The organism is Hydrogenophaga taeniospiralis (assembly GCF_020510445.1).
In the GTDB taxonomy this organism is placed as follows: domain Bacteria; phylum Pseudomonadota; class Gammaproteobacteria; order Burkholderiales; family Burkholderiaceae_C; genus Hydrogenophaga.
Window position 1 is genome coordinate 2456837 of sequence record NZ_JAHBAG010000001.1, and the last position, 222460, is coordinate 2679296.

A 222460-nucleotide genomic window follows, 5' to 3' on the forward strand; every position below is an offset into this window, starting at 1 on the left:
CCGACGCCTTCGCCACACGCAAGGCCAGCCAGAACGCGCTGGACCTGCTGGCGCCGCTGGTGCCCGAGTTCTTCGGCGGCAGCGCCGACCTGACCGGCTCCAACCTCACCAACTTCAAGGGTTGCGTGAAGGCCGGGCGCGATGCCTGGGGCAACCACCTGAGCTACGGCGTGCGCGAGTTCGGCATGGCCGCGATCATGAACGGCGTGGCCCTGCACGGTGGTTTCATTCCCTACGGCGGCACCTTCCTCACGTTCTCCGACTACAGCCGCAACGCCATCCGCATGGCCACGCTGATGAAGCAGCGCGTGATCCATGTGTTCACGCACGACTCCATCGGCCTGGGCGAAGACGGGCCAACGCATCAGAGCGTGGAGCACGTGCCCAGCCTGCGCATCATCCCGGGGCTGGATGTCTGGCGCCCGGCCGATGGCCTGGAAACCGCCGTGGCCTGGGCCTGCGCCATCGAGCGCCGGGATGGCCCGAGCGCGCTCTGCCTCTCGCGCCAGAATCTGCCGCGCCTGAGCGACGCCAGCATGGTCGAGAAGATCCGCAAGGGCGGCTACATCCTGGCCGAAGGCAAGCACCCGCAGGCGGTCATCCTGGCCACGGGTTCCGAAACCTCGCTCGCCATGGAGGCGCACGTGGCGCTCGCGCTGGAGGGCATCAGCACCCGTGTGGTGTCCATGCCCAGCAGCAACGTGTTCGACCGCCAGCCCGCCGCCTACCAGGACATGGTGCTGCCGCTGGCGCTGCCCACGGTGGCGGTCGAAGCTGCGCATCCGGACTTCTGGCGCAAGTACGTGGGGCGTACCGGTGTGGTGGTGGGCATCGCCACGTTCGGCGAGTCGGCGCCGGCCAAGGACCTGTACGCGCACTTCGGCATCACCAGCGCACGCGTGTGCGAGGCGGTGAAAGCCTGTGTGCTCACCCACAAAGCCGTTGGCCCTGAGCCTGTCGAAGGGCTCACCGCCGGCGTGGTGTGAAGGCTTTCACAAGCTCGGCCCGAACGGAGTCCCCATCCATGAACCTTCCCTACGACCTGATCCTGTTCGACCTGGACGGCACGCTGATCGGCACCGCGCCCGAGATCGCCGATGCGGTCAACGACACGCTCACCGCCCTGGGCCACCCCGCGGTATCGCAGCAAGAGGTGACCGACTGGATCGGCCACGGCACGCGCGAGCTGCTGATCCAGGCGCTGGCCAAGCTGCTCAACACCAGCACGCAGCAGGTGCGCGAGGCCGAGGCCTTTCCGGCCATCGAAGCCGAGTTCGGCCAGCACTACCAGCGGCGTTGCGGCACGCGCAGCCACCTGTACCCCCACGTGCGCGAAACGCTGCAGGCGCTGCGCGCCGCGGGGGTGAAGCTTGCGGTGGTGACCAACAAGGAAGGCCGCTACACCCAGACCGTGCTGGATGCACACCAGCTCGCGCCGCTGTTTGACCGTGTGGTCAGCGGCGACACCTTGCCGGTGAAGAAACCCGACCCGGCCGGCATTCACGACTGCCTGCGGCGTTTCGGCGTGGCGCCCGAACGCGCGCTGTTCGTGGGCGACTCCAGCATCGACGTGGCCACCGCGCGCAACGCGGGCATTGCCGTGTGGGTGCTGCCCTATGGCTACAACATGGGTGAGCCCATCGAGGCCTGCGGGCCCGATCGCGTGATCCCCGATTTTTCGGCGTTGACCACCTGGCTGCCGGCCCGCGACACAGCGGCCAGCGCCTGAACGCCATTCTTTTTCATCACTTCGGAGACAGAAACACCATGGCCATCAAAGTCGGTATCAACGGTTTCGGCCGCATCGGTCGCAACGTGCTGCGCAGCGCGATCCAGAACTTCCCGGACATCGAGATCGTTGCCATCAACGACCTGCTCGAACCCGACTACCTGGCCTACATGCTCCAGTACGACAGCGTGCACGGCCGCTTCAAGGGCACGGTCAAGGTCGAGGGCGGCAACATCGTCGTCAATGGCAAGACCATCCGCCTGACGCAAGAGCGTGACCCGGCCAACCTCAAGTGGGCCGACGTCGGCGCCGACGTGGTCATCGAATCCACCGGCCTGTTCCTCGACAAGGTCACGGCCCAGAAACACCTGGACGCCGGTGCCAAGAAGGTCATCCTCTCCGCCCCCTCCAAAGACGACACCCCCATGTTCGTCTACGGCGTGAACCACACCACCTACGCCGGCCAAGCCATCATCAGCAACGCCAGCTGCACCACCAACTGCCTGGCCCCCGTGGCCAAGGTGCTGAACGACAAGTGGGGCATCAAGCGCGGCCTGATGACCACCGTGCACGCTGCCACCGCCACGCAGAAGACCGTGGACGGCCCGTCCAACAAAGACTGGCGCGGTGGCCGCGGCATCCTGGAAAACATCATCCCCAGCAGCACGGGCGCGGCCAAGGCCGTGGGCGTGGTGATCCCCGAGCTGAACAAGAAGCTCACCGGCATGAGCTTCCGCGTGCCCACCTCCGACGTCTCGGTGGTCGACCTGACCGTGGAACTCAACAGCGAAGCCAGCTACGCCGAGATCTGCGCCGAAATGAAGGCCCAGAGCGAAGGCGCCCTGAAGGGCGTGCTGGGTTACACCACCGACAAGGTCGTGGCGACCGACTTCCGTGGCGAAACCTGCACCAGCGTGTTCGACGCCGACGCGGGCATCGCGCTGGACAGCACCTTCGTCAAGGTCGTGGCCTGGTACGACAACGAGTGGGGCTACTCCAACAAGTGCCTGGAGATGGCGCGCGTCGTGGCCGGCCGCCACCAGGCGTGAGGGCAAGGCCATGAAATTCCTCCGATTCAGCGATGTGTGCGCGAGCGGCTTCGCACGCGACAAGCGCGTCTTCATCCGCGCCGACCTCAACGTGCCCCAGGACGACGACGGCAAGATCACCGAAGACACCCGCATCCGCGCCAGCATCCCCGCCATCCAGATGGCGCTGGACGCCGGCGCCGCCGTCATGGTCACCAGCCACCTGGGCCGCCCCACCGAAGGCGAGTTCAAACCCGAAGACTCCCTGGCCCCCGTGGCCGCGCGCATGGGTGAACTCATGGGCCGCAGCATCCGCGTGGTGAGCGACTGGGTCGATGGCGACTTCTCCGTCGCCCCCGGTGAACTCGTGATGCTGGAGAACTGCCGCCTCAACGTCGGCGAGAAAAAGAACAAGCCCGAACTCGCGGCCAAGCTCGGCAAACTCTGCGACATCTTCGTGCACGACGCCTTCGGCACCGCGCACCGCGCCGAAGGCACGACCTACGGCATCGCCGAGACCGCCCCCATCGCCTGCGCCGGCCCGCTGCTGGCGGCCGAGATGGACGCCATCAGCAAAGCCCTGGCCAACCCGAAGCGCCCGCTGATCGCCATCGTCGCCGGCTCCAAAGTCTCGACCAAACTCACCATCCTGCAGGCCCTGGCCAAGAACGTGGACGGCCTGATCGTCGGTGGCGGCATCGCCAACACCTTCATGCTCGCCGCCGGCCTGAAGATCGGCAAGAGCCTGGCCGAACCCGACCTGCTGGGCGAAGCCACCGCCGTGATCAACGCCATGAAAGCACGCGGCGCGGCCGTGCCGATCCCGACCGACGTGGTCTGTGCCAAGAGCTTCAGCCCCGACGCCGTGGCCACCGTGAAAGCCGCCACCGACGTGGCCGACGACGACCTGATCCTGGACATCGGCCCGCAGACCGCGCAGTTGCTGGCCGAACAGCTCAAGCAGGCCGGCACCATCGTCTGGAACGGCCCGGTGGGCGTGTTCGAGTTCGCCGCCTTCGAGAACGGCACCAAGACCATCGCGCAGGCGATTGCCGAATCCAGCGCCTTCAGCATCGCGGGCGGTGGCGACACCCTGGCCGCGATCGCCAAGTACGGCATCGAGAAGGACGTGGGCTACATCTCCACCGGGGGTGGGGCCTTCCTGGAAGTGCTGGAGGGCAAGACCTTGCCGGCGTTCGAGGTGCTGGCAAGAAGAGCCGAACACTGATCTTTTTCAATCCAACGGAGACAACTTCATGGCCCTGATTTCCCTTCGCCAACTGCTCGACCACGCAGCCGAGCACCACTACGGCCTGCCGGCCTTCAACGTCAACAACATGGAGCAGGTGCAGGCCATCATGCAGGCGGCCGACCAGGTGAACAGCCCCGTCATCCTGCAAGGCTCGGCCGGTGCACGCTCCTACGCGGGCGAGCCCTTCCTGCGCCACCTGATTTCCGCCGCGATCGAGATGTATCCGCACATCCCCGTCTGCATGCACCAGGACCACGGCGCCGCGCCCGCCATCTGCTTTCGCTCCATCCAGTCGGGCTTCAGCTCGGTGATGATGGACGGCAGCCTGCTGGCCGACGGCAAGACGCCGTCGAGCTACGCGTACAACGTCAACACCACCAAGCAGGTGGTGGACCTGGCCCACGCCTGCGGCGTCTCGGTTGAAGGGGAGCTGGGCTGCCTGGGTTCGCTGGAAACCGGCAAGGCCGGCGAAGAAGACGGCCACGGCGCCGAAGGCGAGATGGACCATTCGATGCTGCTGACCGACCCGGACGAGGCCGCCGACTTCGTGAGCAAGACCCAGGTGGACGCGCTGGCCATCGCCATCGGCACCAGCCACGGCGCCTACAAGTTCAGCAGCAAACCCAGCGGCAAGGTGCTGCGCATCGACCGCGTGAAAGAGATCCACCAGCGCATCCCCAACGTGCACCTGGTGATGCATGGTTCCAGCAGCGTGCCGGAAGACTGGCTGGCCATCATCAACCAGTACGGCGGCGACATGGGTGTGACCTACGGCGTGCCGGTGGACGAGATCGTCGAAGGCATCCGCAACGGCGTGCGCAAGGTGAACATCGACACCGACCTGCGCATGGCCAGCACCGGCGCGATCCGCAAGCACCTGGCCGAAGATCGCAAGAACTTTGACCCGCGCAAGTTCTACAAGGAAGCGACCAAGGCGATGCAGGCGATCTGCGCCGCGCGCTACGAGGCGTTCGGCTCCGCCGGCATGGCGAGCCGGATCACCCAGGTGCACAGCCTGGAGACCATGCAGAAGCGCTACGACAAGGGCGAACTGGCCGCCAAGCTGGCCTGACCCACAAGTGAATCAGGGGCAGCCGGCGCGAGGTGCCCCTTTCCAGAACGCCGCGGATCTGGTTCTACCAGTCCGCAGGCGTTGCCCCTGGGGGGTGACGCGCTGAAAGCGCGGCGCGGGGGGATCCCTACTTACCGCTGACGTACTCCGCCACCGCCGCCATCTCCAGCTCCGTCATCTTCTCCGCCACCACGTGCATCACCGCGTTGTCGTTGGTGCGCTCGCGTTTGTTGAACGATTTCAGCTGGGTGTGGATGTAGCCCGAGAACTGGGTTGCGAGGCGGGGCAGGTTGGCCGCGCCTTCGGCGTTGGCGCCGTGGCAGCTCACGCAGGCCGGCACGCCGCTGAACTTGTTGCCGTTGTAGAAGATGTAGCGGCCGACGGCCGCGAGCTGCGGGTCCTTCGGATCTTCGCGCGGAATGCTCATCTTCTCGTAGTACTTGCCCAGGGCGACCATCTCGTCGGGCGTGAGTTTGGCCACCATCTCAGACATGGCCGTGCTCTTGCGCTGGCCGTTCTTGAAGGCGGTGAGCTGCTTGGTGATGTACTCGGCATGCTGCCCGGCCAGACGCGGAAAGATCTCGCTGGTGGACTCGCCCTGCGCTCCGTGGCACAGGAAGCAGGAGCCCCCGGCGATCTTCTTCGCGCGGGCCTCGTCGGCCTGGGCGAAGGCCGACGAGGCGACGAGCAAGATCGACCAGAGCACCGCGGCGCGGAGCTTCTGCTTCATGCCAGGGTATCCGCCCAGATGTTGCGCGCCCACGCATGGGCGTAGCGGCCTTCGAGTTCGCTGGCCGCCACCGACACGCCGCCCGAACCCGGCACCGTGAGCATCGTTTTCTTCTCGGCGTCGTAGCGGTGCACGCTGGCCACGTGCACCACGTCTTCGTCGGTCACGAAGCTGTAGCAGGTGTTGGCGTAGATCGGCAGCGAAGGCGGCGCCTTGCCCGCCAGCAGGGACACCACCGCAGCCGCACAGGTCTTGCCGTGCTGGTTGGCCATGTGGCCCGACTTGGGCATGCCCGGGGCGATCTGGATCGCGTCGCCCAGCACGTGGATGTTCTTGTGGGCCTTGGATTCAAAGGTCAGGAAGTCCACCTCGCACCAGCGGGCGTTGGCCGTGGCCAGGCCGGTTTTCACGGCGATCTCGCCCGCGCGCATGTTGGGCACCACGTTGGCCACGGCGGCCTTGAAGTCGTCGGCGAACTCGAACTTCAGGGTGTTGGTGGCGGCGTCCACGTCCACCACCTTGTGCTTGGGCCGGTAGTCGATCATGCCGTCGTAGTGTTCCTTCCAGGCCTTCATGAACAGGCCCTTCTTCGACTGGATGTCGTCGTTGGCGTCGAAGATCACCACCTTGCTCCTGGGCTTGGCCTTCTTGAAGTAGTTGGCCACCATGCAGGCGCGCTCGTAGGGGCCGGGCGGGCAGCGGTAGGGCGCCAGCGGGATCGACAGCGCGTACACGCCGCCGTCGGGCATGGCTTCGAGCTGCTGGCGCAGCGCCACCGTCTGGGCGCCGGCCTTCCAGGCGTGCAGCACCTTGTCCTGCGCGCCGGGCTTGGCCATGCCGGGCAGGCTGTCCCACATGAAGTCGATGCCGGGCGAGAGGATCAGGCGGTCGTAGGGCAGTTCGCCGCCACCTGCGAGCTTGACCATGCGTTTGTCGGGGTCGATGCTGGCGACCCGATCGCGCACGATCTTCACGCCGTGGCGCTTGGCGAGGTTGTCGTAGGGCGTGGTGATGTCGGCGAGGGTCTTGCTGCCCTGGATCACCAGGTTGGAAACGGGGCAGGAGACGAAGGCCGCATTGGGCTCGACCAGGGTGACCTGCACGCCGTGGTCGGAGAAGAGGCGCACGTACTTGGCGGCGGTGGCGCCGCCGTAGCCGCCACCGACCACCACCACCTTGGCGCCGCTGCCACCGGGGGTGGCGCAGCCGCTCATGAAACCCAGACCGGCGATGGCGGAACCCGCGCCGAGCGTTTGTACAAATTGACGACGTTGCATGACCGGTTCTCCTTATTTCTTCTGGGCGGCGAAGTAGGCGGCGATCTGCTGGAGCTGCTCGTCGGAGTAGCCCTTGGAGATCTGGTGCATGAGCGTGGCGGGCTTGCGGCCGGTCTTGAAGTCCATCAGCTTCTGGACCAGTTCGTCCTTGTCCTTGCCGGCCAGGGGCTCGTTGCCCTGCAGGGCCCGGCCATCGGTGCCATGGCAGTTGGCGCAGGCCGAGGCCCAGACCCTGACCTGATCGACCTGGGCTTGCGCCCCCACGGCAGCGGCGCACAACGCGCCCGCAGCCAGCCATTTCATCGTCTTGACCATCTTCACCTCCTGGGGTTGGGTTGAACCGAGCAGCATCCAAAAACTGTAGCAGGGCCCCATGCGGAACCTTATTTATCAGTGTTTACGCATATTTAGATGCTTGATGCTAGCATCGCCCGCCGGCCCGTCTGAACCGTGAAAACCCTAGCGCTTTTGGTTGCGTTTTCCGGCTTTCGGCTGGCCATGGGTCGGCCCCCCCCCCCCCGTGTTGAAGACCGGGGGCCAGTTCGAGGGCGCCACCACGGAGTTTGAAGCGGCCATATGGGGCTGCGCGGGGCGTGGCGGGCGCGAGGAGGGGTGCGATGGGGGCGCCGTCCGTCAGAAAAGTGGAGGAATTCGGGTTTACACTAATCTGTATATAGGCAATCAATCATATAGTTAATTGATAGAAATCAAACCCAGTCCGGAGACACATCGGTGGATGACATGCACGAGGTTTTTGAGTCCGTGGCGCGCTACTTCAGCGTGCTGGGCGAGCCCACGCGCCTGCGCATCCTGCACGCACTGTGCCAGGAGGAAAAGTGCGTCAACGAGATCATCCGGGTGACCGGTCTGGCGCAGGCCAATGTGTCGAGGCACCTGGGTTTGATGTACCAGGCCGGCATGCTTTCGCGCCGCCGCGAAGGGACCCAGATCTTCTACAAGGTGGCCGACCCGATGTACATCGAACTGTGCCGCACGGTGTCGATGCAGGTCCTGGGCCGACTTGAAAACGCAGCGAAATCGGGCGACGGACTGCGCCATTTCGCCGACGACACATCCCCCGGCCCGGCCGCGCAGGCGCCGGCCACTTCCCGACGAACTCCCCCCGCCAACCAGAAGGAAAAAGCAAGTGTCTAAAGACCTGAGCGACGTCATTGGGCGCGTCCTGCCCGCGCCGGAGCATTTTTTGAGTCCCGAGAAGCTGGAACAGGCCCGCAAGGCCCGCCGCCGCTTCATGGGCACCGCGCTGGCCATGGGCGCCGGCGTGGCCGCCTCGGCGGGTGCAGCCACCCGCGCCATGGCAGCCGTTGGCGAAGAAGCCATCCTGAAACTGCCCGAGCACAGCACGGGCCTGGGCCAGTCGGTGGTGACCGATGGCTACGGCAAGCCCAGCAAGTGGGAAGCCAACCTGCAGCGCCGCCAGAGCCCGGGCCTGACCCGGGTGAACCAGGCCTCGGTGAGCTTCACGCCGCTGCAGGGCCTGTTCGGCATCATCACGCCCAGCGGTCTGCATTTCGAGCGCCACCACCAGGGCTGGTGGGACATCGACCCCAGCAAGCACCGCCTGATGGTCAACGGCCTCGTGAAGCGCCAGCGCGTCTTCACCATGGATGACCTGATGCGCCTGCCCAGCGTCTCGCGCATCCACTTCATCGAATGCGGCGCCAACTCGGCCACCGAGTGGGGCAACGTGGCCGTGCCCACGGTGCAGTACACGCACGGCATGGTGAGCTGCTCCGAGTTCACCGGTGTGCTGCTGTCCACCCTGCTGGAAATGTGCGGCTACGACAAGAAGGCAGCGAAGTACGTGCTGGCCGAAGGCGCCGACGGTTCCTCGATGACCCGCACGATCGACATCGAACGCGCCATGGACGACTGCATCGTGGCCTGGGCCATGAACGGCGAAATGCTGCGCCCCGAAAACGGCTACCCGCTGCGCCTGGTGGTGCCGGGCGTGCAGGGCGTGAGCTGGGTCAAGTACCTGCGCCGCATCGAAGTGGGCGACCAGAAGTACGCGGCCAAGGACGAGGCGGTGCACTACATCGACCACATGCCCGACGGCACGCACCGCCAGTACACCGGCATCCAGGAAACCAAGAGCGTGATCACCACGCCCTCGGGTAGCCAGACCCTGCTGGACAAGGGCTACTACAACGTGACCGGCCTGGCCTGGTCGGGCCGCGGCACCATCAAACGGGTGGACGTGAGCGTGGACGGGGGCCGCAACTGGCGCACCGCGCGCATCGAAGGCCCGGTGCTGCCCAAGGCGCTCACGCGTTTCAACATCGACTGGGTGTGGGACGGCAAGCCCGCCATTCTGCAGAGCCGTGCCATCGACAGCACGGGCTACGTGCAGCCCAAGATCAACCAGCTGCGTGCCGTGCGCGGCACGCGCTCCGTCTACCACCAGAACGCCATCCAGAGCTGGCTGGTGTCCGAAAACGGTGAAGTCTCCAACGTGCAGGTTTATTAAATGAACACCCCCGTCGCTTTTTCACTTCGTGTAAACGCATCCCCCCTCAAGGGGGCAAAGCCTGTCGCCCGGCAAAGCCGGTTCGACGGCTTTCTGGGCTTGTCTCGCGGCGTCGCTGCGCTCGCCTTGGGACTTGCTGCTGCTTCTTCCTTCGCCCAAGACAAACCTTGGTCCAACATGGGTCGCGATGCGACGCCGGCTGAGGTCAAGGCCTGGGACATTGATGTGCGCCCCGACTTCAAGGGTCTGCCGGCGGGCGCGGGCAGTGTCTCGCTGGGCGAGACGGTGTGGGAGGGCAAATGCGCTTCTTGCCATGGCACTTTCGGTGAGTCCAACGAGGTGTTCACGCCCCTCATCGGCGGCACCACGAAGGAAGACATCAAGACCGGTCGCGTCAAGGGGCTGGAAGAGGGCAAGAGCATCGTGCCCCAGAAGACGACCCTCATGAAGGTGGCGACCGTCTCCACGCTGTTCGACTACATCAACCGCGCCATGCCCTGGAACGCGCCCAAGACGCTCAAGACCGATGAGGTCTATGGCGTGCTGGCCTACCTGCTGAGCCTGGCCGAGGTGGTGCCCACCGACTTCACGCTGAGCGACAAGAACATCGCCGAGGTGCAGAAACGCATGCCCAACCGCAACGGCATGGCGTTCTACGAACCGCTGTGGAAGGCCAACGGCAAGGGCGACGTGAAGAACGTGGCCTGCATGAAGAACTGTGCCGTCGATCCGGTGGTCCACTCCTCGTTGCCCACGTTCGCACGCGATGCGCACGGCAACATCGCCGAGCAGAACCGCATCATCGGCCCGGTGCGCGGCGCCGACACGACCCGGCCCGCACCCCAGGGCCCGGTGGGTTCGGCCCCGGTGCCCAAGGCGGTGGTGGTGGCCGCCGCCGCGCCCTCGGCCGGGGGCGACGTCAAAGGTCTGCTGGCGACCAACGCCTGCACCGCCTGCCACGGCGTGAAGAACAAGATCGTGGGGCCGGGCTTCAACGAGATCGCCGCCAAACACAAGGACCGGGCCGACCTCGAAGCCTATCTGGCCGGCAAGATCAAGGCCGGTGGCTCGGGGGTGTGGGGCAGCGTGCCCATGCCACCGCAAGACCAACTCAATGATGCCGACGCAAGGTCCATCGCGCAGTGGATCGCGGCCGGTGCCCGCTGAGCCCCACCGCTGGAACACGGCGCATTGCATTCGTCATGGTTGTACTCAAATATATTCGCATCTACTCGTAAACCCCATTAGTTTCAACCCAAGGAGACCCTAAGCTATGAAGATGGATTTCAAACAGACCGTCCTGGCCGCCGCGGCCCTGCTGACCACAGCGGGTGTCTTCGCGGTGGATGCGGCGGCGGCCAAGGCGCTGGCGTCCAAAAGCGCCTGCCTGGCCTGCCATGCGGCCGACAAGAAGATCGTGGGTCCGGCCTACAAGGACGTGGCGGCCAAGCACAAGGGCCAGCCCGACGCGCTGGACAAAGTGGCCGCGCGCATCAAGTCGGGCGGCTCCGGTCTCTACGGCCCGGTGCCCATGCCCCCACAGGCCGCGCTGAAAGACGACGAACTTAAACTGCTGGCCGCCTGGGTTCTGGCTGGCGCGCCCGACAAATAAACCCACCCACCATTTCTTATCAGGAGTTCGACATGAACAATTCCCGCCGCACCGCCATCAAGACCACCGGCGCGTTCGCCACCCTGGTGTCCCTGGGCATCGTCACCCAGAGCCAGGCCCAGGCCGCCGTGGAGCAGGCCAGCTTCCAGGTCAAGACCCTGGACGACGCGCTCAAGGCCATCGGCGGTACCCCCGCCACCAGCGACCAGGTCAGCGTGGTCTCGCCCGACATCGCCGAGAACGGCGCCGTGGTGCCCGTGGGCGCAACCAGCAAGCTGCCCAACACGACCGAGATGTACCTGATCGTCGAGAAGAACCCCACGCCCCTGTCGTGTGCGTTCTTCATTCCCGCCGGCACCGAAGCCGACGTGCAGACCCGTCTGAAGATGGGCCAGAGCACCAACGTGATCGCGGTCGTCAAGGCCGACGGCAAGCTGTTCTCGGCTTCCAAGGAAACCAAGGTGACGCTGGGTGGATGCGGCGGCTGACCGCCCCGAACCCACACCCCGCAACCCCACCAACCACTTTTTGAATTGATAGGAGTCCATCATGGCAGACCCGATGCGCATCCGTGCCGCCCTCGCTGGTGACGTCACCACCGTTCGCGTGCTCATGTCCCACCCCATGGAACCCGGCACCCGCAAAGACGCGGCCGGCGCCCTCATCCCCGCCCACTTCATCCGCGACGTGGAAGCCACCAGCAACGGCAAGACCGTGCTCAAGGCCATGTTCAGCGGCTCGGTGTCGCAGAACCCGTTCCTGTCCTTCAAGTTCAAGGGCGGCGCCAAGGGCGACAAGATCGTGGTGAAGTGGACCGACAGCAAAGGCGAGTCCCGCACCGACGAAGCGGCGATTGCCTGAATCGGCTGAGCCACCCCCGCCGCGCTGCGCGCGACCCCCTCAAGGGGGCGTCACCTGCGGCCCGGCGGAGCCGGTTCCGCGGTGACCCCGGTTTGCGGTCCTCTGCTCCGCGCCAGATAAAACGAAGGAGATACCCATGAAACTCACTGCTTGCGGCGCCGCTTTGGCGCTGGGTGGTCTGATCGCCGCCAGCGCCGTGCATGCCCAGGGCAACGCCACGCTCGACGGCATTGCCAAGTACCGCGAGATGCTGCAGGACGGCAACCCCGCCGAACTTTTCGAAATGAAGGGCGAGGAGCTCTGGAAGAAAAAACGGGGGCCGAAAAACGCCTCGCTCGAACAGTGCGATCTGGGCAAGGGCCCCGGGGTCGTCGCGGGCGCCTTCGTGGAACTGCCGAAATACTTCAAGGACACCGGCCGCGTGCAGGACCTGGAAACGCGCCTGATCACCTGCATGGAAACCCTGCAGGGCTTCAACGCCGCCGAGATCATGAAGACGCCGTTCGGCAAGGGCGAAATGGCCAACGTGACGGCGCTCGCCACCTACGTGGCGACAGCCTCCAAGGGGATGCGCTTCAACCTGTCGCAAACCCACGAGCAGGAAAAGACCATGTACGAGGTGGGCAAGCGCCTGTTCTTCGCGCGTGGCGGCCCGCACGACTTTTCGTGTGCGTCGTGTCACGGCACCGACGGCGGGCGCATCCGCCTCCAGGACCTGCCCAACCTGACCAAGAACCCGGGGGACGGCATCGGCTTTGCGGCCTGGCCCGCCTACCGCGTGTCCAACTCGCAGATGTGGGGCATGCAGCTGCGCCTGAACGACTGCTACCGCCAGCAACGTTTCCCCGAGCCCAAGTTCGGCAGCGATGCCACCATCGCGCTGGGCGTGTACATGGGCGTCAACGCCAAGAGCGCCGAGTCCATCGTGCCGGCCATCAAGCGCTGATCTGGAGACACCGACATGAACACAAACATGAAATACGCCCTGATTCCCGTGGCCGCTGCGCTGGTGGCGCTGGCCGGCTGCACGTCGTCGCCTTCCGGGGCCGATTACGACAAGGCCGCGGCCGAGGTGATGAAGAACTCGTTCCAGGACCGCGGCATCGCCAAGGTGGACCGCCTGCAGCAGGACGAAGCCAACCGCCTGTGCAGCGCCGCCGACGTGGCCGGCAAGCCGTTGGACGAGACGACCGCCAAGGCGATCGAAGCCGCCAACCTGAAAACCGTGAAGATGCCCAGCGACGGCCAATTCCTCGGTGACTGGAAAGAGGGCGAGAAGATTGCCCAGAGTGGGCGTGGCCTGACCTGGAGCGACAAGGCCGGCGACGCCAACGGCGGCAACTGCTACAACTGCCACCAGATCAGCAAGGAAGAAATCTCCTTCGGCAACCTGGGCCCCAGCCTCTACAACTACGGCAAGCTGCGCGGCGCGACCGACCTGAACAGCCCGGCGGGCAAAGCCATCGTGGAATACACCTGGGGCAAGCTGTGGAACTCGCGTGCCTACAACGCCTGTTCGCAGATGCCACGCGCGGGCCACATGGGGATCCTGAACGAAAAGCAGATCCAGCACGTCATGGCGCTTTTGCTCGACCCGAAGTCTCCGGTCAACCAATAACCCCCTTCACCCCACCGCACACGGTGCCTGGCAACCCAGGGCATCGCGGGGCCGGCTTTGCCGGGCCGCGGATGCCGCCCCCTTGAGGGGGCGCGCGCAGCGCGGCGGGGGTGATCCATTTTTCAAGGAATGTTTATGAGCTTCAGCCGCCGTGAATTCATGCAGGTGCTGGCCGTGGCCGGCGCCACCGGCATGGCGCTCAGCCAGAAAGATGTGTTGGCCGCCACGCCCGGCGCGGGCGAGCGCCTGTACGACGTGCCCAAGTTTGGCAACGTCAGCTTCCTGCACTTCACCGACTGCCACGCCCAGCTGCAGCCGATCTATTTCCGCGAGCCCAACGTCAACCTCGGCGTGGCCGACGCGGTGGGCCGCCCGCCCCACATCGTGGGCGAACAGCTGCTCAAGCACTTCGGCTTCAAGCCCAACACCGCGGCGGCGCACGCCTTCACCTACCTCAACTTCTCGCAGGCCGCCAAGACCTACGGCAAGGTGGGGGGCTTCGCGCACCTGAGCACGCTGGTCAAACAGCTCAAGGCCAGCCGCCCGCACGCGCTGCTGCTCGACGGCGGCGACACCTGGCAGGGTTCGGCCACCTCGCTGTGGACCAACGGGCAGGACATGGTGGACGCCTGCAAGCTGCTGGGCGTGAACATGATGACCCCGCACTGGGAATTCACCTTCGGCGCCAAGCGCGTGCAGGAGATCGTGGAAAAGGACTTCAAGGGCCACATCGAATTCCTGGCGCAGAACGTCAAGACCACCGACTTCGGCGACCTCGTGTTCTCGCCGTATTCCATGCGCGAGATGAACGGCGTGAAGGTGGCCGTGATCGGCCAGGCCTTCCCCTACACCCCGATCGCCAACCCGCGCTACATGGTGCCCGACTGGTCCTTCGGCATCCAGGACGAGAACATGCAGAAGACGGTGGACGAAGCCCGCGCCAAGGGCGCGCAGGTGGTGGTCGTGCTGTCGCACAACGGCATGGACGTGGACATCAAGATGGCCTCACGCGTGCGCGGCATCGACGCCGTGCTGGGCGGCCACACCCACGACGGCATGCCCGCACCGGTGATCGTGAAAAACGCCGGCGGCCAGACCCTGGTGACCAACGCAGGCTCCAACAGCAAGTACCTGGGCGTGCTCGACTTCGACGTGCGCGGCGGCAAGGTGCAGGACTTCCGCTACAAGCTGCTGCCCGTGTTCTCCAACCTGCTGCCGGCCGACAAGGCCATGCAGGCCTACATCGACAAGGTGCGCGCGCCGTTCAAGGACAAGCTCGAAGAGAAGCTCGCCGTGACCGAGGACCTGCTGTACCGCCGCGGCAATTTCAACGGCTCGTGGGACCAGGTGATCTGCGACGCACTGATCGAAGGCAAGGGCGCCGACATGTCGTTCTCGCCCGGCGTGCGCTGGGGCACCTCGCTGCTGCCCGGCGATGTGATCACCTACGAACGCATGATGGACCAGATGGCGCTCACCTACCCGGCCACCACGCTCAACGAGTTCACCGGCGAACAGATCAAGGGCATCCTCGAAGACATCGCGGACAACATCTTCAACCCCGACCCCTACTACCAGCAGGGCGGCGATATGGTGCGCGTGGGCGGTCTGAGCTACAGCCTGGCGCCCAAGGCCGCGGTTGGCCAGCGCATCAACAACATGACCCTCAAAGGCAAACCCATCGACGCCGACAAGAAGTACAAGGTGGCGGGCTGGGCCTCGGTGCAAGAGGGCGTGCAGGGCGAACCGATCTGGGATCTGGTCTCGGGCTACCTGCGCGACAAGAAGGTCATCAAGGACGTGAAGATCAACACCCCGCAGCTCATCGGCATGGAAGGCAACCCGGGCATGGTGGCCTGAGCGCCATGCCCCTGAGGGGAACAGGCGGGGCGGCGTTTGTTATGCTGCGTCCGCCTGTTTTTTTACCCAAGGATTTTTCGATGATCAAGACCGCAGGGATGCTGATCGCGGCGCTGGTGCTCGCGGGATGCGCCTCTTCCAAGCCACCCACCTGGCAAAAGCCCAATGTGAGCGCCGACGACACCTACACCCAGTTGTCCGACTGCCGCTTTCAGGTGGGCCTGAGCAAGATCCCCAAGTCCGAACAAGAGCTCATGGTGGCGCACTGCATGCGCGGCAAAGGCTTCCGGCTGCTGGCCAACGACAGCTGAACCGCTGAACCGAGACCACCAGCAAAAAGCCCCTTCACAGCATGGCTGTGAAGGGGCTTTTACTTGTTGGTGCCGGAGAGATGAATCGAACACCCGACCTTCTCATTACGAATGAGCTGCTCTACCGACTGAGCTACACCGGCTTGTAGCCCAAGATTATAGCGTGCTGTGGTAGCTGGTCAGCCGGTCGACTTCATTCTTTGAGCCCAGCATCACGCTGACGCGTTCGTGCAGCTTGGTGGGCTGGATGTCGAGGATGCGCTGGCGCCCGTTGGTGGCGGCGCCGCCGGCCTGTTCGACCAGCCAGCTCATGGGGTTGGCTTCGTACATCAGACGCAGCTTGCCGGGCTTTTCGGGTTCGCGCTTGTCCCAGGGGTACAGGAACACGCCGCCGCGGGTGAGGATGCGGTGCACGTCGGCCACCATGGACGCGACCCAGCGCATGTTGAAGTCCTTGCCGCGCGGGCCTTCCTTGCCGGCCAGGCATTCGTCCACGTAGCGCTTCACCGGGGCGTCCCAGTGGCGCATGTTGCTCATGTTGATGGCGAATTCCTTGGTGTCGGCCGGGATCTGCACGTTTTCCCGGGTCAGCACGAAGGAACCCTGCTCGCGGTCCAGCGTGAACATGGCCACGCCGTCGCCCACGGTCAGCACCAGGGTGGTCTGCGGACCGTAGACGCAGTAGCCCGCGGCCACTTGGCTGGTGCCGGGTTGCAGGAAGTCCTGTTCGCAGACGGGCTCGATGGTGTCGGGGTTGTCGTTGCCCTTCTTGAGCACCGAGAAGATGGTGCCGATGGACACGTTGACGTCGATGTTGGATGAGCCGTCGAGCGGGTCGAACATCAGCAGGTACTCGCCCTGGGGAAAGCGGTTGGGCACCACGTAGATGCTGTCCATTTCCTCGCTGGCCATGGCGGCGAGATGGCCACCCCATTCGTTGGCCTCGATCAGCACCTCGTTGGCGATGATGTCGAGTTGTTTCTGGACTTCGCCTTGCACGTTCTCGGTGTCGGCGACGCCGAGCACACCACCGAGATCGCCCTTGTTGACGGCCTGGCTGATGCTCTTGCAGGCGCGTGCGACCACTTCAAGCAGCAGGCGCAGGTCGCCGGGGATGTGGCCGTCGACACGCTGCTGTTCGACGAGGTAGCGGGTGAGTGAGATGCGTTTGGTCATGGTTCTTCCTTAGTCCGCGAGGGCGCGGGTGACGACCTCGCGCACGTCGTTGCTCAGGTCGGGTCTGGCGGCCACGCGGGCGATGGCTTCGCGCGCCGCACTGCGGTAGGGTTCGGCGAGCTTCTTCCAGCGGTCCAGTGCGCGCGCGAGGCGGGAGGCGACCTGCGGGTTGATGGCGTCGAGCTCGATCACGCGTTCGCTCCAGAAGGTGTAGCCCGCCGCATCGGCGCGGTGGAAGGCGCCGGGGTTGGCGCTGCAGTAGCTGAAGATCACGCTGCGTGCGCGGTTGGGGTTGCGCAGGTGGAAGTCCGGGTGGGCGAGCAGGCGGCGCACGGCGGGCAACACGTTGCCACCGCGGTCGGGGGCGCCGGCCTGCAGGGCGAACCACTTGTCGAGCACCAGGGCCTCGTGGCGGAACAGGGTGTGGAAGCGCGCGAGGGCGTCCTGCGCCAGCGGCTGGCCGCTGCCGACCAGACTGGCCAGCGCGTTGAAGCGGTCGGTCATGTTGCCGGCGTCCTTGAAGCGCTGGTAGGCTTTGCCGGGCCAGACCAGGTCGCCGTTTTCTCTCGCCGCCAGGCACAACATGGCGAGCGCCATGCCGGCGAGCGCGCGCCGGCCGGTGCTCACCGGGTCGGGGCGGTAGGCGCCGTTGTCCTTGTGGGCCTCATAGGCCCAGACCCAGTCGTTGTGAAGGGCCTGGGCGAGCTGTTCGCGCATGGCCTCGCGCACGGCGTGCACGCGCTGCGGGTCTACCACGTCGAGCTGTTCGGCGATGTAGGTTTCGCTGGGCAGGGTCAACACCAGTTCCTTGAACGCGGCGTCCAGCGTGGGGTGGCGCAGCACGGAGCGCATGGCGTCGAGATAGGCCGCATCCAGCGGCTCGCGCACCACGGGGCCGTCGGCGTGGATCGCGTTGAGCGCGCGGCGCAGCGCCAGGCGCTGACCGGCCTCCCAGCGGTTGAACGGGTCGGTGTCGTGCGCCAGCAGACCGAGCAGCTGCGCATCGCTGTAGTCGAAGTCCAGCACCACCGGGGCCGAGAAGCCGCGCAGCAGCGACGGCACCGGCTCGCTGTCCAGGTTGATGAAGGTGAAGCTCTCCACCGCCTCGGTCAGCACGAAGCTGCGCGTGCCGGTCTCGGGCTGGCTCCAGTGGGCCAGTTGCAGCGGCAGCTCGGCGCCTTGGGCGTCGAGCAGGCCCATCGCCACCGGAATCACGAACGGCTCCTTGTGGGCCTGACCCGGCGTGGGGGCGCAGCTTTGTGTGAGCGTGAGCGTGTAGCTGCGCGCAGCTGCGTCGTACACACCGCGGGCCTGTACCAGCGGCGTGCCGGCCTGGCTGTACCAGCGCTTGAACTGGGGCAGCAGGCGCGCGAGGTCGGACGAGGGGTTGGCGTCGGCCATGGCCTGGGCGAAATCGTCGCAGGTCACGGCGCTGCCGTCGTGGCGTTCGAAGTACAGCTTCATGCCCGCAGCGAAGCCGGCGCGTCCCACCAGGGTCTGCATCATGCGCACGACCTCGGCGCCTTTTTCGTAGACCGTGACGGTGTAGAAGTTGTTGATCTCGACGTAGCTGTCGGGCCGCACCGGGTGCGCCATGGGGCCGGCGTCTTCGGGGAACTGCGCTGTACGCAGCACACGCACGTCTTCAATGCGTTTGACCGCGCGCGCCGAGGCCTCGGCGCACAGGTCCATGCTGAACTCCTGGTCGCGGAAGACGGTCAGGCCTTCTTTCAGACTCAGCTGGAACCAGTCGCGGCAGGTCACGCGGTTGCCGGTCCAGTTGTGGAAGTACTCGTGGCCCACCACCGACTCGATGTTGGAAAAATCGGTGTCGGTCGCGGTGGCGCTGTTGGCCAGCACGTACTTGGTGTTGAAGATGTTGAGGCCCTTGTTCTCCATCGCGCCCATGTTGAAGTCGCTGGTGGCGACGATCATGAAGCGCTCCAGATCGAGCGGCAGGCCGAAGCGGGCCTCGTCCCAGACCACGCTGGCGATCAGCGAGTTCATGGCGTGTTCGGTCTTGTCCATGTCGCCGGGGCGCACGTACACCTGCAGCAGGTGTTCGCGGCCGTTGCGCGCCACGATGCGCTGCTCGCGCGCCACCAACTGGCCCGCCACCAGCGCGAACAGGTAGCAGGGCTTCTTGTGCGGGTCGATCCACCGGGCGTAGTGGCGCCCGTCGGGCAGGTCACCTTGTTCCACCAGATTGCCGTTGGACAGCAGCACCGGGTACCTGGCCTTGTCGGCGCGCAGCGTGACGGTGTAGCTGGCCATCACGTCCGGGCGGTCCAGGAAATAGGTGATGCGGCGAAAGCCCTCGGCCTCGCACTGGGTGAAGAAGGTGCTCTGGCTCACGTACAGGCCCATGAGCTGGGTGTTCTTCTCGGGCGCGCAGGTGGTGAAGATCTCCAGGTCAAAAGGGTCCTGTCCTTCGGGCAGGTTCTCCAGCACCAGGGTCTGGCCGTCGAGCTTGAACGAGCAGCCCGCGCCGTTGACCAGCACGCGCGCGAGGTTCAGGTCCTCGCCATCGAGCCGCAGCGCTTGCGCGGCCACGTCCGGGTTGCGGCGCAGGCGCATCTTGTTGAGTACCCGGGTCTTGGCCGGGTCCAGGTCAAACACCAGTTCGACCGTGTCGATCCAGAACGCCGGAGGAACGTAGTCTTCTCGACGGACCACGGTGGTCGGGCCGCTGGCTTCACGCAAGGGGGTCATAGTGTCTCCAGGAAACGGGATGTGATCAGGGCGTGGTAGTCGGGAACGCGGGCCAGCACGTGCGGGCCACCGAGTTCCTGAGCCGGGTGTGAGCTGCAGATGGCGACGGCGCGCATGCCGGCGCGCCGCGCGGCCTCGATGCCCAGTGGCGCGTCTTCGAACACGATGCAGCGCTCGGGCACCACACCCAGGCGGCGCGCGACTTCCAGAAAGATGGCAGGCTCGGGCTTGCCGGGCAGGCCCTCGTCGCCGCCCACCGTGGGCAGGGGCTGGCCCAGCGCCAGATGCTGGTAGGCAAAGGCCTGGTTGTGGCGGTCACCCGCCGTGCCCACGCCGACCGCGAGCCCGCGCTGTTGCGCGGCCCCCAGGAAGGCCTTGAAACCCGCGACCTCGCTGAAAACGGGCGCAAACAGCTCGCGGTAGACGGCCTCCTTCTCATCGACGAAAGCCTGGGCCTGCGCGTCGGTGAGGTCGCCGAAGAGCTCGCGCATGCACTCCACGCCGGTGCGGCCGGTGGTGCGGCGCATGAGGTCGGGCACGTCGATGGCGAGACCACGCCGGCGCGTGAATTCGACCCAGCTGCGCTGGTGCGACGGCATGGAGTCGATCATGGTGCCGTCCATGTCGAAGATCAGGGCCTGGACCATCAGACGCCCTGCTTGAGCGAGGCTTCGATGAAGGCGTCGAGGTCGCCGTCCAGCACCTTCTGCGTGGCGGAGATTTCGACGTTGGTGCGCAGGTCCTTGATGCGGCTGTTGTCCAGCACGTAGCTGCGGATCTGGTGGCCCCAGCCCACGTCGGTCTTGCTGTCTTCGAGCTTCTGCTGCTCTTCCTGCTGCTTGCGCAGTTCAAAGTCGTACAGGCGCGAGCGCAGGCGTTTCCAGGCCACGTCGCGGTTGCTGTGCTGGCTGCGGCCGTCCTGGCATTGCACCACGATGCCGGTGGGGATGTGCGTGAGGCGCACGGCCGAGTCGGTCTTGTTGATGTGCTGGCCGCCGGCGCCCGAAGCGCGGAAGGTGTCGGTGCGCACGTCGGCCGGGTTGATGTTGATCTCGATCGAGTCGTCGATCTCGGGGTAGACGAATACCGAGGCAAACGAGGTGTGGCGCCCGCCCGAGGAGTCGAACGGGCTCTTGCGCACCAGGCGGTGCACCCCGGTTTCGGTGCGCAGCAGGCCAAAGGCGTACTCGCCCTCGATCTTGATCGTGGCGCCCTTGATGCCGGCGGTGTCGCCCGCGGTCTCGTCTTCGATCGTGGTCTTGAAACCCTTGCGCTCGCAGTACTTCAGGTACTGGCGCAGCAGCATGCTGGCCCAGTCGCAGGCTTCGGTGCCGCCGGCGCCGGCCTGGATGTCCAGGAAGCAGTTCAGCGGATCGGCCGGGTTGTTGAACATGCGGCGGAATTCGAGCTTCTCCACCTCGGCGGCCACCTTGGCGGCTTCGCCTTCGATGGTGATCAGCCCGGCGTCGTCACCGTCTTCGCTGGACATCTCGAACAGCTCGGTGTTGTCGGACAGCTCGTTGCTCAGACGGTCGAGCACCAGCACCACGTCTTCGAGCGATTTCTTCTCGCGACCCAGGTCCTGGGCGCGTTTGGGGTCGTTCCAGACCGTGGGGTCTTCCAGCGCGGACTCGACTTCCTTCAGCTTCGATGCTTTGGCATCGTAGTCAAAGATACCTCCGGAGCTCGACCACCCGGGTGGTCAGGTCGTCGAGCTGGTTGCGGATGGAGTTGACGCGTTCTGCTTCCATGATGGGTGCCTTCTGTCGATGTGCGGAAAATGGGTCGGCCGGCACCGCACATGTGCGGCGCCCGGCCGAAACCGCGATTTTCTCACGCCAGGAAGGTTTCGATCAGTCCGGCGAGCGCGGCGGGCTGGTCGTGGTGCAGCATGTGGCCGGCATCGTTGACCACGGCGCTGTGCAACCGGGGCACGGCCTGGAGCCGCTCGTGGTACTGCGCCAGCGAGAACTGGCCCTTCCACCACTGGCCCAGGCTGTCGTCGCTGGCGGTCACGCTGAGCACCGGCGCGCTGATGCGCCGGTAGATGGCCAGGGCCTCTTCGACCTGGTAGAGGTGGGCACTCACCACCTTGTGCGCGGGGTCGCCGAGCACCACCCAGCGCCCTTGCGCGTCGGGCGCGGCCCAGTGTGCGGCCAGCCACTCGGCCTGGTCGGCCGGCAGGCGCGGGTTGGTCTTCATCAGGCGCCGCGCCACGCCTTCGACCGAGTCGTAGGCCTTCAGCTCCATCTCGCCGCGGTGCAGGGCCTTGATCTCGTCCATCCACTTCGCATAGCGCTCGGGTGCCTGGGCCGGGCGGGTCTCGGGCAGGCCGAAACCTTCGAGGTTGACCAGCCGGCGGATGCGCTGCGGCCGCACGCCGGCGTACATCATGGCCACGTTGCCGCCCATGCTGTGGCCCACCAGATCCACCGGCTGCCCGGCGGCGTAGTGGTCGAGCAGGGCGTCCAGATCGGCCAGGTAGTCCGGAAACCAGTAGCTGTCGGGCGCAGGCCCCTCGCCGCGCGTCAGGCCAAAACCGCGCCAGTCCGGCGCGATGATCCAGCGCCGGGCCTGCAGGGCGTCCACCATGAACTGCCACGACGCGGACACGTCCATCCAGCCGTGCACCAGCACCAGGGGCGGCGTTGCGGCGTCGGCCTGACCCCAGACGCGCACGTGATAGGACAGGCCGCGGATCGGGACCAACTCGCTGCGGGATGGGTTCAGGGCTTGGTACATTCGCCGGATCATAGAGAACACGATGGAGACAGGCGATGCCGCAGAGTCAAGGCCGGGACAAGACCACGCGCCGCCCGGCGGCGGTGGACCATTACGACGCGCTGCACAGCGGGTTCCGCTGGCAGGTGCCCGATCGTTTCAACATGGCCGAGGTCTGTCTGCGGCGCTGGGCGGCGCAGCCCGCCAGCGCCGCGCGCACCGCGGTCATTGCCTGCGCCGGGGGCCAGCCCGACCGCCACCACAGCTACGCCGAGCTGCAGGACCAGGCCAACCGCCTGTCCAACGCGCTCGTGGCCATGGGGGTGGAGCGCGGCGACCGCGTCGCCATCGTGCTGCCGCAACGCTTTGAAACCGCGGTGGCCTACATGACGGTGTTGCAGATGGGGGCGGTGGGCATGCCGCTGTCGCAGCTGTTCGGCCCCGAGGCGCTGGAATACCGCCTGCACGACAGCGAGGCCGTGGTGGCGATCTGCGACGCCAGCACGCTCGACGCCGTGCAGTCCGTGAGCGGCGCCTGCCCGCTGCTGCACACCGTGGTCGCGGTGGGTGTGCAGCCTGCCCGGGCGGGGGCGCTGGACTGGTCGGCCGTGCTGGCGCAGGCCGCGCCCGACTTTGCTCTGGTGCACACCCTGGCCGACGAGGCCGCCGTGTTGATCTACACCAGCGGCACCACCGGCAACCCCAAGGGCGCGTTGATTCCGCACCGCGCGCTCATCGGCAACCTCACCGGTTTTGTCTGCAGCCAGAACTGGTTCGGCTTCGATCCGTTCGACGCCTCGGTGCCCTCGCAGGCGGTGTTCTGGTCGCCGGCCGACTGGGCCTGGACCGGTGGCCTGATGGACGCGCTCTTGCCCACGCTGTACTTCGGCCGGCCCATCGTGGGCTACAACGGGCGTTTCAGTCCGCAGACCGCGTTCGAGCTGCTGGAGCGCCACGGCGTGACGCACAGCTTCCTGTTTCCCACCGCGCTCAAGGCCATGATGAAAGCCTTTCCCGAGCCGCGCCAGCGCTACACGCTGCGGCTGCAGGCCATCATGAGCGCGGGCGAGGCGGTGGGCGATGCCGTGTTCGCCTATTGCCAGCGGCAGCTCGGCGTGACGGTCAACGAGATGTTCGGCCAGACCGAGATCAACTACATCGTGGGCAACTGCGCCATGCAATGGGACGCCGCAGCGCCGGGCCGCCCCAAGCAAGGCGGCACCCCCTCGGGGGGCAGCGACCCGCGCAGCGGCGGAGCGCGGGGGCGAACCGGTTGGCCCGCGAAACCGGGCAGCATGGGCAAAGGCTACCCCGGCCACCGCGTGGCGGTGATCGACGACGAGGGCCAGGAGTGCCCGGTGGGCGTGCCGGGCGACGTGGCGGTGCACCGTCTGGACGTGCATGGCCAGCCCGATCCGATCTTTTTCCTGGGCTACTGGAAGAACGAGGCCTCCACGCGCGCCAAGTTCACCGGGGACGCGAGCAACAGCTGGTGCCGCACCGGCGACATGGCCGTGCGCGACGCCGAGGGTTACCTCTGGTACCAGGGCCGTGCCGACGACGTGTTCAAGGCCGCGGGCTACCGCATCGGGCCGGGTGAGATCGAGAACTGCCTGGTCAAACACCCGGCCGTGGCCAACGCCGCCGTGGTGCCCAAGCCCGATGCCGAGCGCGGCGCGGTGGTCAAGGCCTACGTGGTGCTGGCGCAGGAATACCTGGCGGCGCAAGCCGGCCGGGCCCTGGGCGAGCCGGCGTTCGAGCGGGCGCTCACGGCCGAACTGCAGGCGCACGTGAAAGGCAAGCTCGCGCCCTACGAGTACCCCAAGGAGATCGAGTTTGTGGACGCGCTGCCCATGACCACCACCGGCAAGGTACAGCGGCGCGTGCTGCGGCTGCAGGAAGAGGAGCGCGCCCGTGCGCGGGCCTGATCAGCGCGCGGCCTTGGGTGGTGCGACATCGCTGAGGTGGATCTCCAGCTGCCGGTTGGCCGCTCGACCCTCGGCGCGCAGCCGGATGATCGACACGCCACGGGCGATCAGGTAATCGCGCACGCTCAGCGCACGGTCCTGCGCCAGCAGGCGGTTGGCGGCATCGCTGCGCTTGTCGTCGCCATGCCCCAGGATGTTGACCCGCGTGCCCGGGCTCGTGTTGAGCCGGTTGGCCAGCGCATTGAGCTGGCGCGCCAGGGCGGGCTTCACGGTCGAGCGCCCCGCATCGAAGGCCATCGCGGCGGGAAATGCCATCACGGGGCTTGGCTCCGCTGACGTACCTGACGACCCGTCTGGCGTGCCCCGACCCGGCAACGACGAACAACCCGCGAAGGCCAGGCACAGAAGGGCGCACAAGGCCCCGTGGACGGGCGTGAACAAGCGGCGCATGGGCAAGTCTCCTGAAGGGGCGTGTGGACGGGTTTCGGCGGGGACAACCCGACCCCGCCATCGGCCATAAACTTATAGCCCGAGCCGGTCCCTTTTTATCACCCCATACGCATTTGCACACCCCTCCATGAACACTGTTGCACTGGGCTCCAGCGGCCTGCAAGTCACCCCCATCTGCCTGGGCACCATGACCTTTGGCGAACAGGTCCAGGAAGCCGCCGCCCACGCCATCCTAGACCGCGCCCTGGAGCGCGGCATCAACTTCGTCGATACCGCTGAGATGTACTCCGTGCCGGCCAAGGCCGAGACCTGCGGCGCCACCGAATCCATCATCGGCAACTGGTTCGCCAGGAACCCGGGCGCGCGCCAGAAAGTGGTGCTCGCCACCAAGGTGGCCGGCCCGGCGCGCGGCATGCCCTGGCTGCGTCCCGAGGTGAGCAAGGCCGGCATCGTCGAGGCCTGCGAAGCCAGCCTGCGCCGCCTGCAGACCGACGTGATCGACCTGTACCAGATCCACTGGCCGGCGCGCAACATGCCCACGTTTGGCGCCCTCTATTTCGATCCCTCGAAAGACCGGCCCATGCCTTCCGTTCTGGAGCAGCTCGAAGCCCTGAGCGGGCTGGTCCAGGCGGGCCAGGTGCGCGCGATCGGCCTGTCCAACGAGTCGCCCTACGGCGTGCACGAGTTCGTGCGGCTGGCCGCCCAACACGGGCTCTCCAGCGTGGCCACGGTGCAGAACCCGTACTGCCTGATCAATCGCAGCTTTGAGAACGGGCTGGACGAAACCTGCCACCGCCTCGGGGTGTCGCTGCTGGCCTATTCACCGCTGGGCTTTGGCCTGCTGAGCGGCAAATACGATGCCACCGGCCTGGTGGGCGACGCCGGTCGCATGGCCCTCTACGACTCGATGCGCAAGCAGCGCTGGGGCCGCCCGGAGGCGCTGGACGCCGCGCGCCGCTACAACGCGCTGGCACGCGAACACGGCCTGACCCCGGTGCAGATGGCGCTGGCGTTCTGCTACACCAACTGGCGCGTGGCCAGCACCATCATCGGCGTGACCTCGCTGGCCCAGCTCGACGAATGCCTGGACGCCTGGGGCACCACGCTCTCACCCGAACTGCTCAAAGAGATTGACAAAATCCGCTGGGAAGTTCGCGACCCTGCCCAATGAAGCATCGGTGTGCCGCATGCGGGGGGGGCGTCGAGAGGCGCCGCGGAACTGGCTCTGCCAGGCCGCAGGTGCCGTCCTCCCTCCCAGCGCTGAAAGCGCGCCAGAGAGGGGGGAAGCCGTGAAGCGGCGCAGGGGGGAGTCCCATGTCTCCGAAACCCTCGCCACCGCCTGGCTCAAGGCCCATGGTGTGGTGTTCACCGAGCATCCCTACGAGTACCTGGAGCACGGGGGTGCGCAGCACAGCGCGGCGGTGCTGGGGCTGGACCCGTTCGCGGTGGTCAAGACGCTGATCATGCAGGACGAGCAGGCGCGACCGCTGGCGGTGCTGATGCATGGCAACCGCACCGTGTCCACCAAGAACCTCGCGCGACAGACCGGGGCCAAGTCGATCGAGCCCTGCAAGCCCGAGGTGGCGAACCGCCACAGCGGCTACTTCGTGGGCGGCACCTCGCCGTTCGGTCTCAAGCGAGCCATGCCGGTCTGGGTGGAGGCCTCGGTGCTGGAGCTGCCCCGGATCTGGATCAACGGCGGGCGGCGGGGTTTTCTGGTGGGCATCGATCCGGCGGTGCTGGCCGGTCCGCTGGGCGCCAGGCCGGTGCATTGCGCGCTGGCAGAATAGGCGCACCGCCGGGCGCGCGCGCCGCTGTGTCCGGCCACGCACAACACGAGGAGCTCCCGTTGGAATTCGTTTATCCGCTGCTGGCCACGGTGGCCGCCTACCTGATCGGCTCGCTGTCGTTCGCCGTGCTGGTCAGCCGCTTGATGGGCCTGAACGATCCGCGCACCTACGGCAGCAAGAACCCCGGTGCCACCAACGTGCTGCGCTCGGGCAGCAAGGCCGCGGCCATCGTCACGCTGCTGCTGGACGCCTTCAAGGGCTGGCTGCCGGTGGTGGTGGTGATGGGGTGGGGCGCGACCTGGGGCCTGGGCGACGGAACGGTGGCGCTGGTGGGACTGGCCTCGTTCCTCGGGCACCTGTACCCGGTGTTCTTCCGTTTCCAGGGCGGCAAGGGCGTGGCCACGGCCGCGGGCGTGATCCTGGGCTTCAACCCCTGGCTGGGGCTGGCGGCGCTGGCCACCTGGGTCATCATCGCTTTCTTCTTCCGCTATTCCTCGCTGGCCTCCATCGTCACGGCGCTGTTCGCGCCGGCCTATTACCTGTTTGGCAACCATGTGGCCTGGGACGCACCGGGCGTGATGGTATTGAGCCTGGCGGTCATGGGGATCCTGCTGGTGTGGCGCCACGCGGAGAACATCAACCGGCTGCTGGCCGGCAAAGAAAGCAAACTCGGAGCCAAAAAGACATGAACCATGACATCGTGCGCCACGGCGTGGCCGCCCGCTACAGCGAAGCAGCCGTGTTCAACGGCGTGGTCTACCTCGCGGGCATGGTGCCCGAGCGCGGTGACACCGACATCCGCAGCCAGACCCAGGACGTGCTGGACCAGATCCAGCAGCGCCTGCTGGATGCGGGCAGCGACAAGTCGCGCATCCTGCGCACCCAGATCTACCTGACCGACATCCGCGAGATCGGCACCATGAACGAGGTGTGGGACGCCTGGGTGGTGCCGGGCACCGCGCCGCCACGTGCCACGGTCCAGGCCGCATTGGCCAATCCGGCCTGGAAGATCGAGATCGTGGTCACAGCGGCGCAGAAAGCGTCACTTTGATTTTCAGAAGCGTTTTTCCAGCGTGAGCTGGTCGTTGTTGCGCTGCATCTGAAAGTGGGTCAGAAAGCTGTTGCCCAGCAGCACATAGGGCATGGGCTGCGGCAGCACGATGCCTGACACGCCATACACTTGGGTGTCTCCGATCTTCACCGAGTCCAGTTTCAGCTGGTAGCCGACCACGACGCCATTGGCCGTGCTCACCTGGACCTTCTGCGCTTGTTCGTATTTCAGGTTGATGCGCTTGGCGTCGGACTCGCTCAAGACCACCTGCGTGGCGCCCGTGTCCACCATGAACTGAACGGTCTTGCCGTTGATCTGACCCGACGGCATGAAGTGGCCCTGGGCGTCGGCCGTGAGCACGATGCGCTGTGCACCGCCGCCACCGCTGGAGACCCCTCGACCCACGCTCACCGGCGCATCGCCCACGCGCAGGGTCTGGCGCTGACCATCGACCTCCACCTCCGCCGTTTCGCCCTGCGTGTTCAACAGCTTCACACCCTGGTGCGTCTGCCCCGGGCTCACAAACTTCGGTGCCGCGGCATCGATGGTCAGCAGGGCCTTGCCGCCGGCCACACCCGACAGCGCCACCGACTGCGCGTACGAAGTTCCGGCAGCGAGCGCAAGGACGAGTGCGGTCAGCAAAGACGTGGGCATGAGGGGTCTGGGTCCAGGGCGTCGCGGAACCGGCTTTGCCGGGCCGCCAACGCCGCCCCCTGGGGGGTGACGCGCGCAGCGCGGCGCGGGGGGCACCATTCAATCCCTGAAATTGTTGAACGACAGGGGCAGGTCTTTCAGCTCGCTCTTGATCAGCGCCATGGCGGCCTGCAGGTCGTCGCGCTTGGCGCCGGTCACGCGCACGGCGTCGCCCTGGATGGCGCCTTGCACCTTCAGCTTGCTGCCCTTGATGGCCTGCTGGATCTTCTTGCCGTCTTCGGTGCTGATGCCGTTGCGCACCTTGACCACCTGCTTGACCTTGTCGCCACCGACCTTCTCGACTTTGCCGACGTCCAGGAACCGCGCGTCCACACCGCGCTTGGTCAGCTTGTTGCGCAGCACGTCGTCGATCTGCTGGAGCTGGAAGTCCGCGTCGCCGTGCAGGATGATTTCCTTGTCCTTGAGTTCGATGGCGGCGCTGGTGCCTTTGAAGTCGAAACGGGTGCCGATCTCGCGCGAGACTTGGTCGATCGCGTTCTTCACTTCCACAAAATCGGCTTCGAGTACGGTGTCAAAAGAGGGCATGGTGGTGGATTCGCAGAGCGTGAATGAGACAATCCGGGGATGTTAGTCGAGAACAACGTGGCGCTCCAGCCCTACAACAGTTTTGGCATCGTCGCGCGTGCGCAGCGGCTGGTGCGCGTGGGCTCGGACGCCGAGGTGGTGCAGCTCATGAACAGCCCGGAGTGGGCAGACGGCGGCGCCGCTGCGCGGGCCTTTGTGCTGGGGGGCGGCAGCAACCTGGTGATCACGGGCGACATCAAGCCGCTGGTGATCAAGGTCGAGATCGCCGGGCGCCGTCTGGTCGAAGACCATGCCAGGGGCTGGGTGGTGGAGGGCGGTGCGGGTGAAAACTGGCACGACTTCGTGGCCTGGACGCTGGAGCAGGGCTGGCCGGGTCTGGAAAACCTGGCGCTGATTCCGGGCACGGTGGGGGCCTCGCCGGTGCAGAACATCGGTGCCTACGGTGTGGAGCTGCAGGACCGCTTTCATTCGCTCGACGCGATCGACCTGCAGACCGGTCAGGCGTTCACGCTGGACGCCGCGCAATGCGGTTTTGGCTACCGCGACTCGGTGTTCAAGCACGCGCCGGCCGGTGAGAAGGGGCTGGGCCTGGCGGGCCGCGCGCTCATCACGCGGGTGCGTTTCTGGCTGCCCAAGCCCTGGAAGCCGGTGCTGGGTTACCTGGATCTGGAGCGCAAGATGGCCGAAACCGGTATCCACGCGCCCGACGCGCGCCAGATTTTTGACTGGGTGGTGGCGATCCGCCGTGCCAAGCTGCCCGACCCGGCGGTGATCGGCAACGCCGGTAGTTTCTTCAAGAACCCGACCGTGACGCCCGAGCAGTGCGCCGACATCATCGCGCGCGATCCGAAGGTGGTGCATTACCCCATGGCCGACGGCAGCATCAAGCTGGCCGCGGGCTGGTTGATCGATGCCTGTGGCTGGAAGGGCAAGAGCGTGGGCCACGCCGGCGTGTACGAAAAACAGGCGCTGGTGCTGGTGAACCGGGGCGGCGCCACCGGCGGTGAGGTGATGACGCTGGCCAAGGCGATCCAGACCAGTGTGTACGAGCGCTTTGGCATCCGGCTGGAGCCGGAGCCTGTGGTGGTTTGAAGCCTCGGTCGTAGCGCGGAGACCACTTCGCCCGATGGCGTGTGGTGGCTGACTCCGCTCATGTCCCCCGTCAACGGCTGCGCCGTTGCCTCCTCCTTTACTTCGCTGCGCCATCCACCACACGCCATCGGTCAGCCAGCGAGAGGGCGCCCCGATCCCGCGAGGTCAAGGCGAGAAACGCGGCGAGCGGGAAATCACTCGCCTTCGATCTTGAGCATCTGCGAGCCTTCGCCCAGCGACAGCAGGCCGGTCTTGGCGTAGATGCCGAGCTTGGCGCGCGTGTCGGTGATGTCGAGGTTGCGCATGGTCAGCTGCCCGATGCGGTCCAGCGGCGTGAACGGCGCGTCCTCCACCTTTTCCATCGACAGACGTTCCGGCGCGTAGGTCAGGTTCGGGCTCTCGGTGTTCATGATCGAGTAGTCGTTGCCGCGGCGCAGTTCGACCGTCACCTCGCCGGTGATGGCGCGTGCCACCCAGCGCTGGGCGGTCTCGCGCAGCATGATCGCCTGCGGATCGAACCAGCGGCCCTGGTAGAGCAGGCGGCCGAGCTTCAGACCGTTGATGCGGTACTGCTCGATCGTGTCTTCGTTGTGGATGCCGGTCACCAGCCGCTCGTAGGCGATGTGCAGCAGCGCCAGGCCCGGGGCTTCGTAGATGCCGCGGCTCTTGGCTTCGATGATGCGGTTTTCGATCTGGTCGCTCATGCCCAGGCCGTGGCGGCCGCCGATGCGGTTGGCTTCCAGGATCAGCTCCACCGGGCTGTCAAAGGTCTTGCCGTTCAGCGCGACGGGCTGGCCTTCTTCGAAACGCACCGTCACGGTTTCGCGCTTGACCTCGACCTCGTCTTTCCAGAACGCCACGCCCATGATGGGGTTGACGATGGTGATGCCGCTGTTCAGGTGCTCCAGGTCTTTCGCCTCGTGCGTGGCGCCCAGCATGTTGCTGTCGGTGGAGTAGGCCTTTTCGGCGCTCATCTTGTAGCCGAAGCCGTTGGCCGTCATGAAGGCGCTCATCTCGGCGCGGCCACCCAGCTCGTCGATGAACAGCTGGTCCAGCCAGGGCTTGTAGATCTTCAGGCTGGGGTTGGTCAGCAGGCCGTAGCGGTAGAAGCGCTCGATGTCGTTGCCCTTGTAGGTGCTGCCGTCGCCCCAGATGTGGACGTCGTCTTCCTTCATCGCGGCCACCAGCATGGTGCCGGTCACGGCGCGGCCCAGCGGCGTGGTGTTGAAGTAGGTCACACCCGCGGTGCTGATGTGGAAGGCGCCGCACTGCAGCGCGGCAATGCCTTCGTGGGCCAGCTGGGTGCGGCAGTCGATCAGGCGCGCTTTTTCGGCGCCGTACTGCATGGCCTTGCGCGGGATCTCGTCGTAGTCCGGCTCGTCGGGCTGGCCCAGGTTGGCGGTGTAGGCGTAGGGGATCGCGCCCTTCTGCTTCATCCACAGCAGGGCGGCGGAGGTGTCGAGGCCGCCGGAGAAGGCGATGCCGACCTTTTGTTGCGTGGGCAGGTTTTGAAGAATGGTGGCCATGTGTGTGCTCAGCCGAAGTGGCAGATGTAGTGGTAGGGTTCCGTCACGCGGATGTCGAAGCTGCTGTTGCCGGGAATGCTGAACTTGTCGCCGGGAGCCGATTTGAGCCAGGCGTCGGTGCCGGCCAGTTTGTATTCACAGCCGCCGGCCACACATTCCATGATCTCGGGCGCGCCGGTGTTGAAGGTGAGCGTGGCGGGCAGCACCACACCGACCGACTTCTTGGTGCCGTCCGGGAAGGTGATTCCGTGGCTGACGCATTTGCCATCGAAGTACACGCTGGCCTGGGTGTTGACGGTGACGCCGCTGATCTGGGTGGTGCTCATGGGGAGGAGAAGTGTGAAAAGTGGAGGCGAAACCGCAATTTTAGGCGGGTGGGGCCAGTCAGGCGCGGTGTTGCCAGTCGGCAGCGTCGAAGCCGACGGTGATGGCACCGTCCGCCCACACCACCACCGGACGCTTGATCACGCTGGCGTGGGCCATCAACAAGGCGTTGGCGCTGGCGTTGTCCACCACCGCGTTGCGCGTGGCATCGTCCAGCCCGCGCCAGGTCGTGCCCTTGCGGTTGACGAGCTTTTCCCAACCCGCTGAGGCCAGCCAGCGGTCGAGGTCGGCCTCGGGAACGCCCTGTTTCTTGAAGTCGTGGAACGTGTGCTGGACGCCGTGTTCCGCCAGCCAGGCGCGGGCCTTCTTGACGGTGTCGCAGTTGGGGATGCCGTAGAGTGTGGTCATCCTTGAATTCTGGCACGCGTCTCTCGGCAGGCGCGGCCAAACCGGAAGAGATCACCATGGCCCAGCGCGACTTTTATCCGCCCATCGAACCGTTTCAGACCGGCGTGCTCGACACCGGCGACGGCCACTCGGTCTATTGGGAGCTGTGTGGCAACCCGAAGGGAAAACCGGCAGTGTTCCTGCATGGCGGGCCGGGCTCGGGCTGTTCGGCCGATCACCGCCGGCTGTTCGATCCCGAGCGCTACTGCGTGCTGCTGTTCGACCAGCGCGGTTGCGGGCGTTCCCTGCCCGCCGCCTCGCTGGAGAACAACACCACCTGGCACCTGGTGGCCGACATGGAGCGCCTGCGCGAGATGCTGGGCGTGGACCGCTGGCTGGTGTTCGGCGGTTCCTGGGGCAGCACGCTGGCGCTGGCCTATGCGCAGACGCACACCGAGCGCGTGTCGGCGCTGATCGTGCGCGGCATCTTCACGCTGCGGCGCGAGGAACTGCTCTGGTACTACCAGGAGGGCGCTTCGTGGCTGTTCCCGGATCTGTGGGAGGGTTTTGTGGCGCCCATCCCCGAGGCCGAGCGGGGCGACCTGATCGGCGCCTACCGCCGGCGCCTGACCGGGGCGGACCCGGCCGAACAACTGGCCTGCGCGCGCGCCTGGAGCCTGTGGGAAGGGCAGACCATCCGCCTGCTGCCCGATGAGGCCAACACCGCCAAACATTCGAACGACGCGTTTTCGCTGGCCTTCGCGCGCATCGAAAACCACTACTTTGTGCACGACGGCTGGATGGACGAAGGCCAGCTCATCCGCGACGCCGGCAAACTGGCCGCCATTCCCGGCGTGATCGTGCAGGGCCGTTACGACGTCTGCACCCCCGCCCGCACGGCCTGGGCGCTGCACCGGGCCTGGCCGCAGGCCGAATTCCACCTGGTGCCGGACGCCGGGCACGCGTTCAACGAACCCGGCATCCTCACGCGCCTGATCGAAGCCACCGACCGCTTCGCGACCTGAGGCGCTGAGCCCGCCGGTGCGCGACAATGCCGGACTCTATGAAAACGCTTGAAGACTGGCTCGCGCACTGCGAGCGCCTGCACCCCGTCACCATCGACATGGGCCTGGACCGCGTGCAGCGCGTGGCGCAGCGCATGGGGCTGGCGATGGACTGCCCGGTGATCACCGTGGCGGGCACCAACGGCAAGGGCTCCACCTGCGCCATGCTCGAAGCCATTTACGGCGAAGCGGGCTACCGCACCGGCGTCTACACCTCGCCGCACCTGGTGCATTTCGAGGAGCGTTGCCGCATCCAGGGTCAGGCGGTGGCCGCCGACGCGCTGCTGCCCGCCTTCGCCGAGGTGGAGGCGGCCCGGCTGGGGCAGGGCGGTGATGAGAACAGCATCAGTCTGAGTTATTTCGAATTCACCACGCTGGCGATCCTGCGCACCTTGTCGCGCAGCGGGCTGGAGGTGGTGATTCTGGAAGTGGGTCTGGGCGGTCGGCTGGACGCCGTGAACATCCTGGACGCCGACTGCGCCGTGATCACCTGCATCGCGCTGGACCACATGGCCATCCTGGGGCCGGACCGCGAAGCCATCGGTTACGAGAAGGCCGGCATCATGCGCACCGGCCGTCCGGTGGTGGTGAGCGATCCGGTGCCGCCGCAAAGCGTGCTGGACCGGGCGTTGGAAGTGGGCGCCGAGCTGTGGCGCCTGGGCAAAGACTTCCATTTCGCGGGCGACCAGCAGCAGTGGGGCTGGGCCATGCATCCGTCCCACGGTGGCCGGCGTTACAGCGGCCTGGCCTACCCGGCGCTGCGCGGCGCCAACCAGCTGGTCAACGCCTCGGGCGTGCTGGCGGCCATCGAGGCCCTGCGCCCGCGCCTGCCGGTCACGGCCCAGGCGGTGCGCAACGGGCTGGCCATGGTGGAGCTGCCCGGGCGCTTCCAGATCGTGCCCGGCACGCCCACTCTGGTGCTGGACGTGGCCCACAACCCGCATTCCGTGGCGGCGCTGGCCGAAAACCTCGATGCCATGGGCTATTACCCGACCACCCATGCCGTGTTCGGCGCCATGGCCGACAAGGACCTGGGCGCCATGCTGGAACGCATCGCACCGCTGATCGACCGTTGGCATGTGACCGACCTGCCGCTGCCCCGGGCCAGCACGGGCCGGGCGCTGGCCGAGTTGCTGGAGGCCTCGCCGGCCACCGCGCCCGGCGGGAAAAGCCGGGTGGCGGGCGTCCACGCCGGCCCGATGGACGCCTTGCGCGCCGCGGTGTCGGCGGCGGACCCCGCTGATAGAATCGTGGTCTTCGGTTCGTTCTTCACCGTGGGTGGTGTTTTGCAGGACGGCGTCCCGCGAATGTCTGCAAAACACCTGGCTTCCTGAAGCCTCCCACACAGCGCGAATGCCGTGTCGCGCTCCCCGCCAGGCATTGATGGCGCATTGGTCCACCCCGAATGATCACTTCCCGTTCAGGCTCCCAGGGCAATCCAACGACACCCCCGCCGCAGAGCATCGAGGCTGTGCGGCGCCGTGCGCGCCACCGCCTGATCGGTGCCAGCGTGCTGGTGTTGCTGGGCGTGCTGGGCTTTCCGCTGCTGTTCGACACCCAGCCGCGCCCGATCTCGGTGGACATTCCGATCGAAATTCCCGCCAGAAACCCGGCCCCGGCGCTGCCGGCCCCCAAGGCGGCCACCAGCAGCAAGACGGAGCCTAAGCCCGCACCGGCGCCCGTTGAAACCGCCGCGCTGTCCACCGGCGAAAGCCTGGGGGCGCGCGAAGAGATCGTGGAGCCGACGCGCTCCGATCCGACCGCGACGCCGGAAGCCGACAAATCGCCCCAGGCCAAGACCGAGCCCGCCAAGGCAGATCCCACCCCTCTTGAAAAGCCGCAGCCCGAGGCCAAACCGTCGGCGCCGGCCGCCGCTCCTGCCAAGTCTGCCGAAGCCGACCGGGCGCGAGCGTTGCCTGAAGACAAAGCCACCAGCCCTGCGGCCGTGCGCGCCGTGGTGCAGGTGGGCGCTTTTGCCGATGCGGTGCGGGCGCGTGAAGTGCGTTTGAAACTGGAACGCGCCGGGCTCAAGACCTACACCCATGTGGCCGAAACGCCCGATGGCAAGCGCATCCGTGTGCGTCTGGGCCCTTTTGCCAGCAAATCCGAGGCTGAAAAGGCAGCGTCGCGCGTGAAGGCGCTGGGGCTGCCCGCCGCCGTGCTGACGCTGTGAGGAACGCCGCCGGTCCGGCCGGGATCTGATGCCGATGAGTTGGTTGGACTGGGCCCTGTTGGCCGTGTTGTTGCTGTCGGCGCTGCTGGGGTTGTGGCGCGGGCTGGTCTACGAGGTGCTGTCGGTGGCCGGCTGGGTGGTGGCGTTCGTGCTGGCGCAGGCTTATGCCACCGAGGTGGGGGCCTGGCTGCCCATGGAGGGCGCGTCGCCGCCGGTGCGGCTGGCCGCGGGTTTCGTGGTGGTGTTTCTGGTCGCGGCGTTTGCCGGTGGACTGGTGGCGTGGCTGGTGAAGAAATTGGTGGAGTCCGTGGGCCTGCGGCCCGTGGACCGGATTCTGGGCGGGGCCTTTGGCCTGGTCCGCGGTTTGGTGATATTGCTGGGTGTGACGGTGGTGGTGAGCATGACGTCCCTGCAGACGCAGGACTGGTGGCGGGAGTCGGTGGTGGCGGACACGCTCACCGACACGCTGCACGCGCTCAAGCCCTTGCTGCCCGAGGCGCTGTCGCGCTACCTGACGTAGGGTTTTTGTCTTTTTCCGTAAGGATCCGAACATGTGTGGAATCGTGGGCGTGGTGAGCAAAGCGCCGGTCAACCAACTGATTTATGACGCGTTGCTGCTGCTGCAGCACCGGGGCCAGGACGCGGCCGGCATCGTGACCCAACAGGGCCGCAAGTTTTTCATGCACAAGGCCAAGGGCATGGTGCGCGACGTGTTCCGCACCCGCAACATGCGTGCGCTGCCGGGCAACTGCGGCCTGGGCCAGGTGCGTTACCCGACCGCCGGCAACGCCTACTCCGAAGAAGAGGCGCAGCCCTTCTACGTGAACGCGCCGTTTGGCCTGGTGCTGGTGCACAACGGCAACCTGACCAATGCCCACGCGCTCAAGCAGGAACTGTTTCAGGCCGATCACCGCCACATCAACACCGAGAGCGATTCCGAGGTGTTGCTCAACGTGCTGGCGCACGAGCTGGAGAAAGTCACGCGTGGCATCACCCTCAAGCCGGCCGACGTGTTCGCGGCGGTGCGCGGCGTGCACCAGCGCGTGCGCGGCTCCTATGCGGTGGTGGCGCTCATCGCCGGCCATGGCCTGGTGGCGTTTCGCGACCCCTACGGCATCCGCCCGCTCTGCGTGGGCCACAGCGACGCCGGCGTGATGGTGGCGAGCGAATCCGTCACCCTCGAAGGCAACGGTTTCGAGCTGGACCGCGATGTGATGCCCGGTGAGGCGCTGTTTGTGGACCTGGAGGGCAACATGCAGTTCCAGCAGTGCGCCGACAAGGTCAGCCACAACCCCTGCATTTTTGAGTTCGTCTACCTGGCCCGTCCCGACTCCGTGCTCGACGGCATCTCGGTCTACCAGGCGCGTCTGAACCTCGGCGAAACCCTGGCCAAACGCGTGGTCTCCACCGTGCCGCCGAACGAGATCGACGTGGTCATCCCGATCCCCGAATCGTCGCGACCCAGCGCGATGGAGCTGGCCCAGTTGCTCGGCCTGCCGTACCGCGAAGGCTTCGTGAAAAACCGCTACGTGGGCCGCACCTTCATCATGCCGGGGCAGGGCGTGCGCAAGAAGTCGGTGCGCCAGAAGCTCAACGTGATCGCCAGCGAATTCAAGGGCCGCAACGTGCTGCTGGTGGACGACTCCATCGTGCGCGGCACCACCAGCCGCGAAATCGTGCAGATGGCGCGCGACGCCGGGGCCCGCAAGGTCTACCTGGCCAGTGCCGCGCCACCGGTGCGTTACCCCAACGTCTATGGCATCGACATGCCCACGCCCGACGAACTCGTGGCGCACAACCGCACGGTCGAAGAGGTGCGCCTGAGCATCGGTTGCGATGCGCTGATCTACCAGGACGTGGACGCCATGAAGCTGGCCATTGGCTCGCTCAACCCCAAACTCGCCGGTTTCGATGCGTCCTGTTTTGACGGCGTGTACGTCACCGGAGACATCACGCTCGAAGACATCGCGCGCCTGAACGCCGGGCGCGACCAGACCGAAGAAGGCGAGGAAGACACCTCGCGCCTGGCGCTGCCCAACGCGCAGACCGCCTGATCCGTTATGTCATCGAACGCGAAATCCGCTGACGCCCTGCACCGCGAAACCCTGGCGGTGCGGCTGGCGACCGAGCGCAGCCAGTACGGCGAGAACTCCGAGGCCCTGTACCTGACCAGCGGCTATGTGCAGCCGTCCGCCGAAGACTCCGCACGCCGCTTTGCTGGTGAAGACGACGGTTACACCTACGGCCGCTCCGGCAACCCGACGGTCACCAGCTTCGAGATGCGCCTGGCCGCCATGGAAGGTGCCGAGGCCTGCATGGCCACCGCCTCGGGCATGGCCGCGGTCATGCTGATGTGCTTCAGCCTGCTCAAGGCGGGCGACCACGTCATCATTTCGCAGTCCATGTTCGGATCCACGCTCAAGCTGGTCGGCTCCGAGTTCGGCCGCTTCGGCGTGGAAACCTCGGTGGTGCCGCAAACCGATCTGGCCGCCTGGCGCGCGGCCATGCGGCCCAGTACCCGGCTGCTGTTCGCCGAAACGCCCACCAACCCGCTGGGCGAGGTGTGCGACATCCAGGCCCTGGCCGACCTCGCTCACGGCGCAGGCGCGCTGCTGGCCGTGGACAACTGCTTCGCTTCGCCCGCCCTTCAACGGCCGGTGGATTTCGGGGCTGACATCGTCATGCACTCCGGCACCAAATACCTGGACGGGCAGGGCCGCGTGATGGCGGGCGCCCTGTGCGCCAGCGCCGCCATGGTGCGCGACAAGTTCCTGCCGGTGCAGAAGAACTCCGGCATGGTGCTCTCGCCCTTCAACGCCTGGGTGGTGCTCAAGGGCCTGGAGACACTGGACCTTCGCATGAAAGCCCAGAGCGCGCAGACCTTGGCTTTGGCTCAGTGGCTGGAAGCGCATCCCGCGGTGGCCCGGGTGTACTACCCCGGCCTGGCCAGCTATCCCCAGCACGCATTGGCCATGCGCCAGATGAACGGAATCGGCGGCGCGGTGCTGTCCTTCGATGTGAAAGCCGCCAGCCCCGAGCAGGCGCGCCAGCGCGCCTTCCATGTGCTGGACCAGATGCAGGTGCTCTCGCTGTGCACGAACCTGGGCGATACCAAGACCCTGTGCACCCACCCCGCCAGCACCTCGCATGGCAAGCTGTCCGAGGCGCAGCGCCAGGCCGCCGGCATCGGCCAGGGACTGATCCGCGTGGCCGTCGGCCTCGAACACCTGGACGACATCCGCGCCGACCTGGACCGCGGTCTCTCCAGCCTCTGATTTTTGCGATCCCTCACATGACCGTCCGTACCCGCTTTGCTCCCTCGCCCACCGGCTTCATCCACCTGGGCAACATCCGCTCGGCCCTGTACCCCTGGGCCTTCGCCCGCGCCACCGGCGGCGTTTTCGTGCTGCGCATCGAAGACACCGACCTCGAACGTTCCTCGCAGGCCGCGGTGGACGTGATCATCGAAGGCATGAAGTGGCTGGGCCTGGACCACGACGAAGGGCCGTTCTACCAGATGCAGCGCATGGACCGCTACAAGGCGGTGCTGGCCGAGATGGTGGCCGCGGGCCATGTCTACCCCTGCTACATGAGCATGGCCGAGCTTGATGCCTTGCGCGAGCGCCAGATGGCCAACAAGGAGAAGCCACGCTACGACGGCACCTGGCGGCCCGAGCCGGGCAAGGTCTTGCAGCCGGTGCCGGAAGGTGTGAAGCCGGTGCTGCGCTTCAAGAACCCGCAAGGTGGTGTGGTGGCCTGGGACGACAAGGTCAAGGGCCTGATCGAGATCCGCAACGACGAACTCGACGACTTGGTGATCGCGCGGCCCGACGGCACGCCCACCTACAACTTCTGCGTGGTCGTGGACGACATCGACATGGCGATCACGCACGTGATCCGTGGCGACGACCACGTGAACAACACGCCGCGCCAGATCAACATCTTCCGCGCGCTCGGCAAGGAGCCGCCGGTCTATGCCCACCTGCCCACCGTGCTCAACGAGCAGGGCGAGAAGATGAGCAAGCGCAACGGCGCCAAGCCGGTCACGCAATACCGCGACGAAGGCTATCTGCCCGATGCGATGGTGAACTACCTCGCGCGCCTGGGCTGGAGCCACGGCGACGACGAAATCTTCAGCCGCGCGCAGTTCCTCGAATGGTTCAACCTGGACCACCTGGGCCGCAGCGCCGCCCAGTTCGACGAAGCCAAGCTGCGCTGGGTCAACGCCCAGCACCTGAAGGCCATGGACGATGCCGCGTTGGCGCCGCTGGTGGCCGAGCAACTGCTCAAGCGCGGCATCACCGCCGATGAGCGCCTGGCCGCCATCTGCGGTCTGTTCAAGGACCGCTGCGACACCACGGTGGCGCTGGCCGGCTGGGCCGCCGCGTTTTACGCCGACGTTGCACCCAGCGCCGAAGAGCGTGCGCAACACGTCACGCCCGCCATTCAGCCCGCGCTGGCCACGCTGTCCGAGAAGCTCGCCGCCAGTGCCTGGAACAAGGCCAGTATCTCGGCGGCCATCAAGGAAACCATCACCGCCCATGGCATCAAGATGCCGCAACTGGCGATGCCGGTGCGCGTGCTGGTGATGGGCACGGCGCAGACGCCGTCGCTCGACGCGGTGCTCGAATTGCAAAATCAACAAACAGTTTTGACGCGGCTTCAAAATCGCTGAAAAATGTCCTATAATTTGAGGCTTGCTGATTCACACCAAGCGGTGACATGCGAAGCGTGAATCAACAAACCCTGTGGGGGTATAGCTCAGCTGGGAGAGCGCTTGCATGGCATGCAAGAGGTCAGCGGTTCGATCCCGCTTACCTCCACCACAATTTGTGAAGCTTGTGTCGGTACTTGTTAAAGGCGCTGATACAATGCGAAGTTCGGTTAGTTCCAAGGTTTTGACCCTATCGTCTAGAGGCCTAGGACATCACCCTTTCACGGTGAGTACCGGGGTTCGAATCCCCGTAGGGTCGCCAAGTTTGTGGCACTTGGCCTGAAGCGAAAGCCTCAGGCAAAAGCTGCACCACTGCGGAGTGGTAGTTCAGTTGGTTAGAATACCGGCCTGTCACGCCGGGGGTCGCGGGTTCGAGCCCCGTCCACTCCGCCAGTCAGCACAAGGGTTAGCAGGTACGTATCTGCTAACCCTTTTTGTTTTTCTGGCTACCTCTTCACCAGCCGCTGCATCCAGTCCAGCAACGCAGTCGGCAGTGCGTCCGGCGTCGGCAGCAGCGCGTACTGGTGGGCACCAAACACGGTGGGCAGGTAGCTGGTGGCCTGCCGGTCCACGGCCAGGCAAAACGGCGAGATGCCCTGCAGCTTCGCTTCGGTCACGGCCTGGCGGGTGTCTTCGATGCCGTAGCGGCCTTCATAGACATCGCTGTCGTTCGGTTTGCCATCGGACAACAGCAGCAGCAGCCGGTGCGTGGCGCTTTCGCGCATGAGCGCGGCGCTGGCGTGGCGCAGGGCGGTGCCCGCCCGCGTGTACTGGTCGGGCTCCAGCGCCGCGATGCGCAGCGCCACGGCGGGGCTGTATGACTCCTCGAAGCGCTTGATGTCCCACACGCTCACCGCATTGGGCCCATTGCCCGAGAAGGCCTGCACCGCGAAGGGCTCGCCCATCGCCCCGAGGGCGATGCACACCAGCAGCAAGGCTTCGCGCTCGACGTCGATGACCCTGCGGCGGCTCGAGATCCAGCCATCGGTGGATCCGCTGACGTCAATGAGTATCAGGATCGCCATGTTTCGCCGGGACCGCTGTTGCGAGCAATACAGGTCCTGGGTCATCGGCCAACCGGCGCGCATGTTCGCCAGTCCTTCGACGCAGGCTTCCAGGTCGATGTCGTCGCCGTCTGTCTGGCGGCGCCGCAGCGTGCGCTGGGGGCGCAGTGCCGCGAAACGCTGGCGTATGGCGCCGAGCACCGGGCGATGCTCGGCCAGGGTGTCGTCCACCCACTGCTGTACTCCCACCGGTGCTGCCAGCACCCGCACCGTGGCGCCGGGGTGGCGGTAGGCCTCGATCCGGCAATCCCACTCGGGGTAGCAGAACGCCTGGGGTGCGTCGGACGCGGCAGCCTTGGTGTGACGGGGATGTACCGTGGGCGGGTCGTCGGACAGCAATACCTCCGGGGCCTGGCCCGGCGTCCAGACCAGCCGCGCCTGGGCGAGATCGGAGACCAGGTCGGCGAACTCGTCGGCCGCCGCATGCTGGTCGCGGTCGGTTGGCCGCTGCATTCCGAGCGGGTCCTCGGCCTGTTCGTGGGGTGCTTCGGGCGGGATCATCCAGGCGCCCTGCGCCGTGTCATCTTCCTGCTCGGCGCCTTCACGCACTTCGGGGCGACGCACCAGGCGCGCGCTGCGAGTCGTGCGTTCGGCGGTGTCGCCGATCGGGTCGCTGCCTTCAAGGCGTGGGTCCATGGCATCGCCCGGCTTGCGCAACGCGCCGGTCCAGCCGTCCAGGAACAGGGACGGGGCGCCCAGGCGCCCCGCGCTGGCCAAGTCCCGGACCATCTCGGCCGCAAGGAGACGTGCGATGCAGGCCGATTCTTCCGGCGATGTATCGATGGGCGCATGCTTATTCGGCCCATCGCAAGGCTGCGCGATCAAGGCGCGCACCCAGGCTTCCAGAGGTCGGCGCGCTGCGGGGAACTGTGCCAGCGGCGGACGGGCAGCCAGCGCTGCGCGGCGCCAGCTGTTCAAGGAGCTGGACATGCCGCGCAACAGGCGCGCCAGCGCCGCGTCGGCCGCAATGGCTTCCAGCAGCAGGTAGATGTCGAGAACCAGCGGCGAGTCACAGTGGTCCACGCCCGCGGCGCTGCCCCGGCTCGCCCGCATGGCCTGTACCAGGGCCATGGTGCGAAAGCGGTCCATGGCCAGCGTGGTGTCGGTCAGGCCGGTTTCAGACGGCAACCAGATGCACTGGCCATCTGTGGCCGGCAGCGCCATGCGCGCCTGCGGGAAAGCGTTGCGCTGGAAGGTCTTGGCGAGCCAAGTGGGCCTTGCTGGCATCTGCGCCGTGCGCAAGCGGTAGGCCGTGCCGAACACCGCCTTGATCAGCAGGCCCAGACGCGGCGCCACATCGGCCAGCAGGGTCATGGGCCGGGGCGGTGTCCTGGCCCGATGCCGTCGCCACAGGGTCTGTGTGAAAACGGTCGCGTGGCGGGCCACGTCGGTGATCACGTCCTCGGCTTCGGCCATGGGGGTGTTACTCGATCAGACGAAGGTGGCGTCGACCAGATCGCGCATCGCGCCCACCAGCGCTTCGTCGTCCGACAGCGGCGACACCACGGCGCTGTGGCAAGCCTGCCGCGTGGGGACGCCACTGGCCACCAGCGCGGCCGCTGCGATCAACAAGCGGGTGCTCGGCACCTCCGCCAATCCGCGGTCGCGCAGTTGGCGCAAGCGTTGCCCGAGCGACACCAGCGCCACGGCCGTGGCATGGTCGGCGCCGGCCTCGCTCTCGATGATGGCCGCCTCACGCGCAGCGGGAGGGAAGTCGAAGTCGAGCGCCACGAAGCGCTGCCGCGTGCTGGGCTTGAGGTCTTTGAGCATGCGCTGGTAGCCCGGGTTGTAGGAGATGACCAGCTGAAAGCCGGGTGCCGCCACCAGTGTCTCGCCGGTCTTGTCGATCGGCAGCATGCGGCGGTGGTCGGTCAAGGAATGCAGCACCACCGTGGTGTCTTGCCGGGCTTCGACCACTTCGTCGAGGTAGCAGATGGCGCCCTCGCGCACAGCGCGGGTCAGGGGCCCGTCCTGCCAGGCCGTGCCGTCGTTGCGGATCAGGAAGCGGCCGATCAGATCGCTCGCGCTCAGGTCGTCGTGGCAGGAAATCGTGACCAGGGGGCGCTTGAGCTTCCAGGCCATGTGTTCGACAAAACGGGTCTTGCCGCACCCGGTGGGGCCCTTGAGCATCACGGCCAGCCGCAAGGCATGGCAGTGCTCGAAGATGGCCACCTCGGCGCCCGATGGTAGGTAATACGGCTCGCTGCCGGTCGATGGTTCTGACCGGTCCAGCGGGTCAACGGTGTGGAGCAGCGCGGTGGTCATGGCCTTACTGACGCGGTGGGCAAGACCGTCCCGGCGGTGGGAGCGCCTGTCGTCATGGCCTCCTCGTCGAGGTCGAAGCGGGGTGCATGGCGGAAGAAGTCGTAGATGAACAGCCCCACGCCGGTCGCGAACAGCGAGCCGGTGGCGATCAGCATGACGAAGTGCACCTGTATCTTCAGTTGGGCGTCGAGATAGCCCATGCCCATGATGCGCTCCAGATAGACCTGCGCGATGCCGGCGGTGGCAAACGACAGCGTCATGCCGAACATGCCGCCGACCTGCATCCAGAACGCCCAGTAGCCGAGGCTGCTGCCTTGTTCGCTGCGCCCCGGCGTCATCGCTGGCAGCGCGTAGGTGATCATGGCCAGCACGATCATGGCGTAGGCGCCGTAGAAAGCGGCGTGCCCGTGCATGGCAGTGATCAGCGTGCCGTGGGTCCATTTGTTGACGTCAGGGAACGTGTGCGCCAGGCCCAGCAGGCCGGCCCCGAACAGGGTGAACACCGCGCTGCCGATGGTCCAGTGCAGGGCCAGCGTGTTGGGGTGCGACAGGCCCGCGCGGCGCATGGCCGAATACGCGAACATCGCCATGCCCACCAGCGCCGCGGGCTCCAGCGCGCTGAAGATGCCACCGATGGGCAACCAGTACGACGGCACGCCCACCCAGTAGTAGTGGTGTGCCGTGCCCAGAATGCCGGCGATGAAGACCAGGCCCACGATCACATACAGCCACTTTTCCATGACCTCCCGGTCGGCGCCGGACAAGCGGATCAACAGATAGGCCAGAAAGCCGCCCTGGATCATCACCCACACGCCTTCCACCCAGAGGTGGATCGTCCACCAGCGGTAGTAGATGGAGACGGTGTAGTTCTCGTACTCCAGCAGCGCGGGCAGGTACAGCAGCGCGGCCAGGCCGAGACCGAGCACGAGCACGCCCTCCGTGGTGGTGAAGCGTTTGGAGCGCCAGATCGTCATGCCGATGTTGTAGAGAAAGATCAGCATGCAGATCACGATCACGATCTTGTGCGGCAGGGGCTGCTCCAGCAGCTTGTTGCCGGTGCCGTAGCGAAACAGATAGCCCACCACGGCGGTCACGCCCATCAGGGTCCACAGGACCAGCTGCACATAGGCGAGCCGGGTGCTGTAGAGCTCGGTGCGCGATTCGTCGGGCACCATCCAGTAGGTGGCGCCCATGAAGCCAGTGAGCACCCACACGATCAGCAGGTTGGTGTGGATCACCTTGGTCACATCGAAGGGCAGGATGTTGAGCAGCGGATCGGGCCCGAGGTATTTGGCGGCCGACAGCAGGCCAAACACCAGCTGCAACCCGAACAACACCATGGCCACGGCGAAATACCAGTAGGCAACCGATTGAGACCTGTAGCGCATGTCGAAACTCCTGCAGAGGGGCGGCGGTGGCCCGCTGCCGGTGTGGGCTTGGCGGCGTCGCAGCCCGTTACTTGAAGGTCGCCAGGTACGCCGCGAGGTGGGTGACCTGTTCGGGCGTCAGGTCCTTGCCGTAGGTGTTCGGCATGAACGAGACCCCGTCGGCCGAGTACATGGGGCCTGCGACCAGGTGCGCGCTGGGCTGGGTGATGGACTCGCGAAGGTAGCTCGCCAGGTCGGTGGCGGTGCCTTTGTAGCCGGGTGAGGCCAGGGTCTGCTGCGTGCGTGTGGCGATGCCCGCCAGCGAGGGGCCCGCCATGTCGGCGCCCGCCGTGAGGGAGTGGCAGGCGGTGCAGGCGGGGGCGGCGGTTCTGAACATCCGCTCGCCCAGGGCCACCGGGTCTTTGTCGGAGGTGGCTGCCGCTGAGGTCGATCCTGCAGGCGTCGAAGCCGCCGCCACGGCGGGGACAGTCGCGTTCCCTCCTGTGGCGCCCAGGCCGGTGACCATGATCGGCCGCGGTGGCCAGCCCTGGTTGTCCACCTGGCTCACCCAGTCGAGAAACGCGATCAGGCCGTCAATCTCGGCATCGCTCAGGTTCTGCTGGGGCATGAGCCGCCGGTGGCGCTGCTCGTCGTAGAACTTCGACGGGTCTTTCAGGAAGGCCCGCAGGTAGGGCGCGCCGCGCTGCTGTGCGATCTTGGTCAGGTCGGGCGCGTAATACGCACCTTCACCAAAGATGGTGTGGCAGTTGATGCAGTTGTTCTTGTGCCAGGTGTTCTTGCCCAGCGTGACCGCGGGCGTGATGTTCTGCGCGTTCGTCAGCTTCGGGAACTGGCGGTGGCTGTCGATGGTGAGGCCGAGAAAGATCAGCGTGGCGAGCAGCGTGGAGCCGATCGCGAAATACCGTGCCTGGCGCTTGTTCATGTGTCTGCACCCGCGTCAGACGCTGATGCCCGTCCAGTGAATGACGCTGATGGCGGCGGCGTACGCGATGCCGGTGGCCATCAAACCGAGCACGATATGGCTGAACACCTGGAGACTTCGGTACGCGGTCATGGGAGGCACCTCGGCAGTTGCGCCCGCGTTCTCTCAAGGGCGAGAGAGGCAGGCGGACGGTGCATGGTGACCAGTCCGTTTCTTGCGGTCCGTACGGCAACGCACACATGGAGCGCTGGCAGCCTTTCATGGCCCGCTGCGTGCGATGAGCAGGCAACGGGGTGGGACCGCTACCCGAACTTGAACAGAATGCCGTGGCCGCCGCGTGGGTATTCCCAGTCCACGTTCAGGTGTTCGCTGCAGATGACGCGGCAGCTGCCGCACTCCAGGCAGCCGTCGGTGATCAGGGTCACCGCGCCGTTGCCTTCGGTCTTGTAGCAGGAGGCCGGGCAGACGAAGGTGCAGCTCTTGACGACGCAGTCGTTGGTGCAGACGCTGGCGTCCTTGATCCGGATGTGCGGCCGTCCGGCGTCGACGCGGTAGCGGTTCTGGAAGAGCTTTTCTTCCACATTGACGGTGATGGCGTTCATCGGATGGCCTTCCAGAGTTTGTACGCGTCGCCCACCAGTCCGGTGAGTTTGCGGGTCTTGCGAAAGTGGGCAAAGATTTCGCGCTCTTTGGTTTTCTTGTCCACGCCGTCCACGGTGATCATGGTGCGCGCGGCCTGCGCCACCATGTCGGGGTAGCTGGTGAAGAATTGCGGGTTCTTGTGCAGCACGGCCGGCATGTCGCGGTACTTGTGCAGGTCCTTCATCACGAAGCTGGCGTCGAGCGCGGTCTTGTAGCTCTTGAGCGCCTTGCTGTCGAAACCCCGGTTCGCGGCCTTGGCGGCGATCACCGCTTCGCCCGCGAGGCGCCCGGTGGTCATGGCGAGGTTGGAGCCTTCGCGGTGCACCGCGTTGACGAAGCCACCCGAGTCGCCCACGATCATCCAGCCGTTGCCGTAGACCTGCGGAATGGCATGGAAGCCGCCTTCCGGGATCAGGTGGGCGCAGTACTCCTTCATCTCGCCGCCCTCGATCAGCGGGGCGATGGCGGGGTGGCGCTTCATCTGTTCGAGCAGCACGTAGGGGCTGGTGCGGTTCGGGTTGTTCTTGAAGTCGCCCAGCATGCAGCCCACGCCGATGGTCAGCGACTCCTTGTTGGTGTAGAGGAAGCCGGTGCCCATCATGCCGTCGGTGATGCGGCCGATCATCTCGATGACGACGCCCGATTCTTCGCCGATGTTGAAGCGCTGGCGGATGGTCTCTTCGGGCATGAAGAGGATTTCCTTCACGGCCAGTGCCACGTCGCCGGCCTGGATGTCGCCATGGAACCCGGCCTTGCGCGCCAGCGTGGAGTTCACGCCGTCGGCCAGCACCACCACGTCGGCGTAGATGTCACCCTGTTCGCGGTCGCACTGCACGCCCACCACCTGGTCGCCGTCCATGATGAGGTGGTTCACGGTGGTCTCGCAGATCAGCAGCGCGCCGGCCTCGCGCACCTTGGAGCTGAACCATTTGTCGAACTGCGCGCGGATGATGGTGTAGCGGTTGTACGGCGGCTTGTTGTGGTCTTCGCTGCGGATGTGGGTGCCGACGAAGGAACTCTCGTCGAGCAGCCACATGCGCTGTTCGATGATGTGGCGCTCCAGCGGCGCGTCTTCGCGGAAATCGGGAATGATCTCTTCGAGTGCCTTGGCGTACAGGATCGCACCCTGCACGTTCTTGCTGCCCGGGTATTCGCCGCGTTCGATCTGCAGCACCTTGAGACCGGCCTTGGCCATGGTGTAGGCGCAGGCGTTGCCCGAGGGCCCCGCGCCCACGACGATGGCATCGAATTGAGAGGGTTTTTTCATCGCATTCTCCTGTGAGCGGGTCAGGCCACCTGCCGGCTGCGCAGGGCCAGATGGGCGGAAAAGGCCTGGGTCAGCGCGGGCAGCACCTGCATCGCGTTGCCCACGATGCCGTAGTGCGCGAACTCGAAGATGGGCGCATTGGCGTCGGTGTTGATCGCCACGATCACGTCCGACGCATCCATGCCGACCCGGTGCTGCACCGAGCCCGAGATGCCCGCGGCGATGTAGAGCTTGGGCCGCACGGTCTTGCCGGTCTGGCCGACCTGGCGCTCCGCCTCCACCCAGCCGGCCTGCACGCAGGGCCGGGTGGCGCCCACTTCGCCGCCGAGCACGCGCGCCAGCTCGAACAGCAGCTTGAAGTTCTCGGGGTTCTTCATGCCCTTGCCGCCGCTGACGATCACGTCCGCGTAGGGCAGGTTGATCTGGTGGCTGTTGGCGTCGGCGATGAAGTCGAGCAGCTTGGTGACGATCTGCGTCTCCACCATGCCCAGCGTCTCCTGCACCGTCTCGCCGCCGCGGCCGGGCTCGGCCTTGGGCATGAGCATCACGCGCGGGCGCACCGTGGCCATCTGCGGGCGGTAGGCCAGGGTCATGATGGTGCAGTAGAGCGAGCCCCCAAAAGTGGGCCGCGTGGCCGCCAGGGCGCGGGTGGCCGGGTCGATGTTGAGCTCGGTGCAGTCGGCCGTCAGGCCGGTGAGCAGCGTGGTCGCCACCGAGCCCGCCAGGTCGCGGCCCATCGAGGTGGCGCCCAGCAGCAGGATCTCGGGCTGGTACTTGTTGACCAGATCGGTCAGGCCCTTGGTGAAGGGCTCGTTGCGGTAGCCCTTGAGCACCGGGTCTTTCATGATGTAGGCGGTGTCGGCGCCGAAGGTGAAGGCTTCGGCGGCGAACTTCTCCAGCTGCTCGTCGGGGCCGCCGAGCAGCACGGCGCCCACCGCGCTGCCCAGCTTGTCGGCCAGCTTGCGCGCTTCGCCCAGCAGTTCCCACGACACGCTGTGCACATGGCCGCGGTCGTGTTCGATGAAGACCCAGACGCCCTTGTAGGCCTTGAGTTCGTCCGACAGCTCCAGGTTGCGGCCTCGGCCGGCGGGGCGCTTGGCGGGTGCGGCGGGTTCGGTCATGACAGCTCCTTCATCAACAGGTCGGATTCCAGGGTCGGATGGCGGGTGAACACCTTCTGCAGCAGGTTGAGCGACATGTCGCGCAGGGTGGTCGTTTCCATGTCGAGCATGTCGGCCTTTTCGCTGCGCGGCGTCGGCCCGAAGACCTTGCTCACCACCGTGGGCGAACCCTTGAGGCCGATCTTTCCGATGTCTTCGATGCCGGCCTGCTCCTTGTTCCACTTGCGCACCGGGTAGCCGGCGGCGTGGATCATGGCGGGCAGGTTGGCGAAGCGCATCTCGTTGGTGTTCTCCAGCATCGTGATCAGGCAGGGCAGTGCGGTCTTGAGCACCTGCACGCCGCCCTCGGCGCGCCGCTCCACCGTGATGGTGCGGGCCTCCAGGTCGGTCTCGACGATGCGCGAGACGTAGGTCAGCAGCTGCAGGCCCATGCGCTTGGCGATGCCCGGCCCCACCTGCGCGGTGTCGCCGTCGATGGTCTGTTTGCCGGTGAAGACGATGTCCACCGCCTGCTCGCTGGCGATCTGCCGGATGCCGGCGGCCAGCGCGTAGGACGTGGCCAGCGTGTCGGCACCGGCGAAGGCGCGGTCGGTCACCAGCACCGCGTCGTCGGCGCCGAAGCTGATGCACTTGCGCAGCGCCTCTTCGGCCTGCGGCGGGCCCATGCAGAGCATGGTCACCTTGCCACCGAACTTGTCCTTCAGGCGCAGCGCTTCCTCCAGCGAAAACAGGTCGTAGGGGTTGACGATGGCCGGCACCCCCTGGCGCATGATGGTGTTGGTGACCGGGTGGACGCGGATCTGCGCCGAGTCGGGCACCTGCTTGATACAGACGACGATGTGCATGTCCATGCTCCTTTCAGGCGGTGGCGCGTTGTGGAAGCGAGGCTTTGAGGTTGTCGACCGACACGTGCTGCCGGCCGCCCACGTCCTGGAACACCTTGAACACCTTTTCCTGGGCCGGGGTGGAGCTGACGAAGTCCGCGTAGGCCTTCATCAGCTGCTCGCGGTAGCTGGTGAACAGCAGCACCTCGTTGCTCTGGTCCTGCAGGTTCTGCTGCCGGATGTACTGGAAGAAGCGCTTGAGGATGTGCAGCCGGCTGACGTTGACCACCGCCTGATCGAACGGCACGCCGAAGTACTGCAGGAAGTCCTCGGCGGACGACAGGGCCTTGAGTTGTTGAATGAAGTTTTCCATCGGGTCTCTCATTCCATGGTGGCGGGTTGACGAAGCGGGTGCGAGAAGCTGGGCTCGGCGCAGTGGTCGTCGCAGACGCCGCAGCTGGCGTCCGCGCTGGCGAAGGCGGGCGACGACGCGGCCTGCTGGCGTTCGAGCTGGGCCACGCGGTCGAGCAGGCAGGCGATGGCCTTGCCCACCGGGTCGGGGATCAGGTGGTGGTCGAGGTCGAAGCCGTGCGTGGTGCGCCGCCCCGGTGCCACCACCCGGCCCGGAATGCCGACCACGGTGGCGCCGTCCGGCACGGCCTCGATGACGACCGAGTTGGCTGCGACGCGCGCGCCGTCGCCGACGCGGATCGGCCCGAGGATCTTGGCGCCCGCACCCACCACCACCGCATGGCCCAGGGTGGGGTGGCGCTTGCCGGGGTTCCAGCTGGTGCCGCCCAGCGTGACGCCGTGGTAGAGCGTCACGTCGTCGCCGATCTCGGCGGTCTCGCCGATCACGACGCCGGTGCCGTGGTCGATGAAGAAGCGCGCGCCGATGCTCGCGCCGGGGTGGATGTCCACCTGCGTGAACCATCGCGCGGCGAACGACAGCCAGCGCGGCAGGTAGCGCCAGCCGCGCGCCCACAGCGCGTGGGCCAGGCGGTGCAGCGCGATCGCCTGCACGCCCGGGTAGATGGTCCAGACCTCCAGCAGGCTGCGCGCGGCCGGGTCGCGGGCGAGTACGCAGCGCGCGTCCTCGCGCAGCAGCGACCACCACGAGGCCCGGGGCGTGCCCCGGGTGGGCGCGCTGGTGGCGGTGTTCAGCGCGGCCTTCATGCCAGCCCCATGGCCGTTGTGTGGGCCGTCTGCGGTGCCGCGCCGTGGGCTTCCCGCAGGAAGCCGCGCAGCTCGTCGGGCGTGGCTTCCTGTTTCACGCGCATCGCGTGGTCGCGGATGCGCGCGAGCACGCGGCCGGTGAGTGCTTCATCGTCCATGGCCACGCCCAGGGCGCCATAGGCCTGGCGCACCGCCTGCGAGCCCGAGTGTTTGCCCAGCACCGTGCGGCGCTGGCGGCCGAGCTCGCCCGGGTCGAAGCCCTCGTAGGTGGACGGGTGCTTGAGCAGCCCGTCGATGTGGATGCCCGACTCGTGCGTGAACACGGCCTCGCCCACGATGCTCTTGTTGAACGCGACCTGGCGGCCCGAGGCGCGCGCCACCAGGTGCGAGATCGGCACCAGGGCCTGCGTGTCCACGCCGGTGTCGCCGTGGTGCAGGTGGCGAACACCCATCACGATCTCTTCCAGCGCGGCGTTGCCGGCGCGCTCACCCAGCCCGTTGACGGTGGTGTTGGCGTGGGTGGCGCCGGCGCGCAGCGCGGCCAGGGTGTTGGCCGTGGCCAGGCCCAGGTCGTCGTGGGCGTGGATCTCGATGTCGATGTGCAGCGCGTCGCGCAGCCGGGCGATGGCGTCGAAAGTGCTGAACGGGTCGAGCACGCCCAGGGTGTCGGCAAACCGCAGGCGGCTCGCGCCACAGGCCTGGGCGCGCTGCGCCACCTCGATCAGGAAGCCGATGTCGGCGCGCGAGGCGTCTTCGGCGCCGAGCGAAACCTGGCGCCCGCTCGCCGCGGCCTTCTCGATCACGCGCGTGACCTGCGCCAGCACCCACTCGCGCGACTGCTTGAGCTTGTGCCGCAGGTGGATGTCGGACACGGGGATGGAGAGGTGCACGATGTGGGCGTCGCAGCGCAGCGCGCTGGCCAGGTCCGCGTCGGTCAGGCGGCCCCAGACCATCAGCGCCGCGGGCAGACGCAGGGCGGCAATGCTGTTGATGCAGGCGATCTCGTCGTCGCCCATGGCCGGGATGCCGATCTCCATTTCCGGCACCCCCGCGTCCGACAGCGCGCAGGCGATGGCGCACTTCTCGTGCTCCGTGAACGCCACCCCGGCGGTCTGTTCACCGTCGCGCAGCGTGGTGTCGTTGATGATGAGGTTGCGGGGCATGTGGCGGCTTCCTTTGCCTACCTCATCGCAAGGTGCATGCCACCCGTTTTCCCCTCTCAAACCACCTTCTGGAGCGCCTGGCCGGGCCGGTTTGTCGGGTCTGGTCAGCGGGAGGCATTGGCTGGCCTCTGGCCCATGTCGGAAATGTGTTGTTTCGGACAGGGCTCGGTGCTTCTCGTGTTTGGCACCGCGCGGCTGCGGCAGGAAAGAAACCCCCGTCAGTGCTCGCGCGCATGGTTGCGCGTGTGGCGCGGGAATTCGACCACGAGGTCGGTGTCTCGCAGCTTCACGCAGCAGGCCAGGCGCGACTGCGCGTCCAGGCCCCAGGCGTGGTCGAGCTGGTCGTCTTCTTCGTCGTCGGGCGCGGCCAGCGAGGTGCCGCCTTCTCGGATGTGCACGTGGCAGGTCGCGCAGGCCGCCACCATCTCGCAGGCGTGCTCGATCGCCACGCCGTGGGTCAGCAGGCTCTCGCACAACGAGGCACCGCGCCGGACATCGAGCTCGCGGCCCTCGGGGCAGAGGTCGGGGTGGGGCAGGATGCGAACCTTGGGCATGTCGGTCTTTCAATGCGTCAATACGACCATACGACCCGCCCCGCCGCTAGGCCAGGCTGTCCATGGAGCGCCCGGCCAGCGCGTGCTGGATGGACGCGTTCATGCGGCGCGCGGCGAAGGCGTCGGTGGCGGCCGACAGGGCGTTGGTGGCCTCGCGCAGCTCGGCCACCGGGGCCTCGGTTTCGAGCCGATCGGCCACCGCGAACAGGGCCTGGCGGATCGTGCCCATTTCGGTTTCGCTCAGCAGCGCGCCGTCTTCCTGCAGCGCGGTTTCGGTGGCGTCGAGCAGGCGGCGGGCGTCCACCTGGGCTTCGCGCAGGGCGCGCAGCTGCATGTCGGCCGCCGAGGCGCCGATGGCGTCTTGCAGCATGGCGGCGATCTGGGTGTCGCCCAGGCCGTAGGTGGGCTTGACTTCGATGTGCGCCTCGATGCCCGTTCCCTGTTCGCGCGCCGTCACCGACAGCAGGCCGTCGGCGTCGATCTGGAAGCTCACGCGGACGTGCACCGCGCCCGCCACCGCGGGGGGAATGCCGCGCAGCTCGAAGCGCGCGAGTGAGCGGCAGTCGGCCACGGCCTCGCGTTCGCCCTGCACCACGTGCAGCGTCATCGCGGTCTGGCCGTCCTTGAAGGTGGTGAACTCCTGGGCACGCGCCGTGGGCAGGGTGGAGTTGCGCGGGATGATCTTCTCGACCAGACCACCCATGGTTTCGATGCCGAGCGAGAGCGGGCACACGTCGAGCAGCAGCCAGCCGTCGCCACTGCCGTTGCCGGCCAGCACGTCGGCCTGCATGGCCGCACCCAGCGCGACCACCTGGTCGGGGTCGATGTCGGCCAGCGGCTCGACGCCGAAGAGGTCCTTGACCGCGCTGCGCGCGATCGGCATGCGGGTCGAGCCGCCCACCAGCACCACGCCGGTGATGTCGGCGGTGGAGAGGCGCGCGTCGCGCAGGGCGCGCCTGGTGGCCGACAGGGTGCGTGCAATCAGCGGCGCGCCGAGCCGGGCGAATTCGGCGCGGCTCAGGATGGCCTGCAGCGCGTCGCCCTCGGTGCGGCTCAGCGCCAGCGAGGTCGATTCGTGGGACGACAGCGCTTCCTTGGCCGCGCGCGCCGCCGTCAGCAGCGCGCGCTGGGCCACGGGCGCGAGGGCCGCCACACCAGCGATGCCGTGGCGGGCGCAGAACCACTCGGCGATGGCGCGGTCGAAGTCGTCGCCGCCGAGCGCCGAGTCGCCGCCGGTGGACAGCACCTCGAAGATGCCGCGCGTGAGGCGCAGCACCGACACGTCGAAAGTGCCACCGCCCAGGTCGTAGACCACGAAGGTGCCTTCGGCCGCCTTGTCCAGGCCGTAGGCGATGGCCGCCGCTGTGGGCTCGTTGAGCAGGCGCAGCACGGTCAGGCCGGCCAGGCGCGCGGCGTCCTTGGTGGCCTGCCGCTGGGCATCGTCGAAGTAGGCCGGCACCGTGATCACCACGCCCGCCAGCGGCCCGCCGAGCGAGGCTTCGGCGCGCACACGCAGGGCGCTCAGGATGTCGGCCGAGACCTGCACCGGCGAGCGCTCGCCCGCCGCGGTCTGGATGCCCACCATGCCCGCGCCGTCGGTGAATCGGTAGGGCAGGCCGGTGGCTTCGCGCAGGTCCGCCAGGTGGCGGCCCATGAAACGCTTGACCGAGACGATGGTGTTCTGCGGGTCCTCGGCCTGGCTGGCCTGGGCCTCGTGCCCGACCACGATGCCGCCTTCTGGCAGGTAGCGCACCACCGAAGGCAGCAGGTTGCGGCCCGCCTCGTCGGGCAGCGCCCGCGTGACCGCGCTCTGCACCGTGGCGACCAGCGAGTTGGTGGTGCCCAGGTCGATGCCCGCGGCCAGCCGGTGCTGGTGGGGAGCAACAGCCCGGCCAGGTTCAGCGATCTGCAGCAGTGCCATGTGTCATTCCTACACCGCGAAGCTCTCGCCGCAGCCGCAATTGGCTTTGGCATTGGGATTGTTGAACTTGAAGCCCTCGTTCAGGCCCTCGCGCACGAAGTCGAGTTCGGTTCCGTCCAGCATGGCCAGGCTCTTGGCGTCCACGATGACTTTGGTGCCGTGGTTGTCGAAGCAGTGGTCGTCCGGGTTGACGGCGTCGACGAATTCGAGCGCGTAGGCGAAGCCCGAGCAGCCGCTGGTCTTGACCGCCAGGCGCAGACCAATGCCGCTGCCGCGCTTGGCCAGCGACTTTTCAACGTGCCGCGCGGCGGCGGGGGTCAGTGAGACGTGCATGGCATTTCCTTTCAGCTGTCTGTGGCGGGCGGGCCCCTCACCCCAACCCTCTCCCCAGAGGGGCGAGGGGGCAAGGCACGAGGCGGCGCAGGGGGGGTCATACAGAGAATGAGCTGCCGCAGCCGCAGGTGGTCTGCGCGTTCGGGTTGTGGATCACGAAGCGCGAGCCTTCGAGGCCGTCCTCGAAATCGACCCGCGCGCCCAGCAGGTACTGCTGGCTCATCGCGTCCACCACCAGCGAGACGCCCCCGGTCGAGACCACGGTGTCGTCTTCGGCGATCTGGTCGTCGAACACGAAGCCGTACGAGAAGCCCGAGCAGCCGCCACCGGTGACGTACAGGCGCAGCTTCAGTTCGGGGTTGCCTTCTTCCTCGATCAGCTCGGCCACCTTGGCGGCGGCCTGCGGCGTGAAATCGAGCAGGGCAGGCATCGGCGCCGATTCGGCGACGACGGCTTCGGACACAGCGGACATGGCATCTCTCCTCAAGGGAAGCGGCTCAGTGGCCGCGGGGTTCGCAGGCGTCTTTTTCCACCACCGTGTCGGTGGCGGGGGCTCCGTGGCGCGAGCGGTAATCGGCCACGGCCGCCTTGATGGCGTCTTCGGCCAGGATGGAGCAGTGGATCTTCACGGGCGGCAGCGCCAGCTCTTCGGCAATGGCCGAGTTCTTGATCGCCAGCGCCTCGTCCAGCGTGCGGCCGCGCACCCACTCGGTGACCAGCGAGCTCGACGCGATCGCCGAGCCGCAGCCGTAGGTCTTGAACTTCGCGTCCTCGATCACGCCCTGGGCGTTCACGCGGATCTGCAGCTTCATCACGTCGCCGCAGGCGGGCGCACCCACCATGCCGGTGCCCACGCTGTCGTCGTTCGCATCGAACGCGCCGACGTTGCGCGGGTTCTCGTAGTGGTCAACGACTTGTTCGCTGTAGGCCATGGTGTTGCTCCTGTGTGTGACGGTGACTGATCAAAGGTTCTCGCCGGTGGACGTGAATGCGTCTGGCCGAGTAACACCGTGGAACCGGCTTTGCCGGGCCACAGGTGTTGCCCCCTTGAGGGGGGATGCGGCTACGCGCAGCGAGCAAGCGACGGGGGTGGGCATGTTCTTCAGTGTTCAGACCACTGGATCGTGCTGAGGTCGATACCGGCCTGCACCATGTCCCACAGTGGGCTCATGCCGCGCAGCCGCGTCACCACCTCGCTGACCTGCGCGATGGTCGAGTCGATCTCTTCGGCGGTGGTGAAGCGGCCGATGGAGAAACGCACCGAGCTGTGCGCCAGCTCATCCGTGCGGCCCATGGCGCGCAGCACATAGCTGGGCTCCAGGCTGGCCGAGGTGCAGGCCGAGCCCGACGACACCGCCACGCCCTTGATGCCCATCAGCAGCGACTCGCCTTCCACGTAGTTGAAGCTGGCGTTGAGGTAGCCGCAGGCGCGGTGCACCGGGTCGCCGTTCAGCTCCACGCATTCCAGCTGGCTGATGCCGACCCACAGCCGCTCGCGCAGCGCGGTGATGCGGGCGTTGTCGCTCGCCATCTGTTCGCGCGCCAGCCAGAAGGCCTCGCCCATGCCCACGATCTGGTGCGTGGGCAGGGTGCCCGAGCGCATGCCGCGCTCGTGGCCGCCGCCGTGCATCTGCGCCTCGATGCGCACGCGCGGCTTGCGGCGCACGTACAGCGCGCCGATGCCCTTGGGGCCGTAGATCTTGTGGGCCGAGAGTGAAAGCAGATCAACCGGCAGTACGTCCAGATCGATCACCACCTTGCCAGCCGCCTGCGCTGCGTCCACGTGCAGCAGCACGCCCTTTTCGCGGCAGATCGCGCCGATGGCCGCGATGTCCTGGACCACGCCCGTTTCGTTGTTCACGAACATGACCGAGGCGAGCACCGTATCGGGGCGCAGCGCCGCCTTGAACTGGTCCAGATCGAGCAGGCCACTCGGCAGCACCGGCAGCACCGTCACCTCGAAGCCCTCGCGCTCCAGCTCGCGCATGCTGTCGAGCACGGCCTTGTGCTCGGTCGCCACCGTCACCAAGTGTTTGCCCTTGGCCTTGTGGAAGTGGGCCGCCCCTTTGATCGCCAGGTTGTTCGACTCGGTGGCGCCGCTGGTCCAGACGATCTCGCGCGGGTCGGCGTTGATCAGCGAGCAGACCTGTTCGCGCGCCAGCTCCACCGCCTCTTCGGCCACCCAGCCGTAGGCGTGGGAGCGGCTGGCGGGGTTGCCGAACTGCTCCGTCAGGTAGGGCCACATCTTGCTGGCCACGCGGCGGTCCACCGGGGTGGTGGCGGCGTAGTCCAGATAGATGGGCGACTCGCTGCGGGCAGGTGCTTGTGGGCGGCTGGGGTCCGGCATGGCAGGCTCCTGGCATTGATGGGTTGCAGCCCCTTTTGCAACGTCTGTGCCATGCGCTTCGGACCGCCCGAAAGGCGGTTTTGGCGGGTTTTGTGTGGGCTTTGTGCCGGGAGAACGCCGTTCGTCGCCGCGAGCCTTGTCGGGTTTGTTGCAAAGCCTGCGACGCATGTCGTCGGCACGTTTTTTGCTATGCAGCAAACCCAAGGTCGTCACTTTGCGGTGGAGTCCCACTGCTGGTGCAACCCACGAGCGACCCGGAGATGGGAGCCCCATCGTGAACACATCACCTGTCATGGTCCGGCGCGAGCTGGACGCGGTCTACGAAGTCAGCAAAACGCTGGCCACCTCGCTGGATGTCCACAAGACCTTCCGCGAGGCCCTCAACTACCTGACCCACGCCTTCGACTGGCGCCGAGCCTTCGTGGTGGTCGCCGAGGGCGACAACCGGCTCACCGGCCTGTGCGCCATCGGCCTGACCCAGGCCGAGCAGCAGCGCCTGAGCTTCGAGTCGGGCGAAGGCATCGTCGGCCGCGTGTTCGCCAGCGGCGTGCCCGCCACCGTGCCCGACGTGCGCGCCGAGCCCCTGTTCCTCAACCGCACCGGCGGCGCCGACCAGAGCCCGGGCATCCCCGTCGCCATGCTCGCCACCCCGATCCGGGCCGACCACCGCACCCTGGGCGTGCTCGTCATCGACTGCCTCAACCCCGAGGAACGCCGCGTGTTCGCCGACGACCTGCGCCTGCTGCGCATGGTGGCCACGCTCATGGGCCAGTCGCTGCTGCTGCACCGCAGCGTCACCGCCGCCGCCGAAACCCTGCAGGACGAGACCCGCCGCATGCACAAGGCCCTGGGCGGCCAGCGCGCCAAGATCGAACAGGTCGTCGGCGTCTCCAAGCCCATGCTCAATGTCTTCGAGCAGGTCCACCAGGTGGCGCCCTCGCGCACCACCGTGTTGCTGCGCGGCGAAAGCGGCACCGGCAAGGAAGTGATGGCCCGCGCCATCCACAGCCTCTCGCCGCGCGCCAAGGAGCCCTTCGTCGGCGTCAACTGCGCGGCGCTCACCGAATCGCTGTTGGAGAGCGAACTCTTCGGCCACGAAAAGGGCGCCTTCACCGGTGCGCAGGGCCAGCGCAAGGGCCGCTTTGAAATGGCCCACGGCGGCACGCTTTTTCTCGACGAAATCGGCGACATCTCCGCCGCCTTCCAGGCCAAGCTGCTGCGCGTGTTGCAGGAACGCAGCTTCGAGCGCGTGGGCGGCGGCGCGCCGGTGAAGGTGGACGTGCGCCTCATCCTCGCCACCAACCGCAACCTCGAACGCATGGTGCAGGCCGGCGAATTCCGCGCCGACCTCTACTACCGCATCAACGTCGTCAGCATCCAGCTGCCGCCGCTGCGCGAGCGCCGCGAAGACATCCCCGCCATGGCGCAGCACTTCCTGGACCGCTTCAACCGCGAAAACGACAAAGCCACCAAATTCAGCCCCGAGGCCATGCGTGTGCTCGCCAGCTGTTACTGGCCCGGCAACGTGCGCGAGCTGGAAAACTGCGTCGAACGCACCGCCACCATGGCGGCCAACGACTTCATCACCGACCTGGCGTTTCCCTGCCGCGAAAACCGGTGCCTCACGCAGGTGCTGCACCACATCGAACGCGAAGACGCCGTGCGCCCCAGCCGCCTGGCCGAAATCCCGATCACCGAAATCCCGGGTAACCCGCCACCGCGCCAGCCGGCGTTCAACGGCGCCAGCGCGGTCCCCCACGGCTTCGACCCCGGCGACAGCCGCCCGGCCGACCTGGAAGCGCTGGACAGCGGCTTTGACGCGCCCCTGTCCCCCTCAGCCGGCAGCAGCGCCAGCGCGCCACGCGCCGACGACAAACCCGAAGGCGAACGCGAGCGCCTGGTCTGGGCCATGGAGCGCTGCGGCTGGGTCCAGGCCAAAGCCGCCCGCCTGCTCAAGATCACGCCGCGGCAGATGGGGTATGCGCTGCAGAAGCATGGGATTGAGGTGAGGAAGTTCTGAGCCTGCCCGAAAGACGCTCAACCTCTCAGGCCGTGGCGCCGAACGCGGCCTGGAAATCAGACGGCACCTCGACCATCGCGGGCATGGACGAAAAGAACGATTGCTGGATGTAGACCCCGGCAATGTTCCACGCGATGGGCCTATACGCCGCGAGATATGCGGCGAATGTAGCGTTGCGCGACATCGACGACCTGCTGGCGCGGGGCGTGCTGCGCAAGCGGGAGGGTGGGGGGCGATGTCCAGGTGCGATCTGCCTTGTGGCATAGCACTAGGTGCTATAAAATCGCCGACAGGGGGGGATGTGCATGAAGGTTTTCAAGACGAGATGGTTTGACCGCTGGGCGCGCAAAGAAGGATTGGTGGCCTCTGCTCTGTGTGCCGCCGTCCACGAAATGATGCAGGGCCTTGTGGATGCCGACCTGGGCGGTGGGCTGGTCAAGAAGCGGATCGGCCGGCCGGGACAGGGAAAGAGCGGCGGCTATCGAACCCTGGTGGCCACCAACAAGGGCAACCGATGGGTGTTCGTCTTCGGCTTTCCGAAAAACGAGCGCAGCAACATCGACAAAGACGAAATCGAAGCATTGAAGAAATTGGCGGCGAACCTGTTGTCGTTGACACCGCAGGCGCTTGGACAGGCACAAAGTGCCGGTGAACTGATGGAGGTAGATTGCGATGCGAAAGACCAAATCACCCATTCTTGAGGCTGTTCATGAAACGGCCAAGGGGCTGCACAAGGCGGGCGTGATGGATCGGGTGACGCTGCGAGAATTCGATCAACTGTGCTTACCACCCGTCGAGCCCCTGCAGCCCGAACAAATCAAGCACATCCGAGAAACGACGCGGGTTAGCCAAGCCGTGTTCGCCCGCCTGCTCAATACCAGCCTCTCAACGGTACAGAAGTGGGAGATTGGCCAGAAGAAGCCCACGGGAACCGCCCTCAAGCTGCTGCACCTTGTGCAAAAGCGCGGCCTCGAAATCGTCGCCTGAGCGCGCAGGTGCACCGAGCGCAGGGCCATCTGGCGGGCCGCATCAGCCGCGCCGTGGGCGACTGGCCCTGGCCCGCGCAGAGGGCACAGCCCAGCGCTTCTACAGCCTCAGCGCCCAGCTACAGCGCGAACGCAAACAGTATGACGACCAGCTCGAAGCCACCCAACGCGGCACGCTGGACGTCACCCGTGGCTCAGTTGGTTCCTGGCCTGCCCGCTGCGCGCCGTGCAGGGCGCCGACGGCTTGCTGGCGGGCGTGCTGGACAAAGCCCAGTTCTGGCAGCGCTGGGCGGGCACGCCCATGAATCTGCGGCAGACGCTGGACAGTTCTGGCGTTTCTTCGCCGTTTACCCGTGCCGCCGCCAGACCACCCAGAGCAGCCAGAACATCAATGCACCAGCTGAGAGGCGCTGAGCGATGCCGACGGGGATGAGCAGCCCGCCGAGGGCGGTCGCCGCGCACATGACCAGGCCGGCACCCCACGAGATCAGGTGGTCCATCGGGCGTCCGTGAGTGCGAGCGAGTCGAGGCAGGAGGTACATGGCCAGCCCGCACAGCGCAAACGCCAGCGCCACCAGTGCCACATGGACAGAGACCGAGTCGCCGAGCGTGATGGCGCCAGCGCCGACCAGGCAGATAGCCGCGAGGGCCAGGGTATGGGTCAGCAGCTTCGGCGTTCCGCTGGCGCGCAGGTGGGCGGCGCTGGCGGCGACCAATACCGCCAATCCGACAAAGGCGACGATCATGAATCCGCCCCAAGGCCCGAGCGCCAGCTCGCTCATGAACTGCTGGATCGGGTCGTACCCCGGCTGGGCGCCGGAGAGCACGCAAACGACCCCTATAAATATGAGGACCCCGCCGGTCCCCAGGAGCGCAAGCGCCCGGGCGCTGCCAATCACGTGTTCACCCGCTGCGGCAGCGCCGCGCGCAGGCGGTCTTCGCTGATCGTTTGGTCGCGCGTCTCGGGAGGAAACACGGCCATGAACCGGGTGTTCTTCAGGGCGGATAAGAGCAGAGTCATGCCGCATCCAATGATCCTGGGCCAGGTGATCACGGAAACCAGAGCTGCGCGATGGGGGATGGGGTGGTCATAAAGGGGCAGGTTTCGAGAGTCATGGGTGTTCTTGCTGGGCGGATGCGGTGGTCGGTTCCCGGTTCACGGGCGCAACAGTCGTCTGGCTATCGCCTTGATGCCAAAGCAGATGACGATGACGATAAGGTCGGTAACGATCTCCTGTGCATGTTCTGCTGTTGTCATGAGTCTGCCGTCGGGCAGGAGATCGCCGGGTTGTGCCTGTCCGCTGATCAGCAGATAGAACTCAGGGATCGCCCCGAAGCCCAGGCCGAAGCTCACCAATACGATCACGGCCCATGCGGCGACGGAGATGGCGCGGCGCAGCAACCCTCGAAAAGTGCTCGAACTCACAGGCATGTTGGTTGAGGTGATTCAGTCATCCAGGGCCATCGGTTTTACCTGTGCCCCGTCTACCAGCAGGGAGAAGGTGGCATCGGGCCAGATATCACCGATGAATGCGTACGACAAGCCCAACTCGCCCGTGGGCTTCAATTCGATTTCTTCAAGTTGCAGCATGCCCCAAAGGGCCTCTGCGTTCGTTGGCCAGTTGTCCTCCCACAGGGGGTCTGGTAGGTGGGGCGTGAACAGCTCGAACAAGGCAAGGCGCAGGACACCCGTCATCTCGGCGTAGTTGTCCAGAAACTTCGTAAGACTGGAAGTGTCTATTTCGGCCATGTCCTGGTGAGCACATTCAGCAATGCGCAGGTGGACGAAGCCTTTGCCAGTGGGCGAAGGCATCGTCCCGGTCCATTCGTGCCGTTCTCGGGTCAGCGGGCCAAGAACAGGATCATGGATGGAAGAGCTGTCCCGATGAGGTAATCCGACCGTGTTGGAGCGAACGGTGGAAGCCCATCCCCAGGCGTGAAACAGAACACCTCCGACGCAGCCGAATGAAAACCCGATGAATGCAAGTGCTTCGCGTGCGGTGAAGTCGAGTGTGAAGTCGACGAGCACCCCGTTGATTCGGAAGAAGCTGTCAGTCACCACAGGCCACAGCGACAGGAGTGCACCGCACGCCAGCCCAACAGCCCATGTGGTGGCGATCTTTCGGGGGCTTCGGCCAACAGCCCATCTGACGCAGACAAAGGCGACGATCAAAGAGGCCACGACCGAAGCCGCCAGAAGGTAGGCGATCAGGGGCATGGGCTGCGAAGCAGTTGCGCCGATGTCCCGAAGATCAGCAAGGCCATGCTGGCGACCAGTATGGCCGCGAGGTGCAGCTGTCGCGCCGCGTCCCGCGAGACGCACGCCCTCCAATGCCGAACACCCAGCGTACCTGCGACCAATCCCATGGCGACGCCAGCGGGCAGCACAGGCACGCCCCATGTCGGGCTGAGAAAGGACACCGCCAGCGTGCCCAGCCAGAGGCTCGGAGCACCGAGCACGACAAAGGCCGAGATGAGCGTCAGCGGTCCTGCGCGAAAGGGCGGGGATTCAGGGGAGGGATGTTCTACGGATGTTCCGGTCATCCTGCGAAAGCCGCGCCAGATCCCTCGGGAGAGGATCTGCAGCCCTCTCAGCACCCAGTAAACGACGGACATGGGCAGCGCGAACATGACCACCATGCCGATGGGTGCCATGAAGGCATTCCAGTCGATGCCGCCGTTGTGGCATCCCCGGACAAAGGCAAAAGGCCCGTCCACCCAGGGGCACTGGGAGAGGCGCAAGACATAGAAATAGAGCACACACAGCAACAGCACCGCAGCCCAGGCGAGGTCTCGTCGGGGGATTCGGGCCAGTGGGTGGAAGGTCATTCAACTTCGGGGGGAGCGTGGCTGGGGCGACAGCCTACCATTGCCGGCGCCGCACCTGGGCGACCGGCGCGCGCAGGTGTGGTGCGATCTCCGCATTGCGGCTGCAACGGTCCCCTGCTTTGTCGCAACCCCGACGCAGCCCGCCGCCCCGACATCCCGCCTGTCCTCTTTCCTACACACGACAAAACCTTCAGATCGTTGATATGAAACGGTTTTTTCCGTGGCACGGATTTCGCTGATGACCCTCCGAGCGGCCATGGTCGGCCGCAGGAAGGGTCTTCATGTCGACAAGCACCGCTGCGGGTTCCATGCCCGCCAAGACGTACGTTTCCATCGGCCAGATCAAGCCCCTGGGCGCCTCGCTCGACGTGCCCGCGGCCGGTGGCGGCTGTGGCACTTCGGGGGGCGAGGGCAAGGCCAGTTGTGGTTCGTCCGACGGCCCCGACGACATGCCGCAAGAGATCTGGGACAAGGTCAAGAACCACCCCTGCTATTCCGAGGAAGCCCACCATCACTACGCGCGCATGCACGTGGCGGTGGCGCCGGCCTGCAACATCCAGTGCAACTACTGCAACCGCAAATACGACTGCTCCAATGAAAGCCGCCCCGGCGTCGTGAGCCAGAAGCTCACGCCCGAGCAGGCGGTGAAGAAGGTGGTGGCGGTCGCGAGTGAGATCCCGCAGATGACGGTGCTGGGCATCGCCGGGCCGGGCGATGCGCTGGCGAATCCGAAGAAGACCTTCGAGACCTTCCGCATGCTGCAGGAGCAGGCGCCCGACATCAAGCTCTGCCTGTCCACCAACGGCCTGGCGCTGCCGGATTACGTGGACGAGATCTGCAAATACAACGTCGACCACGTGACGATCACCATCAACATGGTGGACCCGGCCGTGGGCGAGAAGATCTACCCCTGGATCTTCTGGAACCACAAGCGCGTGACCGGCTACGAGGCCGCCAAGATCCTGCACGAGCGCCAGATGCTCGGCCTGGAGATGCTCACCGCGCGCGGCGTGCTCACCAAGATCAACTCGGTGCTGATCCCGGGCATCAACGACGAGCACCTGTACGAGGTCAACCGCGAGGTGAAGAAGCGCGGTGCCTTCCTGCACAACATCATGCCGCTCATCAGCGAAGCGGAGCACGGCACGGTGTTCGGCCTCACCGGCCAGCGCGGCCCGACCGCGTCGGAGTTGAAGGCGGTGCAGGACGCCTGCATGGGCGGCGCCAACCTGATGCGCCACTGCCGCCAGTGCCGCGCCGACGCGGTGGGCCTGCTGGGCGAAGACCGCTCGGAAGAGTTCACGCTCGACAAGCTGGAGCAGATGGAAGTGGTCTACGACCTGGACAAGCGCAAGAGCTACCAGGACAAGGTCGAGGTGGAGCGCCAGGCCCAGCAGGCGGCGAAGCAGGAGGCCCTGGCCGCGGCCGCCAACGCCGTGGGTGTGGCCGACGACATGAAGGTGCTGGTCGCCGTGGCCACCAAGGGCGGCGGCCGAGTGAACGAACACTTCGGCCACGTCACCGAATTCCAGGTGTTTGAAGTCTCGGCCACGCAGGCCCTGTTCGTCGGCCACCGCCGGGTGGACCTGTATTGCCAGGGCGGCTTTGGCGACGACGAGCAACTGCCCTCGGTGGTCAAGGCCATCAACGACTGCCACGCCGTGCTGGTCGCCAAGATCGGCGCCTGCCCGCGCGACGAGCTGCTGGCCGCCGGTGTGGAGCCGGTGGACCAGTACGTCGGCGAGTTCATCGAAAAGGCCGCGCTGGACTGGTTCAACGACTACCGCGGCCGCATCGCCAGCGGCGCCATCACGCACCAGCCGCGCGGCGACGCGCAGATCCGCCAGGGTGCTTTCACCGGCGGCCTGGCCGAAGCCGCCTGACCCTCATTTCCCCACGACGTTTCCCTAGAGAAGGAGAGCCACCATGCCCATGAAGATCATCGCGTCCACCTGCACCGCCTGCTCGGCCTGCGAACCCGAGTGCCCGAACGTCGCGATCCGCGAAAAAGGCGGCACCTACGTCATCGACCCCAAGAAGTGCACCGACTGCGTGGGCCACTTCGACGAGCCGCAGTGCGTGGCCGTGTGCCCGGTCGACGGCTGCATCGTGAAGGCGTGACCCCCATCCCCATCGAGACCACCACCATGCTGCCCAACATCGTTCTCAAGCCCGCCGCGGTCAAGTTCATTTCGCGCATCGTGCGCTTCTCCGGCCTGCCGGCGGGCGCGGGTTTTCGTCTGGCGGTCAGCCCGGGGGGCTGCTCGGGCTACAGCTCCGAATTCAGCGCCGAAGCTGCGCCCGGCCCGGGTGAGCAGGTGCTGGAAATCGAAGGCCTGCGTCTGTTCCTGGGGGCCGAGAGCCGGCTGTTGCTCGAAGGCGTGATCGTCGATTTCGCCGACACGCCGACGCAGTCGGGCCTGACCTTCACCAACCCGAACCAGGCCGCCTGCGGCTGCAGCAGCGCCGAGTCCGCCGCGCCGCCCGGCGTGGCCAAGATCGAGATCGGCGCCATCGGCCGCGGCCGGCCCGCCACGCTGGCGTCCTGAGCCCAGCGCCCACCACGGGAACCGGGCCATGGACGACGCCGCCAACCTGGGCTTTGACGACGCGGCAGCGGCGTTCGGCCTGGGCGCGATCGGCGCCGCGCTCAGCCCAGAGGTGGCCGCGTTGATCGCGCAGGCCGGCCTGCTGCGCGACCAGCCCGGGCAGGCCCTGGCCTTGCTGGAGCAGGCCCGCGTGGCCGCGCCGCGCCATCCCGCGCCGCTGATCGCGCTCTACCGGTTTCATTTCTACGGCCACAACCTCGCCGCCGCGCGCGACGCGGGCGAAGACGCGCTGGCCATTGCCCGCACCGCGCTGGGGCCGGACTTCGGCGACGTGCCCCCCAGCGACGACGCCGCGCGCCACGACGCGGCGGTGCGCTTCTATCTGTTCGCGCTCAAGGGCCTGGCCTACCTGCACATGCGCCTGGGTGCGATGGACGAGGCGCGCGCCCTGCTGACCGAGCTGCGCCGCCTGGACCCGGCCGACCACGTGGGCGGCGCCCTGTTGGCGCACGTGCTGGCGCGCCACGAGCGGGGCGGCGAGGCGGGCGCGGGTGAGTCCCCAGCCGCGTACCCGGTGCGCGGCTGGGGCGGGGTCGGCCCATGAACACGCCGCTGGCCCACCGCGCGCCCACGGGCGACATCCCGCCGCAGCACTGGCAGGGCGGGGCCATCGACTGCACCGCCTGCGCTTGCGCCCCCCTGCGCGCGCTGCCCGGCGAGCAGGGCTGCGAGCCGGGCCACGCCTGCCTGCAGGACGTGTACGCCCGCCGCATCGACCGCTTCTTCCGTTGGCACCCCTCGCTGTCCGACCAGCAGCTCAGCCACCCGTATTTCGAGGTGCGCGCCATCGCCGCGCGCCGCGCCAGCGTGTTCCGCCTGCGCGCCCTGATCGACGACCCCGACGAAACCGTGCGGCTGCAGATCGCGCTGCGCCTGCCGCTGGAGCAACTGCCCCGGCTGGCCCGCGACCCCCACCGCGAGGTGCGCCTGCGCGTGGCGCAGCGGCTCGCGCCCGCGGCGCTGGCGGCCCTGCGCGACGACCCCGACTACGGCGTGCGCGAACTCGTCGCGCTGCGCCTGCCGCTGGCCCTGCTGCCCACCCTGGCGCGCGATGCGGACCGCGCCGTGCGCCTGCGGGTGGCGCAGCGGCTGGAGATGCCGGCGCTGCTGCAGCTGCTGGACGACACCGCGCCCGAGGTGCGCCGCGTGGTGGCCGAGCGCCTGCCGGTGGCGCTGCTGCCGCGCCTGGCGCAAGACCCCGACTGGCGCGTGCGCTGGGAGGTCGCCCAGCGCGCCGACCCGGCCACGCTGGCGGCGCTGTGCGACGACGAAGACCCCGAGGTGCGCCGCAGCGCGCGCGAGCGCCGCGCCGCCGCACCCGGCCCGCGAACCCTGCCCGCGCGGGCACCCACGGGAGTGGCCCATGGCTGACATCAACCGCGACGACAACGAGATCGAACTGGCCGGCCCGCCGCGCTTCCGGTACGGCGAGCGGGTGGTGGCGCGCTCGGTGATCCGCAACGACGGCACCTACAACGGCCGGGACATCGGCGAGGTGCTGGTGCACAAGGGCGAGATCGGCTACGTGATCAACATCAACACCTTCCTGCAGCAGTTCTACATCTACGCGGTGGACTTCGTCGAATCCGGCCACCGCGTGGGCATGCGGGCCAAGGAGCTGTGCACGCTGGACAACCTGCCCGACGAGGTGCTGGCGCAGCTGGGCGAGAAGGCCCAGGCGCTGAGCACGCTCGGCTCGGCCCGGCCCGCCGCCGCCACCCACACCCCCTCGTCTTCGCTCACACCCACGGAGGCCCCATGAACGGCATCGAACCCCGCCCCCCACTCTACGCCTGGGGCCAGCACGTGGTGGCGCTGGACGATCTGCTCAACGACGGCAGCCACCCCGAGCGCGCGGTCGACGCGCTGCTGGTGCCGCGCGGCGCGGTGGGCATGGTGGTGAACGTGGGCCACGCGACCGAGGCGAACGAACCGGTCTACCTGGTCGATTTCGACGGCTGCGTGGTCGGCTGCCTGGAACTCGAAATCGTGGCCACGCCCGAAGGCTGGCGGCCCGAGACGGACGATCCCGCATGAAGCCCGAGCCCTGCGCCAGCGCGGAGCCGGCCGCCAGGGCCGGGGGGCGGGTGCGCGACCTGGTGCAGCACCGGCTGGAGCGCGCGCTGCGCCAGCGCGTGCGCTACCGCTACGTGCGCCCGCGCGTGCTGCGCGAGGGCCAGGGCTTTCGCATCGAGAGTCCCTGCTGCTCGCGCAACGTGGACCCCGGCGGCGGCACCATCGACATCGCCTGGCTGGAACCCTGCGAGGCACCGGCCGGGGCCGCCGCCGACGCGGCGCCGGGCTGGCGGCTGTGCCAGCGCGACCACGCCAACGGGCGCTGGGTCGCGTGCGTCGAGCACGCATCGCTGGACGCGCTGATCGACCTGCTGTGCCTGGACCCAGAACGCAAATTCTGGCCATGATCACGATGACCCCCCCGCAGCGCTTCGCGCTACCCCCCAGGGGGCGGCACTGGCCGTCCGGCAAAGCCGGCCCGGCGGTGCCCTGGGCTGGACCACTTCACGCCCCGTCTGAAAGCCCGCCGTGATCTACTTTGATCACAACGCCACCACACCCCCTGCGCCCGCCGTGGTCGCGGCGATGCTGCCGGTGTTCGAGCAGCTATGGGCCAACCCGTCTTCGCAACACGGGCCGGGGCAGGGCGCCAAGCGGGCCTTGAGTGCCGCCCGCGCCAGCACCTCCCGGGTGCTGGGCTGCAAGGCGCAGGAGGTGGTGTTCACCAGCGGTGCCACCGAGGCCAACCACATGGCCGTGCGCGGCCTGCTCGCCGCGGCGGGGCCTGGGCGGCGGCGCGTGCTGTTCAGCGCGGTTGAACACGCGGGCCACTTGCGGCTGGCGCGCGCGCTGGCCGAGGCCGGCGTGCCGGTGGGCTTTCTGCCCGTGCGGGGCGACGGCACGCTGGACACCACCGCCGCGGCCAGCCTGATCGGGCCCGACGTGGCCCTGGTCTCGCTCATGGCCGCCAACAACGAAACCGGGGTGTTGATGCCGGTGGCCGAGGTCGCCGCGCTGGCGCAGGCCGCCGGCGCCGCGCTGCACGTGGACGCGACCCAGTTCATCGGCAAGCTGCCGTTTGAGTTCGCCCGCTTCGGGGCCGACGCGGTCTCGCTCTCGGCCCACAAATTCAACGGGCCCAAAGGCGTGGGCGCCTTGCTGCTGCGCCAGGGCCAGCCCTTTGTGCCGCAGACGCTGGGTAGCCAGGAGCGCGGCCGGCGCGGGGGCACCGAGAACCTGCCCGGCATCGTGGGCATGGCCGCCGCGCTGGAGCTGCTGGGCCATGGGGACGGTCTGGCCGCCGAGGCCACGCGCCAGACGGCGCTGCGCGATGCGCTGGAGCGCGGCCTGTGCGCCCTGCCCGGCGTGCAGGTCTGGGGCCAGGGCGCGCCGCGCCTGCCCGGCACCTGCTACCTGCGCTTTGGCCGCGTGTCCGCCGACGTGGTGCTGAACCGCCTGGAGCGCCTGGGCGTGGCCGCCTCGTCGGGCGCGGCCTGTTCGTCGGGCGGCTCCGAACCCTCGCACGTGCTCGGCGCCATGGGCGTGCCGCGCGACGAGGCGCTGGCCGCGGTGCGCCTCTCGCTCGGTCGCACCAGCGGCCCCGACGACGTGGCCCACCTGCTGAGCGCCTTGCCCCCTGTGCTGGAGCCTCTGCTGCGCGACGAACACGCCGCGCTGGCCGCCGCATGACCGCCTGTTTTCCCACCCTGTGTTTTCCTGACTGGAGCGCCCCATGAAAGTGATGATCCGCAAAGACGCCAAAGGCGTGTTGAGCGCCTACGTGCCCAAGAAAGATCTGGAGGAGCCCATCGTCGCCATGGTCGAACCCGGCATGTGGGGCGGGCTGGTCACGCTGGCCAACGGCTGGCAGCTCGACCTGCCGGCGATGCCCGAAGGCACCACCCTGCCCATCACCGTCGAAGCCCGGCGCCTGGCCTCTTCGGTCACCGAGGACTGAACGCCATGTCCATCAGCACCGAACATCTGCGCGCCGCCGGTGAACTCGTGGGCGCCGCCACCACCCTGCGCGACGCGGCCTCGATCTGGCGTTCCCAGCACCCCGACATGAAGGTGGTGCTGGTCGATGCGATGGACATGCGCGACGAAAAGCCCGCGCTGCTGCTGGGTGCCCGCAAGGTCTACCTCGCCACCTCCAACGGCCATTGCTGGAGCGTCACCCAGCAACCCGAAGAAGCCACCGCACTGATCCTCACCCAAGACTGAAGCCAGAGGCACCCCATGGAAATCGATGCCATCTCCCTCTACGAACCCGAATGCGGCGAGCGCGAGTTGCAGCTCGTCAACGCGGTGCTGCAGTCCACCCGCTGGGGCGACGGCCCGATGCTCGAATCCTTCGAGCACGCCTTCGCCGGCTGGGTCGGTCGGCGCCACGCCGTGGCCGTGGGCAGCGGCACGCTGGGCACCTGGATCGCCTTGCGCGCGCTGGGCATCGGCCCGGGCGACGAGGTGGTCTGCGCCACCCACAGCTGGCACCAGGTGGCGCAGGCCATCACGCTCGCGGGCGCCACGCCGGTGTTCGCCGACATCAACTACTGGACCGGCAGCCTGAGCCCCGAGAAGGCCGCGCTCAAGATCACGCCCCAGACCCGCGCCATCCTCGCGGGCAACACCAACGGCCACCCCGCCGACTGGCGCGCCCTGCGCGCGCTGGCCGCCGAACACGGCGTGGCCCTGATCGAAGACAGCAGCGAGGCCCTGGGCTCGCGCTACCTGGGCCAGACCGTCGGCACGTTTGGCGACGTGTCGGTGTTCGACTTCTCGCAACCCTCGGCCCTGTGCACCGGCGAGGGCGGCATGCTCGTGACCGACGACGACGCGCTGGTGCACGAGCTGCGCTACCTGCGCCAGCGCCGCCTGAGCGACCGCCATTCGGTGTCGGTCGGCTCGCGGGTGCCGCTGCAGGCCGGCATGAGCGAGCTCACCGCCGCGCTCGGCCTGGCCCAGCTCGCCGGGCTTGACGAGCGGCTGGCCGCGCGCAAGCAGGTCGAGGTCTGGTACCACCAGCAGATGCAGAGTTTCGAGGGCGTGAAGCCGCCGTACCTGGCCGAAAACGTGGACGAGGTGCACTGGATGCTCTACGTGGTGCACCTGGGCAAACGCTTCACGGCCAGCGCGCGCGCCCAGATGATCGACGACCTGCGCGCCTGCGGCATCGAAGCCGCCGCCTACAGCCACCCGCTGCACCAGCAGCACCACTACATGGAAGCCAGCGGCGCCATCGGCCACCAGCGCGGCCTGCTGCGCGACACCGACCGCATCGGCGACCGCGCGCTCGCGCTGCCGCTGCACACCCAGCTGGATGCCACGCAGGTGCAGTACATCGTGACGACGTTGAAGGACACCGCCACCAACGTCGGCGCCGGGGCCGCCATTTACCTCTAAGGAAACACCATGAACGACCTGATCCACGACATCGCCCGCCAGCTCGACGCGGGGGCCGTCATTCCCTACCTGGGGCCCGACATGTTGTCGCTGTGCGGTGATGTGCAGGTGCCGGCCACGCCGCTGGCGCTGGCCGAGATCATGACCAGCAAGGTCAGCGTGCCGCACAAGATCCGCAAGCGCCTGACGCAGGCGGCGCAGTTCATCGAGAACTTCAAGCACCGCAAGTCGGTGGTGCAGCTGATGAACGAGGCCTTTGCCAGCGTGCCCGCGCCGTCCGCGCTGCACCTGGCGCTGGCCCGCAGCGGCGCGGGGCTGTGGGTGGACACCTGGTACGACGACACCCTGGCCGCCGCGCTGCGCCAGGCCCGCCCGGCCGGTGGCTGGGTGCAGGTGCAGGGCCTGTCGCAGTCCGAACACTTCGGCCAGTGGACCGGCGCCTACGACGCGGCCGGCGCGCCGCTGCCCGAGCCGTCCCCGCAGGCCGGGCCCCTGCTCTACAAGCCCATCGGCAGCCACGACCCGGCGGGCAACTACCTCGTCTCCGACAGCGACTACGTCGAGGTGCTCACCGAGATCGACATCCAGACCCCCATCCCCGAGGCGGTGCAGCGCTGGCGCATCGGGCGCCACTTCCTGTTTCTCGGCTGCCGCTTCGACGACCAGCTCACCCGCAGCTTCGCGCGCCAGATCATGAAGCGCTCCAGCGACCACCACTGGGCGGTGTTGCCCGAGCCGCCCACGCGCATGGAAGCGCGCTTCCTCGAAGAGCAGGGCATCACCCGCATCCCCATGGCGCTGGCCGATTTTTCGGCCGCCCTGATCGAAGCCCTGCAGCCCGCGCTGGCCGCCTGAACCCGCTTCCGTTCCCCTGGTTTTTCCCGTTCGCTTTTCCTTTCCACCCACAGCCTTGAGGCACTAAAAAATGACCACACTCACCGTTCTCCCATCCGGCAAAACCTACGAAGTCGCCGCCGGCACCACCCTGCTCAAAGCCCTGCTCACCGTGGGGGAGCCGGTGGTGAGCAAATGCGGTGGAAATGCCAAATGCGAGAGCTGCCACGTCTTCGTCACCAGCGGACGCAAGAGCCTCTCGCGCATCCAGCCGGTGGAAAACCAGAAGCTCGACGGCATGGTGGGCGTGGCCTCCGCCTCGCGCCTGGCCTGCCAGGCCGTGCTCGGCGAAGAGCCGGTCACGGTGGAGCTGTTGTTGACGGCTTGACGCGCCTCCTGCGCTAGAAAGCCCGCTCGGCGATCTGGCTGGCGATCGCCTCGGCCTCCGCGTTGTCCACGCCCGCGCGTTTCGCGAACCCTTGCCATTGACCGACCGCCTGCTGCACCTTGTCAATCACGTCGGTCACATCCGAGAGCAGACCGAAGCGATCAGCCACCTCACGCACGTCGAGGCGCGTGATCTGATGGAAGCGGCCGTTGACCGACATCAGGTGCTGCTTGACCCACTCGTTGTCCGGATTGAACGCGTGGGTGATGTCGTAGGCGGGGGCCAGCGCCCAGCTGGCGCCTTCTCGCAACAGGAAGGAGAAATTTTTGGTGTGGTCGTCGTTGTTGACGGCCAGCACATTGAAGACCATGCGACGCAGGATCTCTACCAGTGCACCACGGCCCAGCTGGAGCTGATTCGCTGTCTGGAACAGCTGGTTGTAGCTGTGGGTGGCCACCTGCTTGTAGTCCAGGTGCGCCATGGCACACAGCGTCTGCAGGTGGTGGCGCTGGTTGCCCTCGCGGTCGAATCGCCGGGTCATGAAGTGCGCACGCCCGTTCTCTTCCAGCAGCCGACACGGCGACATGTCGATGCCCGCCTCGGTGGCCATGAGGTGGTAGGCGTACTCGATGCGGCCGTACCCCTTGGACGGACCGAGCGCGCTGTCTTTGCCCATGCCGTCGAACTTCAGCAACCAGGCTTCGAACCCGTCCGGGATGTCGAACTGGCCGGTGCGCACCTCCTCGGTGTCGGGGTTCCAGGCGATGGTGGCCTTGGCGCGCGCCCCGCCTGCGGAGGTCCCTACCTGGATGATTTGCTTGAGCGCCGCATGGGTGTGGTTTTCCCCGTCGAAATCGCCCATCACGGCCAGGCGTGCGGCTTCGACCAGCTGGCCCAGATGGATGGCGGTTGGCTTGCTCGGACTGGGCCCGCGCAGAGGTCTGAAGGTGAGGGCGCCCATGCCGCGCTTGCCCATGTAGGCCAGGCGGTCCAGTGAGGTGATGGCCGTCTTGGTGATGCCTTGATCGGCCATCCAGGCATCGATCAGCGCGTTGCCGAAGTCGTCTGGCAGGGCGTCGGCCAGGAGCGCTGGCAGGCGCTTGTAGGTCGGCTCCGGCAGGTCCGTGAAGATGAAGGGCTCGCTGGCCTGCGCCAGTGGCATGGTGATCGGGGCCAACTCGATGCCGGTCTTCACCCACGCCGGGTCGTATTGGAAGGCGTAGTAGTTCTTGGTCGGCTCGCGCGCGACGGCGCCCACCCGCTGGCCCCAGGCACTCACCTCCACGGCGTCGACGCTCCGGTACGGCGAGGTTCTTGTTTTCTTTGCGGTTGCCATGGCTCAGCCTCTCAGTTCGGGTTCTGCTTGCGGGGCTTGTAGGCGCGCTGGCGTGGCGCGCGCTTCTTGAGCATGTTCAGCGGGTTGATCGTCACGGGCGGCTGCAGCGTGGAAAGCCACTCATCGCGGCGCAGGACCCGCAGCACCGTCACGAACGAGGCCAGCGTCGAGCCTTCCCCGCTCTCCAGCCGACGCACGACGTTGATGGACAGGCCTGCGTGCTTGGCCACCTCTTCGAGCGTGAGGTTCAAGCGGAGCCGCTGGGCGCGCAGCTGCTCCCCCAGCTCCGCCAGAAGTTCGTTCGTCGTGTGTCCTTCGTTCATAAATATCCTATATCGGATATTTATTTGCAAAATTCATCATAAATATCCGAAATCGAATGATAGATCAATATTGGTATCGCTGACAGCGTGCCTCGTTTCAGCGCCTCACTTTTCCCTTTCGCAGGCTGGCCCACGACTTGCACACCAGGCCCTCAAGCCACGCTGGAGCGGGCGTTGTGTCGCAAAGCACACCACGCCGTCGCCAGACCCCCGCGTTGTGTGGTGATCGAGACAAGGACCCTTCATGAAAGTCGCCATCGCCACCCACAAGGCCTGGAGCCAGGTCAGCGGCCACGCCGGCCAGGCCCGCGAATGGCTGCTGTTCGATTGCCAGAGCGGCCAGCCGCTGCCCGAGCCGCAGCGCGTCACGCTCAGCAAGGAGCAGCTGCCCCACCACTTCAAGGACGACGGACCGCACCCCCTGCACGGCGTGGCGCTGCTGATCGCGGGCAGCGCGGGTGACGGCTTTCTGCGCCACATGGCGGGCTGGGGGGCGCAGGTGCTGCTGACCGGCGAGACCGATCCGTTGACGGCGCTGAACAAGGTGCTGGCCGGCGAGGCGCTGCCCGACACGCGCTTCGACGTCACCACCGCGCTGTGCAAGCTGCGCGACCTGTTTTCGCGGCATTGAGTCGTCCCCGCCTTTCAACATCCGGAAGGTCAAGAACGTGCCCACTGTGCCCTCACCATGGGACTGACCGACAGCGAACTGCAAGCCATCTGGCTGACCGTGCGGCTGGCCGGCATCGTGACCCTGATCCTGCTGCTGGTGGGCACGCCCATCGCGTGGTGGCTGGCGCGCAGCAAGGCCTGGTGGAAAGGCCCGGTGGGCGCGGTGGTGGCCTTGCCGCTGGTGTTGCCGCCCTCGGTGCTGGGCTTCTACCTGCTGCTGGCCATGGGGCCGCACGGGCCGGTGGGCCAGCTCACGCAGGCGCTGGGCATCGGTGCTTTGCCCTTCACCTTCTGGGGCCTGGTGGTGGCCTCGGTGTTCTATTCCCTGCCCTTCATGGTGCAGCCCCTGCAGACCGCCTTTGAAGCGGTCGGTGACCGGCCGCTGGAAGTCGCCGCCACCTTGCGGGCTTCGCCGCTGGACGCCTTCTTCACCGTGGCCGTGCCTCTGGCGCTGCCCGGCTTCCTGACCGCGTCGATCCTCACCTTCGCGCACACCGTGGGCGAGTTCGGTGTGGTGCTGATGATCGGCGGCAACCTGCCCGGTGTGACCCGCGTGGCCTCGGTGCAGATCTACGACCACGTGGAAGCCATGGAGTACCTGCAGGCGCACCGCCTGTCCGCCGTCATGCTGGTGTTCTCGTTCATCGTGCTGCTGGCCCTGTACGCCTGGCGGCCGAAGCCCAAGGAAGGGCACTGACATGCCCGGCATCCAGACCCGCTTTCACCTTCACTGGCCGGGGTTTTCGCTCGACGTGGACCTGGCCTTGCCCGCGCGCGGCGTGACCGCCTTGTTCGGGCACTCCGGCTCCGGCAAGACCACGCTGCTGCGCTGCATTGCCGGCCTGGAGCGCGCGCCGCAAGGGCGGCTGGTCGTCCATGGCGAGGTCTGGCAAGACAGCGGGGTCTGGCTCCCCACGCACCAGCGCCCGCTGGGCTACGTGTTCCAGGAAGCCAGCCTGTTCCCCCACCTCACCGTCATGGGCAACCTGCGCTATGGCCTGCGGCGCCTGCCCGGCGCGGGCAAACGGGGGCTGGACCAGGCCATTGAACTGTTGGGCATCGGCCACCTGCTGGACCGCAAGCCCGCCCGCTTGTCGGGCGGCGAGCGCAGCCGCATCGGCATCGCGCGGGCGCTGGCCCTGGGCCCGCGGCTCTTGCTCATGGACGAGCCCCTGGCGGCGCTCGACCTGGCGCGCAAGCAGGAAATCCTGCCCTACCTGGAGCGCCTGCACCGTGAGCTGGACATCCCGGTGATCTACGTGAGCCACGCGCCCGACGAGGTGGCGCGGCTGGCCGACCACATCGTCGCCATGGAGGCGGGCAGGGCGCTGGCCTCGGGCCCGCTGGCCGAGGTGTTGTCTCGCGTCGATCTGCCGATCCGCCTGGGCGAAGACGCGGGCGTGGTGCTGGAGGGCGTGGTGGTGGAGCGCGACGCGGCCTGGAGCCTGGCGCGGGTGGCGTTCCCCGGCGGCTGCCTCTGGGTGCGCGACGGCGGGCAAGAGAAAGGCGCCACGGTGCGCATCCGCATCCTGGCGCGCGACGTGAGCCTGGCGCTCTCGCCCGCGACCGACACGAGCCTGCTCAACAGCCTGCCGGTGGTGGTCGACCAGCTGGCGGATGACAGCCACCCGGCGCTGGCGCTGTGTCGTTTGCAGGTGGGGACTTCGTCGTCGTTGCTGGCGCGGTTGACGCGGCGCTCGGCGGATGCGCTGGGGTTGGCGCCGGGTCAGGCGGTTTGGGCGCAGATCAAGGCGGTGGCGTTGATCGGGTAGCTTTGCGCACGGCAATCATGCGTTGGATGGACACTGCATGATTCAGGCGACAACCACCTTCACATTCACCGGCAATCAGAAGGCAACAATTACCAAATCTTCCAGGGTGCTTTGGGGCCAGCCCAGAGACTTTCAAGATGGTTCTTGTCCCGAAGGGTATCCATGTTTTGCCAGAAGCCATCGTGGCGATAAGCCGCCAGCTTGCCTTGGTGGGCCAGCTGCATGAGTGGTTCTTGCTCTAAAACACTTTCGTCGCCCGAGAAATAATCAAAAACCTCAGGTTCCATGACAAAAAAGCCACCGTTGATCCACGCTCCGTCCCCTTTTGTCTTTTCGCTGAAGTTGTGGATTTTGCTGTCGTCTTCTCTTAACGTAAAAGCGCCGAAGCGCCCCGGTGGCTGCACAGCGGTGAGCGTGGCAATCGATTTTTGTTCATGGTGAAAGGCGAGTAGCCGATTCATGTCCATATCGCACACGCCGTCGCCATAGGTCAGGCAGAAAGGTTCACCAGCGACGTAGTCCTTGATTCTCTTGATTCTCCCACCGGTCATGGTTGCTTCGCCGGTATCGACCAGAGTGATTCGCCATGGCTCAGCCTGGGTATGGTGCACCTCCATTTTGTTGTTCTTGATGTCGAAAGTAAAGTCGGCCGTATGGAGAAAATAGTTGGCGAAATATTCTTTGATCACATAGCCTTTGTAGCCACAGCAGATCACGAAGTCGTTTATTCCTGCTTTGGAATAAATTTTCATGATGTGCCAGAGCATGGGCTTGCCGCCAATTTCAATCATTGGTTTGGGTTTGGTGGCGCTTTCCTCGCTGATTCGAGTTCCAAAGCCACCTGCCAAAATTACCGCTTTCATATCATTACGCCCTTGTCTGGGTTATCCAGTCTGTCTGTATGAACAATATTTGAGGGTTCGTTTAGCCGCTTTCAGCGAACGCCCATTTTCCAAAAGTCATGAGGGGAAAAATCTTTCATCTTCCTGCCGGAAACAACAACCTTCAGCACCACCCATACCGGAACAACAATGTCGTGAGTCATCCTGGCAAACAGAATCGGCGCACAAGCCAGCATGAACAAATATGAATCTGCCCCACGCCTGATGTAGGCCAGCGACCGGAAGAACAGATGTATTTTCCGAATCACATGACCGAGATAGGTCAATCCTGGGTGGCGTGCGTGCTGCGGCAAATCATGCGCCGGTTTGCTGGTCATGGTCTTGCGCCACAAGGGCTTGTCCAGGGATGTCAAAACGAAGTTTCCCTTGGCCGCAAGAAAATACAGAGATGGAAAAGCGACGTTATAAACCGTTGTGATTGCTGGAAACAGCCAAAGCTTGTATTCAATGTCTTTGGCGCGCTGCCTTCGGATCAGCGCGTGGTTGCTACGATCAAGCAACTGCCTGGTTAGCTTGTAGATTCTCACCAGCGCATAGCGGTGCCCGTAGTCTTCGAGAACCTCTTCGCCTTCGTATTCCTGCGTCTCTTTGTTGAAGAGGCGGTAGGGACAGAATGCCAATATTGCTTCGGGTTCCGCGAGCAGCTTCTTCACCAAGACTTCTATGAATTCCGGCTCCCAGTGGTCATCTGCCGCCGCCCACATGAAAAACTCGCCTTTGGCTTGGTCGGCAACATACGTCCAATTGCCAGGCAGCCCCAGATTCTTCTCCTGCCGCACGTATCTGATTCGATGATCCTGAGCGCAGTATTTCTGGCAGATTTGCGCTGTTGCGTCGGTAGAAGCATTGTCGGACAAGACCAATTCAATATTCTTATAGGTTTGTCCCAGCAGGCAGTCCAGCGTGCGCGCGAGGGATTTTTCTCCGTTGTAGACCGGCACACCAATACTGACCAATGGAGCATTGTTCATTGCTTTACCCTGAACTGGTCATTCAGACCAAAAACGGTTTCAATTGCTGAAATATGCGTTTTGCTCTACACGGAGTCTGTCACTCAATCGGCCTTCCGGCATAACGACATCGTCCATGCTCAGCACCTGGTCTTTAGGGACGTCACGCCTCAGGCGACATCCCTCGGCCAATCCCATCGGGAGCAGACGGCCTTGGTTCACAACATGCGAGTTTTCAGCCAATCCATAGGTCATGTAGCCACCGATGCCGTCAATAAGTTGCCCTGCTTTCAGGTCAATTTTTGCGGCGGCGACCACGTCAACGCACGGTCCCGCAATGGGTGCGATTGCAGCGTCAGAGAACAATACCGCGCGCGCAACCGTATTGGGTACCTCAAAGTGGCACAAGTGATAAGGCGTGTAAAAACAATACAACGGACCTTCGCCCAGTTTGTATAAATTGAGGTAGTGCTTTTGCTGGGGATGATCGTGTGTGCCCAGAACAAAGACACCTGGATTTGGAGCGGCTCCAACCACGTAGTCAACTATCCCTGGGCCTTGCAGAAGTTCTTCATGCGGATACCAATTCACGGCCTCGGTAATAGGGGTGCCGGTTTCAACCGTTGGTCCGAACATTCCGCGTTTAGCCACCCGCATGCCGGTAGCGTTTGCCACGATGGCTTGCTCATACGAAATTTTGGTGCCATCGGCAAATGAGGTCACCATCGCGGGGTTTTGCCCCCATTTCTTGGCAAATCCTTCTTGTGTGGTCGGGTTGCGATAGGGATCGTGCAAGCCTTTGATGTTTCCGCACAAGACCGGCTTTACGCCTATCCCCTTGACAAATCTGTACAGATTCATGATGACGCCAGGCTGGTCGCCATCGACGTTGGTGAGTACCACACCAGCTTTATCGGCATACACCTTGAGTATTGGGCCGACTGTGCCGTCAAGCTCGGCATTCATCATGATCACGTGTTTGCCATGTTGAATGGCCATGAATACCACTTGGGCGCTGAACTCCACGGCGCCAGTCACCTCGATGATGGCATCTATTCCATCCGCCTGGCAGAGCAGAAATGCATCATCGGTGATCGCATAGCGGTCTTGCGCAATGGCATCTTCCAGCTGCGCGACGGTTTCCACAACCACCACGTCCTGGACATTGGCTTCGTTGTACGCGCGCCGGGCTTGATCAATGCTCCGGTTGGAAACTGCCACCAGTTTCATGCCCGGAGTGGAATTGATAATTTGCAGAGCAACCCCGCGCCCCATAAATCCTGCGCCCACCATGGCCACCCGAATAGGGTTGTTGTCGGACTGGCGTTTCTTCAACGCAGTATCAATAATTATCATGATCTTGACTTGTTAATTTGGGGTGCGGCACCAAGGTCTGATGGGGCAGGTATTGCGAGTGCCCGGCTCACTGCTTCATGTCGGGCCAGCTGGCATCTTTGTCAGAAATCACCTTGACCTCTTGCGGCCAAACGATTCCCAAAGCTGGGTCGTTGTATCTGATGCCACGCTCCGAACCAGGGTGGTAAACCTGGGAAACCTGGTAGGTGACTTCGCTGTCATCCACCAGGGTAATGAATCCATGCGCGAAGTGCTGCGGCACAAACAGCATGCGGTGATTGCTGCTTGACAACTCAACCCCAATCCACTGTTTGAAGGTTGGAGACTCAGGGCGAATATCTACAATGACATCGTAAATGGCGCCCTGGGTGCATCGTACCAACTTGGTTTCGGCATAGGGCGATTCCTGATAGTGCATGCCGCGCAATGTCCCCTGGTGTTTGCTCAGAGAAACATTGGTCTGCACCACTTTGTTCACCAGACCATGCCGCTCGAATTCGTCCTGGCAAAAAGACCTGGCAAAGAAGCCGCGGGAATCTCCGCGCTTTTCCAGGTCGATGATGTATGCCCCGGACAATTTGGTTTCGGTGAATATCATCAAACGCTCCAGAAGAACTTGTCGTCAATCTGCTGGGTGCGGATAAGATATTCAATCTGCTTGAGGCGGGTAAAGGCCCGGAAGTTGAAGATTTCGGGTGGCATGTCGATTCTCTTGAACACCTCGTGGAGTTGTTCTGCACCAATCTTGGCGTTGCGCTTGCACTTGAAGCCCAGCTGGGTGCTGATCTTGTCAAATGAGACCCGATAGCTTCGATTGTCGGCATCGTGATTGCCAAAACTGAGCGCACATCCGGTGAAGGTCTCGGCAACGATCTCGGCGATCTCTTTGACCCGGTAGTTGTCCGATGTGGCGCCCACATTGAATATCTGTTTGTGAACTTTCTCGCGCGGCGCATCCAGCACACAGGCGATGGCGTCGCAAATGTCCAGAACGTGTACCAGCGGTCGCCACGGCTGGCCATCACTGGTCATTTTGATTTCCTGGGTTGTCCATGCCAATCCGGACAGGTTGTTCAGCACAATGTCAAAGCGCATGCGGGGCGAAGGCCCATAGGCTGTGGCATTGCGCAGAAACGTAGGGCTGAAATGTTCCGAGGCCAATGGTGATACATCGCGCTCGACTCTCACCTTGCATTTGGCGTATGCGGTTTGTGGGTCGGTAGCCGATTCTTCGGTTTTGAAATCGTCACCACCAATGCCATACACGCTGCAAGAAGAGGTGTAGACAAAACGGCTTACGCCGACGTTCTTGCATTTCTTGGCCAGCTCAACCGAGCCCACATGATTGATTTCATAGGTGATGTCATTGTTGAGCTTCCCCAAAGGGTCATTGGACAACTCGGCCAGGTGCACCACCGCCTCAAAACCCTCAAGGTCCTTTTCGGTAATATCGCGAATGTCTTTGCTTATCCACCGTGGTGATTGTTTGACTGCGTTGTACAGCCAGCCATCTCGGTAGAAACCGGTGTCGATGCCCACCACGTCATGACCACGCTCCAACAGGACTGAGCCCAGCAAGCTTCCAATATAACCATCTGTCCCGGTCACTAGAATTTTCACGACTATTCCGCCTTTTTCAAATGTTTAGGTTTTTCCACAGGTACGTTTGTTTTCATGCATGCGCAGGTGTCCTGAGCGGGAAATGCATTGAATTGATTGTGATGGTCGCCACTTTTTGTGTCGTGTGTGCGCAAAAGACCGTGTCCAAGCGGCGCACACGCACGCTTTGTCGAAATTGGAGGGTATTCTGTTGAGGACGTGCGTAGCACGGCGAAGTGCTTCCCTTGACACGAACGGCAGGATACATCTGCAGGTCTGAATGGCTCAATGCCGGATTGCTTGGAACTTGACCTGGCTCAATGCCGGATTGCACGAAACGTGGTTTTCAGCACTGGTGTGTGGCGCAACCCACCGACCTTAAGCCGCGCTTAAGTCGCGTGCATGTATGGCTGAAAAGGACAAGGCTTGGTGTGATCGGGGTTTCTGGGCTGAGTGAAGGCGCAGCGCCACGGCGGCCACCAAGCCAAAGGCATCACGCAGCAACAGAAGCTCCGCCACGTTGCCGCCGCACAGTTCGCTCAGGGCCTTGAAGCCACCGCCCACGGCGGCCATCGCGGGTTAAGCGTGTCCGGGGTCCGGGCGACCAGCAGCGGGTCGCCGCCCGGCGGCCTCACCAGGTGTTTCTTTCCCCCACCGGTCCCACATTCATGCGCGCGGCAATCGCCACCGGAATGGCCATGCCGTTCCATGGCGATCCGGCGTTCTGGTGTTTGGTGGAGTCGTAGTCGTCCACATAGATGATGTTGATCTGGGGGTCCATGGCCGCGTTGTAGCAAACACCGGTCCAGCCGCGATTGGCGCCGCAGAACAGGTTCAGCAGCAAGGGGTTGGCGATTTGTTGTGCGGCCTCCAGTGGGTCCCAGGTGCCGGTGAGGGTCAGCGAGAACTGCGGCGTCAGCGTCCACGACAACAGGTGCAATGTGCCGGCCACGCCGCCCACCGCATTGGCCATCCAGTTGCCCGGGTTGAAGGGCTGGGTGGTGTAGGCGAAATTCTGCCGGTTGCGCAGTTTGTTGAGCTGGTCGGTGCGTATGCCAGAGAGCACATAGCCATCTTCCACCCGGCCCAGGTTGGAATACTGGTCAAACAGTTCAATCGGGTTGGCGGGTGCCGCGTACTTGGGCGCCACGACGAAGAAGCCGGGGATGCCATTGGGCGGTGCGGTAAAGGGCAGGTTCGTCACATAGGCCTCCTGCGGGGTGTCGAGCGCGCCGTCGTACAGGATCAGCACACGCGACTTCAGAATGGCACCGCCAATGGCGCCTGGAGGGGGCCCGTTGGCAATGGTCGGCGTGGACAGGAGTTGCCAATAGGGGCAATTGCACAGGTCGATGTTGTTCTGGGTGTACTCGACCAGATACGGCCCCAAGGTGGCCTGAATGGCCGCGACGAGGTTGCCATGCAGCAGGTTGGTGAACTTGTAGAAGTGCGACACGTTCAAGATCACCAGTTCGCGGTCGGTCGGGGCCAGGCTGTCAAAGTAGTCTTTGATCTGCTGCAGGATCCCGTCGGCGCCGGTCAACTCACCGCCCCAATAGAACTGGCCGTGGTAGGTCCAGAACTCGGTGCCCCGTGCGCAGGGCCGGAGGTCGAAATAGCGCACGCCGCCGGCGAGCTGTTGAAAGATGTCCTGGGTCTGCGTGGCGGAGTAGACGTTGGAAATCCGCTGGTCCCGGTAACAGCCCGAATCGTGGGTTCCGGGCAGTGTGATCTGGTGCAGCGGCCGATCCTGGAAGGCGCCCCGTGGAGCCCCGGCCAGCGCGGGATCGTAGAAGAGGTCGGTCATCCAGGGCATGGTTCAGTCCTTCGTGGGTTCAGCTATTCGCTTGGGGCCGGGCTTTCCAGGCTATCGGACCGTGAGCGCCTGGAGTTGGCTTGGGTTTCCATTGAAGCGGTTCAGGTCCACCGGGCCAGGCACACCGGCCACTTTGCCGCTCTGGCTGTGCTGCCAGAAGGTCCAGCGCGTCCAGCCCTTGGGCAGCTGCGGGCTGGCTTCGCCGCTGTACTCGGCCAGCCAGAGTGGGTAGGCGTCAAAGGCGGACAGGTACTCGTTGGCAAAGTACTCGCCCGAATAGAGGATGGGTTTGACGCCGTGCTGCTGTTCCAGCAGGCCCAGAAACTGCTGCAACGCTGGCGCCAAGGCTTGGGTGTCACCCTGGCTCAGCCGCTCGATGTCCACCACCGGGGGCAGGTCCCCCGGCTTCAGGCTCAGTTGGGCCGAGAAGTTGCGGAACTGGGCCTGCGGCGTGTCGGCACTGTCGTAGAAGTGGTAGCTGCCCACCGCCAGGCCCGCGGCGCGGGCCTGCTGCACGTTGCGGGCGTGGTCGGGGTCGACGATGGTGGCGCCTTCGCTCGCCTTGACGAACACGAAGCGCTGGCCGGCCTGCTTCATCTGCGCAAAGTTCACCTCACCGCCTTGCCAGTTGGACAGGTCCACCCCTTCGACGACTTCGGTCGCGCTGACGGGCGCTGGCGCGGAAGCCGCTGGCAGCGGTGCGGGGGCCGCGGGGGCGCTGACCGGCCCGGCCGCTGGGGGCGTGCGCGGCTCGCAGGCGCTGATGGCCGCCAGCAGCAAGAGGGTGCTCAGCCTGTGCCGTGTGGTGTGGCGCTGTGGGCCTGGGGTGTGCGGGTTCATCGGGATCAGGCCCTGGGAAAGAGCCGGTTCAGCATGTTGAACTGCTTGGACAGCGCATTGCGGATGCAGAAGTCCTTGATGGCTGCGGCGGCGACTTTGTGTTGTTCGGTCATGTCCACCACAGACGCCAGATTGGCCGAGGGCATCAGCGGATCGGGCACGAACGGCGCCTGTGAGGCGATGGCGGTGGTCAGCGTGATGCAGGCGACAGCCCGGTCGTCGCAAAAAATCACCAGGGTTTGTTCACGGCTCGTGCCGGGCTGGCGCAGCGTGGTGTGCTCGCGCAGCTCCACCCGAATCGCCTTGCCGAAAAACGTCTGCGTGATCCACTGGTTGAGCGGCGTGAGCGGGGGAACGTTCGCCTGCGTCGCTCGGTTGAAGAGCCAGCGGGGCAGGTTGTCGCGCAGCAGGTGCGCGGTGTCTTCCAGCTTGCTGGCGTCACGCACCCGCAACCATGCCGCCATGTCGATGCCGGAACCGGGAAACGGGTCGGTCGAGATGTAGCCATTGCGCACGATGGTGGAATAGAGTGCCAGGTCGTCGCTGGCCCCGACATCGCTGATGGTCAGGGGCGGCAGCAGTCCGCCGATCATCAGCGCCATCGTCTGCCGACCTGCTTGCGACTGCTCGCCGTCGTACGGCAACTGCCGGCTGGCGATCAGGTACATCATGTTGACCGCCATGTATTGCGGCGTGCCCGGGGCGGCGGCCAGGTCGGCACCCGCACCGTTGTTGGTGAGCAGCGTATTGATGGCCCCCACGACGGGCGGGCGCGTGGGCAGTTGCGCCACCGGGATGCCGGCGCTGGCCGCCATCCGCGCCTGGTAGTCCGCCTGCTGCAGCGGCGAGCCGGCGTTGTAGATCGCCGTCAGGCGGGCAAAGCGTCTGGCCACCTTGTCCACGCTCTTGGACACGCCCGCCGCCACCTCGGACAACATGAGCACCTGCTCGTCGAAGTGGTAGACCAGCGAGGGCAGCGGCAGGGTCTGCGTGATCGTCGTCCCCTGGTACTGGAGGGAGACGCCGATGGGGTCGATCTGCATGTGGCCCGACTGCAGGTCTTCCCACACTTCCACCGCCTCCACCGTGTTCAGGCGCGGCAGCGTCACGTCGATCAGTTCCATCAGCAGCGGGCGCTCGATTTGCGGCCCTGTGGCCTGACCCGGGAGCAAGGGCGCGGGCCATTCTTTCGGCTCCGCATGCCAGGTGTAGCCGAGCCGGAAGAGCTGGAACGGTTCGATGCCGTCGTTGAAGACCATGCCTGGAAACTCCGCGTTGGGCATGGATCTGTCGACGAGTTTGCGTTGCGTGTTCAGCCACAGACCCGTTCGGTTGTGGTCGAACACCTGGCGAATGGTCTGCGGATCGTCGCGAGTGACCTCGTACAGGTACAGAAGCGCCGACTGCTGGCTCCGGAGCTGATCCGGTGACGTGATCTGCGGGTTCCAGCGGGCGATTTCGACGGCGCAGTTGCGCAGTTCATCGAGGATCAGGTCTTCGATCACCGCGTAGATGTGGTTCTGTATCGGGATCGGCGCCCAGGGATCGACCACGATCTGGGTGTCCCAGTCGGACTTTCCGCCCCCTTGCTGCGTCACCGCCGGACCGGCCGGGTTGATGACGCAGTCAAAGGCGTTGCCACCCTTCATATAAAAGTAGAAGAGGGGCTGTTCCGGGTTCAGGCCGAGGTCTTGGTAGAGCGCGTCCTTTAACGAGAGCAGCCGCGCCCAGAGCGTCGACAAGGACTGCAGCACGGTGATGCGGACCGCGGGGTAGGTGGTGGCATCGTTGATGGCGCCCGTGAGTTGGCGGCTCAAATCACGGCGGATGGATCGAGCCAGTGTGGATTCTTGCATCGTGCGTCCCTGGTCTGGGCGATCAACTGCCCGCCGCGGGCGGCGCTGGCGTGTTGCTGGCCAGCGAGGCGCTGGCCGCCGCCATGGCCGCTTGCACCTGCGCCTGGGCCTGGGCGACCGCCTGGGTTTGCGCCTGTATGGCTTGCTGCATGGCCTGTTGCACGGCCGATACGTTGGCTTGCAGCGCGCTCTCGGCCTGGGCGACCGCCTGCGCAGCGGCCTGCGAGCCGGCGACGTTGGCGGTGGCGGCCACGGCCGCCTGGGCGGCTGCGGCGGCGCTGGCCACGGCGGCGTCGACCTGGGCTTGCGCGGCCTTCAACGCGGCGCTCGCCGGGTCGGTGGCGGCCGCGTCGGGCTTGTCGTTGGTTGCCGGGGGCTGCGCCGGGGCCGGAGCCTGTGCAACGGTCGGGGCCGTGGCCGCGGGTGACGCTGGCGACGCGGGCAGCGGTGCCGCGGTGGCTGCTTTGGCGGCTGGTGCAACTGATGCAGCTGGTGCGGTTGCGGCGGCTTTGTTCGGGGCCGCTGCAGCCGGAGTGGGTTTGGGCGCCGGGGCCGGCGCTGGGCTGGCCTTGGCGGGGGAGGGGATGGGCTTGGTGGGTTTGGCCATGGGGTCTACTCCGGTGTCGAGGTGGGTGGGGAACTGGGCAGGCCGGAGGCTGCATCGGGCGCCACCCAGGAGCCAAACTTGCGCAACGACAACAGCCGATCCGCGCTGACGTGCAGCACCGCCTGTTGCGTGGCGTTCTGCAGCGTGAAGGTCAGGCTGGCGCCGTCCTGTCCCAGGCGGCTTTCCTTCAACCGGTTGCCGCTCAGGAACGCCTGCGCGGTGCTGAGGTACAGGTCAAACAGGCGGCGCGCCTCCGCGCCGGTTTCGGTGGTGAAGATGGTCTGCGTGACCATCTGCAGCACGGCCTGCGACAGGCGCGAAAAGCCCAGCTTGTGCCCCCGGGCCAGCCAGTTGCGCAGGCACTGTTCGACTTCGTCGGGCGAGGGCAGGCGATCGGGCAGTTGCGGGCAGTCCATCGCGCCGAAGGCCAGCGGCAGCAGGGTCTGCACGGCCTGGCTGCAGAGTTGGCCGCGCGTCGCCGCGGTGCCGCCCAGCGCATTCATCTTTTTGGAATGCGCCAGGTAGACCTGGTAGTAGTCGCAGAACTCAGGCACGGTGCGGGCCTGTTGCACCGCGAAGGCCGCCGCCTCCTGGCGCAGCGCGGCCGGGTTGTCGCCGTCCTGCCCCAGCGCCACCGCGGCCAGCGCGTGCAAGGCCACGCGGTCGTTGAAATCCAGCGCCTGAAACACGGGCGCCGCTGCGACACCCAGGTCCTGCAGGAACTCGCTGGCGCTGCGCAACTGCTGGGCGTCAACCAGGTTGTAGTCGGCCATGATGCGTTGCGTCTGCTGCACCACGGCGGCGCTGGTGTCGCCGGTTTCGGCCTGGCCGAGCGTGCGCAGGTTGGCGCTGCCCAGCGACATGAGTTTGACCGGGCTGACCCACAGGCCCAGCCCCGGCAGCAAGGCCATGGGCGAGGCGTGCAGCCCCTGCTGGACCTCGGCCAGCAGCGTGGTCTCGTCCGCCACCTCGTAGCACACCATGGGGTTGGGCAAGGCCCAGGCCAGCCACTGGGGGCCGCCGTCGATGTAGGTCAAGGTCTGGCGCGCGAGCTCAGACAGGCTTTCGCTCTTTTGGATCAGCTTGCCGGCAACGATGACAGTCATGGCGTGGGTTCTTTCACCTATCTGTGGTGCGCTTCGCTACAAGCGCGGGTCAGCCCGCCGGGTAACCCTTGATGACCGAGGCGGCCGTGGCACCGACCTGGCCGAACTCGACGTTGGCCTGCGTCATCACCTGCTGCGCCGCCGTGATCACCTCGACGTATTTCGTGTCCTTGGTCGCCAGGAGCTGGGCCATGGCCACACCGATGGCCGTGGTGGCGATGGTGGAGAGGTTGCGCAACGCATCGGCTGAATCCTGCACCGCGATGGCGGTTGACTGCGCCACCGACTGGTAGGCCTTGCCGGCCCCGCTGGTCATGACCACCTGCGGGGCCATGGTGGCCATTTGAATCTGATTGACGGTGTCGATGACCTGGGCGTTGGTGTTGTCCATGGCGAATCCTTAAGCTCTGAGATGGTCGGCGTGGGCGTGTTTACGGGGCGGGCGGTGCCGGTTGTGGCGCTGGCGTGGGCGCAGGGGCCGGTGCGGGTGTCGGTGCGGGCGCAGGAGCCGGTGTTGGCGCTGGCGCGGGTGCCGGTGTTGCGCTGGCCTGCTGTGCCAGGCTCTTCAGGTCGGCCTGGGCCTCTTGCGCGACGGTGCTGGTGGCTTCGGCCACGCCCTGCAGCGTGGTGATGGCTGCGGTGCCCTGGCTGAAGGCGGTCTGCACCACCACTTCGTTGGATGGGGCTGGCGTGGGGCCTGGCAGGGGGTTGATCACCGGTGGCGTCGGCGCGGGTGGCACCGGCGGTGGCGTGTAGGGCGGGTAGGCGTTGAGCATGCGTGCACAGGCGGCGGTCACGGATGCCGAGCTCACCATACCGGCGTTCTGCTGGCGGTTGACCGCGTTGTACATGGCCATGCCCAGCGTCTCGACCATCACCGTGTCCAGCATGGCAAAGGCATGCGCGGGTGACTGTCCAGAGATCAGCGTGGTGACGCTGTTCACACTGTCCACCACCTGATCGTTTACGGTACCGGCGTCGTTCATTTGGGATTTGCTCCTAGTTTGATGATCAAGACGAGGGTCTGGGTGACGGCGGCTGCCGCCGTCACCTGCCCGCGTTGCTGGTTGGACACCGCGTTCTGCATGGCCAGGCTGATGCTGTCCGCCATGGCCAGATAGGTCATGCCCATCGCCATGGCGGGCGCCTGCGCCAGACTCAGGGGGGCACTACGCGCCACGCTGCAGGAACCCGGTGTCGCCCATCACCGCGCCTGGGCGCTGCGGCCCCATGGCGTTCAGTGCAGGCCCAGCACCTTGCCCGTCGACACGCCGGTGCTGGCCGTGTCCACCGACAGCATGGTGGCCACGCTCTGGGTGGTGGAGGCCTGCATGGTGACGTAGGACTGCTGCTGGTTGTTGGTGGCGTTGTGCGCGGCGTTGGACAAGGCCTGGCCGGTGGCCACGAACAGGTTGCCCATGGCCACGGCCGGGGCATCGCCCAGCACCTTGGTGTTGGCCTGGGAAACAGAGTCGGTGATCTGACTGTTGACTGCGGTAGGGAAAGCCATGTGAACTACTCCTTAAAAGTTGACAAGGTACGAAGACGAATCAAAAAAACGCACAGCGCGTGCTCAGGCGCTGAGGATGGCCTTGGTCGCCATGCCATCGGCGGCCGTGTCCAACGAGTACAGCAAGGACACGCCCATGGTGGTGGCGGCCTGCGCCGTCACATACATCTGCTGCTGCGCATTGGTGGCGTTGTGCGCCGCGTTGGCCAAGGCTTGCGCCGTGGCCTGGTACAGGTTGCCCATCGCGACGGCAGGCGCGGTGCCCAGGACCTGAAGGTTGCTTTGCGTCACCGAATCGGTGATCTGGCTGTTGACAGCGGTAGGAAAGGCCATGTTCTTTACTCCTGTTGGCTTGTGGCGCGGTGGCTCGGTGAATCAAGGCGCCAAAGACGTCGGCAACGATCAGCTGCTCAGAATGGTCTTGGTGGCCACGCCCGTGCTGGCGGTGTCCACCGAGTACAGGGTGGCCACACCCATGGTGGTGGCGGCCTGCGCCGTCACGTAGCTTTGCTGCTGCGCGTTGGTGGCGTTGTGCGCGGCATTGGCCAGGGCCTGGGCGGTCGCCTGGAACAGGTTGCCCATGGCAATGGCCGGGGCGTCACCCAGCACCTTGGTGTTGGCCTGCGTGACGGAATCGGTGATCTGGTCGTTGACTGCGGTTGGAAAAGCCATGAAATCCTCCGTTGGAAATTAGATGAGAAAGGTTTGAAACACAGCGCCGTCAAGATGCTGGAAACTGACGGAAAGAGAACGGTGAGAAAAACGGGAAAGGCGATCAGGTGCCCAGGCCTCTGACGCCGGAGCTGGGGGTCAGAATCGTTTTGGTGGCGATGCCGGTGCTGGCGGTGTCCAGCGAGTACAGGGTGGCCACGCCCATGGTCGTGGCGGACTGCGAGGTCACGTAGCTTTGCTGCTGCGCGTTGGTGGCGTTGTGTGCCGCATTGGCCAATGCCTGTGCCGTGGCCTGGTACAGGTTGCCCATTGCAATGGCAGGCGCGTCGCCCAACACCTTGGTGTTGGCCTGGGTGACGGAATCGGTGATTTGATCGTTTACGGCGGTCGGAAAGGCCATGGTACGTTCCTCGTAGGTTGGACCAGATGCTGGTCAGGTTGGCGGTTGGAAAACTGCGGTTCAACAATCTGGTTTGCCTTGAGCCGCAGGCAAATAGTAGTGACACGCACCCCTGCCCGAAGTGGGGCAGACGACGGAAAAACTGGGCCAGACGATGGTGTTGGCCGTGCGCGCTTTTTCCCCCGTTTGCGGAGGCCGCATCCCATTGGAGAATCGCCCGCATGGGATGCAACCCCTGGGATTTGGAGGTTGCCTTCGGGTCCGCGAGTCTTAAGAATCCGTGTCGATCGGTGGCCGCATGGCCACCGGCATGGGCCGATAAAAAAATGACGGCCAAAAAAGGGAGAAGTACTGTGATCCAAGCGCGATACGCCGTCAGCCCCGCCGTGCACCGGGGCACCTTGCGCCAGCCGAGGGCGCCATTTCGAAGCTATTCCACGGCGCTGCCGTGACGCAGTAAAACCCTGCCTCGCAGGCCCCCCCTTGATCCGTACGGAAGCCGCGGACAGCGAGCCCAGCCGGGCGCCGCATCGCTCGGTCGTGTCCTACTTGAATGAGGTCGCCGAAGTTCGGTGCCTGCTGGAACGCAGCGCCTGCCGCCATTGGTGGGAAGTGGCCAGCCTGGAGCTTTTTGGGCAGCAACCCCTGCTGGTCGACGGCGCCGCGGGCGGCAGCGCTGAGTTCAAGCGCGACCGCAGCCGCATGGCCCATGTGCGTCCGCCAGGCCCTGAGCATGCCCATGCCCCGAGCGACCGTGCCACGCCATTGCACGGTCCACGCAGCGTGGAGCTGGCGCTGGAGTTTTCCCGCCGACCACTCGGCGCACTGCGGCTGCGGTTGTTGCCCCACCTGGCCATGGGGCCAGGGTACGAGTCGGCACTGACGGAGCTGGCCTTTCAGTGCGCCGGCACCGTCCAGCGCCTGGCCAGCCAGCGCTGGGTGGTGCAGGCGCAGCTGGGGGCGCCGTGCCTGATCGGCTCCAGCCCGGCCATGTTGGCCCTGGATCGCCACATTGAAGAGAGCTGTGTCGACACCCGCCCGGTCGCGCTGCTGGGCACGAGCGGCAACGAAGCCTTGCAAACAGCGGTGGCCATCCACCACGGCGGCGGCGGGGCCGGGCTGGCTTTCGTCAAGGTGGATTGCGCGACCACCTTGGAGCCGCCCTGGCGCTGGGTGGATCGCGCGCGCGGTGGCACCCTGTTCCTGTGCAACCCGGACAGCGGCACCCGCGCCGACCAGGAGCACCTGTGGCTGCAACTGGAGCAGGCCATCGGTCACGCCACGCAGATGGACTGCCACCGGGCCTGCCGGCTGGTGATTGCGCTGAAGGCACAGCACCTGCCAGATCCCAACAGCAGCCCCGTTCCTTACGGTGCCTGGAGCCGGTGCAACTGGAAGGTGATCCCCCTGCCGCCTCTCTCACAACACCCGGAAGACATTCCGGTGTTGGCGCGTGCCGTGCTGGACTACCACGGCCACAGCGCCGAGCACCGCATGACCGACGCCCTTCAACACTGGTGCACCAACTACACATGGCCCGGCAATGCCACGCAACTGGAGTGGACCGTGGCCCGCATGGCGGTGCTGACCGCCAACACGCCCATCGGTGCCAGCGACATCAGCCTGCTGTCCCCCCGCTTGTTGGGGGACGCCGGCACGGCGTACACCCTTGCGGAGCCGCCAGCACCCCGCTATGAAAACCACGACACCGCTGCGCCGGCGGACGGCCTTCCCTGCGTGTTGGCACGGCCCGTCGAGCACTGGGTGCGCTGTGTGCTGGAGCACGACACACAAGCGTTCGCGCAGCTGCATGTGGGGCTGGCCCGCGCCCTGCAGTATTTGTGCAGGCAGTTCCATGAATCGATCTCGGCCGAACAGCTGGCCGACCAGGCCCATGTGAGCGTCTCGCATCTGCGCTTCCTGTTTCGCGACAGCCTGGGCCTGCCGTTCAAGCTGTTTTTGCAGCATGTGCGCATTGCACACGCCAAGCGCCTGCTGCTGGCATCACCGCAACGCCGCATCACGGATGTGGCGCTCAGCGTGGGGTTCAGCGACTTCAGCCATTTCCAGAAATGCTTTCGCCTGATCACCGGTCAAACCCCCGGCGACCTGCGCCGCGCCTGGGCCTCGCAGGGGAGCCGGCCAGCCTCCCGTGACACCAGCGACATACCGGAATTGCAGGTCCGGAAACAGCGAGACCTCATCGCCCAACTGACGCTTAATGCCGTCTTCCAGCGCGACTGCCGTGCATCAACCGGAGGAGATGGATGAAGATGCTGATCAAGGGAATTCCCAGTGGGTATGTCGACGCGATACGCAGCGGCGACCCAGACGCGAACGGGCAAGCGGCCGTCGTTCGGGCGGCGGAAGGTGCGGCAAACCCGTGCCGGCACTGCCTGGGACTCATTGCCCCGGGAGAAGAAAAACTCGTGTTGGCCTACCGGCCGTTTGACGACCCGCAACCGTATGCGGAGGTGGGCCCGATCTTCCTGCACAAGCGTGCCTGCAAGCGTTACGTGGCCGACGCCTTGCCCACGTGGTTCAACCACCTGCAACCGGCCATTGTTCGCGGCTACGGGCATGACAACTGGATCCGGTACGAAACGGGCCAGGTCGTCAAAGGCGAAGAACTCACCAGCAAATGCAGAGAAATTCTGACGGACCCCGAAGTGGCTTACGTCCACATCCGGTCCAAGTTCAACTGCTTCCAATGCCGCGTGGACCGGGGGTGAGAAGCGATTCCCATCAGTCCATGTTCCCGTCAAGTCCACCGGTTGGTTCCTGAGGAACAAATCGGTTGTCCGGGCGAGGACCGGGCGCGCGCTGGCTGAGCAGGAAAAGGTGGCATCCCAGTGCTCCGATCAGCGGCAACAGCCAGACCATCAAAACCTGCAGCCACCGTTGTGGGGTGTCGTACTCATCCGCCCGGAAAAGGATGGCGGATACGTAGAGTTGATAGAAAACCACCGCACCAACGATCGAAAAAACCAAGAGTTCCGGCATATCACCGTCCTTTATGTGGGAAGCCCGAATACCTGCGCCCTGCCTTCTGAACCCGATGTGCGAAAGCATCCGCGATGGGCACTATAGCCGGCCACCGGGAGCGCTCACGCCAAGGCGGGCCCGCCAATCTCAGCGAGCCACCGCATCAAACCCCGCGGCCATGGCGTCCCGGTGTTCCAGGTCCACCGCGGCCGGGGCCAGCGGGTCGCTGCCGTGGTGCCAGCTGGCCGGGGTGCTTGGGTCGTCCAGCGCCAGCACCAGGGCGTGGTTGAGCTCATAGGCACCCCAGGCCAGGCCCTGTTGGCGCAGCGCGGCCTGCAGCGCGGACTGCACGAGCACGCGCACCACGCGGTGCGGCCCGGAGAAGGGCACCTCGTCCACGCGGCCGGCTGCGGCGTCGGCGCAGGCGCGGCGGTCGTGCGAGGCGTGGCCGCGGCAGGCGAGCGGGCGCACGCGGTGGATCAGGCACACGCCCTGTTCGATGAAGGCGCAGCGCCGCCGCAGGGCCACGCGCTGTTCTTCGCCCAGCCCGCGGGTGGCGGCGTCGGTGTCGCGCAGGCGGCCGATCAGGTCGATGCCGTGGCCGCGCAGCGCGGGCGCGGTGGCGCGCAGGTAGGCGGCCACCATGAACACCTCGGGCGCGAGCGCGGTCACGCGCAGGGTGCAGCAGCTCGGGCAGCCCTTGCGGCAGGCGATGGGGGGCCGGCCTTCGGACTGGATCGCCACGTTGCCGTCGAAGCTGTCCCAGGCCTGGAGCATCACAGCCTGGAAGCGGTCGGCGTCGGCCGCGCCGGGCCCGCCCAGGGTGTGTTCAAAGGCACCGCGCAGGTCGCGGAAGAAGGCTTCGGCGCCGTGGTCGTCGGGGGTGGTCTGCTCTGGCATGGGCCTGGCCTACACGCTCTTTCCTTTGAGCAGCCGCGCCTGTTCGGACGCGCTGTAGTGGTTGAAGTGGCCCTGCGCGGCGGCGAGGCGGCGGTTGGACAGGCGGATGGCTTCGATCTTGCCGGCCGGGGCGATGCGCGAGACGCACTTTTCCAGATCGGTGCTGGCGCAGTGCGGGCAGGTGGGCACGGTGCTGGAGCGCACGAGCAGCTCGAACCCGGCCTGGCAGGCCTTGCAGTGGTAGTCAAACATGGGCATGGGGGGCTCCTGGGTGGGCGGGTGGGGTGGGGCAGCGCTGGCGGGTGGATGCGCAGCCTTCCAGCGTGGCCGGGCTGGCGGCGTGGGTGGCTTCCAGGCCCACCCAGGCGTGGACTTCGGCGGTGTCAAAGCCGAGGTGGTGGCTGCCGTCGTCGCTGCGCTGCATGAGCGGGCGGCGGATCAGCAAGGGCTCGGCCAGCAGCAGTGCCAGCGCGGCATCAGCGCCCAGCGCTTCGGGCTTGACTTCGCCGCTCTTGACGCGCGGCGCTGCGGTGTTGAACCAGCGGGCCACCGGGTGGCCCGCCAGAAAGGGTCGCAGGCGCTCGGCGCTCCAGTGCGCGGTGAGCAGGTTGCGCCGCTCCAGCGTGTGACCAGCGGCTTCGAGCGCGGCGCGCTGGCGGGCGTTGCCGCCGCAGCCGGGTTTTTCAAAGAAGACGATGTGGGTCATGAGGGGGTTCCTCGGGTGTAGGGCTCGTTGAGGGTTTCGGCGGGCAGCTCGGTCGGGGTGAGTCGGCGAAACGGGCGTTGGCCTTTCATGGGTGGGCCTCCAGGCATGAGGCCAGCGCCAGCAGGCCGCTGGTCTGGTCGGTGATGGCCTGCACGGTGGTGGGCTGCAGCCGGTGCAGCCAGCGCTGCGGCAGCCGCTCGGCGCCGCAGCGCGCGCCCGCGAGCATGCCGACCAGGGCGCCGGTGGTGTCGGCGTCGTCGCCCTGGTTCACGGTAGCCACCAGCGCGGCCTCGAAGTCGTCGTGCCGCGTCAGGAAATGCAGCACGGTTTGCACCGTGTCGACCACGTAGGCGGTGGCGCGGCCGCGGTAGGGGGTGAAGCCGAAGGCGGGGTGAGCGGTGGTCCAGGTCTCGGCCCAGCGCTGGCACTCGGCCTGGCCCGCGCCGCGCAGCAGCAGGCGCAGCAGGCGGCCCAGGCCGAGGGTGGCGGCGTCGGACAGCGGGTGGTGGTGGGTCAGGTGGGCCTGGGCCAGCGACAGGCGCTCGAAGGCGGCTTCGTCGTGCAGGGTGGCCAGAACCACCGGCAGGTTGCGCATCAGCGCGCCGTTGCCGGCGTCGCCCGGGTTGTACGGGCCGGCCAGCGAGCCGTCGATCAGAAAGCGCTGGATGCCGCGCCGGCAGGTGTTGCCGCAGTCCACCGGCCGGGCCTGCAGCCATTGCACGAAGGCCAGGCCGATGCCGCGCACGAGCGTGGTGTCGGGCTGCGTGGCGGCGAAGCCTTGCAGCGCGGTGGCGCCGCCTTGCAGCAGGGCCGAGCCCAGGGCCAGGCTCAGGGTGGTGTCGTCGGTGACCTGGCCGCGCGCCAGCTTGAGCCAGCCGCCGCCGACGATTTCGGTGTGCACGCCGTAGCGGGCCTCGATCTCGCGCGGGCGCATGAATTCCACCGTGGCGCCCAGCGCGTCGCCGATGGCCAGCCCGAGGTAGGCGCCGAGCACCTTGTCGAACAGCTCACGCATAGCGGGCCACCACCTCGTAGTCGCCGCCGAGCGCGAGCACCTCCTGTTCGCCGCGCAGCACATGGCCGGGCAACAGGCCGGGGAACACCAGCACCTTGCAGGTCGGTACCAGCGCCTCGAACACCCAGTCGCCGAAGCAGGCGGCGTCTTCGGGCGAGAGGCTGAACGACACGATGTTGTTCAGGCGCACGGTGCAGCGGCGCAACTGGAGGCTTCCGTTGATCAGCTGCTCTTCGCAGCGGTTGCTGCCGCGCCAGAGGTGCAGATGTTCGCTGGGCGCGGCATCGCCGGGCAGCGGGAAGCGCTGCAGGGCCCATTGGCAGAACTCGTAGAGCAGGTCGAGCTGCTGCAGGATGTTGTTGCTGTGGTGTCGGCTGGCCGCTTTCTCTTCAAGGTAACCCACCCAGGCCGGCGAGGGAAAGCGCTCCAGCGGCGCCTTGTGGTAGCTCGGCACGAGGCCGAAGCGGCTTTCCACCCAGCCCTTGAGCACGGCGCCGGCCGGGCCGTTGGCGTCCATGCCCCAGCCCTGCAGCAGGGTGCGCCAGCTGCTGCGCCAGCGCCGCTGCTCGGCGGGGCCCATGGCCGCGAGCGCCTGGGGATCGGGTTTGCGCAGGCCGAAGGCGGTGGCCAGGTAGTGCACAAACATGTCGCCCGCCTCGTTCAGGTCGCGGCTACGCTCCAGCAGCGCGAACAGCCCGGCCTGGGTCTGCCGCACGCCGGCGATCGACAGGCGCGTGGGGTGGGCGTTGAAGCCGGTGCTGGCGAGCACCGGCGCCGGCACGCCGACGAGGTTGGTGCTGTACCAGCGGTGGGGCTGATCCGGTCCATCGTCCATGGCCTGGTGGGTGGGGGCAGACACCGGCGCGGCGCCGGAAGATCGGCCTCAGACCGGGCGGTTTTCGTTCGGGTTTCGCACCGGGCCCATGAGCGCCAGGCCCTCATCGTAGGTGATGGTGTCGAAGGTCACGTCGAACTTGAGCGCGGCGTCGGCGATGGCGTCGAGCTTGCCGGCCGTGTCCTTCTTCTTCAGGTCGCCCTTTTCCAGATAGAACAGGTCGAGCAGTTCGTTGTAGACCGTGGCCTCGTCGATCGGCAACACATAGAACATCGCGCCCTTGTAGGGCACCTGGTACTTCTTCGACAGGTCGATGTTGTTGCAGAACAGGAAGTACTTGCCACCGGCGCTGAGCGTGTCGCCCAGCACCTCGGCCACGTCCTTGAGGTGTTCGAAGCTCAGCAGGTAGCCGGCGAAAAAGGGCAGGTGCTTGTCGCCCACCTTGGCCACGGCCATGGCCTGGGTGCACAGCAGCTCGGGCGGGCGGGCCTCGTCGGCCAGCTTGGGCGCGAAGCGCAACGCCAGCTCGCCGCGAAAGCCCACGCGACCGAACTGGTTGGTGGGTGCCTTGAGCAGGGGGTTGAGCAGGCGCCCCTCACTCTCCAGGCGGGCAAACGCGGTGTCGTCGATCTCTTTGCGTTCCAGGGTGGCGGTCATGAAGCTTCCTTCGGTTGGGTCTACAGGGTGGGAGACGGGGTGTTCGTCACCGTGCTGTATCAGCAATGACCGTACCAGGCGCCCAGCCGGTGTGTGGCCCTGCAAACCCGACACAAACCCGACCCGACCCGCCCGCGCGCTGGATTTTTTGCGACGCGATTCGCCGTTTTGTCGGGAAGTGGACAAACCCCGGAAACCCGCTCGCAAGGCCCCGAAAAACGCCGTTTCCCCTATGGAGAGAGGGCCTTGGCGCACGGTGGCCAAGGCATGGCACGGAAGCTGCAATGAGAGGCCTGCGCGGACACCAGTCCGGCCAGGCGTGAACCCAAGAATAAGAGCAATAGGCACGAAAGGCTGACCCAGTCGCGGCTACGCAAGCTTAGGTTTTTCAACCCTTCCTGAATGGAGTACTGCAATGGCCAAACTTCGGCAAATCGCCTTCTACGGCAAAGGTGGCATCGGTAAATCGACCACGTCTCAAAACACACTGGCTGCTCTGTCCGACCTCGGCCAGAAAATCCTCATCGTCGGCTGCGACCCCAAGGCCGACTCGACCCGCCTGATCCTGCACGCCAAGGCCCAAGACACCATCCTCTCGCTGGCCGCTGAAGCCGGTTCGGTGGAGGACCTGGAGCTCGAAGACGTGATGAAGATCGGCTACAAGGACATCCGCTGCGTGGAATCCGGCGGCCCCGAGCCAGGCGTCGGCTGCGCTGGCCGCGGTGTGATCACCTCGATCAACTTCCTGGAAGAAAACGGCGCCTACGACGGTGTGGACTACGTGTCCTACGACGTGCTGGGTGACGTGGTGTGCGGCGGCTTCGCCATGCCCATCCGCGAAAACAAGGCGCAGGAAATCTACATCGTGATGTCGGGCGAGATGATGGCCATGTACGCGGCCAACAACATCTCCAAGGGCATTCTGAAGTACGCCAACTCGGGCGGCGTGCGCCTGGGTGGCCTGGTCTGCAACGAGCGCCAGACCGACAAGGAACTGGAACTGGCCGAAGCGCTGGCCGGCATGCTGGGCAGCAAGCTCATCCACTTCGTGCCGCGCGACAACATCGTGCAACACGCCGAGCTGCGCCGCATGACCGTGATCGAGTACGCGCCCGACTCCAAGCAGGCCGCCGAGTACCGCACCCTGGCCTCGAAGATCCACAACAACGCTGGCAACGGCACCATCCCCACCCCCATCACCATGGACCAGCTCGAGGACATGCTGATGGAGTTCGGGATCATGCAAGCGATCGACGAGTCCGAAGTCGGCAAGGCCGCTGCGGCCGCCGCCGCCCTGGCTGCCGCCTGAACGGCCCATCCGTCGGCCCACAAGCCCGACCCGCCTGGCCCGTGCCGGTGGGTCGGCCTTGATCACCCAAGCAAAACCAAATATCCATTGGAGTTACCCCATGACTGCCACAGTTGAAGACCGCAAGGCCACGAACAAAGCCTTGATTGATGAAGTGCTGAAGGCCTATCCGGAAAAGATGGCCAAGCGCAGGGCGAAGCACCTGGGCACGTTCGAAGAAGGCAAGCCGGACTGCGGCGTCAAGTCCAACATCAAGTCCCTGCCGGGCGTCATGACCATCCGCGGTTGTGCCTACGCCGGCTCCAAGGGCGTGGTGTGGGGGCCCATCAAGGACATGGTCCACATCAGCCACGGCCCGGTGGGCTGCGGCCAGTACAGCTGGGCCGCGCGCCGCAACTACTACATCGGCACCACTGGCATCGACACCTTCGTGACGATGCAGTTCACGAGCGATTTCCAGGAAAAGGACATCGTGTTCGGTGGTGACAAGAAACTCGACAAGATCATTGACGAGATCCAGGAGCTGTTCCCCCTGAACAAGGGCATCTCGATCCAGAGCGAGTGCCCGATCGGCCTGATCGGCGACGACATCGAAGCCGTGTCGAAGAAGAAGAGCAAGGAGTACGAAGGCAAGACCATCGTGCCCGTGCGCTGCGAAGGTTTTCGCGGCGTGAGCCAGTCGCTCGGCCACCACCTGGCCAACGACGCGATCCGCGACTGGGTGTTCGATCGCACCGACCCGAACAAGCACCCCGAGTTCGTCTCCACGCCGTACGACGTGGCCATCATCGGCGACTACAACATCGGCGGAGACGCCTGGTCCAGCCGCATCCTGCTCGAAGAAATGGGGCTGCGCGTGATCTCGCAGTGGTCCGGCGACGGCACCATCGCCGAGATCGAGAACACGCCCAAGGCCAAGCTCAACGTGCTGCACTGCTACCGCTCGATGAACTACATCAGCCGCCACATGGAAGAGAAGTACGGCATTCCATGGGTGGAATACAACTTCTTCGGCCCGACCATGATCGAGAAGAGCCTGCGCGAGATCGCCAGCCACTTCGACGACAGCATCAAGGCCAAGGCCGAAGCCGTGATCGCCAAGTACAAGCCGCTGATGCAGGCCGTGATCGACAAGTTCAAGCCGCGCCTGCAGGGCAAGAAGGTCATGCTGTTCGTGGGCGGTCTGCGCCCGCGCCACGTGATCGGCGCCTACGAAGACCTGGGCATGGAGGTGGTCGGCACCGGCTACGAATTCGGCCACGGCGACGACTACCAGCGCACCACGCACTACGTGAAAGACGGCACGCTGATCTACGACGACGTGACCGGCTACGAGTTCGAGAAGTTCGTGGAGCAGGTGCAGCCCGACCTGGTGGGCTCGGGCATCAAGGAAAAGTACGTGTTCCAGAAGATGGGCGTGCCCTTCCGCCAGATGCACAGCTGGGACTACTCCGGCCCCTACCACGGCTACGACGGCTTCGCCATCTTCGCGCGTGACATGGACATGGCGATCAGCTCTCCCATCTGGGGCCTGACGAAAGCGCCCTGGAAGAAGGCCGCCTGAAGAAGACTGCGGGCGGCCTGGCATGGGCCGGTCGTCCGCTCCTTGAATCTCAACATCCTCTGGAGAGCACCATGCCCCAATCAGCCGAAAAGATCCTCGACCACGAACTGCTGTTCCGCGAGCCCGAGTACCAGGACATCTTCCGCAACAAGAAGGCGTCGTTCGAGTTCAACCATTCCGACGAGAGCATCAAGCAGATCGTCGAGTGGACCAAGACCGAAGACTACAAGCAGAAGAACTTCGCCCGCGAGTCGCTGGCCGTGAACCCGGCCAAGGCCTGCCAGCCGCTGGGCGCGGTGTACGTGGCGAACGGCTTCCAGAAGACCCTGAGCTTCGTGCACGGCAGCCAGGGTTGCGTGGCCTACTACCGCTCGCATTTCAGCCGCCATTTCAAGGAGCCCACGTCCTGCGTGAGCTCGTCCATGACGGAAGACGCGGCCGTGTTCGGTGGCCTGAACAACATGGTCGACGGCCTGGCCAACGCCTACAGCCTGTACCAGCCCGAGATGATCGCGGTGTCCACCACCTGCATGGCCGAAGTGATCGGCGACGACGTCGACGCCTTCATCAAGACCAGCAAGCAGAAAGGCAGCGTGCCCGACGAGTTCGACGTGCCGTTTGCCCACACCCCGGCCTTCGTCGGCAGCCACATCACCGGCTACGACAACGCGCTGCTGGGCATCCTGCGCCACTTCTGGGACGGCAAGGCCAAGACCACCGAACCCCTGGTGCGCGTGCCCGACGACAGCATCAACTTCATCGGCGGCTTCGACGGTTTCGTGGTCGGCAACATGAAGGAAATCCGCCGCATCTTCGATCTGTTCGGCGTCAAGGTGAACATCATCTGCGACCCGAGCGGCAACTGGAACACGCCCACCGACGGCGAGTTCCGCATGTACGCCGGTGGCACCTCGAAAGAAGAAGTGATCGCCGCGCTGCACGCCAAGGCCACCATCGTGTTCCAGGAGTTCTGCTGCGAGAAGACCAGCAAGTTCATCGCCGAACACGGCCAGGAAGTCGTCACGCTCAACGCCCCCATCGGCGTGGCCGGCACCGACCAGTTCCTGATGGAGATCTCGCGCCTGACCGGCAAGCCGATCCCGGCCGAGCTGGAGAAAGAACGCGGCGAGCTGGTGGACGCCATGGCCGACAGCCAGGCCCATCTGCACGGCAAGCGCTATGCGCTGTATGGCGACCCGGACCAGCTGCTGGGCTACACGCAGTTCCTGCTGGAGCTCGGCGCCGAGCCGGCCCACGTGCTGGCCACCAACGGCACCGAAACCTGGGCCGCCAAGGTGCAAGCCCTGTTCGACGCCTCGCCCTACGGCGCGGGCTGCAAGGTCTACCCCAAGCGCGATCTGTGGCACCTGCGTTCGCTGCTGTTCACCGAGCCGGTGGATTTCCTGATCGGCAACACCTACGGCAAGTACCTGGAGCGCGACACCAAGACGCCGCTGGTGCGCATGGTGTTCCCGATCTTCGATCGCCACCACTACCACCGTTTCCCCACCTGGGGCTACGAAGGCGGCATGCGCGTGCTGGTCACCCTGCTCGACGAGTTCTTCGAGACGCTGGACGCGAACACCATCGTGGCGGGTAAGACGGACTACAGCTACGACATTATTCGGTGACCCCCCTGCGCCGCCTTCGGCGTCACCCCCCGGGGGGCGCCGCTGGCGGCCGGGCTAAACCCGTTCCGCGGCGGCAAGGATGTGGATCCCCCCCGCGCCGCGCTGTGCGCGTCACCCCCCAGGGGGCACCGCTGGCAGCCCGGCAAAGCCGGTTCTGCGGCGGCCTGGGTGGGGCGCGGGGTTCCTTCCTATCTTTTCGAGGTGCTTTATGGCCAATGCGACGTTCAGTTCCTCACCTGTGCTTGTGGACTCGACAACCCGTCCGGCGCTGGACGTGGTCCACGTCAAGACCACCTTGGACGGTCGCAAGGTCGAGGTGATCGATGGCTGGGTCTGTCTGGGCGGCGTGCGGGAAACCGACAGCCTGATCCCGCTGGATGAACACCCGAACCGCCAGGCCATCGCGCAGGCGGTGCCCGGGGCCTCGCATGTGGCGGGGCGCCTGCCGCTGACGCTGGCCGAGGCCGCCGTGGCGCAGGGCGCGCTGTCGGCCGCGCAACGCCACTTCGACGCCAGCCCCGCCGGCATCACGCAGCGCATCCGCAAGGCCGTGTGGACCAAGACGGCCGCCGATGGTGTGGAGTGAAGCCCCCCCTGCCGCGCTTCGCGCGACCCCCCAGGGGCGGCACTGGCCGTCCGGCGGTACCCTGGGTTGGTCCGCTTCATGCCCATGGGTGGCGCTCCGGCGGCATGGGCAACTGAAGTGGCGTTGAACTTCGACCACGGCCATCGGAGAAGACCATGATCTATGTGGTGGAAGTGCCCGAACACGCCGCGCCGCGCGCCTGGTTCGCCTACGACGCGGCGGACTTCGCTCGCAAGGTCGCGGCCGGCGACCCGCTGGAACCCTGGGAGATCCACGACCAGCTGACCGCGCGGCGCCTGCTCGAAGACCTCGGCCACGCCGAGGTGGATGCACTGGCGCGCGAGCGCTACCCGGCCATCTGCGCGCTGGGCGACAGCCACGGCTGGGACATCGCTCTGTACCGGGCCGACCACCTGCTCGGAGCCGGCGTGCTGAGCGCCGAGCCCGTGAGCGAGACCGCCGCCCACGAAGCCGCGCTGGCCGCGCGCGGCGGGTTCACCTGCATCTACCACGGCGACCGCGACGCCATCGGCGCGTTCGAAGGCGCCGACCCGCGCATCGCTGGCCAGGCGCACTGGCACGCGCGGCGTGCGCTCTACGAGCAGTTGGTGGCGCTGGAAGTGCTGGCCGACGACAACTGACGCAGCGCTGTCGGGCCGTCTGCGTTTTCCGCCCTGCACCCCCCGACAGCGGGCGCGCATCCGCAAGCATCTCTTCAGCGTTCTCTCGGGCTCGGAGCCCCTCGCCCGATGTCGGAAAACCGCCGTCGCAATCCCTCCAAAACCGCCACAGCAAAAGCGCTTGAACCGCCTGGGACGGCAGAACGGGCCTTCACACGGCGTTTTTCGGCTGGCACCCAAATTGCAACGAGGACCACAACCCACTTCTCTGGAGTCCGCCATGTCTGTATCGCTCAAGGCCAAGATCGCCGAAGTGTTCGAAGAGCCCGGTTGCGACAAGAACCAGGGCAAGAGTGAGAAGGAGCGCAAGAAGGGTTGCACCAAGCAGCTCTCGCCTGGCGCGGCGGCCGGTGGCTGCGCGTTCGACGGCGCCAAGATCGCGCTGCAGCCGGTGGTGGACGTGGCGCACCTGGTGCATGGCCCGATCGCCTGCGAGGGCAACTCGTGGGACAACCGGCACAGCGCGTCGTCGGGCTCGCAGCTCTACCGCAGCGGCTTCACCACCGACATCAGCGAACTCGACGTGATCTACGGTGGCGAGAAGCGCCTGTTCAAGTCCATCCGCGAGATCATTGAAAAGTACGACCCGCCCGCGGTGTTCGTCTACCAGACCTGCGTTACGGCGCTGGTGGGCGACGACATCGAGGCGGTGTGCCAGCGCGCCAGCGCGAAGTTCGGCAAGCCGGTGATCCCGGTCAACGCGCCGGGTTTCGCCGGCCCGAAAAACCTGGGCAACAAGCTGGGGGCCGAAGCGCTGCTTGATTACGTGATCGGCACGCGCGAGCCGGCGTTCACCACGCCGTACGACATCAACATCATTGGCGAATACAACCTGGTGGGTGAACTCTGGCAGGTCAAACCGCTGCTCGACGCTCTGGGCATCCGCATCCTCTCGTGCATCTCGGGCGACGGCCGCTACAACGAGATCGCCAGCGCCCACCGCGCCAAGGTGAACATGATGGTGTGCTCCAAGTCGATGATCAACATCGCGACCAAGATGGAGCAGCGCTGGGGCATTCCGTACTTCGAGGGTTCGTTCTACGGCATCGGCGACATGAGCGAGACCCTGCGCCAGATCGCCAGCCTGCTGGTGAAGCAAGGCGCGCCCGACGATCTGATCGATCGCACCGAGCGCCTGATCGAGGTGGAGGAGGCGCGCGCCTGGAAGCGCATCGCCGGGTACCGGAAGCGCCTGCAGGGCAAGCGCGTGCTGCTGATCACGGGCGGGGTGAAGTCCTGGTCGGTGGTGGCGGCGCTGCAGGAGGGCGGCATGGAGATCGTCGGCACCAGCGTCAAGAAGAGCACGAAAGAAGACAAGGAAAAGATCAAGGAGATCATGGGCGAGGGCGCCGACGCCCACATGATCGACGACATGACGCCGCGCGAGATGTACGCCATGTTGCGCGACGCCAAGGCCGACATCATGTTGTCGGGCGGGCGCTCGCAGTTCGTCGCGCTCAAGGCGCGCATGCCCTGGCTGGACATCAACCAGGAGCGCCACCACCCCTATGGCGGCTACGAGGGCATGGTGGAGCTGGTGGCCGAGATCGACCGCGCCATCTTCAACCCGGTGTGGCAGCAGGTGCGCATCCCCGCGCCCTGGGGCGACGACGGTGAGAGCCTGGGCGCGGTGACGCCCACGGCCTCCACCGATCACCTGAGCGGTATCGCGGCCAAGGCCATGGGCCTGGAGCCCGAAGAAGTCCCTGTTTGACGCAACCCTTCAGGACAACAGCCATGGCACGCGTCGTCGAATCCAAAAAGGCCTGCACGGTCAACCCGCTGAAGATGAGCCAGCCGCTGGGCGCGAGCTTCGCTTTTCTGGGGCTGGACGCCTGCATGCCGGTGATGCACGGCTCGCAGGGCTGTACCTCGTTTGGCTTGGTGCTGCTGGTGCGGCACTTCAAGGAAGCCATTCCGTTGCAGACCACGGCAATGAACGAGGTCACGTCCATCCTGGGCGGCTACGACAACATCGAAGCGGCGCTGCTCAACATCCGCAAACGCGCCGCGCCCAAGCTCATCGCCATCTGCTCCACGGGCCTGACCGAAACCAAGGGCGACGACGTGGACGGCTACATCGCCACGGTGCGCAAACGCAAGCCCGAGCTGGACGACACCGAGATCGTCTACGTGTCCACGCCCGACTACGTGGGTGCGTTTGAAGACGGCTTCAAACACGCCATCACGGCCATCGTGAAAACGCTGGTCAAGCCGCTGCCGGTGGTGGCCGACCAGATCACGCTGCTGCCGGGCAGCCACCTTTCGCCGGGCGACATCGACGAACTGCGCGAGATCGTCCAGGCCTTTGGCCTGAACCCCGTCGTGCTGCCCGACATCTCGGGTTCGCTGGACGGCCACATTCCGCCCGACTGGCGCGGCACCACGCTGGGCGGCACCACGCTGGAAGACATCCGCCGCGCCGGCGCTTCGGCCTTCACCATCGGCGTGGGCGAGCAGACCCGCGAAGGCGCCGAGGCCCTGCAGGCCATCGCCGGCACGCCGCTGGAGATCTTCGAGCGGCTCAGCGGCCTGGAGGTGAACGACCGCCTGCTGCAGCGCCTCTCGAAACTCTCGGGCAAGCCGGTTCCGGCCCGGTACCGTCGCCAGCGCAGCCAGTTGCTCGACGCCATGCTCGACGGCCATTTCTACACCGGGGGCGTGAAGGTGGCCATTGGCGCCGAGCCCGATCTGCTGCTGGCCGTGGGCGGCCTGCTGCACGAGATGGGCGCCGAGCTGCGCTGCTGCGTGAGCACCACCAAGTCGGCCGCGCACGCGCTGCTGCCGGCTCAGGAGGTGTTGCTGGGCGACCTGGAAGACCTGGAGGCGGGCGCGGCCGATTGCGATCTGCTGATCACCCACTCCCACGGCCGCCAGGCCGCCGAGCGCCTGGACAAGCCGTTCCTGCGCATCGGCTTTCCGGTGTTCGACCGCATCGGCAACGCCCACCGTGTGCAGGTGGGTTACCGCGGCACCATGAACCTGATCTTCGAGATCGCCAACCTGATGATCGGGCGCATCGCGCACCACCACGCGGGCGACTGGCCCCTCACGCCCGAGGCCCGGCGCGCGGCGACCCACGTCGCCACCAGCGCCGAAGCCCCGGACACCACCACGCTGGCCTCGGCCAGTGCCTGAATTCCAAGGAGAAACGTCATGAAAATCGCCTTCGCCACCCAGGACAAGGTGCACGTGGATGCGCACTTTGGCTGGGCCAAGAGCATCGTGGTGTACGAGGTCACCCCCGAAGGGCAGCAGTTCGTCGAGAGCTTCGAGTTTGGCGACAAGCTCGAAGAAGACGGCGACGAGGACAAGCTCGCGCCCAAGCTCGAAGCCATCCACGACGTGGCCATCCTGTACGTGGCGGCCATCGGCGGCTCGGGCGCGGCGCGCGTCGTGGCCATGAAGATCCACCCCATCAAGGTGCCGCAGCCCGAACCCATCGCCACCATCCTGGACAAGCTGCAGACGGTGCTGCAGGGCACGCCGCCGCCCTGGCTGCGCAAGGCCATGGCCAAGGCCGGCGAGCGCGTGCACGACTTTGAAGACGACGAGGTGACCCCATGACCGCCAGCGCCAGCATAGACACCCCCAGCGACGCCCGCAGTGACGAGGCCTTGCTGGCCACGCCCTTCGTGCAGCAGCTGATCAAGCAGATGCGCGCGCAGGACACGCACGGCACCTGGGACGGCAAGAGCGACCTGCAGCTGCTCAAGCCCTACATCCACACCGCCGAGGAGCGCCGCGCCCTGCCCATCCTGGGCGACCCGGACCCCGAGACGCTGTGGCACCTGGAGATTTTCTACAACGCCATCGCCGTGGCGATCGAGCGCGAAACCGGCCAGATGGTCTCGCCCATGATGAAGATGAGCCACGAGGGTTTTGGCCGCATGGTGCTGATCGCGGGCCGGCTGGTGGTGGTGAACAAGCAGCTGCGCGACGTGCACCGCTTCGGCTTTTCGTCGCTGGCCAAGCTGGCCGAAGCCGGCGGCAAGTTCCTCACCGAGGCCGTGACCATGATCCGCAGCTACCCCGAAGTGGCGCAGTACGGAGCCTGACCATGAGCGAAACCGCCGACGAACTGAAGCTGCGCATCCGCAAGCTCAACGCCCAGGCCACGCAGGCCAAGATGGACCTGCACGACCTGTCCGAGGACCTGCCCACCGGCTGGGAAAAGATCCCCGAAGTGTCCCGGCGCTGCCACGACGCCCACGCCGCGCTGATGGCGGCGCGCCAGGCGCTGGCCGCGGCCACGGACTGAACCCGCCCGACGGAGAGAACCCATGAGCCAGACCTTCAACGTGACCCTGCCCAGCGGCGCCACCTGGACGCCGACCTTCGTGGCCGCGCTGGACGAGGAAAAGTGCATCGGCTGCGGCCGCTGCTTCAAGGTGTGCCCGCGCGGCGTGCTCGAACTCGTCGGCCTCAACGAGGACGGTGAATACGTGCACGTCGATGAGGACGACGATGACGACGACGAGTACGAGAAAAAGGTGATGACGCTGGCGCACAAGGAGCTGTGCATCGGCTGCACCGCCTGCGCCCGCATCTGCCCCAAGAAGTGCTACACGCACGCAGCGGCCCCGGTTTGACATGAGCCCACCCCCGTCGCTTGCCCGCTTCGCGTGGCCGCATCCCCCCTCAAGGGGGCGACACCAGCCGTCCGGCGAAGCCGGCCCGGCGGTGCCACCCGGTCCGATGGCCTCATGCGTCACGGATTGCCCTCCGGCGCCGAGCCCCGACTGGGCCGCGCTGGCCGCCCGCATGCAGACGCGGCGCGACGAGGTCGACGATCTGATGGGCCTGCTGCGCGATCACACCGACCCCGCGGCCGGCAGCGCCGAGGCGGCCGAGGCCGTGGCCTGGGCCATTGCGTGCGCCAGCCTGGGCGACCAGCACCTCTGGCAGGACCTGCGCCTGCCCTCGCGGGTGGAGCTCTCGGCCCTGATCGGACACTGGTTCCCGGCGCTGGCGGCGCGCAACACCCAGCACATGAAGTGGAAGAAGTTCTTTTACCGGCAGCTGTGCCTGCGCGAGGACCTGCTGATCTGCAAGTCGCCCAGCTGTGGCGTCTGCAGCGACCGCAGCCTGTGCTTCGGCGCCGAGTGAATCAAGCGCTGGCGCGGCGTTCCAGCCACTGCAGCCGCACCAGCCCGGTGGACAGCGCGGTGCCGCAGACGATGATGAGCCCGCAGATCACCATCCAGGGCGTGATGCGTTCGCCCAGGAAGAATCCGCCGTAGAGCAGGGCAAACACCGGCACCAGGAAGGTGACGGTGAGGGCCTTGCTCGGGCCGGCCTTCTCGATGATGTGGAAAAACAGGATGTAGGCGATGGCGGTGCAGAACAGCGCCACCGCGGCCAGCGCGCCCCATGCCGTGGCGCTCACGGGCTGCTCGGGCCAGAGCCAGAGCGTGGGCAGGGCCAGGCCCAGGGCCGCGCCGATCTGGCTGCCGGTGGCGGTGGCCAGCGGATGGGCGCCGGTGAGGTAACGTTTGGTGAAACTCGCGGCGATGCCGTAACACAGCGTGGCCAACAGGCAGGCGCCCATGGCCAGCAGGGTGGTGCCGGTGGAGCCGGCCCCGGCCACCCCGGTGGCGCTGAAGCCGGACTTGCCGAGCACCAGCAGCGTCACGCCCACGAAACCGATCCCCAGGCCCAGCATGCGCGAGCCGCCCGGGCGGTCCTTGAGCCAGAGCCAGGCCACCACCGCGCCCAGCAGCGGCACCGTGGCGTTGAGGATGGATGTGAGGCCGGTGGTGATGTGCATCACCGCGAAGGAAAACAGCGCGAACGGGATGCCCGAGTTGAGCAGGCCCACGAAGAGGATGGGCTTGGCGCGCAGGCGGAAGTCGGCCCAGACGCCTTTGAGCAGAAACACCGGCAGCAGGAACAGCGCCGCCAGCGCCACCCGCAGGCCCGCCGTGGGCAGCGCTCCGAACTCGGCCGCGCCCAGGCGCATGAAGAGGAAGGACGAGCCCCAGAGGGCGGCGAGCAGGAAGAATTCAAGAATGAGGGCGGGCGACATGGGCTCAGTGTGCCGGCAAAGGCTGTGCGGCGGGGCGGCCCGTTGATGATGTTTGCTCCGGCCATTGATGCGCTTTGTCGATCAATGCGCCTTCGAGCCGCAGCAGGGCCCGCTTGCGGTCCAGCCCGCCGGCATAGCCCGTCAGTGAACCGTTGCCGCCGACCACGCGGTGGCAGGGCACCACGATGCCCAGCGGATTGCGCCCGATGGCCGCGCCCACCGCGCGCACCGCGCCCGGCCGTTCGATCTGGCGCGCCATGTCGCCGTAGCTGCGGGTGTGGCCCGCCGGGATGCCGAGCAGGGCCAGCCACACCGCGCGCTGGAAGGGCGTGCCGCCCGAGAGGTCCAGCGGCAGGTCGAAGTCCAGCCGTTCGCCCCGGAAGTAGGCGTCCAGTTGCGCGGCAGCGGTGCGCAGCAGGGGGTGGTCGTGGTCGATGGGCCAGCGCTGCACCTGTTGCGGCGGGGGCTCGTGGCGCTGGTCGGCGTACCACACGCCGGCCAGTCCCCGGGAGCTGGCGGCCAGCAACAGCGGGCCCAGGGGGGACGGGAGGGTGGTTTGAACCGCTTGCGATAGGAAGCTCATGGTGTGTCGTCCTGGGTGGAGGGCTCGGTGAGAGCCTCGGTGGGGCTTTCGACGCCGTTCGTGGCGCGGTGCGTGGCGCCGTCCGTGACGCCGGGGGGCTCTGGGCGGGCGTGGCAGCCCGCCCAGGTGCGGATCACGGCGTAGCTGCGCCAGGGTTGCCAGGCGGCGGCCTGGCGCGCGGCTTCGTTGGCCGCGGCCGGGCCCTTGAGCTCGACCAGACCCAGGGCCTGCTGCAGCGCCACGTCGCCACGGGGCCAGGCGTCGGGCCAGCGCAGGGCGCGCATGGCGATGTACTGCGCGGTCCAGGGGCCGATGCCGGGCAGGGCCAGCAGGGCTTGGGTGGTGAGCGCCAGGTCGGCGTGGCCGCTCAGGTCGAGCTGGCCGCTGGCCACGGCGCGCGCCAGTGCCTGGATCGCGGCCTGGCGCTGGCGCACGATGCCCAGTTCGCCCAGCGCCTGTGGCTCGGCCTCGGCCAGGACCTGGGGCGTGGGAAACAGGCGGTGCAGGGCCGGTTCGGGTGTGGCGATGGGCTCGCCAAAACGCTCCAGCAGGCGGGTGGCCATGGTGCGCGCCGCCGCCACGGTGATCTGCTGGCCCAGCACCGCGCGCACCGCCAGCTCGAAACCGTCGAAGCAGCCGGGCACCCGCAGGCCGTCGCCACCGGGAAAGTCGGCCTGCAGCACGGCGTTGATGGCCTGCGGATCGGCGTCCAGGTCGAACAGCGCGCGCACCCGCCAGATCACGCTGGGCAGCACCGCGTGCAGGCTGTCGCTCACGCGCAGCAGCAGCCGGTGGGCCGCCGGGTCGAGTTGCGCGTCCAGCCAGCCGGTATGCGGCTGCCCGGCCACCGTCAGCCGCACCGTGCGCTGCAGGCGCAGGACATCGGTGTTCACGCACTCGACGCCAGGCAGCGCCCGGGTGCCCAGGAAGCCCAGCATCGCCACCGCGTCGTACGGTGGCCGCCACGACAGGCGCACCGTGCCGGCGTGGCCGGTCGGTGTGCGCGAGGGCGTGGCCAGGGTCAGCGGGTTGCGGCGCATCTGGGTGGGGCTCAGGCCGTAGCGCGCCTGGATGGCCGCGTTGAAGCGGCGCAGGCTGGCGAAACCGCTGGCCTGCGCGACCTGGGTGACGGGCAGGGTGGTGTCGGCCAGCAGCTGTTTGGCGGTCAGCAGCTTGCGGGTCTGCAGGTACTGCAGCGGGGAGACGCCGAGCCGGGCCTCGAAAATCCGCCGCAGGTGGCGGTCGCTCACGCCCATGCGGTCGGCCAGCCGGCTCACGGTGGCGCCTTCGGTCGCGGCGTCCAGCCAGGTCTGGGGGTCGTCGAGCAGGCGCGTGGCCTGCTGCACCAGGATGGTGGAGGCGTCTTCCAGCGACCAATGACGATCCAGCGGCGCCAGTTCGGGGCGGCAGCGCAGGCAAGGGCGGAAGCCGGCCCGTTCGGCCTGGGCGGCATGGTCGAAGAAACGGCAGTTCTCGCGCCGCGGCGTGCGCACCCGGCAGACCGGCCGGCAGTAGACCCCGGTGGAGGTGACGCCGATGAAAAAGCGCCCGTCAAAGCGCGCGTCGTGGGAACACAGCGCGCGGTAGCGGGCGTCGTCGTCGGGGCGTCGGGGGGTGTCCATGGGCTGCATGGTACGGCGATCACCGGGGCCTGACTGGCCGTTTCCGGACATGTCCCTGCCGAACGGGGCGCAAAAAGCCCCCCAGCCCGGCCACCTACAATCCACGGTATCGGCGTATCCAGAGATTGAGACAATTACATGCAAGTTGCCGCATCCATCTTCAAGGCCTACGACATTCGGGGCGTGGTCCCGGCCTCCCTCAACGAGGCGGTGGCTGAGGCCCTTGGCCTGGCTTTCGGAACCCAGGCCCGCCAGCAGGGCGAAAACACCGTGGCCGTGGGCCGCGATGGCCGCCTGAGCGGCCCGGCCCTGTCGGCCGCCCTGATCCGCGGCCTGGTGGCCGCCGGTGTGGACGTGATCGACATCGGTCTGGCGACCACCCCCATGCTGTATTTCGCGGCCAGCACGCTGTGCAGGAGCGGCATCCAGGTCACGGGCAGCCACAACCCCAAGGATTACAACGGGTTCAAGATGGTGCTGGGCGGGCGCGCCATCTACGGTGAGGACATCCAGGCCCTGCGCCGCATGATGGAGACCGACAGCCACCGCTTCGCCGACGATGGGCGCGTGCGCCATGTGAACGTGCTGGCGCCCTACACCGATCGCATCGTTGGCGACGTGAAGCTCTCGCGGCCGATGAAGGTGGTGGTGGACTGCGGCAACGGCATCGCCGGGGCTTCGGCGCCGGCGCTGTTCCGTGCGCTGGGCTGCGAGGTGATCGAGCTTTTCAGCGAGGTCGACGGCAACTTCCCCAACCACCACCCGGACCCGAGCAAGCCCGAGAACCTGCAGGACGTGATCCGCACCCTGCGCGAGACCGACGCCGAGCTGGGCCTGGCCTTCGATGGCGACGGTGACCGCCTGGGCATCGTCACCAAGGACGGCAACAACATCTACCCCGACCGCCAGATGATCCTGTTTTCGCAGGACGTGCTCTCGCGCGTGCCGGGCGGCAACATCGTCTTCGACGTGAAGTGCTCGCAGCGCCTGGCCCCGGCCATCGAGGCCGCCGGTGGTGTGGCCCACATCTACAAGACCGGCCACTCGCTGATCAAGGCGCGCATGAAAGAGCTGGACAGCCCGCTCGGCGGTGAAATGAGTGGTCACATCTTTTTCAAAGAGCGTTGGTACGGCTTTGACGACGGCACCTACGCCGGCGCGCGCCTGCTGGAAATCCTCAGCCGCAGCCCCGACGCCAACGCCGTGCTCAACGCCTTGCCCACCAGCTTCAGCACGCCCGAGCTCAATGTGGCCTGCGCCGAGGGAGAGCCGCACGCCGTGGTCGAAAAACTCGTGGCGCTCGCGCATTTCGATGCGCCCGCGAAGGTCTCGACCATCGATGGCGTGCGCGTGGACTGGCCGGACGGCTTCGGCCTGATCCGGGCCTCCAACACCACGCCCGTGCTGGTGTTGCGTTTTGAAGGGCACACCACCGAAGCCCTGCACCGCATCGAAACCGCCATGCTGGGCCTGCTGCTGCAGGGCAAGCCGGACGCGGTGGTGGGTGCGAGCGCCCATTGAGCTCCCTTGAGCCCATCCTTGCCCGCGCAGCCACCTGAAACAGCACCCGTGGTCACGGCTTTGCTGAACCAGGTCACCGTGGTGGTGGTGACCCATGAGAGCGCGCATTGCCTGCGCGGGCTCGATGGCCTGCTCTCGCAGTGCCCGCACGTGATCGTGTCCGACAACGGCAGCGCCGACGGCACCCCCGAGCAGGCGCAGCGGCTGTGGCCGCACGCCCACGTGCTGCGCCATGGCCGCAATCTGGGCTTTGGCGCGGCCAACAACCGGGCGCTGGACGCGGTGCGGACCCCGTTCGCCTTTTTGCTCAACCCCGATTGCCAGCTCACGGTCGAGGGCCTGGGTGAACTGATCTCGGCCGCGCACGAGTTGAGCGACGCGGCGATCCTGGCGCCGCAGCTGGTGAGCGTCACCGGCAAGCCGGAGATCAACTACCGCTGGCCCAAGACGCGGTGGCTGTCCACGGGCCCGCGTGCCAGTGGGCCGGTCTGCGTGGGGTTCGTCTGTGGCGCGGCCATGCTGTTCCGCATGGCCCGGTTCGAGAAGGTCGGCTTCTTCGACGAACAGTTTTTCCTGTACTACGAGGACGACGACCTTTGCCTGCGGCTGTTCAACGCGCACCTGCCGATGGTGCTGCTGCCGCAGGTGCAGGCCGTGCATTTCTCGCGGGGTTCGGTCAAGGGGGCCGCGCCGTGGCGCAGCGAGTACGTGCGGGGGTACCACCATGCGCAGTCCAAGCTGATCTTCGCGGTGAAGCACCAGTCGCTGGAGACCGCGCTGCAGCTGCGCCGCTATCTGCTGCTGACCACCACGCTGGCGATGCCGTTGCGGCTGATCGCCTTCTCTCCCAAGTTGCTGGCGCGCATGTGGGGCCGGTGGAGGGGTTTGATGGAGTGGAAACGTCATGATTGAAGATCAAGACAAAAAACCGACTCTGTGCATCGGCATCCTGACGCTCAACGAAGAGCGCCGCATCGCCGCGTGCATCGACAACGCGGGCTTTGCCGATCAGATCATCGTGATCGACAGCGGCAGCACCGACCGCACCTGCGAGATCGCCACCGAAAAGGGTGCCGAGGTCCATCGGTACGCCGACTGGCAGGGCTTCGCGGTCCAGCGCAACCGCCTGCTCGAGCACGTGCGCACCGACTACATCTTCTTCCTCGATGCCGATGAGACGATTCCCGCGCCGCTGAGGCAGGAAATCCAGCAAGCGGTCGAAACCCGCACCGAGGCGGTCTGGAAGGTCTTCTGGGAACAGGTGGCCTTTGGCACGCCGCTCACCCGCATGACCAAGGTGGCCGGTGGCGTGAGGCGCCTGTTCGCCATGACGAACATCCTGCGCTACGAGGGCGTGGTGCACGAGCACGCCATCCTGCGCAACCCGGACACGCCCGAGCAGGCCTTCAAGGGCCGGTTGCTGCACCACTCCCGCGAAACCGTCTATGGCAGCCTGCTCAAGCTGGCGCAGTATGCGCAGCTCGGCGCCGTGCGGCGTGCCCAGGCCGGGAAAAAGGGCGGTATCCGGCGCGGCCTGGCGTCGGCCTTGATGAATTTCGTGCGGTTCTATTTCTTTCGCAAAGGGTTTCTCTGCGGTGGACCGGGCTTTCTTTTTTGCCTGGTGGTTTCGCTGGAGTGCTTTTTCCGGTACGCGATACTGAAATACGATCCGATGTCGGAAAACGCCGATGTGGTCAAGCGTTGAATCCCGGTGCCCAAGCCAATGCACAAGAACAAGGATTGCGAAAGATGTCCACGTTGCTGGGACCCGGTAGAAACACGCTACAAACAAATGACCCTCGTGAATTCCACGTTGCGCGTCCGGTGGACCGACATGACGGTGGTCGCCCCATGAGCCTGCCGCATCCCGGCGCCGGGATGGACGCCCTGTGCAGCAAAGCCGCCGCCTTGACCCTGGTGGCGGTGTTCGCCGCGTTCCCGGTGTCCGTGGCGCTGGCCAATTCCTTGATGGCCCTGACCCTGGTGCTGCTGCTGCCCAGGGTGTTCCGGCACGGCACCCGATGTGTCGATGCTTCGATTCTCAAGAACCCGGTGGCCTGGCCGGTGTTCTGTCTGGCGGCCTACATCCTGCTCGCGGCCACCTGGTCGCCGGCCGAATGGATCGACATCGGGGGGTATTTCAAGAAATACCTCAAGTTTCTGCTGCTGCCCATTTTCATCACGCTGCTGTTCGAGAAGAAAACGCGGGTGCTGTGCTGGAAGGCCTTCGCGCTGGCCATGTTGTTCACCCTGGTGTCCACCTGGCTCAACGTCTGGACCTCCATTCCCTGGTCGCGCACCGACAACCAGGGATTTGGCGTGGACCACACGGTGTTCAAGGACTACATCTCCCAGGGCATCATGATGGCGTTCTTCGTGTGCCTGTGCGCCTTCTGGGCCATCCGGGCGCACACCCGCAAGGCCGCCGTGGGCTGGTGGCTGGTGGCGGCTCTGGGGGCTGCCAGCATCCTGTTCCTCTCCGCGGGGCGCACCGGCTACTTGAGCCTGCTGTTCTCGACCCTGGTGTTCGGCATCTTTTTCGTGGGCGCCCGCATCAAGAAGGTGCTGGGCATCCTGGTCGGCGCCTTGGCTGTGCTGACGGTGGCGTTCCTGGTGTCGCCGCAGTTCCAGCACCGCAGCATGCAGGCCTGGGAAGAAGCGCGCAGCAGCAGCCTGTCCACCGTGACCTCGGTGGGTGCGCGGGTGGAGGTCTGGCGTTTCGTGGTGAAGAACTCGTCGGAACGTTCGTTGCTGGGGGCCGGGACGGCGTCGTATCCCGTGCTGGCCCAGAGCTATTTCAAAGACCCGCAGTTTTGTGCCACGGTCTGCCCGCATCCCCACAACCAGTTTCTGCTGTTCTTCTTCGAGCTGGGGCTGGTGGGGCTGTTGCTGTTCTTTTGGCTGCTGTTCGTGATCGTGCGCCAGGCGTTCCGGTATCCGCGGGCCCACCGGGCTCTGATGCTGTCGTTCGTCGCCGTGCTGGTGACGTCGAACATGACGCACAGCTCGTTCTGGCTGTCCACCGAGAGCCATTTCTTCATCATGATGATGGCGCTGCTGATGGCGTCGGCCGGTTCGAGCCGTGCCGTGCCGCCACCGGGTGCGGCAGCCGACGCTCCAGAGCCGCAGCCTTGATGGTGCCCGCCGGCACCTAGGCGGGCCGGGGTTCGGGCGCGTTGTAACCCTGCAGCAGCTGTTCCCAGTCCGCCTCGTGCCAGTGGAACACCGGGAGCCGGCGGAGCTCCTTGCGCAGCGAGCGCAGAAGACGGGCCAGGTTGTCCTGTTTCCAGAGGTCGCCGGGGCGCAGCGCGCATTTGTCGAAATCGACGATCCAGGCCTGGCCCGAACCGTCCAGCAGCAGGTTGTGGCAATTCAGGTCGGCGTGAAAGACCTGGCGGTCGTGCAGCTGGCGGATGGCCGAGCCCAGCTGGCGCCAGGCCTGGGCCGGAAGGCGTTCCTGAGACAGCATTTGCGCCACGTTGCGCGTGTCGGGGATCATCGCCACCAGAATGTCGGCGCTGTACAGCCAGCCGTGTGACCAGTGCCTGGCCGCCACCGGCTGGGGCACCGGCAGGTTCCACGAACGCATCAGGCGCAGCAGCGCGTATTCCCGCATGGCCCTGCTGTTGGCGACGCGGGTGCGTGTGTATTTGTCCGGGCTGAGCCGCGCCACCCATCCGCCCCGGCGGTAGTGCCGCAGCACCAGCGCGTGCCCGCCAGCCTGGATCAGGTGGGCCTGGCCGCGCCCGCTGCCGGTGGCCAGGCGGTGGGCGCTGGCGTCGTCCGGCGCGGGTGGCTCGAAGGTCGCGGGTTCGACACTATCCAGCAGGGCGGGGTCGTGCCAGAGGGTTTGTGGCCCGACGACCTGCTGCACGATGCGGGTGCGGTGGGCCTCACCGCTCACATGCCAGAGCGGGCGGATGGCGTTCAGGTGGCGCCGCGTGGCGCCCTGGTGGCGCAACACCAGATCCTGTGCGGCCTGGCCGCTGCGGGCCCGCTCCGCGGGCGCTTCGGCCCAGTGTTGGACGCGGGCGAACAGCGCCTCGGCGGATCCGATCCGCAGGCCGGCGCCGCTGCGCTCGATTTCCTCGTACAGGTTCTGGAAGTTCTCCGTGTGCGGACCGAACAGAACCGGTTTTCCCAGGGCCATGGCCTCCAGGGCGTTGTGTCCGCCGATGGGCGCCAGCGTTCCGCCAATGAAGCACGCCGTGGCCAGCCGGTACCAGCGCACGAGCTCGCCCATGCTGTCGCCCAGCAGGATGCGGATGGCGCCGCCGGGCGTTTCGCCCCGGCTGTGCCGGGCGTACGCCAGGCCCAGCTCGTCCAGGCGGCGGGCCACCGCCTCGAAGCGCTGCGGGTGTCGGGGCACGAGGATGAGCAGGGCGTCGGGGTGGCGCGCCGAGAAACCTTTCCAGGCGGGCAGAAGCTGCTCTTCTTCAAACTCGTGGGTGCTGCCCGCCACCACGACGGTGGCCCCGTCGGCCCAAGGGGGCGGCGGCGATGCGTGTTCGGGCAGGGGGGCGTCAAATTTCAGGTTGCCGGCCAGCACCAGCCGCTGCGCCGGGACGCCGAGGCTGCGGTAGCGCTCCAGGCTCGCGGTGTCGGTGGCGCAGACGCAGGCCAGTTGCGACCAGACCGGGTCCATCAGGGCATGCCAGCGCTGGTAGCTGCGCTGGGAGTGCTCGGACAGGCGCGCGTTCAGCAGCACCACGGGGATGGCCCGGCGGCGGCACTGCAGCAGCAGTTCCGGCCACAGCTCGCGCTCCGTCAGGATCAGCAGCCGGGGCTGCAGGCGGTCCAGAAAGCGGGCCGTGGCACCCGGGGTGTCGAACGGCAGGTACACGTGCTGGATGGCACCGTTCCACTGCGCGTGCAGGGTTTGCGCGCCGGTGGGGGTCTGGGTGCTGACCACCAGGGCGTGGTCCGGCCACACGGTGCGCAGCGCCTGGACCAGCGGCAGGGTGGCCTGCATCTCGCCGGCGGAGGCGGCGTGGATCAGCAGGCAGCCCGACGACTCCGGTGCGGGATGGATGAAGCCGAGCCGGTGCCCGACACGGCGCCGGTACCCGGGCTCCTTGCGGCCTCGCCACCAGAGCCAGCCCAGCATGGGCAGCACCAGCAGCCGCCACAGCAGGCGATACCCCCGGTGCATGGGAGACGGCCGCGTCAGCGCCAATGGTCGGCGACCCACTGGGTCGGCAATACCCGGCGGTACCACTTGCCACTCACGCCAGCGATGGCGTCGGGCGGGTTGGGCTTGCCGTGGAACGCGATGATGCGTGCGCCTTTGGGAATGGTGGGCGGGGCGAACCAGCCCATGAGGCCACGGCGCAGGCAGTGGCGCTTGAAGCTGCGGCACCACTCGTCGGGCCAGTAGTCGAGCTTGCCCTGGCGTGCCAGGTAGCCGGTGATGAACTCCTGCTCGTTGCGCACGGCGGCAATGGAGGCGGGGTAGTCGTTCTTCAGATGCTCCAGCGCATCGGCGTGGGCGCCGATGGTGTAGATGTAGCAGGAGGTGTTGCCCGTGCCGTCGCTCTTGTCCCATTCCTTGATCACGGTGAACGCACCGGGCTGCTCGAAGAACGGGTCCAGGCTGTCGACGATGACGATGTCCAGGTCGAGAAACAGCGTGCGGCCCTGCAGGTCGTACAGCGGATTGGCGAAGCTGGTCAGCTTGAGCCAGCCGTGGCCGAAGGTCCAGGGCTTGCGCTGGTCGAACTCGTCAAAGCCGACCGCCGGGATCGGCTTGACTTCGATGGCGGGATCGATGCCCTGGGCATCGTCGGTCAGACAGACGAAACGAAATGGCCGGTGCAGGTGGCGCCGGACCATGCTGTGCAGTTTGTTGACGTATTCGGGGCCGTATTTCTTGCCCCACTTGATGCACAGCACGTTGACTGCTTGCATAGAAGCCCTTCACTGGATCGCAGATGCCGCATGCCGTGCATGCGCCGTGCCGAAGTTTAGCGCAGCCGGCCGATCCGCCGCCCCGGGGAACAGCGACCCGCGCAGCGGCGGAGCGTGGGGGCCGTCGAGACTGCCGCCGGGCCGCCCCAAGGCAGGATCAGCCCCCTCGGGGGGCAGCGACCCGCGCAGCGGCGGAGCGTGGGGGCCGTCGAGACTGCCGCCGGGCCGCCCCAAGGCAGGCTCAGCCCCCTCGGGGGGCAGCGACCCGCGCAGCGGCGGAGCGTGGGGGCCCTATTTAGCCAGGAGCGCGTCCACGGCCCGCAGATCGTCGGCCGTGAGGCTGCCGCTGGCCTGCTTGAGCCGCAGGCCGCCGAGCAGCACGTTGTAGCGGGCCTGCGCCAGATCGCGTTTGGTCTGGAACAACTGGCTCTGGGCGTTGAGCACGTCGATGTTGATCCGCACCCCCACCTGGTAGCCCAGCTGGTTGGCTTCCAGCGCGCTCTGGCTGGAGGCTTCGGCCGCTTCCAGCGCCTTGACCTGGCCCTGGCCGGACAGCACGCCGAAATAGGCGCTGCGGGTGGCCTGGATCACGTTGCGTGTCACCGTTTCCCGATCGGAGCGGGCCTTTTCCTCCAGCGCCAGGGTTTCCTTGACGCGGTTCTGGATCGCATAGCCCGCGAACAGGGGCAGGTTGAACTGCAGGCCCACGCTGGCGGTGTTGGTGCGGAAGTTGCCCAGAGCGGGCTGGCTGCTGCTGGGGCCGCGGGCGACCTGGTACTGGCCCACCAGATCCAGCGTGGGCTTGTGCCCGGCGTCGGCCTTGCGGGTTTCCAGCTGGGCGATTTCGTAGCCCTTTTCCGCCTGCAGGATCGAGGGGTGCTGGCGTTCGGCCTGCGCCACCCAGGTGTCGGGGTTGGCGGGGTCCAGCGCGGGCAGCGCGACCGGAACGACGAGGGGCTTGGGCGCCGTGCCGGTTTTCCCCACCAGCAGGTCCAGCGCCAGCTTCTTCACGCGCAGGTCGCTTTCGGCCGCGATCTCCTGGGCCAGCACGAGGTCGTGGCGCGCCTGCGCTTCGCGCGAGTCGGTCACGGTGGTGGTGCCCACCTCGAAATTGCGTTTGGCCGAGGCCAGCTGTTCGGCCACGGCGGCCTTCTGGGCCTGCACGAAGGTCAGGGTGTCCTGGGCGGCGAGCACGTCGAAGTAGGCCTGGGTCGTGCGCACGATCAGGTCCTGCTCGGCCACCCGCAGCTGGGCCTTGGCCAGGTCGACCGACAGCGTGCCCTGCTCGCTGGTCAGGCGGTTGGCGGGGCGGTAGAGCGGTTGGCTGGCCGACAGGGCGACGCTCTGGCTGTTGGTGGCCCGGCTGGACGGCTGGATGCTGGTGTCCACATTGGCCCACTGGGTTCCCGCGGACAGACCAGCCTGGGGGCGCAGGCCGGCGTGGGCCTGTTCGGCCTTGGCCAGGTTGGCCTCGTACTGCATGCGGGCCGACTGGAGCGTGGCGTCGAAGCCCAGCGCCGCGTCGTAGATCTCCAGCAGGCCCTGCGCCTGCGCGCTGCCCACGGCCCCCAGTGCCAGCGCCACGGCGGTGGTCAAGCGCCGCAAGGCAAACAGCGGCGAGACGGCGGGGAAGAGGGCGGATGGGGCATTCATGGAAGGTTCCTTCGGGGGCAGATCGCGGTGACAGGCGGAGCGTGAACGGAGGGGCTCAATAGACCGGCACGCCCGGGTCCCGTTCGTGGGACCAGGCATGGATGCCGCCATGGATGTTCACCACTTGGGTGAATCCGTTCTGCATCAGGAAATGCACCACCTGCGCGCTGCGCGCGCCGTGGTGGCACAGGCAGGCGATGGGCTGGTCGCGGTCCAGCTCCAGGTAGCGCGCGGGCACGCTGCGCATGGGCATGTGGCGCAGCTCGAATCCGTCCGGCTTGACCGACGCGGTCTGGAGCTCCCAGGGCTCGCGCACGTCCAGCACGACGGGCACAACGCCTGGCGCCTGGGCGCCGGCCTGTTGCAACCAGTCCTGGAGTTGGGCGGGGTGGATCGAGATCATGGCGTCAGAACTGGAAGCGCGACGGTTCGGGGAAGTTGCGCAGCCGCGGGGCCAGGGTGTCCCAGGGCTGGGCCGTGACGTACGAAGCGTCGCCGGTGCGCGTGACGAAGGTGGCGCGCATGACCGGCTCGTGGCCGACGATGGCGGCCAGCCGGCCACCGGGGGCCAGCAGCGCGAGCAGGGCGGGCGGCACTTCGGCGACCGAGCCGCTGAGCAGGATCACGTTCCACGGCGCTTCGGCGGCGCAGGCGGCGAAACCGTTGGCGGCGGCATCGGCCACGCGCACGTCGGCGTTGGTGAACCCGGCCTTCTGCAGGTTCTCGCGGGCGGTGCGGGCCAGGTCGGGGTCGATTTCGAGCGATACCACGCGCTGCGCCTGGCTGGCCAGCAGGGCCGCCATGAAGCCGCTGCCGGCGCCGATTTCCAGCACCTTGTCGGTCGGCTGGATCGCGAGGTCCTGCAGCAGGCGCGCTTCCACGCGCGGGGCGAGCATGGATTGGCCGTCCACGGCCGGATGCGTCAGCGGCAGCTCCATGTCGGCGAAGGCGAGGGCCTTGTGGGCGACGGGCACGAAATCTTCGCGGCGCACCCGCGCCAGCAGCTCCAGCACCTGGGCGTCGAGCACCTCCCAGGGGCGGATCTGCTGCTCGATCATGTTGAAGCGGGCCTGGTCGAAGCTGAGGGGGGTCTGAGAAGTCATGTTTGATACTCCGGTGGGTATATTAGCCGATCCTGATGCATTTTACTGAGCGCTGGCCGCCGACCCGCTGACAGGTGGGGTCTGCGCGCTGGAGCGGCGGCCCAGCACGCGGCGCAGCCATTGGGCCAGATCGTCCATGTAGCAGTAGACCACGGGCACCACCACCAGCGTCAGCAGCGACGAGGTGATGACCCCCCCGATCACGGCCTGGCCCATGGGCGCGCGCTGCTCCGAACCTTCGGTGAGCGCGAAGGCCAGCGGCACCATGCCGAACACCATGGCCATGGTGGTCATGAGGATGGGGCGCAGCCGCACGCGCGCGGCCATCAGCAGGGCGTTTTCGCGGTCCAGCGGCGCCGCGCCGTCCAGCCCGCGGCGCGCGCGGATGGCGAAGTCCACCAGCAGGATGGCGTTTTTCGTCACCAGGCCCATCAGCAGCACGATGCCGATCACCGAGAACATGCTCATGGACGAGCCGAACATCAGCAGCGTGAGCACCACGCCGATCAGCGTGAGCGGCAGCGAGGTCATGAGCGCCAGCGGCTGCAGGAAGCTCTGGAACTGGCTGGCCAGGATCATGTAGATGAAGATGATGGCCAGCGCGAGCGCCGAGACCGCGTAGCCGAACGACTCCTGCATGTTCTTGGTCGAGCCGCCGAACTCGTAGCGGTAGCCGGGCGGGAAGGCGATGCTGTCGAGCACCTGGCGGATGTCGGCCGACACCTCGCCGGCCGAGCGGCCGTACACGTTGGCGTTGATCGCCACCTCGCGGTTGAGGTTGCGGCGATTGATCTGGTTCGGCCCGGTGGACTCCACCACCTGCGCCACCTGGCCCAGGCGCACCACGCGTGCCGTGCCGTCGGCGGCGCTGCCCACCACGAAGGGCAGTTGCTCCAGGTCGCTGGTGCGCGCGCGCTGCTCGGGCGCCAGGCGCACGTTCACGTCGTAGCTCTCGCCGTCGGCCGCGCGCCAGTTGCCCACCGTCTGGCCGGCCACCAGGGTGCGCAGGCTGCTGGCCACGGTGGCGGCGCTGAGCCCGGCGTCCGACGCGATTTCGCGCCGCAGGCGCACGTCCACGGTGGGCTTGTCGGGCTTGATGCTGGCGTCCAGATCGACCAGACCCACGATGGGCCGCACACGCTCCATCACCTGTTTCATCAGCCGTTCCAGCTCGGCCAGATCGTCGCCCTGCAGCGAAAACTCGATCTGCTTGTTGCCACCCACCGGGTCGAGCAGGCCGGCGTGGGTGACGGTGATGCCCGGCACGGTGCGCAGGCGCTCGCGCAGCTTCGCGGCCATGGCGTCGGCATTCAGGCTGCGCTCCTGGCGGTCCACCAGGCGCACGTAGACGCTGGCGTACATGGTGCCCTGGGCGTTGCCGGTGTTGAGGGTGGACAGCGTGTACTTCACCTCGGGGAATTCGCGCAGGATCGCTTCGACCTGCCGCGTCTTGGCCTCGGTGGCTTCGAGCGACGAGCCCACCGGCGTGTGGAAGGAGAGCGAGGTTTCGGAGAAATCCGCCTTGGGCACGAACTCGGTGCCCAGCAGCGGCACCATGAACAGGCTGCCCACGAAGATGGCCAGCGCCAGGCCCAGCGTGGCCAGCTTGTGTTTCAACGACCAGCGCAGCGTGCCCTGGTAGGCCTCGGTCAGGTCGTCCTGCACGCGGTCGAACCAACCGGTGACGCGGCCAATGGTCCGGTCGTACAGCGACACGGGCGCGGCGTGGTGGCCGTGTTTTTCGATCTCGGGGTCGTGCCACACCGACGACAGCATTGGGTCGAGCGTGAAGCTCACGAACATGGAGATCAGCACCGCCGCCACCATGGTGATGCCGAACTCGTGGAAGAACTTGCCGATGATGCCGCCCATGAAACCGATGGGCAGGAACACCGCCACGATGGACAGCGTGGTCGCCAGCACGGCCAGGCCGATCTCCTGCGTGCCGTCCATGGCGGCGTCGAACGGGCGCTTGCCCATCTGCACGTGGCGCACGATGTTTTCGCGCACCACGATGGCGTCGTCGATCAGCAGACCCACCGACAGCGTGAGCGCCATCAGCGTGATCATGTTGATGGTGAAGCCGAACAGGTTCATGAAGAAGAAGGTGCCGATCACCGAGATCGGCAGCGTCAGGCCCGTGATCACGGTGGAGCGCCACGAGTTCAGGAACAGGAACACGATCAGCACCGTGAGCAGCGCGCCTTCGATCAGCGTGCGGCGCACGTTGTCCACCGACACACGGATCGGCCGCGATCCGTCGGCGATCTGTTCGAGCCGCAGGCCCGGCGGCAGCTCGGCGCTGAGTGACGCCACGGCGGCCTTCAAGCCGTCGGTGACGGCGATGGTGTTTTCGTCCTGCGCCTTCTGCACCTGCAGCAGCAGCGTGCGCTGGCCGTTGTAGAGCGCCAGGCTTTCCACCTCTTCGGTGGCGTCGCTCACGCGCGCCACCTGGGCCAGATGCACCGCGCTGCCGCCGCGGCGGGCGACGATGATGGATTCAAAGTCTTTCGGGTTCTGCAGCCTGGACAGCACCTGCACCACGCGGTCGCGCTCGGCGGTCTTGAGCGTGCCCACCGGGAGGTCCTGGTTTTCGTTGCGCACGGCGGTGGTGATCTGCTCGGCGGTGATGCCCAGTGCTTCCATGGCGGCCGGGTCGAGGTCGATGTTGACGGCCCGGCGCGAGCCGCCCACCAGCGTGACCGAGCCCACGCCGCGCACGTTTTCCAGCCGCTTTTTGAGCGTCTGTTCGGCCCAGGTCGTGAGCTCCACCGCGCTCGGCGCCTTGCCGTTCACGGTTTCGGGAATCACCGCGACCGACCAGATCGAACGCGCCGACGGGTCGAAGCGCAGCACGCGCGGCTCCTTCACGTCGTCGCGAAAGGTGGGGCGCAGGATGGCGATTTTCTCGCGCACGTCTTCGGCCGCCTTGCGCCCGTCGATGTGCAGCTGGAATTCGATGATGACGACCGACTGGCCTTCGTAGCTGCGCGAGGTGAGCGTGTTCACGCCCGCGATCGCGTTGACCGACTCCTCCACCTTCTTCGTGACCTCGCTCTCCACAATCTCGGGCGAGGCGCCGGGGTATTCGGTGGTGACCACCACCACGGGGAAGTCGATGTTGGGGAACTGGTCGACCTTCAGGCGCTGGAACGAGAACAGCCCCAGCACCAGCAGGGCCAGCATCACCATGGTCGCGAAGACCGGGTTGCGCAGGGAGATCCGGGTGAACCACATGGCGTGCGCTCAGTGGGTGGTCGCCGCGGCGACGGGGGACGTCGTGGCCGTGGTCGCGGCGGGCGCCAGCTTCACGGCCGTGCCCTCGCGGATCAGGCCGGCCTGCACGCGCAGCAGCGTGGTGCCCACGGGCGCCAGCGTCACGCCGTCGATCACCAGCATGGGTTCGCCGTCGAGCAGGCCCTGCCGGCCCAGCGTGACGGGCACATGGGCGATCTTGCCGTCCTGGACGATCTGGATGTAGGGCTGGGGCTTGTCGTTGCGCACGGCCGAGAGGGGCACCGCTGGCGCGTTGATCTCGCCGGTGACGATCTGACCCTGCGCGAACAGGCCCTGGCGCATGCCGGTCACGGCGGGCACGCGCAGGTAGACCAGCACGCTGCGGCTGCCCGCCTGCACGCTGGGGTTGATGCGTGCCACGGTGGCGTCCACCGGCTGGGCCAGGCCTTCCACGCTGAGCCGGGCCTTCTGGCCGGCGGCCACGCTCATGGCGTCGGCCGGAGCGAGCGCGGCTTCCAGCTCGAAGCCCGAAAGATCGACCACGTCCAGGATGCGGGCGTCCAGGCCCACCCGTTCGCCGTTCTGCACCAGCCGGGCCGACACCTGGCCGGTCAGCGGCGAGCGCAGCGTGGTGTCGCCCAGCGCCTTGCGCGCGATGTCCAGCGCGGCCAGCGCGGCCTGGTGGTTGGCCTCGGCGGCGGCCAGGTTGTTGCTGCTGGTTTCCAGCGCGGTGGCCGAGATGAAACCCTGCTTCACGAGCGACTGGTTGTTCTCCAGCGCGCGGCGGGCGATGCCCACCTGCGCCAGCGCGGCCTGGGCCTGCTGTTGCGCCTGGCGCACGCGTGCCAAGGCTTCGGTGCTGTCGATGCGTGCCACCACCTCACCGGCGCGCACCGCTTCGCCTTCGCGCTTTTCCAGGCCCTGCAGCTCTCCGGCGACCTTGGCCTTGATGGCCGCGGTCTGCAGCGCCTTGAGCGAACCCGAGACCCCCACCGCCTGGCTCAGCGCCAGCGTCTGCACGCTCACCACGTCCTGCGGCGAGAGTTCGTACACCGGCGCCTGCTGCAAGGCCTTGGCCGCCGTGGTCGCGGCTTCGGTCTGGGTCTGGCGTTTGTTGAACGCGCGCAGCAGGCCCAGCGCCACCGCCAGCACCAGCGCGGCCAGCAGCAGCCATTTGATCCAGGTCGAGCGGGAAGGGCGGTGGTTCATGGTGCGGCGGTGCGGCTGGGGGTTTCGGTGGGATCTGCGGCGGGCCGGGCCAGCATGCCGTGCAGCAGCAGACCGACCTGGCTGTCGAGGAAGCCCACGGGGTCGATTTGCTGGTTCGGCGGGCAACACGGCGCCATGGAGTGTTTCCACATCAGCAGGAAGATCATGGGCGCGATCAGGCTGTAGATCGCGTATTCAAGCTCCATGGGCCGGAACTCGCCGCGGTCGATGCCGCGCTGCAGGACGCGTTTGAGCAGGTCGTGGCCGGGGCCAATCACCTCCTGCTGGTAGAACGCCGCGATTTCGGGAAACATGCCGGCCTCGCTCATCACCAGCTTGGTGATGCCAGAGGCGGCCGTCATGCCGATGCGCTCCCACCACGACTGCATGCAATAGCGCACCAGCTCGGCGCTGCTGCCCTCGAAGGCCTCCAGCTCCTCGTTCCATTCGGTGAAGCGCCCGGCGATGGTCTCCCGCACCACCGCCTTGAACAGGTCTTCCTTGCTCGGGAAATACAGGAACAGCGTGCCCTTGGACACGCCCGCGCGCGCCGCGACCTCTTCCACCCGCGTGGCGGCAAAGCCTTTTTCCACGAACAGGGCCAGCGCGGCGTCCAGCAGTTCGCCTGGGCGCGCCTCCTTGCGGCGTTCGCGTTTGGTGGTGATGGGGGGAGTATTCATTTGTCTAATGACTGACTGGTCAGTAATGTAGTGGGTCGCCCCACGGATGTCAACGCAGCCCGCGGATTCAAGCGGTCTGTTCTGCCGCATCCGGCAGCGGGGCGAGGGCGCGCCGCGCCAGCGTGAGCAGGTGGTCGCGCACGTCGGCCGGCCAGGGGGCCACGAGGTGTTCCAGCCGCACCAGCTCGCCCGCAAAGAGCGCGCGACTCGCTTCCTCGAAGCCGGGCAGGCTGCTGGCCAGGACCGACATAAAGCGGTACGCCGCCTCGGTGGCCTCGCGCACCTGATCGCGTTCGCGGCTTTCGCGCATGGCCAGCTGCACCAGCTTGCGCAGCGCCACCGAAGCGCCCCCCGGCTGGCTGGCCAGCCAGTCCCAGTGGCGCGGCAACAGCGTCACCTCGCGGGCGGTCACGCCCAGCTTGGGGCGCCCCGGCCCGCGGTGGGGTTCGGGCGGCGGGTCCGCCGGTTCGGCCGGTTGGGCGGGCAGGCTTTCCAACAGGGTCGCCAGGGGTGCGCGCAGATTCAGCTCGATGCGCTCGCTGCTGTGGGCGTCAAACACCAGCGGCTGCAGGGTGGGCGTGCGCCCGGCCAGGGCGTGGAGCGCGGTCGCCACCTCGCGGGGGGCGCCGTGCGCGATCCGGGTGTGGCCGTCAAAGGCGATCCAGGCTGTGGGGGCTGGCGCCGGGGTGGGGGATTCGGGCGTGAACATGCCGAATTATTACCCGGGTATAAATGGAATGTCAATATCACCCGGGTAATATATTCGGTGCGTGGTCACCCCAGTTTGATGCCCACCTGCGCGATCTGGGCGCCGTCCATCTGGCGCACGCTCAACTCCGCCGCGCCGAGCATCGCGCTGTCGCCCACCACCGGGGGGCGGTTGAGCTCGTCGTTCAGCCACTGGCCCAGGGTCTGCGACGGATCGGTGGGCATGGGCAGGCCATAGAACCCGCACAGCTGGTCCATGGGGGTGGCCGCGTCGATCACGAAGTCGCCGTAGACCAGCCGGGCCTGCGCCGCGTCCTTCGGGTCGGGCAGGGTCACGCCCAGGCGGGTGGCGCTCCAGGCGATGGTCGAGCCCTGCAGCAGCAGCGAGGTGAGCACCACCACAAAGGCCACGTTGAAAAACGTCGGTGCGCCCGGCACGCCCGCCATCAGCGGGAACACCGCCAGCACGATGGGCACCGCGCCGCGCAGGCCCACCCAGGAGATGAAGGTCATCTCGCGCACGTTGAAGCGCAGCGGCGCCAGGCAGAGCCAGACCGACAGCGGCCGGGCCACCAGCATCAGCACCAGCGACACGCCCAGCGCCGGCCACAGCGTGCGCAGCAGCGCCGACGGCGTGACCAGCAGGCCCAGCAACAGGAACATGCCCGCCTGCGACAGCCAGGCGTAGCCGTCCATGGCCGAGAGCGCCGCGCGCACCTGGCGCCGCGCCTGGTTGCCCGTGACCACCCCCATGGCGTACACCGCCAGAAAACCCGAACCCCCGAGCCAGGTGGTGGCGCCGAACACCGCCAGCCCGCCCGACACCACCAGCAGCGCGCGGATGCCCCCGCTGCCGTAGGCGCCGCGCCCCAGGCGCTTGAGCAGCTCGGCCAGCGCGAAACCGCTGCACAGCCCCAGCGCGGCGCCCCAGCCAAACTGCTGCAGCAGCGAGCGCAGCACCTCCACCGCGTCCAGCCCACCGGCCACACCGGGCGCCGCCGCGGCGGCCAGCGCCACCCCGATGAACGTGAGCGTGAGGTAGACCGCCATCGGGTCGTTCATGCCGGACTCGATCTCCAGCGTGGCGGCCACGCGCTCGTTGAGCCGCACACCGGACGACTTGAGCATCGAAAACACGGCGGCCGCGTCGGTGGAGCCGACGATGGCGCCCACCAGCAGCGCCAGCGGCCAGTTCAGATCGAGCAGCCAGTGTGCCGCGGCCCCGGTGATGGCGGTGCACACCAGCACGCCCAGCGTGGCCAGCAGCAGCGAAGGCCTCAAACCGGTGCGAAACGTGGTGAAGTCGGTGCGCAGCCCGCCGTCGAGCAGGATCACCGCCAGCGCCACGTTGCCCACCCAGAAGGCCAGGCCAAAGTCGTCGAACACCAGCCCGCCGGGGCCGTCTTCGCCGGCCAGCGTGCCCACCAGCAGGAACACCAGCAGAAAGGAAAACCCCTTGCGCGTGGACAACACGCCGGCCAGCACGCTGATGAACACCAGCGACGCGGCCACCATCAAGGGCAGGGCGAGGAAATCGAGCGAGAGTGCCATGCCCGGACGCTAACAGAATGTGTGCCAGCCAAGGGCTTGGGGATACATTTCGTCAGGCTGCATGGTTCCCCGTGGCAGGTCGCCCACGCCATCGGCCGGGAGCCCGTTCCATGAGCATCACACTGCAAGCGCTTCTCGGATTCATCGCCTGGACCTTGGGCCTGCTGGTGCTCATGGAGGGCATCCGCTCCTGGCTCGTGCTGACGGGCGCGGTGCCCGCCAACGGGTTCAACCCGGAGAACTCGAACCTTTCGCCCTTCATGCAGCGCCTGGCCCGGGCGCACGCGAACTGCCTCGAAGGCCTGCCCATCTTTGGCGGGCTCATGCTCATTGCCGTCGTCGCGGACCGCTCGGCCGTCACCGACCCGCTGGCCTGGGGGCTGCTGGCGGCCCGGGTCGTTCAGTCCCTCATCCACCTTGCCTCCACGTCGCCCGCCGCCGTGACGGCCCGGTTCACCGCCTTCGGCGTGCAGATGGGGATTGGCGTGTACTGGGTGTTCGGGTTGGCCATGTCGTCAAGCGCCTGACGGGTCGTCCGGCTCGCGGCGTCGGTGCCGGTCCGCCAGTGCCGGTGGCTCGTGGCGGAGCGCATGGGTGGGCGCCGGTGTCTTCGGCGGTCGGGGCTATGCGACGGCCTGCCGCACCGCGGCGATCACGCGTTCCACCTCCACCTCGTGCATGCCGGGAAAAATGGGCAGCGCCAAGGCCTCACGGGCGTGCGCACTGGCGTGGGGCAGATCCATCTCGCCGAACGGGGGCCGGCAAGCCGGCTGCCGGTGGATGGGCCGTTCGTAGTAGATCTTGGTTTCCACCCCAGCCTCGGCGAGGCGCGCTTGCACATCGCCGCGCCGCGCACAGCGAAGAACAAAGCAGTTCCACGCGTGGCCCTCGCGGTCGGCGGGCAAGCTCATGCCGTGGAGGTCCGACAGACCCGCCAGGTAGTGCCGGGCGATGGCCTGGCGCCTGGCCAGCCAGCCGTCAAGGAACTCCAGCCCCAGCAGCAGCACCTCGGCCTGCAGGGCGTCCATCCGGCTGTTGTAGCCGACCTCCGCGTGGACCGATCCACTCAGGCCATGGTTGCGCAGCGACAGCGCGCGCTCCATCAGCTCTGGGCGCGCGCTGCTCAGTGCACCGGCATCGCCGATCGCGCCCAGCGTCTTGGTGGGATAGAAGCTCATGGTGCTCAGATCGCCCCAGCCGCCGACGGGCACCCGGCCCCTGTCGGGCGCCCAGGCATGCGCGCCCAGCGCCTGCGCGGCGTCCTCCACCAGGATCAGCCCGTTGTCCCGGCACAGTTGGGCGATGCCGGGCAAGGCGCTGGCGTCGCCGAACAACGGGACCGCCAGCACCGCGCGTGTTCGTGGTGTCAGCTTCGCCGCCACCTCCTGCGCGCGCGCGATGAAATCGTCCGGCGCGGAGTCGCACAGCACCGGCTGCGCGCCGGACCGCAGCACGGCCTCGAAACAGGCGAAGAAGGTGTAGCTGGGCAACACGACCTCGTCGCCTGGCTTGAGATCCAGCAACCGCAGGGCGAGCACCAGGGCATCGGTGCCCGAGTTCACGCCCACCACCTGGCGAGGGCCCAGTCGCCGGGCCAAGGCGGTCTCGAAGCGCTGCACGGCGGGCCCGAGGATGAAGCAGCCGCTGTCCAGCACCCGGGTCCAGGCGGTCGACACGCGATCGGCGGCCTCCGGTTCCTTCCAGGAGCTGCGGAAAAAGGGCACGCTCATAGCTTGGACACGATGGCCAGCGCCCGGCGGGCGGCGGTGGCACCTTCCTGCGCATCCGCCAGCGGCGAATGCTGGCCTTGCAGCATGTGGTGAAAAGCGGTGTACTGCCGCGTCAAGGCATCGGTCTGCGCAAGCTCCACTCGGTTGGACAGTGGCAGTTCGGTCCATGCATCGCCGTCGCCCCAGCCCATGGTGGCGCACGAGGCCTCCACCCCATGCCGGGCGTGAAAATCCACGCGCGTGCCACCCATCCGTGCCTTCACCTGCACGCCGTCTGCCTGCGCCTGCACGTCGAGGATCAGAAAGGGGTCGGCCCCACAGCGCAGCAGGTGGGACGCCAGGTCCAGGTCGTGCACCATCAGATCGAGCACCACGGACCGGGCCGAGCCTGGCAGGCGGGACTGGCGATGGAAGGCCAGCCGGCTGGGGGCACGGTCCCAGGGCGGGTCACTCAGCGCCTCGTTGAACCGCTCGATGTGGCCGATGAAGAGCCGCCGGCCGGTGATCCGGGCGGCGTCCAGCATGGCGTCGATGGCCTGCTCGCTCTCGGCCATGGGTTTTTCGACCAGCACGTCGACGCCGCGCCGCAGCAACGCCACCACCAGGTCGGCGTGGGTGTCGGCCGGCGTGACCACCGCGGCGGCCTGCACCTTTTCGGGCAAGGCATCGAGGGAGGCGATCGCATCAAAGCCCTGGGCCAGCGCGGCCGCCCGGGCCTGCGGGTCGGGGTCGACCACACACACCACCTCGTAAGCGGGGTGAGCGCGCGCGCGCCTGGCATGAACCTGGCCAAAACGGCCAAATCCCAGCACGGCGATGCGGGTACGGGGGCTCATCGTCGCGGCTCAGCCCGGGTCGCCCACGCCGGTCACCAGGCGAAGCAGGTGCCGGGAACGGATCACGTCCTTGTAGATGCCCGCTGCCCGCCGTTCTTCCCCCACGCGTTCGAAATACGGCAAGGTGTCGGGCAGGCGCCCCTCTTCGTAGGGCGTGCGGGAAGCGGGGTAGAGACACTCGCGCGCAAAGGCCTGCGTTCCGAAGCTGTCGAGCATGGTCTGCACTTCAACCAGCAGGACCGGGCTGCAGCGCCGGGCATAGTCCAGCATCTGCTCCAGCTTGTGCTGGTGTTCGGCCTCCGTCAGGCGCACCTCGATCTCGACCTGCTCGTCACGCGCGGGATCGCAGGGATGCCCCACCAGCGGTATTTCCAGGTTGCGCACCTCGCGCCCGGCCTCGCGCAAGCGCATGACCAAGCGGTTGGCCAGCACCCGACAGAGGTCGTGCGAGGGGTTGTAACCCTCCGCCTCGTCGGCCACCACGGTGTCGATGTCGGCGTCCAGTGCGGCCTGGGTGAGCCGGTCGAGCCAGTCCTGAAACGGCGAGGCCCCGGTACCCAGCAGCGCCTGATAGACCACCGAATCCGACACCGGGCTCAGCCAGTCGCTGCGCACCTCCACCCCCCAACGGGCGAGCAGGCGCCGGCTGTCGTCCAGCCTGGGTTGTCCGATGGAGCCGTCCCCATGGGTCAGCATCACCACGAGAGGGCGCGCCCGGTGGACCCATTCGAAAACGCGCAGTTCGTGTCCGGGGTGGGCAATGAGGAGCAGGGGTTTCATGGGGCAAGGACCGTCATGGTTTTGGAAAGTTGCTGCGCAACCAGCGCAGCGGCGCGGTCAGGCGCCAGGACCGGCTGTCACGCAGGGCGCGAATCTGCTGTTCGAGCTCGGCCGCCCGATGCCTGGCCCCGTGCAGGTCCTGCTGCAACTGCCGTTCGAGGTCGGCCGCCCGGGCGTTGGCGCCTTGCAGGCCCTGGAGCTGTCGTTCGAGGTCGGCCGCCCGGGCGTTGGCGCCTTGCAGGTCCTGGAGCTGTCGTTCGAGCTCGGCCGCCCGGGCATTGACCTGCTGCAGTTCCGCTTGTGTGGTGGACGCGCCCGAGGCCACCGTGGCCAGACGCGATTCCAGCGCCTGCACATGCGCCATCAACATGCCGGTCTGCACCGCCACCTGAGGGGTACCGAAGGGCACGAGGTTGTCGGCGACGTGGCGGGCGAATTCGCGCAACTCGTCTCGCGGGTCGATGGCCGGCAGCCCGGGCTCGGCCTGGAGCACCTCGCGGGCCAGGGATTCAATGGCATCGGTGGTGGCCTCCAACGACACGTGGGTGCGCACGTAGTCGCTGACGCGGGCGGCATCGGCCACGTCGTAGCGGAGCACCTCGCGCCGGACCGTGTCGTGGTCGATGGGTGCCTGCATCAGCCGGCGGCCAAAATTCCAGCGATGCCATTCCCGCATCTGGGCGGTCGTCACCAGACCGGCCAGACCCATGCCCTCATTCAGCAAAATGACGGCGCAACCCACCGCCATGGCCTCCATGGCACAGCGCGCCTTGGCGAACACCAGATCGAATTCCCCCAGAACCTCCTCGGGCGCCGCCGCCTGGCGGCCGACGCCCTGGCCAATGACCTCCAGCGACAGGCCCAGAGACTCGCAGGCCGAGCGGATGGCGCGCGTGTCCGGGCTCTCGGTCGCGTAGTTGCTGAAGATGGCCGCCCGCCGCGGCCGCTCTGGCAGAGGTGGCCGGGGGCGGAACCGCTGCAGATCGACCCCGTTGGACACGATGGCGATGCCGGCGGACGGGATGCCGCTTTCCAGCGACAGGCGCTCGGCGCAGTTGGCGTCCACCGCGGCGTAGCGCCGCACCCGCGTAAAGAGCGGCGGCTGCCCGTGGGACGCGGTGCGGTCGTGGCAGATGGAGATCGCCGGAACACCCAGGAAATGCGCCAGGCAGGCCACCGTGTCGTCGCGCGTGTTGCCGACGATGAGGTCGGGCGCATCGGCGATCTGCTTCAGGTCGACCACGCAGGCGATGCAGCGCTGGCGCAGCCCGTCCACCATATCGCCCATGATGGGCGCATAAACGACCACCGAGTGACCACGCCGATGCAGGGCTTGGGCAACGTCGTGCACGAACAGCTCCGCGCCCGTCCGGTAGGCCATGCAGCAGACCGCCAACAGAATTTTCACGGGAATCCCTTTTTGTGATCTCGGAGGCCGGTAACCCGGGCCGTTGCTCCTGCAACACGGCCTGTTTGGGGTGAACGGGATTGTGCCGCCAAGTGAGGCGCGTGCACGCATTCGGGCAAACCATTTGAGCACCTGCTCGGCTGGCTATGCATGGTTGCCTTTCGGCTGCACAACACACCCCTGTTCGTTCCTTTGCTGTTGGTGCTGGGCGGGGCAGCGATGGGCGGAAGCAACAGGGTGACGTGAGCCCTTGGTTTCGCCAAAGCTGTGTCGGTTGCAAGCGCGCTCGTATCGGTTGTGCCTCTCCTGGGGCTGGTGGTCATTCAAGGCCCGCCGTGAGTTGCTGATGGCTGGATGGCGGTTGGGCATGTTCCATGCCTATAGGCCTTCACAGGGCGGGACGCCGACCAACTCCCCGGTTGAACCCCATGGCTGATGCCGGATCAGGCAGCGGTCCAGGCCTGCATCGCCTGCGCGGGCGACATGATCCGCAAACCGTTGATGGCAGGTACCAACAGCAAATCATTGTCCCCCGTCACCAGGCACGAAGCCTTCGCTGCCAGCGCAGTCCGGATGAACACATCGTCATCCCCGTCGCGGCTCCAGCGCTGCTCCGCCAGCTCGGACGGAAGCTCGACCCACAGCGCCGCCGCACGCGCATCGCGCAGGATGGCCTTGCGCGCTTCCAGGCTGATGTAGCGGTCGAACTTGGGTTTCCAGATGCGGGTTTCCAGCTCGGCAAACGTCGCCTCGGAAAACACCGCCAGCCCCTGCAGCAGCACGGCGCGCACCACCTGGGCAGGTGTGCCGTTGGGCGAGAGCGCAGCGCTGAGCCAGACGTTGGTGTCCAGCACCACCAGCCGCTGGCGCTCAGCTCTCATCGGCCAGCAGGCGCTGCAGCTCGTCTTCCGTCAGGCCCTGCGCGGCGGCGCTGGCGGCGTTCTGCGCCAGCGTGCCCTGCAGACGGTTCGCGTAGAAGTTGCGCATGGCCTCGTAGTCCTGCGCACTGACCATCACGCCCACCACGCGGTCGCGCTTGAGCACCTGCACGGGCTCGCGCTGGACCTGGTCGAGGAACTCGCCGAAGTGGGTCTTGGCTTGGTTGGCGGTGTAGGACAGCATGACGGGCTCCGGTGGTGTCGATGACGCGGATTTTCACACGAATCGTTCGATTCGTGTGTTTCGTCAGATGTGAACGTCCGTGGACAGGGTGGCAGCGATCAGTTCTTGACCGAGACCAAATGTAGGGATAAATTCAGTCCACCACAAGGAGTCGCCATGCAAGCCCGCGAACACATCCGATCCATCTCCTACCTCAAGAGCCACGCCGCCCAGATTTCTGAAGAAGTGGCCGCTACTGGTGCGCCTTTCATCATCACCCAGAACGGCGAAGCCGCCATGGTGATCGAGGGCGTGCAGCAGTACCAGGACAAGGAAGACCTGATCGCGCTGCTCAAACTGCTGGCCCTGGGGGAAAAAGACCGGCAGGCCGGTCTTGGCCTCTCGGTGGAAGAGTCCCGCGCGCAACTGGCCCAGCGGCGCCAGCCGCGCTGAACGCAGCATGGCCATCGTCATCCTGCCCGACGCGCAGGCCGACTTGCTGGACCTGCAGGACTACATGCTGGAGCGCTGGATGCCCGAGCTCTGGCAAGCCGCCGAAGACGACATCTTTGCGCAGCTCGCCCAGGTGGATTCGGGCTTCATCACCGGCCCGGTCATCCCCTTGCTCGCCAGCGTGGGCATGACGGACTACCGGACCATCCTCAGCTCCCACCACCGCATCCTGTACCGGCAGGTCGATGGCAAAACCTATGTGTATGCGGTGGCTGGGCAGGCGCAGGATTTTCAGACGCTGTTGCTCAGGCGGTTGTTTAGGCGGTGAGGGTGGGCAAAGGCAAGACTTAACTCCAATGCGTGACAAGAAACGCGAAATCCTGTGACCTCTTCCAAACCTGCCGATCGATTCGCGTTGCATCGCGCCACACCTCAGATTACTGCCGACGAACACGTGCGACGCCGAGTCATCGAGCTTGGCGAGTGGGTGATGGCACGAGATCGCATCTACCTCGACAAGTGCTTCTGGATTTACCTACGGGGTGCGCGTATGCGGGTGCCTAGCCAACCCGGTGCGTCGGAACTTCTGGATGCCCTCGCGGCAGGTGTCGCTGCAGGACGGCTGGTCTGTCCCATCAGCGATGCGCTGTTCCTTGAACTGATGAAACAGTCGGACCTGACCACACGGGGTGCAACTGCCGAGTTGATCGACGAACTGAGCTGCGGCGTCACGCTCTGCCATGAGCCGACACGTGTGGCGACGGAAGTAGCTCACTTCCTTCATGCGAACGCCGGTCACAGCGTGCATCCACTGGAACACTTGGTCTGGACAAAGGTCCCTTACATCCTGGGTGTCCAGCATCCGGTGGCCACGGCCTTCTCGGAAGATGAGCAACTTGTGATCCAGAAAGCGTTCTTCGACCACCTTTGGGATTTTTCTCTTTCGACGATGGTTGGGACTATTGGGAGCACTTGGCCTCACTCTTCGTCGTTCGTCGATATAGCCAATCGGCTGAATCGCGATAGCGCGGTACATGCTCCTTCTATGAAGAGCTTCGCACAGGTTTACCGCGACGAGATAAATGGCGTTTTGGAACTCGCGGCGCCGATCGCTGCCGATGTGCTGCACGATATGGCGAGGAAGGCTCTTGGCCCTGCTGCCGAGCCGTCTATAGAAGAGCGGGAAGAGATCATTAGACAGTGTCTCGGTCTCCTGCGGGCGGCCATCCGAAAGCCCGCTGGCCGGCGGGCTTTGCGTACTCTGCAGATTGGTGCTTTGCTGCATGCGGCCTTGCGCTGGAACCGCAAACAGAAGCTGGTCGCCAACGACATCTTCGACTTTCATCATGCTGAAGCGGCGGTAGGCTACTGCGACGTACTCCTAACCGATGGGCCCATGCACGCACTTCTGAAACAGCGGAATATAGCCATCGAGCGCGACTTTCCGTGCCGAGTCATGTCTTCCTTCGAGGAAGCTACCGAATGGGTTCGACACCGTATTGCGTGATGCTTCCGATGTTCTCGCTGTGTATGTTCTGGAGCGACAGAAAAATCAATTCGCAAACGCCGCAATCCCAGTAATCGCCCGTCCCAGAATCAGCGCATGCACATCGTGCGTGCCTTCGTAGGTGTTCACCACCTCTAGGTTCACCAGGTGGCGCGCCACGCCGAATTCGTCGCTGATGCCGTTGCCGCCCATCATGTCGCGCGCCAGGCGGGCGATGTCGAGCGACTTGCCGCAGCTGTTGCGCTTCAAGATGCTGGTCAGTTCCACCGACGCCGTACCCTCGTCCTTCATGCGGCCCAGGCGCAGGCAGCCTTGCAGGCCCAGGCTGATTTCGGTCAGCATGTCGGCCAGCTTTTTCTGGATCAGCTGGTTGGCGGCCAGGGGGCGGCCGAACTGCTGGCGGTCCAGCACGTACTGGCGGGCGCGGAAGTAGCAGTCTTCGGCCGCGCCCAGCGCGCCCCAGGCGATGCCGTAGCGCGCGCTGTTCAGGCAGGTGAACGGGCCTTTCAAACCGCGCACGTCGGGGAAGGCGTTTTCTTCGGGCACGAAGACCTCGTCCATCACGATCTCGCCGGTGATGCTGGCGCGCAGGCCGACTTTGCTGTGGATGGCGGGGGCGCTCAGGCCTTTCCAGCCCTTTTCCAGGATGAAGCCGCGGATCTGGCCGCCGTCGTCTTTGGCCCAGACCACGAACACGTCGGCGATGGGGCTGTTGGTGATCCACATCTTGGCGCCGCTGAGGCTGTAGCCGCCGTCCACCTTCTTGGCGCGGGTGACCATGCTGCCGGGGTCGCTGCCGTGGTTGGGTTCGGTCAGGCCAAAGCAGCCGATCCATTCGCCGGTGGCGAGCTTGGGCAGGTATTTCTGCTTCTGCGCTTCGGTGCCGAACTCGTTGATCGGCACCATCACCAGCGAGCTCTGCACGCTCATCATGCTGCGGTAGCCGGAGTCCACGCGCTCGACCTCGCGCGCCACCAGGCCGTAGCAGACGTAGTTGAGGCCGCTGCCACCGTACTGCTCGGGGATGGTGGGGCCGAGCAGGCCGAGCTCGCCCATCTCGCGGAAGATGGCCACGTCGGTCTTCTCGTGGCGGAAGGCTTCGGTCACGCGGGGCGCGAGCTTTTCCTGGCAGTAGGCGCGGGCGGCGTCCTGCACCTGGCGCTCGTCGTCGCTGAGCTGGGCGCTGAGGTGGAAGGGGTCTTCCCAGCTGAAGGTGTTTTTGGGGCTGGCCATGGGGTGTCTCCGGGGCGGGTTGCAAGAAAGGGTGGTTCGCGATTGTCGGCGGCACATGAATAGCTGTCTAATATTGATTACCGATTGATCAATACAAAACCTGTATCCATGGAATTCCGCCACCTGCGCTGTTTCACCGTGCTCGCCGAAGAGCTGCACTTTGGCCGTGCGGCCCAGCGGCTGGCGATGACGCAGCCGCCGTTGTCGATGAACATCCAGCAGCTGGAGGCCTCGGTGGGCGCCCAGCTGTTCACCCGCAACAGCCGGGGCGTGGCGCTGACGGCGGCGGGGCAGGCGTTCTTGCCGGCGGCCCGGGCGCTGCTGGACGGGGCCAACGAGGCCGCGCGCCAGGCGCGGGACGTGGCGCAGGGCCTGGCGGGGCAGTTGCAGATCGGGTTTGCTGGCGCGGTGCTCTACCGTGGCTTGCCGCAGATGCTGCAGGCGTTTGGCCAGGCCCACCCCGGCCTGCGGCTGGTGTTGCGCGAGCTCAGTTCCAGTGAGCAGTTGATCGACCTGGTGCACGACCGGCTGGACGTGGGCTTCGTGCACACCACGCGGGTGCCCAAGGGGTTTTCGCAGATCCTGGTGTCGAGCCAGCCGTTCATGGCCTGCCTGCCGGCGCACCACCCAGCCGCGCAGGCGCAGAGCCTGTCGCTGGACCGTTTGCAGGGCGAGCCGTTTGCCATCGTCTCGCGGGCGGTGTCGGCGGACTACCACGACCGCATCCTGGCGGCCTGCGCCGACGTCGGTTACGAGCCCGAGGTGCGGCTGGAGCTGCAGCACTGGCTGAGCGTGGTGTCGGTCATCGGCCAGGGGCTGGGCGTCGGGCTGGTGCCGGCGGCACTGGCCCAGGCGGGGCTGCCGGGGGTGGTGTTTCGCCCGCTGGCCCGACCGCTGTTGCCCTACGACACCCACTGCCTTTCCAAGGACGGCGGGCAACAGCCCGCGCTGCTGGCGTTTCTGGACATGGTGCGGCACACCTCGGCCGCGCTCTCCGGCGGCTGAGGGAGCGTCGGCATTTCGTGAGCAAAAACAAGGAGTTGGGTGTTTTTTCACGGTCTTTTGGATGGATCGGATGCGCCGGCCGAGGGCATCATGTTGATAGGGAAACTGCGCTGGCGCACCCCATGGTCTGCATGGGGCGGTTTGGAGCCGACGCAAAGGCACTCGCATGGACCAGACACGCAAGACACAAAGGCCGCAAAGCCCGGGCCGCCTCGGCGCGGCCCCCGAGGGCGCTGTGGCACGCACGCTCACCGTGGCCACGTCGGCTGTGGAGCGGCGCGTGCCGCCCCGGCGGCTGAGCACGCCCTGGGCGCTGGAGCCCCGCATTGTTTTTGACGGGGCACTGGCCGTCACGGTGATGGAGCCGGCGTCGGCGTCGGCTGAAGCGCCCGAACCGGCGGTGGAGGCGGAACCGGAATCGCCCGCTCCCGCTCCAGCGCCGAGCGAGGCGGAAAACGAGGTGCCAGCACCGGCGGCCACGGCCTCCGATGACGATGCCGCGCCGGACACCGAAGCCGACGCAGGAGCCGAAATCGAAACCGAAACCACCACCGCCAGCACCGACACCCCAGAGACGGTCGAATCCCCCGCGCCGTCCGCCGACGGCGAAGCGTTGCCGTCCGGCGATGCCAGTGACACCGACACCGACGGCGCATCGACCGACGGCCCATCGGACGACACGCTGGCGACGCCCCCCGATGCCACCGAGCGCCAGGAAGTGGTGTTCGTGGACGCCCGCGTGCCCGACCCCGCCGCGTTCGCCGCGCCGGGGCGCGAGGTGATCGTGTTGACCCTGGACGAGGACGGCATCGGCCAGATCGCCGACGCGCTGGACGGGCGCACCGGCATCGACGCGATCCACATCGTGAGCCACGGTGACAGCGGCAGCCTCTCGCTGGGCAGCGGGGCCGTGACCGTGGACGCCATCCAGGGGCTGCACCACGACGAGCTGCTGGCCATCGGGCAGGCCCTGTCGCCCGACGGCGACATCCTCATCTATGCCTGCGACTACGGTGCGGGCGCCGAGGGCCAGGCCGCCTTGTCGCTGTGGGCCGACCTCACCGGCGCGGACGTCGCCGCCTCGACCGACGCCACTGGCCATACCGAGCTGGGCGGCGACTGGACGCTGGAGGCGCAGCTGGGCACGGTGGAGACCGCCGAGCTGGCGCCCCAGAACTGGCTGCACGCGCTGGACCTGACGCTCACCCCCGTGGGCACGGTGGGCGCCGTGGGGCTGGCGGAAACCATCCTGGGCAACGGCGTGACCATCGTCTCGGCCACCTACAGCGGTGGCGCGGACCAGGCCGGCACCTTCACCACCGGTTCGGGCGCCAGCTTCGACCCGAACATCCTGGGCTTCACGTCCGGTGCGCTGTTCACCACCGCTGACAACATCACCAGCGTGGCGGGTCCCAACGACAACGATTTCTACAGCACGAATGCACCCGACGGTGTGGACGGCGATCCGATCTTCGATGCCATGTCCAGCGGCCAGGGCTCGTTCGACGCGTCGTTCCTGGACGTCGTGTTCGTGCCGAATGTGCCGCCGGGCGCCAGCCCCGGTGACACCGGCCAGATGACGCTGGAGATCGTCTTCGGCACGGAGGACTACAACGACTACGTGTACTCGACCTTCGGCGACGCCGTGGCCGTGTACGTCAACGGTGTGCAGCAGGCTGTGGTGCCCAACGGTCTGTCGGTCGGCATCGACACCATCAACGACGCGGGCAACATCAACCCCACCAGCCCTGAATCGAACGTCGCCAACGACCCCAACCCCGAACACACCTCGACCAGCTACGAGAGCGCCAACCCCTCGCTGTTCGTCGACAACGCAACCGGCGTGCTCAACACGCAGATGAATGGCTTCACCGTCACCATTCCGCTGACCTTCAGCGTGGTGTACGGGCAGGAGAACACGCTGCGCATCGGCATCGCCGACATTGGCGATGCGCACTTCGACTCCTGGCTGTTCGTGCGCGCGGACTCGGGGCAGACCGGCGTGATCGCGCAGAGCGACACGGTGACCACGGCGGCCAACCTGCCGGTCACGGTGGACCTGACCGCCAACGACACCGACCTGTCGGGCGGCTCGCTGACCATCACGGAAATCCTGGACGTTCCCATGAGCCCGGGCGTCACCGCCATCTTGCCCTCGGGCATGACGGTGACGATGGAGGACAACGGGCAGGTCACCATCATGGGCGATGGCGCCACCGCCATGACCGACACCTTCACCTACCGGGTCACCAACGAAGACGGCGAGACCGCGCTGGGCTCGGTGAACGTGACCATCCTGCCGGTCAACGCCACCCCACCGCTGGCCGGCGATGACACCTTCACCGTGGGGCCGACCAGCACCTCGCTGGACGTGCTGGCCAACGACAGCGATGGCGGCGACGGCGTGTTGAACCTGAGCTACATCAACGGCGCTGGCGTGGAGGTGGAGACGCCGGTGACGCTGTCGTCGGGCAGCACCGTCACCGTCCATGCCGACGGCACGTTGTCCTACGACGCGGCCCCCGGCGTGACCGAGGCGGAGAGCTTCACCTACACCGTGTCCGACGGGCAGGGCGGGAACACCACCGCCACGGTGCTGGTCCGGCTCGACAGCGATGCGGATGGCGTGAACAACACGCAGGACATCGACGACGACGGCGACGGTCTTCTGGACACCACGGAACACCAGGACGCCGAGGTGACGATGATCACGCCGACGGTGGCCCTGTCGGACCAGTTGGAGGCCGGATCGGCCTTCGTTCCCCTCGAACCCAGCGGGCCCGGCGCGCTGCCCGGTGGCGGTGTCACCGTGACGGTGCTGAGCGGCAACACCGCCGGCGATCAGTGGCGCATCTGGGCGCCACCGCAGCCCACCGCCGACGTGGAGCTGTATGGGCAGTCGCTCACCATGCCGACGCCCTATCTGGATTTGATCGGTGACTTCCCGCGCACGATCGAGATCGACTTCGGAACCTCGGCCGAAGCCCTGGGCACCGACGGCTACGTCTACCGCTACGTCATCGGCCTGGCGGGGCAGGGCGGCGGTAGCGAAACCTCGACCGTTACCTCAAGCGAAACCCTGGTGGTGCTGGACAACGCCGATGTGTTCAACACCGGCCTCTATGCGTTGCTCGACGGCGTGGAATCCACCACGCCGGGCCAGAGCGGGACGGTGATCACCTCCAACACCGGGGGCTTCAACGGCTACACCTTCTTTGAGATCAGCCCCGAGGCCGCGGCCCTTCAACTGAGCTACGCTGGCAACGACCCGCAGGGGCTGGTCTTTGGCGTGGTGGCCATTCCCGTTGGCGGGGCGCTGGACCTGGACAGCGACGACGACGGTGTGACCGACAACGTGGAGGCGCAGACCACCGCCGGCTACGTGGCGCCGTCGGGCACCGACAGCGATGGCAACGGCCTGGACGACGCCTACGAAAGCAGCCCCGGCGCGGCCGGAGGCCTGACGCCGGTGGACACCGACAGCGACGGCGCGGTGGACGTCCTGGATGCCGACAGCGACAACGATGGCCTGCAGGACGTGGCCGAGCGCGGCGATGGCCAGCCGGTCTCGGTCTCGGCCACCACCGACAGCGATGGCGACGGGCTGCTGGACATCTTCGAGGGCAGCAATGCGCTCGACGGATTCGACGCCAACGACGAGAACCGGACCACTGACACGCTGAACCTGGGCGGTGTTCCGGGCCTGCTGCCCGACGGGTCGAACGCGGTCCCGCTGGTGACCGATCTGGATTTCCGCGATGTGAACGACGCGCCCGTGGCCGCGGACGATCCGTTCGTGGTGGCCGAAGACGCGGCGCCCACCGTGTTGGGCAACGTGCTGGGCAACGACAGCGATGCCGATGGCGACACGCTGGGCGCGGTGGTGCAGACCCACACGCCCGGTAGCGCGGGGGGCCTGTTCAGCATCGATGCCACGGGGCTGGTGAGCTTCGACCCCAACGGCGCCTTCGACGACCTGGAGCCGGGCCAGAGCCGCACCACCACCTTCAGCTACACCGTGACCGACGGGCAGGGCGGCACGGCCACGGCCACCGTGAGCGTCACGGTGAACGGGGTCGCCGACGACCCCGTGTCGCCAACGCCGCGTCCTTCGCCGGCGCCGGAGCCACCCACGGGCGGGGCCGAACCGGTCGAACCCGCGCCGCCCCCGGCGCCCGCTGCGCCGGTGTTGCCACCGCCCGTTGCCGGCTCGACCCCGGGCGCGTCGCCACCTCCGGCACCGGGTGCGGTGTGGCCGTTCTCACCGGCCGACCCCCCCCTGACCTACACCATCGGCGCACTGACCCAGGCCTACCCGGGAGACCTCGGTATGGCCTCGGTGGGGGCCGGGTTCGGCCTCGACCTGGTCCACGCCGAATTTGCCGCGCAGTGGCCGGAAGGGCTGTTGCTGGGCGCCACGCGGGACAACCCGATGGACCATCTGGGTGCGCCCGGTGATTCGGTGTCTTCGTCCTTGCACGTGCAACGCGCGGTGCGCCACCAGCCGGTGACGGACGATCACGGCCTGTACGTGCAGCGTGCGGTGCGGGCCTCGCAGCTGGAGTCGGCCCTGCGGCAGGCCGTGGTGGATGCGGGCCGCTGGGTGTCGTTGAACGCCTCGGCGCCGCTGGGTCCGTGGCCCCTCGCACCGCAGGCCGAGGCGGGCACGGACGAGCCACCGGACGCTCAGGCCAGCCCCGAGAAGCGCGGGGCGGACAGTCCGCCGGCAGCGCCAGCCCGCCCAGTGGCCAGCGCCACGGTGGGCGAAGCGCACGCGGACGGTGCGCTGTCGGTCGACCCGGCCCCTGGGCGGCCCGAAGACCGGGCGCCGGCCAAGGCCGCCCCCGGATTCAGAAACCAGCTGGAGGCCAGCGCGCGTGGGCAAAGCCAGCGGCCGCTGACCCGGGCCACCGTCCGGCACGGACTCCCCCATTGATGCACAGCGGAAGCGACACCATGAACACGACATCCCCGACGAACACCGCCGGCCCACGCGTCGCGCTGGCCCTGGCCGTGGCCGCCGTGATGGCCGGCTGCACCGTGGCCCCCAAAGCCTTGACGCAAGACGAAGTGCGCGAGCGCGTCAAACACGACACCGCCAAGATGTACAGCGGCCAGGCCCCCATCACCGCGGCCATCAGCATGGAAGAGGCCGTGGCCCGGGCCCTCAAATACAACCTGGACTACCGCCTCAAGAAGATGGAGTCCGCCCTGGCCCAGGGCCTGGCCGAGCACACCAGCCACGACATGCTGCCGCAGCTGGTGGCCAGCGCGGGCTACAGCTCACGCAACAACGACTCCGGCGGCACCAGCATCGGCATCCTCGACGGCGAAGTCTCCACCCGCCCGACCTCCTCCGACGAACGCACCCGCACCCTGCGCGGCATCGAATTCAGCTGGAACGCGCTGGACTTCGGCGTCTCCTACTACCGCGCACGCCAGCAAGGCGACCAGTTCCTGATCTCCGAAGAGCGCCGCCGCAAAGTCGTGCAGAACATGCTGCAAGACGTGCGCGCGGCCTACTGGCGCGCCCTGGGCGCGCAGCGGCTCAACGCCCAGGCCGACGAAGTGCTCCAAAAAGCCTCGCTGGCGCTGGCGCGCTCGCGCGAAGCCGAGACCCAGAAGATCATCCCCCCGGGCGTGGCCCTGGCCTACCAGCGCGCCCTGCTCGACGCCACCGTGCTGCTCAACCAGCGCCGCCAGGACCTGGAGTTCGCCAAACGCGAACTCGCCGCCTTGATGAACGTGCCCCCCGGCGTGGACTTCCAGGTCGCCGAGGCCAGCGAAATGACCCTGCCGGCCGCCCCGAAGGAAATCACCAAACTCGAAGACATGGCGCTGCTGCAGCGCCCCGAGCTGCGGGAAGAAGACTTCAGGAAACGCATCACCGCCGACGAAGCGCGCAAACAGATGCTCGGCATGCTGCCCGGCATCACCCTCAACCTGGGCCGACAGCACGACTCCAACAAGCTGCTGTACAACAACAGCTGGAGCGAAGGCGGCGTGAACCTGGCCTGGAACCTGATGCGCCTGGTGGCCCTGCCCTCGCTCAAGAAGGCCCAGCAATACCAGGAGCAGACCGACGAGACCCGGCGCATGGCCCTGTCCATGGCCATCCTGACCCAGACCCGCGTGAGCGCCGAGCGCTACCGCATGGCGCTGGAAGACTTCCGGCTGGCCGACCAGGCCTCGCAGGTCGACACCCGCCTGGCCGCCTACACCAAGGCCTCGGTCTCGGCCAAGCTGGAGAGTGAACTCGAAGCGATCCGCACCCAGGCCCGAGCCGTGCTGGGCGCCTACCAGCGCGCCAACGCCTACGCCAACGCGCACATCGCGTTCGGGCGGCTGTACAACACCCTGGGCTTCGACCCGATCGCCGACGACTTCGAGGGCAACGACCTGGACACGCTCACGCAGCGCGTGCGCGCCCACCTGAAGGCCTCGCAGACCGACGCCTTTGTGATGTCGTCCAACCTGTTCGGGCCGGCCCCCACCGCTGTGAGTGTGGCGGTCACGGGGGATGTGGCGCCCGGCGAACTCGCGCCGCTGAAAACCCTGACCGCCGATTTCCTGCAACGCCAGGACATGGGCGACCGCGGGCAAGGGCCCGCCACGCTCACGCTGGACCTGCAGCGCCAGAAGGCCGGCGACCTGGAGAAGGCGACCTGGACACTGTCCCTGAGCAACGCCCAGGGCGACGTGCTGCGCCGCACGCACTTTGACACCACGGTGCCGCGATTGGCCCGTGCCGGCATCCATCAAAAGACCCTGCTCGCCGCGTTGACGGCCCGTCTGGGAGAATTGCGCGAGTGGCTCCAAACCGAGTGAGCCCGCAGCAGGAGTCATCATCGAAACCCCATCCACCCTCGTGCTCGGCGGCGGCTGCTTCTGGTGCACCGAGTCCGTCTACAAGGAAGTGCGCGGCATCACCGACGTCGAGTCCGGCTACAGCAACGGCCAGGCCGAACGGCCGAGCTACGAAGACGTGTGCACCGGGCGCACCGGCTGCAACGAGGTGGTGAAGCTGGTGTACGACCCGGCCGTCATCGGCACGCGCGAGATCCTCGAAATCTTCTTCGTGATCCATGACCCGACCACGCCCAACCGCCAGGGCAACGATGTGGGCACGCAGTACCGCAGCGGCATCTACTTCACCACGCCCGAGCAGCAGCGGACCGCCCAGGCGCTGCTGGACGAACTCGCGCGCGACAACCCCTTCGGCCGCCCGGTGGTCACCGAACTCGCGCCGCTGGCCAACTACTGGCCGGCCGAGGACTACCACCAGGACTTCTTCGAGCGCAACCCGCACCAGGGCTATTGCATGGCGGTGGCCGCGCCCAAGGTGGCGAAGTTCCGCAAGACGTTCGCTGCTTTGGCGAAGTAGGTTAGCCCTGCCATCGCACCCCCGTTCGGGCTGAGCCTGTCGAAGCCCTCTCGGGGCGCCGCCATTTCACACGCTGCGTTTCGACAAGCTCAACGCGAACGGTGTGGTCCCTCCGGTTTCAGCATCACGCCGTTCGCTGGTCCAGCATCGCCCGCAGTCTCGGCCAGAGCACGATGACCGCCAGTCCACTCAGTACCAGCGCCGCCGCACCCAGCTTCCACCCCGGCAGCGATTCACCCAGCGACAGGGCCGAAGCGCCCATGCCGAACACCGGCACCAACAAGGCCAGCGGCGTGACGGTGGCGGCCGGGTGGCGTGCCAGCAGCCAGTTCCACAGGCCGTAGCCAAAGAGCGTGTTGCCCAGCGCCTGCCAGAGCACGCTGGCCCACACCAGCGGGGTCGCTTGCGTCACGGCGCTCTGCATCAGCTGCGGGCCTTCGAGCAGCCAGGACAGCGCGAACAGCGGCGGCACCGCGAACACACTGCTCCAGACCATGAAGTGCAGCATGTTCACCGGCCCGAGCGACTTCACCACCAGGTTGGCGCAGGCCCAGAAGAAGGCGGCCGAAAGCACCATGCCCAGCCCGGCGAGCGTGACCACGGCCGCGTCCAGGTGCAGGCCGATCACGCCCAGCCCGGCCAGCGCCAGCAACAGACCGGCGAGCTGGTAGCCGCGCACGTGTTCGCGCATCAGCAGCAGCGACAGGCCGATGGTGAAAAACACCTGCACCTGCACCACCAGCGAGGCCAGCCCGGGCGAGATGCTGCTGCGCATGGCGAGGAACAGCAGGCCGAACTGGCCCACGCCCAGCAGCACGCCGAACGCGGCCATCTTGCGCCAGGGCGCGGTGGGCCGCGGAATGAACAACAGCCAGGGCAGGGCGGAAAAGGTGAAGCGCAGCGTGGCGAACAGGAAAGGCGGCAGGCCGTCCAGGCCCCAGCGGATCACCACGAAATTGGTGCCCCAGACGAAGACGACGGCGAGGGCCAGGAAGAGGTGTGAGAGAGGCAAGGTGGGCTCGGTGGGTGGCGCAGGGTGGGCCAGTTTAGCGAGCCCGTTCGGGCCGGTATCGGCGCCGCCCTCACTCGCCGCGCACGGCCTGTGTCAGCGCGGTGGTGTTGAAACGCATCATGGTCAGGTAGCTGGGCGCAGGATCCTTGGCGTCGGACAGCGAGTCGGAGAACAGCTCGCCCGCGGGCTTGACGCCGGTTTCACGGCCGATCTGGGCGATCAGGCGCGGGTCGGAAATGCTCTCGACGAACAGCGCCTTGATCTGTTCCTTCTTGATCTGGCGCACCAGTTGCGCCACGCCCTTGGCCGAGGCCTCGCTGTCGGTGCTCACGCCCTGGGGTGCGAGGAACTTCACGCCGTAGGCGCTGGCGTAGTAGCCAAAGGCGTCGTGCGAGGTGATCACCTTGCGTTGTGTGGCCGGGATGGCGGCCCAGAGGGCCCGGATGTCGGTGTCCAGCGCCTTGAGTCCTGCGTTGTAGGTCGCGGCGTTGCGCTGGTAGCTGTCGCAACCGCTGGCGTCGGCCTCGCACAGGCCTTTGGCGATATTGCCCACGTAGACCATCACGTTGGGAACGCTCTGCCAGGCGTGCGGGTCGGCTTCTTCGTGGCCGTGGCCGCCGGTGTGTGGGTGGCCGCCGGCTGCCTCGTCGTGCAGGGGCTTGATGCCCCGGCTGGCCACTATGTGCCGGCCCTTGTAGCCGGCGGTGCCCAGCAGACGGCTCATCCAGCCTTCGAAGCCCAGGCCGTTGGAGAACACGATCTGCGCCTGGCCGACCAGTTTGGCCTGCGCAGGCGTGGGCTGGAACACATGGGCGTCGCTGCCTGGGCCCACCAGCACCTCCACCGCCACCCGTTCACCGCCGACTTGGCGCACCAGGTCGCCGAGGATGCTGAAGCTGGCCACGGCCTTGACGGGGGCGGTGGCCTGCGCCCAGAGGGTGGGGCTCGCCAGGGCGAGCGACAGGCCGGTGGCGATCAGGGCCGCGCGGCGCGGGTTGCTGGAGGAGGTGGTGCGCGTCATGGAGGTTTCCTTTGGGGGGAGGGTTTTCAGGCCCGGAGGTGGGTGGAAGCGGGGCGCTGCTGGCGCAGCACACCGTGCGGAGCAAAGAGCAGTGAGGTGAGGTAACACGTGCCCAGGCTGAGCACGATGACCGGGCTGGTGGGCCAGTCGGCGTGGTACGAGATCAGCAGGCCCGCCAGGCTCGCCAGCAGGGCGATTGCGGTGGCGCCGAGCAGCAGCGGGCCGATGCGGCGCACCCAGAAGCGCGCCGTGGCCGCGGGCAGCACCATGATGCCGACCGCCATCAGCGTGCCCAGCGCGTGGAAGCCGGCCACGAGGTTGATCACGAGCAGCGCGAGAAAACCGTAGTGCGCCACCGGACTCCAGCCGCTCACGCTGCGCAGGAAGCCCGGGTCCAGGCACTCCAGCACCAGCGGGCGGTAGAGCAGCGCGAGCGAGACGAGCGTCACGGCCGAGATGCCGCCGAGCAGGGCCAGCGCGGGGTCGTCCAGCGCGAGCACGGTGCCGAACAGCACGTGCAGCAGGTCCACGCTGTTGCCCCGCACCGAGACGATGAGCACGCCCAGCGCGAGCGACAGCAGGTAGAACGCGGCCAGGCTGGTGTCTTCGCGCAGCACGGTGTTGCGCGCCACCAGGCCGGAGCCCACGGCCACGGTGAGGCCGGCCGCGATGCCGCCGACGGTCATGGCCGCCAGCGACAGGCCGCTGACCAGGTAGCCGATGGCCGCCCCAGGCAGGATGGCGTGGGCCATGGCGTCGCCGGTCAGGCTCATGCGGCGCAGCATCAGGAACACGCCCACCGGCGCGGCGCTCAGCGAGAGCGCCAGGCAGCCCAGCAGCGCGCGGCGCATGAAGCCGAATTCGAGAAAAGGGCCGAGCAGCGGGTTGGCCAGCAACAGGCCCCAGCCAGTGAAGAGTGTGGTGGCGTCGTTCATGCTCGAACCTCCTGTGCCGGGTGGTGGGCGTGCGGTCGCGCGGCCTCGGCGGGCGGTGCCTCGCACAAGGGCGCGTCCTCGTCAAACGGCTCCTGCATGCGCCGGGCCCGCGCCCAGTGCGGCTCGGTGAGCACCTGCGCCGTGGGCCCCCAGGCCACCAGCTCGCGCGCGAGCAGCAGGGTCAGCGGGAAGTGCGCCCGCACCTGCGCCAGGTCGTGCAGGACCACCACCACCGTCTTGCCCTGCCGGTGCCATTGGTGCAGCAGGGCGAGCAGGTCGTCGGTGGTGCGGTTGTCCACCGCGGCGAAGGGTTCGTCGAGCAGCACCACCGGCGCGTCCTGCAGGATCAGGCGCGCGAACAGGGCCCGCTGCAACTGGCCGCCCGAGAGCGTGTCCAGGCCGCGCTGCTCGAAACCGGTGAGTCCGACCGAGGCCAGCGCCGCGTCGCACAGCCGCCGGTGTTCGGCGCTGAAGCGCCCCAGCGCGCCCACACGGTGCCACAGGCCCATGGACACCATGTCGCGCAGGGCCACCGGGAAGCTGCGGTCGAGCTCGCTGTGTTGGGGCAGCCAGGCGATGCGCTGGCGGGAGGGCCCGCGCAGTTCGCCGCTGAGCGGCTTCAACTGGCCCGCCAGCGCCTTGATCAGGGTGGACTTGCCCGCGCCGTTGGGACCCACCAGCGCCACCAGCGAACCCGGGACGATGCGCAGGCTCAGGTGGTGCACCGCCGGGTGGCGGTCGTAGCCCAGGGTGAGGTCGCGCAGTTCGAGCGCGGGCGCCGATGGTTCGGCGGGCGAGGCGGGGGAGGGTGATGGCATGGGGTTTAAACTGTTGCAACTGAATTGCATTAACGACGATATTAACGCAACTTTGTTGCGATAATGAAAGCATGCCCGTGTCCACACGATCCCCCAAAGAACCGGTGACGGTGCCCGCCGAGTTGCAGACGCGCCTGGAGCGCGCCGGCCTGCGCCGCACCCTGGCCACGCGCGCCGTGCTCGGGCTGTTTCTGGGCAACCCCCAGAGCGCGCTCAGCCACGCCCAGGTGCTGGCCTCGCTCACGGCCCGGGGGCTGGACCTCAACCGCGTCACGCTCTACCGCCTGCTGGACCGGCTGGCGGCCTGTGGCGTGCTGCAGCGCCACGCCGACGACGGTGCCCGCACCTGGCGCTTCAGCTTGGCCGACACCGCGCAAGAGGGCCTGGTGCCGCGCTTCGAATGCGACGCCTGCCACCGCCAGTTCCGCCTGACCGAGGCCAGCGAGCCCACGCGGGCCGTGGCCGACGACCTGTTTCGCACCCTGGCCCTGCTGGGCCACCAGGGGCAGCGCGTCGATCTGTCGGTGCACGGCACCTGCGCGAGTTGTGTGCAACCCGGGGCGGACGGCCCGGCGAGGGAACCGTCGGCGTGATCCGGACCCGTGGCCTGGCCTACGCCTACCCGCGCCGGCAGGCACTGCGTTTTGACGATGTGGCGGTGCCGCAGGGCGGTACCTTGCTGCTGCGAGGCGCGTCGGGCAGTGGCAAGTCCACCTGGCTGGCGCTGGCCGCGGGGCTGCTCACGGCCGCCGAGGGCGAGCTGGTGGTGGCGGACCAGGCGCCGGCTTCGCTGGCCGGCGGCGCACGCGACGCCTGGCGCGCGCGTTGCGTCGGGTTCCTGCCGCAGCGGCTGCACCTGAGCGACGCGCTCACGGTGGCGGACAACCTCGCGCTGGCCCACTTCGCCGCCGGCCTGCCGGTGGACCGGTCCGCCATCGCCCAGGCGCTGGCGGCGCTGGAACTGGGCGCGCTCGCGGCGCGCCGGCCCTACCAGCTCTCGGGCGGGCAGGCACAGCGCGTGGCGCTGGCGCGCGCCGTGCTGTTGCGGCCGCGCGTGATCCTGGCCGACGAACCCACGGCCAGCCTGGACGACACGGCCTGCGCCGCCGCCATCGGCCTGCTGCGGCGCAGCGCGCAAGGCTGCGGCGCCACGCTGGTGATCGCCACGCACGACGCCCGCGTGCGGCACGCGCTGCCCGATGCCCAGGTGCTGGCCTTTGGTGAACGGGTTGGCGAGGGCGGCGCATGAACGTGTTCACGCTGTCCTGGCGCTACCTGTGGTCGCGCCCGCTGGCCACCTTGCTCAACCTGCTGCTGCTCTCGCTCGGGTTGGCGTCCATGGCCTTCGTGCTGATCGCCCAGGACCAGATCGACCGCGCATTCGAACGCGATCTGGCGGGCATCGACGTGGTGGTGGGCGCCAAGGGCAGCCCGCTGCAACTGATCCTGGCGGGCGTGTTCCACCTGGACGTGCCGCCGGGCAATATCCCGCTGGCCGAGGTGCGGGCACTGCAGCAGCACCCGCAGGTGGCGCAGCTGATCCCGCTGAGCCTGGGCGACAACCTGCAGGGCTTTCGCATCGTGGGCACCACGCCCGACTACCCGGCCCACTACAGCGCCACGCTGGCCCAGGGCGCGCTCTGGGCGCAACCCATGGACGCGGTGCTCGGCGCCCAGGTGGCGCGCGCTACCGGCTTGATGGTCGGGCAGGCTTTCGTGGGTGCGCACGGCCTGGGCACGGGCGGCGCGGTGCATGGCGATTCGCGTTATGCGGTGACCGGCGTGCTCGTGCCCTGTGGCTGCGTGCTGGACCGCTTGATCCTCACCGCCACCGAATCGGTCTGGCGGGTGCACGACGACATGCACGCCAGTGACGACATGGACGACGAAGACCGCGCCGCCATCGAGGCCGACCGCGAGGTCACGCTCGCGCTCATCCGCTACCGCAGCCCGATCGCGGCGCTGAGCTTTCCGCGCTACGTCAACGACAGCACCGCCCTGCAGGCCGCCGCCCCGGCGATGGAGATCACGCGCCTGCTCGGCATGGTGGGCGTGGGCACGCGGGTGCTGCGGGGCCTGGGCGCGGTGCTGCTCGGCGTGGCGGCGCTGTCGGTGTTCATCGCGCTGTGGAGCGCGGTGCGCGAGCGCCGGGCCGACTTGGCGATGTTGCGCATGCTGGGCGCGCCGCCCTGGAAGGTGGGGGCGCTGCTGCTGTGCGAATCCTTCTGGCTGGCCGTACTGGCCTGTGGGCTGGGCCTGCTGGCCGCGCACGGGTTGACGGTGCTGCTGGGCGGGATGTTGATGGCCGAGCAGTCGCTCGCCATCACGGGCTGGCAATGGGTGTCCACCGAAGTGTGGGTGCCCGTGCTGGCGTTGGGGGTGGCCCTGGTGGCGGCGCTGGTGCCGGCGCTCGGTGCCTACCGTGTGGATGTCATGTCATTGTTGAATTCGAGGTCGTACCCATGAAAGCATCTTTTTGGTTCCTGGCCGCCGCGGCGCTGATGAGCACCGCCGCCCTGGCCCAACACTCCGACCAGGAGCTCAAGGAAGACGTGGCGCGCCACCGCGCCATGGCCGCCGCCCACGAAGCCGTGGCCAAGTGCCTGGAGTCGGGCAAGGGTGAAAAAGTCTGCATGGTGGAACTCCAGGCCGCCTGCAAGGGTCTGGCGATAGGAAAATACTGCGGGATGAAGCACGGCCACTGAATGCGGCCCACCCCCGCGCCGCGCCGCACTGGCGGCGCGTCACCCCCTCAAGGGGGCAACGCGAGCGGCCCGGCGGAGCCGGTTCCGCCGCGTTCTGGCTTGCAATCTCCTCCCTTTTTATGAGCCCTCTTTTTCGTTGCGCCTTTTTGCTGTTGGCCTGCTTTTTTGGGCAGGCCAGCGCTCAGCTGTCGTCGCCGCTGGGGGCTCCTGTTCCGGCTGCCAAGCCGTCAACGGAGACCGGTGCTGGGTCGGGTTCCGGGGCATCGTCTGCGTTGCCGCATGTGCAGGGCCAGGGGGCTGGTGTGCACAGTCCGCTGTCGCCGTTTGCGCCGCTCAAACCACGCGAAGACGTGCTGGCCTGGTCGGTGCTCACCGACGTGAGCACGCGCATCGAGAACCGGCGCATCGTGCCCGTGTATCCTGCGGCCGTGAACACGCTGGACCAGAAGACGCAGCGCATCCAGGGCTTCATGATGCCGCTGGAAGCGGGCGAGCAGCAGCGCCATTTCCTGCTGGCCTCGGTGCCCCTGACCTGCGCGTTCTGCACGCCCGGCGGGCCCGAGAGCATGGTCGAGGTGCGCACGAAAGCGCCGGTCAAATACAGCCAGGGCGCGGTGGTGGTAGAGGGGCGGTTCCACGTCTTGAAGAAGGACCCCTCCGGTCTGTACTACCGCATGACCGAGGCCATCGGCGTGAAGTGATGCGGGGCCGCCAGCCAGCGCCGCCGCGAATGACCCCGCAACGGACCGCCGCACGCCCGGGCGATACCATCGCCCGGTGAACCTCGCTGCCCACCCCGTCGTCGCCTCCCTCACCCCCGTCTTCCTGCTGATCGCCACCGGCTTCCTCGCCGGGCGGCTGCACTGGATACGCGACGAGGCGGTCAAGGACCTCTCCAACCTCGTGTTTCTGCTGCTGATCCCGGCACTGCTGTTTCGCACCATGAGCGCCGTGCACGTCGAAACGCTGGACCTGCGGCCGTTGGCCGCCTATTTCCTGGCCGCGCTCGGCCTGCTGGGCGCCTCGATCGCCTGGCGCGGGTTCAACCGGCGCAGCGTGGTGCTGGCGCTGGGCGGCGTGTTCTCCAACCTGGTGATGATCGGCATCACGCTGGTGGAACTGGCGTATGGCAAGGAAGGCCTGGTGACCCTGCTCACCCTGGTGTCGATCCATGCCCTGACGCTGCTGACCACCGCCACGGTGGTGCTCGAACTCGCCGTGGCGCGCGAGAACCGCGCCAACGGCCAGGCGCAGCCGCACGTGCTGGCCACCACCTGGTCGGCTTTCAAGAGCGCGCTGATCCACCCCATCCCGCTGCCCATCCTGTGCGGCCTGCTGTTCGCGCAGACCGGCTGGGTGCTGCCCGTGGTGGTGGACAAGCCGTTGCAGTTGCTGGGGAGTGCCTTTGGTCCGCTGGCGCTGGTGCTGGTGGGCGTGACCATGGCGCGCACCCCGCTGGGTGGGGAGATCCGCACCACGCTGTGGATCACCGTGTCCAAGAACCTGGTGCTGCCACTGCTGGTGGGCCTGAGCGCCTGGGCCTTTGGCATCACCGGTCTGCCGCTGACCGTGATGGTGGTGGCCGCCGCGCTGCCCATGGGCGCCAATGTGTTTCTGTTTGCCCAGCGCTACGAGGTCGCCCAGGAGGCCACCACCGCCGGCATGGGGCTGTCCACCGCGATGGCGCTGTTCACGCTCAGTCTGGTGATGCTGCTGATGTCCTGGTGGAACTAGAGGAGCACCCCCGCCGCGTCATTGGCTGATCTTGCGCGCCTCTTCGATCTGGTATTCGAAGTAGTGCTGGATGCCGTAGGCGAGGCTGCCCATGAAGGCCACGGTGCCGAGCAGCATGGCCAGCACCAGCGCACCGATGGTCAACCAGTTGGTGCCGCCGGCGATGGCCTGGTCTTCGGCGCCGGGGTTGAACCAGCGGTTCCATTTTTCGCGGTCGCTGAGCGCGTAGACGATGCCCGCCAGGCAGCCGGCCGCGATGCTGCTGCCCAGAAACGGCACCAGCACCCAGGCGAGCTGGTCGTCCTGGCCCAGGGTCTGGATGCGCCGCACGCCCCACCAGCCCAGCGCGGCGGCGATGGGGTGCAGCCAGCCGATCCAGTCGCCCAGGCCCCGCAGGTAAAAGCGGTGCAGACCCATGCTGCCGCCGAGCACCGCCAGCCAGGCCGCCAGCGTCTTGTTCTTCGCCCGGGCCGTGCTCATGCAGAGGTTCCGCCGGACTCGGGGGGCGTGGTGTCGCCCGCACCCAGGGTCTTTTGCATCAGCACGATGTCGAGCCAGCGGTCGAATTTCCAGCCGCAGGACTGGATCACGCCCACCGGCTCGAAGCCCAGCGCGCGGTGCACGCCGACCGATCCCGCGTTGGCGGAGTCGCCGATCACGGCCATGACCTTGCGCGTTCCCGTGCGCTCCAGGGTGGCGAGCAACTCGGCCAGCAGGGCACGGCCCAGTCCCTTGCCTGCGGCCTCGGGCGCCAGGTAGATCGAGTCCTCGACCGAGAAGCGGTAGGCCGGGCGCGGCTTGAACCAGTTGCCGTAGGCAAAACCCAGCACCTGTCCATCCTCTTCGACCACCAGCCAGGGCAGGCCCTTGGACAACACGTCGGCCCGCCGGGTGCCCATCTCGGTCGGGCTGGGCGGTGTGGTTTCAAAGGTTCCGGTGCCGTGCAGCACGTGGTGGCCGTAAATGCGGGTGATGGCGTCGATGTCTTCGTCGCGGCTGGGGCGGATGAGGGGCATGTCGGGGAGCTTGTGCGAAGGGTTGAGGTCGGTGTTGAAGCGGGTATCACACGGGCTATAATCGCCGGTTTTGTGGTGTTTCGCTGGCCGGGTGGTCAGTCGTGTGTCTCAGGCGCCGCAATGAATGGGGTTTATTCAGCCAAAAAAACCCACTGAAGTTTCCGCTCTTGGAGCTTCTCCACCCGAAGGATAAATCATGGTCGTCATTCGACTCTCCCGCGGCGGCGCAAAAGCCCGTCCGTTCTACAACATCGTGGTTGCCGACAAGCGCAACCGCCGCGATGGCCGTTTCATCGAACGCATCGGCTTCTACAACCCCCTGGCCCGCGGTGGTGAAGAGCCCCTGCGCATCGCCCTGGACCGCCTGACCTACTGGACCGGTGTGGGCGCTGAGCCTTCGGACACCGTGGCCCGCCTGGTCAAGCAACACGCTGCCAAGGCCGCCGCCTGATCACAGGCCGTTGGTGAGCAGCCCCACGCCTGGCGTCTTCAGCGCATCGGCCCTGCCGGGCGATGCGGTGGAGTTGGGACGCATCCAGGACCCGTGGGGCCTCAAAGGCTGGGTCCACATCCTGCCGCACAGCGCCGACACCGAAGCGCTGTTTGCCTCTTCCCAATGGTTCCTGCAGCCGCCCGAAGCCCGCTTCGCGCGCGGCTTTTCGGCGTTTTCGGGCTGCGTCAGCGTCACCGTGGCCGAGATCAAGGTCCATGCCGATGGCGTGGTGGCCCGGCTGGAAGGCATGGACGATCGCACCGCGGCCGAAGCGCTCAAGGGCGTGCGCATCTTCGTGCCACGCAGCGCCTTTCCGGCCACGCCCGAGGGTGAGTACTACTGGGTCGACCTGATCGGCCTGGACGTGGTGAACCGCGAGGGCGTGCACCTGGGTGTGGTGCGCGACCTCATGCCCACCGGTCCGACCTCGGTGCTGGTGCTCGAATACACCGAGACCGTGGACGGCAAAGCCCAGGTCGCCGAGCGCATGATTCCCTTCGTGTCCGCCTATGTGGATGGCGTGGACCAGACCGCCCGCCGCATCACGGTGGACTGGCAGGCGGATTACTGACCCCTCCTGGGGGAAGCCGCGCTGCGGCGCAGGGGGGAGACAATACCCCTCATGCGATTCGACGTCATCACCCTGTTTCCTGAATTGTTTGCCCCGTTCTTCACGAGCGGCATCAACCGGCGCGCGTTCGAGTCCGGGTTGGTGGACGTGAAGCTGTGGAATCCGCGCGATTTCGCGGACGGCAACTACCGCCGGGTCGATGACCGGCCGTTCGGTGGCGGCCCGGGCATGGTCATGATGGCCGAACCGCTGTGGCGGTGCCTGCAGGCCCTGCGCGTCGACCGCAACGAACCCGACGAGGCCCGCGCGCCGGTGGTGCTGTTTTCGCCGATCGGCGACCGGCTGGACCATGCGGGGGTCTCTGACTGGGCCGCCAGCGTGGGCGCGGTGCTGGTTTGCGGCCGTTACGAAGGCATTGACCAGCGCTTCATCGATGCCTGTGTCGATCGGCAGATCAGCCTGGGGGACTTTGTGCTCTCGGGTGGTGAAGTGGCCGCCATGGCCATGCTCGACGCCGTGGCACGCTTGCAGCCCGGCGTGCTGGGGGACGAGGGCAGCCACCAGCAGGACAGTTTCAATCCCGCGCTCGACGGTCTGCTGGACAGTCCGCACCACACCCGCCCTGAGGTCTGGCAAGGCCCCGCAGGGCCCATGGCGGTGCCCGATGTGCTGCTCGGAGGGCACCACGAACGCATCGCCCGCTATCGCCGTGAACAAAGCCTGGCGCTCACCGCCCGCCTGCGGCCCGACTTGCTGGAGCAGGCGCGCGCCCGGGGCCGCATCGGTGCCGCGGACGACGCTTTTCTGCGCCGGACGAAAAAGCTATAATCCAAAGCTTTTCGATCCTCTGACCGGCCGCCGTGACCGGGCCAGCCCGCAAAAACACAGGCGGGGGTGCAAGCCCCTGCTGCGTTTCTGGACAGGGCCCCTGCCGGATTCGTGGCCTTTAGTGCAGCGCGGGCATGATCGTGAAAACAGGAAACCATGAACCTCATCCAGACCCTTGAGCAAGAAGAAATTGCTCGCCTGAACAAAGAAATTCCCGCGTTTGCGCCCGGCGACACCGTGATCGTCAGCGTCAATGTGATCGAAGGCACCCGCAAGCGCGTGCAGGCTTACGAAGGCGTGGTGATCGCCCGTCGCAACCGTGGCCTGAACTCCAACTTCATCGTGCGCAAGATCTCCAACGGTGAAGGCGTCGAGCGTACGTTCCCCCTGTACAGCCCGTTGATCGCCAAGATCGAAGTCAAGCGCCGCGGCGATGTGCGCCGCGCCAAGCTGTACTACCTGCGTGACCGCAGCGGCAAGTCGGCACGTATCAAGGAAAAGCTCGGCGCGTAAGCGACGGGTTTGCGCCCGAAGCCGGGAGCCTCATCGGCTCCGGCCCTGGCCACCCGAAAAGCCGCTCCCCGGGGCGGCTTTTTTGTGCCCGTTCGCTGCCCACCTCCCGTCGGGTCACCCCCGGCACGCGCGGGTTGGCCCGTGTGGCCTATGCTCCCGCCCATGTCCCAGCCCTTGCCTCTGCCCGTTTTTGATCCTCGCCTGGTCCCGGCGTTGCCTGCCGCGCCTGACGAAGGCTTGTTGCCCGCGCAGCCCCATCGACTGACCGCCGGCGGGCTGCGCGAGCTGTTTGCGCGCCCGCCCGTGTGGACGCCCGAACTGCTGCGCGAAAAAAAGTTTGCCGACCGCCCGCCAGCGCAGGCAGCGGTGCTGCTGCCGCTGGTGATGCACGAGCGCCCGACCCTGCTGCTGACGCAGCGCACCGCACACCTGTCCACCCACTCGGGGCAGATCGCCTTGCCCGGCGGCAAGCTTGATGAGGGCGACGCCGACGCCATCGCGGCGGCCCTGCGCGAGACGCAGGAGGAGATCGGCCTGTCTCCCGAGCGCGTGGAGGTGCTGGGCACCTTGCCGGTGTATGTCACCGGGACGGCCTTCATCGTGACCCCGGTGGTCGGTCTGGTGCAGCCCGGCTTCACGCTGCAACCCAACCCGTATGAGGTGGACGAGGTGTTCGAGGTGCCGCTGGATTTCCTGATGGACCCCGCGCACCACCGCCGTCACGCCTGGGAGTGGGGCGGGGTGATGCGCGAGTGGTATTCCATGCCGTACCGGGACGGCGAGCACGAGCGGTTCATCTGGGGTGCCACGGCCGGCATGCTGCGCAATTTCTACCGCCTGCTCAGTGCCTGAAGGCCATCGTGGCCGGGGCTTCGCCGTGGGGCACGTCGCTATGATGACGTCATGAGTTTTTTCGCCATCCTCCTCGCCTTGCTGCTCGAACAGGCACGCCCGCTGGCCCACGACAACCCGGTGCACGCGGGGCTGCGCGGTTGGGCCCGGGCGGTGCGGCGCAACCTGGATGCCGGACAGGCCTCTCACGGCTGGGTGGCCTGGGTGCTGGCCGTGGGTGTGCCTGCGCTGATCGCCGGGCTCGTCTATTGGGGTCTGTGGGCCTTCAGTTCGGTGCTGGCGTTCGCCTGGATGGTCGGCGTGTTGTACGTGACGCTGGGCTTTCGTCAGTTCAGCCACCATTTCAGCGACATCCGGCAGGCGCTGGAGGTGGGGGACGACGCCACCGCCCGCGAGAAGCTGGCGCAATGGCTTCGGGTGGATGCGTCGAGCCTGCCGCGCACCGAGTTGCTGCGCCAGGTCATAGAGCATTCGGTGCTCGCGGCACACCGGCATGTGTTTGGCGTGCTGGTGTGTTTCGTGGTGTTCTGGGTGTTGGGCCTGGGGCCGTCCGGGGCGGTGTTCTACCGCATGGCCGAGTACCTGTCGCGCAACTGGCGCGCCCGCCCCGATGGCACCCCCAGCCCGGCGCTGCGACACGCGGCGGCCCGGGCCTGGGACTGGGTGGACCACTTGCCGGCCCGGGTGACGGCGCTGGGTTTCGCCATCGTCGGCAATTTCGAAGAAGCGGTCGCGAGCTGGCGCAGCGATGCCGAGCGTTTCGCCCCGGGCAGCGATGGCGTGGTGCTGGCCGCCACCTCGGGGGCGCTCAACGTGCGGCTGGCACCCCTGGCCGAGGGCGCCACCGTCCCAGATGACGCCGAGAGCGGCGCGCGCCCAGAGCCGCAGCTGGCGCACCTGGGCAGCGTGGTGGGTCTGGTCTGGCGTTCGGTGGTGTTGTGGATGCTGCTGCTGGCGCTGTTGACCCTGGCGCGCCTGCTGGGGTAGGGCCGCTGGGCGCTACCTGTCCGGGCGCGCAGGTCGGTGAAACGGGCCGAGGCCCGGGTGCTCAATACGGGCGGCGCGCCGAAAGCTCGGCAAACAGCTCGCCGTAGATCCGGTAGCGGTTTTCGCCGATGGCCTGCGGGTCCGCATTGGCCGGATCGTCGTCCGTTTTCTGCACATGGGCCAGCACCGCGCAACCCGGTTCGTGCAGGTGGGTGCAGTTGTAGAAGCGGCAGTTCCCCAGCGTCGCGCGCAGGTCGGGCATGAGGTGGGCGAGCTGCATCGGCTCGATGTGGTTCAGGCCGAATTCCTGAAACCCCGGTGAGTCGATCAGCGCCGTGCTGCGCGCCTCGTCCACCCAGTACCAGGTGGTGCTGGTGGTGGTGTGTTTGCCCGAGTTGAGTGCGCGCGAGATTTCGCCGGTCAGCGCCTTGGCCTGCGGCACCAGGCGGTTGACCAGCGTGCTCTTGCCCACGCCCGAGGGACCGAGCACCAACGTGGTCTTGCCGGTCAGGCGCTGCTGCAGCTCCACCAGGCCGGCCTCGCTGCCGGCCGCGGTCTGGCCCTTGAGCCGCAGCGGCAGGACATCACAGCCCATGCGCCGGTAGCTCTCGAGCCGTTCCCAGGCCTGATCGAAGGCGGGCTGCAGGTCGCTCTTGTTGAGCACGATCAGCACCGGGATGCCTTCGGCTTCGGCCGCGATCAGCGAGCGCGCGAGCTGGCGTTCGGAGAACTCGGGGTCGGCCGCGATCAGCACCAGGATCTGGTCGAGGTTGGCGGCGAAGGACTTGGTGCGCATCTCGTCCTGCCGGTAGAACAGGTTGCGCCGGGTGTCCACGCGTTCAATGCTGCCTTCGTCGCCCGTGGCCTGCCATTGCACATGGTCGCCCACGACCACCTGGCTTTTCTTTCCCCGCGGGTGGCAGATGCGGCGTTGTCCGTCCGGGCTCTCCACCAGGCAGTGCCGTCCGTGGGCCGCCACCACCAGCCCGGAAAGGGTGCCGGCTGGCTGCGAGGGGCTGGCCAAGGCTGGCAGGGCGTGGTTGCGCTTCAAAGCGGCAACCTGCTGGCTTGGGGGGCGTTCATGGGGTTCTTCAGCAGTGCGTCCACCGCGTCCGCGCAATGGAAGTCGCTGGCCGAAATACCGCCGACGTCGTGGGTGCTGAAACGCACGGTGCAGCGGCCATGCCCCAGGTGGAGCTCGGGGTGGTGGTCTTCGCGGTGGGCGATCCAGGCCACGGCGTTGGCGAACGCCATGGTCTCGTGGAAGGTGGTGAAGCCATAACTTTTCTCCAGCGCCCCGTCGATCAGCTTCCAGCCCTGGGCGGCGTCGCCATTGAGCTGGGTAAGCCGGGTGACGATTTCGGTGGCCGAGAGGGCGCGGCGATTCTGGTGGGTGGCGTTCATGGCAGGGCGGGTGCGTTCAGGCCGGGCCGGTGGCAAGCAACCTCGACAGGCGTTCGCTGGCGGGTGGGTGGGAGTAGTAGAAGCGGGCGTACACCGGGTCGGGCGTCAGCGTGCTGGCGTTGTCCTTGTAGAGCTTGAGCAGGGCGCTGGCGAGGTCGGCTCCGCTGGTGTGGGCCACGGCGTAGGCATCGGCTTCGAATTCGTGTCCACGGGACAACAGTGCCATCAGGGGCGAGAGGAAGAACGTGAACAGCGGCGCCACCAGCATGAAGAGCAGCAGCGCCAGCGCGTTGTTGGGCGCGTCCAGCGAAGGCGTGACCCCCAGCCCGGTGTAGAACCAGGCCTGACCCGACATCCAGCCCAGCAATGCGAAGCCCAGCAGACTCAGGCCGAACATGAGCACGATGCGCTTGACGACGTGGCGGCGCTTGTAATGGCCCAGTTCGTGGGCCAGCACGGCGTCGATCTCCGCCGGGTTGAGCTGCTGCAGCAGGGTGTCGAAGAACACCACCCGCTTGGCTGCGCCAAAGCCGGTGAAATAGGCGTTGGCGTGCGCGCTGCGCTTGCTGCCGTCCATCACGTACAGGCCCTTGGCGGCGAAGCCGCAGCGCTGCATGAGGGCGTTCACACGCGCCTTGAGGGCTTCGTCCTGGAGCGGCTGGAATTTGTTGAAGATCGGTGCGATCGCCGTCGGGTAGAGCACCAGCAGCAGGAGGTTGAAGCCCATCCAGGCGCCCCAGGCCCAGAGCCACCAGGTGGCGCCGGCCGCGCCCATGAGCCACAGCACCAGGGAGGCGATCGGCAGGCCGATCAGCGCGCCCACCAATGCGCCTTTGAGGATATCGGTCAGCCAGAGCGACAGGGTCATCTTGTTGAAGCCGAAGCGCGCTTCGATGCGGAAGTTCGACCACCAGGCCAGCGGCAGGGCGATCAGCCCGCCGATCAGCGAAAAGCACGCCAGCAGCGCCAGCTGCTGCAGCATGCCGCCGCCCAGCGCGGCGAGCAGGGTCTGGTTGAGCCAGTCCAGCCCACCAAGCAACGTCCAGCCCAGCAGCAGTGCCGACTCCAGCGCCAACTCCAGCAGGCCGAACCGGGTTTTGGCGATGGTGTAGTCGGCGGCCTTGTGGTGGGCCTCGGGTGTGATGGTCTGGGCAAAGGCGGAAGGCACTGTGTCGCGGTGGCGGGCCACGTGGCGGATCTGGCGGCTGGCCAGCACGGTGCGCGTGATCAATCCCAGCACAATCAGTGCACAAAAGGTGGCGGTGAAAATCCAGGCGGTGTGGTCCATACCGGGGAGTCTATCGAAGACCACCGGCCCCTGGCGCGGCAGGGCCAGGCGGCGGGATCCCCAGAGCCGAGGTGCCGCGGCAAAAAGACCGGTCTGGCGGATCGGTGAAAATCGCCGGATGCAAGCACCGAACGACATCAGCAGCCCGACCCCCACCGCGGCCCCCGAAACCCCCACCCTGGGCAAGAGCGACCAGAACCTGGTCTGGATTGACTGCGAGATGAGCGGTCTGGATCCGGAGAAGGAGCGCCTGCTCGAGATTGCGGTGGTGATCACCGGCCCGCAGCTCACGCCCCGTGTCGAGGGGCCGGTGCTGGTGATCCACCAGAGCGACGCGGTGCTGGGCGCCATGGACAATTGGAACAAGGGCACCCATGGTCGCAGCGGTCTGATCGACAAAGTGAAGGCCAGCACGGTCGATGAAGAAGAAGCGCAGGCCGAACTGCTGGCCTTCATTGGCAAATACGTCCCGAAGAACAGTTCGCCCATGTGCGGCAACACCATCAGCCAGGACCGGCGCTTTCTGGTGAAGTACATGCCCAAGCTGGAGGCGTACTTCCACTACCGCTGCCTGGACGTGAGCACCCTCAAGGAACTGGCCAGGCGCTGGCGCCCCGAGGTGTACGACAGTTTCAAGAAGCACCAGAAGCACACCGCGCTGGCCGATGTGCACGAGTCGATCGACGAACTCGAACACTATCGGGCCCATTTCCTGCGCTGAATCCGATCGCTCCACCGAGGTCCGGCTCTTCGGTTAGAGGCCTGGTCGCGAGACGTCGACATGTCAAAATCGTGAAATTCACGTGAAAAAAACATGACAAAAAAATCCCGCTCCCGCTTCATTTCCAAGCACCAGGATGTGCTGCAACTGGGCGCCGCCTTGGGTTTCCTGCTCCTGGTGGGCCTGTACGCCTCGTTGACGGGCGCCGACGTGCTGGGCCTGTCGGGCCCGGCGGTCTGGCTGCTCATCATCTCGGCGGTGGTGGGTGGCTACATGGCGATGAACATCGGCGCCAACGACGTGGCCAACAACATGGGGCCGGCCGTGGGGTCTGGCGCCATGACCATGGGGTGGGCCATCGTGGTGGCCGCGGTATTCGAGGCCATGGGCGCCATCGTGGCGGGTGGCGAGGTGGTCGGCACCATCAAAGGCGGCATCATCGACAGCCAGCAGATCACCGATGCGACGCTGTTCGCTTGGGTCATGTTTGCCGCGTTGCTGGCGGGTGCCCTGTGGCTGAACCTGGCCACCGCCATTGGCGCTCCCGTGTCCACCACGCACTCCATCATCGGCGCCGTGATGGGCTCGGGCATTGCGGCGGGCGGCTGGGGGCTGGTCAACTGGGGCACGATCGGCTCGATCGTGGTCAGCTGGCTGGTGTCGCCGCTCATGGGTGGCGCGATCGCGGCACTCTTTCTGTACATCATCAAACACAGCATCACCTACCGCAATGAGATGACGGAGGCGGCTTCCCGCGTGGTGCCCTGGCTGATTGCTGTGATGGCCTGGGCCTTTGGCTCCTATATGTTGCTCAAAGGTCTGGGGCAACTGGTCAAGGTGAATTTCTGGCTCGCCATCGTGCTGGGCGCGCTCTTTGGTGGCGCTGTGCTGCTGCTGGTGCGCCAACCCGTTGCCCGCCTGGCGCGGCAACAGGTCAACAGCAAGGAGGGCGTCAACCGCCTCTTCACCTGGCCACTGGTGTGTTCGGCCGCCTTGCTCAGTTTTGCGCACGGGGCGAACGACGTGGCCAACGCCGTGGGGCCGCTGGCCGCCATCTATGAAGCGGTGATCGCCGGCGCGGTCGCGACCAAGGCGGCCACGCCGATGTGGGTGATGGTGCTGGGTGCGCTGGGGCTGGCCGCAGGTCTGGCCTTGTATGGTGCGCGCCTGATCCGCACGGTGGGCAAGGAAATCACCGAGCTGGACAACATGCGGGCTTACTCCATTGCCATGGCTGCGACACTGACTGTGATCGTGGCGTCTCAGCTGGGCATGCCGGTTTCGACCACGCACATCTCCATTGGTGCGGTGTTTGGCGTGGGCTTCCTGCGTGAGCTGCTCAAGGTGAACTACGCCAAGATGGAAGCGGTGGTGTTCGCCGGTCACCAAGGACAGGACCGCGCCGAGGTGGAGCACTATCTGCAGCGTTTTGAGGCCGCCGAGGTGCACGAGAAAAAACGCATGCTCGCCGACATGAAACGGCGCACCAAGGACCGCGAGGCGGTCGATGGCGCGGTGTTCGCCAAGAAAGAGCAGAAGGCGCTGAAAAAGGCCTACAAGCAGGAAATCGTCAAACGTTCGGCGGTGCTGCGCATTGTGGCGGCCTGGATCGTCACCGTGCCGGCCACGGCTGTGCTCGCGGCGATCCTGTTCCACATGGTGGCGGCGGTGCTGGGCTGAAATCAGACAAACCGCTTGGGGTTTTCCCTCAAGCGTGCCATAATCACAGGCTGCGCAGGAAACTGCGCTGATTTGTGCATCTGCCTCACACACCAGGCTCCCCGATTCTTTGCGCTGGCATGCGCCTCTTTCGATAGACGTATTGCCAGCCCGCCAGCGGTCCCCGCTGGCGTTGCGGATGGGGCCTTCGTTCCCGGTGTCCTCCACTTTTGAAGTGGGACCCATGGCGCGTAGACCGTTTGATGGTTGATGTTTTGTAACCACGAACGGATCTGGCGCGCTGGAGCGTCCCGCCTCACCATGGCAGGCGGGCCACCAGTGTCTTTATTCGATCAATTGCGCGTACTGCGCATGGACGAACATGAGCGACTCTTTTGAAGCCCGCGGCGATTTCTCGCCCGAAATCCTGTCTGCCGAACCCGAAGCGGACACCCCTGTCACCCCCACGCCGGCCGAACCCAACGGTTTTGAACTGCTGGGCCTGGCCCCTGAACTGGTGCAAGCCTGTGCCGACCTCGGCTACGTGCAGCCCACCCAGGTGCAGAACAACGTGGTCCCCAAGGCCATGCTGGGCGAAGGCGAAAAACGCTTCGCCGACCTGATGGTCTCCAGTCAGACCGGCAGCGGCAAGACCGCCGCCTTCCTGCTGCCCGTGCTGCACACCCTGCTGCAACAGCAGGCCCAGGCCGAAGCCCAGGAGCGCGCCGACTTCGAGAAGGCCTGTGCAGACGCGCTGGCCCGTGGCGAGGCCGCACCCAAGCGCCCCAAGCGCAAGGACCCGACCAACCCGCGCAACTTCAAGGCAGCCACCCCGGGCGCCCTGGTGCTGTGTCCCACGCGTGAGCTCGCCCAGCAGGTGGCCAACGACGCCATCGACCTGGTGCGCCACTGCCGCGGCCTGCGCATCGCCAACGTGGTGGGCGGCATGCCTTACCAGTTGCAGATCGCCAAGCTGCAGAACGCCGACCTCGTGGTGGCCACACCCGGGCGTCTGCTCGATCTGCAGCGCTCGCAGCAGCTCAAGCTCGACCAGGTGCAGTTCCTGGTGGTGGACGAAGCCGACCGCATGCTCGACCTCGGTTTTGCCGACGACCTGGCCGAAGTCAACGACCTGACCAGCCAGCGCCGCCAGACCATGATGTTCAGCGCCACGTTTGCGCCGCGCATCCAGCAGCTCGCCATGCGCGTCATGCACGACGGTGGCAAGCACGTGCAGAAGGTGCAGATCGATTCCCCGCAGGAACAGCACGCCAACATCCAGCAGAAGCTGTTCTGGGCCGACAACGCCGACCACAAGCGCAAGCTGCTCGACCACTGGCTGCGCGACGCCAGCATCAACCAGGCCATCGTGTTCGCCAGCACCCAGATCGAATGCGACGGTCTGGCCAACGACCTGCAGCAGGAAGGCTTCTCCGCCGTCGCGCTGCACGGCGCACTCAGCCAGGGCATCCGCAACCGCCGTCTGATGGCGCTGCGCGCCGGCCAGGTGCAGATCCTGGTGGCCACCGACGTGGCCGCCCGCGGCATCGACGTGCCCACCATCACCCACGTCTTCAACTTCGGCCTGCCGATGAAGGCCGAGGACTACACGCACCGCATCGGACGCACAGGCCGTGCCGGACGCGATGGCCAGGCCATCACGTTCGCCGAGACGCGCGACCGCCGCAAGATCTTCGATATCGAAGCCTTCACCCGCCAACGCATCGCGGTGGAAACCATTCCCGGCATGGAGCCGCGCCAGCGCGCACCCCAGGCCGAGCCGTTTGGCCGTGGTGGCCCTGGTGGACGCCCGGCCGGTCGTGGCAACGACCGCTTTGCCGATCGCCGTGGCGCGCCGACACCGCGCGGCCCGCGTTTCGAGGGCCGTGGTGAAGCACCGCGTTTTGAAGGTCGTGGCGACGCGCCCCGTTTCGAGGGCAACCGCTTCGAACGCGAAGCCCCGCGTGGCGACAACCGTTTTGACAACCGTGGCGACAGCCGTCCGGCCGGTCGTGGTTTTGGCGACAAGGCCCCGGCCCGTGCCGGCTTCGGTGCCAAGCCCGCAGGCTTCTCCAGCTTCGGTCGCAACGACCGCGCTCCCGAACGCGGCGCCGATCGCTTCAGCGACCGCGGCAACTCGGAGCGTGCCGCTTTGCGTGGGGGCGAGTTCCAATCGCGCCGTTCCGAAGGTGGCGCGCCCGCCCGCCCGGTGGCTCGTCGCAGCCCGCGCTGAGCACCGACCCAGCGTCGAACACCACCCAGCAAAAAGGGCCCCGCATGCGGGGCCCTTTTTTTGTCGGTTCGCCGGTGTGGCGAATCAACCGCGAGAGAGATCAGGGGTACAGACCGCGCAGATCGCGGGCGTGCAGGATGCGCTTGCAGGCCACGATGAAGGTCGCGGTGCGCAGGCTCACCTTGTTCTCTTCGGCCACCTGCCACACGGCGGCGAACGCGCCCTTCATGATGCGCACCAGGCGTTCGTTGATCTCGTCTTCGCTCCAGAAGAAGCTGGAGAAGTCCTGCACCCATTCGAAGTAGCTCACCGTCACGCCACCGGCGTTGGCGATCACGTCGGGCAACACCAGGATGCCACGGTCGTGCAGGATGTCGTCGGCTTGTGGTGTGGTCGGGCCGTTGGCGCCTTCGATCACCATCTTCGCCTGGATGCGGCCGGCATTTTCTTCCGTGATCTGCTGCTCCAGCGCGGCCGGGATCAGGATGTCGCAGGGCACGCCCCAGAAGGCGTCGTCGGCGATCACCTCGGCCTGCGGGAATCCCGCCACCGTGCCCACGCGCGACACATGCGCCAGCAGCGAAGGCACGTCCAGACCCGCTTCGCGGTAGATGCTGCCGCCGTGGTCCTGCACCGCCACCACCTTGGCGCCGGCTTCGGCAAACAGCTTGCCGGCCACGCCGCCCACGTTGCCGAAGCCCTGCACGGCCACGCGTGCCTTGCTGATGTCCATGCCCGTGTGTTTGGCGGCTTCCACGCCCACGGTGAACACGCCGCGGCCGGTGGCTTCGCGCCGTCCCAGCGAGCCGCCCAGGTCCACCGGCTTGCCGGTGACCACGCCGGTGGCGGTGGAACCTTCGTTCATCGAATAGGTGTCCATCATCCAGGCCATGACCTGCTCGTTGGTGTTCACGTCCGGCGCCGGAATGTCCTTGCTCGGGCCGATGATGATGCCGATCTCGCTGGTGTAGCGGCGTGTGATGCGCTCGAGTTCACCCATCGACAGCTGGCGCGGATCGACGCGGATGCCGCCTTTGGCGCCGCCGTAGGGCACGTTCACCGCCGCGTTCTTGATCGACATCCAGGCCGAGAGCGCCATCACTTCGGACAGCGTCACGTTCTGGTGGAAGCGCACGCCGCCCTTGCCCGGGCCGCGGCTGGTGTTGTGCTGTACGCGGTAGCCCTCGAAGTGCGCGATGGTGCCGTCGTCCAGGTGGATTGGCACGTCCACGATCAGCGTGCGCTTGGGTCGCTTGAGCGTGTCCACCCAGCGGGCCAGATTGCCCAGATAGGGGGCCACGCGGTCGACCTGCTGCAGGTAGATGCCCCAGGGGCCCAGGTTGTTCGGATCGAGGTAGGAGGGCAGGGCGCTGGTGAAAGCGGCCGGGCTGTTGGCCGCGGGGCCGGCGGGGTGCGGTGCTTGTGACATGGTGCGTTGTTTCCTAGGGGGTGGGCTGGCCCGTAACGGTGGGTCAACGGATGCCACTGTACGGAGCGCCGTTCTGTCTGTCCAAGGCTGTGTTGCCATCTCTTTATGCTGCGAATGCATAACCTTGCGGTCGACCCATGGCGTTCAGTCGGGTGCCGCGCCCCAGACTTGGCGTGCCACGCGCGCCATGTTGTCACCCAGGACGCCATCGATGTCCTGCGGCCCCATGCCTGCTGCCCGCAGGGCGTCGGGCAGGGTTTGCCAAGTCTCGATGGGCGCGTAGCGCATCTGGCTGATGCCTTGGCCGTAACCCGCGTGCGCGGGCCACCAGAAGCCCGGATCGAACGCCCCAGGCGGATCGTCGTTCAGTTCGGGTTGCGAAAAGCCGATGTCCAGGCCCAGGCCCACATGCTGCGCGCCCACCAGATCGGCCACGTAGGCCACATGGCGTGCCAGGTCGCTCGCTTGTGGTGCGTTGCAGCCCAGAAACTTCGACACGCCGGAGATGCAGACCACGCCGCCGGTGGCCGCGCAGGCGCGAATCTGTTCGTCGGTGATGTTGCGACCGTGTTCGGCCAGCGCCAGCGGGTTGGCGTGGCTGAACACCACCGGGTGGCGCGAGTGGGTCATGATGTCCAAGGTGGTGCGCCGTTCGGTGTGGGCGCAGTCCATCAGCACGCCCGCGTCGTTCACGGCCTGCACCATGCGGCGTCCGAGCAGGGTCAGGCCCTGGGGCTCGTCGTGGCAGCCGCCGGCCACGCTGTTGTTGCGGTTGTAGGCGAAGTGGATCTGTCGCACGCCGAGATCGCGGTACAGCGCCACCATCTCGGGGCGCTCCAGCAAGGGCAGGGCGCCTTCCAGGTCAAAGCCCACCGCGAGTTTTCCCTTGTTGCGCGCGTGTTCGATGTCGGCCACAGTGTCCGGGATCAGATAGCGCTCGGACTCGGCCCGCAGCCGCGCACGGAAAGCGGCGAGCACCGGCAGGATCTGGCCCAGCGGGTTCATGTCCATGCCCACGTTGATGCAGACGTGGTGCACCCCTGCGGCACGGTAGCGCTCCAAAGGGGCAAAGCTGGCTTCGGGATGCAGGGGCAGGCAGGTGTGGGCTTCCCAGCGGATCATGGGCTTCCTTCCTTGGGTGGGGCGTCATGCGATGGCATCGATTTTGCAAGGGTTGACGGGCATCAAGTGGAGCCTCCGTTTTGAACGGGTGGCACCACCGCAGGTGACAGCTCCGTGACGTTTTGTGTCGATAATGAATTTTTCCTTAACAGGGGGCGCATGTCGCTGCTCCCGCAACAACGAAGGATGACCCATGTTTGAACTGAAGAAACTGACCCTGGCTTTGGGCTTGTCTGCGGTGGCGATGGCCTCGCAGGCCGCCGGCACGCTGATTTTCTGTTCCGAAGGCAGTCCCGAGGGTTTTGACACCGCGCAATACACCGGCGGGAACACCTTTGACGCCGCCGGCCACGCGATCTTCAACCGGTTGACGCAGTTCAAGAAGGGCGGTACCGAGGTCGAGCCGAGCCTGGCGCAGGAATGGACCGTGTCCGCCGACGGGCTGACCTACACCTTCAAGCTGCGCAAAGGCGTCAAGTTCCACACCACCGACTATTTCAAGCCGGGCCGTGACATGACCGCCGACGACGTGATCTTCACCTTCGAGCGCATGGTCAACAAGGACCATCCGTTCAACAAGGCCTACCCCGCCCAGTTCCCGTACGCCTCCGACGTGGGTCTGGAGAGCAACACCGAGTCGGTGACCAAGACCGACGACCTGACGGTGGTGATCAAGCTCAAGCAGCCCGACCCCGACCTGCTGGTCAAGATCGCCATGCCGTTTGCCTCGATCCTGTCGAAGGAACACGCCGACAAACTGGTGGCCGAAGGCAAGGCCAGCATGATCAACCAGCAGCCCATCGGCACCGGTCCCTTCGCGCTGCGCCGCTACGAGAAGGACGCGCAGATCCGCTACGTCAAGCACAAGGACTACTGGAACGCCAAGAACGTGCTGGTGGACAACCTGATCTTCGCCATCACCACCGACGCCTCGGTGCGCTTCCAGAAGCTCAAGGCCGGTGAGTGCCACATCATGTCCTACCCGAAACCGCAGGACATCGCCGCCATGAAGGCCGACCCCAAGCTGAAGATGGACACGGCCCCGGGCTTCAACATCGGCTATCTGAGCTACAACACCGAGAAGGCACCGCTGAACAAGGTCGAAGTGCGCCAGGCGCTGGACATGGCGATCAACCGCAAGGCCATCATCGACGCGGTGTACCAGGGGCAGGGCCAGGCGGCGTCCAATCCGTTCCCGGCCTCGTTGTGGTCCTACAACGCCAAGCTGAAGAACGCCGCCTTCAACCCGGAAAAGGCCAAGGAACTGTTGAAGAAAGCCGGCGTGGCCGAGGGCACCGAGATCACCTTGTGGGCCATGCCGGTGCAGCGCCCCTACAACCCCAACGCCAAGCTGATGGCCGAGATGATCCAGGCCGACTGGGCCAAGGTGGGCATCAAGGCCAAGATCACGCAGTACGAGTGGGGTGAGTACCTCAAGCGCCTGAAGCAGGGCGAGCACGACACCGGCCTGATCGGCTGGACCGGCGACTACGCCAGCCCCGACAACTTCCTGGGCGTGCTGCTCACCTGCGAAGCCATCGGCGGCTCCAACTACGCGCGTTACTGCAGCAAGGAGTTCGACGGCTACGTGCTCAAGGCGCGCAACAGCGTGAACCAGAAAGAGCGCACCGAGCTGTACATGAAGGCCCAGGAGGTGTTCAAGAAGGACATGCCGTGGTCCACCATCGCCCACTCCACGGTGAACCAGCCCATGCGCAAGGAGCTCAACGGCTTCAAGATCAGTCCGTTTGGCGACTACAGCTTCGAAGGCGTGAGTGTGAAGTGATCCCCCCGCGCCGCCTGCGGCGTCACCCCCCAGGGGGCAACGCGGTGCGGCCCGGCGGAGCCGGTTCCGCCGCGTTCTGGGACTTCTCCGGCTGCAGGCTCACTGCGTGTAGCCTGCTGCGCCTGAGGGCAATGCGAGCGGCTTGGCGATGCAGGGCCGCTCGCATTCTTGGATCGGCCACTCCGGTCAATTTGCAGGCGTCAAGCTTTTGACGGCTGCCCTTTTTTACGCGTTCTGAAAACAACAAGGGGTGCTCCCTCATGCTGAGATACCTCCTCAAGAAGTTGCTGGTGCTGATTCCCACGATCCTGGGGGTGACGCTGCTGACGTTTTCCCTGATCCGTCTGATCCCCGGCGACCCGGTTGAAGTGATGGTGGGCGAGCGCACGCTCAACCCGGAGCTGCACGCCGCCGCCCTCAAACGCCTGGGTTTGGACCAGCCGCTGTACGTGCAGTACGGTCGTTACCTCGGGCAACTGGCACAGGGCGACCTGGGGCAGTCGCTCAAGACGCAGTCTCCCGTGTGGAGCGAATTCAAGGCCCTGTTTCCGGCCACGCTGGAGCTGGCGCTGTGCGCGCTGCTGCTGGCGCTGGTGCTGGGGCTGATCGCGGGGGTGCTCGCGGCGGTCAAGCGCGGCAGCTGGCTGGACCACACCGTCATGACGGGCGCGCTCACCGGCTACTCCATGCCCATCTTCTGGTGGGGCCTGCTGCTGATCCTGATCTTCTCGGTGGGGCTGGGCTGGACGCCGGTGTCCGGCCGGCTCGACCTGATGTTCGACGTGCAGCCACAGACCGGCTTCATGCTCATCGACGCCTGGCTGGCCGAGCGCGCCGACCCCGAGCTCAGCAGCGGCGCGCTGTGGGACGCGGTGCGCCACCTGATCCTGCCGGCCATCGTGCTCGGCACCATCCCGCTGGCGGTGATCGCGCGCATGACACGATCAAGCATGCTCGAAGTGCTGCGCGAAGACTACGTGCGCACGGCGCGCGCCAAGGGCCTGTCGCCCATGCGCGTGATCTTCGTGCACACGCTGCGCAACGCGCTCATTCCGGTGCTCACCGTGGTGGGGCTGCAGGTGGGCACGCTGATGGGCGGCGCGGTGCTGACCGAAACCATCTTCTCCTGGCCGGGCATCGGCAAATGGCTGATCGACGCCATTGGCCGGCGCGACTACCCGGTGGTGCAGAACGGCATCCTGCTCGTTGCCACGCTCGTCGTCGTCACCAACTTTGTCGTGGACCTGCTCTACGGTGTGGCCAACCCTCGCATCCGGGTGCAGGCATGAACTTCAAGGAATTCTGGCGAGCCTTCTCGCAAAACAAAGGCGCCGTGGCCGGCCTGGTGTTCATGTCCATCGTGGGCCTGTTGGCGATCTTCGCGCCTTGGGTCGCGCCGCACGACCCGATCGAACAATACCGTGAGCACTTCCTGCAGGGCCCGGTCTGGGCCGGTGGCACCAGTCAGTTCCTGCTGGGGACCGACGAGCTCGGTCGTGACCTGTTTTCGCGCCTGATCCACGGCGCACGGCTCTCGCTGCTGGTGGGCCTGGTGTCGGTGGTGCTGGCGATGATTCCGGGCGTGATCCTGGGGCTGGTGGCGGCGTTCGCCGGCAAGTGGGTGGACGCCGCCATCATGCGCGCCATGGACATCGTGATGGCCTTGCCCTCGCTGCTGATGGCGGTGGCCATCATGGCCATCCTCGGCCCGGGCCTGCTCAACGCCATGATCGCCATCGCGCTGGTGTCGCTGCCAGCCTATGTGCGGCTGGTGCGCGCCTCAGCCATCGGCGAGCTGCAGCGCGACTACGTGACCGCTGCGCGCCTGTCGGGCGCGCGCACGCTGCGGCTCATGTTCGTGACCGTGCTGCCCAACTGCACGGCGCCGCTGATCGTGCACGCCACCATGAGCTTTTCCGCCGCCATCCTCGAGATCGCGGCGCTGGGCTTCCTGGGGCTGGGTGTGCAGCCGCCGCTGCCCGAGTGGGGCACCATGCTCGCCTCGGCGCGCGACTACATCGAGAGTGCCTGGTGGGTGGTGACGCTGCCGGGCCTGACCATTCTGTGGTCGGTGCTGGCGATCAACCTGGTCGGCGACGGGCTGCGCGACGCGCTCGACCCGAAGCTCAAGTCAGCAACATGAAACACCCCCGCCGCGCTTCGCGCGACCCCCTCAAGGGGGCAACGCTGGCGGCCCGGCAAAGCCGGTTCCGCGGCGTTCTTGGCTCAGACATCTCGCGCCGGTGACGGTGCAACCCTTGAGAGATTTGGCATGAGTCTTCTTGACATTCAAAACCTGCGCGTCGAATTCGGCGCCAAGGGCCGTGCCTTTCGTGCGGTGGACGGGCTGGACCTGCAGCTGGACCAGGGCCAGGTGCTGGGCATCGTGGGCGAGTCGGGTTCGGGCAAGTCGGTCGCGATGATGGCCGTCATGGGTCTGCTGGCCGGGCAGGGCCACGTCGGCGCCGATCGCCTGCGGTTCGACGGCAAAGACCTGCAGACCATTTCAGACCGCCAGCGCCGCAAGATCCTGGGCAAGGACATGGCCATGATCTTCCAGGACCCCATGACCTCGCTCAACCCGAGCTTCACCGTGGGCTTCCAGATCGAGGAGGTGTTGCGCGAACACATGGGCCTGCGCGGTGCGGCCGCCAAGGCGCGCGCCATCGAGCTGCTGCAGATGGTGGAAATCCCCGGGGCCGCGCACCGGCTGGAGAGCTACCCGCACCAGTTTTCGGGCGGCATGGCGCAGCGCGTGATGATCGCGATGGCGATCGCCTGCAACCCCAAGCTGCTGATCGCCGACGAGCCCACCACCGCGCTGGACGTGACCATCCAGGCCCAGATCATGGAGTTGCTGGTGCAGCTGCAGCGGGCGCACAACATGGCCCTGATCCTCATCACGCACGACCTGGCCGTGGTGGCCGAGGTGGCGCAACGCGTCGCGGTCATGTACGCGGGCCAGGAGGTGGAGCAAGGCGCCGTGGACCGCCTGTTCACCGCACCGGCACACCCCTACACCCACGCGCTGCTCAGCAGCGTGCCCGAGCACAGCCGTGGCGCGCGTCGCCTGCACACCCTGCCCGGCATCGTGCCCGGCCAGTTCGACCGGCCCACCGGTTGCCTGCTCTCGCCGCGTTGCCCCAAGGCCCAGGACCGCTGCCACATCGAGCGCCCCGAGCTGCTGGCGCAGGGCGGTGGTCTGGTGCGCTGCTTCTACCCCATGACGGCGCAGGAGACGCTATGACCGCCACCCCGATGATTGCGCCCACGGCCCCGGTGATGCAGGCCGAATCGCTGACGCGCCACTACGGCGTGTCGCAGGGCTTCATGAAACCCAAGGTCACGGTCAAGGCCCTGGTCGACGTGTCGTTCACGCTCACCGCCGGCCAGACCCTGGCCGTGGTGGGCGAGTCCGGCTGCGGCAAGAGCACGCTGGCGCGCCAGCTCACCCTGATCGAGCCGCCCACCGGCGGACGGCTGCAGGTCGGTGACGAATGGGTGACGCCCGGCGACCGCGCGCAATACAAGCGCCTGCGCAGCCAGGTGCAGATGGTGTTCCAGAACCCCTACGCCTCGCTCAACCCGCGCCAGAAGATCGGCCACCAGATCGGTGAGCCCCTGCTGCTCAACACGCCCCTGAGCGCGGCCGAGCGCAAGGACAAGGTGCTGGAGAGTCTGAAGCGCGTGGGCCTGCGCCCTGAGCACTACGACCGCTACGCCCACATGTTTTCCGGCGGCCAGCGCCAGCGCATCGCGATTGCGCGCGCCATGGTGCTGCAGCCGAAGATCCTGGTGGCCGACGAGCCGACTTCGGCGCTCGACGTGTCGATCCAGGCCCAGGTGCTCAACCTGTTCATGGACCTGCAGGAGCAGCTGCAGACGGCCTACGTGTTCGTCTCGCACAACCTCGCGGTGGTGGAGCACATCGCCAACGATGTGATGGTGATGTACCTGGGCCGTGTGGTCGAAGCGGGCCCGAAGGCCACGATCTTCGCCAACGCGCTGCACCCGTACACCCTGGCCCTGCTGTCGGCCACACCGTCCATCGACCCGGCGCAGCGCCAGAAGAAGATCAAGATCCACGGCGAGCTGCCCAGCCCGCTGAACCCGCCCACCGGCTGTGCGTTTCACAAGCGCTGTCCGAAGGCGGATGCTCGGTGTTCGAGTGAGCTGCCACTGCTGCGGCCTTTGGAAGGGCGGCAGGTGGCTTGCCACCACGTTTGAAGCGGCCCTTTCTGGCTGCTTTTCCAGAAACGTTCTGGAGGCAACCCTGACCTTCGGCGCTCAGACTGGGCTGGCAGGGGCAGGTGGTCCGGGTGTTCGTTCTCCGTCCCACGCTCGCGGGAGTCTGCCCGTGCGCGCAACCACCACTCCATCAACACCGTGATGGCGCGCACGCCCTGTGGCAACCGCGAATCGGGACTGCGCCCGCCCACCCAGACCACCTGCCCCCCGAAGTGATGTGTGAGCGAACCCGCAGGCTGCCCTTCTGTCTTTGAGGTCGATGGCGGTTCCCCCGGGCGCAGGTCCCATTCGCCGTTGCCACAGAGGTGGCTTACCCGCGCAGTGTTGACGCGACAGCGCTTGAGAGTTTCAGAGGAAGACGGCGAGCGTGGGCCGGAGAACGGGGGGGCCGCCATTGGCCTGCGCGAGGTGCAGGTGCACCCGTTCCCGGTACATCTCGCAAGGCCCAGCCGGAAACCGACGCCCCCAGACACCAGCGAGGCTCAGGCGTTGAATTGCAACGCCGCCAGCCCGGCATAGACGCCACCGTGCGCTACCAGCGCGGTGTGCGTGCCTTGCTCCACCAGCCGACCATGGTCCAGCACCACGATGTGGTCGGCCTGCTGCACCGTGGCCAGGCGGTGGGCGATCACGAGGGTGGTGCGGTCTTTCATGGCCGACTCCAGCGCCGCCTGCACCATGCGCTCGCTCTGCGCGTCCAGCGCGCTGGTGGCTTCGTCCAGCAACAGCAGCGGCGGGTTTTTCAACATGGCGCGCGCGATCGCGATGCGCTGGCGCTGCCCGCCCGAGAGACGCACGCCGCGTTCGCCCAGAAAGGTGTCATAGCCCTCGGGCAGTTTCGAGATGAACTCGTCCGCAAAGGCCGCATGCGCTGCGGCGCGCACCTCGTCGTCGTTCGCGCCCGGCTTGCCGTAGCGGATGTTTTCCAGCGCGCTGGTCGAGAAGATCACCGGGTCCTGCGGCACGATGCCGATGCGTGAGCGCAGCTCGTGCAGGCTCAGCTGGTCGATGGGCACGCCGTCCAGCGCGATGCGGCCCGAGGCCGGGTCGTAGTAGCGCAGCAGCAGGCCAAACACCGTGCTCTTGCCCGCGCCGCTCGGCCCCACCAGCGCCACCGTCTGCCCCGGTTTCACCGCCAGGCTGAAGTCGGCCAGCGCCGCCTGCGCGGGGCGCGACGGGTAGTGGAAGGTGAGCCGGTCGAACACCAGCGCGCTGCCGCCTTGCGGCTGGGCCGCGGCCACCGGCTGGGCGGGTGACTGCACCGGCGACTCCAGGCTCAGCAGCTCCATCAGCCGCTCGCTCGCGCCCGCGGCGCGCAGCAGGTCGCCATAGACCTCGCCCAGCACCGCCACCGCCCCGGCCAGGATGATGATGTAGACAACGGTCTGACCCAGGTGTCCGGCGCTGATGTCGCCAGCGATCACCGCCTGCGTGCCCTGGTACAGGCCCCACAGCAGCAGAGCGGCCGTGCTGATGATGATGAACGCCACCAGCCCGGAGCGCGCGCGGCTGCGGCGCACGGCGGTACTGAAGGCGTGTTCGGTCGCGTCGGCGAAACGCCGCGCCTCGCGGTCTTCCGCCGTGTAGCTCTGCACGATGGGGATCGCGTTGAGCACCTCGGCCGCGATCGCGCTCGAATCGGCCACGCGGTCCTGGCTGGCGCGCGAGAGCTTGCGCACGCGCCGGCCAAACCACATGCTCGGCAGCACCACCAGCAGCAGGATCAGCAGCACCTGCGTCATCACGTAGGGGTTGGTCCAGATCAGCATCACCAGCGCGCCCAGGCCGGTGACCAGGTTGCGCAAGCCCATGGAGAGCGAAGAGCCCACGACCGTCTGCACCAGGGTGGTGTCGGTGGTCAGGCGCGAGAGCACCTCGCCGGTCTGGGTGGTCTCGAAAAACTGCGGGCTCTGGCGCAGCACATGGCTGTAGACCGCGTTGCGCAGATCGGCGGTGATGCGGTCGCCCAGCCAGCTCACGAAATAGAAGCGCAGCGCCGACGACAGGCCCAGCAGCACTGCCACGCCAAAGAGCTGCAGGAAGTGCCCGCGCAGGCCCATGGTCTGCGCGCCTCGGTCCAGCGAGACCAGGCCGCCGTCGATGAGGTGGCGCAGCGCCAGCGGAAACAGCAGCGTGGCCACCGCGGCCAGGATGAGGAACACCACGGCCAGCGCGATCTGCAGCCGGTAGGGCCGCATGAACGGCCGCAGGCCGCCGAGCGAGGTGGGGGTGGTGGACTTGGGGCGTTCGGTCGGGGTGGCGGCACTCATGGCAGGAGTGTGCCGGGTTTTTGCCCGGCGGTTGAGCGGCCGCCGGCCGCGCGGGCGCTACAGCACCACCGCGCTGACGATCACGAAATAGGTCAGCAGGCTCAGCAGGTCCTGCACGATCGTGGCCAGCGGGCCGCTGCCGTAGGCTGGGTCGCTGCCCAGCCGGCCCAGCACCCAGGGCAGTACCAGCCCGATGGTGGTGGCAATGCCACCGGCCGCCACCAGCGCCCCCGCGACCGCGCAGGCCAGTGGCCAGTCGCCAAACGCCAGCCCCACCGCTGGCAGTGTCAGCCCGGCGAGCACCAGGCCGATCAGCAGGCCGGTGCGCATCTCGCCGCCGATCAGCGTGGAGAGGCGCACATGGCTCAGCGAGAGCCCGCGCACCGCCACCGCCTCGGTCTGCGTGCCGATGGCATCGGCCAGGTACACCAGCCCAGGCACGAAGAAGGCGATCGACGGGTGCAGGGCCAGTGTGTGTTCGAAGCGGGCCACGATGAAAGTGGCCAGGAAGCTGCCCAGCAGCCCCACCAGCAGCCAGGGCAGGCGGTGCCGCAGGCGGCGCATGGGCGGCTCTTCGATCGCCTCGCGGGCGTGCAGGCCCTCGCGCGTGATGCCGGCGAAGCGGTGGATGTCTTCCACGTGTTCGCGCCGCAGGATGTGCAGCAGCGCCGAGGCCGGCACCACGCCCACCAGGCGCCCCTGGGCGTCGGTCACCGGGATGGCGCTGAGCTCGTGGTGCAGTGCCAGCGAGGCCACACGCTCCTGGTCCGTTTCGGCGTGCACCTTGGGGAAATGGAGGTTGGCGACCTGGCCCACCCGCGTGTCCCGGGGCAAGGCGAGCAGGGCCGCCAGCGACACGACGCCCAGCAGATGCTCACCGGCATCGAGCACGCACACCAGGTCGATGCATTCGCTGGGCCGCGCCAGCAGCGCGTCCAGCACCTCGGCCACCGTCTGGTCGGGCGTGGCCCGCGGTACGTCGGCCACCGCATGGCGTGCCGCGGTTTCGTTGTGCCGCGGCGTGGGTGGGTCCTGCACGGTCCGTGGGCTGGCGGCGGTTGGCGCGGTGGTGGTGCGGGGGCTGGGGTTCGACATGGGGCTCCTGTCCGCGGGTGGGGCGTGTGCCCGCCCACCGTGCGCAGTGTAGGTCTCGCCGCCGGTTCGGTCTCTTTCTCCTTCCAACGCGATGAAGCCTCCGCCCAGGCGCGGGCAGGCGGGCTGACCCGGCATGGGACCACACGACATGGGTTCGATCGGGGGTCTGTTCCAAGGGGCGGTGGCTCAACGGGTGGTCCACCTGGCCAAGGTGCCGGCACTGTTGATGATGTGAGGGCAGCCCCTCAACACGAAGAAGGCCCGCCCACCCTGACGGGTGGCGGGCCCTGTGAAGGTCCCCGGCATCGCGTATGACCGCCGTGCCGGTCTGAGGGTGCCTTCACCCCTCGTGGTGTCGGAGACACCACGATCTTTCCCCCGAAAGGGAAACCTCACTTGACCACTGGTGAGCAGACTTACCGTCACATCCCCCACTGGCCATTCCAGTGTGCGACGGCCGGCGTGTGGGGCCATTGAGCACGCTCAATCCGGTCGCAGATTTTCCGACCGGTTCAGGCGGCGAACCGGTGAGCGGTGGAGCGCCGGCCCTGCCCGGGCGGGCGGTGGTCGGCGGGGCGCCGGGGGTGCTCCAGCGTGGGTGCGTCCAACGGCCGCCGGGTGCTGCGAGCGAAGGCGGCAAGTCCGTCCATGTCCCGAATCTCGATCTCGCGGTCGTTCACATGGAGCAGGCCCAGCGTGGCCAGCGCGGTGAAGCTGCGGCTGACCGTCTCGTGCGCCACGCCCAGCAGGCTGGCGATCTCGCGCCGCCCCATCCGCAGATGAAAGCGGCTCGGTGACTGTCCGCAGCCCGCCATACGCCGGGCGTGCTGGATCAGGAAGCGCGCCAGCCGCACTTCGGCCGCGACCGCCGCCATGATGTCCACCAGCTCGCGGCTGCGCGCCAGGGTCCGGCTGCCGCCGCATTGCAGCATCAGGCCAAAGGCTGGCAGCGCCTGACTCAGCCACGGGATGTCGCACCTCGGGACCGCATATACGACGGAGTCCTCCAGGGCGGAAATGGCCACCGGATGCGACTCCATGCACAGCGCGTCAAACCCCAGGACCTCGCCACGGATGGCAAACGCCAGCACCTGTTCATAGCCATCCTCGTCGGTGCGGAAGATCTTGAAGGTGCCCGCACGCACGAAAAAGATGGCGTCGGCCGTCGCCCCTTCGTGCACCAGGCACTCACCCGCGTGGAGATGCCGAAGGGCGACGGCGATGTGCGCGGCGGCCTCGGGCGGGGCGGCCGGCCCTCCCGCCATCTGCAGCAGATCGGCCATGGTGGTGGGCGCCAACCGGTTGGTGTGGTCAGCCTGCCCGGAGTGGGCCTGGATCGGGTTTTTGCAATTCATCGGTGGCTCCTGCTTGTGCACCCCGAAATGGGTTCATCATGCGCTTGCATGTGATGAATGTCACGGTTCATCGGACTGGGCACCCGGACCACGGTCAACCATGCAACCGGCCATCCGCCGGGGCCGCGTGCCCACGGCCCCGGCAAATACCGATGAAAGGGCAAGGAGATGAGCCACACGATGCGTGCCATGGTGCTGGAGCGGCCCGGTACCGGCCTGCGCCTGGTGCACCGCGCGGTGCCCGCGCCCGGCGCCGGGCAGATCCTGATCGCGGTGGAAGCCTGCGGCGTGTGCCGCACCGACCTGCATCTGGTGGACGGCGAGCTGCCCGACCCGGTGCTGCCCTTGATTCCCGGCCACGAGATCGTGGGCCGGGTGGCAGCGCTGGGGGCCGGTGTGCCGGGCTGGCAGGCTGGCCAGCGCGTGGGCGTGCCCTGGCTGGGCTGGACCTGTGGCCATTGCCGCTTCTGCCGCACCGGACGGGAAAACCTGTGCGAGCAGGCGCGCTTCACCGGCTACCAGATCCCCGGCGGCTACGCGCAGTACACCGTGGCCGATGCGCGCTACTGCTTTGCGCTGCCCGATGAGCCCGCGCCCGAGCACCTGGCGCCGCTGCTGTGCGCGGGGCTGATCGGCTACCGCGCGCTGCGCATGGCCGGCGACGCGCGGCGGCTCGGGGTGTATGGCTTTGGCGCGGCGGCGCACCTGATCACGCAGGTGGCGCGGCGCCAGGGCCGCGAGGTGTTCGCCCTCACGCGCCCGGGCGACGCCGAGAGCCAGGCGTTTGCGCGCCGCCTGGGCGCGGCCTGGGCCGGTGGTTCGGATGAAACGCCCCCCGAACCGCTGGACGCGGCCCTGATCTTTGCCCCGGCGGGTGCGCTGGTGCCCACCGCGCTGCGGCACCTGGACCGGGGCGGCTGCGTGGTGTGCGCGGGCATCCACATGAGCGACATCCCTTCATTTCCCTACGCCTGGCTCTGGGGCGAGCGCTCGCTGCGCTCGGTGGCCAACCTGACGCGCCGCGATGGCGACGAATTCTTTGAACGGGTGCGGCAGGCACCGCTGCAGACCGAGGTGCGCGTGTTTGCGCTGGAGCAGGCCAACGAGGCGCTGGACCAGTTGCGCCGCGGCGCTTTCCAGGGCGCGGCCGTGCTGCGCATGGACGCGCCGGCTTGAAGGAGACGGGTCAGGCCCTGAGCTGCGCGATCACCTCGTCGTCCTCCACCTGGGGAAAGTCGCGGTAGAACTGGCCGACGGCCTGGAAGTCTTCGGGGGCGTGCAGGCAGACCACCTCGTCGGCCAGGGGCTGGACCAGCTCCAGTGCTTCGAGTGACGACACGGGCACGGCGCAGACCAGCCGGGCCGGATGGCGCTGGCGCACGCTGTGCAGCGCGGCGATCATGGTCGCGCCGGTGGCCAGGCCGTCGTCCACCACGATCACCACGCGACCGGCCGGGTCGATGGGGGTGCGCAGCGGCGAGTACATCGTGCGGCGCGCGTCGAGTGTCCGCAGCTGCCGGCGCTTTTCTTCGTCAATGTAGTGTGGGTCGGCGCCGACCTCGGCCGCATAGGGGGCGATGGTGCTCCAGCCGCTCTCGTCGATGGCGCCGATGGCCAGCTCGGGCTGGTACGGCGCGTGCAGCTTGCGCACCAGCACCACGTCGAAGTCGCCCTTGAGCAGACCGGCCAGGGTCTTGCCCATGGGCACCGCGCCACGGGGAATGGCGAGCACCAGCGGTTTCTGGCCCCGGTAGGCGCCCAGCCGGGTCGCCAGCTGGCGGGCGGCGTCTTCGCGGTTCTGGAACATGGCGGCTCCTTTCAAACGGTCCGGCCCGCGGGCGCCGGCTGCAGCAACTGGATGCTGAAGTCGGGCTCGTAGGGCGGCACATGGCATTCGACGATGTCGGTGGGCGCGACCTCGAGTCGCAGTCCCACCACGTCGGCCCGCAGCGGCAAGGTGGTCACGCAGCGGTCGGCCAGCACCACGAGGCGGACGGCCGCGGGCCGTTTGCGGGTCAGCCAGTCCACCACCTTCAGCGCCGAGTGACCGGTGTACAGCACATCGTCCACCACGAGCAGGGTGTGGTCTCGCAGGTCCAGCGCGGCGTGGTGCGGCTCTTCGGCGAACTGCGTGTCGGGGAACAGCAGCGTGAGGTCGTCGGCGTAGCGCTTGACCGACAGGTCCAGCCGCAGTGGTGGGGCCAGACCATGGCGTTGCACCATGCGCTGGGTCAGGTGGTCGGCCAGCGGCGCGCCCCGGCGCAGCACGCCCACCACCGCCACCGGGCCGTGGCCCTGCAGCAGCCCGACCGCCTGCTGTGCCATGCGGTCCATCACGGCGCCCAGGCTGGTGCTGTCGTAGAGACAGGTTCGGGAGCCAGGAACGTCGTTCATGGGTGTTTGCGGCCCGCTTCAGGCGTCCGGCCTGTGAGGCAGGTGTTTCAGGAACCAGTCGGCGGCGAGCGCGGCCGCGCTCTCCAGCGTGCCGGGCTCTTCGAACAGGTGGGTGGCACCCGGCACCACTTCCAGGCGTTTGGCGCAGCGCAACTGGCGCAGCGCCCAGCGGTTGAGTTCCAGCACTTCATCGTCGTCGCTGCCCACGATCAGCAGGGTGGGCGCCTGCACGCGGGGCAGGTGCTCCTGGGCCAGATCGGGGCGCCCGCCGCGCGAGACCACCGCGGCGATGCCCTGGGGCCGATCTGCCGCGGCCACCAGCGCGGCCGCCGCCCCCGTGCTGGCGCCAAAGAGGCACAGCGGCAGGCCCGAGAGGTCTTCGCGCTGCCAGGCCCATTGCAGGGCCTCCTGCACGCGCTGGCCGAGCAGTGCGATGTCGAACACCTTGCGCCGGTCCCGCGCTTCGTCCAGGGTCAGCAGGTCGAACAGCAGGGTGGCCAGCCTGTGCCGCTGCAGCGCGCGGGCCACCCAGCGGTTGCGCTCGCTCAGGCGGCTGCTGCCGCTGCCGTGCGCGAACAGCACCAGGCCCCGGGCTCGGGTTGGCACCGCCAGATCGCCCTGCAGCGAGGACGCCTGGAGAACCACGGCTTCAGTGATCATGACCATGTCGGTGGCTGATGGCGCGGGGGGTGTTTCATCCTATAACTCCGGCAGGGTGGCTCCGGGCATGCCCATGTCCTGCGGGGCTTTGGGCGCCTGGGCGTTGGCGATCATGCAGTCGGTGGTCAGCACCAGGCTGGCAATGGAGCCGGCGTTCTGCAGCGCCAGGCGCGTCACCTTGGCCGGGTCCATCACGCCCATCTGCAGCAGGTCACCGTAGGTGCGGGTGGCCGCGTTGTAGCCGTACGCGGGCTCGGCCGAGTCGTCCACGCGCTGGAGCACCACCGAGGGCTCGTCGCCCGCATTGCGGGTGATGCAGCGCAGCGGCTCTTCCAGCGCCTGCGCGATGAGACGGATGCCGGAGTCGTGGTCCAGCGAGCTGCCGTGCAGATCCGCCAACACGCGACGCGCGCGCAGCAGCGCCACGCCGCCGCCGGGCACGATGCCTTCCTCGATGGCCGCGCGGGTGGCGTGCAGCGCGTCTTCGACGCGGATCTTGCGTTCCTTCAGCTCGGTCTCCGTGGCCGCGCCCACCTTGATCAGGGCCACGCCGCCCGACAACTTGGAGATGCGCTCTTCCAGCTTCTCCTTGTCGTAGTCGCTGGTGGCGGCCTCGCGCTCCTTGCGCAGGCTGGCCACGCGTTCCTGGATCGCCTGCGTGGTGCCGGCGCCACCGATCACGGTGGTGTCCTCCTTGCCCACCTCCACCCGCTTGGCACGCCCCAGATCGGAGAGCTGGGCCTTGGCCAGCGTCAAGCCCAGTTCGTCGCTGATCACCGTGCCACCGGTGAGCACCGCCATGTCCTGCAGCATCGCCTTGCGCCGGTCGCCAAAGCCGGGCGCCTTCACCGCGCAGGCCTTGAGCGTGCCGCGCATGGTGTTGATCACCAGCGTGGCCAGCGCATCGCTGTCGATGTCCTCGGCGATGACCAGCAGGGGCTGGCCGCTCTTGACCACTTCTTCCAGCAGGGGCAACAAGTCCTTCAGCGAAGACAGGCGCTTGTCGCACAGCAGGATGACCGCTTCCTCCAGCGTGGCGCTCTGGCGCTCGGGGTTGTTGATGAAGTAGGGCGAGAGGAAGCCGCGGTCGAACTGCAGACCCTCCACCACCTCCAGCTCGCTGCTCAGACCCGAGCCGTCTTCGATGGAAATCGCACCCTCGCGGCCCACGCTGTCGATCGCGCGCGCCAGCAGTTCGCCGATGGAGCGGTCGTTGTTGGCCGAGATGGACGCCACATGGGCGATCTCCTGCGAGCTGGCGCAAGGCCGGGCCATGCGGTGCAACTCGGCCACCACGGCCTCGATGGCCTGTTCCATGCCGCGCTTGAGGTCCATCGGATTCATGCCGCCGGCCAGGTAGCGCAGGCCTTGCTGGATCATGGCGTGCGCGAGCACGGTGGCGGTGGTGGTGCCGTCGCCGGCCATCTCGCTGGTGCGCGAAGCCACCTCGCGCAGCAGCTGCGCGCCCATGTTCTCGAACCGGTTCTCCAACTCCACCGATTTGGCCACCAGAACACCCGAGTTCACGATCTGGGGCGCGCCGTATTCGCGGTCCAGGATCACGGTGCGCCCGCGCGGTCCCAGCGTTACCTTCACCGCCTCGGCCAAGGCATCGACACCGCGGCGGATCTTGTCGCGTGCCTCCTCGCGAAAGAGCAGTTGTCTGGCGGTCATGTTCAAGTCCTCCGGCAGCAAGTCTCTGGGAATCTGCGTGACAGCACGTACAGCGCATCTTTCCATCGTCCGGAGCAGGTTCGATTGAGCGTGCGCAATGCCGTGGCATCTGGGTCCGCCGCCAGCGGTGGCACCGCCGTGTGGCGTGCCATTGACCAGACTCAATGCGCAGGCTGTTGTGGCGTATCAGCATTCCCGGCGGGGGCGCGTTTCCGTGTTTGCGCTCCAGTCATCCCGCATCCCACCCCAAAGGAGAAGCTCCATGAACGAAATCAGTACCCGGGACCCGTTTTCCGTTGACCTTTTTGACGATGCGTTCCGCAGTTTCTTGCGCCCCTGGGTGGCCCGTGGCACCAGCCACGCCCCCCAGATCAAGGTCGAGCTCACCGAAAGCAACGGCGACTACAAGCTCAAGGCCGACATCCCCGGCATGCGCAAGGAAGACATCGAAGTCAACATCGATGACAACAAAGTGAGCATCTCGGCCGAGCTGAAGAAGGAAAGCGAGGAGAAGAAGGGCGACCGTGTCATCCGCTCCGAGCGCCAGTACGGCTACGCCAGTCGCAGCTTCTGGCTGGACAGCCCGGTGGAAAAGGCCAAGTCCACGGCCAAGTACCAGGACGGCGTGCTCGAACTGACGCTGCCCAAGAAGGCGCCGGCCACCTCGCAGCGCCTCGATATTTCCTGACGGCCGGCGACCGGCCGGCCTTCAGTTCACGGGCGGCTCGGGAGCGGGCTGCCCGGGCGCCGGCAGGCCGGTCAGGGCGCGCAAGGCGTCCGCGTCCAGCGTCTCCCGCACCAGCAACGCCCGCGCGCAGCGCTCCAGCATCTCGCGCCGCTCCTGCAGGATGTCGGTGGCCCGCCCGAAGGCCTGCATCACGGCGGCTCTCACTGCCTCGTCGATGCGTTGCTGGGTCTCGGGGCCGGGGTGCCAGCCGTTCTGCGCCAGGCCCGGTACGTCCAGGAAGGGCTGGCGCTGGGGCTCGAAGGCCACATAGCCCAGCGACTCGACCATGCCGTAGCGCGTGGCCATGTCGTGCGCGATGTTGGTGGCCCGGGCCAGATCGTCCGCGGCGCCGGTGGAGAGCTGGCCGAACACCAGTTTCTCCGCCGCGCGGCCGCCCAGCAACACCGTGATCTTGTGCTCCAGCTCTTCCTGTGACATGAGGAAGCGGTCTTCGGTGGGGCGCTGGATGGTGTAGCCGAGCGCGCCGACGCCACGCGGAATGATGGACACCTTGTGCACGGTGTCGGTGCCCGGCAGCGCCATCGCCACCAACGCGTGGCCCATTTCGTGGAAGGCCACCACCTCGCGTTCGTGCGGGTTGAGCACGCGGTTCTTTTTCTCCAGCCCGGCCACGATGCGCTCGACGGCGGTGGTGAAGTCCTCCAGGGCGATGTCGGGCGCGCCGCGCCGGGTGGCCGCGAGCGCCGCTTCGTTGCACAGATTGGCCAGGTCGGCCCCCGAGAAGCCGGTGGTGAGTTGGGCCACCTGCTCCAGCGACACCTGGGGCGCGAGCCGGATCTTGCGGGTGTGCACCTGCAGAATCTGCACCCGGCCGGCCTTGTCGGGCCGGTCCACCAGCACCTGGCGGTCAAAGCGGCCGGCGCGCAGCAGGGCCGGGTCCAGCACCTCCGGCCGGTTGGTCGCCGCCAGCAGCACCAGACCCGAGGAACTGTCAAAACCGTCCAGCTCGGCCAGCAACTGGTTCAGCGTCTGCTCACGCTCGTCGTGGCCGCCGATGGGCGAGACCGCGCCGCGCGCGCGGCCCAGCGCGTCGAGTTCGTCGATGAAGATGATCGCCGGCGCCCTGGCGCGAGCCTGCTCGAACAGATCGCGCACGCGCGCGGCGCCCACGCCCACGAACATCTCCACGAACTCGCTGCCCGAGATGCTGAAGAACGGCACGCCCGCCTCGCCGGCCACGGCCTTGGCCAGCAGGGTCTTGCCGGTGCCCGGGGGGCCGACCAGCAGCACGCCGCGGGGCAGCCGCGCGCCCAGCCGGCCAGACCCTTGCGGGTCCTTCAGGAAGCTCACGATCTCCTGCAGCTCGGCCTTGGCCTCGTCCACGCCGGCCACGTCGGCGAAGGTCACGCCGGTGTCGCGCTCGACATAGACCTTGGCGTGGCTCTTGCCAATGCTCATGAAGCCGCCCGCGCCCTGGCGGTCCATGAAGCGGCGGATCACGAAGAACCACACGCCGATGAACACCAGACCGGGCACGATCCACGACAGCAGGTCGCGCAGCAGCGTGCTTTCCACCACACGCCGGTAGGGCACGCCGTGTTTCGAGAGGCGTTCGGCCAGATCGCCCTCGACCCGGTTGGCCACGATGGTGGTCTTGCCGTCGGCCGCGGGGGTTTTCAGGGTGCCGGTGAGCGTGGTCTCGCCCACCACCACTTCGGCCACACGGCCCTCGGCCAGCGCCTGCTCGAACTCGCTGTATGGCACGGCCTCCACCGTGCGGGCGGTCTGCCAGAGGGTCTGGATCCATGTCAGGGCCAGCAGCGCCAGCAGCCAGTAGCCCAGGTTCCACTGAACCTTTTGATGGGGTTGCATGTGATCGCCTTTCTGTCGGGAGCGCAGGTGCAGCGCCGCCCATGGCGCAGCGCCATGGATGCCGGCCATCGGCCATGCATCTTAGTGGTTCATGGTGTCTGGCGGCCCCCCGATCGGGCGGGGCAGGGACGGGTCAGGCGTGGCTGTGCGCCAGTTCGCGGGCGATGCGGGCGTGGACCCGCTCCAGCTCGACGATGAGCTCGTCGACCTGCTCCATGAACTCTTCCCGGCTGGAGTGCGGGCTGCGCGTGATCAGTTCGGTGGAGTGCTCGGCCAGCGCCTGCTCACCCGCTTGCCGGGCCCAGCGCCGCACCTCGCAATAGGCCAGCAGGGCCAGCCGGCCCATGTCGCCGCTGCGGCGGGCGTATTGCAGGTCCCCCAGAAGGTCTTCGAGTCCGGGCAGCAAGAGTGCGTTGGAGGCGTTCATGTTGCAGTGCAGCATATCCCGGTTTGCGGGCCCTGGCTCGCCCATTCGTCGGCCAGCGGAAGCCATGTAGCCAAATGTTACGATGTACGCCATTTTTATACACAGAGGGAGGATCCGGCATGGCCTATGACGATTTCGCGGCAACCGAGTGGATGGCGGGCAGCGCGCCCGGTGCGTTGCACAAACCCCGGGTGCTGGACATCCGCTTCACCGGCTCGGGCAGCGAGTATTTCCGCATCTGGATCGTCAACCTGTTGCTGACCCTCGTCACGCTCACGCTGTACCTGCCGTTTGCCCGCGCGCGGCGCATGGCCTATTTCCAGAACAACACCCTGGTGGGCGGCGACCCGCTGGGCTTTCACGCCGACCCGTGGAAGATGTTTCGCGGCTACTTGCTGGTGCTGGTGCTTGGCGTGGGGTATTGGGCGGTGTCGAACTTCATGCCGGCGTTCGCCTGGGCGGCGCTGCTGGTGTTCATGGTCCTGTGGCCGGCCCTGTGGCGCGCCTCGCTGCAGTTCCGCCTGCGCAACACCAGCTGGCGCGGTGTGCGGCTGGCCTTCCTGGGCGACCTGAAGTCCGCTTACCTGACCCTGTTGCCGTTTTTCCTGCCGGCGCTGGCCTTCGTGCTGTTCCTGCCCAATCTGCCGGATGGCGAAGAGGTGGACCCCGAAGCGATCCAGCGGGGGCTGGTGATCGTGGGCGTGGTCGTGCTCGGTTTCCTGGCTGCACTGCCCTGGCTGATGGCGCGCATCAAGCGCTACCAGCATGGGGGTTACGCCTTCGCGCAGGAGCGCGCCGAGCTCACCGCGGGGGCCGGCCGTTTCTACGGGCTGTTCTTCAAGGTGCTGGGGGTGATCCTGCTGACCTTGCTGCTCGCCGGCGTGGTGGTGGCCATGGCGATGGGGGCCTTCATCGCCTTTGGTGCGCTCACGCTCGCCGAACTCTTCAGTGGCGGTGCTTCCCAGGGCATCTTCGCCATGATCGCGATGGTGTTCGTGATGGGCCTGGCCTACCTGATCCTGCCGCTGATCGTCGGCCCCTACGTCTCCTCGCGCCTGCAGAACCTGCTGTGGGCGCACACCAGCAGCCCGCGGGTGCAGTTCCAGAGCGCGCTGCGCTTTGGCCCGCTCTTGCGCATCACCCTGGTGAACTGGCTCCTGATCCTCCTGACCCTGGGCCTGTTCTGGCCGTTCGCCAAGGTGCGCGCCACCCGGGTGCGGCTCGAAGCCCTGTCGCTGCAGGTGCAGGGCGATGTGGACCAATGGGTGGCCGAGGCGCAGACGCCGGGGCAGGGCGTGCTGGGCGACGCCGCGGGCGACTTCTTCGGCCTTGACATGGGTCTGTGATGAGCACGCCGGGGTCGCTCGACACCCAATGGTTTGACGGGCGCAGCCCACGGGCCCGGCCCGCGAGCCTGCGCATCGAAGGCGACGAACTGCTGCTGGGCACCGACGATGGCCAGGTGCGGCGCTACCCGGTGAAGGCCGTGCGCTGGCCCGAGCGCACCACCCACGGCCAGCGCCAGACCGAGCTGCCCGACGGCGGGCTGGTGCAGCACGCCAACGCCGCCGAATGGGACGCCTGGTGGCGGGCCAGCGGCCTGCACGAGCGCGCCGTGGTGGGCTGGATGCAGAGCTGGCGCGCCACGCTGGTGGCCATGGCGGGCAGCGTGGCGTTTCTCGCCGCCGCCTGGGTCTGGGGCGTGCCCTGGCTCAGCCAGGCGCTGACCCACCTGGTGCCCGCCTCGGTGGAGGTCGCCATCGGAGAACAAAGCCTGGAGCAGCTCGACCGGCTGTTCCTGGCGCCCAGCCGCCTGCCCCAGACCCGGCAGGACGCCCTGCGCCAGCGCTTTGCCTCGGTGGTGGAGCGCGCCTACCCCGAAGGCGATGCACCGGCCTGGCAACTGTCGTTTCACCGCTCCGAGCTGCTGGGCGCCAACGCTTTCGCACTGCCCGGTGGCGCCATCGTGATGACCGACGAACTGGTCGAGCTGCTGGACGACCAGCCCGATGCCATCGTGGGCGTGCTCGCGCACGAGCTCGGCCATGTGCAACACCGCCACGGGCTGGACCTCATGGTGCGCGCCAGCCTGGTCAGTGCCCTGGTGGGCGTGGTGCTGGGCGATGCCAGCGGCTTCCTGGCCACGGTGCCCGCCACCCTGGCCACGCAGTCGTACTCGCGCGATGCCGAGCGCCAGGCCGACGCCCATTCGGCGCTGCTGCTGCACCGCAGCGGCATACCGCCGGCGGTGATGGCGGTCTTCTTCGAGCGCCTGCTGGAGGAAGAGGGGGTTGACCTGCCCGACACCAAACCGGGGCCGAAAGCCCCGACCCGCGATGACGCGGGTGCCAAGCCGGACGAAGAGGGCGACGCGCTGCCCATCGCCATCTCCAGCCACCCGGACCACGCCGCGCGCATCCGCTTCTTCCGGGAATGGCAGGCGTCTGCCCCCTGAGCGCCAACACGGTCTGAGCGCTGAGGCGCACTCAGACCCAGGGCGGCACCCTACGCGGCGGTGCCGCACCCGCCTGTCACCTGTCTGAATCGTCCTGATCGGCACTGCCGGCCGGTGGTGCGCCAGCGCACAGACGCACCCGCGTCACAGCCCTACTGTGGACCCATTGGCACCGGGATCGACCCGGCCTGCCATGCGGTGCGGCCCGCCCAGGGTCGCGGCCGCCGTTTAACCACACCACAGAAGGACGACCATGAAAACCAACCAACGCTTCGCCATCCTCCTGCTCGCCGTGGCCGCCGCCACCGGCATCGCCGGCTGCGCTTCGAGCCCCACGAAGGAAAGCACCGGCCAGTACGTGGACGACACCGTCATCACCACCCGGGTGAAGGCCGCGATCCTCAAAGACGACATGCTCAAGGCGACGGAGATCAACGTCGAGACCTTCAAGGGCGTGGTCCAGCTCAGTGGTTTCGTGAGCTCCGAAGCCCACATCAACCGCGCCGTGCAGGTCACGCAGGGCGTGCCCGGCGTCCGGTCGATCAAGAACGACATGCGCCTGAAATGACCGGCGGGCCACGGCCCCGGTATTCCCCCTCCACCCTGATCACCAAAGGAACACCATGAGCAACAACCCCAACACCCTGGGCGATGACGCCTCTTCGCTGGCCCACGCGGTCGCGCAAACCACCGGGGACGCGATGCGCGCCACCCAGCGCGCGACGCAACAAGGCATGGACCGCCTGTCCGACGACATCGGCAACGTGCGTGGCCAGGCCAGCACCGCGTTCCAGCACCTCAAGAGCGACACCGAAGCGCTGGCGCACCGCGGCATGGACGCCGTGCGCGACAGCGCCGGCCAGCTGCGCGAGAAATCGCTGCACGTGAAAGATGCCACCACCAGCTACATCCAGCACGAGCCGGTCAAGTCCGTGCTGATGGCCGCCGCCGTGGGCGCCGCGCTCATGGGCCTGGTGGCGCTGTTCAGCAGCCGACACGGCGGCCACAACGGCCGTTGAAGCCGGAGCTGGCCATGATCCACCCCGTGTTCCGTCTGGCCGCCTCGCAGCCTCAGCTGCTGGCGGAGCACGCGGCGGCGTACGCGGGCCTGCTGGGCGAAGAGCTGGCCATCGGTAGCGCGCGCCTGAAGCGGCGCCTGGTGCTCCAGCTGGCGGGCGCGGCCTGCCTGATGGTGGCCGCGGTGCTGCTGGGCGTGGCCTTGCTGCTGTGGGCCTCGTTGCCCGGGGCCGGTGCCCGAGCTCCCTGGCTGTTCGTGCTCACGCCCGTGCTGCCGGCGGTGCTCGGCTTGTGGGCCCTCTGGCTGGCGCAGGACCGCGAGACGGTGGAATGGTTCATCAGCCTGCGCCGGCAACTGGCCGAGGATGCAGCGCTCCTGCGCATCCCGGAAACACCATGAGCCCGACCCGGGCGCCCGGCGCGGTGGCACCGGCACTGACGGCCGAGTTGCGGGCCGTGCTGGCCTGCGAACGGCTGGCGCGCAACCGCGAGCGCCTGTCCGGCTGGATCGAACAGGACCGCCGCAACCAGGCCGCACGGGTCTCCGGCGGCTGGCTGGCGGGCGCCCTGTGGCCCGTGCTCCAGGGCCTGGGCACCCAGCCGGTGGTGTCGCTCGCGCTCGGTGCGCTGGCCCGCGGCTGGCAGCAGCGGGCGCCGGTCACCTCCCTACCCGCGCCACCGCTGGAAACCCAGGCCCTGGGTGCCGCGTGGGCGGTGGTGCGCCGCCATCCCAAGGCCAGCCTGACCGCTGCGGTCATCGCTGGCGCTGCCCTGCTGTGGAGCCGTCGGCGCCGCAGCCCTTCCTGATCCCAACCCAAGGAACCACCATGCTCTACACCATCGCCGTCGTCCTGCTCATCCTCTGGCTGCTGGGACTCGTCACCGCCACCACGATGGGCGGCTTCATCCACATCCTGCTGGTGGTCGCCATCGTCATGGTGCTGCTGCGCGTGATCAGCGGGCGCAGTCCGCTCTAGCGTTCCAGGTCACCCGTTGTGCTGGCTGTGTGGGCCAGCGTACAGACGCTGCCCGCAGGGGCGGCTAGTGTCCGCCCATGCCGCCCCACGGGTGGCCCTCACCAGAGACCTTGATGCCCGAGACCACCCTGCGCCGCGGCGCCCCAGAGTTCCCGGGCCAACCGGGCGAGCCCACCGAGTCGGGGCGGCGCAATGCGTTGCTCAAGGCCGGGGCGCTGCAGAACGCCATCCTGAACAGCGCCAATTTCTCGATCATCGCGACCGATGAAAAAGGCATCATCCAGCTCTTCAACGTGGGGGCCGAGCGCATGCTGGGCTACCGCGCCGACGAGGTGGTCAACCGCGTGAGCCCGAGCGACATGCACGACCCGCAGGAAGTGCATGCGCGCGCCATGGCCCTGAGCCGGGAGCTGGACACGCCGATCGCGCCCGGTTTCGAGGCCCTGGCCTTCAAGGCTTCGCGCGGCATCGAAGACATCTACGAGCTCACCTACATCTGCAAGGACGGCAGCTGGTTCCCGGCCATCGTGTCGATCACCGCGCTGCGCGACGACTACGGAGACCTCATCGGCTACCTGCTGATCGGCACCGACAACTCGGTGCGCAAGGGCGTGGAGCTGCAGCTCAACGAGGCCGTGGACGCGGCCGAAAAAGCCAACCGCGCCAAGACCGATTTCATCTCCAGCATGAGCCACGAGCTGCGCACGCCGCTCAACGCCATCCTGGGGTTCGCGCAACTGGTCGAGTCGGGCACACCCGCGCCCACGCCCACGCAGCAGCGCAGCATCGGGCAGATCCTGAAGGCGGGCTGGTACCTGCTGGAGCTGATCAACGAAATCCTCGACCTCACGCTCATCGAGTCCGGCAAGCTCACGCTCTCGGGCGAACCGGTCTCGCTCACCGAGGTGCTGGCCGAGTGCCGGGCCATGGTGGAGCCGCAGGCGCAGCAGCGTGGCATCGGCATGGTGTTCGCGCGGCTGGAGGCACCGCGCTACGTGAAGGCCGACCGCACCCGGCTCAAGCAGGTGCTGATCAACCTGTTGTTCAACGCCATCAAATACAACCAGCGCGGGGGCCACGTCACGGTGGAGTGCACGCTCACGCTGAACCCGCCCGACACGGTGCGCATCAGCGTGCGCGACACCGGCCCGGGCCTCGTGCCCGCTCAGCTGGCCCAGCTGTTCCAGCCCTTCAACCGGCTGGGCCAGGAGTCGGGCGCCGAAGAGGGCACCGGCATCGGCCTGGTGGTCACACAGCGGCTGGTGCACCTCATGGGCGGCCAGATCGGTGCCAGCAGCACGCCCGGCGTGGGCAGCGTGTTCTGGGTCGAGATGGCGCTGACCGCGGCACCGCTGAACGCCGTGCTCGACGCGGTGCCCGCCGACCCGCCGCGCCCCGACGCACTGCCGGGCACGCCGCTGCGCACGCTGCTGTACGTGGAAGACAACCCGGCCAACCTGGAGCTGGTGGAGCAGATCATCGCGCGGCGCACCGACCTGGGCCTGCTGGGCGCGGCCGACGCCAGCCTGGGCATCGAGTTCGCGCGCGTCTACCAGCCCGAGGTGATCCTGATGGACATCAACCTGCCCGGCATCAGCGGCATCGAGGCGCTGAGGATCCTGCGCGCCGACCCGGCCACGGCCCACATCCCCATCATCGCGCTGAGCGCCAACGCCGTGCCGCGCGACATCCAGAAGGGCCTGGAGGCGGGCTTCTTCAACTACCTCACCAAACCCATCAAGGTCGCCCAGCTCATGGACGCGCTGGACGCGGCCCTGCGTTTCGCCGAAACCACCAGCGGCCCCGCCATCCACCAGGAACCCGCATGACCCTCACCGAACAAGAACGGCTCGACGCACGCATCCTGATCGTGGATGACCAGCCCGCGAACGTGAGCCTGCTCGAAGCCATGTTGCACGAGGCCGGCTACACCCAGGTGTCCAGCACCATGGAGCCCGACAAGGTCTGCGCCATGCACCGCAAGACGCCGTTCGACCTGATCCTGCTCGACCTGCAGATGCCGGGCATGGACGGTTTCCAGGTGATGGAAGGCCTCAAGGCCAACACCGCCGAAGACGACTACCTGCCGGTGCTGGTGATCACCGCCCAGCCGGGCCACAAGCTGCGCGCGCTGCAGGCCGGCGCCAAGGACTTCGTGAGCAAACCGTTCGACATGGTCGAAGTCAAGGCGCGCATCCACAACCTGATCGAGGTGCGCCTGCTGCACCGGCAACTGGCCCGGCACAACAGCGACCTGGAACGCCAGGTGCACGAGCGCACGGCCGAGCTGCGCGAGAGCGAGGCGCGCTACCGCGGCCTGACCGAACTGGCCACCGACTGGTACTGGGAACAGGACGGCGAGGGCCGCTTCACCAAAGTCTCGGGCCCGGTGCTGGAGATGCTGGGCCTGCAGGTGGAGGCCCTGAGCGACAGTGGCGAGGAACACGGCGACGAGGGCTGGAACCCGGCCGAGCGCGAACAGCTGCAAGCCCGCATCGCCGCGCGCAGCCCGTTCCTGGACATGGTGCTGAGCCGCGAACTGCCCGGCGGCGTGACCCGCCAGTACCGCGTGAGCGGCACCCCCATGTTCGACGCCAGCTGCACGCTGATCGGCTACCGCGGTTTCGGCGTCGAGATCCTGGGTTCAAACAGGTGAATCCGCACGCCTGAAGCACCCCAAGCCCAGGGCACAGCCGGGCCGCCTTTCGACAGGCTCAGGACCGACGGTTCCACGGTGACGGAGCACGATCCAGGCGCCTGAAGCACCTCCAGCCCAGGGCACCGCCGGGCCGGCTCTGCCGGACGGCCAGTGCCGCCCCCCTGGGGGGGTAGCGCGAAGCGCTGCAGGGGGGGGCTCTACTCCCTCGGCTCGCCGTTGCCGTTGACGGTGAGGCTGCGTCCGGGGGGCGAGAGCATCTGCGCGCGGTGCGTGATGCCGCGGAAGCGGTAGGTCACGTCCCAGTAGGCGGGTTCGCTCTGGCTGTTGACGGTGCTGCAGCGCTGCACCTCCTGCGTGCTCACCGGGTTGCCGTAGCGGTCGCGGCCGACCTGGGAGCCGATGGCCGCGCCCGCCACCACGCCACCGGCGGTGGCCAGGTCCCGGCCGCTGCCGCCACCGATCTGGTGCCCGATCACCCCGCCGATGACCGCACCGACGATCGCGCCACCGACGTTGGCCGCGGGGCGCTGCGGCACCTGTTCACGTTCCATCCAGCAGCGCTGCTCGGTCTGGCCCATGACGGCGCGGACCGACAGCACCTCGGCCTCGTACAGGGTCTCGTTCTGGCGGCGGCGGTAGTCGCGCCGCTGTTCGCGCTGGCTGGGGTAGGTCTGCACCTGCACCGGTTCTTGCGCCATGGGTTGTTGCTCGTACACCGGGTAGGGCACGGCGCAGCCGGCCAGGCCCAGCGTGGCGGCGGCTGCCAGCCAGACAGCGGTCTGGCGCAGCGTGAAGAGGGGGGTGGGGTATGACATGGGGAATCCTTTGCGTGAGAGGAAGCGTTGTGGGTCGGGCTTCAGGATGGCCCCCGGACCCGGGGCCGTCTGTACGCTGACGAACACCCGGGCGCGCAGGTGGTGCTGGCGGATCGGTCTGTTCGTCAACGTACAGACGCATGGCGGCCCCGCCGGTACAAGGGGTGACGCGGGGCGCTGCCTGGCAATCCCCCACCCCCCCGATCCTGGAGAAGATCATGTCAACCCATTCAATGGCCCCCCACTGGGCCACCTCGTCGTTGGGCCACCCGGCGGACATTTCGGCGCTGGAGCGCTCGGCGCTCAGCGACCACCTGGCCCACTGCGGCGCCCAGCGCGGGCGGCTGCAGGTGTTGTGGAGCGGGGCCGACGAGCTCCAGGGCATCCTGGCCGGGCGCGTGATCACGTCGGCCGTGGTGCTCACGCTGCTGTTCGGTGGCTCCTGGCTCATGCTGTAAGTGGTTGCCACCAGCTTGCAGGCGCAATGGGCCTGGGTTCCACCGAAGATCGAGCGCATGCTTGACGCGGCGCGCGGCGTCGCACTCGAACCGATCCGCTCCGAGCTCTTTGGCGTGGCCCGCTTCGAGCAACACGGCCGCAGCCTGGGCGAGTCGCACCGGGCCGGGCGCGCGGGCTTCGGCCAGGCCACCTTCTACCCGCGCCTGCAGAGCAACATCCGCAGCCTGCGGGCGGCCTACCAGTACATCGCGCACGAGGCCCACGAAGGGCACGACATCAGCCCCGCGGCCGAATGGCTGTTTGACAACTTCCACCTGATCGAAAGCCAGCTGCGGGAAATCCGCGAAGGCCTGCCGGCGCGCTACTACCGTTCGCTGCCGGTGCTGCAGGACGCCCCGCTGGTGGGACTGCCGCGTATCTACGGCGTGGCCTGGGCCTTTGTCGCGCACACCGACAGCGCCTTCGACGAAACCCTGCTGAGCCACTTTCTGGACGCCTACCAGGACTCGCGCGAACTCAGCCAGGGCGAGCTGTGGGCGCTGCCCACCACGCTGCGGGTGGTGCTGGTGGAAAACCTGCGCCGCCTGGCCGACCGCATCGCCAGCCACAAGGCCGCGCGCGACCTCGCCGGCCTGTGTGCCAGCCGCATCGGCGAGCTCTCGCTGGGGGCGGTCACGTCGATGCGCGAGCTCATGGAGCAGCGGGGCGTGGGCGATGTCTTTCTGTCGCACCTGGCGCAGAGCCTGGTGGGGCACGCCACCGCCGCCAGCGACTCGCCCCTGGCGCAGGTGCGCCGCTGGCTGCAGGACGTGGTGCCCGACCTGGCCGCGCTGCAGGCCCAGCACCACGCCGCCCAGGCCGCCGACCACCTGAGCGTGGGCAACGCCGTGACCGCGCTGCGCCTGATCGGCGCGGCCGACTGGCCCGACATCGTGGCGCGCACCAGCCGCGTGGTCCGCGTGATGCTGCGCTCGCCGGTGTTCAAGGCCGAGGACGACGCCACGCGCGACAGCACGCTGCACGGCATCGAGCGCCTGTCCACCCTGAGCGGGCAGGGCGAGGCCGCCGTGGCCCAGGTGCTGCTGGTGCTGATGGACGGCGCCAGCGGCCCCGCCGCGCTGGCCGGCCACTGGCTGCGCGGCGAAGGCCGCGCCACGCTGGAACAGTCTCTCGGCCTCAAGCACCGGGTGGCGGGCCTGTGGCGCGCGTTCAGCGGGTTCTCGCGCACGCCCGCCTACCTGGGCGCCATGGGGGTGGGCACGCTGCTGCTGGTGGCCTGGCTGCTGCACCGGCCCGACTGGCTGGCCGCGGGCGGGCCGGCCCAGCTCGGCAGCGTGCTGGTGGGCCTGGTGATGCTGCTGCCCGCGTCCGAGGCCGTGGTGGCCGTGCTCAACCGCCTGATCGGCGAATCGGTGAAACCCGCGCACCTGCCGCGCCTGCTGCTGGCCGATGGCATCCCGCCGCAGGCCCGTGTGATGGTGGTGGTGCCGGCCCTGTTGAACCACCCGGCCGGCATCGCGCAGACGGTGCACCGGCTGCAGCTGCACCACCTGGCCAACCCCGAAACCAACGCCCAGTTCGCCCTGCTCAGCGACTGGTGCGATGCCGACACCGAACACCGGCCCGAAGACCAGGCCCTGCTGTCGTACGCGCAAGACCAGCTCGCCGCGCTCAACACGCGCCACCCGGTGGCGCCGGGCCGCCCGCCGCGTTTCCTGCTGCTGCACCGCGCGCGCAGCCCGAGCACCACGCAAGGCCAGTGGCTGGGCTGGGAGCGCAAGCGCGGCAAACTGGAGCAGCTGGTGGCCGCGCTGGCCACCGGAGCGCCCGGGCCCTTCTTCGAGCTCGGTGAACTCTCGTGCATGGCGCCGCACACGCGCTACATCTTCACGCTCGACAGCGACACCCAACTGCCGCCGGGCCGCCTGCGCACCCTGGTGGGCGTGGCCGAACACCCGGACAACCAGCCCCGGCTGGACGCCAGCGGGCGGCGCGTGCTGCAGGGCTACGGCATCCTGCAGCCGCGCGTGGTGCCGCCGCTGGCGGGGGAGGGCGTGCGCACCGCCTGGCAATGGCTGTTCGACGGCCAGGCCGGCATCGACCCCTACAGCGCCATGAGCTCGGACGTGTACCAGGACCTGTTTGGCGAAGGCAGCTTCACCGGCAAGGGGCTGCTGCACGTGGCCACGCTGCACGCCGTGCTGGGCCAGCGCCTGCCGACCGAGCAGGTGCTCAGCCACGACCTGCTCGAAGGTGCCCTGGTGCGCTGCGCCGTGGTGACCGACGTGACCCTGATCGAGCCCGAGCCCGACCACGCCGACGCCGCCGCCTCGCGCCTGCACCGCTGGGCCCGCGGCGACTGGCAGCTGCTGCCCTTCCTGCTGCGGTCCCGCCAGTGGCCGCTGGGCACCATCAACCGCTGGAAGCTGTTTGACAACCTGCGCCGCTCGCTGGTGGCGCCGGCCTGCCTGCTGCTCGTCGGCCTGGCCATGGCGGGCCTGGGCCTGTCGCTGCCCGCCGCGTTGGCGCTGACCGTGGCCGCCTACACCGCCGGCCCGCTCATGGGCGCGCTGGCGGGCTGGGTGCCGCGCCACTGGCGCCTTCTGGGCCAGCGGTATGCGGTCGCCGCGTCGCAGGACCTGCTGCGCGCGTTGGGTGGCGGGCTCTGGCACCTGGCGCTGCTGCCGCAGCAGGCGGTGCTCGCGCTCGACGCCGTGCTGCGAACCCTGCACCGCCTGCTGGTGAGCCGGCGCCACCTGCTCGAATGGACCACCGCCGAAGCGGCCCAGGCCGGCCTGGGCACCGGCCTGCTGCCCACCCTGTGGCGCCACCGCGCCGAGCCGCTGGCCGCGCTCACCCTGGCGGGCCTGCTGTGGCTGTTCGTGCCGGCCCCCGGCGCGCTGGCGCTGGCCGTGCTCGGGCTGTGGGCGCTCGCGCCGCTGCTGGTGTGGCTGGGCAACACCCCGCGGGCACGCCGCCCCGCGCTGGCGGCGGCCGACCGCGAGCTGCTCGAAGGCGTGGCGCGCGACACCTGGCGCCTGTTCGAGCGCTGCGTGGACGCCGACAACCACCACCTGCCGCCCGACAACCTGCAGACCATGCCCTACGAGATGGTGGCGCACCGCACCTCGCCCACCAACATCGGCCTGTATCTGCTGAGCACCGCCTGCGCGCGCCAGTTCGGCTGGATCGGCACGCAGGACCTGCTCACCCGGCTGGAAGCCACGCTCGCCACCTTGCTGCAGATGGAGCGCCACCGCGGCCATTTTCTGAACTGGTACGACACCCGCACCCTGCAGCCGCTGCCGCCGCGCTACGTGTCCACGGTGGACAGCGGCAACCTCAGCGCGCACCTGCTCACCGTGGCCCAGGCCTGTATCGAGCTGGCCCACGAGCCACACGCCGCACAGCCCGGCGCCGAGGCGCTGCGCCTGTCGCTCCAGCGGCTGCGGCCGCGCCTGGCCCTGCTGCAGACCCTGCTGCACCGGCCCCTGGAGCAGACCGCCATCGGCCGGCTGCTGGAAACCCCCATGCCCGAGCCCTGCGAGGCCGCGGCCTGCGCCGCCTTCTTCGCGCTGCTGCAGGAAGCCAGCCACGAGCTGGGCGGCCTCACGCAGGCGCGCAACCCGGCCATCGTCAGCCACGTCACCACGCCGCAGGACGAACTGGTCTGGCTGCTGAGGGACCACCTCGCCACGCTGCACTCGGCCGGCCAGGACGCCGCCGCGATGGGCGCGGGCAGCTGCGAGCGCACCACCGGGCGCCTGCGCGAACTCGCCGCCGCGCTGGAGGCCCTGGCCTGGGCGCCGGACTTCCACTTTCTCTACAACCCCAAGCGCCACCTGCTGCACATCGGCTACCGGCTCGAAGAGCAGCAGCTCGACGCCAGCTTCTACGACCTGCTGGCCTCGGAATCGCGCAGCACCAGCCTGCTGGCCATTGCCAAGGGCGAGCTGCCGGTGCGCCACTGGGCGGCGCTGGGCCGGCCGTTTTTTGCCAGCGGGCGGCGCGCCGTGCTGCGTTCCTGGTCGGGCTCGATGTTCGAGTACCTGATGCCCTCGCTGGTGGTCGCCGAACCGCGCGGCAGCGCGCTGCGCGAAGCCGGGCGCTCGGCCTTGCAGGAGCAGATGGCTTTCGTGGACGGCACGGCCATGCCCTGGGGCATTTCCGAGAGCGCCTACGCCGGGCAGGACCACACCCTGGCCTACCAATACGCGCCGCAGGGTGTGCCGCGCCTGGCGCTGCGCCGCACCCCGGTGGCCGAACGCGTGATCGCGCCCTATGCCACCGTGCTCGCCACCCAGGTGGATCCGGCGCTGGCCTGCGACAACCTGCGGCGCCTGGACGCGCTGACCGCGCGCGGGCGCTACGGCTTTTTCGAAGCGCTGGATTACACCCCCGCGCGGCAGATCCACGGCGAACGCTTCACCGTGGTCCACACCTTCATGGCGCACCACCAGGGCATGAGTCTGGTGGCGCTGGCCAACGTGCTGCGCGGTGGCGTGGCGCAACGCTGGGGCATGGCGCATCCGCGCATGGAGGCGGTGGGCTCGCTGCTGCACGAGCGCGCGCCGCGCGAGCTGCCCGTGCTGCAGGCGCCGCTGCGGTTGCCGCTGCAGGCCCTGCAGAGCCGCACGCCGGACCACATCCGCACGCTGATCCCGGGCGCGCAGGCGCTGGAGCCCACCCACCTGCTGGGCAACGGGCGCTACAGCGTCACGCTGCGCGCCAACGGCGCGGGCTGGAGCCGCTGGGGCCAGACCGGCATCACGCGCTGGCGCGACGACGCGCTGCGCGACGCCTGCGGCAGCTTCGTCTACCTGCGCCTGGACGCGGAGGGTGCCCCGGTGTCGGTCACGCAACACCCCGCGCCCGACCCGCACGCGGTCTACAGCTGCCGCTTCCACACCGACCGCGTGTGTTTCGATGCGGTCTGGCCCGAGCTGCGGATCAACACCACGGTCTGGGTCAGCCCGGAAGACGACATCGAACTGCGCAAGGTGGTGCTGTCCAACCTGAGCGATCAGCCCATCGAGCTGGAACTGATCTCGGCCTTCGACGTGACCCTGGCCAGCCACGCCGCCGACGAGGCGCACCCGGCGTTTTCCAACCTGTTCGTCAAGACCGACTGGCTGCCCGAGCAGCAGGCGCTGCGCTGCGTGCGCGCGCCGCGCCTGGTGACTGAAAGCGCGATGCAGGCCGCGCATTTCGTGGCCGACACCGAGGGCGAGGTGCTGGGGCTGCGCTGCCAGACCGACCGCCTGCGCTGGCTCGGCCGCCACCACACGGCGGGCCAGCCGCTGGCGCAGATGGACCCGGTGCCGCTGGAGGCCGGCGCGCTCGAAACCGGCCTGGACCCGGTGGCCGCGCTCGGGGTGCGGCTGCGCATCGCGCCGGGCGCGCAGGCCATCGTGACCTTTGCCACCGCCGCCAGCGACGATGCGGCCACGCTGCGCGCCGTGATCGACAAGTACCGCCAGCCCAGCTACGTGGCGCGTTCCTCGGTGATGTCGGCCACGCTGGCCGGCATCTCGGCGGTGCCGCACCGCCCGCGCACCGACTACCTGCCCGCGCTGCACGCCCTGACCACCGCCCTGGTGCTGACGCTGCCCAGGATCGACCCGCCGCTGCCCGGCCTCGCGAACGCGCCGCCGCATGGCAGCGACCGGCGCCTGCTCTGGCCGCTGGCGATCTCGGGCGACCGGCCGCTGCTGCTGGTGCACGCCGGGGCGCCGCAGGGGCTGGGCCTGCTGCGCGTGCTGGCGCAGGTGCTGCGCGAGTGGTCGCGCGCCGGTGTGGCCTGCGATGTGGTGGTGCTCAGCCACGAGGCGCACTCGTACCACATGCCGCTGCAGCGCGAGCTCACCCTGCTGCTCGAACAGCACGCGGCCGACCTGCAGACCCGCCCCGGCCCGGCCGTGACCGGCCTGCACCTGCTGCGGGCCGACGAACTCTCCACCGAACAGATCGGCACGCTGCGCCACCTGGCGCGCGTGCAGCTGCAGGCCGACGGCCAGGCCCTGCTGCATCAGGTGCGCGGCTGGTGCGACTGCCACGAAACGCCGGTGGCGCGCCCCTGGCGCGGTGAGCCCGCGGTGCCGGACCCGGTGCCGCTGCGCCTGGGCGAAACCGCGGCCGCACCGGCCGAGGGCGTGTTCGCGCATGACATCGGCGCCTTCGCCTTCGAGGCGAGCGCCACGCAGACACCGCCGCGGCCCTGGTGCAACGTGCTGGCCAACCCCGGCTTCGGCGCGCTGGTCTCCGAAAGCGGTGGCGGCAACACCTGGGCGGGCAACAGCCGCCTGAACCAGCTCACCGCCTGGGCCAACGACCCGGTCGGAGACCCACCGTCCGAGTGTTTCCTGCTGCAGGATCGCCGCACGCGCGAGGTCTGGAGCGTGGCCCCCTCGGCCTGGGCGGCCGAGGGCATCGGCTACCAGGTGGTGCACGGCCAGGGGCTCACCACCATCAGCCACCGGCGTGGTGCGCTGGCCGTGTCGGTCAGCTGGTGTGTCGACCCCGACACCGCGGTCAAGCAGGTGCGCATCCGGCTGGCCAACCACGGCAACGGCAAGGCCCACCTGCGCATCACCGGCCTGGTGGAGTGGATGATGGGCGAGAAGCGCAGCGACCGCGGCAGCCTGCTCTGCAAGCCGTATTTCGTGAGCCCGCCCGGCGCCGGCCTGATCGGGCTGCTCTGCACCCAGACCGAGGCGGCGGGAGGTTTCGGCGAGGGCACCGCCTTCTTCTGCGAGTCGCACGAGGGCGTGGACGACCCCGAGGGCATGGACTGGACCTGCGACCGCCGCGCCTTCTTCGACCGCCGGGGCCAGCTGGTGCTGCCGCAGCGCCTGGGGCAGCGCAGCGGCTTCGGGCTGGACCCGTGTGCGGCGCTGTCGCGGCCGGTCACGCTGCGCCCCGGCGCGTCGCTCGATCAGGTCTTTCTGATCGGCTACGCTCCCAGCCCCGAGGCGGCGCGCACCCTCATGCGCCAGGCCACCGCCAGCAACGCCCGCGAGCGCGAGCGCCGCACTTCGGCGCGCTGGGACGCGCTGCTGGGCACGACCCAGGTGGCCACGCCCGACCCGCTGTTCGACACCCTGGTCAACCACTGGCTGCTCTACCAGACCGTGTCCTCGCGCCTGTGGGCCAAGGCCGGTTTCTACCAGGCCGGCGGCGCCACCGGCTACCGCGACCAGTTGCAGGACGCGATGGCCCTGGTGGGGGCCGACCCGGCCATCTTGCGCGCGCAGATCGTGCTCTGCGCCTCGCGCCAGTTTGGGGCCGGCGACGTGCAGCACTGGTGGCACGCGCCGGGCGGCGCCGGCGTGCGTACGCATTTTTCAGACGACCTGCTGTGGCTGCCCTACGCCACCACGCACTACCTGCAGGCCACCGGCGACACCGCCCTGCTGGACGAGACCGCGCCCTTTCTCGACGGCGCGCCCTTGCCCGAGGGCGCGGAAGACCGTTACGACACGCCCGGCATTAGCGCCGAAACCGCCAGCGTCTACGAGCACGGCGCGCGCGCCATTGACCGCAGCCTGCCGGTGGGCGCCCACGGCCTGCCGCTGATGGGCAGCGGCGACTGGAACGACGGCATGAACCGCGTCGGCAGCGAAGGGCGGGGCGAGTCGGTCTGGCTGGCCTGGTTCCTGTGCGGCATCGTGAACGACTGGCTGCCGCTGGCGCGCGCACGCGGCGAACGCGACCGGGCGCGCGCCTGGGAAGCCGCGCTGGCCGGCTGGCGCGTTGCGCTGGGCAGCGAGGCCTGGGACGGCGCCTGGTTCAAGCGCGCCTTCTTCGACGACGGCAGCCCGCTCGGCTCGGCCCTCCAGGCCGAAGCCCGCATCGACCTGATCGCCCAGGCCTGGAGCGTGCTCTCGGGCCAGACCTCGCCCGAGCGCCAGCGCCTGGCGATGGACGCGGTGGAGGCCCAGCTGGTGGACCGGGAGCACGGCCTGATCCGCCTGCTCGACCCGCCACTGCAACACGCCAGCCCCAGCGCCGGTTACATCCAGGCCTACCCGCCGGGCGTGCGCGAAAACGGCGGGCAGTACGCCCACGCCGGCGTCTGGGCGCTGATGGCCGCGGCCGCCCTGGCGCAGCGCGAGCCGGGCAACGCCGCCGCCCAGGACACGCCCTACCGCTACTTCACCTACCTGAGCCCGGCCCACCGCGCGGCGCACGCCCACTGGGGGCCGCGCTACGGCGTGGAGCCCTATGTGATGGCGGCCGACGTCTACAGCCAGCCGCCCTACGAGGGCCGCGGCGGCTGGAGCTGGTACACGGGTGCCGCGGGCTGGCTGCACCGGGCCGCGCTGGGGTCCATCCTGGGCCTGCAGATCGGCGCCGAGGACCTGTGCTTCACCCCCTGTTTGCCCACGCACTGGCCACGGGCCGAGCTGACGCTGGTGCGCAACGGTCGCCACATGCGCTTCGTGCTGGTGCGCGGCGACCCGCTGGCGGCCCTGGCCGCCTGCACCGAACCCCATGCCCGTTTGCTGGGGGTGGGCGAGCCCCTGCGCTGGACCGATCTGCCGCAAAACAGCTGTTGCGTCGTGCCGCTGCCGCCCGCCGCCTGAGCCGCGACGTGGACAACCCGCCCCTGGCCACCGCAGGGCGGCCACTGTACGTCAGCGTACAGACAGGGCCCCTGTTTGTCTGTACGCTACCGGACACACCACGCTGCCCGGCTCTCCCGCCGGGCGGGTGGGCGACGAACACAACCACACCAGGGGACTACGAACAATGGATACTGCACCGGACCAGTCGGCCAACGACTTGCTGGCCTCGATGCCCGCGCCCGAGTGGCAACGCGTGGCGCCCCTGCTGGAGGCGGTGGACCTGCCGCTGGGCCTGGTGCTGTACGAGTCGGGCAGCAAGATGAGCCACGTGTACTTCCCCACCAACGCCATCGTCTCGCTGCTGTACGTGATGGAAAACGGCGCCTCGGCCGAAATCGCGGTGGTGGGCAGGGAGGGGCTGGTGGGCATTGCGCTCTTCATGGGTGGCGAGACCACACCCAGCCGCGCCGTGGTGCAGAGCGCGGGCAAGGGCTACCGCCTGCGCGCGGCCGACATCAAGGACGAGTTCAACCGCTCCGGGCCGGTGCTGCACCTGCTGCTGCGCTACACCCAGGCGCTCATCACCCAGATGGCGCAGACGGCGGTGTGCAACCGCCACCACTCGCTGGACCAGCAGCTGTGCCGCTGGCTGTTGCTGAGCCTGGACCGCCTGAGCGGCAACGAGCTGGTGATGACGCAGGAACTGATCGCCAACATGCTCGGCGTGCGCCGCGAGGGCGTGACCGAAGCGGCGCTCAAGCTGCAGAAGCTGGGCATGATCCGCTACGCCCGCGGGCACATCACGGTGCTTGATCGCGACGCGCTCGAAGAACGCGTCTGCGAGTGTTATGCCGTGGTCAAGAACGAGTACGACCGGCTGCTGCCTCACCGCATGGCGGTGTGAGGCGGGCGCCGGGTTCGTGCGGTGTCGCACAGACGCTGCCGGGCGGCAACCCTTACAAAGACACACGGATGGGCGCGTTGTGCGCAACTCCAGTGCCAGGAACTTGCCATGATCGAACTCGCCAACAAAGTCACCACGTCCCAACCGCTCGCACCGCAGCCGCCGGACAACGCCGTGACCGGCGAAGGCACACCGCCCACAGGGCACCCGCTTCGGCCGGTGCACCCACCCACCACCACCGACACGCCGCCGGCCACGCCGGGCATGCCGCCCCCGCGGCCCGCTTGAGCGCGGCGGCCCTGGAGCCACCGATGCGGCCCAAAGCCGGCTTGCGCGCCCGCGACGCCCTCGACCAGTTGCGGCTGGACTACGAGGTGATCCGAAAACTGCTGCGCGAATACGACGGCCTGCGTCTGGTGGAAGGTTGTGCCCCCGCGCGCAAGGCCGAGATCGTGGACCGGCTGTGCGACGCGCTGAGCCTGAACGCGCAGATCGAAGAAGAGATCTTCTACCCGGTGGTGCGTCCGGTGCTGGGCTGCAATGTCCGTGCGCAGGCCGCGCTGTGGGACCACACCCCGCTGCGCCACCTGATCGCGCGGCTCGATGAAATGGACCCCGCCGACCCCGCCTACGACGGCACCGTGATCGACCTCGGCGACTGCGTGCTCGCGCGCATCGAAGAGGCCCGGGCGGTGCTGTTCGTGGAGGTGCGCGTGGTGGGGCTGGACACCGCCGCGCTGGGCGAGCAGATGGCCCGCTGGCGCCGCGCGCAGCAACAGCAGGACCTCACCCTGGTCGGCCTGCCGCAGGCCCCCGCCGTGCCGGCGCCAGGCTGGCCGCTGGACTGCCGCTTGACGCTGGCGTGAAGCCCGTCAGCGCCAGCGCCTGAGCCGTTTCGCCGCTCGCGCCTCACAAAGCCAGAGCCCAAGAGAAAGCCCGCCCCAGCGATACCGCTGGGGCGGGCTTTGGCCTTTGCGCCTGCTGCTGCCCCACAGGGCACGGCAGGCGCTCAGGAGGTCAGAGGCTCAACGGGTGCCGTTGACTTCCACTTCCACGCGGCGGTCGGGCTGCAGGCAATTGATCAACTGGGCGCGCGACTGTTTGTCGGAACAATCGCCCGCGGCGGTCACGGGCTGGCTCTCGCTCTTGCCCACGGCGCTGATCAGGGCCGGGTCCACCTTGCCGTTGCTCACGAGGTAGTTCTTGACCGAGGCGGCCCGCTCGTCGGACAGGGTCTGGTTGTAGGCGGTGGAGCCCAGGCGGTCGGTGTGGCCCTCGACGCTGATCGACTGGTAGCGGGTGCCGCCGAGCTGGTTGCTGAACTTGTCCAGTTCGGCCTTGCCTTCGGGGCGCACGGTGGCCTTGTCAAAGCCGAACAGCGTGTCGGCCGAGAAGCTCACGCGCTGGGGCGCGGGGGCCACCGCCACGGGGGCGGGCATGGGGGCCGCCGCCACCGGTGCCGGCATCGGGGCGGGCGCCACATAGACCGGGGCCGCGGCCACCTGAGCAGCGGGCGCACGGCCGAACGGGAACACCAGGCTGACCGAGACGACGTCGGTGTTGGTGCGGTGGCCGGTGGCGTTCTTCAGGCGGTAGCGCTCCAACTCGCCGCGGACCCACACCGAGGACGACATCTCGTATTGCACGCCCAGGCCGACCTTGTAGTTGGTGTCGTTGTGTTTGCTGCGCGAGGAGATGCCCGCGCCCGCGCCGGTGCCGCTGAAGCGGTCTTCGGACCAGGCGTGTTGCGCGCCCACGCGGGCCAAGGCCGAGAAGCGCTCGGTCAGCGGCATGGTGCCCACCAGATCCAGGTTCATGCCATGGACCCGGGTTTCACCGGACAGCGTGCCGAAGGGCGCGGTGTTGGTGGTGAAGCGGTTCTTGCCCAGGTCGAAATAGCCACCCTCGATGGCGAGGTTGCGGTTGAACTGGTAGCCGCCAAAGATCTTGAAAGCGGTGTCCTTTTCGTCGCTGGCGGTGCCCGAGGTGTTGACGCCGGGCAGCAGGATGCCGGTGGTGCGCGGGGCGTCGAGCTCCGTGCGCGACTGGCCCACCGAGCCACCGCCGTAGAAGTGGCTGGTGTCCTGCGCGTACGCCGACGATGCCAGGAAGGTGGCCATGCCGGCGAGGCCGAGCAGGTGGAGGACGGACTTTGATTTCATGGAGGTCTTTCTCGCGTCAGAGACGCATTTGCGCGGAGTGCACCCCCCGTTTTTAGGGCGTGGTGTGCACAGCGTCCGTGCGCTGGAATACATGTGCGCAATCGCCACAGTGCCGGCCCGAAAAGCCCTTGTGTGCGCTGGCAGACAGTCAAGCCCGTTGGCGGCGCACACACTGTTTTTCGGTTCACCGCGGACATGCCGTCCGGGGCGGATTCCATGACGCCATCCCTTTCGGCTGGCGCTGAGCCACCAAGGACAACCCACATTCATGGCACATGCCGACAACCTCCTGCTGCAACAGCTGCCGAACGCGGCGCGACGGCATCTGATCGACCAGTGCGAACCCTTCGAGCTGGTGTTGTCCGCCGAGCTCAGCGTGCGCGGCGAGCCGCTGAGTCACGCCTACTTTCCGTTGGAAGGCTTCATCTCGCTGGTGATCGACGTGGACCACTACCCGGCGCTGGAGGTGGGCATGGTGGGGCGCGAGGCCATGCTCGGTTCGGAGCTGGTGCTGGGGCTGGCGAAGACGCCGTGGCGCGCCCTGGTGCAGGGCGCGGGCAACAGCTGGCGCATCGGCGCCGAGGCCCTGCGCGCGGAGCTGGCGAGCAGCCCGGCGCTGCTGCAGGTGCTGCAGACCAGCCTGCTGGTGCGGCTGCACCAGCAGACGCTGGCCTCGGCCTGCGAGCGGTTCCACGAGATCGGCCCGCGCCTGGCGCGCTGGCTGCTGATGAGCCAGGACCGCGCCCAGGCCGACAGCTTCCACGTCACGCAGGAGTTCATGGCCTTGATGCTCGGTGTGCGCCGCGTGGGCGTGACGGTGGCCGCCGGTGAGTTTCAGAGCAGCGGTTTCATCGCCTACCACCGGGGCGAACTGACGGTGCTCAACCGCGCGGCGCTGGAGGAGCAGGCCTGCAGCTGCTACGCCGCCGACAAGCTGCTCCACACGGAGCTGACGGGGCACAAACACTAGGGTTCGCGCTTCCCTACGCTGCTCACAGCGCAGCGCAGCGCAGCCCAGGGCACCGCCGGGCCACCTTTCGACCGGCTCAGGACGGCCGGCCAGTGTCGCGCCCCACGGGGGCGAAGCGCGGCAGGGGGTTATTTCAACCAGCTGTCGTCGGCCCGGTCTTCCCAGTCCTTGAGCTGCTTTTCGGCCTCGTCCTTGGCGATGCCATAGCGCTCCTGGATCTTGCCAGCGAGCTGGTCCCGGTGGCCGGCCACGACCTGCAGGTCGTCGTCGGTCAGCTTGCCCCACTGTTGCTTGGCCCGTCCGGTGAGTTGTTTCCAGTTGCCTTGAATGGTGTCCCAGTTCATGCGATGTCCTTTGGTTGCGGGTGAACAAGGGGCGTTCACCACCCTTGGTTTTTAGGCCCAGGCGGCGCGTGCGTCTGTGCGTCGTCGCACCGTCCGTGTGCGGCAGACCCGATCGCGCAGACCGACCACCCACGCACCCGCCTTCACGTGGGACCGGGGTGGGGTCTTTGCATTCGCTGTAAGGTTCCTGCGCCAGGTCCGACTCACGGTATCGAAACAATGGAGACCGCCATGGAACGCAGAGACCTGTTGAAGCGCCTGACCGGCTGGTGCGCCGCCGCGGCGCTGCCTGCCAGCGCGCGGGCCGCACCCCCCGCTGCGCTGAAGAAGACCGAGGCTGAGTGGAAAAAGCTCGTCTCGCCCGCGGCCTACGCCGTGCTGTTCGAGCACGGCACCGAGCGCGCCGGCAGCAGCCCGCTCAACGCCGAAAAGCGCCCGGGCACCTATGTGTGCGCGGCCTGCCACCTGCCGCTGTTCGACGCCGCCCACAAATACGAGAGCGGCACCGGCTGGCCCAGCTTCTGGCAGCCGCTGCCCGAGGCCGTGGGCACCCAGACCGACTTCAAGCTGATCGTCCCGCGCACCGAATACCACTGCGCGCGCTGCGGCGGGCATCAGGGCCACGTGTTCAGCGACGGCCCCCCACCCACCGGCAAACGCTATTGCAACAACGGCGTGGCCCTGGCCTTCGTGCCCCAGGGCCAGACCTTGCCCCCACTGAGGACCTGACCATGATGAAGACCCCACGTTTGCTGGCGCTGACCGCGTTGCTGGCCACCGCCGCGGCCACGGCCCAGGCGGCCACCGCCACGGCGGTCTTTGCCGGCGGCTGCTTCTGGTGCATCGAGAAGGACTTTGAAAAGCTGCCCGGGGTGGTGGAGGTCGAGTCCGGCTACACCGCCGGCAACACCGCCAACCCCAGCTACGAACAGGTCAGCGCGGGCCGCACCGGCCACACCGAGGCCGTGCGCGTGGTCTACGACCCGGCCCGGGTGAGCTATGCGCAGCTGGTCGAATACTTCTGGCGCCACATCGACCCCACCGTGAAAGACCGGCAGTTCTGCGACGTGGGCAGCCAGTACCGCAGCGGCATCTACTGGGGCAACGAGGCCGAGCGCCAGGTGGCCCAGGCCAGCCGCGACGCGCTGCTGAAAAGCGGGCGCTTCAAGACCATCCACACCGAGCTGGCGCCGGCCAGCGCGTTCTACCTGGCCGAGGACTACCACCAGGACTATTACAAGAAGAACCCGGTGCGCTACAACTACTACCGCCTGTCCTGCGGGCGCGACGCGCGTGTGAAGCAGCTCTGGGAATAGCGCTGTGGTGGGCACCCCGGGCCGCGCGGCCCCGGGGTGCGTGCGTGGTGTCTGGCGGGCGCTTGATACAAGTCAGGGCCGGAAGCGGCATTGCTGCAATACTGTCCACGGGTCGCGCGTCCGCGAGGCCCTGGAACCGCTGCCACACCCGAACCCATGGATGCTCCCATCGCCCGCACCGAATCCGTGTTCCAGGCCCGCGGCCTGACCAAGGTCTATGGCGAGGGCGCGACCGCGGTGCACGCGCTGCGTGGGGTCGATCTGGACATCGTGCGCGGCGAATTCGTGGTGCTGCTGGGCGCCTCGGGCAGCGGCAAGTCCACCCTGCTCAACATCCTCGGCGGCCTGGACACGGCCACCAGCGGCACGGCCCAATGGACCCACGCGGGCGAGACGCACGAACTCATCGGCGCCGACGACGCCGAGCTCACACGCTACCGGCGCGAGCACGTGGGCTTCGTGTTCCAGTTCTACAACCTGATTCCCAGCCTGACCGCGCGCGAGAACGTGGCGCTGGTGACCGACCTCGCCGAAGACCCCATGAAGCCCGAGGACGCGCTGGCGCTGGTGGGCCTGGGCGAGCGTTTGAACCACTTCGTGTCGCAGCTCTCGGGCGGCGAGCAGCAGCGCGTGGCGATCGCGCGCGCCATCGCCAAGAACCCCCAGGTGCTGCTGTGCGACGAGCCCACGGGCGCGCTCGACTGCGCCACCGGCGTGATGGTGCTGCAGGCCATCGAACACGTGAACCGCGAACTGGGCACCACCACCATCGTGATCACGCACAACGCGCCCATCGCCGAGATGGCCGACCGCGTGCTGCGCCTGGCCGACGGGCGCATCGTCGAGACCCGCGTCAACACGCACAAGGTGGCGGCCGCGGGCCTGAGCTGGTGAACGCGCCATGAAGGCCATCCACATCAAGCTCTGGCGCGACCTCCAGCGTCTGCGCGCGCAGGTGTTCACCATCGCGGTGGTGGTGGCCATCGGTGTGGCCGGCTTCGTGGGCATGTTCTCGGTGCACGAGTCGCTCAAGGGCTCGCGCGACGCCTTCTACCGCGACAACCGCCTGGCCGACGTGTTCGCCAGCGTCAAGCGCGCGCCGGTGCACCTGCGCGATCGGCTGGCCGCGCTCGACGGCGTGGCCGAGGTCAAGCTCGACGTGGTGTTCGACGCCCAGATCGACCTGCCCGGCGTGGCCCCGCCCGTGACCGGGCGCTTCATCGGGCTGGACCTGGCCCGCGCGCACGCCGGTCGCCAGGGCCTGAACGCGCTCACGCTCAAGCGCGGGCGCTGGCCCGAGCGCGACGGCGCGCTGGAGGCGCTGGTGAGCGACCGTTTCGCCGTGGCGCGCAGCCTGAACCCCGGCGACACCGTGCACGCCATCCTCAACGGCAAACGCGAGCGGGTGCACCTGGTGGGCACGGTGGCCTCGCCCGAATACGTGTTCGCCTCGCAGGGCGGTGCGCCCGACGACCAGTCGTTCGGCATCTGGTGGATCGACGACGACCGCATGGTCCAGGCCTTCGACATGCAGGGCGCGTTCAACCAGGCCGCGCTGCGGCTGGACGCGGGTGTGGCGGCGGCGCCCGTGCTGGCCCAGGTGGACCGCCTGCTCGAACCCTTTGGCGCGATCGGCGCCGTGGGCCGCGACAAGCAGCTCTCGGCCAAGATCGTGGAAGACGAGCTGGCCCAGCTCAAGGTGATGGGCACCGTGCTGCCCTCGATCTTTCTTATGGTGGCCATGTTCATCCTCAACGTGGTGCTCAGCCGCCAGGTGGCCACGCAGCGCAGCCAGATCGCCGCGCTCAAGGCGCTGGGCTACAGCGACGGCGCGATCGCCTGGCACTACATCCAGCTCGCCTTCGCCATCGCCGGGCTCGGCGTGCTGGCCGGGCTGGGCCTGAGCGTGCTGATCGGCCAGGGCATGCTCAGCCTGTACGACGAGGTGTTCCGCTTCAACCGGCTGGCCTACGTGACCCGGCCCTGGCTGGTCGGGGTCTCGGCGCTGCTGGCCGGCGGCGCGGCCGCGCTGGGCACCTGGACGGCGATCCACGCCGTGGTGCGGCTGCGGCCCGCGCAGGCCATGCAACCGCCCGCGCCGCCAGCCTACCAGCCCACGCTGGTGGAGCGCCTGGGCCTGCGCCGTTTTGTCAGCACCGGCGCGATGATGGTGATCCGCAACTTCGAGCGCCGCCCGCTGCGCGCGGCCTTCACCGTGACCGGCATCGCGCTGGCGGTGGCGCTGCAGATTTCGGGCGCGTTCTGGATCGACGCCATCGCGCACATCGTGGACGTGCAGTTCCGCCAGGTGCAGCAGGGCGACGTGCTGGTCAACTTCCACCGCCCGGTGCCGGTGAGCGTGGCGCGCGACCTCAAACGCCTGCCCGGCGTGATCGACGCCGAGCCCTACCGCACCGAGCCGGTGCGCGTGCGGCTGCGGGGGCGCAGCGTGGACACGGCGCTCACCGGCTACCGCAGCGACGCGCGGCTGATGCGCGTGGTGGACGACCGACGCGGCGCGGTGGCGATGCCGGCGCAGGGCGTGGTGCTCTCGGCGCTGCTCGCGCGCGAACTCGATGCCCGCGTGGGCGACCGCATCGACATGGAGTTCCGGCTCTGGAACCGCACCCAGGTGCGGGTGGAGGTGGTCGACATCGTGCAAAGCATGTTCGGCCAGCTGCTCTACATGAACCTGGAGGCGATGAACACCCTGGCGCGCGACGGCGACGGCGTGGCCGACGCGGCGCTGCAGGTGGACCCGCGGGCGATGGACGCGTTCTGGGCCGCGGTGAAGGCCGCGCCGGGGATCAACGCGGTGTTCGACAAGGCCGGCTCGATGGCCGCGTTCAACGAGACCACCTCGCGCAACATGGGCGTCTTCAGCGGCATCCTCACGCTGTTCGCGGTGGCCATGGCCGTGGGCATCATCTACAACGCGGCGCGCATCTCGCTCTCCGAGCGCGCCTGGGAGCTGGCGAGCCTGCGCGTGCTGGGCATGACGCGGGCCGAGGTGTCGGTGCTGCTGCTGGCCGAGCTCGGCGCCGAGCTGCTGGTGGCGCTGCCCATCGGGGCCCTGACGGGCTGGGGGCTGGCCACGCTGATGATGCGGCTGATGTCCTCCGACAGCATCGACTTTCCGGTGATCATCGAGCCCTCGACCTATGCGTCGGCGGCGCTCATCGTGCTCGCCGCCGGCATCGCCAGCGCGCTGCTGGTGCGCCGGCAGATCGACCGGCTGGACCTGGTTTCTGTGTTGAAGGTACGCGAATGAACGAGAAGAAATCCTGGAAACCGGTTCGCCGCTGGGTGGTGGGCGGGCTGCTCGTGGCGGGCGCCGCCGCACTGGTCTACGCCGCCTACCGGCCGCGCCCGCTCACGGTGGAAGTGGCCACCGTGGCCACCGGCACCTTCGAGCAGGCCATCGAGGAAGACGGCGTGCTGCGCCTGAAAAACCGCTACCTGATCACCGCGCCCACGCCGGCCACCCTGCTGCGGCCCACGCTGAAGGTGGGCGACGCGGTGAAGGCCGGCGACGTGGTGGCCACGCTGGAGCCGGTGGCGCCGCAGATGATCGACGCGCGCACGCGCACCGTCCTGCAGCAGCGCGTGGGCAGCGCCGAAGCCGCGCGCCGCGCCGCCGCCGCGCAGGCCCAGCGCCTGCAGACCGCGCTGGCCCAGGCCACGCTGGAGGCCGAGCGGGCCGACAAGCTGGCGCGCGACAACTTCATCGCCCCCTCGGCGCGCGACCAGGCCGTGCTGGCGCGCCAGGCCGCGCAACAGGCGCTCAACGCCGCGCGCGCCGAGCAGAGCGCCGCCGATTTCGCCGCGGCCGAGGCCCGCGCGGCCCTGAGCCGCTCGGAGCCCGCGGCCGGCGCGAAATCGACGGGCCTGTGGTCGCTCAAGAGCCCGGTCGACGGGCAGGTGCTCAAGCTGCACCAGGACAGCGCGGTCGCGGTCACCGCGGGCCAGTCGCTGCTGGAGATCGGCGACACCGCGGCCATGGAGGCGGTGATCGACGTGCTCTCGGGCGAAGTGCAACAGATCCAGCCCGGCGCGCCGGTGCAGCTGTCCACCGGCAGCGGTGCGCCGGCCCTGGCCGGGCGGGTCACCCGCGTCGAGCCGGTGGCCTTCACCAAGGTGTCGGCCCTGGGCATCGAGGAACAGCGGGTGAACGTGGTCGTGGGCCTGGCCTCTGCGCCCACCGAGGCGCAGCGCCTGGGCGATGGTTTTCGCGTCGATGCGCGCATCACCGTGTCGTCTCAGGCGGGCGTGCTGCTGGTGCCCACCGCGGCGCTGGTGCGCGACGGTGATCAGTGGCGCGTGTTCGTGGTCGAAGCCGGCAAGGCGCGCGCGCGGGCGGTGGCCTTCCACGACCGCAACACCGAGGTGGCCTGGGTCAAGGACGGCCTGCGCGAGGGCGAGACCGTGCTGTTGTACCCGGGGACGATCATCACGGATGGCCAACCGGTGAAGCATTGATCCAGCAGTGCTTCGCGCAGGTACTTCAGCGTCGAGTGCAAACGCCGGTGATTGTAGAAAGCCAACGGCTTTCGGGGCGGAAGATTATGCGTATTTTCGAGTGAAACGTACGGTGCCTATGCTACGAAAAATCACCGTGCACCAATGGCATTTAGAGCATTTCCAATCTCGACAATCACTTCGTTGATGTGCTCTTCCAGCCCCATCCAGAGCGGTAAACGGACCAGTCTGTCAGACAGCGAATCGGTGTGGCGCATGTCGCCATGAGCCCTTCCATACCCGGTACATGCCGGTGCGGAGTGGAGCGGAACGTAGTGAAACACCGCCCCAATGCCTTTTGTTTTGAGTGTCTCGATAAAACAGGTGCGTGCGGCCAAATCGGGCAACAACAGGTAGTACATGTGGGCATTGTGCTGGCAATGTGCCGACACCACCGGACGCCTGGCCAGGCCGGCTCGTTCAAATGACGCAAGGGCATTGTGATACCGCTGCCACAATGCCAAGCGCCTCTGGTTGATGTCGTCAGCCGCCTCCATTTGCGCCCACAGGAACGCGGTGATCAACTCACCGGGCAAAAAGCTTGAGCCAATGTCGCACCACGTGTATTTGTCCACCTGTCCGCGGAAAAACTGGCTGCGGTTGGTGCCCTTCTCGCGGATGATCTCGGCCCTCTCCACAAATTCGGCATCGTTGACCAGCAAAGCCCCGCCTTCTCCCGAAATAATGTTCTTTGTCTCGTGAAAGCTCAGGCAGCCAAGATGCCCGATCGACCCAAGTGGCCGTCCTTTGTAGGATGACATGATCCCTTGCGCTGCGTCCGCAATCACGAGGAGCTTGTAACGCCGCGCGATGCCCATGATCGTGTCCATCTCGCACGCCACGCCCGCGTAGTGCACCGGCACAATGGCCTTGGTTCGCGGGGTGATGGCGGCTTCGATCAACGTTTCGTCCATATTCAAGGTGTCTGGACGAATATCGACAAACACAGGCGTTGCACCCCGCAAAACAAAAGCGTTCGCAGTGGAAACGAACGTGTAGGAAGGCATGATCACCTCATCCCCCGGCCCCAGGTCCGCGAGCATCGCCGCCATTTCAAGGGCCGCAGTACAGGAGTGGGTGAGCAAAGCCTTTTCACACCCGATGCGTTGCTCCAACCATTGGGAGCAGCGCTTGGTGAACTGGCCATCACCTGAGAGATGGCCAGCGGCATGAGCTTGGGATATGTACCAAAGCTCTTTGCCTGTCATGTAAGGTTTGTTGAAAGGAGTGATCACTTGCTGCACTCCATGATCCAATGTGTGTAGGGAATCCATCTGCGGTGATGGATTTCTCCGTGCACGCGCGGAAATGAGCCATTCGCAAGAGTGGCGTACGCTTCAGCATCACGCACGTTCTGCCCTCGGTCCTTTGATATCAGATAGCGTGCTATGGCGCTTTGATCATCAGCCAGACATGGATCAATGGCAATCATTCGTCCATTGTCCTCAAGTGCCTTGTGCGCAAGGGAAAATACCTCCCGGGCCTGCCCATCATCCAAATGGTGCAAGACACCCAAAGCCAGCACCCTGTCAAACTTGGGCAAATCAGCCAACAACGATTCGCTAAGCAAGCCGCAATGAAAATGGCCTCGTGCACCATACTTCTTTTTTGCTGCCGAAACGTACTCGAGACTTATATCAAAACCCCAGTATTCAATGTTGGCCGGAAGGTGCTGAAGAATTTCCGAAGTCCCGGATCCAATATCCAATATTCGAGAGCCAGATGCAGGGCAAATAAATTTATCGACCAGTTCTTGGCGGGATTTATGAGCTCCCATCATTCTTTGGAGCGAGTTGTAGATGATGGGGGATGAAAGTATGGCCCTGACGCCGCTTGTGATTTGCCCCACTTTCAACCCTTTGAAATTACGATGATGCCAATGATGACAAGAGCGCTGCCCATTAATTTGGTTGCGCTGAGTGTTTCATTGAGCAAGAAGAATGCCGCTGCCAACACCAAAATGTAGTTCAAGCTCACGAATGGATATGCGTAGCTGATCTCGAATTTGGTCATGGCAAGCATCCACGAAATACCTGCCAAAAAAGTTGCCACCATCCCGGATAGCACCCAAGGGTTAAGCAACAAATTGATGACATAGCTCGCCTTGCCGGGTGCATCGATGGGTAATGGACCAGCCGCCGCGACTTGCCACCGCATGACAAGCTGGCTGTAAACTGTGAAAAGTATCGTGCCTATGATGTACAAATGATCAATAATTCGTGCCATCAAGCAATCTCCAATACGGCCAAGCCGAATCCCGTTTTCCCATATCCATTGCCGTTATAAAGCATGTACCGATTCCCGGCATGATCAAACACAAAGGGGTATTCAATCATCTCGGAGTCCCAGCCACTGTCTGAAACCGAGATTCCCGCCATTTCCAAGTGGAGAGACCAGTTCAATCCGTCGGTGCTTTTGGCATAGCCGATGCGGTATTTTTCTCCAGATCCGCTTCGGTAAGAGAACCACATCTCAAAACCGCCCAGCTTGCACGTCATGACGGTTGGTCTTGAAAAGGCCTGAGCACGTCCTAGCTCGTACGGTACAGTCAAACCACTGCGATGCCAATGATGACCGTCATCAGAAGACGCATGCCGAATGACGTGCAACATCTCACCGTTTCCCGCATCCCAAGCGCGCGTGGATCCGTACCACATGTTGAAGCCGCCCAGTGGTTTTTCCAACACCCACGGGTAGGACAAACTGATCGGGTCGGTTGAATCGCTGCCCATAAACGGTTTTGAACTTTCCAGCTCCAGAGAAAACTCAGGGGTCACGATCAAACGGCCGATATCACCGCGCCAATGCCCATCTACCGGAGCTTGCCAACCCATGAACAACATGTATAGAACATTATCCACTTCATAGCAGTTGCCTATGCTCACTCCATCGGCAAAAAAACCACCGGATGGTCCATGTTCAAAAAATGGATGGCGATGCTCAGCAATAACCTTTCGTTGAACAATGTCGACATCGACCGCACCTACGGATGAACGATTGTTTTCATCGCGCCCACTGAAAAACACACGATAAACATCACTTCCCATGTGGACGGGTAAAGGGTTTGCCGCATGGGAGTTCAGTTTTGGATGCCGAGCCTTTAAAGTTGGATCATAAAGTTGGCCTAGCTTTTTCCAGTATTGAGTCATATGCCTCTTAGCCTCGTGCTGGGGACTTTTGAGCGCTCGGTTGCGGCACCAATGTAAACACCCTCTGGTTCGGCATCGCCGAGCAGCAAAGACCCGGCACCAACCACACAACGATCACCGATTTTGATGTGGTCCCGGAGTGTGGCATTCACTCCAATAAAACATTGTTCGCCAATGACCACACCACCTGAGACTACCACATGCGATGCAATGAAGGTGTGATCATGAATAACAGAGTGATGACCAATGTGGTTGCCGCTCCAAATGGTTACATTGTTGCCAATTCTCACAAAGGGCTGGATTGTGTTGTTTTCAAAAATGAAGCAGTTTTCTCCGATGCCTCCATCATTAAGCACAGTCGCACGTGAGCTGATGTAGCTCACAAGCTGATATCCTTTTTCTTTTGCAGCGAGAAACTTTTCCTTGCGAATGGCATTGAGTTTGGAATAGCTCAGTGCAACAAAAAACGAACAGCGCTCAGGTGGGTATTTGTCGGCAACATCTTCAAATGCAACAACAGGCAGTCCGCAAAATTCGGACGCCTGGATGTAGCTCGAATCGACAGTGAAGGCGGTCACTTCATATTCAGAGTCGGTACTGAAATAATAATGTGCCAGCTGTGCAATATCACCAGAACCAAAGATGACAAGTGGCTTTTTCATGGCGTTTTCCTGACCAGGATGGTGAATTCATACAACCCATAGTCGTGCAGCAGCGCAACTTGCTTGGCATAGCGCCGCTTGCACAAATCGAACAGTCGGCAGGGGTCAGCGTAGTAGAGGTAATCGCGCTTCTTGTCCTCGTCAGAGTAGGAGGTCAGGCAGTTGAACGAGAATCCGCGCAAGCTCGTGCGGTCCAGGGCATCCAGTGTGCTCTGCAAATGGTCATACCATTCGGCATCTGTTCGCCCCAGCCGCACATTGAAGATGCCGCTGGCGACACCGTAGTCGGCGACCTGGTCCGGTTCCGCGGCGGTGAGGAACCGGCTTAGCGGGGTGGCCGCATGCCTTCGACCGGCCGCCCGAATCATGTCGGGAGAGACATCAACGCCAAGGTATCTGCAAGGTAGCTGTTTGTGCTGAAGGTAATCCAGCAATGCACCGTAACCGCATCCCAGGTCGTTCAGGGAGAAGTCGCCCGAGGCTGGCAGAACATTGCTCAGTTGTTCGAAACGCAGCATCTGACTTTCTGTGCCATTCCAATCCACTCCGCCCGGTGTCTCGCCGTGCTGCGCCAGCTTGTCGGTGTAGTAGTTCGCGATCTCTGAGAGGATGGCCGTGTTCGCTTCGTGAGTCATCGTGTGCTTCCGGGGGCTGGGTATTTCTGGTGGTCGCACGTGGGCAGGTATTGCTCGCGTGAAGGGGGCTCCTGGTAGCTCAGGCACAGGAAGTCTCTTCGGTTTGGGGTCAGTCGCTCGATATCCCTGATGTCGGTGATCTTGATCTCCTGTGGAGCCAGGCCGACCATCAGCTTGTTGGTCATTGCCATCAGGTTCTGGTTGGTGAGCAGCCGCATGAAGAGGGGATCCCCTGCGTGAGCGGTACTCGGATTGTGTGGGCTGGGGCTCCGTGGCTTGTGTCGGGGATGGGGCCGATGGTCGTCACCATGTGATCACTCCGTTTCAGCTACGTTTCGGTAGATCTGCCGAATGATGGTGTAGGGGCGTTGTTTCACTTCCGAGAAGATCTTGGAAATGTAGATGCCCTGCACCCCCAGGAAGAAAATGATCAGCCCAGCAAACAGCCAGACAGAGGCAATAAGTGAGGTGTAGCCGCTTGGCGGCGTTGAGATGAAGAAGTAGCGAGTGAAAAGATATGCGATGAACAGTAGCGCAGAGACCGAGATAACCAAGCCCGAATAAAACGTATAGACCAGTGGCAGGCTGCTGAAGGAAGTTATTGCGTTGATCAGATGGCTGAATTTTCCCGACAAGGTGTAGGTCGTCGGACTGGTAGAGAGCTTGCGAATGTGCTGCGTCGATTGTTTGAACCCCGTGATGATCCAAAGGCCGCCAATGTTCAGCTCCCGTTCCTGGTGGTTCAGCAAGGCTTGGACATACCGCCGGGTCATGAGCCGGGCTGTGACAATGTTGTTGGGTTGGTTGATGCCGGTCAGCAGACGGAACAGCTTGTAGAAGGCCATGCCGGTCAGCCTTTCAAATGCGTCGCCTTTGCGTTCTGCCTGGATGCCGTAGACCACATCGCAGCCATCCCTCTGCATCTGCTGGCTGAATGGATATAACCACTCGGGCTCCTCTTCGAGATCGCTATCGATCAGGAACACAAGTTGTCCTCTGGATTGGGCCAAACCAGTCATCATCGCTTTATGATGACCGAAATTCCGCGACAAATCGACGACAACAACATGAGCATCGTTTTGAGCGAGTTCGACAGCCAACTCCAGACTGGCATCCGGTGAACCATCGTTGACGAATACAATTTCGTAGTCGTCTTGAGCCAGTTGCTGTGCTGCAGCGCTTGCCCTTTGGTAAAACGTTTCGATGTAGGGAGCTGATTGGTAAAGCGTTGCAACGATTGACAACTTCATCGTACATACCTCATGTATTTTGGAGAATCATTGCCGCAATTGAATAGCAGGTCAAGGATCGTGACGCCATGCGAAAACTCACCCCAAAGTTGAGGGTGCTCCGAGTAGCCTGAATAATCAAACCAAGTGAGTTCTATCCCCATTTCGGTAAAAATCTTCTCCTCTATATAGTCTTTGGCCGCTGGACCGGAGATGTATTCTGTACCACCAGCCTGTGCACAGAGATGGGCCAGACGCTCGGTTTTTCCATCGAGCAATGCATAGTCCCATGAGTTCTTGATCGTGGTCTTGATTTTCAGGTACTGGCAGATGGCTTCGATAAGACGACGGTTCAATTGTGATATATGAGTGAAGAGTCCTTCAACATAGATCGGCTCTAGCCAACTGGCAATTTCAGCGAAGCAGGGCGCGCGGCGGTAGTTCTGCACCATTGCCTTCCAATGTGCAGCAGCCCAATCGGTACCGTCGATCTCGGTGTCGCGGATCTTTTGTTGGAATTTTCCTTTTACAAGCACTGGAACGGTGAGCCATTGAACACCTTGGGGTGTTTTGATCAGATTGCGGTTCCGCCAATCGCGCTTTGTGTATTGCATGTCGTCGTAGAGAATGAACTCGTCAACGGCAGCAATCATGTCGAAATAGCCCTTCCAGGGAATGTAATTGGATTGCACGATGGCAACTTTTTTCAAGAATTATCCTTCATTTTTGGAAATCCGAAAACCCGAATTGGCGCTATTGATACCAAATGCTTCCTTCCTCGGAGCGAGCTCATGTTATGGTTTGCAAGAATTTCATTTAACTCAAGCTATTTTTTAGGAAATAAGTTGATGCGTGCTTCGCGCTTTTAATTTATCAAACATATCTGACGTGGATCTTTGACTGATAGGTGAAAAACTGTAAATCCTGTCACAAGTTCGGGTTTATTCGGGAATGCGTTGAACGGCGTAGCCCCTAAAGGTCACACGCTCAGTCCCTAAAGCCCACACGCGAAATTCCAGAGTATTTGCTTCCTCAAGTGTAAAAATAATTTCTTGAGGTGCATGGCTCTCCAGTAAAAATTTCTCCCCAAATATTTTTTGATTCGGTCCTCCGGCGACATCAATTCGAGCGACCCCTTCCGGATGATGGTCTGCAAGCACATCAAAAGTAACTTTGTATTGGCCTGGTTCTAACGGTAAGAATGGACCGTAGTGTAGTGCACCCTCTTCGCCCTTTTTTGCAATCAGTATGTGGCCATTCCCGGCGTCATCCTTGTGTAGAAGGCCAACATTTCTGAACGCGCGCTCAGTAAGAGGAAATCTATGAGATTCCTCGTAGCGGGTGTCCCAGCCTGGGAGGTTGCGTGCAATGTTCGCCGGAAATACAAATATTGCAAATTCATCGATGCGATGTAATTTTTCGTGCATTGCACCCATCTGTTTCATCAGTTGCCAATTCACCAAATTGATTTCGTTTTCATGAAGCAACAAGAAGGTCTTTCCTTGCCAGGCCGCGGGACGGTACCAGCGATTGGATGAGAGATGTCTCATTGGCATGGGTATGCCATCCTTGATCTGAATCTGCCGAACTTTGGATTGTTCATTGGAGAATACGGTCAAAGCCCCCGCGTTCCAATAGGTTGCATAGCCGTAGTGCAATTTATTTTGGGAGAGGAACTTGGCAAGGCTTTCCTTGCGAGGATTAACCTGCCCTGGCTGCGCAAGTGTCT

At 66.9% G+C, this 222460-nt stretch carries 232 protein-coding genes, 4 tRNA genes and 1 pseudogene (2 of these 237 cut by a window edge); 120 read left to right on the plus strand and 117 right to left on the minus strand.

Features of this window, described 5'->3' with window-relative positions; genetic code table 11:
• The 5 genes in view from tkt to fba are tightly spaced (at most 38 nt apart) and all read left to right on the plus strand, a layout consistent with a single transcriptional unit that may run on beyond the window.
• Positions 1–986, plus strand: partial view of a transketolase gene (gene tkt / locus KIH07_RS11760; protein WP_226492145.1) — the final stretch only. It extends 1093 nt beyond the left edge of the window; 986 of the gene's 2079 nt are visible here — the last part of the coding sequence; its start codon lies beyond the left edge, outside the window; it ends in the stop codon at positions 984–986.
• A 38-nt stretch (positions 987–1024) separates the two neighbouring features.
• Positions 1025–1729 carry a phosphoglycolate phosphatase gene (locus KIH07_RS11765; RefSeq protein WP_226492146.1) on the plus strand — a complete coding sequence of 235 codons (705 nt, stop codon included), beginning with the start codon at positions 1025–1027 and terminating at the stop codon, positions 1727–1729.
• Positions 1730–1767: 38 nt separating this feature from the next.
• A complete protein-coding gene (gene gap / locus KIH07_RS11770) occupies positions 1768–2778 on the plus strand; it encodes a type I glyceraldehyde-3-phosphate dehydrogenase (RefSeq protein WP_226492147.1) in 1011 nt (336 codons plus the stop codon).
• 10 nt (positions 2779–2788) lie between these two features.
• A complete protein-coding gene (locus tag KIH07_RS11775) occupies positions 2789–3985 on the plus strand; it encodes a phosphoglycerate kinase (protein WP_226492148.1) in 1197 nt (398 codons plus the stop codon).
• Positions 3986–4013: 28 nt separating this feature from the next.
• A complete protein-coding gene (gene fba / locus KIH07_RS11780; protein WP_226492149.1) occupies positions 4014–5081 on the plus strand; it encodes a class II fructose-bisphosphate aldolase in 1068 nt (355 codons plus the stop codon).
• Between the two features lie 127 nt (positions 5082–5208).
• Here fba and KIH07_RS11785 read toward each other — a convergent pair whose 3' ends face one another.
• From KIH07_RS11785 to KIH07_RS11795, 3 genes are read right to left on the minus strand one after another with little or no spacing between them, the layout of a single operon-like run.
• Positions 5209–5811 (minus strand): c-type cytochrome, encoded by a 603-nt coding sequence (locus KIH07_RS11785; protein ID WP_226492150.1) that lies wholly within the window; start codon positions 5809–5811, stop codon positions 5209–5211.
• Complete coding sequence (locus tag KIH07_RS11790) at positions 5808–7088, minus strand: NAD(P)/FAD-dependent oxidoreductase (RefSeq protein WP_226492151.1); 1281 nt, start codon at positions 7086–7088, stop codon at positions 5808–5810. Before KIH07_RS11790 ends, KIH07_RS11785 begins: the two co-directional genes overlap by 4 nt.
• A gap of 12 nt (positions 7089–7100) precedes the next feature.
• The gene (locus KIH07_RS11795; protein ID WP_226492152.1) at positions 7101–7403 is read right to left on the minus strand and encodes a c-type cytochrome; all 303 of its coding nucleotides are present in this window, start codon (positions 7401–7403) and stop codon (positions 7101–7103) included.
• Between the two features lie 426 nt (positions 7404–7829).
• Between KIH07_RS11795 and KIH07_RS11800 the strand changes: the two genes are divergently transcribed.
• The 10 genes from KIH07_RS11800 to KIH07_RS11845 all read left to right on the plus strand — a co-directional run bounded on the left by KIH07_RS11800 (position 7830) and on the right by KIH07_RS11845 (position 15841).
• Positions 7830–8243 (plus strand): ArsR/SmtB family transcription factor, encoded by a 414-nt coding sequence (locus tag KIH07_RS11800; protein WP_226492153.1) that lies wholly within the window; start codon positions 7830–7832, stop codon positions 8241–8243.
• Positions 8236–9579 (plus strand): sulfite dehydrogenase, encoded by a 1344-nt coding sequence (gene soxC / locus KIH07_RS11805; RefSeq protein ID WP_226492154.1) that lies wholly within the window; start codon positions 8236–8238, stop codon positions 9577–9579. The genes KIH07_RS11800 and soxC overlap by 8 nt, the downstream gene beginning before the upstream one ends.
• Positions 9580–9756: 177 nt before the next feature.
• Positions 9757–10746 (plus strand): c-type cytochrome, encoded by a 990-nt coding sequence (locus KIH07_RS11810; protein WP_226492155.1) that lies wholly within the window; start codon positions 9757–9759, stop codon positions 10744–10746.
• A 106-nt stretch (positions 10747–10852) separates the two neighbouring features.
• Entirely contained in the window at positions 10853–11191 is a 339-nt protein-coding gene (locus tag KIH07_RS11815; protein WP_413465738.1) for a c-type cytochrome, read from the plus strand.
• A gap of 32 nt (positions 11192–11223) precedes the next feature.
• Positions 11224–11679: a thiosulfate oxidation carrier protein SoxY gene (gene soxY, locus KIH07_RS11820; RefSeq protein WP_226492156.1), complete on the plus strand. Its 456-nt coding sequence runs from the start codon at positions 11224–11226 to the stop codon at positions 11677–11679.
• A gap of 61 nt (positions 11680–11740) precedes the next feature.
• Complete coding sequence (gene soxZ / locus KIH07_RS11825; RefSeq protein WP_226492157.1) at positions 11741–12052, plus strand: thiosulfate oxidation carrier complex protein SoxZ; 312 nt, start codon at positions 11741–11743, stop codon at positions 12050–12052.
• A gap of 136 nt (positions 12053–12188) precedes the next feature.
• Positions 12189–12998, plus strand: a complete 810-nt coding sequence (gene soxA / locus KIH07_RS11830) for a sulfur oxidation c-type cytochrome SoxA (RefSeq protein WP_226492158.1) — start codon at positions 12189–12191, stop codon at positions 12996–12998.
• Between the two features lie 15 nt (positions 12999–13013).
• Entirely contained in the window at positions 13014–13670 is a 657-nt protein-coding gene (gene soxX / locus KIH07_RS11835) for a sulfur oxidation c-type cytochrome SoxX (protein WP_226492159.1), read from the plus strand.
• A gap of 135 nt (positions 13671–13805) precedes the next feature.
• Complete coding sequence (gene soxB / locus KIH07_RS11840) at positions 13806–15530, plus strand: thiosulfohydrolase SoxB (RefSeq protein ID WP_226492160.1); 1725 nt, start codon at positions 13806–13808, stop codon at positions 15528–15530.
• An 80-nt stretch (positions 15531–15610) separates the two neighbouring features.
• A complete protein-coding gene (locus KIH07_RS11845; RefSeq protein WP_226492161.1) occupies positions 15611–15841 on the plus strand; it encodes a hypothetical protein in 231 nt (76 codons plus the stop codon).
• Positions 15842–15908: 67 nt separating this feature from the next.
• Here the strand turns inward: KIH07_RS11845 and KIH07_RS11850 are convergent.
• From KIH07_RS11850 to KIH07_RS11875, 6 genes are all read right to left on the minus strand, one after another.
• Positions 15909–15984: transfer RNA gene (locus KIH07_RS11850), tRNA-Thr, on the minus strand.
• Between the two features lie 13 nt (positions 15985–15997).
• Entirely contained in the window at positions 15998–17017 is a 1020-nt protein-coding gene (locus KIH07_RS11855; RefSeq protein ID WP_226492162.1) for a class 1 fructose-bisphosphatase, read from the minus strand.
• A 9-nt stretch (positions 17018–17026) separates the two neighbouring features.
• Entirely contained in the window at positions 17027–19729 is a 2703-nt protein-coding gene (pepN, locus tag KIH07_RS11860) for an aminopeptidase N (RefSeq protein WP_226492163.1), read from the minus strand.
• Positions 19726–20376 carry an HAD family hydrolase gene (locus tag KIH07_RS11865; protein WP_226492164.1) on the minus strand — a complete coding sequence of 217 codons (651 nt, stop codon included), beginning with the start codon at positions 20374–20376 and terminating at the stop codon, positions 19726–19728. Before KIH07_RS11865 ends, pepN begins: the two co-directional genes overlap by 4 nt.
• A protein-coding gene (gene prfB / locus KIH07_RS11870; RefSeq protein WP_226492165.1) for a peptide chain release factor 2 occupies positions 20376–21480 on the minus strand; the annotation gives its coding sequence in 2 pieces (ribosomal slippage) (positions 20376–21398 and positions 21400–21480; 1104 coding nt in all). Before prfB ends, KIH07_RS11865 begins: the two co-directional genes overlap by 1 nt.
• Before the next feature lie 82 nt (positions 21481–21562).
• Positions 21563–22471, minus strand: a complete 909-nt coding sequence (locus KIH07_RS11875) for an alpha/beta fold hydrolase (protein ID WP_226492166.1) — start codon at positions 22469–22471, stop codon at positions 21563–21565.
• 35 nt (positions 22472–22506) lie between these two features.
• Between KIH07_RS11875 and KIH07_RS11880 the strand changes: the two genes are divergently transcribed.
• Positions 22507–24378: an acyl-CoA synthetase gene (locus KIH07_RS11880; RefSeq protein WP_226492167.1), complete on the plus strand. Its 1872-nt coding sequence runs from the start codon at positions 22507–22509 to the stop codon at positions 24376–24378.
• On the opposite strand, the gene KIH07_RS11885 is transcribed toward KIH07_RS11880, so the two are convergent.
• The gene (locus KIH07_RS11885; RefSeq protein WP_226492168.1) at positions 24379–24693 is read right to left on the minus strand and encodes an OmpA family protein; all 315 of its coding nucleotides are present in this window, start codon (positions 24691–24693) and stop codon (positions 24379–24381) included. It lies immediately after the preceding gene.
• 262 nt (positions 24694–24955) lie between these two features.
• Between KIH07_RS11885 and KIH07_RS11890 the strand changes: the two genes are divergently transcribed.
• From KIH07_RS11890 to KIH07_RS11905, 4 genes are all read left to right on the plus strand, one after another.
• Positions 24956–25999, plus strand: coding sequence for an aldo/keto reductase (locus tag KIH07_RS11890; RefSeq protein ID WP_226492169.1), 1044 nt, complete (start codon positions 24956–24958; stop codon positions 25997–25999).
• A 118-nt stretch (positions 26000–26117) separates the two neighbouring features.
• On the plus strand, positions 26118–26618 hold the full coding sequence (locus KIH07_RS11895; RefSeq protein WP_226492170.1) for an aminoacyl-tRNA deacylase: 501 nt from the start codon (positions 26118–26120) through the stop codon (positions 26616–26618).
• A 59-nt stretch (positions 26619–26677) separates the two neighbouring features.
• Positions 26678–27307 (plus strand): glycerol-3-phosphate 1-O-acyltransferase PlsY, encoded by a 630-nt coding sequence (gene plsY, locus KIH07_RS11900; protein WP_226492171.1) that lies wholly within the window; start codon positions 26678–26680, stop codon positions 27305–27307.
• The gene (locus tag KIH07_RS11905) at positions 27304–27669 is read left to right on the plus strand and encodes a RidA family protein (RefSeq protein WP_226492172.1); all 366 of its coding nucleotides are present in this window, start codon (positions 27304–27306) and stop codon (positions 27667–27669) included. Before plsY ends, KIH07_RS11905 begins: the two co-directional genes overlap by 4 nt.
• A 3-nt stretch (positions 27670–27672) precedes the next feature.
• On the opposite strand, the gene KIH07_RS11910 is transcribed toward KIH07_RS11905, so the two are convergent.
• Both KIH07_RS11910 and KIH07_RS11915 read right to left on the minus strand, forming a co-directional pair.
• Positions 27673–28323: a TIGR02281 family clan AA aspartic protease gene (locus KIH07_RS11910; RefSeq protein WP_226492173.1), complete on the minus strand. Its 651-nt coding sequence runs from the start codon at positions 28321–28323 to the stop codon at positions 27673–27675.
• Positions 28324–28422: 99 nt separating this feature from the next.
• Positions 28423–28908 (minus strand): YajQ family cyclic di-GMP-binding protein, encoded by a 486-nt coding sequence (locus tag KIH07_RS11915; RefSeq protein WP_226492174.1) that lies wholly within the window; start codon positions 28906–28908, stop codon positions 28423–28425.
• A gap of 39 nt (positions 28909–28947) precedes the next feature.
• Here KIH07_RS11915 and murB point away from each other — a divergent pair, with 39 nt between their 5' ends.
• Positions 28948–30000, plus strand: coding sequence for a UDP-N-acetylmuramate dehydrogenase (gene murB, locus KIH07_RS11920; RefSeq protein WP_226492175.1), 1053 nt, complete (start codon positions 28948–28950; stop codon positions 29998–30000).
• A 194-nt stretch (positions 30001–30194) separates the two neighbouring features.
• On the opposite strand, the gene argG is transcribed toward murB, so the two are convergent.
• Genes argG through KIH07_RS11935 form a run of 3 tightly spaced genes read right to left on the minus strand, consistent with a single transcriptional unit; the run spans position 30195 to position 32258 of the window.
• The gene (argG, locus tag KIH07_RS11925) at positions 30195–31526 is read right to left on the minus strand and encodes an argininosuccinate synthase (protein WP_226492176.1); all 1332 of its coding nucleotides are present in this window, start codon (positions 31524–31526) and stop codon (positions 30195–30197) included.
• Positions 31527–31534: 8 nt separating this feature from the next.
• Complete coding sequence (locus tag KIH07_RS11930; protein ID WP_226492177.1) at positions 31535–31852, minus strand: pyrimidine/purine nucleoside phosphorylase; 318 nt, start codon at positions 31850–31852, stop codon at positions 31535–31537.
• 58 nt (positions 31853–31910) lie between these two features.
• Positions 31911–32258, minus strand: a complete 348-nt coding sequence (locus tag KIH07_RS11935) for an ArsC family reductase (protein WP_226492178.1) — start codon at positions 32256–32258, stop codon at positions 31911–31913.
• Between the two features lie 56 nt (positions 32259–32314).
• On the opposite strand from KIH07_RS11935, the gene pip reads away from it, so the two are divergent.
• From pip to KIH07_RS11985, 10 genes are all read left to right on the plus strand, one after another.
• Complete coding sequence (gene pip, locus KIH07_RS11940) at positions 32315–33262, plus strand: prolyl aminopeptidase (protein WP_226492179.1); 948 nt, start codon at positions 32315–32317, stop codon at positions 33260–33262.
• Between the two features lie 38 nt (positions 33263–33300).
• Positions 33301–34635, plus strand: coding sequence for a bifunctional tetrahydrofolate synthase/dihydrofolate synthase (gene folC, locus KIH07_RS11945; protein WP_413465739.1), 1335 nt, complete (start codon positions 33301–33303; stop codon positions 34633–34635).
• A gap of 71 nt (positions 34636–34706) precedes the next feature.
• Positions 34707–35474, plus strand: coding sequence for an SPOR domain-containing protein (locus tag KIH07_RS11950; protein ID WP_226492181.1), 768 nt, complete (start codon positions 34707–34709; stop codon positions 35472–35474).
• A gap of 34 nt (positions 35475–35508) precedes the next feature.
• The gene (locus tag KIH07_RS11955) at positions 35509–35994 is read left to right on the plus strand and encodes a CvpA family protein (protein WP_226492182.1); all 486 of its coding nucleotides are present in this window, start codon (positions 35509–35511) and stop codon (positions 35992–35994) included.
• 31 nt (positions 35995–36025) lie between these two features.
• Positions 36026–37528 carry an amidophosphoribosyltransferase gene (purF, locus tag KIH07_RS11960; protein WP_226492183.1) on the plus strand — a complete coding sequence of 501 codons (1503 nt, stop codon included), beginning with the start codon at positions 36026–36028 and terminating at the stop codon, positions 37526–37528.
• Between the two features lie 6 nt (positions 37529–37534).
• Positions 37535–38749, plus strand: a complete 1215-nt coding sequence (locus KIH07_RS11965) for an O-succinylhomoserine sulfhydrylase (protein ID WP_226492184.1) — start codon at positions 37535–37537, stop codon at positions 38747–38749.
• A gap of 17 nt (positions 38750–38766) precedes the next feature.
• On the plus strand, positions 38767–40149 hold the full coding sequence (gene gltX / locus KIH07_RS11970; RefSeq protein ID WP_226492185.1) for a glutamate--tRNA ligase: 1383 nt from the start codon (positions 38767–38769) through the stop codon (positions 40147–40149).
• Positions 40150–40224: 75 nt separating this feature from the next.
• Positions 40225–40300 (plus strand) — tRNA-Ala (locus KIH07_RS11975).
• A 74-nt stretch (positions 40301–40374) separates the two neighbouring features.
• A tRNA-Glu gene (locus KIH07_RS11980) sits at positions 40375–40450 on the plus strand.
• 54 nt (positions 40451–40504) lie between these two features.
• Positions 40505–40581: transfer RNA gene (locus tag KIH07_RS11985), tRNA-Asp, on the plus strand.
• Positions 40582–40634: 53 nt separating this feature from the next.
• On the opposite strand, the gene KIH07_RS11990 is transcribed toward KIH07_RS11985, so the two are convergent.
• The 17 genes from KIH07_RS11990 to KIH07_RS12070 form a co-directional block, all read right to left on the minus strand.
• Complete coding sequence (locus KIH07_RS11990; protein ID WP_226492186.1) at positions 40635–42668, minus strand: nitric oxide reductase activation protein NorD; 2034 nt, start codon at positions 42666–42668, stop codon at positions 40635–40637.
• 15 nt (positions 42669–42683) lie between these two features.
• Complete coding sequence (locus KIH07_RS11995) at positions 42684–43517, minus strand: CbbQ/NirQ/NorQ/GpvN family protein (RefSeq protein ID WP_226492187.1); 834 nt, start codon at positions 43515–43517, stop codon at positions 42684–42686.
• Complete coding sequence (locus KIH07_RS12000) at positions 43514–44905, minus strand: cbb3-type cytochrome c oxidase subunit I (RefSeq protein WP_226492188.1); 1392 nt, start codon at positions 44903–44905, stop codon at positions 43514–43516. The genes KIH07_RS11995 and KIH07_RS12000 overlap by 4 nt, the downstream gene beginning before the upstream one ends.
• 67 nt (positions 44906–44972) lie before the next feature.
• Positions 44973–45827 carry a c-type cytochrome gene (locus tag KIH07_RS12005; RefSeq protein ID WP_226492189.1) on the minus strand — a complete coding sequence of 285 codons (855 nt, stop codon included), beginning with the start codon at positions 45825–45827 and terminating at the stop codon, positions 44973–44975.
• Positions 45828–46129: 302 nt separating this feature from the next.
• Positions 46130–46429: a ferredoxin family protein gene (locus tag KIH07_RS12010; protein ID WP_226492190.1), complete on the minus strand. Its 300-nt coding sequence runs from the start codon at positions 46427–46429 to the stop codon at positions 46130–46132.
• Complete coding sequence (locus KIH07_RS12015) at positions 46426–47760, minus strand: FAD-dependent monooxygenase (RefSeq protein ID WP_226494692.1); 1335 nt, start codon at positions 47758–47760, stop codon at positions 46426–46428. The genes KIH07_RS12010 and KIH07_RS12015 overlap by 4 nt, the downstream gene beginning before the upstream one ends.
• Positions 47757–48857 (minus strand): electron transfer flavoprotein subunit alpha/FixB family protein, encoded by a 1101-nt coding sequence (locus tag KIH07_RS12020; protein WP_226492191.1) that lies wholly within the window; start codon positions 48855–48857, stop codon positions 47757–47759. Before KIH07_RS12020 ends, KIH07_RS12015 begins: the two co-directional genes overlap by 4 nt.
• A complete protein-coding gene (locus KIH07_RS12025) occupies positions 48854–49702 on the minus strand; it encodes an electron transfer flavoprotein subunit beta/FixA family protein (RefSeq protein WP_226492192.1) in 849 nt (282 codons plus the stop codon). Before KIH07_RS12025 ends, KIH07_RS12020 begins: the two co-directional genes overlap by 4 nt.
• Positions 49703–49715: 13 nt before the next feature.
• On the minus strand, positions 49716–50054 hold the full coding sequence (nifW, locus tag KIH07_RS12030; RefSeq protein WP_226492193.1) for a nitrogenase stabilizing/protective protein NifW: 339 nt from the start codon (positions 50052–50054) through the stop codon (positions 49716–49718).
• Between the two features lie 8 nt (positions 50055–50062).
• Positions 50063–50857, minus strand: a complete 795-nt coding sequence (cysE, locus tag KIH07_RS12035; protein WP_226492194.1) for a serine O-acetyltransferase — start codon at positions 50855–50857, stop codon at positions 50063–50065.
• Positions 50854–52020 (minus strand): homocitrate synthase, encoded by a 1167-nt coding sequence (gene nifV / locus KIH07_RS12040; RefSeq protein WP_226492195.1) that lies wholly within the window; start codon positions 52018–52020, stop codon positions 50854–50856. The genes cysE and nifV overlap by 4 nt, the downstream gene beginning before the upstream one ends.
• Positions 52021–52238: 218 nt before the next feature.
• Complete coding sequence (fdx, locus tag KIH07_RS12045; RefSeq protein WP_226492196.1) at positions 52239–52574, minus strand: ISC system 2Fe-2S type ferredoxin; 336 nt, start codon at positions 52572–52574, stop codon at positions 52239–52241.
• 46 nt (positions 52575–52620) lie between these two features.
• Complete coding sequence (gene hscA, locus KIH07_RS12050) at positions 52621–54495, minus strand: Fe-S protein assembly chaperone HscA (RefSeq protein ID WP_226492197.1); 1875 nt, start codon at positions 54493–54495, stop codon at positions 52621–52623.
• 9 nt (positions 54496–54504) lie between these two features.
• A complete protein-coding gene (gene iscA / locus KIH07_RS12055; RefSeq protein WP_068173379.1) occupies positions 54505–54828 on the minus strand; it encodes an iron-sulfur cluster assembly protein IscA in 324 nt (107 codons plus the stop codon).
• Positions 54829–54925: 97 nt separating this feature from the next.
• Positions 54926–55300 carry an iron-sulfur cluster insertion protein ErpA gene (gene erpA / locus KIH07_RS12060; protein ID WP_226492198.1) on the minus strand — a complete coding sequence of 125 codons (375 nt, stop codon included), beginning with the start codon at positions 55298–55300 and terminating at the stop codon, positions 54926–54928.
• Between the two features lie 25 nt (positions 55301–55325).
• On the minus strand, positions 55326–55760 hold the full coding sequence (iscU, locus tag KIH07_RS12065; protein WP_226492199.1) for a Fe-S cluster assembly scaffold IscU: 435 nt from the start codon (positions 55758–55760) through the stop codon (positions 55326–55328).
• Between the two features lie 170 nt (positions 55761–55930).
• A complete protein-coding gene (locus tag KIH07_RS12070) occupies positions 55931–57175 on the minus strand; it encodes an IscS subfamily cysteine desulfurase (protein ID WP_226492200.1) in 1245 nt (414 codons plus the stop codon).
• Between the two features lie 292 nt (positions 57176–57467).
• Between KIH07_RS12070 and nifA the strand changes: the two genes are divergently transcribed.
• Positions 57468–59195: a nif-specific transcriptional activator NifA gene (gene nifA, locus KIH07_RS12075; RefSeq protein ID WP_226494693.1), complete on the plus strand. Its 1728-nt coding sequence runs from the start codon at positions 57468–57470 to the stop codon at positions 59193–59195.
• A 25-nt stretch (positions 59196–59220) separates the two neighbouring features.
• Here nifA and KIH07_RS12080 read toward each other — a convergent pair whose 3' ends face one another.
• Positions 59221–59379: a hypothetical protein gene (locus tag KIH07_RS12080; RefSeq protein WP_226492201.1), complete on the minus strand. Its 159-nt coding sequence runs from the start codon at positions 59377–59379 to the stop codon at positions 59221–59223.
• Between the two features lie 121 nt (positions 59380–59500).
• Here KIH07_RS12080 and KIH07_RS12085 point away from each other — a divergent pair, with 121 nt between their 5' ends.
• The 3 genes and pseudogenes from KIH07_RS12085 to KIH07_RS12095 form a co-directional block, all read left to right on the plus strand.
• Positions 59501–59896 carry a type II toxin-antitoxin system RelE/ParE family toxin gene (locus KIH07_RS12085; protein WP_226492202.1) on the plus strand — a complete coding sequence of 132 codons (396 nt, stop codon included), beginning with the start codon at positions 59501–59503 and terminating at the stop codon, positions 59894–59896.
• Positions 59868–60182: a helix-turn-helix domain-containing protein gene (locus KIH07_RS12090; RefSeq protein ID WP_226492203.1), complete on the plus strand. Its 315-nt coding sequence runs from the start codon at positions 59868–59870 to the stop codon at positions 60180–60182. Before KIH07_RS12085 ends, KIH07_RS12090 begins: the two co-directional genes overlap by 29 nt.
• A gap of 35 nt (positions 60183–60217) precedes the next feature.
• Positions 60218–60500, plus strand: a pseudogene (locus KIH07_RS12095) (DUF4172 domain-containing protein); the annotation flags it as partial.
• Between the two features lie 28 nt (positions 60501–60528).
• Here KIH07_RS12095 and KIH07_RS12100 read toward each other — a convergent pair.
• The 5 genes from KIH07_RS12100 to KIH07_RS12115 form a co-directional block, all read right to left on the minus strand.
• Entirely contained in the window at positions 60529–61080 is a 552-nt protein-coding gene (locus KIH07_RS12100; protein ID WP_226492204.1) for a DUF998 domain-containing protein, read from the minus strand.
• Positions 61077–61202, minus strand: coding sequence for a hypothetical protein (locus tag KIH07_RS25350; RefSeq protein WP_264181834.1), 126 nt, complete (start codon positions 61200–61202; stop codon positions 61077–61079). Before KIH07_RS25350 ends, KIH07_RS12100 begins: the two co-directional genes overlap by 4 nt.
• A 135-nt stretch (positions 61203–61337) precedes the next feature.
• Complete coding sequence (locus tag KIH07_RS12105; RefSeq protein ID WP_226492205.1) at positions 61338–61607, minus strand: hypothetical protein; 270 nt, start codon at positions 61605–61607, stop codon at positions 61338–61340.
• A gap of 21 nt (positions 61608–61628) precedes the next feature.
• Entirely contained in the window at positions 61629–62399 is a 771-nt protein-coding gene (locus KIH07_RS12110) for a hypothetical protein (RefSeq protein WP_226492206.1), read from the minus strand.
• Positions 62390–63010 carry a hypothetical protein gene (locus tag KIH07_RS12115; protein ID WP_226492207.1) on the minus strand — a complete coding sequence of 207 codons (621 nt, stop codon included), beginning with the start codon at positions 63008–63010 and terminating at the stop codon, positions 62390–62392. The genes KIH07_RS12110 and KIH07_RS12115 overlap by 10 nt, the downstream gene beginning before the upstream one ends.
• Before the next feature lie 281 nt (positions 63011–63291).
• On the opposite strand from KIH07_RS12115, the gene nifB reads away from it, so the two are divergent.
• The 14 genes from nifB to KIH07_RS12185 all read left to right on the plus strand — a co-directional run bounded on the left by nifB (position 63292) and on the right by KIH07_RS12185 (position 72259).
• A complete protein-coding gene (gene nifB / locus KIH07_RS12120) occupies positions 63292–64893 on the plus strand; it encodes a nitrogenase cofactor biosynthesis protein NifB (RefSeq protein ID WP_226492208.1) in 1602 nt (533 codons plus the stop codon).
• A gap of 43 nt (positions 64894–64936) precedes the next feature.
• Positions 64937–65131, plus strand: a complete 195-nt coding sequence (locus KIH07_RS12125) for a 4Fe-4S dicluster domain-containing protein (protein WP_068173353.1) — start codon at positions 64937–64939, stop codon at positions 65129–65131.
• 26 nt (positions 65132–65157) lie between these two features.
• Positions 65158–65559: a HesB/IscA family protein gene (locus tag KIH07_RS12130; protein WP_226494694.1), complete on the plus strand. Its 402-nt coding sequence runs from the start codon at positions 65158–65160 to the stop codon at positions 65557–65559.
• Between the two features lie 28 nt (positions 65560–65587).
• Positions 65588–66163 carry a hypothetical protein gene (locus KIH07_RS12135; protein ID WP_226492209.1) on the plus strand — a complete coding sequence of 192 codons (576 nt, stop codon included), beginning with the start codon at positions 65588–65590 and terminating at the stop codon, positions 66161–66163.
• A complete protein-coding gene (locus KIH07_RS12140) occupies positions 66160–66990 on the plus strand; it encodes a 4Fe4S-binding leucine-rich repeat protein (RefSeq protein ID WP_226492210.1) in 831 nt (276 codons plus the stop codon). The genes KIH07_RS12135 and KIH07_RS12140 overlap by 4 nt, the downstream gene beginning before the upstream one ends.
• A complete protein-coding gene (locus KIH07_RS12145; protein WP_226492211.1) occupies positions 66983–67381 on the plus strand; it encodes a nitrogen fixation protein NifZ in 399 nt (132 codons plus the stop codon). The genes KIH07_RS12140 and KIH07_RS12145 overlap by 8 nt, the downstream gene beginning before the upstream one ends.
• Complete coding sequence (locus KIH07_RS12150; RefSeq protein ID WP_226492212.1) at positions 67378–67656, plus strand: nitrogen fixation protein NifZ; 279 nt, start codon at positions 67378–67380, stop codon at positions 67654–67656. The genes KIH07_RS12145 and KIH07_RS12150 overlap by 4 nt, the downstream gene beginning before the upstream one ends.
• Positions 67653–68042, plus strand: coding sequence for a hypothetical protein (locus KIH07_RS12155; protein WP_226492213.1), 390 nt, complete (start codon positions 67653–67655; stop codon positions 68040–68042). Before KIH07_RS12150 ends, KIH07_RS12155 begins: the two co-directional genes overlap by 4 nt.
• A gap of 121 nt (positions 68043–68163) precedes the next feature.
• Positions 68164–69324, plus strand: a complete 1161-nt coding sequence (locus KIH07_RS12160; RefSeq protein ID WP_226492214.1) for a cysteine desulfurase family protein — start codon at positions 68164–68166, stop codon at positions 69322–69324.
• Positions 69325–69367: 43 nt separating this feature from the next.
• A complete protein-coding gene (gene nifT, locus KIH07_RS12165) occupies positions 69368–69592 on the plus strand; it encodes a putative nitrogen fixation protein NifT (protein ID WP_226492215.1) in 225 nt (74 codons plus the stop codon).
• A gap of 5 nt (positions 69593–69597) precedes the next feature.
• Positions 69598–69858: a hypothetical protein gene (locus KIH07_RS12170; protein WP_226492216.1), complete on the plus strand. Its 261-nt coding sequence runs from the start codon at positions 69598–69600 to the stop codon at positions 69856–69858.
• Between the two features lie 15 nt (positions 69859–69873).
• Positions 69874–71037 carry a DegT/DnrJ/EryC1/StrS family aminotransferase gene (locus tag KIH07_RS12175; RefSeq protein ID WP_226492217.1) on the plus strand — a complete coding sequence of 388 codons (1164 nt, stop codon included), beginning with the start codon at positions 69874–69876 and terminating at the stop codon, positions 71035–71037.
• A gap of 9 nt (positions 71038–71046) precedes the next feature.
• The gene (locus KIH07_RS12180; RefSeq protein ID WP_226492218.1) at positions 71047–71892 is read left to right on the plus strand and encodes an SIR2 family NAD-dependent protein deacylase; all 846 of its coding nucleotides are present in this window, start codon (positions 71047–71049) and stop codon (positions 71890–71892) included.
• Positions 71893–71962: 70 nt separating this feature from the next.
• On the plus strand, positions 71963–72259 hold the full coding sequence (locus tag KIH07_RS12185; protein ID WP_226492219.1) for a 2Fe-2S iron-sulfur cluster-binding protein: 297 nt from the start codon (positions 71963–71965) through the stop codon (positions 72257–72259).
• Between the two features lie 13 nt (positions 72260–72272).
• Here the strand turns inward: KIH07_RS12185 and KIH07_RS12190 are convergent, their stop codons facing one another.
• On the minus strand, positions 72273–73595 hold the full coding sequence (locus KIH07_RS12190) for a type II toxin-antitoxin system HipA family toxin (protein ID WP_226492220.1): 1323 nt from the start codon (positions 73593–73595) through the stop codon (positions 72273–72275).
• Between the two features lie 11 nt (positions 73596–73606).
• The gene (locus KIH07_RS12195) at positions 73607–73918 is read right to left on the minus strand and encodes a helix-turn-helix domain-containing protein (protein ID WP_226492221.1); all 312 of its coding nucleotides are present in this window, start codon (positions 73916–73918) and stop codon (positions 73607–73609) included.
• Between the two features lie 244 nt (positions 73919–74162).
• Here KIH07_RS12195 and KIH07_RS12200 point away from each other — a divergent pair, with 244 nt between their 5' ends.
• Genes KIH07_RS12200 through modC form a run of 3 tightly spaced genes read left to right on the plus strand, consistent with a single transcriptional unit; the run spans position 74163 to position 76362 of the window.
• On the plus strand, positions 74163–74549 hold the full coding sequence (locus tag KIH07_RS12200) for a NifB/NifX family molybdenum-iron cluster-binding protein (RefSeq protein WP_226492222.1): 387 nt from the start codon (positions 74163–74165) through the stop codon (positions 74547–74549).
• A gap of 57 nt (positions 74550–74606) precedes the next feature.
• Positions 74607–75287 carry a molybdate ABC transporter permease subunit gene (gene modB / locus KIH07_RS12205; RefSeq protein WP_226492223.1) on the plus strand — a complete coding sequence of 227 codons (681 nt, stop codon included), beginning with the start codon at positions 74607–74609 and terminating at the stop codon, positions 75285–75287.
• 1 nt (position 75288) lies between these two features.
• Positions 75289–76362: a molybdenum ABC transporter ATP-binding protein gene (gene modC, locus KIH07_RS12210; protein ID WP_226492224.1), complete on the plus strand. Its 1074-nt coding sequence runs from the start codon at positions 75289–75291 to the stop codon at positions 76360–76362.
• An 89-nt stretch (positions 76363–76451) separates the two neighbouring features.
• On the opposite strand, the gene rfbF is transcribed toward modC, so the two are convergent.
• The 17 genes from rfbF to KIH07_RS12295 all read right to left on the minus strand — a co-directional run bounded on the left by rfbF (position 76452) and on the right by KIH07_RS12295 (position 89976).
• Entirely contained in the window at positions 76452–77225 is a 774-nt protein-coding gene (gene rfbF / locus KIH07_RS12215) for a glucose-1-phosphate cytidylyltransferase (RefSeq protein WP_226492225.1), read from the minus strand.
• 71 nt (positions 77226–77296) lie between these two features.
• Positions 77297–78235: a glycosyltransferase family 2 protein gene (locus KIH07_RS12220; protein ID WP_226492226.1), complete on the minus strand. Its 939-nt coding sequence runs from the start codon at positions 78233–78235 to the stop codon at positions 77297–77299.
• A 39-nt stretch (positions 78236–78274) separates the two neighbouring features.
• Positions 78275–79570: an NAD(P)H-dependent oxidoreductase gene (locus KIH07_RS12225; protein ID WP_226492227.1), complete on the minus strand. Its 1296-nt coding sequence runs from the start codon at positions 79568–79570 to the stop codon at positions 78275–78277.
• 67 nt (positions 79571–79637) lie between these two features.
• Positions 79638–80168 (minus strand): dTDP-4-dehydrorhamnose 3,5-epimerase, encoded by a 531-nt coding sequence (rfbC, locus tag KIH07_RS12230; RefSeq protein WP_226492228.1) that lies wholly within the window; start codon positions 80166–80168, stop codon positions 79638–79640.
• Positions 80168–81190 carry an NAD-dependent epimerase/dehydratase family protein gene (locus KIH07_RS12235; protein WP_226492229.1) on the minus strand — a complete coding sequence of 341 codons (1023 nt, stop codon included), beginning with the start codon at positions 81188–81190 and terminating at the stop codon, positions 80168–80170. Before KIH07_RS12235 ends, rfbC begins: the two co-directional genes overlap by 1 nt.
• Before the next feature lie 610 nt (positions 81191–81800).
• Entirely contained in the window at positions 81801–82985 is a 1185-nt protein-coding gene (locus KIH07_RS12240) for a hypothetical protein (protein WP_226492230.1), read from the minus strand.
• A gap of 51 nt (positions 82986–83036) precedes the next feature.
• Positions 83037–83825, minus strand: a complete 789-nt coding sequence (locus KIH07_RS12245) for a glycoside hydrolase family 25 protein (protein WP_226492231.1) — start codon at positions 83823–83825, stop codon at positions 83037–83039.
• 5 nt (positions 83826–83830) lie between these two features.
• Positions 83831–85681, minus strand: a complete 1851-nt coding sequence (locus tag KIH07_RS12250) for a hypothetical protein (protein ID WP_226492232.1) — start codon at positions 85679–85681, stop codon at positions 83831–83833.
• Positions 85682–85703: 22 nt separating this feature from the next.
• Positions 85704–86288: a hypothetical protein gene (locus KIH07_RS12255; protein WP_226492233.1), complete on the minus strand. Its 585-nt coding sequence runs from the start codon at positions 86286–86288 to the stop codon at positions 85704–85706.
• A 5-nt stretch (positions 86289–86293) separates the two neighbouring features.
• Complete coding sequence (locus KIH07_RS12260; RefSeq protein ID WP_226492234.1) at positions 86294–87394, minus strand: hypothetical protein; 1101 nt, start codon at positions 87392–87394, stop codon at positions 86294–86296.
• Positions 87395–87443: 49 nt separating this feature from the next.
• The gene (locus KIH07_RS12265; RefSeq protein WP_226492235.1) at positions 87444–87785 is read right to left on the minus strand and encodes a hypothetical protein; all 342 of its coding nucleotides are present in this window, start codon (positions 87783–87785) and stop codon (positions 87444–87446) included.
• A 40-nt stretch (positions 87786–87825) separates the two neighbouring features.
• On the minus strand, positions 87826–88380 hold the full coding sequence (locus tag KIH07_RS12270) for a RebB family R body protein (protein WP_226492236.1): 555 nt from the start codon (positions 88378–88380) through the stop codon (positions 87826–87828).
• Entirely contained in the window at positions 88377–88574 is a 198-nt protein-coding gene (locus KIH07_RS12275) for a RebB family R body protein (RefSeq protein ID WP_226492237.1), read from the minus strand. Before KIH07_RS12275 ends, KIH07_RS12270 begins: the two co-directional genes overlap by 4 nt.
• A gap of 57 nt (positions 88575–88631) precedes the next feature.
• Complete coding sequence (locus KIH07_RS12280; protein WP_226492238.1) at positions 88632–88904, minus strand: RebB family R body protein; 273 nt, start codon at positions 88902–88904, stop codon at positions 88632–88634.
• A 63-nt stretch (positions 88905–88967) separates the two neighbouring features.
• A complete protein-coding gene (locus KIH07_RS12285) occupies positions 88968–89237 on the minus strand; it encodes a RebB family R body protein (RefSeq protein WP_226492239.1) in 270 nt (89 codons plus the stop codon).
• A 69-nt stretch (positions 89238–89306) separates the two neighbouring features.
• A complete protein-coding gene (locus tag KIH07_RS12290) occupies positions 89307–89576 on the minus strand; it encodes a RebB family R body protein (protein WP_077327699.1) in 270 nt (89 codons plus the stop codon).
• A gap of 103 nt (positions 89577–89679) precedes the next feature.
• Entirely contained in the window at positions 89680–89976 is a 297-nt protein-coding gene (locus KIH07_RS12295; RefSeq protein WP_226492240.1) for a RebB family R body protein, read from the minus strand.
• 540 nt (positions 89977–90516) lie between these two features.
• Between KIH07_RS12295 and KIH07_RS12300 the strand changes: the two genes are divergently transcribed.
• Entirely contained in the window at positions 90517–92247 is a 1731-nt protein-coding gene (locus KIH07_RS12300) for a helix-turn-helix domain-containing protein (protein WP_226492241.1), read from the plus strand.
• Positions 92244–92708, plus strand: a complete 465-nt coding sequence (locus KIH07_RS12305) for a DUF1203 domain-containing protein (RefSeq protein ID WP_226492242.1) — start codon at positions 92244–92246, stop codon at positions 92706–92708. Before KIH07_RS12300 ends, KIH07_RS12305 begins: the two co-directional genes overlap by 4 nt.
• A gap of 13 nt (positions 92709–92721) precedes the next feature.
• Here the strand turns inward: KIH07_RS12305 and KIH07_RS12310 are convergent, their stop codons facing one another.
• The 7 genes from KIH07_RS12310 to KIH07_RS12340 form a co-directional block, all read right to left on the minus strand.
• Entirely contained in the window at positions 92722–92979 is a 258-nt protein-coding gene (locus KIH07_RS12310) for a hypothetical protein (RefSeq protein ID WP_226492243.1), read from the minus strand.
• A gap of 129 nt (positions 92980–93108) precedes the next feature.
• Positions 93109–93861, minus strand: coding sequence for a YkgJ family cysteine cluster protein (locus KIH07_RS12315; protein ID WP_226492244.1), 753 nt, complete (start codon positions 93859–93861; stop codon positions 93109–93111).
• Between the two features lie 9 nt (positions 93862–93870).
• Positions 93871–94119 carry an FmdB family zinc ribbon protein gene (locus KIH07_RS12320; RefSeq protein WP_226492245.1) on the minus strand — a complete coding sequence of 83 codons (249 nt, stop codon included), beginning with the start codon at positions 94117–94119 and terminating at the stop codon, positions 93871–93873.
• Complete coding sequence (locus tag KIH07_RS12325; RefSeq protein WP_226492246.1) at positions 94106–94567, minus strand: ArsC/Spx/MgsR family protein; 462 nt, start codon at positions 94565–94567, stop codon at positions 94106–94108. The genes KIH07_RS12320 and KIH07_RS12325 overlap by 14 nt, the downstream gene beginning before the upstream one ends.
• An 85-nt stretch (positions 94568–94652) precedes the next feature.
• A complete protein-coding gene (draG, locus tag KIH07_RS12330; protein WP_226492247.1) occupies positions 94653–95582 on the minus strand; it encodes an ADP-ribosyl-[dinitrogen reductase] hydrolase in 930 nt (309 codons plus the stop codon).
• Positions 95575–96441, minus strand: a complete 867-nt coding sequence (locus KIH07_RS12335) for an NAD(+)--dinitrogen-reductase ADP-D-ribosyltransferase (protein WP_226492248.1) — start codon at positions 96439–96441, stop codon at positions 95575–95577. Before KIH07_RS12335 ends, draG begins: the two co-directional genes overlap by 8 nt.
• Before the next feature lie 24 nt (positions 96442–96465).
• A complete protein-coding gene (locus KIH07_RS12340; protein ID WP_226492249.1) occupies positions 96466–97074 on the minus strand; it encodes a hypothetical protein in 609 nt (202 codons plus the stop codon).
• Positions 97075–97489: 415 nt separating this feature from the next.
• On the opposite strand from KIH07_RS12340, the gene nifH reads away from it, so the two are divergent.
• The 12 genes from nifH to KIH07_RS12400 all read left to right on the plus strand — a co-directional run bounded on the left by nifH (position 97490) and on the right by KIH07_RS12400 (position 107953).
• The gene (gene nifH, locus KIH07_RS12345) at positions 97490–98383 is read left to right on the plus strand and encodes a nitrogenase iron protein (protein WP_226492250.1); all 894 of its coding nucleotides are present in this window, start codon (positions 97490–97492) and stop codon (positions 98381–98383) included.
• 100 nt (positions 98384–98483) lie between these two features.
• Entirely contained in the window at positions 98484–99947 is a 1464-nt protein-coding gene (nifD, locus tag KIH07_RS12350) for a nitrogenase molybdenum-iron protein alpha chain (protein ID WP_226492251.1), read from the plus strand.
• Between the two features lie 71 nt (positions 99948–100018).
• Complete coding sequence (nifK, locus tag KIH07_RS12355) at positions 100019–101578, plus strand: nitrogenase molybdenum-iron protein subunit beta (RefSeq protein WP_226492252.1); 1560 nt, start codon at positions 100019–100021, stop codon at positions 101576–101578.
• Positions 101579–101822: 244 nt separating this feature from the next.
• Positions 101823–102164 carry a hypothetical protein gene (locus tag KIH07_RS12360; protein WP_226492253.1) on the plus strand — a complete coding sequence of 114 codons (342 nt, stop codon included), beginning with the start codon at positions 101823–101825 and terminating at the stop codon, positions 102162–102164.
• A gap of 155 nt (positions 102165–102319) precedes the next feature.
• Positions 102320–102805 carry a hypothetical protein gene (locus KIH07_RS12365; RefSeq protein ID WP_226492254.1) on the plus strand — a complete coding sequence of 162 codons (486 nt, stop codon included), beginning with the start codon at positions 102320–102322 and terminating at the stop codon, positions 102803–102805.
• A gap of 259 nt (positions 102806–103064) precedes the next feature.
• Entirely contained in the window at positions 103065–104558 is a 1494-nt protein-coding gene (gene nifE, locus KIH07_RS12370) for a nitrogenase iron-molybdenum cofactor biosynthesis protein NifE (protein ID WP_226492255.1), read from the plus strand.
• A 23-nt stretch (positions 104559–104581) separates the two neighbouring features.
• On the plus strand, positions 104582–105982 hold the full coding sequence (gene nifN, locus KIH07_RS12375; RefSeq protein WP_226492256.1) for a nitrogenase iron-molybdenum cofactor biosynthesis protein NifN: 1401 nt from the start codon (positions 104582–104584) through the stop codon (positions 105980–105982).
• An 18-nt stretch (positions 105983–106000) separates the two neighbouring features.
• A complete protein-coding gene (gene nifX / locus KIH07_RS12380; RefSeq protein ID WP_226492257.1) occupies positions 106001–106411 on the plus strand; it encodes a nitrogen fixation protein NifX in 411 nt (136 codons plus the stop codon).
• On the plus strand, positions 106408–106902 hold the full coding sequence (locus KIH07_RS12385; protein ID WP_226492258.1) for a NifX-associated nitrogen fixation protein: 495 nt from the start codon (positions 106408–106410) through the stop codon (positions 106900–106902). Before nifX ends, KIH07_RS12385 begins: the two co-directional genes overlap by 4 nt.
• Before the next feature lie 2 nt (positions 106903–106904).
• A complete protein-coding gene (locus KIH07_RS12390; protein ID WP_226492259.1) occupies positions 106905–107105 on the plus strand; it encodes a CCE_0567 family metalloprotein in 201 nt (66 codons plus the stop codon).
• A gap of 22 nt (positions 107106–107127) precedes the next feature.
• Complete coding sequence (fdxB, locus tag KIH07_RS12395; protein ID WP_226492260.1) at positions 107128–107436, plus strand: ferredoxin III, nif-specific; 309 nt, start codon at positions 107128–107130, stop codon at positions 107434–107436.
• 106 nt (positions 107437–107542) lie between these two features.
• Entirely contained in the window at positions 107543–107953 is a 411-nt protein-coding gene (locus KIH07_RS12400) for a nitrogen fixation protein NifQ (RefSeq protein ID WP_319004801.1), read from the plus strand.
• A gap of 1 nt (position 107954) precedes the next feature.
• Here the strand turns inward: KIH07_RS12400 and KIH07_RS12405 are convergent, their stop codons facing one another.
• From KIH07_RS12405 to KIH07_RS12415, 3 genes are read right to left on the minus strand one after another with little or no spacing between them, the layout of a single operon-like run.
• On the minus strand, positions 107955–108872 hold the full coding sequence (locus KIH07_RS12405) for a DMT family transporter (RefSeq protein WP_226492261.1): 918 nt from the start codon (positions 108870–108872) through the stop codon (positions 107955–107957).
• 4 nt (positions 108873–108876) lie between these two features.
• Positions 108877–109455 (minus strand): methylated-DNA--[protein]-cysteine S-methyltransferase, encoded by a 579-nt coding sequence (locus KIH07_RS12410; RefSeq protein ID WP_226492262.1) that lies wholly within the window; start codon positions 109453–109455, stop codon positions 108877–108879.
• The gene (locus KIH07_RS12415) at positions 109452–111077 is read right to left on the minus strand and encodes a DNA-3-methyladenine glycosylase 2 family protein (RefSeq protein ID WP_226492263.1); all 1626 of its coding nucleotides are present in this window, start codon (positions 111075–111077) and stop codon (positions 109452–109454) included. The genes KIH07_RS12410 and KIH07_RS12415 overlap by 4 nt, the downstream gene beginning before the upstream one ends.
• A gap of 138 nt (positions 111078–111215) precedes the next feature.
• Here KIH07_RS12415 and KIH07_RS12420 point away from each other — a divergent pair, with 138 nt between their 5' ends.
• The 4 genes from KIH07_RS12420 (at position 111216) to KIH07_RS12435 (ending at position 115733) form a co-directional block, all read left to right on the plus strand.
• Complete coding sequence (locus tag KIH07_RS12420; RefSeq protein ID WP_226492264.1) at positions 111216–112598, plus strand: phosphomannomutase/phosphoglucomutase; 1383 nt, start codon at positions 111216–111218, stop codon at positions 112596–112598.
• Positions 112599–112646: 48 nt separating this feature from the next.
• Positions 112647–113510: a glycosyltransferase family 2 protein gene (locus tag KIH07_RS12425; protein WP_226492265.1), complete on the plus strand. Its 864-nt coding sequence runs from the start codon at positions 112647–112649 to the stop codon at positions 113508–113510.
• Positions 113503–114303 carry a glycosyltransferase family 2 protein gene (locus KIH07_RS12430; RefSeq protein ID WP_226492266.1) on the plus strand — a complete coding sequence of 267 codons (801 nt, stop codon included), beginning with the start codon at positions 113503–113505 and terminating at the stop codon, positions 114301–114303. The genes KIH07_RS12425 and KIH07_RS12430 overlap by 8 nt, the downstream gene beginning before the upstream one ends.
• A gap of 146 nt (positions 114304–114449) precedes the next feature.
• Entirely contained in the window at positions 114450–115733 is a 1284-nt protein-coding gene (locus KIH07_RS12435; RefSeq protein WP_226492267.1) for an O-antigen ligase family protein, read from the plus strand.
• A 16-nt stretch (positions 115734–115749) separates the two neighbouring features.
• Here the strand turns inward: KIH07_RS12435 and KIH07_RS12440 are convergent, their stop codons facing one another.
• The 10 genes from KIH07_RS12440 to KIH07_RS12485 all read right to left on the minus strand — a co-directional run bounded on the left by KIH07_RS12440 (position 115750) and on the right by KIH07_RS12485 (position 128646).
• Positions 115750–117750: a 3-deoxy-D-manno-octulosonic acid kinase gene (locus KIH07_RS12440; protein WP_226492268.1), complete on the minus strand. Its 2001-nt coding sequence runs from the start codon at positions 117748–117750 to the stop codon at positions 115750–115752.
• 14 nt (positions 117751–117764) lie between these two features.
• Positions 117765–118505 (minus strand): glycosyltransferase, encoded by a 741-nt coding sequence (locus KIH07_RS12445; RefSeq protein ID WP_226492269.1) that lies wholly within the window; start codon positions 118503–118505, stop codon positions 117765–117767.
• Positions 118506–118796: 291 nt separating this feature from the next.
• A complete protein-coding gene (locus KIH07_RS12450; RefSeq protein ID WP_226492270.1) occupies positions 118797–120158 on the minus strand; it encodes a TolC family outer membrane protein in 1362 nt (453 codons plus the stop codon).
• Between the two features lie 55 nt (positions 120159–120213).
• Positions 120214–120561 (minus strand): rhodanese-like domain-containing protein, encoded by a 348-nt coding sequence (locus tag KIH07_RS12455; protein ID WP_226492271.1) that lies wholly within the window; start codon positions 120559–120561, stop codon positions 120214–120216.
• Positions 120562–120565: 4 nt separating this feature from the next.
• The gene (locus tag KIH07_RS12460; RefSeq protein WP_226492272.1) at positions 120566–121261 is read right to left on the minus strand and encodes a protein-L-isoaspartate O-methyltransferase family protein; all 696 of its coding nucleotides are present in this window, start codon (positions 121259–121261) and stop codon (positions 120566–120568) included.
• A 42-nt stretch (positions 121262–121303) separates the two neighbouring features.
• A complete protein-coding gene (locus tag KIH07_RS12465) occupies positions 121304–124498 on the minus strand; it encodes an efflux RND transporter permease subunit (RefSeq protein WP_226492273.1) in 3195 nt (1064 codons plus the stop codon).
• A gap of 9 nt (positions 124499–124507) precedes the next feature.
• Complete coding sequence (locus tag KIH07_RS12470; protein WP_226492274.1) at positions 124508–125707, minus strand: efflux RND transporter periplasmic adaptor subunit; 1200 nt, start codon at positions 125705–125707, stop codon at positions 124508–124510.
• Entirely contained in the window at positions 125704–126387 is a 684-nt protein-coding gene (locus tag KIH07_RS12475) for a TetR/AcrR family transcriptional regulator (protein WP_226492275.1), read from the minus strand. The genes KIH07_RS12470 and KIH07_RS12475 overlap by 4 nt, the downstream gene beginning before the upstream one ends.
• Before the next feature lie 67 nt (positions 126388–126454).
• Positions 126455–127096 (minus strand): DUF2239 family protein, encoded by a 642-nt coding sequence (locus KIH07_RS12480; RefSeq protein ID WP_226492276.1) that lies wholly within the window; start codon positions 127094–127096, stop codon positions 126455–126457.
• Positions 127097–127161: 65 nt separating this feature from the next.
• Positions 127162–128646: a potassium/proton antiporter gene (locus KIH07_RS12485; RefSeq protein ID WP_226492277.1), complete on the minus strand. Its 1485-nt coding sequence runs from the start codon at positions 128644–128646 to the stop codon at positions 127162–127164.
• 110 nt (positions 128647–128756) lie between these two features.
• Between KIH07_RS12485 and KIH07_RS12490 the strand changes: the two genes are divergently transcribed.
• Positions 128757–129173 (plus strand): MAPEG family protein, encoded by a 417-nt coding sequence (locus KIH07_RS12490; protein WP_226492278.1) that lies wholly within the window; start codon positions 128757–128759, stop codon positions 129171–129173.
• Between the two features lie 96 nt (positions 129174–129269).
• Here the strand turns inward: KIH07_RS12490 and KIH07_RS12495 are convergent, their stop codons facing one another.
• From KIH07_RS12495 to KIH07_RS12520, 6 genes are all read right to left on the minus strand, one after another.
• Positions 129270–130376: a DegT/DnrJ/EryC1/StrS family aminotransferase gene (locus KIH07_RS12495; protein ID WP_226492279.1), complete on the minus strand. Its 1107-nt coding sequence runs from the start codon at positions 130374–130376 to the stop codon at positions 129270–129272.
• Positions 130373–131212: a Gfo/Idh/MocA family protein gene (locus KIH07_RS12500; protein ID WP_226492280.1), complete on the minus strand. Its 840-nt coding sequence runs from the start codon at positions 131210–131212 to the stop codon at positions 130373–130375. The genes KIH07_RS12495 and KIH07_RS12500 overlap by 4 nt, the downstream gene beginning before the upstream one ends.
• A 9-nt stretch (positions 131213–131221) precedes the next feature.
• Positions 131222–131992 carry a hypothetical protein gene (locus KIH07_RS12505; RefSeq protein WP_226492281.1) on the minus strand — a complete coding sequence of 257 codons (771 nt, stop codon included), beginning with the start codon at positions 131990–131992 and terminating at the stop codon, positions 131222–131224.
• A 13-nt stretch (positions 131993–132005) separates the two neighbouring features.
• Entirely contained in the window at positions 132006–133400 is a 1395-nt protein-coding gene (locus KIH07_RS12510; protein WP_226492282.1) for a glycosyltransferase, read from the minus strand.
• A gap of 443 nt (positions 133401–133843) precedes the next feature.
• Positions 133844–134281, minus strand: a complete 438-nt coding sequence (locus KIH07_RS12515; RefSeq protein WP_226492283.1) for a putative toxin-antitoxin system toxin component, PIN family — start codon at positions 134279–134281, stop codon at positions 133844–133846.
• Complete coding sequence (locus KIH07_RS12520; RefSeq protein WP_226492284.1) at positions 134271–134522, minus strand: type II toxin-antitoxin system Phd/YefM family antitoxin; 252 nt, start codon at positions 134520–134522, stop codon at positions 134271–134273. Before KIH07_RS12520 ends, KIH07_RS12515 begins: the two co-directional genes overlap by 11 nt.
• Before the next feature lie 156 nt (positions 134523–134678).
• On the opposite strand from KIH07_RS12520, the gene KIH07_RS12525 reads away from it, so the two are divergent.
• Genes KIH07_RS12525 through KIH07_RS12535 form a run of 3 tightly spaced genes read left to right on the plus strand, consistent with a single transcriptional unit; the run spans position 134679 to position 136461 of the window.
• Positions 134679–134954, plus strand: a complete 276-nt coding sequence (locus KIH07_RS12525) for a type II toxin-antitoxin system Phd/YefM family antitoxin (protein WP_226492285.1) — start codon at positions 134679–134681, stop codon at positions 134952–134954.
• Positions 134955–134961: 7 nt separating this feature from the next.
• Entirely contained in the window at positions 134962–135282 is a 321-nt protein-coding gene (locus KIH07_RS12530) for a type II toxin-antitoxin system RelE/ParE family toxin (protein ID WP_226492286.1), read from the plus strand.
• Between the two features lie 54 nt (positions 135283–135336).
• The gene (locus KIH07_RS12535; RefSeq protein WP_226492287.1) at positions 135337–136461 is read left to right on the plus strand and encodes a hypothetical protein; all 1125 of its coding nucleotides are present in this window, start codon (positions 135337–135339) and stop codon (positions 136459–136461) included.
• Positions 136462–136506: 45 nt separating this feature from the next.
• Here the strand turns inward: KIH07_RS12535 and KIH07_RS12540 are convergent, their stop codons facing one another.
• Positions 136507–137694 carry an acyl-CoA dehydrogenase gene (locus KIH07_RS12540; protein ID WP_226492288.1) on the minus strand — a complete coding sequence of 396 codons (1188 nt, stop codon included), beginning with the start codon at positions 137692–137694 and terminating at the stop codon, positions 136507–136509.
• Between the two features lie 108 nt (positions 137695–137802).
• Here KIH07_RS12540 and KIH07_RS12545 point away from each other — a divergent pair, with 108 nt between their 5' ends.
• From KIH07_RS12545 to msrA (KIH07_RS12560), 4 genes are all read left to right on the plus strand, one after another.
• Complete coding sequence (locus tag KIH07_RS12545; RefSeq protein ID WP_226492289.1) at positions 137803–138699, plus strand: LysR family transcriptional regulator; 897 nt, start codon at positions 137803–137805, stop codon at positions 138697–138699.
• Between the two features lie 166 nt (positions 138700–138865).
• Entirely contained in the window at positions 138866–143635 is a 4770-nt protein-coding gene (locus tag KIH07_RS12550; protein ID WP_226492290.1) for a DUF4347 domain-containing protein, read from the plus strand.
• A 20-nt stretch (positions 143636–143655) separates the two neighbouring features.
• The gene (locus tag KIH07_RS12555; RefSeq protein WP_226492291.1) at positions 143656–145527 is read left to right on the plus strand and encodes a TolC family protein; all 1872 of its coding nucleotides are present in this window, start codon (positions 143656–143658) and stop codon (positions 145525–145527) included.
• Between the two features lie 40 nt (positions 145528–145567).
• Positions 145568–146083 carry a peptide-methionine (S)-S-oxide reductase MsrA gene (gene msrA, locus KIH07_RS12560; protein WP_319004802.1) on the plus strand — a complete coding sequence of 172 codons (516 nt, stop codon included), beginning with the start codon at positions 145568–145570 and terminating at the stop codon, positions 146081–146083.
• A gap of 124 nt (positions 146084–146207) precedes the next feature.
• On the opposite strand, the gene KIH07_RS12565 is transcribed toward msrA (KIH07_RS12560), so the two are convergent.
• From KIH07_RS12565 to aztA, 4 genes are all read right to left on the minus strand, one after another.
• Complete coding sequence (locus KIH07_RS12565; RefSeq protein WP_226492292.1) at positions 146208–147095, minus strand: EamA family transporter; 888 nt, start codon at positions 147093–147095, stop codon at positions 146208–146210.
• Between the two features lie 70 nt (positions 147096–147165).
• The gene (locus KIH07_RS12570) at positions 147166–148116 is read right to left on the minus strand and encodes a metal ABC transporter solute-binding protein, Zn/Mn family (protein ID WP_226492293.1); all 951 of its coding nucleotides are present in this window, start codon (positions 148114–148116) and stop codon (positions 147166–147168) included.
• Between the two features lie 26 nt (positions 148117–148142).
• Entirely contained in the window at positions 148143–149051 is a 909-nt protein-coding gene (locus KIH07_RS12575; protein WP_226492294.1) for a metal ABC transporter permease, read from the minus strand.
• On the minus strand, positions 149048–149869 hold the full coding sequence (gene aztA, locus KIH07_RS12580; RefSeq protein ID WP_226492295.1) for a zinc ABC transporter ATP-binding protein AztA: 822 nt from the start codon (positions 149867–149869) through the stop codon (positions 149048–149050). Before aztA ends, KIH07_RS12575 begins: the two co-directional genes overlap by 4 nt.
• Positions 149870–149946: 77 nt before the next feature.
• Here aztA and KIH07_RS12585 point away from each other — a divergent pair, with 77 nt between their 5' ends.
• The 6 genes from KIH07_RS12585 to KIH07_RS12610 all read left to right on the plus strand — a co-directional run bounded on the left by KIH07_RS12585 (position 149947) and on the right by KIH07_RS12610 (position 154308).
• Positions 149947–150462: a Fur family transcriptional regulator gene (locus KIH07_RS12585; protein WP_226492296.1), complete on the plus strand. Its 516-nt coding sequence runs from the start codon at positions 149947–149949 to the stop codon at positions 150460–150462.
• Positions 150459–151118: an ATP-binding cassette domain-containing protein gene (locus KIH07_RS12590; protein WP_226492297.1), complete on the plus strand. Its 660-nt coding sequence runs from the start codon at positions 150459–150461 to the stop codon at positions 151116–151118. The genes KIH07_RS12585 and KIH07_RS12590 overlap by 4 nt, the downstream gene beginning before the upstream one ends.
• A complete protein-coding gene (locus KIH07_RS12595; protein ID WP_226492298.1) occupies positions 151115–152335 on the plus strand; it encodes an ABC transporter permease in 1221 nt (406 codons plus the stop codon). The genes KIH07_RS12590 and KIH07_RS12595 overlap by 4 nt, the downstream gene beginning before the upstream one ends.
• Positions 152332–152574 carry a hypothetical protein gene (locus KIH07_RS12600; RefSeq protein ID WP_413465741.1) on the plus strand — a complete coding sequence of 81 codons (243 nt, stop codon included), beginning with the start codon at positions 152332–152334 and terminating at the stop codon, positions 152572–152574. Before KIH07_RS12595 ends, KIH07_RS12600 begins: the two co-directional genes overlap by 4 nt.
• Positions 152575–152876: 302 nt before the next feature.
• On the plus strand, positions 152877–153275 hold the full coding sequence (locus KIH07_RS12605) for a DUF3299 domain-containing protein (protein ID WP_226492299.1): 399 nt from the start codon (positions 152877–152879) through the stop codon (positions 153273–153275).
• A 76-nt stretch (positions 153276–153351) separates the two neighbouring features.
• Complete coding sequence (locus tag KIH07_RS12610; protein WP_226492300.1) at positions 153352–154308, plus strand: AEC family transporter; 957 nt, start codon at positions 153352–153354, stop codon at positions 154306–154308.
• Between the two features lie 18 nt (positions 154309–154326).
• Here the strand turns inward: KIH07_RS12610 and KIH07_RS12615 are convergent, their stop codons facing one another.
• Positions 154327–154788, minus strand: coding sequence for a hypothetical protein (locus KIH07_RS12615; protein ID WP_226492301.1), 462 nt, complete (start codon positions 154786–154788; stop codon positions 154327–154329).
• Positions 154785–155324 carry a GNAT family N-acetyltransferase gene (locus KIH07_RS12620; RefSeq protein WP_226492302.1) on the minus strand — a complete coding sequence of 180 codons (540 nt, stop codon included), beginning with the start codon at positions 155322–155324 and terminating at the stop codon, positions 154785–154787. Before KIH07_RS12620 ends, KIH07_RS12615 begins: the two co-directional genes overlap by 4 nt.
• A 196-nt stretch (positions 155325–155520) precedes the next feature.
• Here KIH07_RS12620 and rpsP point away from each other — a divergent pair, with 196 nt between their 5' ends.
• The 6 genes from rpsP (at position 155521) to KIH07_RS12650 (ending at position 159568) form a co-directional block, all read left to right on the plus strand.
• Positions 155521–155775 (plus strand): 30S ribosomal protein S16, encoded by a 255-nt coding sequence (gene rpsP, locus KIH07_RS12625; RefSeq protein WP_068173104.1) that lies wholly within the window; start codon positions 155521–155523, stop codon positions 155773–155775.
• A 13-nt stretch (positions 155776–155788) separates the two neighbouring features.
• Positions 155789–156388, plus strand: a complete 600-nt coding sequence (gene rimM, locus KIH07_RS12630; RefSeq protein WP_226492303.1) for a ribosome maturation factor RimM — start codon at positions 155789–155791, stop codon at positions 156386–156388.
• A 51-nt stretch (positions 156389–156439) separates the two neighbouring features.
• Entirely contained in the window at positions 156440–157216 is a 777-nt protein-coding gene (gene trmD, locus KIH07_RS12635; protein WP_226492304.1) for a tRNA (guanosine(37)-N1)-methyltransferase TrmD, read from the plus strand.
• Positions 157217–157372: 156 nt separating this feature from the next.
• Positions 157373–157729, plus strand: a complete 357-nt coding sequence (gene rplS / locus KIH07_RS12640; protein ID WP_226492305.1) for a 50S ribosomal protein L19 — start codon at positions 157373–157375, stop codon at positions 157727–157729.
• A gap of 162 nt (positions 157730–157891) precedes the next feature.
• On the plus strand, positions 157892–158581 hold the full coding sequence (locus KIH07_RS12645) for a CoA pyrophosphatase (RefSeq protein ID WP_226492306.1): 690 nt from the start codon (positions 157892–157894) through the stop codon (positions 158579–158581).
• A 51-nt stretch (positions 158582–158632) separates the two neighbouring features.
• On the plus strand, positions 158633–159568 hold the full coding sequence (locus KIH07_RS12650; protein WP_226492307.1) for a CobD/CbiB family protein: 936 nt from the start codon (positions 158633–158635) through the stop codon (positions 159566–159568).
• Between the two features lie 61 nt (positions 159569–159629).
• Here KIH07_RS12650 and rsgA read toward each other — a convergent pair whose 3' ends face one another.
• Genes rsgA through KIH07_RS12665 form a run of 3 tightly spaced genes read right to left on the minus strand, consistent with a single transcriptional unit; the run spans position 159630 to position 162260 of the window.
• Positions 159630–160601 carry a ribosome small subunit-dependent GTPase A gene (gene rsgA / locus KIH07_RS12655; RefSeq protein ID WP_226494697.1) on the minus strand — a complete coding sequence of 324 codons (972 nt, stop codon included), beginning with the start codon at positions 160599–160601 and terminating at the stop codon, positions 159630–159632.
• A 14-nt stretch (positions 160602–160615) separates the two neighbouring features.
• Entirely contained in the window at positions 160616–160972 is a 357-nt protein-coding gene (locus KIH07_RS12660) for a 4a-hydroxytetrahydrobiopterin dehydratase (protein ID WP_226492308.1), read from the minus strand.
• A gap of 16 nt (positions 160973–160988) precedes the next feature.
• Positions 160989–162260 carry a M48 family metallopeptidase gene (locus KIH07_RS12665; protein WP_226492309.1) on the minus strand — a complete coding sequence of 424 codons (1272 nt, stop codon included), beginning with the start codon at positions 162258–162260 and terminating at the stop codon, positions 160989–160991.
• Positions 162261–162378: 118 nt separating this feature from the next.
• Between KIH07_RS12665 and orn the strand changes: the two genes are divergently transcribed.
• The 3 genes from orn to KIH07_RS12680 all read left to right on the plus strand — a co-directional run bounded on the left by orn (position 162379) and on the right by KIH07_RS12680 (position 166873).
• Entirely contained in the window at positions 162379–162981 is a 603-nt protein-coding gene (gene orn, locus KIH07_RS12670; protein WP_226492310.1) for an oligoribonuclease, read from the plus strand.
• A gap of 93 nt (positions 162982–163074) precedes the next feature.
• The gene (locus tag KIH07_RS12675) at positions 163075–164661 is read left to right on the plus strand and encodes an inorganic phosphate transporter (protein ID WP_226492311.1); all 1587 of its coding nucleotides are present in this window, start codon (positions 163075–163077) and stop codon (positions 164659–164661) included.
• Positions 164662–165022: 361 nt separating this feature from the next.
• Positions 165023–166873 (plus strand): DEAD/DEAH box helicase, encoded by a 1851-nt coding sequence (locus tag KIH07_RS12680; RefSeq protein ID WP_226492312.1) that lies wholly within the window; start codon positions 165023–165025, stop codon positions 166871–166873.
• 100 nt (positions 166874–166973) lie between these two features.
• Here the strand turns inward: KIH07_RS12680 and KIH07_RS12685 are convergent, their stop codons facing one another.
• Both KIH07_RS12685 and KIH07_RS12690 read right to left on the minus strand, forming a co-directional pair.
• Entirely contained in the window at positions 166974–168302 is a 1329-nt protein-coding gene (locus KIH07_RS12685; RefSeq protein ID WP_226492313.1) for a Glu/Leu/Phe/Val family dehydrogenase, read from the minus strand.
• A 144-nt stretch (positions 168303–168446) separates the two neighbouring features.
• Entirely contained in the window at positions 168447–169424 is a 978-nt protein-coding gene (locus KIH07_RS12690) for a dipeptidase (protein ID WP_226492314.1), read from the minus strand.
• Positions 169425–169617: 193 nt separating this feature from the next.
• On the opposite strand from KIH07_RS12690, the gene KIH07_RS12695 reads away from it, so the two are divergent.
• From KIH07_RS12695 to KIH07_RS12715, 5 genes are all read left to right on the plus strand, one after another.
• Positions 169618–171210 (plus strand): ABC transporter substrate-binding protein, encoded by a 1593-nt coding sequence (locus KIH07_RS12695; RefSeq protein WP_226492315.1) that lies wholly within the window; start codon positions 169618–169620, stop codon positions 171208–171210.
• A gap of 260 nt (positions 171211–171470) precedes the next feature.
• Positions 171471–172499 carry an ABC transporter permease subunit gene (locus KIH07_RS12700; protein WP_226492316.1) on the plus strand — a complete coding sequence of 343 codons (1029 nt, stop codon included), beginning with the start codon at positions 171471–171473 and terminating at the stop codon, positions 172497–172499.
• Positions 172496–173353: an ABC transporter permease subunit gene (locus tag KIH07_RS12705; RefSeq protein WP_226492317.1), complete on the plus strand. Its 858-nt coding sequence runs from the start codon at positions 172496–172498 to the stop codon at positions 173351–173353. Before KIH07_RS12700 ends, KIH07_RS12705 begins: the two co-directional genes overlap by 4 nt.
• Positions 173354–173482: 129 nt before the next feature.
• On the plus strand, positions 173483–174457 hold the full coding sequence (locus tag KIH07_RS12710) for an ABC transporter ATP-binding protein (protein ID WP_226492318.1): 975 nt from the start codon (positions 173483–173485) through the stop codon (positions 174455–174457).
• A complete protein-coding gene (locus KIH07_RS12715) occupies positions 174454–175437 on the plus strand; it encodes a dipeptide ABC transporter ATP-binding protein (RefSeq protein ID WP_226492319.1) in 984 nt (327 codons plus the stop codon). Before KIH07_RS12710 ends, KIH07_RS12715 begins: the two co-directional genes overlap by 4 nt.
• 503 nt (positions 175438–175940) lie before the next feature.
• On the opposite strand, the gene KIH07_RS12720 is transcribed toward KIH07_RS12715, so the two are convergent.
• From KIH07_RS12720 to KIH07_RS12730, 3 genes are all read right to left on the minus strand, one after another.
• Positions 175941–177728: an ABC transporter transmembrane domain-containing protein gene (locus tag KIH07_RS12720; RefSeq protein WP_226492320.1), complete on the minus strand. Its 1788-nt coding sequence runs from the start codon at positions 177726–177728 to the stop codon at positions 175941–175943.
• A 57-nt stretch (positions 177729–177785) separates the two neighbouring features.
• A complete protein-coding gene (locus tag KIH07_RS12725) occupies positions 177786–178823 on the minus strand; it encodes a magnesium transporter (protein WP_226492321.1) in 1038 nt (345 codons plus the stop codon).
• A 512-nt stretch (positions 178824–179335) separates the two neighbouring features.
• Entirely contained in the window at positions 179336–180178 is an 843-nt protein-coding gene (locus KIH07_RS12730) for a Crp/Fnr family transcriptional regulator (RefSeq protein WP_226492322.1), read from the minus strand.
• 180 nt (positions 180179–180358) lie between these two features.
• Here KIH07_RS12730 and KIH07_RS12735 point away from each other — a divergent pair, with 180 nt between their 5' ends.
• On the plus strand, positions 180359–181354 hold the full coding sequence (locus KIH07_RS12735) for a zinc-dependent alcohol dehydrogenase family protein (RefSeq protein WP_226494698.1): 996 nt from the start codon (positions 180359–180361) through the stop codon (positions 181352–181354).
• A gap of 10 nt (positions 181355–181364) precedes the next feature.
• Here KIH07_RS12735 and KIH07_RS12740 read toward each other — a convergent pair whose 3' ends face one another.
• Genes KIH07_RS12740 through groL form a run of 4 tightly spaced genes read right to left on the minus strand, consistent with a single transcriptional unit; the run spans position 181365 to position 184906 of the window.
• On the minus strand, positions 181365–181985 hold the full coding sequence (locus KIH07_RS12740) for a phosphoribosyltransferase (RefSeq protein WP_226492323.1): 621 nt from the start codon (positions 181983–181985) through the stop codon (positions 181365–181367).
• A gap of 11 nt (positions 181986–181996) precedes the next feature.
• On the minus strand, positions 181997–182572 hold the full coding sequence (locus KIH07_RS12745) for a bifunctional pyr operon transcriptional regulator/uracil phosphoribosyltransferase (protein ID WP_226492324.1): 576 nt from the start codon (positions 182570–182572) through the stop codon (positions 181997–181999).
• Positions 182573–182590: 18 nt separating this feature from the next.
• The gene (locus KIH07_RS12750; protein ID WP_226492325.1) at positions 182591–183232 is read right to left on the minus strand and encodes a dienelactone hydrolase family protein; all 642 of its coding nucleotides are present in this window, start codon (positions 183230–183232) and stop codon (positions 182591–182593) included.
• A 39-nt stretch (positions 183233–183271) separates the two neighbouring features.
• Positions 183272–184906: a chaperonin GroEL gene (gene groL, locus KIH07_RS12755; protein ID WP_226492326.1), complete on the minus strand. Its 1635-nt coding sequence runs from the start codon at positions 184904–184906 to the stop codon at positions 183272–183274.
• 262 nt (positions 184907–185168) lie between these two features.
• Between groL and KIH07_RS12760 the strand changes: the two genes are divergently transcribed.
• Complete coding sequence (locus tag KIH07_RS12760) at positions 185169–185594, plus strand: Hsp20/alpha crystallin family protein (protein ID WP_226492327.1); 426 nt, start codon at positions 185169–185171, stop codon at positions 185592–185594.
• Positions 185595–185615: 21 nt separating this feature from the next.
• On the opposite strand, the gene ftsH is transcribed toward KIH07_RS12760, so the two are convergent.
• Positions 185616–187466, minus strand: a complete 1851-nt coding sequence (gene ftsH, locus KIH07_RS12765) for an ATP-dependent zinc metalloprotease FtsH (protein WP_226492328.1) — start codon at positions 187464–187466, stop codon at positions 185616–185618.
• A gap of 133 nt (positions 187467–187599) precedes the next feature.
• Positions 187600–187893 (minus strand): hypothetical protein, encoded by a 294-nt coding sequence (locus KIH07_RS12770; RefSeq protein ID WP_226492329.1) that lies wholly within the window; start codon positions 187891–187893, stop codon positions 187600–187602.
• Between the two features lie 119 nt (positions 187894–188012).
• On the opposite strand from KIH07_RS12770, the gene KIH07_RS12775 reads away from it, so the two are divergent.
• The 9 genes from KIH07_RS12775 (at position 188013) to KIH07_RS12815 (ending at position 194998) form a co-directional block, all read left to right on the plus strand.
• Positions 188013–189239 carry a YjgN family protein gene (locus KIH07_RS12775; RefSeq protein ID WP_226492330.1) on the plus strand — a complete coding sequence of 409 codons (1227 nt, stop codon included), beginning with the start codon at positions 188013–188015 and terminating at the stop codon, positions 189237–189239.
• Entirely contained in the window at positions 189239–190348 is a 1110-nt protein-coding gene (locus tag KIH07_RS12780; protein WP_226492331.1) for a M48 family metallopeptidase, read from the plus strand. Before KIH07_RS12775 ends, KIH07_RS12780 begins: the two co-directional genes overlap by 1 nt.
• A gap of 253 nt (positions 190349–190601) precedes the next feature.
• Positions 190602–190916 (plus strand): BON domain-containing protein, encoded by a 315-nt coding sequence (locus KIH07_RS12785; RefSeq protein WP_226492332.1) that lies wholly within the window; start codon positions 190602–190604, stop codon positions 190914–190916.
• 55 nt (positions 190917–190971) lie between these two features.
• Entirely contained in the window at positions 190972–191367 is a 396-nt protein-coding gene (locus KIH07_RS12790) for a hypothetical protein (protein ID WP_226492333.1), read from the plus strand.
• A 14-nt stretch (positions 191368–191381) separates the two neighbouring features.
• Positions 191382–191765 carry a hypothetical protein gene (locus KIH07_RS12795; RefSeq protein ID WP_226492334.1) on the plus strand — a complete coding sequence of 128 codons (384 nt, stop codon included), beginning with the start codon at positions 191382–191384 and terminating at the stop codon, positions 191763–191765.
• Positions 191762–192172, plus strand: coding sequence for a hypothetical protein (locus KIH07_RS12800; protein WP_226492335.1), 411 nt, complete (start codon positions 191762–191764; stop codon positions 192170–192172). The genes KIH07_RS12795 and KIH07_RS12800 overlap by 4 nt, the downstream gene beginning before the upstream one ends.
• 20 nt (positions 192173–192192) lie before the next feature.
• On the plus strand, positions 192193–192342 hold the full coding sequence (locus tag KIH07_RS12805) for a lmo0937 family membrane protein (RefSeq protein ID WP_226492336.1): 150 nt from the start codon (positions 192193–192195) through the stop codon (positions 192340–192342).
• A 113-nt stretch (positions 192343–192455) separates the two neighbouring features.
• Positions 192456–194171: a PAS domain-containing hybrid sensor histidine kinase/response regulator gene (locus tag KIH07_RS12810; RefSeq protein WP_226492337.1), complete on the plus strand. Its 1716-nt coding sequence runs from the start codon at positions 192456–192458 to the stop codon at positions 194169–194171.
• On the plus strand, positions 194168–194998 hold the full coding sequence (locus tag KIH07_RS12815) for a response regulator (protein WP_226492338.1): 831 nt from the start codon (positions 194168–194170) through the stop codon (positions 194996–194998). The genes KIH07_RS12810 and KIH07_RS12815 overlap by 4 nt, the downstream gene beginning before the upstream one ends.
• 200 nt (positions 194999–195198) lie before the next feature.
• On the opposite strand, the gene KIH07_RS25475 is transcribed toward KIH07_RS12815, so the two are convergent.
• Positions 195199–195816 carry a glycine zipper 2TM domain-containing protein gene (locus KIH07_RS25475; protein WP_319004803.1) on the minus strand — a complete coding sequence of 206 codons (618 nt, stop codon included), beginning with the start codon at positions 195814–195816 and terminating at the stop codon, positions 195199–195201.
• 218 nt (positions 195817–196034) lie between these two features.
• Here KIH07_RS25475 and KIH07_RS12825 point away from each other — a divergent pair, with 218 nt between their 5' ends.
• The 5 genes from KIH07_RS12825 to KIH07_RS12845 all read left to right on the plus strand — a co-directional run bounded on the left by KIH07_RS12825 (position 196035) and on the right by KIH07_RS12845 (position 206612).
• Positions 196035–196274 carry a hypothetical protein gene (locus tag KIH07_RS12825; RefSeq protein WP_226492339.1) on the plus strand — a complete coding sequence of 80 codons (240 nt, stop codon included), beginning with the start codon at positions 196035–196037 and terminating at the stop codon, positions 196272–196274.
• A 57-nt stretch (positions 196275–196331) separates the two neighbouring features.
• The gene (locus KIH07_RS12830; protein WP_226494699.1) at positions 196332–204860 is read left to right on the plus strand and encodes a GH36-type glycosyl hydrolase domain-containing protein; all 8529 of its coding nucleotides are present in this window, start codon (positions 196332–196334) and stop codon (positions 204858–204860) included.
• A gap of 166 nt (positions 204861–205026) precedes the next feature.
• Positions 205027–205746, plus strand: a complete 720-nt coding sequence (locus KIH07_RS12835; RefSeq protein ID WP_226492340.1) for a Crp/Fnr family transcriptional regulator — start codon at positions 205027–205029, stop codon at positions 205744–205746.
• A 108-nt stretch (positions 205747–205854) separates the two neighbouring features.
• Positions 205855–206034 carry a hypothetical protein gene (locus KIH07_RS12840; protein WP_226492341.1) on the plus strand — a complete coding sequence of 60 codons (180 nt, stop codon included), beginning with the start codon at positions 205855–205857 and terminating at the stop codon, positions 206032–206034.
• 23 nt (positions 206035–206057) lie between these two features.
• On the plus strand, positions 206058–206612 hold the full coding sequence (locus tag KIH07_RS12845; protein WP_226492342.1) for a hemerythrin domain-containing protein: 555 nt from the start codon (positions 206058–206060) through the stop codon (positions 206610–206612).
• Between the two features lie 159 nt (positions 206613–206771).
• On the opposite strand, the gene KIH07_RS12850 is transcribed toward KIH07_RS12845, so the two are convergent.
• Complete coding sequence (locus tag KIH07_RS12850; protein ID WP_226492343.1) at positions 206772–207908, minus strand: outer membrane beta-barrel protein; 1137 nt, start codon at positions 207906–207908, stop codon at positions 206772–206774.
• A gap of 268 nt (positions 207909–208176) precedes the next feature.
• Between KIH07_RS12850 and KIH07_RS12855 the strand changes: the two genes are divergently transcribed.
• On the plus strand, positions 208177–208878 hold the full coding sequence (locus KIH07_RS12855) for a Crp/Fnr family transcriptional regulator (protein ID WP_226492344.1): 702 nt from the start codon (positions 208177–208179) through the stop codon (positions 208876–208878).
• Positions 208879–209006: 128 nt separating this feature from the next.
• On the opposite strand, the gene KIH07_RS12860 is transcribed toward KIH07_RS12855, so the two are convergent.
• The gene (locus KIH07_RS12860) at positions 209007–209222 is read right to left on the minus strand and encodes a CsbD family protein (protein WP_068172959.1); all 216 of its coding nucleotides are present in this window, start codon (positions 209220–209222) and stop codon (positions 209007–209009) included.
• A 231-nt stretch (positions 209223–209453) separates the two neighbouring features.
• Between KIH07_RS12860 and msrB the strand changes: the two genes are divergently transcribed.
• The 5 genes from msrB to KIH07_RS12885 all read left to right on the plus strand — a co-directional run bounded on the left by msrB (position 209454) and on the right by KIH07_RS12885 (position 215017).
• Complete coding sequence (gene msrB / locus KIH07_RS12865; RefSeq protein WP_226492345.1) at positions 209454–209951, plus strand: peptide-methionine (R)-S-oxide reductase MsrB; 498 nt, start codon at positions 209454–209456, stop codon at positions 209949–209951.
• A 2-nt stretch (positions 209952–209953) separates the two neighbouring features.
• Positions 209954–210538, plus strand: a complete 585-nt coding sequence (gene msrA, locus KIH07_RS12870) for a peptide-methionine (S)-S-oxide reductase MsrA (RefSeq protein WP_226492346.1) — start codon at positions 209954–209956, stop codon at positions 210536–210538.
• Between the two features lie 156 nt (positions 210539–210694).
• Positions 210695–211432 carry an ABC transporter ATP-binding protein gene (locus tag KIH07_RS12875; protein ID WP_226492347.1) on the plus strand — a complete coding sequence of 246 codons (738 nt, stop codon included), beginning with the start codon at positions 210695–210697 and terminating at the stop codon, positions 211430–211432.
• 7 nt (positions 211433–211439) lie between these two features.
• On the plus strand, positions 211440–213809 hold the full coding sequence (locus KIH07_RS12880; protein ID WP_226492348.1) for an ABC transporter permease: 2370 nt from the start codon (positions 211440–211442) through the stop codon (positions 213807–213809).
• Positions 213806–215017: an efflux RND transporter periplasmic adaptor subunit gene (locus KIH07_RS12885; RefSeq protein ID WP_226492349.1), complete on the plus strand. Its 1212-nt coding sequence runs from the start codon at positions 213806–213808 to the stop codon at positions 215015–215017. The genes KIH07_RS12880 and KIH07_RS12885 overlap by 4 nt, the downstream gene beginning before the upstream one ends.
• Positions 215018–215148: 131 nt before the next feature.
• Here KIH07_RS12885 and rffA read toward each other — a convergent pair whose 3' ends face one another.
• From rffA to KIH07_RS12935, 10 genes are all read right to left on the minus strand, one after another.
• A complete protein-coding gene (gene rffA, locus KIH07_RS12890) occupies positions 215149–216288 on the minus strand; it encodes a dTDP-4-amino-4,6-dideoxygalactose transaminase (protein ID WP_226494700.1) in 1140 nt (379 codons plus the stop codon).
• Positions 216288–216905, minus strand: a complete 618-nt coding sequence (locus tag KIH07_RS12895) for a class I SAM-dependent methyltransferase (RefSeq protein ID WP_226492350.1) — start codon at positions 216903–216905, stop codon at positions 216288–216290. Before KIH07_RS12895 ends, rffA begins: the two co-directional genes overlap by 1 nt.
• 2 nt (positions 216906–216907) lie before the next feature.
• Positions 216908–217282 (minus strand): EamA family transporter, encoded by a 375-nt coding sequence (locus tag KIH07_RS12900; RefSeq protein WP_226492351.1) that lies wholly within the window; start codon positions 217280–217282, stop codon positions 216908–216910.
• Entirely contained in the window at positions 217282–218205 is a 924-nt protein-coding gene (locus tag KIH07_RS12905; protein ID WP_226492352.1) for a hypothetical protein, read from the minus strand. Before KIH07_RS12905 ends, KIH07_RS12900 begins: the two co-directional genes overlap by 1 nt.
• Complete coding sequence (locus KIH07_RS12910) at positions 218202–218867, minus strand: acetyltransferase (RefSeq protein WP_226492353.1); 666 nt, start codon at positions 218865–218867, stop codon at positions 218202–218204. The genes KIH07_RS12905 and KIH07_RS12910 overlap by 4 nt, the downstream gene beginning before the upstream one ends.
• On the minus strand, positions 218864–219502 hold the full coding sequence (locus tag KIH07_RS12915) for a class I SAM-dependent methyltransferase (protein ID WP_226492354.1): 639 nt from the start codon (positions 219500–219502) through the stop codon (positions 218864–218866). The genes KIH07_RS12910 and KIH07_RS12915 overlap by 4 nt, the downstream gene beginning before the upstream one ends.
• Positions 219499–219720: a hypothetical protein gene (locus KIH07_RS12920; protein ID WP_226492355.1), complete on the minus strand. Its 222-nt coding sequence runs from the start codon at positions 219718–219720 to the stop codon at positions 219499–219501. Before KIH07_RS12920 ends, KIH07_RS12915 begins: the two co-directional genes overlap by 4 nt.
• A 96-nt stretch (positions 219721–219816) precedes the next feature.
• Positions 219817–220752: a glycosyltransferase family 2 protein gene (locus KIH07_RS12925; RefSeq protein ID WP_226492356.1), complete on the minus strand. Its 936-nt coding sequence runs from the start codon at positions 220750–220752 to the stop codon at positions 219817–219819.
• Positions 220749–221441: a WbqC family protein gene (locus KIH07_RS12930; RefSeq protein ID WP_226492357.1), complete on the minus strand. Its 693-nt coding sequence runs from the start codon at positions 221439–221441 to the stop codon at positions 220749–220751. Before KIH07_RS12930 ends, KIH07_RS12925 begins: the two co-directional genes overlap by 4 nt.
• 231 nt (positions 221442–221672) lie before the next feature.
• On the minus strand, positions 221673–222460 hold the final stretch of the coding sequence (locus tag KIH07_RS12935) for a hypothetical protein (protein ID WP_226492358.1). 1237 nt of this gene lie beyond the right edge of the window; the window shows 788 of its 2025 coding nt (coding positions 1238–2025); its start codon lies off the right edge, out of view — the gene reads right to left on this strand; it ends in the stop codon at positions 221673–221675.

Coding starts and splice junctions, on each gene's coding strand:
- KIH07_RS11765 (WP_226492146.1), top strand. CDS start 1,025: ATGAACCTTCCCTACGACCTGATCCTGTTCGACCTGGACGGCACGCTG.
- gap (WP_226492147.1), top strand. CDS start 1,768: ATGGCCATCAAAGTCGGTATCAACGGTTTCGGCCGCATCGGTCGCAAC.
- KIH07_RS11775 (WP_226492148.1), top strand. CDS start 2,789: ATGAAATTCCTCCGATTCAGCGATGTGTGCGCGAGCGGCTTCGCACGC.
- fba (WP_226492149.1), top strand. CDS start 4,014: ATGGCCCTGATTTCCCTTCGCCAACTGCTCGACCACGCAGCCGAGCAC.
- KIH07_RS11785 (WP_226492150.1), bottom strand. CDS start 5,811: ATGAAGCAGAAGCTCCGCGCCGCGGTGCTCTGGTCGATCTTGCTCGTC.
- KIH07_RS11790 (WP_226492151.1), bottom strand. CDS start 7,088: ATGCAACGTCGTCAATTTGTACAAACGCTCGGCGCGGGTTCCGCCATC.
- KIH07_RS11795 (WP_226492152.1), bottom strand. CDS start 7,403: ATGGTCAAGACGATGAAATGGCTGGCTGCGGGCGCGTTGTGCGCCGCT.
- KIH07_RS11800 (WP_226492153.1), top strand. CDS start 7,830: ATGCACGAGGTTTTTGAGTCCGTGGCGCGCTACTTCAGCGTGCTGGGC.
- KIH07_RS11810 (WP_226492155.1), top strand. CDS start 9,757: ATGGGTCGCGATGCGACGCCGGCTGAGGTCAAGGCCTGGGACATTGAT.
- KIH07_RS11815 (WP_413465738.1), top strand. CDS start 10,853: ATGAAGATGGATTTCAAACAGACCGTCCTGGCCGCCGCGGCCCTGCTG.
- soxY (WP_226492156.1), top strand. CDS start 11,224: ATGAACAATTCCCGCCGCACCGCCATCAAGACCACCGGCGCGTTCGCC.
- soxZ (WP_226492157.1), top strand. CDS start 11,741: ATGGCAGACCCGATGCGCATCCGTGCCGCCCTCGCTGGTGACGTCACC.
- soxA (WP_226492158.1), top strand. CDS start 12,189: ATGAAACTCACTGCTTGCGGCGCCGCTTTGGCGCTGGGTGGTCTGATC.
- soxX (WP_226492159.1), top strand. CDS start 13,014: ATGAACACAAACATGAAATACGCCCTGATTCCCGTGGCCGCTGCGCTG.
- soxB (WP_226492160.1), top strand. CDS start 13,806: ATGAGCTTCAGCCGCCGTGAATTCATGCAGGTGCTGGCCGTGGCCGGC.
- KIH07_RS11845 (WP_226492161.1), top strand. CDS start 15,611: ATGATCAAGACCGCAGGGATGCTGATCGCGGCGCTGGTGCTCGCGGGA.
- KIH07_RS11855 (WP_226492162.1), bottom strand. CDS start 17,017: ATGACCAAACGCATCTCACTCACCCGCTACCTCGTCGAACAGCAGCGT.
- pepN (WP_226492163.1), bottom strand. CDS start 19,729: ATGACCCCCTTGCGTGAAGCCAGCGGCCCGACCACCGTGGTCCGTCGA.
- KIH07_RS11865 (WP_226492164.1), bottom strand. CDS start 20,376: ATGGTCCAGGCCCTGATCTTCGACATGGACGGCACCATGATCGACTCC.
- KIH07_RS11875 (WP_226492166.1), bottom strand. CDS start 22,471: ATGTACCAAGCCCTGAACCCATCCCGCAGCGAGTTGGTCCCGATCCGC.
- KIH07_RS11880 (WP_226492167.1), top strand. CDS start 22,507: ATGCCGCAGAGTCAAGGCCGGGACAAGACCACGCGCCGCCCGGCGGCG.
- KIH07_RS11885 (WP_226492168.1), bottom strand. CDS start 24,693: ATGGCATTTCCCGCCGCGATGGCCTTCGATGCGGGGCGCTCGACCGTG.
- KIH07_RS11890 (WP_226492169.1), top strand. CDS start 24,956: ATGAACACTGTTGCACTGGGCTCCAGCGGCCTGCAAGTCACCCCCATC.
- KIH07_RS11905 (WP_226492172.1), top strand. CDS start 27,304: ATGAACCATGACATCGTGCGCCACGGCGTGGCCGCCCGCTACAGCGAA.
- KIH07_RS11910 (WP_226492173.1), bottom strand. CDS start 28,323: ATGCCCACGTCTTTGCTGACCGCACTCGTCCTTGCGCTCGCTGCCGGA.
- KIH07_RS11915 (WP_226492174.1), bottom strand. CDS start 28,908: ATGCCCTCTTTTGACACCGTACTCGAAGCCGATTTTGTGGAAGTGAAG.
- murB (WP_226492175.1), top strand. CDS start 28,948: ATGTTAGTCGAGAACAACGTGGCGCTCCAGCCCTACAACAGTTTTGGC.
- argG (WP_226492176.1), bottom strand. CDS start 31,526: ATGGCCACCATTCTTCAAAACCTGCCCACGCAACAAAAGGTCGGCATC.
- KIH07_RS11930 (WP_226492177.1), bottom strand. CDS start 31,852: ATGAGCACCACCCAGATCAGCGGCGTCACCGTCAACACCCAGGCCAGC.
- KIH07_RS11935 (WP_226492178.1), bottom strand. CDS start 32,258: ATGACCACACTCTACGGCATCCCCAACTGCGACACCGTCAAGAAGGCC.
- pip (WP_226492179.1), top strand. CDS start 32,315: ATGGCCCAGCGCGACTTTTATCCGCCCATCGAACCGTTTCAGACCGGC.
- folC (WP_413465739.1), top strand. CDS start 33,301: ATGAAAACGCTTGAAGACTGGCTCGCGCACTGCGAGCGCCTGCACCCC.
- KIH07_RS11950 (WP_226492181.1), top strand. CDS start 34,707: ATGATCACTTCCCGTTCAGGCTCCCAGGGCAATCCAACGACACCCCCG.
- KIH07_RS11955 (WP_226492182.1), top strand. CDS start 35,509: ATGAGTTGGTTGGACTGGGCCCTGTTGGCCGTGTTGTTGCTGTCGGCG.
- purF (WP_226492183.1), top strand. CDS start 36,026: ATGTGTGGAATCGTGGGCGTGGTGAGCAAAGCGCCGGTCAACCAACTG.
- KIH07_RS11965 (WP_226492184.1), top strand. CDS start 37,535: ATGTCATCGAACGCGAAATCCGCTGACGCCCTGCACCGCGAAACCCTG.
- gltX (WP_226492185.1), top strand. CDS start 38,767: ATGACCGTCCGTACCCGCTTTGCTCCCTCGCCCACCGGCTTCATCCAC.
- KIH07_RS11990 (WP_226492186.1), bottom strand. CDS start 42,668: ATGGCCGAAGCCGAGGACGTGATCACCGACGTGGCCCGCCACGCGACC.
- KIH07_RS11995 (WP_226492187.1), bottom strand. CDS start 43,517: ATGACCACCGCGCTGCTCCACACCGTTGACCCGCTGGACCGGTCAGAA.
- KIH07_RS12000 (WP_226492188.1), bottom strand. CDS start 44,905: ATGCGCTACAGGTCTCAATCGGTTGCCTACTGGTATTTCGCCGTGGCC.
- KIH07_RS12005 (WP_226492189.1), bottom strand. CDS start 45,827: ATGAACAAGCGCCAGGCACGGTATTTCGCGATCGGCTCCACGCTGCTC.
- KIH07_RS12010 (WP_226492190.1), bottom strand. CDS start 46,429: ATGAACGCCATCACCGTCAATGTGGAAGAAAAGCTCTTCCAGAACCGC.
- KIH07_RS12020 (WP_226492191.1), bottom strand. CDS start 48,857: ATGACCGAACCCGCCGCACCCGCCAAGCGCCCCGCCGGCCGAGGCCGC.
- KIH07_RS12025 (WP_226492192.1), bottom strand. CDS start 49,702: ATGCACATCGTCGTCTGTATCAAGCAGGTGCCCGACTCGGCGCAGATC.
- nifW (WP_226492193.1), bottom strand. CDS start 50,054: ATGGAAAACTTCATTCAACAACTCAAGGCCCTGTCGTCCGCCGAGGAC.
- cysE (WP_226492194.1), bottom strand. CDS start 50,857: ATGAAGGCCGCGCTGAACACCGCCACCAGCGCGCCCACCCGGGGCACG.
- nifV (WP_226492195.1), bottom strand. CDS start 52,020: ATGCCCCGCAACCTCATCATCAACGACACCACGCTGCGCGACGGTGAA.
- fdx (WP_226492196.1), bottom strand. CDS start 52,574: ATGCCCAAGGTTCGCATCCTGCCCCACCCCGACCTCTGCCCCGAGGGC.
- hscA (WP_226492197.1), bottom strand. CDS start 54,495: ATGGCACTGCTGCAGATCGCTGAACCTGGCCGGGCTGTTGCTCCCCAC.
- iscA (WP_068173379.1), bottom strand. CDS start 54,828: ATGCACGTCTCACTGACCCCCGCCGCCGCGCGGCACGTTGAAAAGTCG.
- erpA (WP_226492198.1), bottom strand. CDS start 55,300: ATGTCCGCTGTGTCCGAAGCCGTCGTCGCCGAATCGGCGCCGATGCCT.
- iscU (WP_226492199.1), bottom strand. CDS start 55,760: ATGGCCTACAGCGAACAAGTCGTTGACCACTACGAGAACCCGCGCAAC.
- KIH07_RS12070 (WP_226492200.1), bottom strand. CDS start 57,175: ATGCCGGACCCCAGCCGCCCACAAGCACCTGCCCGCAGCGAGTCGCCC.
- nifA (WP_226494693.1), top strand. CDS start 57,468: ATGGTCCGGCGCGAGCTGGACGCGGTCTACGAAGTCAGCAAAACGCTG.
- KIH07_RS12080 (WP_226492201.1), bottom strand. CDS start 59,379: ATGTCGCGCAACGCTACATTCGCCGCATATCTCGCGGCGTATAGGCCC.
- KIH07_RS12085 (WP_226492202.1), top strand. CDS start 59,501: ATGAAGGTTTTCAAGACGAGATGGTTTGACCGCTGGGCGCGCAAAGAA.
- KIH07_RS12090 (WP_226492203.1), top strand. CDS start 59,868: ATGCGAAAGACCAAATCACCCATTCTTGAGGCTGTTCATGAAACGGCC.
- KIH07_RS25350 (WP_264181834.1), bottom strand. CDS start 61,202: ATGACTCTGCTCTTATCCGCCCTGAAGAACACCCGGTTCATGGCCGTG.
- KIH07_RS12110 (WP_226492206.1), bottom strand. CDS start 62,399: ATGCCCCTGATCGCCTACCTTCTGGCGGCTTCGGTCGTGGCCTCTTTG.
- KIH07_RS12115 (WP_226492207.1), bottom strand. CDS start 63,010: ATGACCTTCCACCCACTGGCCCGAATCCCCCGACGAGACCTCGCCTGG.
- nifB (WP_226492208.1), top strand. CDS start 63,292: ATGTCGACAAGCACCGCTGCGGGTTCCATGCCCGCCAAGACGTACGTT.
- KIH07_RS12125 (WP_068173353.1), top strand. CDS start 64,937: ATGCCCATGAAGATCATCGCGTCCACCTGCACCGCCTGCTCGGCCTGC.
- KIH07_RS12130 (WP_226494694.1), top strand. CDS start 65,158: ATGCTGCCCAACATCGTTCTCAAGCCCGCCGCGGTCAAGTTCATTTCG.
- KIH07_RS12135 (WP_226492209.1), top strand. CDS start 65,588: ATGGACGACGCCGCCAACCTGGGCTTTGACGACGCGGCAGCGGCGTTC.
- KIH07_RS12140 (WP_226492210.1), top strand. CDS start 66,160: ATGAACACGCCGCTGGCCCACCGCGCGCCCACGGGCGACATCCCGCCG.
- KIH07_RS12145 (WP_226492211.1), top strand. CDS start 66,983: ATGGCTGACATCAACCGCGACGACAACGAGATCGAACTGGCCGGCCCG.
- KIH07_RS12150 (WP_226492212.1), top strand. CDS start 67,378: ATGAACGGCATCGAACCCCGCCCCCCACTCTACGCCTGGGGCCAGCAC.
- KIH07_RS12155 (WP_226492213.1), top strand. CDS start 67,653: ATGAAGCCCGAGCCCTGCGCCAGCGCGGAGCCGGCCGCCAGGGCCGGG.
- nifT (WP_226492215.1), top strand. CDS start 69,368: ATGAAAGTGATGATCCGCAAAGACGCCAAAGGCGTGTTGAGCGCCTAC.
- KIH07_RS12170 (WP_226492216.1), top strand. CDS start 69,598: ATGTCCATCAGCACCGAACATCTGCGCGCCGCCGGTGAACTCGTGGGC.
- KIH07_RS12175 (WP_226492217.1), top strand. CDS start 69,874: ATGGAAATCGATGCCATCTCCCTCTACGAACCCGAATGCGGCGAGCGC.
- KIH07_RS12180 (WP_226492218.1), top strand. CDS start 71,047: ATGAACGACCTGATCCACGACATCGCCCGCCAGCTCGACGCGGGGGCC.
- KIH07_RS12185 (WP_226492219.1), top strand. CDS start 71,963: ATGACCACACTCACCGTTCTCCCATCCGGCAAAACCTACGAAGTCGCC.
- KIH07_RS12190 (WP_226492220.1), bottom strand. CDS start 73,595: ATGGCAACCGCAAAGAAAACAAGAACCTCGCCGTACCGGAGCGTCGAC.
- KIH07_RS12195 (WP_226492221.1), bottom strand. CDS start 73,918: ATGAACGAAGGACACACGACGAACGAACTTCTGGCGGAGCTGGGGGAG.
- KIH07_RS12200 (WP_226492222.1), top strand. CDS start 74,163: ATGAAAGTCGCCATCGCCACCCACAAGGCCTGGAGCCAGGTCAGCGGC.
- modB (WP_226492223.1), top strand. CDS start 74,607: ATGGGACTGACCGACAGCGAACTGCAAGCCATCTGGCTGACCGTGCGG.
- modC (WP_226492224.1), top strand. CDS start 75,289: ATGCCCGGCATCCAGACCCGCTTTCACCTTCACTGGCCGGGGTTTTCG.
- rfbF (WP_226492225.1), bottom strand. CDS start 77,225: ATGAAAGCGGTAATTTTGGCAGGTGGCTTTGGAACTCGAATCAGCGAG.
- KIH07_RS12220 (WP_226492226.1), bottom strand. CDS start 78,235: ATGAACAATGCTCCATTGGTCAGTATTGGTGTGCCGGTCTACAACGGA.
- KIH07_RS12225 (WP_226492227.1), bottom strand. CDS start 79,570: ATGATAATTATTGATACTGCGTTGAAGAAACGCCAGTCCGACAACAAC.
- rfbC (WP_226492228.1), bottom strand. CDS start 80,168: ATGATATTCACCGAAACCAAATTGTCCGGGGCATACATCATCGACCTG.
- KIH07_RS12240 (WP_226492230.1), bottom strand. CDS start 82,985: ATGCCCTGGATGACCGACCTCTTCTACGATCCCGCGCTGGCCGGGGCT.
- KIH07_RS12245 (WP_226492231.1), bottom strand. CDS start 83,825: ATGAACCCGCACACCCCAGGCCCACAGCGCCACACCACACGGCACAGG.
- KIH07_RS12250 (WP_226492232.1), bottom strand. CDS start 85,681: ATGCAAGAATCCACACTGGCTCGATCCATCCGCCGTGATTTGAGCCGC.
- KIH07_RS12255 (WP_226492233.1), bottom strand. CDS start 86,288: ATGGCCAAACCCACCAAGCCCATCCCCTCCCCCGCCAAGGCCAGCCCA.
- KIH07_RS12260 (WP_226492234.1), bottom strand. CDS start 87,394: ATGACTGTCATCGTTGCCGGCAAGCTGATCCAAAAGAGCGAAAGCCTG.
- KIH07_RS12265 (WP_226492235.1), bottom strand. CDS start 87,785: ATGGACAACACCAACGCCCAGGTCATCGACACCGTCAATCAGATTCAA.
- KIH07_RS12270 (WP_226492236.1), bottom strand. CDS start 88,380: ATGAACGACGCCGGTACCGTAAACGATCAGGTGGTGGACAGTGTGAAC.
- KIH07_RS12280 (WP_226492238.1), bottom strand. CDS start 88,904: ATGGCTTTCCCTACCGCAGTCAACAGTCAGATCACCGACTCTGTTTCC.
- KIH07_RS12285 (WP_226492239.1), bottom strand. CDS start 89,237: ATGGCCTTTCCTACCGCTGTCAACAGCCAGATCACCGATTCGGTGACG.
- KIH07_RS12290 (WP_077327699.1), bottom strand. CDS start 89,576: ATGGCTTTTCCAACCGCAGTCAACGACCAGATCACCGATTCCGTCACG.
- KIH07_RS12295 (WP_226492240.1), bottom strand. CDS start 89,976: ATGGCCTTTCCGACCGCCGTAAACGATCAAATCACCGATTCCGTCACC.
- KIH07_RS12305 (WP_226492242.1), top strand. CDS start 92,244: ATGAAGATGCTGATCAAGGGAATTCCCAGTGGGTATGTCGACGCGATA.
- KIH07_RS12310 (WP_226492243.1), bottom strand. CDS start 92,979: ATGCCGGAACTCTTGGTTTTTTCGATCGTTGGTGCGGTGGTTTTCTAT.
- KIH07_RS12315 (WP_226492244.1), bottom strand. CDS start 93,861: ATGCCAGAGCAGACCACCCCCGACGACCACGGCGCCGAAGCCTTCTTC.
- KIH07_RS12320 (WP_226492245.1), bottom strand. CDS start 94,119: ATGCCCATGTTTGACTACCACTGCAAGGCCTGCCAGGCCGGGTTCGAG.
- KIH07_RS12325 (WP_226492246.1), bottom strand. CDS start 94,567: ATGACCCACATCGTCTTCTTTGAAAAACCCGGCTGCGGCGGCAACGCC.
- draG (WP_226492247.1), bottom strand. CDS start 95,582: ATGCGTGAGCTGTTCGACAAGGTGCTCGGCGCCTACCTCGGGCTGGCC.
- KIH07_RS12340 (WP_226492249.1), bottom strand. CDS start 97,074: ATGACCGCCACCCTGGAACGCAAAGAGATCGACGACACCGCGTTTGCC.
- nifH (WP_226492250.1), top strand. CDS start 97,490: ATGGCCAAACTTCGGCAAATCGCCTTCTACGGCAAAGGTGGCATCGGT.
- nifD (WP_226492251.1), top strand. CDS start 98,484: ATGACTGCCACAGTTGAAGACCGCAAGGCCACGAACAAAGCCTTGATT.
- nifK (WP_226492252.1), top strand. CDS start 100,019: ATGCCCCAATCAGCCGAAAAGATCCTCGACCACGAACTGCTGTTCCGC.
- KIH07_RS12365 (WP_226492254.1), top strand. CDS start 102,320: ATGATCTATGTGGTGGAAGTGCCCGAACACGCCGCGCCGCGCGCCTGG.
- nifE (WP_226492255.1), top strand. CDS start 103,065: ATGTCTGTATCGCTCAAGGCCAAGATCGCCGAAGTGTTCGAAGAGCCC.
- nifN (WP_226492256.1), top strand. CDS start 104,582: ATGGCACGCGTCGTCGAATCCAAAAAGGCCTGCACGGTCAACCCGCTG.
- nifX (WP_226492257.1), top strand. CDS start 106,001: ATGAAAATCGCCTTCGCCACCCAGGACAAGGTGCACGTGGATGCGCAC.
- KIH07_RS12385 (WP_226492258.1), top strand. CDS start 106,408: ATGACCGCCAGCGCCAGCATAGACACCCCCAGCGACGCCCGCAGTGAC.
- KIH07_RS12390 (WP_226492259.1), top strand. CDS start 106,905: ATGAGCGAAACCGCCGACGAACTGAAGCTGCGCATCCGCAAGCTCAAC.
- fdxB (WP_226492260.1), top strand. CDS start 107,128: ATGAGCCAGACCTTCAACGTGACCCTGCCCAGCGGCGCCACCTGGACG.
- KIH07_RS12400 (WP_319004801.1), top strand. CDS start 107,543: ATGGCCTCATGCGTCACGGATTGCCCTCCGGCGCCGAGCCCCGACTGG.
- KIH07_RS12405 (WP_226492261.1), bottom strand. CDS start 108,872: ATGTCGCCCGCCCTCATTCTTGAATTCTTCCTGCTCGCCGCCCTCTGG.
- KIH07_RS12410 (WP_226492262.1), bottom strand. CDS start 109,455: ATGAGCTTCCTATCGCAAGCGGTTCAAACCACCCTCCCGTCCCCCCTG.
- KIH07_RS12415 (WP_226492263.1), bottom strand. CDS start 111,077: ATGGACACCCCCCGACGCCCCGACGACGACGCCCGCTACCGCGCGCTG.
- KIH07_RS12420 (WP_226492264.1), top strand. CDS start 111,216: ATGCAAGTTGCCGCATCCATCTTCAAGGCCTACGACATTCGGGGCGTG.
- KIH07_RS12430 (WP_226492266.1), top strand. CDS start 113,503: ATGATTGAAGATCAAGACAAAAAACCGACTCTGTGCATCGGCATCCTG.
- KIH07_RS12435 (WP_226492267.1), top strand. CDS start 114,450: ATGAGCCTGCCGCATCCCGGCGCCGGGATGGACGCCCTGTGCAGCAAA.
- KIH07_RS12440 (WP_226492268.1), bottom strand. CDS start 117,750: ATGCACCGGGGGTATCGCCTGCTGTGGCGGCTGCTGGTGCTGCCCATG.
- KIH07_RS12445 (WP_226492269.1), bottom strand. CDS start 118,505: ATGCAAGCAGTCAACGTGCTGTGCATCAAGTGGGGCAAGAAATACGGC.
- KIH07_RS12450 (WP_226492270.1), bottom strand. CDS start 120,158: ATGAATGCCCCATCCGCCCTCTTCCCCGCCGTCTCGCCGCTGTTTGCC.
- KIH07_RS12455 (WP_226492271.1), bottom strand. CDS start 120,561: ATGATCTCGATCCACCCCGCCCAACTCCAGGACTGGTTGCAACAGGCC.
- KIH07_RS12460 (WP_226492272.1), bottom strand. CDS start 121,261: ATGACTTCTCAGACCCCCCTCAGCTTCGACCAGGCCCGCTTCAACATG.
- KIH07_RS12465 (WP_226492273.1), bottom strand. CDS start 124,498: ATGTGGTTCACCCGGATCTCCCTGCGCAACCCGGTCTTCGCGACCATG.
- KIH07_RS12470 (WP_226492274.1), bottom strand. CDS start 125,707: ATGAACCACCGCCCTTCCCGCTCGACCTGGATCAAATGGCTGCTGCTG.
- KIH07_RS12475 (WP_226492275.1), bottom strand. CDS start 126,387: ATGAATACTCCCCCCATCACCACCAAACGCGAACGCCGCAAGGAGGCG.
- KIH07_RS12480 (WP_226492276.1), bottom strand. CDS start 127,096: ATGTTCACGCCCGAATCCCCCACCCCGGCGCCAGCCCCCACAGCCTGG.
- KIH07_RS12485 (WP_226492277.1), bottom strand. CDS start 128,646: ATGGCACTCTCGCTCGATTTCCTCGCCCTGCCCTTGATGGTGGCCGCG.
- KIH07_RS12490 (WP_226492278.1), top strand. CDS start 128,757: ATGAGCATCACACTGCAAGCGCTTCTCGGATTCATCGCCTGGACCTTG.
- KIH07_RS12495 (WP_226492279.1), bottom strand. CDS start 130,376: ATGAGCGTGCCCTTTTTCCGCAGCTCCTGGAAGGAACCGGAGGCCGCC.
- KIH07_RS12500 (WP_226492280.1), bottom strand. CDS start 131,212: ATGAGCCCCCGTACCCGCATCGCCGTGCTGGGATTTGGCCGTTTTGGC.
- KIH07_RS12505 (WP_226492281.1), bottom strand. CDS start 131,992: ATGAAACCCCTGCTCCTCATTGCCCACCCCGGACACGAACTGCGCGTT.
- KIH07_RS12515 (WP_226492283.1), bottom strand. CDS start 134,281: ATGAGAGCTGAGCGCCAGCGGCTGGTGGTGCTGGACACCAACGTCTGG.
- KIH07_RS12520 (WP_226492284.1), bottom strand. CDS start 134,522: ATGCTGTCCTACACCGCCAACCAAGCCAAGACCCACTTCGGCGAGTTC.
- KIH07_RS12525 (WP_226492285.1), top strand. CDS start 134,679: ATGCAAGCCCGCGAACACATCCGATCCATCTCCTACCTCAAGAGCCAC.
- KIH07_RS12530 (WP_226492286.1), top strand. CDS start 134,962: ATGGCCATCGTCATCCTGCCCGACGCGCAGGCCGACTTGCTGGACCTG.
- KIH07_RS12540 (WP_226492288.1), bottom strand. CDS start 137,694: ATGGCCAGCCCCAAAAACACCTTCAGCTGGGAAGACCCCTTCCACCTC.
- KIH07_RS12545 (WP_226492289.1), top strand. CDS start 137,803: ATGGAATTCCGCCACCTGCGCTGTTTCACCGTGCTCGCCGAAGAGCTG.
- KIH07_RS12550 (WP_226492290.1), top strand. CDS start 138,866: ATGGACCAGACACGCAAGACACAAAGGCCGCAAAGCCCGGGCCGCCTC.
- KIH07_RS12555 (WP_226492291.1), top strand. CDS start 143,656: ATGAACACGACATCCCCGACGAACACCGCCGGCCCACGCGTCGCGCTG.
- KIH07_RS12570 (WP_226492293.1), bottom strand. CDS start 148,116: ATGACGCGCACCACCTCCTCCAGCAACCCGCGCCGCGCGGCCCTGATC.
- KIH07_RS12575 (WP_226492294.1), bottom strand. CDS start 149,051: ATGAACGACGCCACCACACTCTTCACTGGCTGGGGCCTGTTGCTGGCC.
- aztA (WP_226492295.1), bottom strand. CDS start 149,869: ATGCCATCACCCTCCCCCGCCTCGCCCGCCGAACCATCGGCGCCCGCG.
- KIH07_RS12595 (WP_226492298.1), top strand. CDS start 151,115: ATGAACGTGTTCACGCTGTCCTGGCGCTACCTGTGGTCGCGCCCGCTG.
- KIH07_RS12600 (WP_413465741.1), top strand. CDS start 152,332: ATGAAAGCATCTTTTTGGTTCCTGGCCGCCGCGGCGCTGATGAGCACC.
- KIH07_RS12615 (WP_226492301.1), bottom strand. CDS start 154,788: ATGAGCACGGCCCGGGCGAAGAACAAGACGCTGGCGGCCTGGCTGGCG.
- KIH07_RS12620 (WP_226492302.1), bottom strand. CDS start 155,324: ATGCCCCTCATCCGCCCCAGCCGCGACGAAGACATCGACGCCATCACC.
- rpsP (WP_068173104.1), top strand. CDS start 155,521: ATGGTCGTCATTCGACTCTCCCGCGGCGGCGCAAAAGCCCGTCCGTTC.
- trmD (WP_226492304.1), top strand. CDS start 156,440: ATGCGATTCGACGTCATCACCCTGTTTCCTGAATTGTTTGCCCCGTTC.
- rplS (WP_226492305.1), top strand. CDS start 157,373: ATGAACCTCATCCAGACCCTTGAGCAAGAAGAAATTGCTCGCCTGAAC.
- KIH07_RS12645 (WP_226492306.1), top strand. CDS start 157,892: ATGTCCCAGCCCTTGCCTCTGCCCGTTTTTGATCCTCGCCTGGTCCCG.
- KIH07_RS12650 (WP_226492307.1), top strand. CDS start 158,633: ATGAGTTTTTTCGCCATCCTCCTCGCCTTGCTGCTCGAACAGGCACGC.
- KIH07_RS12660 (WP_226492308.1), bottom strand. CDS start 160,972: ATGAACGCCACCCACCAGAATCGCCGCGCCCTCTCGGCCACCGAAATC.
- KIH07_RS12665 (WP_226492309.1), bottom strand. CDS start 162,260: ATGGACCACACCGCCTGGATTTTCACCGCCACCTTTTGTGCACTGATT.
- orn (WP_226492310.1), top strand. CDS start 162,379: ATGCAAGCACCGAACGACATCAGCAGCCCGACCCCCACCGCGGCCCCC.
- KIH07_RS12675 (WP_226492311.1), top strand. CDS start 163,075: ATGACAAAAAAATCCCGCTCCCGCTTCATTTCCAAGCACCAGGATGTG.
- KIH07_RS12680 (WP_226492312.1), top strand. CDS start 165,023: ATGAGCGACTCTTTTGAAGCCCGCGGCGATTTCTCGCCCGAAATCCTG.
- KIH07_RS12685 (WP_226492313.1), bottom strand. CDS start 168,302: ATGTCACAAGCACCGCACCCCGCCGGCCCCGCGGCCAACAGCCCGGCC.
- KIH07_RS12690 (WP_226492314.1), bottom strand. CDS start 169,424: ATGATCCGCTGGGAAGCCCACACCTGCCTGCCCCTGCATCCCGAAGCC.
- KIH07_RS12695 (WP_226492315.1), top strand. CDS start 169,618: ATGTTTGAACTGAAGAAACTGACCCTGGCTTTGGGCTTGTCTGCGGTG.
- KIH07_RS12700 (WP_226492316.1), top strand. CDS start 171,471: ATGCTGAGATACCTCCTCAAGAAGTTGCTGGTGCTGATTCCCACGATC.
- KIH07_RS12705 (WP_226492317.1), top strand. CDS start 172,496: ATGAACTTCAAGGAATTCTGGCGAGCCTTCTCGCAAAACAAAGGCGCC.
- KIH07_RS12710 (WP_226492318.1), top strand. CDS start 173,483: ATGAGTCTTCTTGACATTCAAAACCTGCGCGTCGAATTCGGCGCCAAG.
- KIH07_RS12715 (WP_226492319.1), top strand. CDS start 174,454: ATGACCGCCACCCCGATGATTGCGCCCACGGCCCCGGTGATGCAGGCC.
- KIH07_RS12720 (WP_226492320.1), bottom strand. CDS start 177,728: ATGAGTGCCGCCACCCCGACCGAACGCCCCAAGTCCACCACCCCCACC.
- KIH07_RS12725 (WP_226492321.1), bottom strand. CDS start 178,823: ATGTCGAACCCCAGCCCCCGCACCACCACCGCGCCAACCGCCGCCAGC.
- KIH07_RS12730 (WP_226492322.1), bottom strand. CDS start 180,178: ATGAATTGCAAAAACCCGATCCAGGCCCACTCCGGGCAGGCTGACCAC.
- KIH07_RS12735 (WP_226494698.1), top strand. CDS start 180,359: ATGCGTGCCATGGTGCTGGAGCGGCCCGGTACCGGCCTGCGCCTGGTG.
- KIH07_RS12740 (WP_226492323.1), bottom strand. CDS start 181,985: ATGTTCCAGAACCGCGAAGACGCCGCCCGCCAGCTGGCGACCCGGCTG.
- KIH07_RS12745 (WP_226492324.1), bottom strand. CDS start 182,572: ATGAACGACGTTCCTGGCTCCCGAACCTGTCTCTACGACAGCACCAGC.
- KIH07_RS12750 (WP_226492325.1), bottom strand. CDS start 183,232: ATGATCACTGAAGCCGTGGTTCTCCAGGCGTCCTCGCTGCAGGGCGAT.
- groL (WP_226492326.1), bottom strand. CDS start 184,906: ATGACCGCCAGACAACTGCTCTTTCGCGAGGAGGCACGCGACAAGATC.
- KIH07_RS12760 (WP_226492327.1), top strand. CDS start 185,169: ATGAACGAAATCAGTACCCGGGACCCGTTTTCCGTTGACCTTTTTGAC.
- ftsH (WP_226492328.1), bottom strand. CDS start 187,466: ATGCAACCCCATCAAAAGGTTCAGTGGAACCTGGGCTACTGGCTGCTG.
- KIH07_RS12770 (WP_226492329.1), bottom strand. CDS start 187,893: ATGAACGCCTCCAACGCACTCTTGCTGCCCGGACTCGAAGACCTTCTG.
- KIH07_RS12775 (WP_226492330.1), top strand. CDS start 188,013: ATGGCCTATGACGATTTCGCGGCAACCGAGTGGATGGCGGGCAGCGCG.
- KIH07_RS12780 (WP_226492331.1), top strand. CDS start 189,239: ATGAGCACGCCGGGGTCGCTCGACACCCAATGGTTTGACGGGCGCAGC.
- KIH07_RS12785 (WP_226492332.1), top strand. CDS start 190,602: ATGAAAACCAACCAACGCTTCGCCATCCTCCTGCTCGCCGTGGCCGCC.
- KIH07_RS12790 (WP_226492333.1), top strand. CDS start 190,972: ATGAGCAACAACCCCAACACCCTGGGCGATGACGCCTCTTCGCTGGCC.
- KIH07_RS12795 (WP_226492334.1), top strand. CDS start 191,382: ATGATCCACCCCGTGTTCCGTCTGGCCGCCTCGCAGCCTCAGCTGCTG.
- KIH07_RS12800 (WP_226492335.1), top strand. CDS start 191,762: ATGAGCCCGACCCGGGCGCCCGGCGCGGTGGCACCGGCACTGACGGCC.
- KIH07_RS12805 (WP_226492336.1), top strand. CDS start 192,193: ATGCTCTACACCATCGCCGTCGTCCTGCTCATCCTCTGGCTGCTGGGA.
- KIH07_RS12810 (WP_226492337.1), top strand. CDS start 192,456: ATGCCCGAGACCACCCTGCGCCGCGGCGCCCCAGAGTTCCCGGGCCAA.
- KIH07_RS12815 (WP_226492338.1), top strand. CDS start 194,168: ATGACCCTCACCGAACAAGAACGGCTCGACGCACGCATCCTGATCGTG.
- KIH07_RS25475 (WP_319004803.1), bottom strand. CDS start 195,816: ATGTCATACCCCACCCCCCTCTTCACGCTGCGCCAGACCGCTGTCTGG.
- KIH07_RS12825 (WP_226492339.1), top strand. CDS start 196,035: ATGTCAACCCATTCAATGGCCCCCCACTGGGCCACCTCGTCGTTGGGC.
- KIH07_RS12830 (WP_226494699.1), top strand. CDS start 196,332: ATGCTTGACGCGGCGCGCGGCGTCGCACTCGAACCGATCCGCTCCGAG.
- KIH07_RS12835 (WP_226492340.1), top strand. CDS start 205,027: ATGGATACTGCACCGGACCAGTCGGCCAACGACTTGCTGGCCTCGATG.
- KIH07_RS12840 (WP_226492341.1), top strand. CDS start 205,855: ATGATCGAACTCGCCAACAAAGTCACCACGTCCCAACCGCTCGCACCG.
- KIH07_RS12845 (WP_226492342.1), top strand. CDS start 206,058: ATGCGGCCCAAAGCCGGCTTGCGCGCCCGCGACGCCCTCGACCAGTTG.
- KIH07_RS12850 (WP_226492343.1), bottom strand. CDS start 207,908: ATGAAATCAAAGTCCGTCCTCCACCTGCTCGGCCTCGCCGGCATGGCC.
- KIH07_RS12855 (WP_226492344.1), top strand. CDS start 208,177: ATGGCACATGCCGACAACCTCCTGCTGCAACAGCTGCCGAACGCGGCG.
- KIH07_RS12860 (WP_068172959.1), bottom strand. CDS start 209,222: ATGAACTGGGACACCATTCAAGGCAACTGGAAACAACTCACCGGACGG.
- msrB (WP_226492345.1), top strand. CDS start 209,454: ATGGAACGCAGAGACCTGTTGAAGCGCCTGACCGGCTGGTGCGCCGCC.
- msrA (WP_226492346.1), top strand. CDS start 209,954: ATGATGAAGACCCCACGTTTGCTGGCGCTGACCGCGTTGCTGGCCACC.
- KIH07_RS12875 (WP_226492347.1), top strand. CDS start 210,695: ATGGATGCTCCCATCGCCCGCACCGAATCCGTGTTCCAGGCCCGCGGC.
- KIH07_RS12880 (WP_226492348.1), top strand. CDS start 211,440: ATGAAGGCCATCCACATCAAGCTCTGGCGCGACCTCCAGCGTCTGCGC.
- KIH07_RS12885 (WP_226492349.1), top strand. CDS start 213,806: ATGAACGAGAAGAAATCCTGGAAACCGGTTCGCCGCTGGGTGGTGGGC.
- KIH07_RS12900 (WP_226492351.1), bottom strand. CDS start 217,282: ATGGCACGAATTATTGATCATTTGTACATCATAGGCACGATACTTTTC.
- KIH07_RS12905 (WP_226492352.1), bottom strand. CDS start 218,205: ATGACTCAATACTGGAAAAAGCTAGGCCAACTTTATGATCCAACTTTA.
- KIH07_RS12910 (WP_226492353.1), bottom strand. CDS start 218,867: ATGAAAAAGCCACTTGTCATCTTTGGTTCTGGTGATATTGCACAGCTG.
- KIH07_RS12915 (WP_226492354.1), bottom strand. CDS start 219,502: ATGACTCACGAAGCGAACACGGCCATCCTCTCAGAGATCGCGAACTAC.
- KIH07_RS12920 (WP_226492355.1), bottom strand. CDS start 219,720: ATGCGGCTGCTCACCAACCAGAACCTGATGGCAATGACCAACAAGCTG.
- KIH07_RS12925 (WP_226492356.1), bottom strand. CDS start 220,752: ATGAAGTTGTCAATCGTTGCAACGCTTTACCAATCAGCTCCCTACATC.